Source organism: Luteimonas huabeiensis HB2 (genome assembly GCF_000559025.1).
GTDB classification, from domain to species: Bacteria; Pseudomonadota; Gammaproteobacteria; order Xanthomonadales; family Xanthomonadaceae; genus Luteimonas; species Luteimonas huabeiensis.
Map to the genome: position 1 here is coordinate 219,912 of NZ_JAAN01000014.1, position 226,656 is coordinate 446,567.

General features: G+C 71.6%; 192 protein-coding genes, 8 tRNA genes, 1 pseudogene and 1 riboswitch (2 of these 202 running past the window's edge). Of the genes and pseudogenes, 113 read left to right on the forward strand and 88 right to left on the reverse strand.

All coding sequences use genetic code 11. The features are described from left to right. The 10 genes from Z164_RS0105085 to Z164_RS21765 form a co-directional block, all read left to right on the forward strand. A protein-coding gene (locus Z164_RS0105085) for a TonB family protein (RefSeq protein WP_024889650.1) crosses the window boundary here: on the forward strand, positions 1-551 show its 3' portion. 169 nt of this gene lie to the left of the window's left edge; 551 of the gene's 720 nt are visible here — the last part of the coding sequence; the start codon falls outside the window, past its left edge; the stop codon is at positions 549-551. A 61-nt stretch (positions 552-612) separates the two neighbouring features. Next, positions 613-2,346, forward strand: a complete 1,734-nt coding sequence (locus tag Z164_RS0105090; protein WP_024889651.1) for a putative porin — start codon at positions 613-615, stop codon at positions 2,344-2,346. Between the two features lie 152 nt (positions 2,347-2,498). Continuing rightward, complete coding sequence (locus Z164_RS20020; RefSeq protein ID WP_081770072.1) at positions 2,499-3,650, forward strand: class I SAM-dependent methyltransferase; 1,152 nt, start codon at positions 2,499-2,501, stop codon at positions 3,648-3,650. A 379-nt stretch (positions 3,651-4,029) separates the two neighbouring features. After that, on the forward strand, positions 4,030-4,647 hold the full coding sequence (locus Z164_RS20025) for an STN domain-containing protein (RefSeq protein WP_160170682.1): 618 nt from the start codon (positions 4,030-4,032) through the stop codon (positions 4,645-4,647). Continuing rightward, positions 4,644-5,141: an RNA polymerase sigma factor gene (locus Z164_RS20030; protein WP_043689314.1), complete on the forward strand. Its 498-nt coding sequence runs from the start codon at positions 4,644-4,646 to the stop codon at positions 5,139-5,141. The genes Z164_RS20025 and Z164_RS20030 overlap by 4 nt, the downstream gene beginning before the upstream one ends. Positions 5,142-5,278: 137 nt before the next feature. Further along, complete coding sequence (locus tag Z164_RS0105110) at positions 5,279-6,259, forward strand: FecR family protein (RefSeq protein ID WP_024889654.1); 981 nt, start codon at positions 5,279-5,281, stop codon at positions 6,257-6,259. 102 nt (positions 6,260-6,361) lie between these two features. Beyond that, entirely contained in the window at positions 6,362-18,571 is a 12,210-nt protein-coding gene (locus Z164_RS0105115; protein WP_024889655.1) for a filamentous haemagglutinin family protein, read from the forward strand. Between the two features lie 112 nt (positions 18,572-18,683). Then, positions 18,684-18,968, forward strand: a complete 285-nt coding sequence (locus Z164_RS0105120; RefSeq protein ID WP_024889656.1) for a hypothetical protein — start codon at positions 18,684-18,686, stop codon at positions 18,966-18,968. Positions 18,969-19,150: 182 nt separating this feature from the next. Continuing rightward, positions 19,151-20,434 carry a PstS family phosphate ABC transporter substrate-binding protein gene (locus Z164_RS0105125; protein ID WP_024889657.1) on the forward strand — a complete coding sequence of 428 codons (1,284 nt, stop codon included), beginning with the start codon at positions 19,151-19,153 and terminating at the stop codon, positions 20,432-20,434. A gap of 150 nt (positions 20,435-20,584) precedes the next feature. After that, a complete protein-coding gene (locus tag Z164_RS21765) occupies positions 20,585-21,892 on the forward strand; it encodes a PstS family phosphate ABC transporter substrate-binding protein (protein WP_081770075.1) in 1,308 nt (435 codons plus the stop codon). A 125-nt stretch (positions 21,893-22,017) separates the two neighbouring features. On the opposite strand, the gene Z164_RS0105140 is transcribed toward Z164_RS21765, so the two are convergent. Further along, positions 22,018-22,461, reverse strand: a complete 444-nt coding sequence (locus Z164_RS0105140) for a winged helix-turn-helix transcriptional regulator (protein ID WP_024889659.1) — start codon at positions 22,459-22,461, stop codon at positions 22,018-22,020. A gap of 88 nt (positions 22,462-22,549) precedes the next feature. Here Z164_RS0105140 and Z164_RS0105145 point away from each other — a divergent pair, with 88 nt between their 5' ends. Then, complete coding sequence (locus Z164_RS0105145) at positions 22,550-23,398, forward strand: SDR family oxidoreductase (protein WP_024889660.1); 849 nt, start codon at positions 22,550-22,552, stop codon at positions 23,396-23,398. A 28-nt stretch (positions 23,399-23,426) separates the two neighbouring features. Here Z164_RS0105145 and Z164_RS0105150 read toward each other — a convergent pair whose 3' ends face one another. Then, positions 23,427-25,043: a GMC family oxidoreductase gene (locus Z164_RS0105150; protein ID WP_024889661.1), complete on the reverse strand. Its 1,617-nt coding sequence runs from the start codon at positions 25,041-25,043 to the stop codon at positions 23,427-23,429. A 125-nt stretch (positions 25,044-25,168) separates the two neighbouring features. Here Z164_RS0105150 and Z164_RS0105155 point away from each other — a divergent pair, with 125 nt between their 5' ends. From Z164_RS0105155 to Z164_RS0105165, 3 genes are all read left to right on the forward strand, one after another. After that, on the forward strand, positions 25,169-26,500 hold the full coding sequence (locus tag Z164_RS0105155; protein WP_024889662.1) for an NTP/NDP exchange transporter: 1,332 nt from the start codon (positions 25,169-25,171) through the stop codon (positions 26,498-26,500). A gap of 26 nt (positions 26,501-26,526) precedes the next feature. Then, positions 26,527-27,717 (forward strand): NAD-dependent epimerase/dehydratase family protein, encoded by a 1,191-nt coding sequence (locus tag Z164_RS0105160; protein WP_201769570.1) that lies wholly within the window; start codon positions 26,527-26,529, stop codon positions 27,715-27,717. A gap of 115 nt (positions 27,718-27,832) precedes the next feature. After that, positions 27,833-28,780 (forward strand): metallophosphoesterase, encoded by a 948-nt coding sequence (locus tag Z164_RS0105165; protein WP_024889664.1) that lies wholly within the window; start codon positions 27,833-27,835, stop codon positions 28,778-28,780. Here Z164_RS0105165 and Z164_RS0105170 read toward each other — a convergent pair. Both Z164_RS0105170 and Z164_RS0105175 read right to left on the reverse strand, forming a co-directional pair. Further along, positions 28,719-29,105: a hypothetical protein gene (locus Z164_RS0105170; protein WP_024889665.1), complete on the reverse strand. Its 387-nt coding sequence runs from the start codon at positions 29,103-29,105 to the stop codon at positions 28,719-28,721. The two genes, Z164_RS0105165 and Z164_RS0105170, sit on opposite strands and share 62 nt — an antisense overlap. A 113-nt stretch (positions 29,106-29,218) precedes the next feature. Next, positions 29,219-31,693 (reverse strand): acyl-CoA dehydrogenase, encoded by a 2,475-nt coding sequence (locus Z164_RS0105175; protein ID WP_024889666.1) that lies wholly within the window; start codon positions 31,691-31,693, stop codon positions 29,219-29,221. Positions 31,694-31,870: 177 nt separating this feature from the next. Here Z164_RS0105175 and Z164_RS0105180 point away from each other — a divergent pair, with 177 nt between their 5' ends. Together Z164_RS0105180 and Z164_RS0105185 are read left to right on the forward strand one after the other, a co-directional pair. Continuing rightward, complete coding sequence (locus tag Z164_RS0105180; protein ID WP_024889667.1) at positions 31,871-32,488, forward strand: TetR/AcrR family transcriptional regulator; 618 nt, start codon at positions 31,871-31,873, stop codon at positions 32,486-32,488. Between the two features lie 158 nt (positions 32,489-32,646). Beyond that, entirely contained in the window at positions 32,647-34,362 is a 1,716-nt protein-coding gene (locus Z164_RS0105185) for a phosphoenolpyruvate carboxykinase (GTP) (protein ID WP_052338367.1), read from the forward strand. A 43-nt stretch (positions 34,363-34,405) separates the two neighbouring features. On the opposite strand, the gene Z164_RS0105190 is transcribed toward Z164_RS0105185, so the two are convergent. The 4 genes from Z164_RS0105190 to hslO all read right to left on the reverse strand — a co-directional run bounded on the left by Z164_RS0105190 (position 34,406) and on the right by hslO (position 39,993). Beyond that, complete coding sequence (locus Z164_RS0105190; RefSeq protein ID WP_043689316.1) at positions 34,406-34,735, reverse strand: hypothetical protein; 330 nt, start codon at positions 34,733-34,735, stop codon at positions 34,406-34,408. Between the two features lie 237 nt (positions 34,736-34,972). Then, entirely contained in the window at positions 34,973-37,858 is a 2,886-nt protein-coding gene (locus Z164_RS0105195) for a TonB-dependent receptor plug domain-containing protein (RefSeq protein ID WP_024889670.1), read from the reverse strand. A 260-nt stretch (positions 37,859-38,118) separates the two neighbouring features. Continuing rightward, positions 38,119-38,955 (reverse strand): XOO1806 family protein, encoded by an 837-nt coding sequence (locus Z164_RS0105200; protein ID WP_024889671.1) that lies wholly within the window; start codon positions 38,953-38,955, stop codon positions 38,119-38,121. Positions 38,956-39,096: 141 nt separating this feature from the next. After that, positions 39,097-39,993 carry an Hsp33 family molecular chaperone HslO gene (gene hslO, locus Z164_RS0105205; RefSeq protein ID WP_024889672.1) on the reverse strand — a complete coding sequence of 299 codons (897 nt, stop codon included), beginning with the start codon at positions 39,991-39,993 and terminating at the stop codon, positions 39,097-39,099. Positions 39,994-40,074: 81 nt separating this feature from the next. On the opposite strand from hslO, the gene mtgA reads away from it, so the two are divergent. From mtgA to Z164_RS0105220, 3 genes are read left to right on the forward strand one after another with little or no spacing between them, the layout of a single operon-like run. After that, positions 40,075-40,821: a monofunctional biosynthetic peptidoglycan transglycosylase gene (gene mtgA / locus Z164_RS0105210; RefSeq protein WP_024889673.1), complete on the forward strand. Its 747-nt coding sequence runs from the start codon at positions 40,075-40,077 to the stop codon at positions 40,819-40,821. 37 nt (positions 40,822-40,858) lie between these two features. Next, entirely contained in the window at positions 40,859-41,884 is a 1,026-nt protein-coding gene (locus Z164_RS0105215; RefSeq protein ID WP_024889674.1) for a glycosyltransferase family 2 protein, read from the forward strand. Further along, on the forward strand, positions 41,844-42,272 hold the full coding sequence (locus Z164_RS0105220; RefSeq protein ID WP_024889675.1) for a CBS domain-containing protein: 429 nt from the start codon (positions 41,844-41,846) through the stop codon (positions 42,270-42,272). Before Z164_RS0105215 ends, Z164_RS0105220 begins: the two co-directional genes overlap by 41 nt. Positions 42,273-42,302: 30 nt before the next feature. Here the strand turns inward: Z164_RS0105220 and Z164_RS0105225 are convergent, their stop codons facing one another. The 4 genes from Z164_RS0105225 to Z164_RS0105240 all read right to left on the reverse strand — a co-directional run bounded on the left by Z164_RS0105225 (position 42,303) and on the right by Z164_RS0105240 (position 47,170). After that, positions 42,303-44,291: an AsmA family protein gene (locus tag Z164_RS0105225; RefSeq protein ID WP_024889676.1), complete on the reverse strand. Its 1,989-nt coding sequence runs from the start codon at positions 44,289-44,291 to the stop codon at positions 42,303-42,305. Positions 44,292-44,385: 94 nt separating this feature from the next. Next, a complete protein-coding gene (locus Z164_RS0105230; protein ID WP_024889677.1) occupies positions 44,386-44,775 on the reverse strand; it encodes a hypothetical protein in 390 nt (129 codons plus the stop codon). A gap of 44 nt (positions 44,776-44,819) precedes the next feature. Further along, positions 44,820-45,476, reverse strand: a complete 657-nt coding sequence (gene trhA, locus Z164_RS0105235) for a PAQR family membrane homeostasis protein TrhA (RefSeq protein ID WP_024889678.1) — start codon at positions 45,474-45,476, stop codon at positions 44,820-44,822. Positions 45,477-45,553: 77 nt separating this feature from the next. Beyond that, positions 45,554-47,170 (reverse strand): peptide chain release factor 3, encoded by a 1,617-nt coding sequence (locus tag Z164_RS0105240; protein ID WP_024889679.1) that lies wholly within the window; start codon positions 47,168-47,170, stop codon positions 45,554-45,556. Positions 47,171-47,434: 264 nt separating this feature from the next. On the opposite strand from Z164_RS0105240, the gene Z164_RS0105245 reads away from it, so the two are divergent. Beyond that, positions 47,435-48,886 (forward strand): glycosyltransferase, encoded by a 1,452-nt coding sequence (locus Z164_RS0105245; RefSeq protein ID WP_024889680.1) that lies wholly within the window; start codon positions 47,435-47,437, stop codon positions 48,884-48,886. On the opposite strand, the gene Z164_RS0105250 is transcribed toward Z164_RS0105245, so the two are convergent. Both Z164_RS0105250 and Z164_RS0105255 read right to left on the reverse strand, forming a co-directional pair. Beyond that, complete coding sequence (locus tag Z164_RS0105250; RefSeq protein ID WP_024889681.1) at positions 48,856-49,761, reverse strand: M23 family metallopeptidase; 906 nt, start codon at positions 49,759-49,761, stop codon at positions 48,856-48,858. The genes Z164_RS0105245 and Z164_RS0105250 overlap by 31 nt on opposite strands. Next, a complete protein-coding gene (locus Z164_RS0105255; protein WP_024889682.1) occupies positions 49,751-50,860 on the reverse strand; it encodes an NHL repeat-containing protein in 1,110 nt (369 codons plus the stop codon). The genes Z164_RS0105250 and Z164_RS0105255 overlap by 11 nt, the downstream gene beginning before the upstream one ends. 123 nt (positions 50,861-50,983) lie before the next feature. Further along, a riboswitch (SAM riboswitch) is annotated at positions 50,984-51,102 on the forward strand. 87 nt (positions 51,103-51,189) lie between these two features. Between Z164_RS0105255 and metX the strand changes: the two genes are divergently transcribed. The 3 genes from metX to Z164_RS0105270 are packed head-to-tail and all read left to right on the forward strand — an operon-like array spanning position 51,190 to position 54,526. Then, positions 51,190-52,221: a homoserine O-succinyltransferase MetX gene (metX, locus tag Z164_RS0105260; RefSeq protein WP_024889683.1), complete on the forward strand. Its 1,032-nt coding sequence runs from the start codon at positions 51,190-51,192 to the stop codon at positions 52,219-52,221. After that, on the forward strand, positions 52,218-53,432 hold the full coding sequence (locus Z164_RS0105265; protein ID WP_024889684.1) for an O-succinylhomoserine (thiol)-lyase: 1,215 nt from the start codon (positions 52,218-52,220) through the stop codon (positions 53,430-53,432). Before metX ends, Z164_RS0105265 begins: the two co-directional genes overlap by 4 nt. Then, complete coding sequence (locus tag Z164_RS0105270) at positions 53,429-54,526, forward strand: homoserine dehydrogenase family protein (protein WP_024889685.1); 1,098 nt, start codon at positions 53,429-53,431, stop codon at positions 54,524-54,526. Before Z164_RS0105265 ends, Z164_RS0105270 begins: the two co-directional genes overlap by 4 nt. Before the next feature lie 226 nt (positions 54,527-54,752). Here the strand turns inward: Z164_RS0105270 and Z164_RS0105275 are convergent, their stop codons facing one another. From Z164_RS0105275 to Z164_RS0105285, 3 genes are all read right to left on the reverse strand, one after another. Then, positions 54,753-55,775, reverse strand: coding sequence for an alpha/beta fold hydrolase (locus tag Z164_RS0105275; RefSeq protein WP_024889686.1), 1,023 nt, complete (start codon positions 55,773-55,775; stop codon positions 54,753-54,755). A gap of 145 nt (positions 55,776-55,920) precedes the next feature. Continuing rightward, complete coding sequence (locus Z164_RS23615) at positions 55,921-57,981, reverse strand: glycosyl hydrolase family 18 protein (RefSeq protein WP_321166281.1); 2,061 nt, start codon at positions 57,979-57,981, stop codon at positions 55,921-55,923. A 380-nt stretch (positions 57,982-58,361) separates the two neighbouring features. Next, positions 58,362-59,744, reverse strand: a complete 1,383-nt coding sequence (locus Z164_RS0105285) for an L-serine ammonia-lyase (protein WP_024889688.1) — start codon at positions 59,742-59,744, stop codon at positions 58,362-58,364. A 45-nt stretch (positions 59,745-59,789) separates the two neighbouring features. Between Z164_RS0105285 and Z164_RS0105290 the strand changes: the two genes are divergently transcribed. Continuing rightward, positions 59,790-60,026, forward strand: a complete 237-nt coding sequence (locus Z164_RS0105290; RefSeq protein WP_024889689.1) for a glutaredoxin family protein — start codon at positions 59,790-59,792, stop codon at positions 60,024-60,026. Positions 60,027-60,054: 28 nt separating this feature from the next. Here Z164_RS0105290 and Z164_RS0105295 read toward each other — a convergent pair whose 3' ends face one another. Genes Z164_RS0105295 through Z164_RS0105305 form a run of 3 tightly spaced genes read right to left on the reverse strand, consistent with a single transcriptional unit; the run spans position 60,055 to position 61,860 of the window. Beyond that, complete coding sequence (locus tag Z164_RS0105295; protein WP_043689319.1) at positions 60,055-60,603, reverse strand: YceI family protein; 549 nt, start codon at positions 60,601-60,603, stop codon at positions 60,055-60,057. Next, complete coding sequence (locus tag Z164_RS0105300) at positions 60,596-61,189, reverse strand: cytochrome b (protein ID WP_024889691.1); 594 nt, start codon at positions 61,187-61,189, stop codon at positions 60,596-60,598. Before Z164_RS0105300 ends, Z164_RS0105295 begins: the two co-directional genes overlap by 8 nt. Beyond that, positions 61,186-61,860 (reverse strand): YceI family protein, encoded by a 675-nt coding sequence (locus Z164_RS0105305; RefSeq protein ID WP_024889692.1) that lies wholly within the window; start codon positions 61,858-61,860, stop codon positions 61,186-61,188. The genes Z164_RS0105300 and Z164_RS0105305 overlap by 4 nt, the downstream gene beginning before the upstream one ends. Positions 61,861-62,028: 168 nt before the next feature. On the opposite strand from Z164_RS0105305, the gene Z164_RS0105310 reads away from it, so the two are divergent. After that, positions 62,029-65,541 (forward strand): hybrid sensor histidine kinase/response regulator, encoded by a 3,513-nt coding sequence (locus tag Z164_RS0105310; RefSeq protein WP_052338355.1) that lies wholly within the window; start codon positions 62,029-62,031, stop codon positions 65,539-65,541. After that, on the forward strand, positions 65,538-69,107 hold the full coding sequence (locus tag Z164_RS0105315; RefSeq protein WP_236621747.1) for a sensor histidine kinase: 3,570 nt from the start codon (positions 65,538-65,540) through the stop codon (positions 69,105-69,107). The genes Z164_RS0105310 and Z164_RS0105315 overlap by 4 nt, the downstream gene beginning before the upstream one ends. Positions 69,108-69,228: 121 nt before the next feature. On the opposite strand, the gene Z164_RS23235 is transcribed toward Z164_RS0105315, so the two are convergent. The 3 genes from Z164_RS23235 to Z164_RS21305 are packed head-to-tail and all read right to left on the reverse strand — an operon-like array spanning position 69,229 to position 71,604. Then, entirely contained in the window at positions 69,229-69,795 is a 567-nt protein-coding gene (locus Z164_RS23235; protein ID WP_236621748.1) for a hypothetical protein, read from the reverse strand. A 24-nt stretch (positions 69,796-69,819) separates the two neighbouring features. Continuing rightward, positions 69,820-70,935, reverse strand: coding sequence for a hypothetical protein (locus Z164_RS23240; protein ID WP_236621749.1), 1,116 nt, complete (start codon positions 70,933-70,935; stop codon positions 69,820-69,822). Between the two features lie 33 nt (positions 70,936-70,968). After that, positions 70,969-71,604, reverse strand: coding sequence for an XAC2610-related protein (locus tag Z164_RS21305; RefSeq protein WP_152540859.1), 636 nt, complete (start codon positions 71,602-71,604; stop codon positions 70,969-70,971). A 407-nt stretch (positions 71,605-72,011) separates the two neighbouring features. Here Z164_RS21305 and Z164_RS0105335 point away from each other — a divergent pair, with 407 nt between their 5' ends. From Z164_RS0105335 to Z164_RS0105375, 9 genes are all read left to right on the forward strand, one after another. Continuing rightward, positions 72,012-73,010: a ligase-associated DNA damage response exonuclease gene (locus tag Z164_RS0105335; protein WP_024889698.1), complete on the forward strand. Its 999-nt coding sequence runs from the start codon at positions 72,012-72,014 to the stop codon at positions 73,008-73,010. 27 nt (positions 73,011-73,037) lie between these two features. Continuing rightward, positions 73,038-74,654 carry an ATP-dependent DNA ligase gene (locus Z164_RS0105340; protein WP_024889699.1) on the forward strand — a complete coding sequence of 539 codons (1,617 nt, stop codon included), beginning with the start codon at positions 73,038-73,040 and terminating at the stop codon, positions 74,652-74,654. Further along, the gene (locus Z164_RS0105345) at positions 74,651-77,131 is read left to right on the forward strand and encodes a ligase-associated DNA damage response DEXH box helicase (protein ID WP_024889700.1); all 2,481 of its coding nucleotides are present in this window, start codon (positions 74,651-74,653) and stop codon (positions 77,129-77,131) included. Before Z164_RS0105340 ends, Z164_RS0105345 begins: the two co-directional genes overlap by 4 nt. Next, positions 77,121-77,816, forward strand: coding sequence for a ligase-associated DNA damage response endonuclease PdeM (gene pdeM / locus Z164_RS0105350; protein ID WP_024889701.1), 696 nt, complete (start codon positions 77,121-77,123; stop codon positions 77,814-77,816). Before Z164_RS0105345 ends, pdeM begins: the two co-directional genes overlap by 11 nt. Before the next feature lie 117 nt (positions 77,817-77,933). After that, positions 77,934-78,560, forward strand: coding sequence for a hypothetical protein (locus tag Z164_RS0105355; RefSeq protein WP_024889702.1), 627 nt, complete (start codon positions 77,934-77,936; stop codon positions 78,558-78,560). Between the two features lie 50 nt (positions 78,561-78,610). Further along, positions 78,611-80,632: a flotillin family protein gene (locus Z164_RS0105360; RefSeq protein WP_024889703.1), complete on the forward strand. Its 2,022-nt coding sequence runs from the start codon at positions 78,611-78,613 to the stop codon at positions 80,630-80,632. Positions 80,633-80,725: 93 nt separating this feature from the next. Continuing rightward, a complete protein-coding gene (locus Z164_RS0105365; protein ID WP_024889704.1) occupies positions 80,726-86,050 on the forward strand; it encodes a DNA repair ATPase in 5,325 nt (1,774 codons plus the stop codon). Next, on the forward strand, positions 86,047-86,811 hold the full coding sequence (locus tag Z164_RS20045; protein WP_024889705.1) for a hypothetical protein: 765 nt from the start codon (positions 86,047-86,049) through the stop codon (positions 86,809-86,811). The genes Z164_RS0105365 and Z164_RS20045 overlap by 4 nt, the downstream gene beginning before the upstream one ends. Next, positions 86,808-87,908, forward strand: coding sequence for a toxic anion resistance protein (locus tag Z164_RS0105375; RefSeq protein ID WP_024889706.1), 1,101 nt, complete (start codon positions 86,808-86,810; stop codon positions 87,906-87,908). The genes Z164_RS20045 and Z164_RS0105375 overlap by 4 nt, the downstream gene beginning before the upstream one ends. A 244-nt stretch (positions 87,909-88,152) precedes the next feature. Here Z164_RS0105375 and hemE read toward each other — a convergent pair whose 3' ends face one another. The 5 genes and pseudogenes from hemE to Z164_RS0105395 all read right to left on the reverse strand — a co-directional run bounded on the left by hemE (position 88,153) and on the right by Z164_RS0105395 (position 92,197). Continuing rightward, entirely contained in the window at positions 88,153-89,226 is a 1,074-nt protein-coding gene (gene hemE / locus Z164_RS0105380) for a uroporphyrinogen decarboxylase (RefSeq protein WP_024889707.1), read from the reverse strand. Positions 89,227-89,269: 43 nt separating this feature from the next. Continuing rightward, positions 89,270-89,530, reverse strand: coding sequence for a WGR domain-containing protein (locus Z164_RS0105385; protein WP_024889708.1), 261 nt, complete (start codon positions 89,528-89,530; stop codon positions 89,270-89,272). Between the two features lie 111 nt (positions 89,531-89,641). After that, positions 89,642-90,736, reverse strand: a complete 1,095-nt coding sequence (gene aroB / locus Z164_RS0105390; protein ID WP_024889709.1) for a 3-dehydroquinate synthase — start codon at positions 90,734-90,736, stop codon at positions 89,642-89,644. A 36-nt stretch (positions 90,737-90,772) separates the two neighbouring features. Beyond that, positions 90,773-91,312, reverse strand: a pseudogene (locus Z164_RS23065) (shikimate kinase); the annotation flags it as partial. Positions 91,313-91,324: 12 nt separating this feature from the next. Beyond that, positions 91,325-92,197, reverse strand: a complete 873-nt coding sequence (locus tag Z164_RS0105395; RefSeq protein WP_024889710.1) for a kinase — start codon at positions 92,195-92,197, stop codon at positions 91,325-91,327. A 17-nt stretch (positions 92,198-92,214) separates the two neighbouring features. On the opposite strand from Z164_RS0105395, the gene pdxH reads away from it, so the two are divergent. From pdxH to Z164_RS0105410, 3 genes are all read left to right on the forward strand, one after another. Next, the gene (gene pdxH, locus Z164_RS0105400; protein ID WP_024889711.1) at positions 92,215-92,817 is read left to right on the forward strand and encodes a pyridoxamine 5'-phosphate oxidase; all 603 of its coding nucleotides are present in this window, start codon (positions 92,215-92,217) and stop codon (positions 92,815-92,817) included. Positions 92,818-92,864: 47 nt separating this feature from the next. Then, positions 92,865-93,710, forward strand: a complete 846-nt coding sequence (locus tag Z164_RS0105405; RefSeq protein ID WP_052338373.1) for a cobalamin-binding protein — start codon at positions 92,865-92,867, stop codon at positions 93,708-93,710. Positions 93,711-93,788: 78 nt separating this feature from the next. Continuing rightward, positions 93,789-94,184, forward strand: a complete 396-nt coding sequence (locus Z164_RS0105410) for a DoxX family protein (protein WP_024889713.1) — start codon at positions 93,789-93,791, stop codon at positions 94,182-94,184. A gap of 40 nt (positions 94,185-94,224) precedes the next feature. Here the strand turns inward: Z164_RS0105410 and Z164_RS20050 are convergent, their stop codons facing one another. From Z164_RS20050 to Z164_RS0105425, 3 genes are all read right to left on the reverse strand, one after another. Next, the gene (locus tag Z164_RS20050; RefSeq protein ID WP_024889714.1) at positions 94,225-94,698 is read right to left on the reverse strand and encodes a DUF4426 domain-containing protein; all 474 of its coding nucleotides are present in this window, start codon (positions 94,696-94,698) and stop codon (positions 94,225-94,227) included. Beyond that, a complete protein-coding gene (gene proC / locus Z164_RS0105420) occupies positions 94,691-95,542 on the reverse strand; it encodes a pyrroline-5-carboxylate reductase (RefSeq protein WP_024889715.1) in 852 nt (283 codons plus the stop codon). The genes Z164_RS20050 and proC overlap by 8 nt, the downstream gene beginning before the upstream one ends. A 69-nt stretch (positions 95,543-95,611) precedes the next feature. Beyond that, a complete protein-coding gene (locus Z164_RS0105425) occupies positions 95,612-96,328 on the reverse strand; it encodes a YggS family pyridoxal phosphate-dependent enzyme (RefSeq protein ID WP_052338356.1) in 717 nt (238 codons plus the stop codon). A gap of 176 nt (positions 96,329-96,504) precedes the next feature. Here Z164_RS0105425 and Z164_RS0105430 point away from each other — a divergent pair, with 176 nt between their 5' ends. Together Z164_RS0105430 and Z164_RS0105435 are read left to right on the forward strand one after the other, a co-directional pair. Continuing rightward, positions 96,505-97,542 (forward strand): type IV pilus twitching motility protein PilT, encoded by a 1,038-nt coding sequence (locus Z164_RS0105430; RefSeq protein ID WP_024889717.1) that lies wholly within the window; start codon positions 96,505-96,507, stop codon positions 97,540-97,542. A 141-nt stretch (positions 97,543-97,683) separates the two neighbouring features. Then, the gene (locus tag Z164_RS0105435; RefSeq protein ID WP_024889718.1) at positions 97,684-98,814 is read left to right on the forward strand and encodes a PilT/PilU family type 4a pilus ATPase; all 1,131 of its coding nucleotides are present in this window, start codon (positions 97,684-97,686) and stop codon (positions 98,812-98,814) included. Here Z164_RS0105435 and Z164_RS0105440 read toward each other — a convergent pair. Then, positions 98,771-99,709 (reverse strand): DUF72 domain-containing protein, encoded by a 939-nt coding sequence (locus Z164_RS0105440; protein WP_081770080.1) that lies wholly within the window; start codon positions 99,707-99,709, stop codon positions 98,771-98,773. The genes Z164_RS0105435 and Z164_RS0105440 overlap by 44 nt on opposite strands. Before the next feature lie 246 nt (positions 99,710-99,955). Here Z164_RS0105440 and Z164_RS0105445 point away from each other — a divergent pair, with 246 nt between their 5' ends. The 5 genes from Z164_RS0105445 to Z164_RS0105465 all read left to right on the forward strand — a co-directional run bounded on the left by Z164_RS0105445 (position 99,956) and on the right by Z164_RS0105465 (position 103,273). Continuing rightward, positions 99,956-100,576: a superoxide dismutase gene (locus Z164_RS0105445; protein WP_024889720.1), complete on the forward strand. Its 621-nt coding sequence runs from the start codon at positions 99,956-99,958 to the stop codon at positions 100,574-100,576. A gap of 125 nt (positions 100,577-100,701) precedes the next feature. Continuing rightward, positions 100,702-101,160 (forward strand): FKBP-type peptidyl-prolyl cis-trans isomerase, encoded by a 459-nt coding sequence (locus Z164_RS20055; protein ID WP_043689322.1) that lies wholly within the window; start codon positions 100,702-100,704, stop codon positions 101,158-101,160. 94 nt (positions 101,161-101,254) lie between these two features. Further along, positions 101,255-101,821 (forward strand): YqgE/AlgH family protein, encoded by a 567-nt coding sequence (locus tag Z164_RS0105455; protein WP_024889721.1) that lies wholly within the window; start codon positions 101,255-101,257, stop codon positions 101,819-101,821. After that, positions 101,818-102,276 carry a Holliday junction resolvase RuvX gene (gene ruvX, locus Z164_RS20060; protein ID WP_043689323.1) on the forward strand — a complete coding sequence of 153 codons (459 nt, stop codon included), beginning with the start codon at positions 101,818-101,820 and terminating at the stop codon, positions 102,274-102,276. The genes Z164_RS0105455 and ruvX overlap by 4 nt, the downstream gene beginning before the upstream one ends. 46 nt (positions 102,277-102,322) lie before the next feature. Next, positions 102,323-103,273 carry an aspartate carbamoyltransferase catalytic subunit gene (locus Z164_RS0105465; protein ID WP_024889723.1) on the forward strand — a complete coding sequence of 317 codons (951 nt, stop codon included), beginning with the start codon at positions 102,323-102,325 and terminating at the stop codon, positions 103,271-103,273. A 376-nt stretch (positions 103,274-103,649) separates the two neighbouring features. Here Z164_RS0105465 and Z164_RS0105470 read toward each other — a convergent pair whose 3' ends face one another. From Z164_RS0105470 to Z164_RS0105490, 5 genes are all read right to left on the reverse strand, one after another. Continuing rightward, on the reverse strand, positions 103,650-104,471 hold the full coding sequence (locus Z164_RS0105470) for a carboxylesterase family protein (RefSeq protein WP_043689410.1): 822 nt from the start codon (positions 104,469-104,471) through the stop codon (positions 103,650-103,652). 25 nt (positions 104,472-104,496) lie between these two features. Next, the gene (gene mgtE, locus Z164_RS0105475) at positions 104,497-105,858 is read right to left on the reverse strand and encodes a magnesium transporter (protein WP_024889725.1); all 1,362 of its coding nucleotides are present in this window, start codon (positions 105,856-105,858) and stop codon (positions 104,497-104,499) included. A 117-nt stretch (positions 105,859-105,975) separates the two neighbouring features. After that, positions 105,976-107,691 carry a phosphoenolpyruvate--protein phosphotransferase gene (gene ptsP, locus Z164_RS0105480; protein ID WP_024889726.1) on the reverse strand — a complete coding sequence of 572 codons (1,716 nt, stop codon included), beginning with the start codon at positions 107,689-107,691 and terminating at the stop codon, positions 105,976-105,978. Then, positions 107,691-107,960, reverse strand: a complete 270-nt coding sequence (locus Z164_RS0105485) for an HPr family phosphocarrier protein (RefSeq protein WP_024889727.1) — start codon at positions 107,958-107,960, stop codon at positions 107,691-107,693. Before Z164_RS0105485 ends, ptsP begins: the two co-directional genes overlap by 1 nt. 42 nt (positions 107,961-108,002) lie before the next feature. Next, entirely contained in the window at positions 108,003-108,395 is a 393-nt protein-coding gene (locus Z164_RS0105490) for a PTS sugar transporter subunit IIA (RefSeq protein WP_024889728.1), read from the reverse strand. Positions 108,396-108,584: 189 nt separating this feature from the next. Between Z164_RS0105490 and Z164_RS0105495 the strand changes: the two genes are divergently transcribed. Continuing rightward, positions 108,585-108,923 carry a hypothetical protein gene (locus tag Z164_RS0105495; protein ID WP_024889729.1) on the forward strand — a complete coding sequence of 113 codons (339 nt, stop codon included), beginning with the start codon at positions 108,585-108,587 and terminating at the stop codon, positions 108,921-108,923. Then, positions 108,923-109,246, forward strand: a complete 324-nt coding sequence (locus Z164_RS0105500; protein WP_024889730.1) for a hypothetical protein — start codon at positions 108,923-108,925, stop codon at positions 109,244-109,246. Before Z164_RS0105495 ends, Z164_RS0105500 begins: the two co-directional genes overlap by 1 nt. A gap of 24 nt (positions 109,247-109,270) precedes the next feature. Here the strand turns inward: Z164_RS0105500 and rapZ are convergent, their stop codons facing one another. The 9 genes from rapZ to Z164_RS0105545 all read right to left on the reverse strand — a co-directional run bounded on the left by rapZ (position 109,271) and on the right by Z164_RS0105545 (position 116,692). Further along, positions 109,271-110,137, reverse strand: coding sequence for an RNase adapter RapZ (gene rapZ, locus Z164_RS0105505; protein ID WP_024889731.1), 867 nt, complete (start codon positions 110,135-110,137; stop codon positions 109,271-109,273). Next, on the reverse strand, positions 110,134-111,093 hold the full coding sequence (gene hprK, locus Z164_RS0105510; protein WP_024889732.1) for an HPr(Ser) kinase/phosphatase: 960 nt from the start codon (positions 111,091-111,093) through the stop codon (positions 110,134-110,136). The genes rapZ and hprK overlap by 4 nt, the downstream gene beginning before the upstream one ends. Positions 111,094-111,286: 193 nt before the next feature. Next, positions 111,287-111,613, reverse strand: coding sequence for a ribosome hibernation-promoting factor, HPF/YfiA family (hpf, locus tag Z164_RS0105515; protein ID WP_024889733.1), 327 nt, complete (start codon positions 111,611-111,613; stop codon positions 111,287-111,289). Between the two features lie 196 nt (positions 111,614-111,809). Further along, positions 111,810-113,231, reverse strand: coding sequence for an RNA polymerase factor sigma-54 (locus Z164_RS0105520; RefSeq protein WP_024889734.1), 1,422 nt, complete (start codon positions 113,229-113,231; stop codon positions 111,810-111,812). A 101-nt stretch (positions 113,232-113,332) separates the two neighbouring features. Next, a complete protein-coding gene (gene lptB / locus Z164_RS0105525) occupies positions 113,333-114,052 on the reverse strand; it encodes an LPS export ABC transporter ATP-binding protein (RefSeq protein WP_024889735.1) in 720 nt (239 codons plus the stop codon). Further along, positions 114,052-114,576, reverse strand: a complete 525-nt coding sequence (lptA, locus tag Z164_RS0105530; protein ID WP_043689327.1) for a lipopolysaccharide transport periplasmic protein LptA — start codon at positions 114,574-114,576, stop codon at positions 114,052-114,054. Before lptA ends, lptB begins: the two co-directional genes overlap by 1 nt. Next, positions 114,557-115,117, reverse strand: a complete 561-nt coding sequence (gene lptC / locus Z164_RS0105535; RefSeq protein WP_024889737.1) for an LPS export ABC transporter periplasmic protein LptC — start codon at positions 115,115-115,117, stop codon at positions 114,557-114,559. Before lptC ends, lptA begins: the two co-directional genes overlap by 20 nt. Continuing rightward, complete coding sequence (locus tag Z164_RS0105540) at positions 115,114-115,674, reverse strand: KdsC family phosphatase (RefSeq protein WP_024889738.1); 561 nt, start codon at positions 115,672-115,674, stop codon at positions 115,114-115,116. Before Z164_RS0105540 ends, lptC begins: the two co-directional genes overlap by 4 nt. A gap of 10 nt (positions 115,675-115,684) precedes the next feature. Beyond that, positions 115,685-116,692 (reverse strand): KpsF/GutQ family sugar-phosphate isomerase, encoded by a 1,008-nt coding sequence (locus Z164_RS0105545; RefSeq protein WP_024889739.1) that lies wholly within the window; start codon positions 116,690-116,692, stop codon positions 115,685-115,687. A 138-nt stretch (positions 116,693-116,830) separates the two neighbouring features. Here Z164_RS0105545 and Z164_RS0105550 point away from each other — a divergent pair, with 138 nt between their 5' ends. Both Z164_RS0105550 and murA read left to right on the forward strand, forming a co-directional pair. Beyond that, positions 116,831-117,064, forward strand: a complete 234-nt coding sequence (locus tag Z164_RS0105550; RefSeq protein ID WP_024889740.1) for a BolA family protein — start codon at positions 116,831-116,833, stop codon at positions 117,062-117,064. 56 nt (positions 117,065-117,120) lie between these two features. Beyond that, on the forward strand, positions 117,121-118,377 hold the full coding sequence (gene murA / locus Z164_RS0105555; protein ID WP_024889741.1) for a UDP-N-acetylglucosamine 1-carboxyvinyltransferase: 1,257 nt from the start codon (positions 117,121-117,123) through the stop codon (positions 118,375-118,377). Positions 118,378-118,414: 37 nt separating this feature from the next. Here the strand turns inward: murA and Z164_RS0105560 are convergent, their stop codons facing one another. Genes Z164_RS0105560 through purM form a run of 4 tightly spaced genes read right to left on the reverse strand, consistent with a single transcriptional unit; the run spans position 118,415 to position 121,623 of the window. Beyond that, positions 118,415-119,161, reverse strand: coding sequence for a DUF3108 domain-containing protein (locus Z164_RS0105560; protein WP_081770081.1), 747 nt, complete (start codon positions 119,159-119,161; stop codon positions 118,415-118,417). A 2-nt stretch (positions 119,162-119,163) separates the two neighbouring features. After that, positions 119,164-119,877, reverse strand: coding sequence for a DUF3108 domain-containing protein (locus Z164_RS0105565; RefSeq protein WP_024889743.1), 714 nt, complete (start codon positions 119,875-119,877; stop codon positions 119,164-119,166). A 10-nt stretch (positions 119,878-119,887) separates the two neighbouring features. Next, complete coding sequence (gene purN, locus Z164_RS0105570; protein WP_024889744.1) at positions 119,888-120,571, reverse strand: phosphoribosylglycinamide formyltransferase; 684 nt, start codon at positions 120,569-120,571, stop codon at positions 119,888-119,890. An 8-nt stretch (positions 120,572-120,579) separates the two neighbouring features. Continuing rightward, positions 120,580-121,623, reverse strand: a complete 1,044-nt coding sequence (gene purM, locus Z164_RS0105575; RefSeq protein ID WP_152540860.1) for a phosphoribosylformylglycinamidine cyclo-ligase — start codon at positions 121,621-121,623, stop codon at positions 120,580-120,582. 300 nt (positions 121,624-121,923) lie between these two features. Here purM and Z164_RS0105580 point away from each other — a divergent pair, with 300 nt between their 5' ends. From Z164_RS0105580 to hda, 3 genes are read left to right on the forward strand one after another with little or no spacing between them, the layout of a single operon-like run. Then, the gene (locus Z164_RS0105580) at positions 121,924-122,925 is read left to right on the forward strand and encodes a DUF2066 domain-containing protein (protein WP_236621756.1); all 1,002 of its coding nucleotides are present in this window, start codon (positions 121,924-121,926) and stop codon (positions 122,923-122,925) included. Positions 122,926-122,933: 8 nt separating this feature from the next. Next, positions 122,934-124,100 (forward strand): AI-2E family transporter, encoded by a 1,167-nt coding sequence (locus Z164_RS0105585; protein WP_024889747.1) that lies wholly within the window; start codon positions 122,934-122,936, stop codon positions 124,098-124,100. A 14-nt stretch (positions 124,101-124,114) separates the two neighbouring features. Next, positions 124,115-124,876, forward strand: coding sequence for a DnaA regulatory inactivator Hda (hda, locus tag Z164_RS0105590; RefSeq protein ID WP_043689329.1), 762 nt, complete (start codon positions 124,115-124,117; stop codon positions 124,874-124,876). Between the two features lie 332 nt (positions 124,877-125,208). On the opposite strand, the gene murU is transcribed toward hda, so the two are convergent. Beyond that, a complete protein-coding gene (gene murU / locus Z164_RS0105595; RefSeq protein ID WP_024889749.1) occupies positions 125,209-125,994 on the reverse strand; it encodes an N-acetylmuramate alpha-1-phosphate uridylyltransferase MurU in 786 nt (261 codons plus the stop codon). Positions 125,995-126,096: 102 nt separating this feature from the next. On the opposite strand from murU, the gene Z164_RS0105600 reads away from it, so the two are divergent. Then, positions 126,097-127,494 (forward strand): mannose-1-phosphate guanylyltransferase/mannose-6-phosphate isomerase, encoded by a 1,398-nt coding sequence (locus Z164_RS0105600; RefSeq protein WP_043689330.1) that lies wholly within the window; start codon positions 126,097-126,099, stop codon positions 127,492-127,494. Positions 127,495-127,546: 52 nt separating this feature from the next. Here the strand turns inward: Z164_RS0105600 and Z164_RS0105605 are convergent, their stop codons facing one another. Both Z164_RS0105605 and Z164_RS0105610 read right to left on the reverse strand, forming a co-directional pair. Next, positions 127,547-127,813 (reverse strand): GlsB/YeaQ/YmgE family stress response membrane protein, encoded by a 267-nt coding sequence (locus tag Z164_RS0105605; RefSeq protein WP_024889751.1) that lies wholly within the window; start codon positions 127,811-127,813, stop codon positions 127,547-127,549. A 120-nt stretch (positions 127,814-127,933) separates the two neighbouring features. Then, entirely contained in the window at positions 127,934-129,427 is a 1,494-nt protein-coding gene (locus Z164_RS0105610) for a M20 family metallopeptidase (protein WP_024889752.1), read from the reverse strand. A gap of 268 nt (positions 129,428-129,695) precedes the next feature. On the opposite strand from Z164_RS0105610, the gene Z164_RS0105615 reads away from it, so the two are divergent. Both Z164_RS0105615 and Z164_RS0105620 read left to right on the forward strand, forming a co-directional pair. After that, positions 129,696-130,034, forward strand: coding sequence for a ComEA family DNA-binding protein (locus Z164_RS0105615; RefSeq protein ID WP_024889753.1), 339 nt, complete (start codon positions 129,696-129,698; stop codon positions 130,032-130,034). 191 nt (positions 130,035-130,225) lie between these two features. Continuing rightward, positions 130,226-130,804 (forward strand): HutD/Ves family protein, encoded by a 579-nt coding sequence (locus Z164_RS0105620; RefSeq protein ID WP_024889754.1) that lies wholly within the window; start codon positions 130,226-130,228, stop codon positions 130,802-130,804. A 93-nt stretch (positions 130,805-130,897) separates the two neighbouring features. Here Z164_RS0105620 and Z164_RS0105625 read toward each other — a convergent pair whose 3' ends face one another. The 9 genes from Z164_RS0105625 to Z164_RS0105665 all read right to left on the reverse strand — a co-directional run bounded on the left by Z164_RS0105625 (position 130,898) and on the right by Z164_RS0105665 (position 140,575). Further along, a complete protein-coding gene (locus Z164_RS0105625; RefSeq protein WP_024889755.1) occupies positions 130,898-133,318 on the reverse strand; it encodes a TonB-dependent receptor domain-containing protein in 2,421 nt (806 codons plus the stop codon). Positions 133,319-133,649: 331 nt separating this feature from the next. Beyond that, entirely contained in the window at positions 133,650-133,862 is a 213-nt protein-coding gene (locus Z164_RS0105630) for a hypothetical protein (RefSeq protein ID WP_024889756.1), read from the reverse strand. Between the two features lie 265 nt (positions 133,863-134,127). Next, positions 134,128-134,466 (reverse strand): non-heme iron oxygenase ferredoxin subunit, encoded by a 339-nt coding sequence (locus tag Z164_RS0105635; RefSeq protein ID WP_024889757.1) that lies wholly within the window; start codon positions 134,464-134,466, stop codon positions 134,128-134,130. Positions 134,467-134,488: 22 nt separating this feature from the next. Next, on the reverse strand, positions 134,489-135,022 hold the full coding sequence (locus Z164_RS0105640; protein ID WP_024889758.1) for a GNAT family N-acetyltransferase: 534 nt from the start codon (positions 135,020-135,022) through the stop codon (positions 134,489-134,491). Between the two features lie 199 nt (positions 135,023-135,221). Continuing rightward, entirely contained in the window at positions 135,222-136,484 is a 1,263-nt protein-coding gene (locus Z164_RS0105645; RefSeq protein ID WP_024889759.1) for a cysteine desulfurase, read from the reverse strand. Next, entirely contained in the window at positions 136,481-137,749 is a 1,269-nt protein-coding gene (gene sufD, locus Z164_RS0105650) for a Fe-S cluster assembly protein SufD (protein ID WP_024889760.1), read from the reverse strand. Before sufD ends, Z164_RS0105645 begins: the two co-directional genes overlap by 4 nt. Continuing rightward, entirely contained in the window at positions 137,749-138,510 is a 762-nt protein-coding gene (gene sufC / locus Z164_RS0105655; protein ID WP_024889761.1) for a Fe-S cluster assembly ATPase SufC, read from the reverse strand. The genes sufD and sufC overlap by 1 nt, the downstream gene beginning before the upstream one ends. Before the next feature lie 125 nt (positions 138,511-138,635). Beyond that, complete coding sequence (sufB, locus tag Z164_RS0105660; RefSeq protein WP_024889762.1) at positions 138,636-140,096, reverse strand: Fe-S cluster assembly protein SufB; 1,461 nt, start codon at positions 140,094-140,096, stop codon at positions 138,636-138,638. Between the two features lie 17 nt (positions 140,097-140,113). Beyond that, complete coding sequence (locus tag Z164_RS0105665) at positions 140,114-140,575, reverse strand: SUF system Fe-S cluster assembly regulator (protein WP_024889763.1); 462 nt, start codon at positions 140,573-140,575, stop codon at positions 140,114-140,116. A 189-nt stretch (positions 140,576-140,764) separates the two neighbouring features. Between Z164_RS0105665 and Z164_RS0105670 the strand changes: the two genes are divergently transcribed. Continuing rightward, positions 140,765-141,247, forward strand: a complete 483-nt coding sequence (locus Z164_RS0105670) for an SET domain-containing protein (RefSeq protein ID WP_024889764.1) — start codon at positions 140,765-140,767, stop codon at positions 141,245-141,247. 49 nt (positions 141,248-141,296) lie between these two features. Here the strand turns inward: Z164_RS0105670 and miaB are convergent, their stop codons facing one another. Then, entirely contained in the window at positions 141,297-142,727 is a 1,431-nt protein-coding gene (miaB, locus tag Z164_RS0105675) for a tRNA (N6-isopentenyl adenosine(37)-C2)-methylthiotransferase MiaB (RefSeq protein WP_024889765.1), read from the reverse strand. Between the two features lie 189 nt (positions 142,728-142,916). Here miaB and Z164_RS0105680 point away from each other — a divergent pair, with 189 nt between their 5' ends. The 6 genes from Z164_RS0105680 to Z164_RS0105705 all read left to right on the forward strand — a co-directional run bounded on the left by Z164_RS0105680 (position 142,917) and on the right by Z164_RS0105705 (position 147,941). Continuing rightward, positions 142,917-143,795 carry a lytic transglycosylase domain-containing protein gene (locus tag Z164_RS0105680; protein WP_052338359.1) on the forward strand — a complete coding sequence of 293 codons (879 nt, stop codon included), beginning with the start codon at positions 142,917-142,919 and terminating at the stop codon, positions 143,793-143,795. Between the two features lie 145 nt (positions 143,796-143,940). Continuing rightward, entirely contained in the window at positions 143,941-144,579 is a 639-nt protein-coding gene (gene petA / locus Z164_RS0105685; RefSeq protein WP_024889767.1) for a ubiquinol-cytochrome c reductase iron-sulfur subunit, read from the forward strand. Then, a complete protein-coding gene (locus Z164_RS0105690; protein ID WP_024889768.1) occupies positions 144,580-145,839 on the forward strand; it encodes a cytochrome b in 1,260 nt (419 codons plus the stop codon). Further along, positions 145,832-146,635, forward strand: coding sequence for a cytochrome c1 (locus Z164_RS0105695; RefSeq protein ID WP_152540861.1), 804 nt, complete (start codon positions 145,832-145,834; stop codon positions 146,633-146,635). Before Z164_RS0105690 ends, Z164_RS0105695 begins: the two co-directional genes overlap by 8 nt. A gap of 159 nt (positions 146,636-146,794) precedes the next feature. After that, positions 146,795-147,430, forward strand: coding sequence for a glutathione S-transferase N-terminal domain-containing protein (locus Z164_RS0105700; protein ID WP_024889770.1), 636 nt, complete (start codon positions 146,795-146,797; stop codon positions 147,428-147,430). A 70-nt stretch (positions 147,431-147,500) separates the two neighbouring features. Then, positions 147,501-147,941, forward strand: a complete 441-nt coding sequence (locus Z164_RS0105705; protein WP_024889771.1) for a ClpXP protease specificity-enhancing factor — start codon at positions 147,501-147,503, stop codon at positions 147,939-147,941. A 353-nt stretch (positions 147,942-148,294) separates the two neighbouring features. Here Z164_RS0105705 and Z164_RS20065 read toward each other — a convergent pair whose 3' ends face one another. From Z164_RS20065 to Z164_RS0105720, 3 genes are all read right to left on the reverse strand, one after another. Beyond that, positions 148,295-148,624, reverse strand: a complete 330-nt coding sequence (locus Z164_RS20065) for a DUF3301 domain-containing protein (protein WP_043689332.1) — start codon at positions 148,622-148,624, stop codon at positions 148,295-148,297. Between the two features lie 198 nt (positions 148,625-148,822). Next, the gene (nadC, locus tag Z164_RS0105715; RefSeq protein WP_024889772.1) at positions 148,823-149,689 is read right to left on the reverse strand and encodes a carboxylating nicotinate-nucleotide diphosphorylase; all 867 of its coding nucleotides are present in this window, start codon (positions 149,687-149,689) and stop codon (positions 148,823-148,825) included. Then, positions 149,686-149,961 (reverse strand): Trm112 family protein, encoded by a 276-nt coding sequence (locus tag Z164_RS0105720; RefSeq protein ID WP_024889773.1) that lies wholly within the window; start codon positions 149,959-149,961, stop codon positions 149,686-149,688. The genes nadC and Z164_RS0105720 overlap by 4 nt, the downstream gene beginning before the upstream one ends. A gap of 170 nt (positions 149,962-150,131) precedes the next feature. On the opposite strand from Z164_RS0105720, the gene purE reads away from it, so the two are divergent. Both purE and Z164_RS0105730 read left to right on the forward strand, forming a co-directional pair. After that, positions 150,132-150,656 carry a 5-(carboxyamino)imidazole ribonucleotide mutase gene (gene purE, locus Z164_RS0105725; protein WP_024889774.1) on the forward strand — a complete coding sequence of 175 codons (525 nt, stop codon included), beginning with the start codon at positions 150,132-150,134 and terminating at the stop codon, positions 150,654-150,656. Continuing rightward, on the forward strand, positions 150,653-151,795 hold the full coding sequence (locus Z164_RS0105730; RefSeq protein WP_024889775.1) for a 5-(carboxyamino)imidazole ribonucleotide synthase: 1,143 nt from the start codon (positions 150,653-150,655) through the stop codon (positions 151,793-151,795). The genes purE and Z164_RS0105730 overlap by 4 nt, the downstream gene beginning before the upstream one ends. A gap of 372 nt (positions 151,796-152,167) precedes the next feature. Here Z164_RS0105730 and Z164_RS0105735 read toward each other — a convergent pair whose 3' ends face one another. Then, positions 152,168-152,755, reverse strand: coding sequence for a superoxide dismutase (locus tag Z164_RS0105735; RefSeq protein WP_024889776.1), 588 nt, complete (start codon positions 152,753-152,755; stop codon positions 152,168-152,170). 128 nt (positions 152,756-152,883) lie between these two features. On the opposite strand from Z164_RS0105735, the gene grxD reads away from it, so the two are divergent. From grxD to Z164_RS0105790, 12 genes are all read left to right on the forward strand, one after another. Beyond that, the gene (gene grxD, locus Z164_RS0105740; RefSeq protein ID WP_024889777.1) at positions 152,884-153,210 is read left to right on the forward strand and encodes a Grx4 family monothiol glutaredoxin; all 327 of its coding nucleotides are present in this window, start codon (positions 152,884-152,886) and stop codon (positions 153,208-153,210) included. A 14-nt stretch (positions 153,211-153,224) separates the two neighbouring features. Beyond that, a complete protein-coding gene (locus Z164_RS0105745) occupies positions 153,225-153,956 on the forward strand; it encodes an SDR family NAD(P)-dependent oxidoreductase (RefSeq protein WP_043689426.1) in 732 nt (243 codons plus the stop codon). Beyond that, on the forward strand, positions 153,953-154,558 hold the full coding sequence (locus Z164_RS0105750) for a YhgN family NAAT transporter (RefSeq protein WP_024889779.1): 606 nt from the start codon (positions 153,953-153,955) through the stop codon (positions 154,556-154,558). Before Z164_RS0105745 ends, Z164_RS0105750 begins: the two co-directional genes overlap by 4 nt. Positions 154,559-154,814: 256 nt before the next feature. After that, positions 154,815-158,069: a TonB-dependent receptor gene (locus Z164_RS0105755; protein WP_024889780.1), complete on the forward strand. Its 3,255-nt coding sequence runs from the start codon at positions 154,815-154,817 to the stop codon at positions 158,067-158,069. 109 nt (positions 158,070-158,178) lie between these two features. After that, positions 158,179-159,564, forward strand: coding sequence for a nucleotide 5'-monophosphate nucleosidase PpnN (gene ppnN, locus Z164_RS0105760; RefSeq protein WP_024889781.1), 1,386 nt, complete (start codon positions 158,179-158,181; stop codon positions 159,562-159,564). A 162-nt stretch (positions 159,565-159,726) separates the two neighbouring features. Continuing rightward, positions 159,727-160,263 carry a GspH/FimT family pseudopilin gene (locus Z164_RS0105765; RefSeq protein WP_024889782.1) on the forward strand — a complete coding sequence of 179 codons (537 nt, stop codon included), beginning with the start codon at positions 159,727-159,729 and terminating at the stop codon, positions 160,261-160,263. Next, positions 160,260-160,742, forward strand: a complete 483-nt coding sequence (gene pilV, locus Z164_RS0105770; protein WP_024889783.1) for a type IV pilus modification protein PilV — start codon at positions 160,260-160,262, stop codon at positions 160,740-160,742. Before Z164_RS0105765 ends, pilV begins: the two co-directional genes overlap by 4 nt. Then, positions 160,739-161,932, forward strand: a complete 1,194-nt coding sequence (locus tag Z164_RS0105775) for a PilW family protein (RefSeq protein ID WP_024889784.1) — start codon at positions 160,739-160,741, stop codon at positions 161,930-161,932. Before pilV ends, Z164_RS0105775 begins: the two co-directional genes overlap by 4 nt. Before the next feature lies 1 nt (position 161,933). After that, positions 161,934-162,467, forward strand: a complete 534-nt coding sequence (locus Z164_RS0105780; RefSeq protein WP_024889785.1) for a pilus assembly PilX family protein — start codon at positions 161,934-161,936, stop codon at positions 162,465-162,467. A 9-nt stretch (positions 162,468-162,476) separates the two neighbouring features. Continuing rightward, positions 162,477-166,286 carry a pilus assembly protein gene (locus tag Z164_RS21770; RefSeq protein ID WP_081770082.1) on the forward strand — a complete coding sequence of 1,270 codons (3,810 nt, stop codon included), beginning with the start codon at positions 162,477-162,479 and terminating at the stop codon, positions 166,284-166,286. Next, a complete protein-coding gene (locus tag Z164_RS0105785) occupies positions 166,283-166,747 on the forward strand; it encodes a type IV pilin protein (protein ID WP_024889786.1) in 465 nt (154 codons plus the stop codon). The genes Z164_RS21770 and Z164_RS0105785 overlap by 4 nt, the downstream gene beginning before the upstream one ends. 68 nt (positions 166,748-166,815) lie before the next feature. Further along, a tRNA-Asn gene (locus tag Z164_RS0105790) sits at positions 166,816-166,892 on the forward strand. A 63-nt stretch (positions 166,893-166,955) separates the two neighbouring features. Here Z164_RS0105790 and Z164_RS0105795 read toward each other — a convergent pair. After that, complete coding sequence (locus tag Z164_RS0105795) at positions 166,956-167,468, reverse strand: GspH/FimT family pseudopilin (protein WP_043689429.1); 513 nt, start codon at positions 167,466-167,468, stop codon at positions 166,956-166,958. A gap of 205 nt (positions 167,469-167,673) precedes the next feature. Here Z164_RS0105795 and uvrB point away from each other — a divergent pair, with 205 nt between their 5' ends. Continuing rightward, positions 167,674-169,701, forward strand: coding sequence for an excinuclease ABC subunit UvrB (gene uvrB / locus Z164_RS0105800; protein WP_024889788.1), 2,028 nt, complete (start codon positions 167,674-167,676; stop codon positions 169,699-169,701). Between the two features lie 125 nt (positions 169,702-169,826). On the opposite strand, the gene Z164_RS0105805 is transcribed toward uvrB, so the two are convergent. Next, positions 169,827-169,901, reverse strand: a tRNA-Val gene (locus Z164_RS0105805). Positions 169,902-170,266: 365 nt separating this feature from the next. On the opposite strand from Z164_RS0105805, the gene Z164_RS0105810 reads away from it, so the two are divergent. The 4 genes from Z164_RS0105810 to Z164_RS20075 all read left to right on the forward strand — a co-directional run bounded on the left by Z164_RS0105810 (position 170,267) and on the right by Z164_RS20075 (position 175,225). Next, on the forward strand, positions 170,267-171,358 hold the full coding sequence (locus Z164_RS0105810) for a YncE family protein (protein WP_024889789.1): 1,092 nt from the start codon (positions 170,267-170,269) through the stop codon (positions 171,356-171,358). A 56-nt stretch (positions 171,359-171,414) separates the two neighbouring features. Beyond that, positions 171,415-172,356 carry an oxygenase MpaB family protein gene (locus tag Z164_RS0105815; RefSeq protein WP_024889790.1) on the forward strand — a complete coding sequence of 314 codons (942 nt, stop codon included), beginning with the start codon at positions 171,415-171,417 and terminating at the stop codon, positions 172,354-172,356. 461 nt (positions 172,357-172,817) lie between these two features. After that, positions 172,818-173,570, forward strand: a complete 753-nt coding sequence (locus Z164_RS0105820; protein ID WP_024889791.1) for a hypothetical protein — start codon at positions 172,818-172,820, stop codon at positions 173,568-173,570. A gap of 14 nt (positions 173,571-173,584) precedes the next feature. Further along, positions 173,585-175,225: an XVIPCD domain-containing protein gene (locus Z164_RS20075; protein WP_024889792.1), complete on the forward strand. Its 1,641-nt coding sequence runs from the start codon at positions 173,585-173,587 to the stop codon at positions 175,223-175,225. 28 nt (positions 175,226-175,253) lie between these two features. On the opposite strand, the gene Z164_RS0105830 is transcribed toward Z164_RS20075, so the two are convergent. The 7 genes from Z164_RS0105830 to cyoA form a co-directional block, all read right to left on the reverse strand. Then, on the reverse strand, positions 175,254-175,793 hold the full coding sequence (locus tag Z164_RS0105830; RefSeq protein WP_024889793.1) for a response regulator transcription factor: 540 nt from the start codon (positions 175,791-175,793) through the stop codon (positions 175,254-175,256). After that, complete coding sequence (locus Z164_RS0105835) at positions 175,780-177,120, reverse strand: ATP-binding protein (RefSeq protein WP_024889794.1); 1,341 nt, start codon at positions 177,118-177,120, stop codon at positions 175,780-175,782. Before Z164_RS0105835 ends, Z164_RS0105830 begins: the two co-directional genes overlap by 14 nt. Next, entirely contained in the window at positions 177,098-177,889 is a 792-nt protein-coding gene (locus tag Z164_RS0105840) for an SURF1 family protein (RefSeq protein WP_024889795.1), read from the reverse strand. Before Z164_RS0105840 ends, Z164_RS0105835 begins: the two co-directional genes overlap by 23 nt. Next, positions 177,886-178,299 carry a cytochrome o ubiquinol oxidase subunit IV gene (gene cyoD, locus Z164_RS0105845; protein ID WP_024889796.1) on the reverse strand — a complete coding sequence of 138 codons (414 nt, stop codon included), beginning with the start codon at positions 178,297-178,299 and terminating at the stop codon, positions 177,886-177,888. The genes Z164_RS0105840 and cyoD overlap by 4 nt, the downstream gene beginning before the upstream one ends. After that, a complete protein-coding gene (gene cyoC, locus Z164_RS0105850; protein WP_024889797.1) occupies positions 178,296-178,925 on the reverse strand; it encodes a cytochrome o ubiquinol oxidase subunit III in 630 nt (209 codons plus the stop codon). The genes cyoD and cyoC overlap by 4 nt, the downstream gene beginning before the upstream one ends. Further along, entirely contained in the window at positions 178,918-180,897 is a 1,980-nt protein-coding gene (cyoB, locus tag Z164_RS0105855) for a cytochrome o ubiquinol oxidase subunit I (RefSeq protein WP_201769572.1), read from the reverse strand. Before cyoB ends, cyoC begins: the two co-directional genes overlap by 8 nt. Positions 180,898-180,978: 81 nt before the next feature. Continuing rightward, a complete protein-coding gene (gene cyoA / locus Z164_RS0105860; protein WP_024889799.1) occupies positions 180,979-182,064 on the reverse strand; it encodes a ubiquinol oxidase subunit II in 1,086 nt (361 codons plus the stop codon). 184 nt (positions 182,065-182,248) lie between these two features. On the opposite strand from cyoA, the gene Z164_RS0105865 reads away from it, so the two are divergent. The 10 genes from Z164_RS0105865 to Z164_RS0105910 all read left to right on the forward strand — a co-directional run bounded on the left by Z164_RS0105865 (position 182,249) and on the right by Z164_RS0105910 (position 191,956). Beyond that, on the forward strand, positions 182,249-183,565 hold the full coding sequence (locus tag Z164_RS0105865; protein ID WP_024889800.1) for an MFS transporter: 1,317 nt from the start codon (positions 182,249-182,251) through the stop codon (positions 183,563-183,565). Positions 183,566-184,037: 472 nt separating this feature from the next. Then, complete coding sequence (gene thrS, locus Z164_RS0105870) at positions 184,038-185,957, forward strand: threonine--tRNA ligase (protein ID WP_024889801.1); 1,920 nt, start codon at positions 184,038-184,040, stop codon at positions 185,955-185,957. A gap of 83 nt (positions 185,958-186,040) precedes the next feature. Beyond that, the gene (gene infC / locus Z164_RS0105875; protein ID WP_321166282.1) at positions 186,041-186,562 is read left to right on the forward strand and encodes a translation initiation factor IF-3; all 522 of its coding nucleotides are present in this window, start codon (positions 186,041-186,043) and stop codon (positions 186,560-186,562) included. 336 nt (positions 186,563-186,898) lie between these two features. After that, complete coding sequence (rpmI, locus tag Z164_RS0105880) at positions 186,899-187,096, forward strand: 50S ribosomal protein L35 (RefSeq protein ID WP_024889803.1); 198 nt, start codon at positions 186,899-186,901, stop codon at positions 187,094-187,096. A 15-nt stretch (positions 187,097-187,111) separates the two neighbouring features. Beyond that, positions 187,112-187,471: a 50S ribosomal protein L20 gene (gene rplT / locus Z164_RS0105885; RefSeq protein ID WP_024889804.1), complete on the forward strand. Its 360-nt coding sequence runs from the start codon at positions 187,112-187,114 to the stop codon at positions 187,469-187,471. Positions 187,472-187,618: 147 nt separating this feature from the next. Further along, positions 187,619-188,632, forward strand: coding sequence for a phenylalanine--tRNA ligase subunit alpha (gene pheS / locus Z164_RS0105890; RefSeq protein ID WP_024889805.1), 1,014 nt, complete (start codon positions 187,619-187,621; stop codon positions 188,630-188,632). Positions 188,633-188,748: 116 nt separating this feature from the next. After that, positions 188,749-191,133, forward strand: coding sequence for a phenylalanine--tRNA ligase subunit beta (gene pheT, locus Z164_RS0105895; protein ID WP_024889806.1), 2,385 nt, complete (start codon positions 188,749-188,751; stop codon positions 191,131-191,133). 13 nt (positions 191,134-191,146) lie between these two features. Then, complete coding sequence (locus Z164_RS0105900; protein WP_024889807.1) at positions 191,147-191,446, forward strand: integration host factor subunit alpha; 300 nt, start codon at positions 191,147-191,149, stop codon at positions 191,444-191,446. Continuing rightward, the gene (locus Z164_RS0105905; protein ID WP_024889808.1) at positions 191,439-191,795 is read left to right on the forward strand and encodes a MerR family transcriptional regulator; all 357 of its coding nucleotides are present in this window, start codon (positions 191,439-191,441) and stop codon (positions 191,793-191,795) included. Before Z164_RS0105900 ends, Z164_RS0105905 begins: the two co-directional genes overlap by 8 nt. Positions 191,796-191,879: 84 nt before the next feature. Then, positions 191,880-191,956, forward strand: a tRNA-Pro gene (locus tag Z164_RS0105910). Positions 191,957-192,200: 244 nt separating this feature from the next. Here the strand turns inward: Z164_RS0105910 and Z164_RS0105915 are convergent. Beyond that, positions 192,201-192,614 (reverse strand): helix-turn-helix domain-containing protein, encoded by a 414-nt coding sequence (locus tag Z164_RS0105915; RefSeq protein ID WP_236621751.1) that lies wholly within the window; start codon positions 192,612-192,614, stop codon positions 192,201-192,203. A gap of 80 nt (positions 192,615-192,694) precedes the next feature. Between Z164_RS0105915 and Z164_RS21775 the strand changes: the two genes are divergently transcribed. The 6 genes from Z164_RS21775 to Z164_RS0105940 all read left to right on the forward strand — a co-directional run bounded on the left by Z164_RS21775 (position 192,695) and on the right by Z164_RS0105940 (position 197,690). Then, on the forward strand, positions 192,695-194,230 hold the full coding sequence (locus tag Z164_RS21775) for a J domain-containing protein (protein ID WP_236621752.1): 1,536 nt from the start codon (positions 192,695-192,697) through the stop codon (positions 194,228-194,230). 32 nt (positions 194,231-194,262) lie between these two features. Continuing rightward, positions 194,263-194,481 (forward strand): hypothetical protein, encoded by a 219-nt coding sequence (locus Z164_RS0105925; RefSeq protein ID WP_024889811.1) that lies wholly within the window; start codon positions 194,263-194,265, stop codon positions 194,479-194,481. A 20-nt stretch (positions 194,482-194,501) separates the two neighbouring features. Beyond that, positions 194,502-194,870: a hypothetical protein gene (locus tag Z164_RS0105930; RefSeq protein WP_236621757.1), complete on the forward strand. Its 369-nt coding sequence runs from the start codon at positions 194,502-194,504 to the stop codon at positions 194,868-194,870. 120 nt (positions 194,871-194,990) lie between these two features. Continuing rightward, positions 194,991-195,677, forward strand: a complete 687-nt coding sequence (locus Z164_RS21780; RefSeq protein WP_236621753.1) for a hypothetical protein — start codon at positions 194,991-194,993, stop codon at positions 195,675-195,677. A 189-nt stretch (positions 195,678-195,866) separates the two neighbouring features. Beyond that, entirely contained in the window at positions 195,867-196,175 is a 309-nt protein-coding gene (locus tag Z164_RS0105935) for a hypothetical protein (RefSeq protein WP_024889813.1), read from the forward strand. 444 nt (positions 196,176-196,619) lie between these two features. Beyond that, a complete protein-coding gene (locus Z164_RS0105940) occupies positions 196,620-197,690 on the forward strand; it encodes a TraB/GumN family protein (RefSeq protein ID WP_024889814.1) in 1,071 nt (356 codons plus the stop codon). Positions 197,691-197,717: 27 nt separating this feature from the next. Here the strand turns inward: Z164_RS0105940 and dxs are convergent, their stop codons facing one another. From dxs to Z164_RS0105965, 5 genes are all read right to left on the reverse strand, one after another. After that, on the reverse strand, positions 197,718-199,625 hold the full coding sequence (dxs, locus tag Z164_RS0105945) for a 1-deoxy-D-xylulose-5-phosphate synthase (RefSeq protein WP_024889815.1): 1,908 nt from the start codon (positions 199,623-199,625) through the stop codon (positions 197,718-197,720). Between the two features lie 61 nt (positions 199,626-199,686). After that, positions 199,687-200,703, reverse strand: a complete 1,017-nt coding sequence (locus Z164_RS0105950) for a hypothetical protein (RefSeq protein WP_152540862.1) — start codon at positions 200,701-200,703, stop codon at positions 199,687-199,689. Positions 200,704-200,794: 91 nt separating this feature from the next. Beyond that, positions 200,795-201,487 (reverse strand): HNH endonuclease, encoded by a 693-nt coding sequence (locus Z164_RS0105955; protein ID WP_081770085.1) that lies wholly within the window; start codon positions 201,485-201,487, stop codon positions 200,795-200,797. Between the two features lie 384 nt (positions 201,488-201,871). Continuing rightward, entirely contained in the window at positions 201,872-203,659 is a 1,788-nt protein-coding gene (locus Z164_RS0105960) for an acyl-CoA dehydrogenase C-terminal domain-containing protein (protein WP_024889818.1), read from the reverse strand. Between the two features lie 37 nt (positions 203,660-203,696). Beyond that, positions 203,697-204,176 carry an LEA/WHy family protein gene (locus tag Z164_RS0105965; protein ID WP_024889819.1) on the reverse strand — a complete coding sequence of 160 codons (480 nt, stop codon included), beginning with the start codon at positions 204,174-204,176 and terminating at the stop codon, positions 203,697-203,699. Positions 204,177-204,300: 124 nt separating this feature from the next. On the opposite strand from Z164_RS0105965, the gene Z164_RS21310 reads away from it, so the two are divergent. From Z164_RS21310 to Z164_RS0105990, 5 genes are read left to right on the forward strand one after another with little or no spacing between them, the layout of a single operon-like run. Further along, positions 204,301-205,536 (forward strand): M14 family metallopeptidase, encoded by a 1,236-nt coding sequence (locus Z164_RS21310; protein WP_152540863.1) that lies wholly within the window; start codon positions 204,301-204,303, stop codon positions 205,534-205,536. Further along, complete coding sequence (locus tag Z164_RS20090) at positions 205,533-206,141, forward strand: RNA polymerase sigma factor (RefSeq protein WP_024889821.1); 609 nt, start codon at positions 205,533-205,535, stop codon at positions 206,139-206,141. The genes Z164_RS21310 and Z164_RS20090 overlap by 4 nt, the downstream gene beginning before the upstream one ends. Next, a complete protein-coding gene (locus Z164_RS0105980; RefSeq protein WP_024889822.1) occupies positions 206,110-207,120 on the forward strand; it encodes a FecR family protein in 1,011 nt (336 codons plus the stop codon). The genes Z164_RS20090 and Z164_RS0105980 overlap by 32 nt, the downstream gene beginning before the upstream one ends. Positions 207,121-207,167: 47 nt before the next feature. Beyond that, positions 207,168-210,356, forward strand: a complete 3,189-nt coding sequence (locus Z164_RS0105985) for a TonB-dependent receptor (protein ID WP_024889823.1) — start codon at positions 207,168-207,170, stop codon at positions 210,354-210,356. Beyond that, positions 210,353-211,801: an amidohydrolase gene (locus Z164_RS0105990; protein WP_024889824.1), complete on the forward strand. Its 1,449-nt coding sequence runs from the start codon at positions 210,353-210,355 to the stop codon at positions 211,799-211,801. The genes Z164_RS0105985 and Z164_RS0105990 overlap by 4 nt, the downstream gene beginning before the upstream one ends. A 24-nt stretch (positions 211,802-211,825) precedes the next feature. On the opposite strand, the gene ppx is transcribed toward Z164_RS0105990, so the two are convergent. The 5 genes from ppx to Z164_RS0106015 all read right to left on the reverse strand — a co-directional run bounded on the left by ppx (position 211,826) and on the right by Z164_RS0106015 (position 219,438). Beyond that, positions 211,826-213,328, reverse strand: coding sequence for an exopolyphosphatase (gene ppx / locus Z164_RS0105995; protein WP_024889825.1), 1,503 nt, complete (start codon positions 213,326-213,328; stop codon positions 211,826-211,828). 105 nt (positions 213,329-213,433) lie between these two features. Next, positions 213,434-215,623 carry a polyphosphate kinase 1 gene (gene ppk1, locus Z164_RS0106000; protein WP_081770086.1) on the reverse strand — a complete coding sequence of 730 codons (2,190 nt, stop codon included), beginning with the start codon at positions 215,621-215,623 and terminating at the stop codon, positions 213,434-213,436. Further along, positions 215,544-216,914, reverse strand: coding sequence for a phosphate regulon sensor histidine kinase PhoR (gene phoR / locus Z164_RS0106005; protein ID WP_024889827.1), 1,371 nt, complete (start codon positions 216,912-216,914; stop codon positions 215,544-215,546). The genes ppk1 and phoR overlap by 80 nt, the downstream gene beginning before the upstream one ends. Before the next feature lie 77 nt (positions 216,915-216,991). Next, complete coding sequence (phoB, locus tag Z164_RS0106010; RefSeq protein WP_024889828.1) at positions 216,992-217,681, reverse strand: phosphate regulon transcriptional regulator PhoB; 690 nt, start codon at positions 217,679-217,681, stop codon at positions 216,992-216,994. Between the two features lie 107 nt (positions 217,682-217,788). Continuing rightward, the gene (locus Z164_RS0106015; RefSeq protein WP_024889829.1) at positions 217,789-219,438 is read right to left on the reverse strand and encodes a M48 family metalloprotease; all 1,650 of its coding nucleotides are present in this window, start codon (positions 219,436-219,438) and stop codon (positions 217,789-217,791) included. Between the two features lie 158 nt (positions 219,439-219,596). Between Z164_RS0106015 and grxC the strand changes: the two genes are divergently transcribed. The 3 genes from grxC to Z164_RS0106030 all read left to right on the forward strand — a co-directional run bounded on the left by grxC (position 219,597) and on the right by Z164_RS0106030 (position 221,359). Further along, positions 219,597-219,866: a glutaredoxin 3 gene (gene grxC, locus Z164_RS0106020; RefSeq protein WP_024889830.1), complete on the forward strand. Its 270-nt coding sequence runs from the start codon at positions 219,597-219,599 to the stop codon at positions 219,864-219,866. Then, entirely contained in the window at positions 219,863-220,255 is a 393-nt protein-coding gene (locus Z164_RS0106025; RefSeq protein ID WP_024889831.1) for a carboxymuconolactone decarboxylase family protein, read from the forward strand. The genes grxC and Z164_RS0106025 overlap by 4 nt, the downstream gene beginning before the upstream one ends. Positions 220,256-220,351: 96 nt before the next feature. Further along, the gene (locus Z164_RS0106030) at positions 220,352-221,359 is read left to right on the forward strand and encodes an isocitrate dehydrogenase (RefSeq protein ID WP_024889832.1); all 1,008 of its coding nucleotides are present in this window, start codon (positions 220,352-220,354) and stop codon (positions 221,357-221,359) included. Between the two features lie 100 nt (positions 221,360-221,459). Here the strand turns inward: Z164_RS0106030 and Z164_RS0106035 are convergent, their stop codons facing one another. After that, on the reverse strand, positions 221,460-222,221 hold the full coding sequence (locus tag Z164_RS0106035; RefSeq protein ID WP_024889833.1) for a Bax inhibitor-1/YccA family protein: 762 nt from the start codon (positions 222,219-222,221) through the stop codon (positions 221,460-221,462). Between the two features lie 161 nt (positions 222,222-222,382). Between Z164_RS0106035 and Z164_RS0106040 the strand changes: the two genes are divergently transcribed. From Z164_RS0106040 to clpX, 8 genes are all read left to right on the forward strand, one after another. Further along, positions 222,383-222,459: transfer RNA gene (locus tag Z164_RS0106040), tRNA-Pro, on the forward strand. 54 nt (positions 222,460-222,513) lie between these two features. Then, positions 222,514-222,590, forward strand: a tRNA-Arg gene (locus Z164_RS0106045). Between the two features lie 139 nt (positions 222,591-222,729). Next, a tRNA-His gene (locus tag Z164_RS0106050) sits at positions 222,730-222,806 on the forward strand. A 66-nt stretch (positions 222,807-222,872) separates the two neighbouring features. Next, positions 222,873-222,948, forward strand: a tRNA-Lys gene (locus Z164_RS0106055). An 82-nt stretch (positions 222,949-223,030) separates the two neighbouring features. Beyond that, a tRNA-Leu gene (locus Z164_RS0106060) sits at positions 223,031-223,116 on the forward strand. A gap of 240 nt (positions 223,117-223,356) precedes the next feature. Beyond that, entirely contained in the window at positions 223,357-224,655 is a 1,299-nt protein-coding gene (gene tig / locus Z164_RS0106065; RefSeq protein ID WP_024889834.1) for a trigger factor, read from the forward strand. A gap of 106 nt (positions 224,656-224,761) precedes the next feature. Further along, the gene (clpP, locus tag Z164_RS0106070; RefSeq protein ID WP_024889835.1) at positions 224,762-225,388 is read left to right on the forward strand and encodes an ATP-dependent Clp endopeptidase proteolytic subunit ClpP; all 627 of its coding nucleotides are present in this window, start codon (positions 224,762-224,764) and stop codon (positions 225,386-225,388) included. A 166-nt stretch (positions 225,389-225,554) separates the two neighbouring features. Further along, positions 225,555-226,656, forward strand: the 5' portion of a protein-coding gene (gene clpX / locus Z164_RS0106075) for an ATP-dependent Clp protease ATP-binding subunit ClpX (RefSeq protein WP_024889836.1). Its footprint extends 182 nt past the window's final position; only the first 1,102 of its 1,284 coding nucleotides appear in the window; it begins with the start codon at positions 225,555-225,557; its stop codon lies beyond the right edge, outside the window.

Below are 226,656 nucleotides of genomic sequence, written 5' to 3' on the forward strand. Positions count from 1 at the left end.
CGGACACGCCGATGCTGATGCTGCCGCCGCCACCGCCCCCGCCGCCGCCCGAGGAGGAGCCGCCGCCGGAGCCCGAGCCGGAGCCGGAGGACCTGGCGCCCGAGCCGGAGCCGCTGGATGAGGCGCCGCAGCCCAGCGAGGAGGAGGCGCCGACGCCCGACGCCGCCGATCCCGTGACCATGGATGCCGACGCCCAGGCCGGCACCGACAGCTTCGGCATCCAGCGCGGCAGCGGCGGCGGCATGAGCGGCAGCGGCGCGGCGGGCGCCGGCAACGCCGCCTACGGCCGCTACCTCGGCTACGTGCTGCAGCAGGCGATCGCGCGCGACGCGCGGGTGCGCCGGCTGGCCTTCCAGTTGCAGCTCGACGTCTGGCTGACGCCCGAGGGCGAGATCCGCCGCGTCGAACTGGTGCGCGGCAGCGGCAACCCGGAGGCCGACGAGGCGGTGCTGGAGGCGGTGCGCGGCTTCGGCCGCGTCGAGGAGCGGCCGCCGCCGTCGCTGCAGTTCCCGGCGCGGGTCCTGGTCCAGGGCCGCAGGCCGGCCGGCTGATCCATCCGCGGCCGGGCGCAGGCCCGGCCGCTTCGAGATTCCCCTACGAGCGAGCGATCCCATGACGACCCATCCTTCCTTCCTCACCCCCGGCCCGCTGCGGCTCGCCGCGCTCGCCGCGGCGCTGGGCGCGACGCTGCTGTGCGGGCAGGCCCGCGCGCAGCAGCCCGAGGCCGGCGAGAGCACCCTGGTCAAGCTGATCCGCGGCCTGATCGACAGCGGCGCGCTGGCGCCCGAGGCCGGCCACGCGCTGCTCGAGGAAGCCGCGCGCGAGGCGGCCGCCGGGCGCGCCACCGCCGCCCGACCCGCGCCGGAGCTGCAGCCCGGGGACGTGCGCGTGCCCTACGTGCCGCAGACGGTACGCGACGAGATCCGCGAGGAGGTCAAGGCCGAGGTGCTGGCGCAGGCGCGCGAGGAGCGCTGGGCCGCGCCCGACGCGGTGCCGGCCTGGACCCAGCGCCTGCAGGTGCAGGGCGACGTGCGCGTGCGCAACGAATCGCGCTTGTATTCCGAGCGCAACAGCGACATCGAGGTGGACTGGACGCGCATCAACGCCGGCGCCGGCTACGACGTCAACCCGAACACCAACCTGCAGTTCCCGCCGCTGCGCAACACCCGCGAGGACCGCGACAACCTGTGGCGGGTCCGCGCGCGGCTGGGCGTAACCGCGAGCCTCGGCGAGCAGGTGCGCGCCGGCATCCGCCTGGCCTCGGGCAACGACGACGGCCCGGTGTCGGCGACCCAGGCGCTCGGCGGCGGACTGGAGAAGAAGGACGCCTGGCTCGACCAGGTCTGGCTGGCCTGGAAGCCCGCCGACTGGCTGGAGGTGATCGGCGGCCGCTTCGACAACCCGTACTGGTCCACCGACATGCTGTTCTCCAACGATCTCGCCTTCGACGGCCTGGCGATCCGCTATGCGCAGGACGTCGGCGCCGACGGGCTGTCGCTGTTCGCCAACCTCGGCCTGACCCCGCTGGAGTACACCTCCGACAGCTTCCCAGGCACCAGCCAGGACAAGATGAAGAGCAACGACAAGTGGCTCAACGGCCTGCAGCTCGGGGCGCAGTGGGCGTTCGCCGACGACCATCGCCTGCGCGGCGCGCTGGCCTACTACGACTTCCGCAACATCGCCGGCCGGCTGTCGGAGCCCTGCGCGCTGTACGCCGGCGCCGACCACTGCAGCACCGATTGGACCCGCCCGGCCTTCATGCAGAAGGGCAACACGCTGATGCTGCTGCGCGACATCGCGCTCGATCCGCTCGACCCGGCGAACACGCCGATGCCGCAGTACGCAGGGCTGGCCTCGAAGTTCGAGCTGCTCGACGTCAACCTGCGCTGGGAGCTGCCGGCGTTCGCCGGCCATGCGCTGCGCCTGGAGGCCAACTGGCTGCAGAACCTGGGCTTCGACCGCCGGCGCATGTGGGACCGCGCCAACGGCGGCATCGTCACCAACGTCGCCACCCCGGACGGCGCCGCGCCCAGCGCCGACGACATCGTCAGCGGCGACGTGGCGTGGATGGCGCAGGCCACCTTCGGCGCGCTGGCGCTGCGCGAGCGCGGCGACTGGCACGCCTGGCTCGGCTACAAGCGGATCGAGCCCGATGCGCTGCCCGACGGCTACAACGATCCCAACTTCCATCTCGGCGGCACCAACGCCAAGGGCTACTACCTGGGCGGCTCGTGGATGTTCGACCGCAACGTCTGGCTGACCGGGCGCTGGATGGCCGCCAAGGAGGCGATGGGCGCGCCGCTGTCCATCGACGTGTTCCAGCTCGAGGTCAACGCCGGGTTCTGAGCGTGCGCGGCGCTGGACGCGTCGCGAGGAACGCCGTTGGGTGAGCGGCGGCGTTGCGGTCGGTCATGGAGGACGGTCGTGCGGACCGGAATCGGGCGCCACGGCGGCACGGAGCGGCGACGTGCGGAGAAAGGCATTGAAGGGGGACGCGGATGAGCGGTTGTGAGGCAACGGCGCTGGAAACGAATGCCGAAGAGCGGGCGCGTGCGGGGCTGAAGCGGGGCGCCGATACGCTCGACGCGCGCGGCGAGGCAGACGTGTTGCGTCGTCTCAACGGCGGGATGTTCATGGTGCCCAGGCGGCTGATCGCCGCGAACGCCTGGCTCGGGCACATTCCGTTCGCAGGCTGGCTGGTCGAAGTGGCGAGGCCGCGAATTCTCGTAGAGCTCGGCGTGCACCGGGGGGCGTCGTACTTCGCGTTTTGCCAGGCGGTACAGGAATCGGGCGTGCGTGCCTTCTGCTACGGCGTGGACACCTGGCGAGGCGACAAGCATGCCGGCGAGTATGGCGAGGACGTCTACCAGGACGTGGTCGCCTACAACGCTCGGCACTACGTCGACTTCTCGGCGCTGCTGCGCTGCGATTTCGACGAGGCGCTGGCGCAGTTCGAAGACGGCACCATCGATGTGCTGCACATCGATGGCCTGCATACCTACGATGCGGTGCGTCACGATTTCCTGGCCTGGAAGCGCAAGTTGTCGCCGCGCGGGGTCGTGCTGTTCCACGACACCGTGTGCCGGCACCTGGATTTCGGCGTCTGGCGCTTCTGGCGCGAGATCTCGGCGGAATACCCATCCTTCGAGTTCCGGCATTCCTACGGGCTTGGCGTCTTGCTGGTGGGCGAGGAGCCGGCGAGCGCGCTCGCGGAGATTGCCGCCTGTACGGAGGAGCGGCGTATCCATTTGGATCGGCTGTTCGCAGCGCTGGGCGCGCGCATCGTGGCGCTGGCAGAGGTTGCGCAGCGCGAGGCCGAAGCGGCCGCGGCCGCACGGCGGTTCGAAGATGCCGAGGAAGGGCGGCGCCTTGCGCAGGCGCGCTGTGAGGCGCTGGAGGCGTCGCTCCAGGAACGCACGCGTCGTATCGCCGCGCTGCAAGCGGAGATGGCCGCGGCGGGCGAGGCGGCGTCGGCGGCGTCGGCGGCGGTGGCGGTGGCGGAGCGTGAGGCCGCGTTGGCGTTGGTCCAGGAACGGGACGCCGCGCTCGCCATGTGCGAACGAGCGCTCGCCGACGTTCACCGCAGCCATTCGTGGCGGATCACCGCGCCGCTGCGGGCGGCGTCGCGTTGGCTTCGCGGCCTGACGTAGCGTCGGCGCGAAGGAGGGTCCGGCGTTCGTGCGGGCGCAGCAGGGCGTCGGGAGCGCGGCATCGCGACGTTGCCGACGGTCGCTCGTCGGCCCGACGTGCCGCATGCCCGCAGGAGCGCCGTCCCGCCAGCGAGACCACCTTAGGCTGGCCATCTCCGGCGGCAGGCGACTGCGGACTGCGTCACGCATCTGTCATGACGGCTCCCTATCTTGGCTTGCGCGAAGGCGGGCGGTTCCGCCCCGGGGACGACCAGGGCGTTGAATGGCCGCGGTCCGTTCTGCTTGGATTCTCTATGGAGTCGTGGCCATGACGGCGTCGGCCGTTCCGTTGGTGCGGGCGCATGCGACGGACAGCCCCAGGGAGCGGGACGCGCCGGCCTTGGCTGGCGCCGCGGACTGCACCGGTTGCGTCGCCTTCGACATTCCGCCGCAACCGCTGGCACGCGCGATCGAAGCCTTCGGCGCCGCGACCGGCCAGTCGGTCGTCTACGACAGCGCGCTGGCCTCGGGCCTGGTCTCGCCAAGCGTGCGCGGCCGCATGAGACCCGACGAGGCGCTGGCCCGGCTGCTCGATGGCAGCGGCCTGGATGCGCGCCGGGTGAGCGCCGATGCGCTGGTGCTGACGCGAGCGGCCGCGCCGGCCGCCGCTGCGCTGCCGGCGGGCGAGGGCGAGCGCTACTACGGCCTGGTCCAACGTCAGGTCGCCGCGCGGCTGTGCGCCTGCCCGCGCCTGGCCGAAGGCCGGCACCGGCTGGCGCTGCAGCTCTGGTTCGACCGCGCCGGGCGGCTGCGGCGCTCGACGCTGCTGGATACGGCCGGCGACCCGGCGTTGGCGGCGGCGGTGGACACGGCGCTGCGCGGGATCGAGCTGGGCGCGCCGGTGCCCGATGGCATCGCGCAGCCGTTCACCCTGCTGGTGCTGCCGCGCGGCGCCGGCTATCACTGGAACTGTCCGGCACCGGATGCGGCCGCGGCGGACGAGGGCGGTGGGGCATGAGCGTCGGCATCGGATTGCAGGAATTCCTGGCCGCGCGCTACGACGATCTGCGCCGTCGCCTCGCCCAGCGGCTGGGCTCGGACGACATGGCCGGCGACGCGCTGCAGGAGACCTGGCTGCGGCTGTCGACGCGGCAGATCGCCGGCACGGTGGCCAGTCCGTGGAGCTACCTGTTCCGGATGGCAATGAACGCCTCGGTGGACCAGCGCCGCGCCGCCGGCCGCCGGCTGACGCTGTACGAGGTGGACGACCTGCTCGAAGTGCCCGACCCGGCGCCGGGGCCGGCGGAATCGGCGGGCGCGCGCTCCGATCTTGAAACGCTGGCGCAGGCGATCGAGGAAATGCCGGAGCGGCGCCGGCGCATTCTGCTGGCGGTGCGGATGGAACGGCTCACGCAGCCGGAAGTGGCCCGCCGCATGGGCATCTCGCTGCGCCTGGTGGAGCTGGAGCTGCAGAAGGCGCAGGCATACTGCGCGTCCCGCCTGGGGCGCTGAGCCCGTGCGGGGAAACGGGTAGGCGGCCCGGCAGCGCCGGGGATGCGGCGTTGGCGCCGTCGGAACGTCTTGGTAAACAGGGCTTGCGGGCGCCGTCCCCGAACGACGGCGCAGCGGGCGCGCGGACGGGTGGCGGCATGAACGTTTCCGGATCGAACGAAGAGGCCAAGACGGCGCGGCTGCGCCGCGAGGCCGACGCGTGGGTCCGCCGCCTCGCCTCCGGAGAGGCCACGGAGGACGATGCGCACGCCCTGCGCCGCTGGTGCGCGCAGGATCCGGCGCACCGCGCGGCCTTCGACGAGGCCAGGAGGCTGTGGCGCGATCTCGGGCCGGCCACCGAGTTGCTGCGCGCGCGCCCGGGTGCGACCGCATCCGGGCGGCGGCTGAGCCGGCGGGCGTTCCTCGGCGGCCTGGCCGCGGCCTCGGCCACCGGCGCGATCGCGCTGGCGCTGCACCCGCCGTTGCGGGCGTGGGCGCCCTGGCCCGACTGGGAGGCCGACTACCGTACGGCCACCGGCGAACAGCGCCGCGTGCGGCTGCCGGGGCGGGTGGAACTGGCGATGAACACCCAGACCCGCGTCGCGGTGCTGGAGGCCGAGGGCGGCGCTGGCGGCCTGGCGCTGCTCTCGGGCGAGGCGGCCATCGAGGCCCCGGACGCGCCGCCCGGCCGCTTCCGCGTGCGCGCCGGCGACGGCGACGCGGTGGCCGCGTTGCCGGCGCGCTTCGAGGTGCGCCACCTCGATGGACGCACCCGGGTCGCCTGCCACGCGGGGCGCGTGGACGTGCGGCGCGGCGAACGCCTGTGCACGCTGCTCGCCGGGCAGCGGGTGGATTACGACGCGGCGGGCCTGCAGGCGGTGACCGCGATCGATCCGGACCTCGACTCGGCCTGGCGCGACGGCGTGGTCGTGTTCCGCGCCACGCCGCTGCCCGAGGCGGTCGCCGAGATCAACCGCTACCGGCCCGGCCGCGTGGTGCTGGTGGGCCGCCGCCTGCAGCGGCAGTCGGTGAGCGGGCGCTTCTCGACCGCGGACATGGATACGGTGGTGGCGCAGATCCAGCGCGCATTCTCCGCGCGGGTGGCGCGGCTGCCGGGCGACGTGGTGCTGCTGGGCTGACCCGCGCCGTTTGCGGGGTGCGCGGGGCGCAAGCGTCGATAGGGGAACAGGGTTGCGCGCCGCAGCGCCGCCCGCCCCCGGCCCCAGCGAGAGAGCAAGTCGATGCGCAGCACTCCGGCATCCCCGTCCCGAATCGTCCGTCGGCGCCTGGTCGCCCATCCGCTGTCGCGCGCGATCGCGGGCCTGCTGCTGGCCGGCGGCACGGTCGGCGCCGCGCAGGCGCAGCAGCCGTTCAGCGCCGGCTGGTTCGCCAACAAGGGCGCGGTGCAGGATGCGGCCGCGCGCACCGGCAGGCTCCCGAACGGCCACCCGGCGGCCACGATCGGCGGCCCGCAGCGGCAGTCCGAGGCCGCGCGCGAGCGCCTGCGCACCTCGATCGACAACCTGGGCGCCGCCGCGCAGGCCATCGCGATGCAGCAGCGCCTGCAGGCGCAGGCGCGCGAGGCCGCGCTGGCGCGGCCCGGCAGCGTGCCCGATGGCCTCGGCGAGGGCGGGCTGAAGATCGACGAGAATCCGCTGACCGCCGGCTGGCACAACGCCAAGGCGCCGGTGCAGTCCGAGCGCGACGGTCGCGTCGCGGTGGACATCGAGCAGACCGGCGAGCGCGCCGTGCTCAACTGGGAAACCTTCAACATCGGCCGCGACACCACGGTGTCGTTCCGCCAGGACGCGGACTGGGCGGTACTCAACCGGGTCAACGATCCCGCCGCGCGGCCCTCGCAGATCCACGGCCGGATCGAGGCCGACGGCACGGTGCTGGTGGTCAATCGCAATGGCGTGGTGTTCGACGGCGCCAGCCAGGTGAACGTGCGCAACCTGGTCGCGGCCGCGGCCCGCATCGACGATGCGCAGTTCCGCGAGCGCGGCCTGTACGGTACCGATGGCGCGGCGACCTTCACCGATGCCGGCGGCGCGGTGACGGTGGAAGCGGGCGCGCGGATCGCCACCCACGCCCCCGAGTCGGTCACCCAGGGCGGCGGCTACGTGCTGCTGCTCGGGCAGGCGGTGGACAACGCCGGCGAGATCGCCACGCCGCGGGGGCAGGCCGCGCTGGCCGCCGGCGATGCCTTCGCCATCCGCCGCGGCGTCGGGACCGAGGGCAACACCACCTCGACCGTGCGCGGGAACGAGGTCGCCGCGCTGCGCGGGGCCGGAGGCGGGGATGCGGACACCGGCGGCGATACGGGCCGGGTGCGCAACAGCGGCCTGATCCATGCCCGCGAGGGCGACATCACCCTGACCGGCCACGACGTGCGGCAGGACGGCGTGGCGATCGCGACCACCACCGTCAACACGCGCGGCACCATCCACCTGCTCAATTCCGCCAGCGACGCCGAGGGACGGGTGACGCTGGGCGAGGGCGCGACCACCGCCGTGCTGATCGAGGACGACGGCGAGACCACCGCGCTGGACGGCCAGCGCGACGCGCTGATCGCCGAATCGGCGGAGCAGGACCGGTTGCGGCTGGGCGTGGCTCCGGGCGTGTTCGACAACTACGCGCGGCTGCCGGACCGGCGCGATCAGTCGCGGGTCGAGATCGTCTCCGGCCACGACGTGGTGTTCGAGGGCGACTCGACCACCCTGGCCACCGGCGGCCAGATCGCGGTCAGCGCCGAGGGGCGGACCTTCGTCGCCGCGGACGCCACGCTCGACGTGTCCGGCGCGGTCGGCGTGCAGGTGTCGATGGAGAGCAACACCGTCCGCGTGAACGTGCAGGGCAACGAACTGCGCGATTCGCCGCACAACCGCGACAGCGGCCGGTTGCAGAACAGCATCATGTGGGTCGATCGCCGCGACCTGATCCACGTGCCGGCCGGCACCGGCGGCTACGCCTCGGACCGCTGGTACGCGGCCGGCGGCCTGCTGGAGGTCGGCGGCTGGCTGGGCACCCAGGGCCGCTCGATCGGCGAGTGGGCGGCGCAGGGCGGCACGGTGGTCCTGCGCGGCGACGAAGTGGTGACCCAGGCCGGGTCCACGGTCAATCTCTCGGGCGGCTCACTCGACGTGCAGACCGGCTACGTCCGGCAGACCTGGCTGCGCGACCGCGAGGGCCGCATCCACGCGCTGCAGGATGCGCCCGCGCACCTGGCCTACGACGGCGTGTACACCGGCTTCGAGTCCCGCCACGAGCGCTGGGGCGTGAGCGATCGCCATTTCAGCCCGCTGCTGGCGCCCGTGCAGCGGCTGGAGAACGGCTACACCGTCGGCCGCGATGGCGGCACGCTCGTGGTCGACGCGCCGACCGCGGTGCTGGAGGGGCGGATCGAGGCGTCGGTGTTCGAGGGCGAGCACCAGACCCGTGCGCGCGACGCCGGCGTCGATGGCTATCGGCAGGCGCAGACCGCAGTGGCGCGCGCCGGCGGGTTGACGATCGGTGCGTTGAACGCGGCCGGCGTGGCGCGGCCGCGCGCGGACCGGATCGAGATCGGCGCGTTCGACGACATCGCCGGACCGCTCGCTGCGGGCGATGCGCTGCCGGACGATCGGGTGGGCGGCGTATTGCTCGACGCGTCGTGGTTGAACGAATCCGAACTCGGCGCATTGTCGTTGTCGAGCACCGGCACGATCGCGATCGACGACGCGCTGGAACTGGCCGACGGCGGCACGCTCGACCTGATCGCGCCCGACATCGCGGTGGAGGCCGACGTCACGCTGCGTAGCGGCCACATGACAGCGGGCAACCGCGTCCGGGTCGCGACGCAGACCGAGCCGCAGGATGCCATCCTGCTCGACGATGACGGGAACGCCTCGTTCTCGCTCGGCGCCGGCGCGGCGCTCGATCTCGGCGGCGTCTGGACCAACGGCGCGCGCGACGGCGGCGAGTCCATCGCCCATGTCGACGGCGGCGCATTGTCCGTGCGCATGGTCGAGGGTTCGATCCGCCTGGGCGAGGACACCTTGGTGGAGTTGTCCTCGGGTGCGACGCTGAGGGCCGACGGGCGCCTGGTGGGCGGCCGGGGCGGCGATCTGACCTTGATCGCGAACGAGGAGCGCAGCTTCGGCAACGACCCGTCCGGAATCGAGCTGCCGGGGCGCGAGCTGGTGTTGGACGGCACCATCCGCGCCCACGGCGTGACCGGCGGCGGCACGCTGACCTTGCAGTCGCCGGCTCCGCTGGTGTTCGGCGAACACGCGCTGCTGGAAAGTGGGGTGTTGCCCGCGGGCACGCCGCTGCCTGCCGACATCGTGCTCGATGCCGACCTGACCCTGCCGGCGGGCACGCCGTTGCCGTTGCCGACGAGCGTGACGCTGACCCGGGCGATGCCGGACCAGCCCCTGCCGTCCGTATACCCCGACATCAGCGCCGGTCCGGTCGAACTGGCTGCGGACTGGACCGTCCCGGCCGGCGGTTTCTGGGTCGAAGCGGGTGGTGCCTGGTACACCTCGGGGCAGACGATCGCGGCCGGCTCCGCGATCATGTTCCTGTCGGGTACGCAGTTGCCGGCGGGCACCGTGTTGCCTTCGGCGGCGTTCCCCGATGGGATTCCGATCCTGCCGCATGCGCTGTCGATGGCGGCCGGCGAGACGGCGCCGGTCGAGGTCACCTACGTGGCCGGGCAGGTCATGCCGCGCGGCGCCGCGTTCGCGCAGCAGGTCGGTTTCCAGGCCGCTACGCGCCTGGAGCCGGGTCTGCTGGACAGCGGCTTTTCCAGCTACAGCGTGACCAGCCGCGCCGGCCTGGTGGTCGTGCCGGGGACCGCGCTGGCGGTGACCATGCCGGTGCTGCGGCCGCGCGCCGACATCCTGGACATCGGCTCGGACAGCCCGCGCGAGGCGGCGCTGGAGCGCTGGACGCCGCCGGTGATGCTCGAAGATCCGCTCGCGGCCCGCCTGCAACTGCGCGAGGGCGCGGATCTCGAACTGCGCGGCGCATCGGTCGATGTCGGCGAAGGCGCGCGCATCGAGGTCGATCCCGGACACAAGATCGCGATCGCGGCAGGACGCCAACTGACCATGGAAGGTCACCTTATCGCCCCGGGCGGCGACATCGCCCTGGCCAGCGAGATCGTCGGACGCGTCGGCGGCCTGCAGGTCGCCGCCCTGCCAGGAACGAGCCTGTGGGTCGGCGCGCAGGCAGTGCTGGATGCGGCCGGGCGGGCGTGGGTCGCCGAGGACGGCCGCGGCCACCGCTACGGGCTCGTGCAGGACGGCGGATCGATCCGTATCGGACTGGAAGACACGCAGCGGGTGCAGGGCGACCTGCTCGACGCCTCGCCGGCCTCGGTGGTGATTCGCGAGGGGGCGCTGCTCGATGCGTCCGGCGCCGCCGCGACGGTCGATCTGGTGGCGGGATTCCTGCCGTTGGCGCAGGCGGTCGACGTGGCCGGCGATGGCGGCCTGATCCGCCTGGGTTCGTTGGGCGGCATCTTCAACGACGGCACCCTGCGCGCCGCCGCGGGCGGCGCGGGCGCCGCGGGCGGTACCCTGCACATGGCGCTGGAGAACCGCGCCTATGCCGGCGAGGGCGTGCGCACGCTGACCGTATCGCAGAAGCGCGCAGCCAGCGGGCTGGCGGCCGATGCCGTGGCCGGCGCGGCGGACGCCACGCTGGTGCGCGATACCGCGCGGATCAGCGTCGAGGAAATCGAGGCCGGCGGCTTCGGCAGCCTGGATCTGTGGAGCCGCGACGTCATCGCCTTCGAAGGGGACGTGGACCTGTCGCTGTCGCAACGGCTGAGTCTGCAGCGGGGGCTGCTCACGGTGGCTGATGGTGCGCCCGGTGCGCAGGTGGTGCTGTCGGCCCCGCACGTGGAATTGGTGGGCAAGGTGGCGACCACAGGTGGCGAGCCGACCGATTTCGTCACCCCGCATCCGGGATTGGTCAACAGTCTCGATAGCAGCTATATCAGGTACGAGCCGAGTACGCGCAACCACGCGACGCTCGACATTCGTGCCGATCTGGTCGATGTGCGCGATTACGTGTTCTTCGGTGGGCAGGGGCGGGTCGGCGTCGAAGCGGCGGCGGGGGACTGGCGCTACGCACCGCTCGATCTGGCCGGTTTCGACCACGTCGGATTCGACAGCCGTGGCGACATCCGCTTCACCGATGGCGTTCTGCAGACGGCGGGCGACATGACGCTGACCGCCGCGCAGCTCTATCCCACCAGCCATGCCAGCGGCGAAGTACGTGCGGGCATCGCCAATACCGCGAGGATGGCGTTCGATCCCGAACGCACGCTGACGATCCGTGGGCGCGGGCAGGCTCCGGCGATGCCGTACTCCGTCTTCGGCTCGTTGCAGTTGAGGGCGGCCAGCATCGACCAGGGCGGCGTGTTGAGAGCGCCCCTGGGGCGGATCGTCCTGGGCACGCTGCCGGGGGACTTCAACACGGGCGGCCCCCGCGAGGACGTCTACGACGTGACGCTGCGCGCCGGCAGCCTGACTTCGACCAGCGCGGCCGGCCTGACCATGCCCTACGGCGGCACCGCCGACGGCCTGAACTACATGCATGCGGGCAAGCGCGTCGTGTTCGACGATCTCGCGAGAACCGGCAGCGGGCAAACCGAACTCAATTCGGTGGACCGCGGCGTGGTGATGGGGCAGGTCCGGTTGAGCGCGGAGGCCGGTGCGGTGATCGACGTGTCCGGCGGCGGCGAGCTGACCGGCGCAGGCTTCTTTACCGGCCGAGGCGGTTCGGTGGACGTGCTGCGCACGCCGTTGGCCAGCGCCAACCCCGCCTATGCCTTCAGCGACGCCGGCGCCGAGGTGTACGCGATCGTGCCCTCGATGCAGGGCGCCTACGCGCCGGTGGTGCCGGATGCAGGCGCGGGCGCGCCGCAGGTCGGCCGGCAGATCACCCTGACCGAGGCGGTCGGCGAGCTGCCTGCGGGCACGTATACGCTGATGCCGTCCACCTACGCGCTGCTGCCGGGCGCGTACCGGGTCGAGGTCCCCTCCGCAGGTTCCGGTCTGGATGCGGCCGCGGTGGCCTTGCCCGACGGCAGCGTGCGCGCCAGCGGTTTGCTCGGCATCGCCAACACGCCGGTGCGGGACGCCTTGCCGACGACGGTGACCCTGACCTCGGCCGACGCGATCAGGTCGCTGTCCCAGTACAACGAGACCAGCTACGCGGAGTTCGCCCTGGCCGAGGCCGCGCGCTTCGGAGCGCGTGCGCCGCGCCTGGAGCGCGATGCGCAAAGCCTGCATCTGGATTTCGGCGCTGCCACGGGCGATGTGCTGGACATGCGCGGCGAGGTACGCATGGGCGGCGACGAAGAGGGCGTCGCAGGCAACCTGTTCCTGACTTCGTTCGAGGCACTGGAAGTCAAGACGGCCGAGGCCGAGGCGACCGATGGCTTCGCGGCTGTCGATGCCGAGGATCTGGCCCGCTTCTTGCCGGGCACGCTCACCATCGGCGGGCTGTTCGGGTTGATCGATGCCAGGGCAGCACCAGAACTCGGCGGGCACGCACTCGGCCCGCGGGTCGTGTTCCGCGGTGGCTCCGGCGACGTGGCCGTGCGCGAGGGCGCTCACCTCCGGGCAGGGCAGATCTTCCTGACCAGCACGACGCGGGTGGACGTCGACGGTGGCGCGGTGCTGGAGGCCATCGACGCCGGCCCCCGCCGGATGGACTCGGTCAGTGGTTACGTGTTCTCGGATACGGTAAACGACCTAAACGCCACCGGCGGCGCGATCCTGGCGGTCACGGATGGCGATGTGCGGTTCGCGCCGCCGACCGTGGGCAGCTCGGCGTCGTCGGCCAATGCGATTCGTATCGCCGATGGCGCGGCGCTGCGCTCGCCGGGCACCATCGCGTTCTCGACCAATGGCACCCTGGACCTGGGCGATGCCGAGTTCAATGCGCGCTATCTCGCACTCAGCGCGCCCACGCTTCACCTCGGTACCGAGGCGTCGTTCGCCCGCGCCGAGGCTGCGGGTGCGCTCGGCCCGGGCGTCCGGCTTTCGCAGTCGGTACTCGATCGGCTGATGCGGCCTGCCGCGCCGGGCCAGGTGCCGGCGGAACGCTTGAGCCTCAGCGTGAGCGGTTCGATCAATCTGTTCGGCGATGTCGACGTCGATCTCGCGCGCGGTGGGGACGGTCGAGCGCAGCTCTGGCTCGCGACGCCCGCGCTCTACGGTTGGGGCGAGGTCGGCGAGACCGCACGGCTGGCGGCCGACACGGTGATCTGGAGCGGGCTGACCGCAGGCGCCGGCGCGCCCGATCGTCCCTACGTCAGTCTCGAACCGAGCAACGTCGCCGAGGGCGGCCCGGGAACCGGTCGCGGGACGCTGGCGATCGAGGCCCGGCGGGTCGAGTTCGGCTATCTGCCGGGGGCGCAGGCGCAGGACCAGATCGAGGTGGACCGGGTAGCGGCGGGCTTCGCCGGCGTCGACATCCGCGCGTCGGAGCGCATCACCGCCAACCATCGCGGCACCCTCTCGGTCCACGCCGATGGGCGTGCGCTGGGCAGCGGCGGCGATCTGCGCCTGTCCACGCCGCTGCTGACCGGCGAGGCCGGCGCGTTCATGGCGTATCGGGCCGGTGGCGAGGTGAGCCTGGTCGCCCCGGAGGGCGCGCTGCCGGTCGAAACCTCGGGATTGGACGATCTCGGCGCGGAGGTCCGGCTGGCGGGCGAACGGGTGCGGATCGACGGCACGGTGGCGCTTCCCAGCGGCCGGCTGGTGCTGGAGGCGGCGCAGGACATCGATCTGTCCGGTCGCGCGCGGGTCGATCTGTCGGGGCGGGTGCTGCAGTTCTTCGATGCGACCCGCGCCAGTTGGGGCGGCGATCTGGTGATGGAGAGCGCGCAGGGCGCGATCCGGCAGGCCGCGGGGTCGCGCATCGATGTCTCGGCGACCGATGCCGACGCCGGCACCGTGCAGGTCACTGCACGCGGCGGCGAGGGCCGCGTCACGCTGGCGGGCGCGTTGCTCGGTGCCGGCGGTGCCGGCCGCAGCAGCGGCGAGATCGACCTCCGCGCGCATGCGCTGGAGGATTTCGCTGGCCTGAATCGCCGTCTCGACCAGGGCGGTTTCCACGAGGCCCGCAGTTTCGCGGTCGGCAGCGGCGATCTCGTCATCGACGGCATCCTGCGCGCGCGCCGTGTCGCGGTCTCCGCCGATGGCGGCAGCCTCACGGTGACCGGGCGCATCGATGCCAGCGGCGAGGCGCCGGGCGACATCCGCCTGGCCGCCCGCGACGATCTGCTGCTGGCGTCTGGTGCGCTACTGGACGCACGCTCCACGCGACTGCAGGTGGATGGTCGTGGCGACGCGATCGGCGCCGCCAACCGCGCCCGGGTTTCGTTGACCAGCAGCGAAGGGCGCGTGTCGCTGGCGGAGGGTACGACGATCGACGTGCGTGCCGCCGATGGCATCGCCCGCGGTCGGGTCGAGCTCAATGCCGGGCGCGTGGGCGGCGACGATGTCGCCGTGGACGCGGCCGGGCGTATCGACGTGCGCGGCGCGGAGGCGGTCGCGGTCAACGCCTTCCGCACCTACGTGCCCGATGACGGCCGTATCGACCAGGCCGGGCTCGATCTCATCCACCTCGATAGCACCGCCTTCATCGATGCCGCGCTGGCCAACGATGCGCTCGCAGGGCGCCTGGCCGGCTTGTCGGCCTATGGCGATGCGTTCGCGCTGCGCCCGGGCGTGGAGCTGCGCAGCGCCACGCCGGACGGCGATCTGATCGTCGATGGCGATCTCGACCTGTCCGGCTACCGCTACGGCCCGGATGCCGATCCCGACCTGCGCGGCAGCGGCGATCCCGGCATGCTGGTGGTCCGCGCAGGGGGCGATCTGCGCGTGACCGGCAGCATCAACGACGGCTTCGCGCCGCCGCCGGCCACGCCCGACGATGCGAAGTTCGTCGAGATTCCCGGGCAGACCGTGCAGATACCAGCCGGTACCACGCGGCCGGATGTCTGGTGGCTCGAGAGTAACCTGACGATCGATGAGGACTGGCAGGTACCCGATACCCCGTTCTATCAGAACTGGGAGGGGTACGTGTACGACATCAACTGGAACCTGTACAGCCCCGGGGCCATCGTGCCCGCCGGGACGACGCTGATGGCCTCATACACGGCCTTCGAAGCCAACACGGCACTGCCCGCCTACACCTTGGTGGAGCCCACCACCTACGAAAGCGGCCGGGTGTGGGCCGCTGCGCCGATGCTGGCGCCGGGCTTGCAGTCCTGGTCGATGCGGCTGGTCGGCGGCGCCGACCTGGGTGCCGCCGACAGCCGTCTTCTGGCGGCCGCCTCGGCACTGAACGACCGCGGCCACGTGGTCCTCGATGCCCCAGGGCGGATCGGGCCGCAGCACGATCAATCCCCGATCTCGGTGATCCGTACCGGTACCGGCGATCTGGACGTACTCGCCGGTGGGGACTACCGCCAGCACAGCCTGTACGGGGTCTACACCGCCGGTACCCAGGTCGCCGATGGCAGCATGGAGATCGTCGCTCCGCGCGCGCTGGCCTTCGACGGCAGCGGCAGCGTGCTGGGCTGGGGCCATGAGGGGTACGAGGCCACGCTGGATCCGCAGCGCATGTTCCTGCCCGATGGCGGCGGCGATCTGCTCCTGGCTGCACAAGGGGATATTCGCGGTCGCATTGAAGACGATGGGGAGAGTCTCACCCCCAGGATCGGTGAATGGCTCTGGCGCCAGGGGGGCGAGGCGTTGGGCCAGGCCACTGCGTGGGGAATCAACTTCGGCCAGTATCATTCGGAAACGGTGAACTGGTCGCCGTCGGTCGTGTTCGGTGGCTTCGCGGGCATCGGTACGCTGGGCGGCGGCAACGTCGAGTTGCGGGCAGGCGGAAACGTCGGTGCGGCGAGCGACCTGTCGCTGTCTGATCCACTGGCCCCGACGGAAGCTTTGCTGGTAGCGGTCGGCGCCAGCGGCCGGGTCGATACGCGTGGACGGCTGATTCAGTACGGCGGAGGCGATCTACGTCTGCGCGCTGGGGGGCGGGTCAATACCGGCCTGATCGAGACGATTGCTCCTAGCGTGGCGGGCATGGTGGTCAACGTCCGTGGCGATATCGATGTGCGCGCTGCCGCGATCGGCCAATCGCAGGCGACCGGTTACGGCATCAATGCCGCGGCGGACCCGCGGCCCGTGGACACCAGTACGGCATCGCGCCGGATCGGGTATGCCCCGCTGGCACTGGCGGTGGGCGATGGCGAGGCCTACGTGGCCGCTCGCGGCGGCCTGCACGTGGCCACGGGGGTGGATCCCGGGCGCGTCGTCAGCATCGGTGGCGGTACCGCCGTCACCGGCGGCGCGGGCGAGGCGGCTCAAGCGGTCAGCTCGTTCTCGCTGTGGACCGAGCGCAGTGGTCTGGATCTGTTTGCGGCCGGCGGCGACATCGTGCAGACGGGTGTTGGCGAAACCTCCTTTACCTACTACGATCCGGGCCGTTTCAGTGCGGTGGCCGCGGGCGGTTCGATCCAGGTCGGCTCGGGCGCGCAATTCGGTCAATTGCTGCTAGCACCATCGCCGCAGGGACGCCTGGAGCTGCTGGCCCGCGATCACGTCCGGGGCGAGGTCGCGGCATCCGGCGGCGCCACGGCCGCCACCGCGGCACTGGACAACCCGTTCTGGGCGATGCTCGTCGACGATTTCGCAACCGTCGGATCCAGCAACGCCCCAGGCGATGTTTTCCGGCTGGACGTCCTTCGTGGCTATACGATCAATCAGGGTGCCACGCTGTTTCCGTTCGGCCCGGATACGGCGACGGCAGAGGGCGCGGGCGGCGTGGATCGCGTGTATTCGCTGACCGGCGACGTGGCCCTGAGCAGCGGGCGCATCGACGTGAACAATAGGCGTGGAGAGAGCTATTACGTGGCGGCCCGGCCGTTGCACCTGCGCGCAGGTCGCGACGTCGTCGGCGGAAGCCATGTGATCCTCAATCGCGATTCCGGCGATATTTCGCTGGTTCGCGCCGGGCGCGACCTGCTCAACACCAGCGTGCGGGTCGCGGGACCGGGGCTGCTCGATATCGGCGCGGGCCGCAGCATCTACCAAGCGCCCCCGTCCGACGTGGAGGGGCCGGCAGCGAACCTCGGCGTTTTCCAGAGCCTGGGCGCTGTCGTGCCGGGCGATACCCTCCCCGGTGCCGGCATCGTGCTTTCCGCCGGGCTGGGTGCGGCGGGGCCCGACCTCGATGGCTTCGCGGCGCGGTACCTCGACCCGGCCAATCTGGCCGATTCCGGGCGTCCGCTGGCCGATCAGCCCGGGATGGTGGCGCACACCTACCAGGACGAGCTGATCGACTGGCTGGAGGCGCGCTACGGCGACGCCGGCGATCCCGATACCGCGCTGGCGCGGTTCCAGGCATTGCCCGATGAGGAGCGCGCCATCTTCCTGCGCGACATCTACTTCGAGGAACTGCGCCAGGCCGGGCGCGAGTACAACGATCCCGACAGCGGCCGCTTCCGCAGCTACCTGCGCGGGCGCGAGGCGATCGCGAGCTTCCTGCCCGGCATGGGCGAGGGCGACGAGGCCGGCGACTACATGGGCTCGATCGTGTTCCAGGAGGCGGCGGGCGTCCACACCTACGGCGGCGGCGACATCCAGGTGCTGGCCCCCGGCGGCGGACTGACGCTCGGTGCCGACGGCGTCGCCCCGCCGGCCAGCACCGGCCTGATGACGCAGGGGCGCGGCGACATCGAGGTGTTCACCCGCGACAGCGTGCTGCTGGGCCTGTCGCGCGTGTTCACCACCTTCGGCGGCTCGATCACGATGTGGTCGGCCGAGGGCGACATCAACGCCGGCCGCGGCGCGAACACGTCCGTCGTCTATACGCCGCCGCGCCGCGTCTACGACGATCTCGGCAACGTGTCGCTGTCGCCGCAGGCGCCGACGACCGGTGCCGGCATCGCGACCCTGAACCCGATCGCGGAAGTGGAGCCGGGCGACATCGACCTGATCGCGCCGCTGGGCACGATCGACGCGGGCGAGGCGGGCATCCGCGTCTCGGGCAACGTCAACCTCGCCGCGCTGCAGGTGCTCAACGCCGAGAACATCCAGGTGCAGGGCGAATCGACCGGCCTGCCGGCCACGGCTTCGGTCAACGTCGCGGCATTGACCGCCGCGAGCGCCGCGGCCAACAGCGCGGTGCAGGCGGCGCAGGATGTGGTCCGCCAGCAGACCCAGCGCGCGCGGCCGTCGGTCATCGACGTGCGCGTGCTCGGTTTCGGCGACGGCGCGCGCGAGGAGCGGGACACGCGTCGGGACGGCGCCTCGGCGCCGGCGCTCCGCGGCTACGACCCCGGCAGCGCGTTCCAGGTCCTCGGCCACGGCGCTCTCGACGACGCGCAGCGCGCCCGGCTGACCACGGCGGAGCGGCGTGCGCTGGAATGACTTTCGCGCCTGCTCCGCCGGCGCGACCGGCGCGTCGCACGGCTCGCGTCATGCATGCCAGGAAATGGCCGCGGGCGGCACCGCTCGCGGCCTCACATCAGGAGGAGAGGCCATGAGCGAAGCGTTCGTCACCGTGAACGAGTTCCGCCGCAAGCTGGAGCAGTACCTGCTGCACGCCGAGCATCCGCTGGTCATCTCGCATCGCGGCATGCCGATGGGCTACTTCCTGCCGGCGCGCATCTGGCATGAGCGGGGCAAGGTGGAGATGTTCCGCAAATCGCTGGCCACGATGTTCGACATGAGCGGCTGCGGCGAGGCGGAGGTCGAGCGCGCGATCGAGCGCTTCGCTGCCGCCAATGCCGGCGTGTTGCGCGAGCGCCTGCAGCGGCACCGCTGAGGCGATGTGTAGAAGCCATGACCGCCGGTTCACGCGACGGTCTCCGGGGCTTCTCCTTGCGGGAAGAATCGGCGCGCAGTCTGGGAAGTGCGCCCGGAGGTCCGGGCGCGCTGCGGCCGGAAGCAGTTCGCACGACGGCCGCATCGAACCGAACGTCGTGTTCCTTCCTCAAGGAGAGCCACATGTTGCGCACATCGTTCCTCCGTCTCAACCTGCTCGCCGCCGCGATGGTCGTCGCCGGCGCCGCCGGCGCCGCCGATCTCTACGGTGGCGGTGCCACGTTCCCGGTGCAGTCCTACGTCGGCAACAGCTTCCTGTCCACGGTGCCGGTGGACGCGCGCCTGTCGCGCAATACGGTCAACCCGGTCGCCACTGCGCCGATCGCCAACCTGACCCCGCCCAACACGGTGTTCGCTCGCTTCGCCGCTGGCACCGGCCACCGCATCTCCTACTGCCAGAGCGGCAGCGGCACCGGCCTGTCGCTGCTGACCGGCTCGGGCAGCGTGACCAACGCCACCGGCGAGTGCGGCAACTACACCGGCAGCCCGGTGGGCTTCAGCTCCCCCAACGTGGCACCGGACTACATCGGTACGGATACGCCGATCAACCAGGCCAACATCACCGCCTTCAGCGGCGGTCCGCGCGCCGCGCGCGGCGGCATGTGGCAGATCCCGACCCTGGCCGGCGCCATTGCGCTGCCACGCCACTCGGGGACCAACGTGGCCAACCTGTCCATTGCGCAGATCTGCCAGATCTACGCGGGCACCATCACCGCCTGGAATCAGATTCCTGGCTCGGGTTCCACTGCCCCGATCCGGATCGTCCATCGCAGCGACAGCAGCGGCACTTCGTTCGCGTTCACCGGCTGGCTGGCCCGTAGCTGCAACAACAACGCCAACAGCTCTGGTGTCCCGGCGAACTACTTCAGTGCCAACCCGGTGTTCACCAGCGGCGTGCCCACGGGGCCGCTGGCCGGCCGGCTGAGCAGTGCCTCCGGCAACCCGGGCCTGGTGACGGCGGTTACCACCACCGCCAGCAGCATCGGCTACGCCGACTATCCGGAAGTCGCCGCCCAGCGCGCCTCGTTCGTCACTGTCAACAGTCTGAGCCCGGCCTCGCTCGGCGGTGCCGGTAGCCCCACGGTCAACGTCGCTCCGCCGCTGTCCGGCCAGGTGCTCAACCCCACCACCAACATGCCGGTGCCCGCGACGGGCGCCGCTTGCCTGCGCCTGATTCCGCCGGGCACCCCGGCGGCCACTGGCAGCTACCCGATCCTGGCCTACACCTATCTGGCCGGCTACCGCACCAATACCGTCGCCAACCGCGACGCGCTGCGCAGCCTGCTCGGGTACTTCCTGTCGACCCAGGCCAACCGTCCGGCCCCGCCGGCAGGCTTCGCCTACCTCGACGGCAACGACGCATATCGGGGATCGATCCAGGACACGATCGACAGCTGCATCGAGTAATCGCTTCAGACGAGCACAGGGAGGGGGCGGTCGTCCGCCTCCTCCCTGTTTTCCCCCAGCATAGGCGTATCGGCTTCGCGCCTGCTCTCCAACTGAATTCCGTTGAGCGGCGTGGAAAGTTCGATACACACGACAACAAGGAGCGTTGCCATGTCATCGGATCTCCAAAAGCTCGTCCTGAGTTTCAATCTGCTCGCCGCTCTCGCGCTTGCTGGCGGTTCCGCCAATGCAGGCGACCTCTACGGTGGCGGCGCGACCTTCCCGGTGCAGTCGTACGTGGGCTACGACTTCCTGACCACCCTTCCGGTGGATGCACGTTTGTCGCGCAACACCGTCAATCCCGTCGCCACCACGCCGATTGCCAACCTCACTCCGCCTAATTCGCTGTTCGCCCGCTTCATCGCGAATGGTGCGAACCGCATCTCCTACTGCCAAAGCGGTAGCGGAATCGCTCTCTCGCTACTGACCGGTTCGGGCAGCGTGACCGACGCACGCGGCGAGTGCGGCAACTATGTCACCGGAAACCCACTGGGTTACAGCGCTCCGAGCATCGCGCCCGACTACATCGCTACGGACATTCCAATAAACCAGGCCAACGCGACTGCTTTTGTCGGTGGTCCGCGTGCCGCACGCGGTAGCCTTTGGCAGATCCCGACCCTGGCCGGCTCGATCGCGTTTCCGCGCCACGCAGCGCTGAACTTCCCGAACCTGACCACCCAGCAGATCTGTCAAGTCTTCTCAGCTCGCATCACCAACTGGTCGCAGATTCCGGGCTCTGCCTCTAACGCGCCGATCCACGTCGTCTATCGCCAAGACAGCAGTGGGACGACCTTCGCGTTCACCAGCTTCCTGAGCCGCGCGTGTAACGGCAATTTTGGTCTGCCGCCGGGCTACTTCACGCCAGGACCCGTTTTCGCCGCCGCGGTGCCGGCGGTGCCGGGTCAGCCCGGCACGGTCGCGCCCACCTATGCCGCGTCCTCTGCAACATCAGGCGATCCCGGCTTGGTGGCGCGGGTCAATGCCACGGTCAACACCGTCGGCTACGCCGCTTTTGCGGAAGTCGCAGCCCAGGGCGTGGAGTACCCGACCGTCAATGGCATTAGCCCGGGCAGTCTGCCGGCTTCGATCGCGATCCCCGCACCGCTGTCTGGTCAAGTACTCAATGCCAACAACCAGCCAGTCCCGGTGGCTGGCCTGTCGAACCCCCACTGCCTGCGCCTGGTCAACCCGATCACGAGGCCGGCCGGCGCGGCGATGTACCCGATCCTGGCCTATACCTACCTGGCGGGCTACCGCAGCAACAGCGTGGCTAACCGCGACGCGCTGCGCAACCTGCTTGGTTACTTCCTGGCCACCCAGGCCAACCGTCCGGCGCCGCCGGCGGGTTTCGCTTACCTAGATGTCAGTTTGGCCTACCGCGTCTCGCTACAGAACGCCATCAACACCTGCATTCTCTGAGCGAGGCAGTGACGGGAATCTAGCCTGCGCGCCGAAATGGTGTGAAACAGCATTTCGAGCGGCACCCCAGGGACGGGCGTCGGGGGTGGCGGAGTCCGCCCCCGATGTCGCCGCCCGCGCGCTGCTCAGCCCGACCCCGAGCGCACCCGCTGCGCTTCGATCCGCGGCAGGCTGGTCTCCACCCAGTCCGCCAGCTCGCGCACCTTGACGGCGGCTTCCTCGCCCAGCGCGGTCAGCGTGTATTCCACGCGCGGGGGCACCACCGGGTAGGCGCGGCGCACGATCATGCCGTCGCCCTCCAGAGCCTGCAGGGTCTGCGCGAGCATCCGCTCGCTGACGCCGCCGATCCGGCGGCGCAGGTCGCTGAAACGTTGCGTTCCCGGCATCAGCGCGATCAGCACCAGCACGCCCCAGCGGCTGGTCAGGTGCTTGAGCACCGCGCGCGACGGGCAGGCGGCGGCCATCACGTCGCCGCGGGCGAGCTTCTCCGAGAGCGCGATCGGCGCGTGCGCCGGTGCAGCGCGGGCGGAGCGGGGTGGGGCATCGGGTGCGGGGCGGGGTCGGGGCACGGCTCTAGCTAACCTTCGTGTGAGTACTTACTTTACGTAAGCGATGGGTCTAGAGTCCATTCCTCCCCCCCCCCATGAGGATCGAACCATGACCATCGCCGTGACCGGTGCCACCGGCCAACTGGGCCGTCTCGTCGTCGACAAGCTCAAGCGCAAGGTCGCGCTGGAAGAAATCGTCGCGCTCGCGCGCGATCCGGCCAAGGCGGCCGACCTGGGCGTGGCCGTGCGCGTTGCCGACTATGCGCGGCCGGAGACGCTCGATGCCGCGCTCGCGGGCGTCGATGTCCTGCTGCTGATCTCGTCGAGCGAGATCGGACAGCGCGTGCCTCAGCACCTCAACGTCATCGAGGCGGCCAAGCGCGCGGGCGTGAAGCGCATCGCCTACACCAGCCTGCTGCGCGCCGATACTTCGCCGCTGGGCCTCGGCGAGGAGCACCGGCGCACCGAGGAGGCGCTGCGCGCGTCCGGCATTCCCTGCACCGTGCTGCGCAACGGCTGGTACACCGAGAACTACACGGGCTCGATTCCCGCCGCGCTCGCCGCGGGCGCGGTGATCGGCGCCGCCGGCGAGGGGCGGATCGCTTCCGCCACCCGCGAGGACTATGCCGATGCGGCGGTCGCGGTGCTGACGGACGAGGGGCACGCCGGGCACGTCTACGAACTGGCCGGCGACGAGGCCTGGACGCTCGCCGATCTGGCCGCCGAGGTCTCCCGGCAGGCCGGTCGCGACATCCCGTACCGCAACATGACCGAGGCGGAGTATGCGGCGGCGCTGGAGGCGGCCGGCATGCCGGCCGCGTTCGCGAAGCTGCTCGCCGATTCTGATCGCGGGGCTTCGGAAGGCGGGTTGTTCGACGACGGTCGCCAGCTCTCGGCGCTGATCGGCCGCCCGACCACGCCGCTGCGCGACAGCGTGCGCGCCGCCCTGGCGGGCTGAGCGCGGAGGCCGCGGGATTGCGCGACGGTCAGGCCGCGATCGCCGCGCGGCCCTGCCCGCGGATCAGGTCGGCGGCGCGCTCGGCGATCATGATCGTCGGCGCGTTGGTGTTGCCGCCGGGCAGGGTCGGCATCACCGAGGCATCCACCACCCGCAGGCCCTCGATGCCGCGCACGCGCAGCTCGGGATCGACCACCGCGCCGGGATCGTCGGCCGCGCCCATGCGGCAGGTGCCGGCGGGGTGGTAGATGGACTCCGCCTTGGCGCGCACGAAGGCGGCCAGGCCGGCGTCGTCCAGGTCCTCGCGCGCCGGGTAGATCGGCGCGCCGCGCCAGCGGTCGAAGGCGGGCTGGCGCAGGATGTCGCGCGCGCGCCTGGCGCAGGCCACCATCATCCGCAGGTCGAAGCCCTCGGGATCGCTCAGGTAGTCGGGCTCGATCAGCGGCGGGTCGCCGGCCCGGGCCGTGGCCAGGCGGATGCGGCCGCGGCTGCGCGGGCGCAGGAAGCAGGCGTGCAGGGTGAAGCCGTCGCCGGGCAGGCGGTGGCGGCCGTGGTCGTCGAGCAGGGCGGGCACGAAGTGGTACTGGATGTCCGGGCGTTCGTCGGGCGCGAGTTCCGAGCGGTCGAAGCCGCCGGCCTCGGCGATGTTGCTGGTGCCCGCGCCGCGGCGCCCGCGCAGGTAGTAGTTCCAGGCCACGCCGAGGTCGCCGATGCGGTCGTAGGTGATCCGCTCGGTGCAGGCGTAGAGCGTGCAGATGTCCAGGTGATCCTGCAGGTTGGCGCCGACGCCCGGCAGGTCCTGCACCACGCGGATGCCGTGCCGGCGCAGCGCGTCGGCGGGGCCGATGCCGGACAGCATCAGCAGTTGCGGCGAATTCACCGCGCCGCCGCACAGCAGGATCTCGCGCTGCGCGGGCTGGTGGAACGGCTGGCCGCCGGCGTTGTAGACCACGCCGTCGGCGCGGCCGTCGCGCACGGTGATGCGGTTGACCAGGGCGCCGGTGACGATGGTCAGGTTGGGCCGGCCGCGCGCCGGGCGCAGGTAGGCGGTGGCCGCCGAGCAGCGCGCGCCGTCGCGCTGGGTGACCTGGTAGAGGCCGGCGCCGTACTGTTCCGGGCCGTTGAAGTCCGGGTTGGCCGGCAGCCCCGCCTGGCCGGCGGCCTCGACGAAGACATGCGACAGCGGGTTGACGTGGCGCAGGTCCGAGACCGAGAGCGGGCCGTCGGCGCCGTGCAGCGCGTCGGCGCCGCGCGCGTTGCCCTCGGCGCGTCGGAAGTAGGGCAGCACCTCGCGCCAGCCCCAGCCGGCCGCGCCGGCCGCGGCCCAGGCGTCGTAGTCGCCCGGGGCGCCGCGCGTGTAGCACATGGCGTTGATCGCGCTGCAGCCGCCGAGCACCTTGCCGCGCGGCCACCACAGCGCGCGGCCGTCGAGCGCGGCCTGCGGCGCGGTGAGGTAGTCCCAGTTGAGGTCGCGCTTGCGCACCAGCTTGGCCAGCCCCGCCGGCATGTGGATCAGCGGGTGGCGATCGCGCGGGCCGGCCTCGAGCAGCAGCACGCGCACGGCCGGGTCCTCGCTCAGGCGACCGGCCAGCGCGCAGCCGGCGGAGCCGGCGCCGATGACGATGTAGTCGTAGACGGGCGTCATTGGCTGGGGCGTCGTAGGGACAGGCGCGCAGTGTACGGCGAGGGCGCGCCGCAGCGTTGCGCCGGCGAGATGGCGGCCGGCGCCGCCATCGGCTAACGTGCCGCCACGTTCCCGCCCGGCCCGCCATGACCCGCGAAGCTCCGCCGACGCGTCTCGCGCGCTTCCGCGCCGCCCTGGCCGCCTCGCCGGCGCTGTGGTGGGCGCTGCTGTACTTCTTCTGCCTGCTGTGCGGCTACTACGTGCTGCGCCCGGTGCGCGACGCGATGGGCGCGTCCAGCGATCCGGCGGCGGTGTTCCCGCGCTGGCTGCTGGCGCTGGCGGAGCGGCAGGGCGTGGCCCTGGGCGCCTACACGCTGCAGGTGCTGTTCACCGCCACCTTCGTCGCGATGCTGCTGCTGCAGCCGGTCTACGGCGCGCTGGTGGCGCGGTTCCCGCGGCGGGTGTTCCTGCCGGTGGTGTACCTGTTCTTCATCGCCTGCCTGGGCGGCTTCTGGTGGGCCTTCCACGCCGCGGTGCCGGGCCGGGGCGGGGCGTTCTTCGTCTTCATCGCGGTGTTCAACCTGTTCGCGGTGACCGTGTTCTGGAGCTTCATGGCCGACGTGTTCGACAACGAGCACGCCAAGCAGGTCTACGGCTACATCGGCGCCGGCGGCACCCTCGGCGCGCTGGCCGGCCCGGCGCTCACGCGCACGCTGGTCGAGCAGGTCGGCGTGGCGAACCTGTTGCTGGTCTCGGGCGGCTTCCTGCTGGTGTGCCTGCTGTGCATCGTGCGGCTGCGGCGCTGGGCGATCCTGCGCGAGCGCGCCCACCGCGATGCCAGCGGCGAGCGCGCGATGGGCGGCTCGGTCTGGGCCGGCCTGCGCCTGGTCTGGCAGGACCCGCTGCTGCGCGCGCTGGCGATGCTGATGTTCTTCGGCGTCGGCGTGGGCACGCTGCTGTACAACGAGCAGGCCGCCATCGTGCGCCGCTTCTATCCCACCGCCGAGGCGGCGACGCGCTACTACTCCACGCTCGATTGGGCCGTCAACGGGCTGACCATCCTGGTGCAGGTGCTGCTCACCCGCTGGCTGTTGCGGCGCTACGGCGTGGCGCCCCTGCTGCTGCTGCCGGCGCTGGCGATCGTGGCCGGCTTCGCGCTGCTGTCGGCCTCGCCGCTGCCGCTGCTGGTGGCCGGGGTGCAGGTGGTCACCCGCGCCAGCGAGTTCTCGCTCGCCAAGCCGGCGCGCGAGACGCTCTACACCCGCATGGACCGGGAGCGCCGCTACAAGGCCAAGTCGGTCATCGACACCGCGGTCTACCGCGGCGGCGATTTCAGCTTCGTCTGGCTGCACAAGCTGCTGGCCGGCTTCGGCTCGTCGGTGGTGTTCCTGGCCGGGCTCGCGATCGCCGCGGGCATGACGTTCGGCGCATGGCGGGTGGTGCGGGAACAGCGCAGGCTGCCCGACAGCGATTCCTGAAGACCGGGAGGCCGGCGGACATGGCGATGCGTCGCGAGATCCTGATGGCCGGGCTGGCCGGCCTGTCGTGGCCGCTGCTGTCGGCCTGCGCCCGGACCGGCGGCGCGGGCCGCGAGGCGGGGCAGCCGCTGCGGATCCTGGTGCTGGGCGGCACCGGCTTCCTCGGTCCGCACTTCGTCGAGGCCGCGCTCGCGCGCGAGCATCGGCTGACCCTGTTCAACCGCGGCCGGAGCCATCCCACCCGCTTCGACGGCGCCCGCTTCGCCGGTATCGAGCAGTTGCGCGGGGATCGTCGCAGCGACCTCGCCGCGCTGGAGGGCGATCGGCGCTGGGACGCGGTGCTCGACACCTCGGCCTACTTCCCCGCCGACGTGACCCGCAGCGCCGCCTTGCTGGCGGAGCGTGCCGACCGCTACCTGCTGGTCTCGACGATCTCGGTCTACGCGCGCCACGACCGCGCCAACGACGAGGACAGCGCACTGGCCCGGTTGCAGGACCCCACCGTCGAGGAGGTCACCGGCGAGACCTACGGCGGGCTCAAGGCGCTGTGCGAGGCGGCCGCCGAGCGCGCGTTCCCGGGCCGCACCGCGGTGGTGCGCCCGGGGCTGATCGTCGGGCCCGGCGACGAGACCGACCGCTTCACCTACTGGCCCGCGCGCGCCGACCGCGGCGGCGAGATCCTCGCGCCGGGCGCGCCTTCGGACACGATCCAGTGCATCGACGCGCGCGACCTGGCGGATTTCCTGCTGCACCTGATCGAGCGCGGGCGCACCGGCACCTACAACGCGAACTCGCCGCCCGGCGCGCTGACGATGGGCGCGCTGCTGGACGCCTGCCGGGCCGTCGCCCGGCGCATGAACACCATCCAGTGCGTCCGCGCGCCCTGCGAGCAGCCGCCCGGCCACGACTCCACGGTCACCTGGGTGCCCGCCGGGTTCCTCGCCGCGCAGGAGGTCCGGCCCTGGCAGGACCTGCCGGTGTGGATGCCCGCCACGGGCGAATACGCGGGGTTCGCCCTGACCTCGACCGCCCGTGCCGAGGCCGCGGGCCTGCGCCTGCGACCGCTCGAGGACACCGCGGCGGCGACGCTGGAATGGTGGCGCCAGCAGCCCGAGGCGCGCCGTGCCGCGCCGAAGGCGGGGCTTTCCCCGTCGCGCGAGGCCGCGGTTCTGCGTGCCTGGCACCGCGCGCGGACCTCGGCGCCTCCGGCCGGCTAGCGGCGCGCGCCGCGCCTTCGCGTGCATGAACGCACGCATCGCGTGGCCGCACTGCCGCTGAACGGCGGACCGCGCCGGCGGACCCGCGCGGGCCGGCGCGACGACAATGCCCGCCATGCGCGTGTCTTCCCCGTCTCCACAGCCGCGCCGGCAGCGCTTGCGTCGCCCGCCCGGCACGTTCCGTGCGCTGCTCGTGCTGGCCATCGCCGCGCTGCTGTGGGCCTTCGTCTGGGAGCCGGGGCGCCTGCTGGAGCGCGACTACGAGCTCGCGCTGCCGCGCTGGTCGCCCGCCTGCGACGGGCTGCGCGTGGACGTGGTCGCCGACCTGCACACCGGCTCGCCGCACAACGGGCTCGACAAGCTCGACCGCATCGTCGACCGTCTGGTCGCCAGCGACGCCGACGCGGTGCTGCTGGCCGGCGACTACGTGATCCTGAGCGTGCTGTTCGGCGAGTACGTGCCCGCCGAGCGGATCGCGCCGCGCTTCGCGCGCCTGGCGCGCGCCAAGCCGGTGTACGCGGTGCTCGGCAATCACGACTGGTGGAAGGGCGGCGCGCGCGTGCGCCGCGCGTTCGAGGCCGCCGGCGTGACGGTGCTGGAGAACGCATCGGCCACCGTGCGGCTGGGCGACTGCCGCTTCGCCATCGCCGGCATCGGCGACAAGTGGGAGGGCCGGCCCGCCCCCCGACGCGCCTTCGCCGGCCTGCCCGACGGCGTGCCCGTGCTCGCGCTCACCCACAACCCCGAGCTGTTCCCGGACGTGCCCTCGCGCGCCGCGCTCACGGTGTCGGGCCATACCCACGGCGGCCAGCTCGGCATCCCCTGGCCCGGCGATCCGCCGCTGCCGGCGAAGATCGGCGGGCACTACCTGACCGGCCACCTCGTCGAACGCGGCCAGCACCTGTTCGTGTCCTCCGGCATCGGCACCAGCATCCTGCCGTTCCGCTTCGGCATGCCGCCGGAGATCTCGCGGCTGACGCTGCGCCGCGAGCCGGCGGCTGCTACGGAGCGCGCCACAGCGGCCAGGCGAACAGCGCCGCCCCCAGCAGGAACAGCACCGTGAGCGCGTGCACCGCAGGGTGGCGCAGCCGGCGCAGGAACACCGCCTGCTCGACCGAGCGGCCGAGCCAGAACAGCGCCATCGCGGCGAGCATGGCGCGGCCCAGCGGCGTGCCGGCGAGTTCGGCCGGATAGAACGCGCACAACGCGGCTACACAGAAGAACACGTAGGTCAGCCGCAGGTTGAGGATCTGCACGATCGCGCGGTTGGCCGGGCGCAGCTTCGGCAGCTCGTGCTTCCAGTCGAACAGGCGCCAGAACAGCAGGTGGAACGCGCCGAAGGCGGCGCTGTGCACGGCGCAGAGCGCGATCGCGAGCCCGGCGCTCACGTCGCGCGGCCCCTGGCCCGGCGAATGGCCGGTGCCTCGAACGCGCACGCCCGGCGCGAGGCCGGGCGTGGCGTGGCGGGATGACGCATGGCGGGCCCGCGGGCGCGGGGCGGTCAGGCCGCCTCGCGCGCGCGGCCCGTGCCTTCGCGGTCGTAGTAGGTGGCCGCGCGCAGCTCGTGGGCGTCGAAGTCGTCGACGGTGATCGTGTCCAGGGTGATCCGCCGCAGCTCCTCCAGCAACTGGCGCTCCTCGGCGGTGATGACGCCCGCCCGGACCGCTTCCTCGAGCTGGGCGTCGTAGTCCAGCGCCTGGATGCCCTTGGACTTCAGCGCCTTGAGGAACTTGCGCTCCACCGGCTCCGCCGCGACCGCCTTGGCCAGGTAGCTGGCGATGCGGCCGCCCGGGTTGTTCTCGCACGGGGTCAGGAACACGCCCTGCGCCAGCCGGTCGCGCGCCTCGTTGACGTTCATCAGCAGCGAGGCCACCCGGTGGCCGAGGCGGTCGCCCGGGGCCTCGGCGCGGCGGCCCAGCGGGAAGATCAGCGCCCACATCAGCCAGCCGATCGGGCGGACCGGGAAGTTGCGCAGCGCCGCCGACAGCGCGGTCTCGATCTTGTGCACGCTGTCGTGGAACGCCCAGGCCAGCAGCGGCTTGTCCGCCGCCGGGGCGCCCTCGTCGTGGTAGCGCTTGAGGATCGCGCTGGTCATGTAGATGTGGCTGAGCACGTCGCCCAGGCGCCCGGACAGCGACTCCTTGAACTTCAGCTTGCCGCCCAGCGTCATCATCGACACGTCGGCCATCAGCGCCAGGTTCGCGGAATAGCGATCGAGCTTGCGGAAGAAGCGGCGGGTGTAGTCGTCGCCGGGCGCGGCGCCGATCCGGGCGCCGGTGATGCCGAACCAGAACGAGCGCACCGCGTTGGAGATGCCGTAGCGGATGTGGCCGAACAGGTTGCGGTCGAACGCGTCCAGGCCGGCGCGGCGGTCCGGGTCCTGCGCGGCCTGCATCTCCTTGAGCACCCACGGATGGCACAGGATCGCGCCCTGGCCGAAGATCAGCAGGCTGCGGGTCATGATGTTGGCGCCTTCCACGGTGATCCCGATCGGCGCCGCCTGCCAGGCGCGGCCGGCGAAGTTGCGCGGGCCGAGGATGATGCCCTTGCCGCCGATCACGTCCATGACGTCGCTGGAAACCTCGCGCGCCATCGTCGTGCAGTGGTACTTGGCGATGGCCGAGGGCACCGCCGGCACGTCGCCGCGGTCGACCGCGGCGGCGGTGGCCTGCGCCAGCGCGCTGATCGCATAGGCCTTGCCGCCGATGCGCGCCAGCGCCTCCTCCACGCCCTCGAAGCGGCCGACCGACAGCCCGAACTGCTTGCGGATGCGCGCGTAGGCGCCGGTGACCACCGCGCCGGCCTTGGCGCCGCCGCTGGCGGTGGAGGGCAGGGTGATCGAGCGGCCGATCGCCAGGCACTCGTTGAGCATGTTCCAGCCCTTGCCGGCCTTCTCCGGGCCGCCCACCAGCTGGCTCAGCGGGACGAAGACGTCCTTGCCGCGGATCGGGCCGTTCTGGAACGGCGAGTTGAGCGGGAAGTGGCGGCGGCCGATCTCCACCCCGGGGGTGTCGCGCGGCAGCAGCGCCAGCGTGATGCCGATGTCCTCGACGTCGCCCAGCAGCTTGTCCGGGTCGTACATGCGGAACGCCAGACCGATCAGCGTGGCCACCGGCGCCAGGGTGATGTAGCGCTTGTCGAAGGTCAGGCGCACGCCGAGCACCTGCGCGCCGTTCCACTCGCCCTTGCAGACGATGCCGTAGTCGGGGATCGAGGTGGCGTCGGAACCGGCGAAAGGACCGGTCAGACCGAAGCAGGGCACCTCGCGGCCGTCGGCCAGGCGCGGCAGGTACAGATCCTTCTGGTCCTGGGTGCCGTAGTGCACCAGCAGCTCGCCCGGACCCAGGGAATTCGGCACGCCGACGGTGGAGCTGACCACGCTGGAGATCGAGGCGATCTTCTGGATCACCTTGTGGTGCGCCAGCGCGGAGAAGCCGAGGCCGCCGTACTCCTTCGGGATGATCATGCCGAAGAAGCGGTTCTGCTTGATGAAGTCCCACAGCTCCGGCGGCAGGTCGGCATCGACATGGGTGATGCGCCACTCGTCGATCCTGCGGCACAGCTCCTCCACCGGGCCGTCGAGGAAGGCCTGTTCCTCGGCGGTCAGTTCGGGCTTCGGATACGACAGCAGCTTCTGCCAGTCCGGGTCGCCGGTGAACAGTTCGCCCTCGAAGCCGACCGATCCGGTCTCCAGCGCGATGCGCTCGGTCTGCGACAGCGGCGGCAGCACCTTGCGGAAGAACTTGAGCATCGGCGCCGAGATCAGCGCCTTGCGCAGCGGCGAGACCAGCAGCGGCACCGCGACCAGGGCGAGCAGCACGGCCGCGACCAGCGTGGCGGTGGCGCTCGCGCCCAGCAGCCGGCAGGCGACCAGCGCGGTGGCGGCGATCGCCACCCACACCGGGAAGCGCATGCGGTGGTAGGCGGCGAACATGCCGGTGAGGAGAAGGGCGAGGAACGGGATCGCGGCGCTCATGGCGGAGGCTCCGGGGCGGGATGCGAGGCGGGCAGGGCGGCGGCCGGATGCGAGCCGGCTACACCATACGGATTAGTATGGTCGTGGGGAAAAACGCCTGTCAATCTTGCAATGCGTCATTTTTCCGAATCCGACGATACTTCTGCGCCTGCATGCGTATGGTTAAACTTCGCCGCCATGAGCCAGCCGACCGCCGCCGCCAAGTCCCCTTCCTCCCGTACCGGCGAACGCCAGGGCCGGCTCAGCGCCGACGACTGGGCGCAGGCCGCGCTCGACCTGATCGCCGAGCAGGGCGTGGCCGCGGTGGCGGTGGAATCGCTCGCCCGCCGCCTGGGCGTCACCAAGGGCAGCTTCTACTGGCACTTTCCCTCGCGCGACGCGCTGCTGCAGGCGGCGCTCGAGCGCTGGGAGAACGTCGAGCAGGAGGCCGTGTTCGGCGCGCTGGAGGCGATTTCCGATCCGCGCGAGCGGCTGCGCGCGCTGATCCAGATGGTCGCGCACGAGATCAAGCTGCACGTCATCTACAGCGCGCTGCTGCAGGCGCTCGACCACCCGATCGTGCAGCCGGTGATCGGCCGCGTCTCCGAGCGCCGCCTGGCCTACCTGACCGCCTCCTACCGCGAGGTCGGCTTCGCAGAGGGCGAGGCGCGGCACCGCGCGCGCCTGGCCTACACCGCGTACGTCGGCTTCCTGCAGCTGTCGATCCAGCTGCCGCAGTCGCGGCTCGATCACGAGCAGTTCGACGCCTATATCGAGCACGTGATGGCGACGCTGATCCCGCCTGCGCGGCCGTAGCGGCAGGCCGCGCCGCTTCCCAGCGCGCTCGGGCGTTGACGCAGGTGCAGCAAGACCCGCGCAGCCGCTGTCCCTAGAATGTCCCGCTGGACAACGCGGCGAGCGCCGCAGTGGAGCAGTGCATGAACGCGGTCGCGCCCCTGAACGTCCCCACGCAGATGCCGGCGGGCAGCGTTCCGCCCGCGCTCGCGGACTGGGTCGCCGCGGTGGCCCGGCGCACGCGCCCGGACCGCATCCACTGGTGCGACGGCAGCGACGCCGAGTACGACGCCCTGCTCGCGCTGATGGAAGCCGACGGCACCCTGATCAGGCTCAATCCCGAGACGCATCCCGGCTGCTGGCTGCACCGCTCCGATCCGGACGACGTGGCGCGCGTGGAGCACCTGACCTTCGTCTGCACCCGCGAGCGCGACGCCGCCGGCCCCAACAACCATTGGATGGCCCCGGACGAAGCGCACGCGAAGATGGACGCACTGTTCGAGGGCTGCATGCGCGGGCGCACGATGTACGTGGTGCCGTACTGCATGGGCCCGATCGACTCGCCGCTGGCGCGCTGCGGCGTGGAGATCACCGACTCGCCCTATGTGGTGGCCAACATGCGGATCATGACCCGCATGGGCGCCGCCGCGCTGCGGCGGATCGAGCGCGAAGGGCGCTTCGTGCGCGGCTTGCACTCGCTGGGCGAGCTCGACCCCGAGCGGCGCTTCATCATGCACTTCCCCGAGGAACTGTCGATCCAGTCCTACGGCTCCGGTTACGGCGGCAACGCGCTGCTGGGCAAGAAGTGCCACGCGCTGCGCATCGCGTCCTGGCAGGCGCGCGAGGAGGGCTGGCTGGCCGAGCACATGCTCATCGTCGGCATCCAGACTCCGCGCGGCGACACCCACTACGTCGCCGCCGCGTTCCCCAGCGCCTGCGGCAAGACCAACCTGGCCATGCTGATCCCGCCCGAGCGCTACCGCGAGCGCGGCTGGAAGGTGTGGACGGTCGGCGACGACATCTGCTGGATGCGCCCCAGCGAGGACGGCCGCCTGTGGGCGATCAACCCCGAGGCCGGCTTCTTCGGCGTGGCGCCAGGCACCTCGGCGAAGTCGAACCCGAACGCGCTGGCGATGCTCCAGCGCGACACCCTCTTCACCAACGTCGCGCTGACCGACGACGGCCAGCCCTGGTGGGAAGGCCTGGACGATCGCGTACCGGCCTTCGACTGGCAAGGCCGGCCCTACGACCCGGCCAACGGGCCGGCCGCGCACCCCAACTCGCGCTTCACCGTCGCCGCTTCGCGCTGCCCGTCGTACTCGCCGCACGCGGAAGACCCGCAGGGGGTGCCGATCTCGGCGATCGTCTTCGGCGGCCGCCGCGCCTCGCTGGTGCCGCTGGTGTTCGAGGCCCGCGACTGGACGCACGGCGTGCGGATCGGCGCCTCGATGGCCTCGGAGACCACCGCCGCGGCGACCGGCCAGGTCGGCGTGGTCCGGCGCGACCCGATGGCGATGAAGCCCTTCTGCGGCTATCACTTCGGCGACTACTTCGCCCACTGGCTCTCGTTCGACCGGCCCGGCGCGCGACTGCCGAAGGTCTTCCACGTCAACTGGTTCCGCAAGGACGCCGACGGCCGCTTCCTGTGGCCCGGCTTCGGCGAGAACATGCGGGTGCTGGAATGGATCGTCGGGCGGGTGGAGGGGAGTGCGGGGGCGGTGGAATCGCGCTTGGGCCCGATGCCCGGACGCGGCGACATCGATCTCGCCGGGCTGGAGGACTGCGACTTCGACGCGCTGATGCAGGTCGACCCGGAGGCCTGGTCGAAGGAGTCCGAAGAGGCGCGCGGCTTCGTCGAAGGGCTGCGCCCGGGGTTGTGGCGTCAAATGGGCTGAAAAAGCCGCCGGCGTCCGCGGGATCGGCGCCGGCGGCCCGGCGTCAGATCGGCTCCGCGGTGCAGCGTGCGCGCGACGTTGCGGTGGCCACGATCTGGCCGCCGACGATGAAGAGCGCGTTCGCGGTGACCCAGCCGGGGTTGCGCGGACAATAGAACTGGCAAACATAGGAGTTCGTACAGTTGGCCGGGAACAGCGCATCGGTACCGGCGGTGTCGAAGCTCCAGGCGAGCGTGTCGTAGGCCGGGCCCGACGTCACCCAGCAGAAGTTGCTTCCGCTGCAATCCAGAGACGCCTGCTGCGCGTTCGCTGCGCCCGCCCAGGCGGTTCCGCCGAGCAAGGCCATCGCCACGACGAAAGATCTGATCTTCATCATCTCGCTCCTTAAGAATGCTGGTGGGATGCTCCGCCGTCCCCGGATATCGCGTCGTGTGTCGGCTCCATCGGCCATAGCCCGGGAATGCGGGCCTCTCGATGCTAGGCCAGGTTGCTGTGGTGGGATCGGATGGCGATCACGTTTCTGGTGCCGGCGGAATCGCATGCCCAGGTCGATTCCCCCTTAAACGAATGGGGTCCCGAAGGACCCCATCCGTCGCTCTGCGTTTCCGGATCAGAACCGCTGCTGGTACTTCATGTAAGCGAAGCGACCCAGGTCGAAGCCGCTGTAGTACGAGAAGCCGCTGTTGGGCTGGGTAAACAGAATCTGCCCCTCGCGATCGAACACGTTGTTGACGCCCACCGAGATGGTCGCGTTCCACGGCGCCTGCCAGCGAACCTGTACGTCGTTGAAGGTATTGGAGCCCGTGTAGTGTTGCGGCACCCGATTGCCCAGGTAGTTGATGTAGTCCGGAGCATTGCACTGATACGGCGAGGCAAGTCCGCAGTTCTCACGCAGTCCCGAGAAGTAGCGGGCGGTCCAGGTGGCACCGAAGTCGCCATAGTCCCAGCTCAGCGTGGCCACCGAGCGGATGCGGAACGTCGCGGCGATGCCGACCTGCGGTGCGGGCACCGTGGCGGGCAGCGGATCCGACTTGATTTCGAAATTGCTGTAGTACGTGCTGGCCCAGTTGATCCCGAAGCGGCCGAAGGCGGTCTCCTGGAACTGGTAGTTCACGTCCAGATCGTAGCCTTCGATCTCCCAGAAGCCGGCATTGCGGCCGGTGCGGGTCAGGGAGTTCACCACGCCGTCCGCGCCGCGAGTGAAGTAATTGCACTGCGAGGGGATGTCGTTGACGTAGCAGTCGTTGAGGATGCCGGTCGCGGTGAAGGAGGTCAGGACATTGTCGATCCGGGTTTTCCACCAATCCAGGCTAATGCCGAGGCCTTCCGCGTAACTGGGGCTGTAGACCAGCCCCAGCGAGCGGCTGACCGATGTTTCCGGAGTGAGATTCGGGTCCGAACCGGTCAGGAACGGGACACCGCTCTGCCCACCGTAGGCAACCGCGCCGCCCTGGCCCAGCTGGCGGAAGCCGCCGCCGTTGGGGCCGATGGTGGCGTAGTTCGGAATCGCCGCGGCGCAGGCTGCATAGACGTCAGGGTTGCGAGCCGCCAAGCCCGACACCGTGTCGCAAGGATCCGAGTAGAAGTCGAAGCTCTGGCCCGTGCCGCCGTACAGCTGCGCGATGGACGGGGCGCGGAAACCCTGAGCCCAGGTGCCGCGGACCAGCAGATCCTGGAACGGACGCCAGCGGAAGCTGGCCTTGCTGTTGGTGGTGTCGCCGAATGCATCGTAGTCGGAATAGCGGCTGGCGACGTTGAGGGCCAGTTCCTGCGCACCCGGCAGGTCCGCCAGCAGCGGAATGTCCAGCTCCAGGTAGATTTCGTCGGTGGAATAGCTGCCGGAAGTCTCCTGCGCCGCCAGGTTGGTCGAGTTGCCGGTCTGCGCGAAGGCATCGGGCGAGTATCGGCCGTCGACCTTGCGGTGCTCGACACCGGCCGCGAAGCCGAACTCGCCGGCCGGCAGCGTGGCGATCACGCCGCTGACGTTGGCGAAATAGTTGTGCGTGGTGGTTTCGGAAGTGGCGTTCTCCCAGAGGAAGAAGCGGTTCTGGATGTCCGGATTGGCCAGCGAGTAGCGGCCTTCGCTGGCGGTCGGGCTCCACGGGGTGCAGTCGCTCAGGGGGATCGGCGCAGTCGGGGTGCCGCACTGCACGATGCCGTCGGCATTGAGGAACGACGGTCCCACGGCCTGGGCGACGGCCAGCTTGTTGAAGTCGCCACGCGCACGGTTGGTCGCATCGCTGCGCTGGAAGATGTAGCCGGCATCCCAATCGAGGAAGCGATCGCCGAAGTCGAAAGTGCCCTCGAACACGCCGCTGAAGCGATACGTGTCCAGCTTGCGGTTGGTGACACGCGGGACTTCCCAGCCGCGGCGACGGAAGTTGAGCGCATCATCCGTCGGATTGAAGTAGCTGTCCGGGCTCATCGGCGTCTGCACGTCGACGTTACCGCTCTGGTACGGATAGCCTGCGACCTGCACGCTGGTCTCGCGGCGGTTGAAGCTGGCGTCGGCGAGGAAGCGAATGCTGTCGGTCAGGTCGAAGTCTGCGGCGGTGTAGATGGTCGTGCGCTCCATTGCGGTGCGCGCCATCATCTGCTCGGAAGCGTTGCTCGTATCGCCATTGGGGCCGCCTACCTGCGGGCGATAGTCCGCCAGGTTGGACGGGTCGCCGCCGTCGCGCAGGACGAGCCAGGCATCCGCAGCGTTCGCGTTGGGCTGATTGGGGTTGCGGATGTTGCCGATCGCACCGACGACCGTGTAGCTCTGGCCGATCAGTTGCGGAATGCCCGGATAGCGGTCGATCGCCCACCAGCGATCGCGGGCCCAAATGGGGTCTTCCTTGTCGTACTGCGCTCCGAAGACGATCGAGCTGCGCTCGCCGACCGAGCCGATGGTGAAATCGAATGACTGGGTCTGGCCGTCGCCCTCGCCGTACTGGCCGATGTAGGCGTTGGCTTCGGCGCCGTCGAAGTTGCGGCGGGTGACGATGTTGATGACGCCGGCGATCGCGTCGGAGCCGTACAGCGAGGACGCACCGTCCTTCAGCACTTCGATCCGCTCGACCGAGGACGACGGAATCGTCGACAGATCCTGCAGGCCGTCGTTGTTGATGCCCAGGCGCCGGCCGTTCAACAGGACCAGGGTGCGCTGCGAGCCGAGGTTGCGGAGGTTGACGTAGGTGCCGCCGGGACTCTCGCCGGCATTGAGCGGCGAAGTGCGGCTGAGCGCCGGCGAGCCGGTTACCGCCAGGTTCTGCAGGATGTCGCCGACGGACTGGAAGCCCTGGTTCTCGATGTCGGTGCGCGAAATCGACAGGATCGGCTGCGCAGTCTCGACATCGACCTTGCGGATGCGTGAGCCGGTCACTTCGATGCGATCCAGGGTCGTCGTCTGTTGCTCCTGTGCGACGGCGACGCCGGCCCCGGCCGTGGCCGTCGTGCCCGCAACGAGCGCGAAGGCGATCGCGTCGCGGAGCTTGGTGGTCTTCAAAGTCATCTCTCTCTCCAAGTGAGTCTTGGGATATCCCCAAAGGAACCTGCCAGGGGCGTCAAGCGAAACGCCAAATCCGGCAAGGCCGGGCCGATACTAGCCCCGATCCGAGAGAAATTAAAGTGTCGTTAAGAAAAGAGATGAAGCGCGTGAAACCGGCCGGGCCATGGACAGCGGGCACGCCCGAATCGCGCGTAAGGCCGCGACTGCGTTCGACGAGATGGGTGCGCTGGCCCCCGGCTTGGGGGCTGCGCGACGGTGCGGCTTTACAGGTCCTGCTGGTAGCGGACGTAGGGCACGGTGCCCTCGTCCTCGCCGTTCTCGCCACGCGGCGAGAAGGGATTGCGGCCGCGGGTGACGATGTTCTCCGCGCCGACGGTGAGCTGGCCGCTCCAGGGGGTGCGCCAGGTCAGGCCCAGGCCAAGGCCTTCCCAGCGCGGCTGGCCGGGGGTGTCGATGACCTGGCCGATGATGTTGGCGCCGAAGTTGCCGTAGCCGCCGCCCACGCTCAGGGACTTGCTGTCCCAGCGGTCGGTGAGGCTGGACGGCGCCTGCGCGTAGGGGATCAGGCGCGCCTTGGCCACCGTGCCGGCGATCGACACGTAGCCCTGGTCGCTGATGTTGCGCTGGGCGAAGACGGTGAGGTCGTTGGAGTCGATCTCCGCGAGCGCGCTGCGGCCGCCGGGGCCCAGCCAGGCCGGCAGGTTGCCGCGGGTCTCGCCGACGGAGACGCCGACCTGGCCGCTGGCGCGGCTGAGCGCGGCGGTGGCCACGCCGCGTTGGCCGCGGTCGTCGTTGTCCAGATCCAGCGAGGCCAGCGCGCAGTTGTTGGCGAGGGTACCCAGGGCATGGGTCATGCTGCCGCGGTAGTCGCACAGCAGCCCCAGCGAATCCCCGCCTTCGAGTCCGAAGGCGGCATCGAGGCGGTTGCCGCCGAAGCGCCAGCGGGCACCGGCCTGGGCGCCGCCTTCCTCGGTGGGTTCCAGCACCAGCAGCGCCTCGAGCCTGCCGTTGGTGTTGTTCCAGATCGGCAAGACCGCCTGGTCGCCGGTCCGCCCGGGCGCCTGCGCATGGGCGCCCGCGGCCGCGCCGAAGGCGAGCAGGGTGGCGAGAGCGAGCTGTGCGAGGCGCAGCGGCATGATGAATGCGTCGACCCGTAAGCCGGACCGGAAGTTCCCCGTATCGGGAGCCCGATCCTAGCTGGTTTATGTTTCTTTAACAATCCCCGCAGGCCCTCCGAGCGGCTACTGGAGCCGGTCGGGCGCGCTCATTGAAGCTGCCGGAACGGTGAACAAGCCGTCAATCTCGGCCGGGGTGAAACAGTAGCGCTGGCCGCAGAACTCGCAGCGCACTTCGGCCTGCCCGCTCTGCTCGGTGGCGGCCATGGCCTCGTCCCGGCCCAGCGATTCGAGCACTGCGGCGACCCGCTCGCGAGAGCAGGAGCAGCCGAAGCGCAGCGCCCGGCCTTCCAGCAGCTGCGGCTGCTCGCTGGCGAACAGGCGTTGCAGCAGCGCCTGGGCGTTCCAGGCGCGAAGCTCTCCCGCGCGCAGGGTGTCGAACAGGATGCCGGCGCGGTTCCAGCCGTCCTCGTCGCCGGCATCGCCGGGCAGCTTCTGCAGCATGAGCCCGGCGCAGACCCGATCGTCTGCCGTGAGCAGCAGGCGGGTCGGCAACTGCTCGGACCGTGCGAAGTAGCTTTCGAAGGCGGCGGCGAGCGAGCCCCCGGCGATCTCCACCAGGCCCTGGTAGCGCAGCGGTTCGCGCCCCCTGCCGGGATTCTCGATGGTGATGGCGAGCATGGCGTCGGCACCGGCGAGCTCGCGCAGGTCGGCGGGCGGCTCGGCGACGGCATGGTCGAAGCGGGCGAGGCCACGCAGGTCGCCCCCGGCGGTGCATTCGGTCATCAGCGCGTTCAGCGGCCCCTGTCCCCGCAACTGCACCGAGAGGCGGCCGTCGACCTTGACGTTGGCGGTGAACAGCGCGGCCGCCGCCGCGGCCTGGCCCAGGATGGCCGCGATCGCGGGCGGATAGTCGTCGCTGGCGAGGATGGGCGCCCAGGCGTCGCGCAGGTGCACGCGCACGCCGCGTACGCCGGCGTGCGGCAGGAGGAAGCGGTCCAGGCGGTCGGTGTCGGAGGGCATCGGCATGGGAGAGGCGGCGTCCTGTCGGATAATGGGCGTCGCGATGGGCGAGCCCGCTGAGCTGGGGGCGACGGAGGGCGGATGCAAGCACGGGGCCGGGATCGAAGTGAATACCCTGCGCACGGGGGCGGACGCCGCCGGCTCTGGCGCTGGCTGTGGAAGGCGCCGTTGCTGGCGGTGGTGCTGAGCGTGCTGCAGGTGCTGGCGCTGCGCTTCGTCGATCCGCCGTTCTCGGCCTACATGGCCGCGCGCCAGATCGGGGCGTGGACCGGGCGCGACGGCGAGGTGCGCATCGCGTATCAGTGGCGCGACTGGGAACGCATCGCGCCGGGGCTGCCGCTGGCGGTGATCGCCTCCGAGGACCAGAATTTCCTCCGCCACCGTGGCTTCGACCTGGAGGCGATCGAGAAGGCGCGCGCCCACAACGCGCGCGGTGGCCGCATGCGCGGGGCCAGCACGATCAGCCAGCAACTGGCGCGCAACCTGTTCCTGTGGAGCGGTCGCAGTTGGGTGCGCAAGGGGCTGGAGGCGTGGTACACGGTGCTGATCGAACTGTTGTGGCCGAAGCAGCGCATTCTGGAGGTCTACGTCAACGTCGCCGAGTTCGGCGACGGCATCTACGGTGCGCAGGCCGCGGCGCGCGCCTTCTTCGGCAAGGATGCCGATGCGCTGGACTGGGCCGAGAGCGCGCGGCTGGCGGCGGTGCTGCCGAGCCCGCGGCGCTACAGCGCGGCGCGTCCCGGCCCCTACGTGCAACGCCGCACCCAGGCGATCCAGCGGCAGATGCGCCAGATCGGCGGCGAGGCCCACCTGCAGCAGCTGCGCTGAGCGCGCCGGCCCGGGACCGATCCCGTACGATGCGCGCATGACCCGCGAGCAATTGACCATCGTCGTCGCCGCCTACAACGAGGCCGACGTGCTGCCGATCCTGCATGGCCGGATCGTCGCGGTGCTGGACCGGCTGGAGGCCGATGGCATCGCGGCCTCGCTGCTGTACGTGGACGACGGCAGCCGCGACGGCACCTGGGCGGCGATGGGCGAGTTGGCCGCCGGGGACCCGCGAGTGTCGCGGTTGCGGCTGTCGCGCAACTTCGGCAAGGAGGCGGCGCTGACGGCGGGGCTGGACCTGGTGGAGACCGGGGCCGCGGTGATCCTGGACGCCGACGGGCAGGACCCGCCGGAACTGATTCCCGAGTTCGTCGCACGCTGGCGCGAAGGCTACGACGACGTCTACGGCACGCGGCTCGAGCGCGAGGGCGAGACCTGGTTCAAGCGCGCCTCCGCGCACGCTTTCTACCGGATCATGCAGCGGCTGTCGAAGACGCCGATTCCGGTGGATACCGGGGACTTCCGGCTGCTGTCGCCGCGCGCGCTGGCGGCGCTGCGCCAGGTCCGCGAGCGGCACCGCTTCATGAAGGGCCTGTTCGGCTGGATCGGCTACGAGCGGATCGCGGTGCCGTACCAGCGCGATGCACGCCTGGGCGGGCGCAGCAAGTTCAATTTCTGGCGGCTGTGGAACTTCGCCCTGGAGGGCGTGACCAGTTTCTCCACCGCGCCGCTGCGCCTGGCGACATACGTCGGTGGTGGCACGGCGCTCCTGGCGTTCGCCTACGGCCTGTGGATCGTGGTCAAGGCGCTGATTTGGGGCGACCGGGTGGCCGGCTGGCCGACGATGATGAGCGTGATCCTGTTCCTGGGCGGCATGCAGCTGATCGCGCTGGGCGTAATCGGCGAGTACCTGGGGCGTTTGTACGAGGAATCGAAGCAGCGGCCGCTGTACCTCGTCGACGCCTGGCTGCCGGCGCCGGGCGTATCCTCCGGGGCGCCACCCAACTCGGAGGGACGCGGCGATGACCACGATCGGGCGACTGCTGGAATCCAAGGCTCCTGAGGTCTACGGGATCGATCCGGATGCACCGGTGATCGACGCGCTCCGGCTGATGGCCGAGCATCACATCGGCGCGGTGCTGGCGCTGCGCGGCGGGGCGTTGGCCGGGATCGTCTCCGAGCGCGACTATGCGCGCAAGGTGGTGCTGGCCGGGCGCTCGTCGCGCGACACCGCGGTGCGCGAGATCATGACCGAGCAGGTCACCTGCGTCGGGCCGGAGGCCACGGTCGACCAGTGCATGCGCCTGGTCACCGAGGGCCGCTTCCGGCACCTGCCGGTGCTGCAGGGCGGGGCGGTGATCGGGGTCGTCTCGATCGGCGATCTGGTCAAGGCGGTGATCGAGGCGCAGCAGCAGGAACTCGATCACCTGCAGCGCTACATCGCCGGCTGAAGGCGCCGCGCGGGCCGGCGGTCGCGGCCCTCAGCGCGCGTACTCGCCGCCGCAGCCGCTGTCCTCGCCGCCGCCCAGCTCGAGCGTGGCCAACAACGCGGCCGGCGGCGCGATGCTGCCCAGCGCCACCGCCAGCGCGCCGCGCAGGCCCAGGCGCTTCATGTCGGGGCGGAAGCTCGGGTCCGCGAAGGTGCCGCCGATCACGAGCGGCGAGCGCAGGCTCAGCAGGCTGCGATCCTTCGGCCGCGGTCGCAACAGCAGATCCAGGCGCTCTTCGCCGAGATCGATGGTGCCTTCGCCGACGATGATCGTGTCGGTGGTGTCGAAGGCGAGCGCGCGCGTCTGCATGACGCCCTGCTCGACCGCGAAGTCGCCGAACGCGCAGCGCACCGGGATCTTGCGATCCTGGGTGATCAGGAAGCCCAGGGCCTCGGCGATGTCGATGCCGGCCAGTTCCACCAGCAGCGCGCTGACCTGGCCGCGGCCCATGCCGACCGCGATCTCGCCATCTGCGCTGCCGAGCATGGCGGCGATCGAATTGCCGGTGCCGGCCAGGCGCGCGTGGCCGCCGATGCGGCCCACCGCGTCGTTGGCGAGCGCGGAATCAGGGAACAGCCCGCCCAGGTCGAGACCGCGCACGCTGGCGTCGAGCCGGGTGCGGATGGTCTTCTGCCGCGCGTCCATGCGCACGGTAGCGCGGATGTCGCCGCCGGCCACGCCGAAATTGAGCGGGTCCAGGCGCACCAGGCCGTCTTCGAGCAGCAGGTGCGCGTCCATGTCGTCGAGCGGCAGGTCCGCCTCGATGCGCTGCGCGCGCAGGCGCACGTCGGCGTCCATGGCGCGCAGCTTGTCCAGGCGGTAGGCGGTGTCGGGCAGCGCCCGACCGCGGGCGGTCTGCTCCTGCGCCTGCGCGGCCAGTGCGGGATCCAGCGGCTCGCCGGCGTCGGAACGCGGGGTGCCGCCGAGAAAGCCGGCCAGGTCGTCCAGATCCAGCCGGGTCGAGACCAGGTCCGCCTTGAAGAGCGGGCGCTCGCGCGCGGTCTCGATGGTGACGTCGCCGCCGAGGTCGCTGTCGCCGACCTTGCCGGCGAAACCCTGGTAGCGCCAGGTGTCGCCCTCGCGACGCAGGCGGCCATCGAGCGAATAGGGCGGGGTTGCCGGCAGGGCCAGACCCAGCAGCGGGTAGAGTTCCTCCAAGTTGCGCCCGGACAGCGCCATCTGCAGGTCGAAGCTGCGCAGGCGGAACGGATCGATCAGCGCCCCCCGCGCACGGGCGCGGGTGGCGCCCGCCCGGGCGCGCAGGTCGATGCGGTAGGGGTTCTCCTGGTCCTGCAGCGACAGCGGCGACTGCGCGCGGCCCTCCAGTTCGAACGCGGCTCCGCGCCAGTGGCCGTCTCCGGCGAGATCCACCGGCGGCGCGGCGTCCTCCGCTCCCGGTTCGCGGCTCGCCACCGCGAGGTCGATGTCGGTCTTGCTCGCGGGATCGAGAAAGAGCAGGCGGCCGTCGTCCACCCACAGGCTGCGCAACTGCATCGGCTCGCCGCCGGGCTCGTCGTCGCTCAGGAAGTCCCAGTTGCCCTGGCCGTCGGGGCCGGTCTCCAGCCGCAGCTGCGGTCGGGTCAGCCGGATCTCGGGGATGCGCATCTGGCGCCGGAACAACAGCGGAAGCACCTCGATCGAGAGTTCGAGGCGGTCGGTCGCGGCCATGGTGGCCGCGTCCGACCAATCGGCGTTGCCAAACGCCAGCGCGTCGGCACGGAGCGTGGTCACGCGGCCGAGATCGACGTCGAGATCGCCGCCGATGGTCAAGGTGCGCCCGGTCTGGGCCTGCACGATGCGCTCGATCGGGCCCTTGAACCAGTTCCAGTCCCAAAGCGCGATCAAGGCGATCAGCGCCAGCGCCAGGATCCCCAGCGCGGTCCGCCACGGATGCGCGGTCAGCCGGCCCGGAGGACGTCGCGGCGGCGGCGCGTCGGGGCCAGGGGGCGGCGCGGGCGGGACGGCGGTTTCCGGCGGCATCGGGGGGCTCGCGTGCGGGACGCGGCCACCTTCCGCCGGCCGGTATCAAACCCCGGTGAATGCGTTGCGGGCTGTTCAGACGCCCACGGGCGCGTCAGCTGGCGACGGCGTCCGGGTCGGCGGCCTCCGGGGCCTGCTGCTCGCAGCGCAGGGTCTGTCCGCCGTCCTGCGACAGCTCGACATAGTCGCTGCCGACCACGAAGCGCAGGCCGACGTCGGACCAGGTCGGCGGCTCGCTGCGACCGATGCTGCCCAGCCGCGCCACGCGGCCGTCGCTCATCGCGACGCGGGCGAAGGCGCGGCCGCCCACGAGGTCGACCCGGTGGCCGCCGTCGCACAGGTAGGTGGCATCGACGGGGCCCTCGGGCGGCCGCGCGCCGGCCGGCGCGGGCACCTCGGCCGGGGCCTGTGGCGGCGCCTCGCCGCTGCAGGCGGCCAGCAGGAGGGCGGGCAGGATCCAGGTGGAGAGAACGACGGACTTCATGGCGGGCTCCGGTGCGTAGGCGCGCCCGATCGCGGGGCGCGCGGTCAGGGTAACGTCACCACCTGCGCCATCACCGCCACGTAGTGGCAGACGCTGCCGGCGATGCAGAACAGGTGCCAGATCGCATGGGCGTAGGGGATCGACTCGCGGTGGTAGAAGATCGTGCCCAGGGTGTAGAACACGCCGCCGGCCATCAGCCAGCCGAAGGTCCAGCCATCGAGCGCGGCCAGCACCGGCTTGATCGCCACGATCACCAGCCAGCCCATGGCGACGTAGATCAGCGTGGACAGGCGCTTGAAGCGGCCGGTATAGAACAGCTTGAACACCACCCCGGCCAGGGCGAGCGTCCAGATCGCGGCGAACAGACCCCAGCCCAGCGGGCCGCGCAGCGAGATCAGGGTGAACGGCGTATAGGTGCCGGCGATCAGCAGGTAGATCGCGCAGTGGTCGAACACCTTCAGCCGGCCCTTGAGCACCGGGTGCTGGAACGAGTGGTAGAGCGTGGAGGCGAGGTAGAGCAGCAGCAGGGTGACGCCGAAGACGATCGCGGCGCCGAGCTGCCAGGCGTTGCCGTACAGCGCGGCCAGGGTGATCAGTACGGCGCCACCGGCCAGCGCGGCGGCCGCGCCGAGGCCGTGGGTCAGCGCACTGGCCAATTCCTCGCGCTTGGCGCGCAGGCTCAGGGGGGATGCGGCGGTCATGGCGGGCCTGTGGGGGAGGTCCTGGCGCCGATTATGGCGCGGCGTCCGGGCGTTGTCAGACCCCGCGTGGGCGCCGGTCAGTCCGCCGCTCGCGCGGGGGCATGCTCGCGGGTGGCGAGGAAGCGCACCTTGGGCCATCGCTCCTGCGCCAACTGCAGGTTGACCCGGGTCGGCGCCAGGTAGACCAGCTCGCCGGCGGCGTCGACGCCGAGGTTCGGGGCGTTCTTCTCGCGGAATTCCTCGAGCATCTTCGCGTCGTCGCAGCGCACCCAGCGGGTGGTGACCACGCCGACCGGCTCGAAGCCGGCATCGACGCCGTACTCGTCCTTGAGCCGGTAGGCGGCCACGTCGAACTGCAGCATGCCCACCGCGCCCAGGATCAGATCGTTGGACATCAGCGGGCGGAAGAACTGGGTCGCGCCTTCCTCGGCCAGCTGGGCCAGGCCCTTCTGCAGCTGCTTGAGCTTGAGCGGATCGCGCAGGCGGGCGCGGCGGAACAGTTCGGGGGCGAAGTTGGGGATGCCGGTGAAGCTCAGCGCCTCGCCCTCGGTGAAAGTGTCGCCGATCGAGATCGTGCCGTGGTTGTGGATGCCGATCACGTCGCCCGGATACGCCTCGGCGGCGATCTCGCGGTCGCTGGCCATGAAGGTCAGCGCGTTGGCGAGCTTGACCTCCTTGCCGCTGCGCACGTGGAAGGCCTTCATGCCGGCCTCGAAGCGGCCCGAGCACACGCGCATGAAGGCGACGCGGTCGCGGTGCTGCGGGTCCATGTTGGCCTGGATCTTGAACACGAAGCCGGTCAGCTTCGGCTCCGTGGGCGACACTTCGCGGCCGGTGGTCGCGCGCGCCTGCGGCGGCGGCGCGTGGCGGACGAAGAAGTCGAGCAGCGGCTGCACGCCGAAGTTGTTGACCGCGGAGCCGAAGAACACCGGCGTCTGCCGGCCCGCCAGGTAGGCGGCGGGATCGAACGGGAGCGAGGCGCCCTGCACCAGCTCCAGTTCGTCGCGCAGCTCGGCCAGCATCTGCGCGCCGATGCGCGCCTCCAGCCCCGGGTCGTCGATCGAGGCGAAGATGGTGGAGTCCTGGCGGGTGAAGTTGCGGCCCGGCTCGTACAGGTGCACCTCGCCGCTGATCAGGTGCACCACGCCCTTGAGGCGCTGGCCCATGCCGATCGGCCAGGTCACCGGCGCGCACTGGATGCCGAGCACGCGCTCGACCTCGTCCAGCAGCTCGATCGGCTCCTTGCCCTCGCGGTCGAGCTTGTTGACGAAGGTCATGATCGGGGTGTCGCGCAGCCGGCAGACCTCCATCAGCTTGATCGTGCGCTCCTCCACGCCCTTGGCGACGTCGATCACCATCAGCGCGGAATCGACCGCGGTCAGCACCCGGTAGGTGTCCTCGCCGAAGTCGGCGTGTCCCGGGGTGTCGAGCAGGTTGACGATGCGGCCCTCGTAGGGGAACTGCATCACCGAGCTGGTCACCGAGATGCCGCGCTCCTTCTCCAGCGCCATCCAGTCGGACGTCGCGTGGCGGGCGGCCTTGCGGCCCTTGACCGAGCCGGCCATCTGGATCGCGCCGCCGAACAGCAGCAGCTTCTCGGTCAGCGTGGTCTTGCCGGCGTCGGGGTGCGAGATGATCGCGAAGGTGCGGCGGCGCGCGGCCTCTGCCGCGACGGTGCGCTGGAGTTCGGACATGGCGGGGCCGGCGGGAGGCGTGAGACGTAGCCGCGCATTATAGGGCGACGCGCCGCCGCGCCGGCCCCGGCGCTTCAGTCCGCCGGCGAGGGGGGCGAGGCGTAGAAACGCAGCACGCCCCGTGGGCCGAACATACGGAAAGGCACCGTCTCCAGGCGCATGCCGCGATCGGCCTGGGGTTGGAGCGCAGTCCGCGAGGTATGCGCCGCCGTCCGCTCTTATAATCCGGGCCCCGCGCATCGGCGCGCGCACCGGAGTCGGGCGATGACGCAGGCGGACCGCTTGGCGTGCCTTCATCTCTCCAGGACAGGGGGGCCGCCCTTCAACGGTTCCGTCGGCTACGTGAACGACGGCATCGCGCCGTTGATGCGGGCGCGCGGCTGGTCGGTACGTCCCTTCGCGCTCCCGCGCCCCCGGCAGCGGCTGGCGCAGGAGTCGTTGGTGCCGCTGGGGATGGCGCGCGCGTTCGTGGATCCGGGCGATGGCGCGACGCCCCTGCTGGCGATCCACGACGATGCCGGGATGGCGATCCGCACGCCTTCGCGGGCCTGGGCGCGGCATCACCTCGTGCTTTACCACGGGCTTGCCTACAGTCCCGGGGCATGGCTGGGCAACGAGGCGATCGACGTGCATTGCGCGAACTCGCCGTATCTCGCCCGGACGCTGCGATCCCTGTTCGCGACGCCGGATTGGCGTCGCCGCCGCCTGCTCGACCCTCGGGCCCTTGCGCGGGTCGTCGATGTCCCGATGCCGGTGCCCTGCGTATCGAACCCTTCCGGCAATCCCGGCTTCTCCATGGGGGCGAGTCTGCCTGCGGAGGTCCACCGGGCCCTCGATGCCGGCGTGCTGCTCGGTCACGCGATGCAACCTGGCAAGCAGGATCTGCTTGCGACGGTGGGCGTCATGTACGGGCTCAACGACCTGGCGCGGCGCGCGAACGGTCGCCGCGCCATGCTCGCAATTTCGGAGCAATCGTTGCCTCCGCAGCGGCGCGCGGCCGTCGACGGCCTGCTCGCAGGCACGGGGATGACCTGCGCCGATCTTTTCCTGCCGCTCCCCCATCTTCACCAGAAAGCGGTCTTCGAGCTGTTTCGCGCGGCGCGCTTCGGCCTCGCGTACAACCATTTTCCGGAGCCGTTCGGATTTTATGTGCTGGAGTCGGTCCATGCGGGCTGCCCGGTCTATACCAATGGGGTCGGAAACAACCGTTTCCTGCTGCCGCCCGGGCACGGGATCGCGGTGCTCGAGACGGAGCGGATGGTGCCCGACGCCGGAGGGCAGGTCTCGCCTGCCGCCTTCCTGCCGGTGGCGAACGCCATCATGGAGGGCGTGCGCGATCCGGAGGCGATCGCCGCCGCGTGCGGGCGCGGGCGCCGGTACATCGACGCCAGATGGTCGCCTGCCGAGTTCGAGAGGGGATTCATCGGGGCGGTCGAGCGCGCGCTCGAGCCGCCGCCGCCGCCGGTCGATTTCGATTCGCTGCAAGTGCGGCTCGGCCCGCTGGTGCGAGGTTTCGATGCCGCTTCGGGCGTGGTGCGGTGCGACTATGCCAACCGGGTGCTGAGCCGGGAGGCGATCGGGCTCGTGCAGTCGCTCGTGGGCCAAGTCGCTGCGGCGCTCGACGGGGCCGAGATGCACCGGATCGAATCCGAGCACCGGTTGTTCGAGGAAGGCATTCTCGCGCTTCAGTCCGCCGGTGAGGGGGGCGAGGCGTAGAAACGCAGCACGCCCCGTGGGCCGAACATGCGGAAAGGCACCGTCTCCAGGCGCATGCCGCGATTGGCCTGCACCGCGAAGTGCAGGTGCGGGCCGCTGCTGAAGCCGGTGTCGCCGGAGCGGGCGATGCGCTCGCCGCGGCGCACGCGCTGGCCGGGGCGGACCCGCACGCCGCCGGCGTCAAGGTGGGCGTAGAGCGCCATGCTGCCGTCGTCGTGGAGGATGCGCACGAAGTTGGCGCGCGCGAGATCCTCGCTGCCGGTGCCGGCCTCGGTGTAGCCGGATTCGATCTGCATGACCGTACCGTCGCGCGCGGCGAGCACGGGCGTGCCGACCGGCGCTGCGAAGTCGACCGCATGCAGGTTCTGCGCGTCGGCGTGGCTGTAGCGGCCGCCCCAGCCCTGCGCGACGCGCAGGTCGGCGGTGTCCAGCGGGTAGCCGTACTCGACCTCGCGCGGTCGCGCGCCGGGCGGGCCGGGGACAGCCGACAGCGCCAGCCGTGCCGGCGGCCCGTGACCGGCGATGCGGGTCAGCAGCACTTCGGTGCGGGCGGGTACCGTGGCCCGCGCGGGCAGCGCGGGAACGGCCTGCGGCGCGGTACCGTCCTCGGCGCGCAGCATGACCTGCACCGGACCGTCGAGCGGGTTCTGGGCCCAGGCCAGGGTTTCGCCCTCGCCCTGTTCGATGCGCAGGCGCGCGATCGGCGCGGGGGCGCCGCCGGGCCAGCGCCTGGCCGCCGCCGCCGGAGGACGCTCGCCGTCGTGGACGCCGCCGTCGGCACCGGTCCGGCGCCAGGCTTCGCCCGCCTGGGCGCCGACGCAGCCGAGCAGCAGGAGGGCGGCGAGCGCGCGGCCGGCCGGTCCGTCAGCGCGCACAGGCCGGGTCGAGGCCGAGCGCGCGGATCACCTCCAGCAGGTCGAAGGCGGCCAGCGCGCTGTCGTCGTGCACCGCATAGAGCGCGCCGGCGGGGAAGCGCGGCGTGGCAGCCGCGTGCAGGGCGATGCCGTCGGTGTTGGCGGTCACGCGACCGCGGAAGCTGCCGCGCGGCGCCAGGCTGACGCGATCGAACAGGCGGAACACCGTGTGCGGCAGGAGCTGGTCGGCGGCGACCCAGTAGCCGCGGTCGAAGCCGCAGTCCCAGAGCGCCACGCCCTCGGCCTCGCCGACGAAGGTGCCGTCGGGCAGGCTGCGGCCGGTATAGCGGCCTTCGAGGTCGTATTCGTGCAGGGTGGAGGAGTCGCCGTCGCGACGGTGCTCGTCCGCGATCAGCAACCGGCCATGGGCGGAATCGCCGGCGATCGATTCCACCACCCGCAACCGGCCGCGGCCTTCGGTGGCGCCGAAGGCGCCCAGGAATTGCGCGCGCAGTTCCTCCCCGGATGCGTCGACCCGGTAGCGGCGCACGCGCTCGCCGAGTTCGTGGTCGCTCGGCAACTGCGTGTGGTCGGCGCCGTACATGAAGCTGTCGGTGACGTAGACGTCGAGTTCCTCCGGCGCGGCCTCGTGCAGCCACAGGCCGTAGGGGCTGCGCAGTTCGTCCTCGCCAAAGCTGCCGGCCGGGACGAAGTCGGGCAGGCGCAGCGCCTGCACCCGCGGTGCGTCGCGCTCGGCCACGAAGACCAGCTCGCCGAAGACGGCGATGCCGTTGGGGCGCTCGAAACGGCCCGGGGTGCGTCCGCGCTCGCCGACCTCGCGCAGGCGCTCGCCGCTCTCGCCGTCGAACACCACCAGCCGGTGGGCGGACTTCGCGGTGGCCACGACCCGGGTAATGCCGTCCTCGCCGACCCAGGTCGCCAGCGAATCCAGTTCGTCCTCGCGCTCGGGCCGGGTGACGAAGGTTTCTTCCACCAACACCGCTCCGGCGGCCGCGTACGGCGCCTGCACCGGCAGCGTCCGCCGCGCCTGTTCCGGGCCGGTGCAGGCGGCCAGCAGGGCGAGGCCGAGAATGCACGGGAGCAGGCGTAAGGCGGTCATGCGCGGATTATGCGCGAAAGCGCGACCGGCGCCGCGCGGCAGCGGCGGAGCTGTCGCCCGTCATCCATCGCTCGATCCGTATGAAGCGATTGACATGCGGGGGGCGGGGTGGCAACCTGCGCGCATCCATCGAGACCGGCGGAGGGGCAGGCCCTTTGATGCCGGGGCAACCTGTACCGGGCGCAAGCCCGGGCAAGGTGCCAATTCCTGCGGGGACCTGAGCGTCCACCGGCAGATGGTCGCAGCTTCCGCCACCCCCACGGCGGGATGCATCCGATCCTCGCGGCTTCCCGCAGACCTCGATGGCCCCGCCATCCCAGGTCCGCGCCATGAGCCTCGTCGAATACGCCGCCCCCTTCCCCGAACCGGTCCTGCCGCAGCCGGTCTGCGACGCGCCGTGCGCCGATGCCGAGCGCGGTGAGTTTGCGCTGACGCTGGACATGCGCCATGCCGGTCGTCGCGAGGTGCGCCTCGCCTGGGAGGCGATCGGCCCGGCCGACGCGCCGGTGGTGTTCGTCGCCGGCGGCATCTCCGCCCATCGCCACCTGTGCGCCAGCGCCACCTTCCCCGAGGCCGGCTGGCTGCAGGCGCTGCCCGGCCGCGGTCGCGCGCTCGATCCCGCCTGCCTGCGCCTGGTCGCGTTCGACTACGTCGGCGCCGACGGCCGCATCGATGCGCCCATCGACACCGCCGACCAGGCCGACGCGATCGCGGCGCTGCTCGAGCGCCTGCGCGTGCGCCGGCTGCACGCCTTCGTCGGCTACTCCTACGGCGCGCTGGTCGGCCTGCAGTTCGCGATCCGCCACCGCGAGCGCCTCGAGCGCCTGGTCGCGGTCAGCGGCGCGCACCGTGCCCATCCCTACGCCGCCGCCTGGCGCGCGCTGCAGCGCCGCGCGGTCGCGCTGGGCCAGCTGCAGTGCGCCGATGCGCAGGGGCTGTCGCTGGCGCGGCAGTTCGCGATGCTGAGCTACCGCACGCCGGAGGAATTCGAGGAGCGCTTCGACGCGCCGCCGGAACTGGTCAACGGCCGCGTGCGCGTGGCCGCCGAGGACTACCTGGACGCCGCCGGCGCGCGCTACGTGGCGCGTACGCCGGTCGCCGCCTGGCTGCGCCTGTCCGAGTCCATCGACCTGCACCGGATCGCCCCGGCGCGCGTGCGCGTGCCGACCACCGTGGTCGCCGTGGAGGGCGACCGGCTGGTGCCGCTGTCGGACTCGGTGGCCCTGGTCGAGGGCCTGGGCACGCTCGGGCGCCTGCGCGTGCTGCGCTCGCCCTACGGCCACGACGCCTTTCTCAAGGAACCCGACCGCATCGACGCCATCCTGAGCGTGGCGCTGCGCAACCCAGGAGACGCCGCATGACCTTCGACGCCATCGCCCCCGACTGCACCCCCGCCACCCGCGCCGTGCGCGCCGGCATCGACCGCGACCCGGCCTGGGGCGCGGTAACGCCGCCGCTGGTGCTGTCGTCCAACTTCAGCTTCTCGGGCTTCGCGCAGAAGCGCGAGTACGACTACACCCGCAGCGGCAACCCGACCCGCGACCTGCTGGGCGACGCGCTGGCCGAGCTGGAAGGCGGCGCCGGCGGCGTGGTCACCGCGACCGGGATGGCCGCGATCGCCCTGCTGCTGCACGCGGTGCTCGAGCCCGGCGACCGCCTGGTGGTGCCGCACGATGCCTACGGCGGCAGCTGGCGGCTGTTCGACGCGCTGGCGCGCAAGGGCCACTTCGAGCTGGTCACCGCCGACCTCACCGATCCGCGCGCGCTCGCCGAGGCGCTGGCCCGCTCGCCGAAGCTGGTGCTGGTGGAGACGCCCTCCAACCCGCTGCTGCGCGTCACCGACCTGCGCTTCGTCATCGAGGCCGCGCACCGCGCCGGCGCGCTGGTGGCGGTCGACAACACCTTCCTGTCGCCCGCGCTGCAGACGCCGATCGCGTTCGGCGCCGACGTGGTGCTGCACTCGACCACCAAGTACGTCAACGGCCACAGCGACGTGGTCGGCGGCGCGGTGGTCTGCGCCACGCGGGAACTGCACGAGCGCTTCGCGTGGTGGGCCAACGCGCTGGGCCTGAGCGGTGCGCCGTTCGACAGCTTCCTGACCCTGCGCGGCCTGCGCACCCTGGACGCGCGCATCCGCGTGCACCAGGAGAACGCCGAGGCCATCGCCCGCCAGCTGGACGCGCACCCGGCGGTGGCGCGCGTGTACTGGCCCGGGCTGGAATCGCATCCGGGCCACGCCGTCGCGGCGCGCCAGCAGAAGGGCTTCGGCGCGATGCTGAGCGTCGAGCTGCACGGCGGCGAGGCGGCGGTGCGCGCGTTCGTCGAAGGCCTGCGTTACTTCACCCTGGCCGAGTCGCTCGGCGGCGTGGAAAGCCTGATCGCACACCCGGCGACGATGACCCACGCGGCGATGACGCCCGAGGCGCGCGCGCTGGCCGGGATTTCCGACGGCCTGTTGCGGTTGTCGGTGGGCATCGAGGCCTGCGCCGACCTGCAGGCGGACCTGGACGCGGCGCTGGCGCGCGCCGAGGCCGCCGCCGCGATGGCCGAACGCAAGCGGGTGGACGCATGAGCACGGTCGTTCGCCTGCCGCTTTCCGCGTCGCCGCGGCCGCGGCGCGCCGAGACGCCGGCGCCGCGGCTGGCGCTGCTGGGCACCGGCGTGGTCGGCAGCGCGTTCCTGGCGCGCTGCGAGCGCCTGCGCCGCGAGGGCGCGCCGGTACCGCGCTTCGCCTGGCTGTCCAACTCCCGCGCGCTGCAGTCCTGCGCCGCCGACCCGCTCGAGGCGCTGGCGCTGGTGCGCGCGGCGCCGCCGCGCAGCGGCGTCTGGGCGCCGTGGGTGGAGGCCGAGGGGCTGCGCCCGGGCGACATCGTGGTCGATGCCACCGCCAGCGACAGCGTCGCCGGCTGGCACAGCGAATGGCTGAGCCGGGGCGTGCACGTGGTCACCGCCAATAAGCTCGGCAACGGCGGCGACCTCGCCCGCGCGCAGGCGATCGCCGAGGCCCGGGCCGCCGGCGGCGCGCGCTACGGCGACGCGGCGACGGTCGGCGCCGGGCTGCCGGTGCTGCGCACGATCCGCGAACTGGTCGCCGGCGGCGACCGCATTCGCGCGATCGAAGGCGTGCTGTCGGGCTCGCTGGCCTGGCTGCTCGACCGCTACGACGACAGCCGGCCGTTCTCCGACCTGGTACGCGAGGCGCGCGCGCTGGGTTACACCGAGCCCGACCCGCGCATCGACCTGTCCGGCGACGACGTCCGGCGCAAGCTGCTGATCCTGGCGCGTGCCGCCGGCGTGCCGCTGGAAGCGCACCAAGTGAAGGTGGACTCGCTGCTGCCGGCAGCGCTCGCCGCCGCCGCGGCGGAGGACGCCGACGCCCGGCTGGCCGCGCTGGACGCGCCGCTGCGCGAGCGCTTCGTACACGCGCACCGCAGCGGAATGAGGCTGCGCTTCGTCGCCCGCTTCGATGCCGACGGCGCCGAGGTCGGCCTGCGCGCGCTGCCGCCGGCGCATCCGCTGTGCGCCGGCCACGGCACCGACAACCGGGTCGCCATCGCCAGTTGCCGCTACGCCGAGCAGCCGCTGGTGATCCAGGGCCCGGGCGCCGGCGCGGAAGTCACCGCCGCAGGGCTGCTGGACGACGTGCTGGCGATCGTGCGCGGCTGAGCGTGGGGCGCTGGGCGGGCCCGGCGTTCGAGAGTGGGAGGGATCATCCCTTCCCCTGCAAGCGGGGGGCGCTCTGGTCCCTCATCCGGCGCTGCGCGCGACCTTCTCCCGCTTGCGGGAGAGAAGGAGCAATATGCACCCGCTTGCGGGAAAAGGAACGGCATGTCGCTCCCCGCTTGCGGGAGAAGGGACGGCGCGGATCGCTTCGAGGCCGGCTGCGATGGCCTCAGTCGCCGGCGAGGGCGTCGAGCAGCGCGCGCTCGAAGCGCGCCGGTGCCTCGACCTGCGGCGAGTGGCCGAGATCGTCGAAGGTCACCAGGGTCGCCCGCGGGATCGCCTCGGCGGCGCGGCGGCCCAGCGCGGGGTAGTCGCCCAGCCGCGCCTTCAGCGCCTCGGGCGCGCGGTCGCGGCCGATCGCGGTGCGGTCCTTCTGGCCGATGAACAGCGTGGTCGGCACCGCGATGTTCCCGAATTCGTGCACCACCGGCTGGTTGAACACCATGTCCGAGGTCAGCGCCTGGTTCCAGGCCACGCGCTCGCCGCCGGGGCCGGCGTACAGCCCGGCCAGCATCTCCACCCAGCGGGTGTACTCCGGCTTCCACTGCCCGCCGTAGTAGACGTCGAGCTGGTAGCGGCGGATGGAATCGAACGTGGTCCGGCGCTCGGCGGCGAACCAGGCGTCCACGTCCTGCCACGGCACGCCCAGCGCCTTCCAGTCCTCCAGCCCGATCGGGTTGACCAGCGCCAGCCGCTCCACCGCGTCCGGGTACTGCAGCGCGTAGCGCGCGGCGAGCATGCCGCCCATCGAGTGGCCGACCACCACCGGCCGCTCGATGCCGAGCGAATCGAGCAGGGCGCGGGTGTTGGCGGCGAGCTGGGCGAAGGAGAACTGGTAGCGTTCGGGCTTGTCGGACTTGCAGAAGCCGATCTGGTCCGGCGCGATCACGCGGTAGCCGGCGCCGGCCAGCGCCGCGATCGTCGATTCCCAGGTCGCGGCGCAGAAGTTCTTGCCGTGCAGCAGCACCACGCTGCGGCCGTTGGCGGCGCCGGTGGGGGCGACGTCCAGGTAGGCCATTTCCAGCCGCTGCCGCTGCGAATCGAAGGCGAAGGTGCGCACCGGGTGCGGGTACTCGAAGCCTTCAAGGCGCGGGCCGAACGTGGGCGTGGCGGCGATGGCGTGCGCGGCAGGCAACAGGACCAGCAGCGCGGCGGCGCGCCAGGCGGATGCGCGGGAAGCGGGAGCGGGCATGGGGGTCTCCGTGAAGCGGTCCGCCCGATGCTAAACGATGTCTTCGCCGCGGCGCGCGAATCTCGCGATGCGCAAACGCGCGTCGGGCGGGTCCGTCCCTGGACCCGCCCGGCGAAGCCGGCCGGCAGTCGGCCGGCTCATGCCGCTACCGCAATCCTTCCTCGATCGCGCGGGTCAGGGTGCCGGCGGCGTCGTCGCCGCTGAACTCCCAGAAGAACGCGCCGCCGAGGCCCTGCACCTTCACGTACTCCATCTTCTCGGCGATCAGCGCCGGGTCGTCGAAGGACCAGAACGTGTTGCCGTCGTAGATCCACTGCGCGCGCGCGGTCGGATCGACGAAGCGCGGCCAGGCGAGGGTCTTCAGCACCTTCCAGTCCTCGATCCCGGCCTCGTAGGTGCCGGGCGCGGCGGTGCCGCTCTGGTACAGGCCGTTGCCGGCGCTGGGCACGTTGGTCCAGCCGCGGCCGTAATAGCCGATGCCTAGGTTGAGCTTGGATGCCGGCACGCCGCGATCGAGGAAGGCCTGGATCGCATCGTGGGTGTTGTACAGGCGCACGTCGCCGGTGGACGGGTCGGCCGGCGAGGCGAACAGCGCCGAGTGGTGGTTGGTCCGCGACTCCCAGGCGCCGTGGAAGTCGTAGGTCATCACGTTGATGTAGTCGAGGTACGGGTGGTAGAGGTCCGGGTCGGTGACACGGATCTTGTCGATGCCGGCGCCCACGGCCACCGTCAGCAGCAGCCCGGGACGGACGGCGTCGAGCTGGCGGCGGAACTCGGCCAGCAGCGCGGTGAAGTTCTGGCGGTCTTCGGCGGTGCCGCAGGACAGGCCGCAGGCCACCGGATATTCCCAGTCGATGTCGATGCCGTCGAACACCCCCGCGGCCGCGCCCGGGCCCCCGGCGCCATCGGTGACCGGCAGGTTGCCGCGCACGTAGGCGTCGATGCAGGAGGCGACGAAGGCCTGCCGGTTCTCCGGCCGCGCCGCCTCGGAAAAGCCGCGCGACCAGGTCCAGCCGCCCAGCGAGATCAGCACCTTGAGCCCGGGGTGGCGCGCCTTGAGCTTGCGCAGCTGGTTCCAGTTGCCGCGCAGCGGCTGGTCCCAGGTGTCGGCCACCCCGTCGACGCTTTCGGCCGCCGAGAACGCCTTGGTGTAGTCGGCGAACGCGTCGCCGCCGGCGCCGGTGTTCGGGTCGGCGGGCTGGGTGACGCCGACTTCGCAGCGGTTGTTGCGCACGTTGCCGAAGGCGTAGTTGATGTGGGTGAGCCGGGCGGCGGAACCGCTGGTCTCGATGTCGCGGACGCGGTAGTTGCGGCCGTAGATGCCCCACTGGGTGAAGTAGCCGATGACGCGCTTGTCGTCGTTGCCGCCGCCGGCCGCGGCGGTGCGTGCCACCACCTCGGGCGAGGGCGGCGAGGCGTTGCCGGCCCGGTCGCGCGCGCGCACCCGGTAGGCGTAGGCGGTGTCGGCCGCCAACGGGCTGTCGGTGTAGCCGGTAGCGGTCGGGGAGCCGACGATCTGGCCGTTGCGGTAGACGTCGTAACCCGCCACGCCGCTGCCGCCGGCGTTGTCGGTCGAGGCCGACCAGGACAGGGTGATGCTCGCGGCCGTGCGCTGCGTCGCCTGCAGGCCGGTGGGGACACTGGGCGGCGTGGTGTCAGGGCCGCCGTTGCCGCCGACGGTGATCGTGACCGGCGCCGACGTGGCGGTGGCGCCGTCGTCGTCGGTGGCGCGGGCGGTCAGGGTGTGCTGGCCGGCCGGCGGGTTCTGCCAGGCGATCGAATAGGGCGCGGTGGTGTCGGTGCCGATCGAGACCGTGCCGCGGAAGAACTCCACCGAGGTCACCGCGCCATCGTTGTCATCGGCGTCGGCGGCGAGGCCGATGGTGGCCCCGGCGGGAAAGGTCGCACCCTGCGCGGGGGCGGTCAGCGACACGGTCGGCGGCTGGTTCGCGCCGCCGGCGCCGCAGGCGCCGAGGTCCTGGTACCAGCCGCAGGACGCGCAATAGTCCGGGGCGGCGTTCCAGATCTGGGTGCGCGCCTCGTACAGCCGGTTCTGGTAGACCAGTCGGTCGCCCGGGTAGTAGATGGTGGCGGCGTTCCATGCGGGAACGCCGGCGCATGCGGCGTTCTGCGCGTCCGCGTCGAAGGCGGCGCCCGCCGTGGCGAGCAGGCACAGCGACAGCGCGGCGAGTCTGCGATGCATCATGACGAATCCTCCCTTTCCGATGCCTGGGGTACGGGCGCCGGCCGGACGCGTGCCGCACAGGCGGTGCGATCGCGGCCGGATGCCCTTTCCGCCGCCTCCTGCGCTCAGGGGGCGGCGGAAATCGGTACGGGGCCGGAAATCGGGATGCGACGCGCCTCATCTGGAAGGCGCAAGACAACGTTGTCAATCCGCGATGCGCGGATATGCGAGGCCAATCACGATCGGGGGAGGTCGCGGCTGTCGCGGCCGCGGATTCATGCGGCGCCGCAGCGAGGATCGGCACGTCGGGCAGCTCGGCGAGCTGGTGCAGCCGGGCCTGCCGCCGGATGATCCGATCCCGAGTCCCGAGTCCCGAGTCCCGAGTCCCGAGTCCCGGCCTTTCAGCACTCGATGACGTTCACCGCCAGTCCGCCGCGCGAGGTTTCCTTGTACTTGTCGCGCATGTCGCGGCCGGTGTCGCGCATGGTCCTGATGACCTTGTCGAGGCTGACCTTGTGCTTGCCGTCGCCGCGCATGGCCATGCGCACGGCGTTGATCGCCTTGACCGCGCCCATCGCGTTGCGCTCGATGCAGGGGATCTGCACCAGCCCGCCGATCGGGTCGCAGGTCAGGCCGAGGTTGTGCTCCATGCCGATCTCGGCGGCGTTCTCGATCTGGCTGGGGTTGGCGCCGAGCGCGGCGGCGAGGCCGGCGGCGGCCATCGAGCAGGCCACGCCCACCTCGCCCTGGCAGCCGACCTCGGCGCCGGAGATCGAGGCGTTTTCCTTGTAGAGGATGCCCACGGCCGCGGCGGTGAGCAGGAAGTCGAACACGCCCTGTTCGCTGCTGCCGGGGCAGAAGCGGTCGTAGTAGTGCAGTACCGCGGGGATGATGCCGGCCGCGCCGTTGGTGGGCGCGGTGACCACGCGGCCGCCGGCGGCGTTCTCCTCGTTGACCGCCAGCGCGTAGAGGTTGACCCAGTCGAGCACGGTCAGCGGGTCGCGCATGGCCGCCTCGGGGCGCGAAGACAGTTCGCGATACAGCGCCGGGGCGCGGCGCGAGACGTGCAGGCCGCCGGGCAGGGTGCCGGTCTGGCGGATGCCGCGGGCCACGCAGTCCTGCATCGCCTGCCACAGCGCGCGCAGGCCGTCGCGGATCTCGTCGCGGCTGCGCCAGCAGGTCTCGTTCTCCATCATCAGCGCGGCGATCGACAGCCCGGTCTCGCGGCAGCGGGCGAGCAGCTCGTCGCCGCTGGCGAAGGGGTGCGGCAGCTCGGTGTCGTCGGCGACGATGCGGTCTTCGGCGGCCTCGTCCTGGTTGACCACGAAGCCGCCGCCGACGGAATAGTAGTCGCGGGTGGCGATGAGCTGGTCGGCGGCGTCGTAGGCGGTAAAGCGCATGCCGTTGGTGTGGAAGGGCAGCTTCTGGCGCTTGTTCATGACCAGGTCGCGCTTCTCGTCGAAGGCGATGGCGTGCTCGCCGTGCAGGCGCAGGCGGCCCTCGGTGCGGATGCGCTCCAGCGCGGCGGGGATGAGGTCGGGATCGATGCGGTCGGGCCAGTGGCCCTCCAGTCCCATCAGCACCGCCTTGTCGGTGCCGTGGCCGCGGCCGGTGAGCGCGAGCGAGCCGAACACCTCGGCGCGCACGCGCGCGACCTCGGCGAGCCGGCCGGGCTCGGCCAGCCATTTCTCGACGAAGCGCGCGGCCGCGCGCATCGGCCCGACCGTGTGCGAGGAACTCGGCCCGATGCCGATCTTGTAGAGGTCGAAGGTGCTGACGGCCATCGCGCTATTCTACGCGGCCGCCCTCGCCGCACCGTGCCCGCGCGTATGCCCCGGACCGCCCCGCTTCAGCTGTTCCAGCGCGACCACTGCCCGCTGTGCGACCGCGCGCTGGAAGTGCTGGCGCGGGCGCGGGCGCCGGAGTTCGAGACGGTGTGGATCGACGACGACACCGCGCTCGAGGCGCGCTACGGCGCGCGGGTGCCGGTGTTGCGCCGCGCCGACGGCGGCGAACTGGACTGGCCGTTCGACGCCGGGGCGGTGCGCGCGTTCCTGGCGGGCTGAGCCGGCCGAGCGCGGCCCGCGCCGGCGTTCAGGGCGCCGGCGCGAACACGACCTTGGTGCTGACCGCGATGTCGTCGGGGATGATCGAGGTGCTGGCCCACTCGCCGGCGCCGATGCCGAAGGCCAGGCGGGGCACGGTGGCGCGGCCGGCGAGCACCGGGCGCTCGCCCGGGGTCCAGGTGAAGGTCAGGGTGACCGGCCGCTCCACGCCGTGCAGGGCGAGGGTGCCGTCGGCGGCGTAGCGGTCGCCGCCCAGCGCGCGCGCGCCCTGCGCGGTGTAGCGCGCGGTGGCGAAGCGCGCGCTGTCGAAGAAGGACGGGCCGCGCATCTCGCCGTCGTAGTCGGGGTTGCCGGTGGTCGCCGAGGCCAGCGGGATGTCCACCTCCAGCCGCGCCGCCGCCGGATCGGCCGGATCGAAGCGCAGGGTGGTGCGGAACTCGGGGAAGCGCCCGGTGAAGGTCTCGCCCTGGTAGGTGCCGGCGAAGACCAGGCTGGAGCCGGGCGCCTGCACGTAGTCGGCGGCGAGGGCGGGCGCGGCGAGCGCGCACAGGGCGAGGGCGAGCAGGGACCTAGGCATGGCGGGGATCCTCGGGAGGCGGGGCGTCGGGGTCGGGGCGGGCCCAGCCGCGCGGCAGCATCCGCGCCAGCGTCGCATCGCCCAGGAACAGGTGGTGCCACAGCGCGGCGGCGGCGTGCACCAGCGCCACCAGCACCAGCAGCCAGAACAGCCATTCGTGCGCGGTGCGCGCGAGCGCGCGCAGGCCGGGATCGGGCGCGGCGAGCGCGGGCAGGTTGATCAGCCCGAACCACTGCAGCGGGAAGCCGGCGGCGGAGTTGAACAGCCAGCCGCTGAGCGGCACCGCGATCAGCAGCGCGTACAGCAGGACGTGGCTGGCCGCTGCCGCGGCGCGCTGCCAGCGCGGGCCGGGCAGCGCCGCGGGCGCGCCGGCGTGCACGCGCCAGCCCAGCCGCAGCGCCGCCAGCGCCAGCACGCTCAGGCCCAGCGACTTGTGCAGCGCGTACAGCGAGATCTTCGAGGGGCTGTTGGGCAGGCCGACCATCCACAGCGCGGATACGCCCTGGAACAGGATGACCGCGACCACCAGCCAGTGCAGCGCCTGGCTGACCGCGCCCCAGCGGGTCGGGGTGTTGCGCCAGGTCATCGCGCGTCTCCGGCGGGCGCGTCGGCCTCGTCTCCGCCGGGCGCGGGCGCCGCCGTTTCGTCGCCGAAGCGCGCGGTGCGCGAGGCGAAGGCCTCGGCCTCGATGCGCAGTTCCACCTCGTCGCCGATCAGCGACGGCCAGGCGTCGATGCCGAACGCGCTGCGGCTGAGCGTGGCGGTGGCGGAGAAGCCGGCGGTGCGCCGGAATGGCGGCAGCGGGTAGCGGCGCAGCGCGTTGAAGCGCACGTCCAGCGTCACCGGCGCGGTCGCCCCGCGCAGGGTCAGCTCCCCGTGCACGTAGGCGCGCCCGGGCGAGATCGGCTCGATGCGCCGGGACACGAAGCGCGCCTCGGGGTGGCGGCCGGTGTCGAGCAGGTTGGCCGCGCGCACGGCCTCGTTCCAGCGCGCGTCGCCGAAGTCGATCCGCTCCAGCGGGACCGTCGCTTCCAGCCGCGCGCCCGACCAGTCGTCGGGATCGAAGGCCAGCACGCCGGTGCTGCCCGAGACCGTGCCGAGCGCCCGCGAGTAGCCGGCGTGGTCGATGGCCAGCGCGACCCGGGTGTGCACCGGGTCCAGCGCGAAGCGCTCGGCCGCGGCGGCGGGCCATGCGCCGATGGCGAGGGCCAGGGCGGCGAGGAGCGGGGCGGAACGCGAGCGCAGGGGCGTCGGCATCGATCCGATTCTAGGGCCTGTCGGCGACGCTGGCGTTCACCCGCGCCGGCGCCCCCGGATCGTGGCGTCTCCGGGCCGCTCGGTGCGCATGCTTGCGCCGCAGCGCCGGCGTTGCGAGGATGCCAGCCGCTGCCGGGGAAGGGCGGTCGACACGGGGAGAACTGGGCGATGGTGCGCGTGCTGGTGGGGTGGCTGCTTTGGCTGGGCGTGGTCGTGTCCGGCATGGCGGCGCTGCCGGAGACGCCGCGCTTCCGCCCGATCGGCGTGCAGGAAGGGCTGCCCTCGACCGAGCTGCTGGGCCTGGCGCGCGACCGCGCCGGCTATCTGTGGATCGCCACCGCCGACGGCCTGGCGCGCTACGACGGCGTGGACATGCGGGTCTGGCGGCACGATCCGGACGACCCCGGCTCGTTGCGCGACAACTACGTGCAGGCGGTGCACGTGGACGCGCACGACCGGCTGTGGGTGGCGACCGAGCGCGGCGGGCTGGCGCGGTTCTCGCGCGAGGACGAGCGCTTCCGGCCGCTGCCGGGCGCCGAGGCGATCACCGATCCCAACGTGCTGTCGATGACCGATCGCGACGGCGAGCTGTGGTTCGGCGCGATGGACGGCGCGGTCTACCGCTGGTCCGAGGAACGCGGCCTGCACCGCTTCGGGCCCGACCCGGACGACCCGCACGCGCTGGCCGAGGCGCCGGTGCTGTCGATGGCGACCGACCCCCGCGGCCGGGTCTGGGCGGCGACCTTCGGCGGCCTGGCGCTGAGCGAGGACGGCGAGTCGATCCGCCGCGTGGCCCTGCCCGGCAATGCGCCGTACCCGCGCGTGTACTTCGTCGGCTGGCTCGGCGACACGGTGTGGGTCGGCAGCGAGGACGGCGTGTACTACCTCGGCGACGACGGCCAGTGGCGCTCGCCGGCATGGTCGCCGATGTTCGAGCTCCCCAACGCCGCGGTGTCGATGGCGCGCGAGGCGGACGGCTCGATGTGGATCGGCTCGCAGCGCAACCTGTGGCGGGTGGCGCCGGGCGGGATCCCGCGGCCGGTGGAGACCGGCGCGCCGCTGCAGGGCCGCGCGATCATGCAGATCCTGCTGCAGGACGACGGCGCGCTGTGGGTGCCGCTGCACGGCGCCGGCCTGGGCTACCTGCGCTCGGACTGGCGCGAGATCGCGCAGTTCGACACCCGCGACGGGCTGATGCCGACGCTGTACTCGACGCTGGCGCCGGCGCGCGACGGCGGCATCTGGCTGGGCAGCATGTCCGGCGTGCAATGGCTGTCGCCCGACGGGCGCGTGGAGTCGTTCGACGAGCCGCTGCACCGGCGCCTGGCCGACTACCGCGTGTACGCCATCGCCGAGACCGAGCGCGGCACGTTGTGGCTGGGCGTGCGCGGCGGCCTGGTGCGGGTGGGCACCGACGGCAGCGTCGAGCACTGGGCGCCCGGCGAGGCGCGCGACGCCGCGCTGGGGATCATGACCGACCAGGCGCTGATCGCGCCCGACGGCACGCTGTGGACCAGCAGCCGGCAGGGCGGCCTGCAGCAGCGCGACGCCGAGAGCGGGCGCGTGCTGCGCACCGTGCCCGCGGACGACCTGGGCGACCACGAATGGATGGAGATCGCGCCCGACGGCAGCCTGTGGACCTCGGGCGACTACGGGGTGGCGCGGCTGGACCCGGCGCGCGGCGTGCTGGAACCGGTGCTGGGCCGCGGCGGGCATACTGTGGTCGCGTTCGCCTTCGCCGGCCCCGATACGCTCTGGATGCACAGCATGAACGGACTCGACCGCTACCGTCGCGACGGCCAGCGCTGGCGCTTCGCCGAGCGCGTGGACACGCGCCACGGCCTGCCGGCGCTGTCGGCCTCGGCGCTGCGCATCGACCGCCGCGGCCGGATCTGGGTCTCGACCACCCGCGGCCTGTTCCGCTGGGACCCGCAGGCGCGGCGGATGCGGCACTTCGGCGTGCACATCGGCTTCCGCAACCAGGAGTTCGTCTACCGCGCGCTGACCCTGACCGAATCCGGCCTGCTGGCCGGCGCGACCCGCGACGCCGGCGTGGTGATGATCGACACCGAGGCGCCCGACGGGGCGCTGCGCAGGCCAGTGCTGGAGATCGACCGGGTGGCGGTGCGCGAGGGCGGCGCGTGGCGGGAGCGGCCCGGCCCCGCCGAGGTGACGCTGACCCCGGAGCAGCCGGAGCTGCGGGTCAGCGCGCGGCTGCTTTCCTTCGACGACCCGGCCGCCAACCGCTACTGGACGAAGCTCGACGGCGTGGACACCGACTGGCTGGCGCACGGCGAGTCGGGCGACCGGGTCCTGGTCGGCCTCGCGCCCGGGCGCTACACCATGCGCCTGCGCGCGGCCGATGCGCGCGGCGCCGAATCGGTCGAGCGCAGCCTGGCGATCGTGGTGCAGCCGCCGTGGTGGCGCACGCCGGCGGCGCTGGCGGCGTTCGCCGCGCTCGCCGTGCTGCTGATCGTCGCCGCCGCCGCCGGCTACCGGCACCGCCTGCGCCGGCGCCACGCCTGGAAACTCGCGGTGCACAAGCGCGAGGTCGCCGAGCAGGCCTCGGTGGCCAAGACCCGCTTCCTGGCCACGCTGGGGCACGAAGTGCGCACCCCGATGACCGGCGTGCTCGGCATGAGCGAGCTGCTGCTCGGCTCGCCGCTGGATGCGCAGCAGCGGCGCTACACCGAATCGATCCGCCGCGCCGGCGAGCACCTGATGCGCCTGGTCGACGACGCCCTCGACCTCGCGCGCATCGAGGCCGGGCGGCTGGAGCTGGACCCGCAGCCGTTCGACCCGCGCGCGCTGCTGCAGGACGTGAGCGCGCTGATGGGGCCGCTGGCGATGCAGCGCGGGCTGGGCTTCCGCGAGCGGATCGACCCCGACTTGCCGCGCTGGCTGCTCGGCGACCCGGTGCGGGTGCGGCAGATCCTGCTGAACTTGCTGGGCAATGCGATCAAGTTCACCGAAGCCGGCCACGTGGCCCTGGAAGCCGTGCGCACCGAGGCCGGCGTGCGTTTCGAGGTAGCCGACACCGGCCCGGGCCTGGACGAGGAGCAATGCCGGCGGGTGTTCCGCCGCTTCGAGCAGGCCGACGGCGCGCGCACCGCCGCGCGCTACGGCGGCAGCGGGCTGGGGCTGGCGATCTGCCAGGAGCTGGCGCAGCAGATGGGCGGCGGCATCGAGGTCGACAGCGCGCCCGGCGTGGGCACCCGCTTCCGCGTGACGCTGCCGCTGGCCGCCGCGACGCAACCCGGCCCCGCATCGCCGCCGCCGGCGGATGCGGACGCGGTGCCGCCCATGCGCCTGCTGGTGGTGGAGGACGATCCCACCGTGGCCGACGTGATCTCCGGCCTGCTGCGCGCCCAGGGGCATGCGGTGACGCATGCGCCGCACGCGCTGGCGGCGCTGCTGGCGCTGCGCGAGCGCGTGCCGGACGTGGCCCTGGTGGACCTGGACCTGCCGGGCATCGACGGCTTCGCGCTGGTCGGGCAACTGCGCGCGCAGGCGCCGGGGCTGTGCGCGGTGGCGATCACCGCGCGCGCCGATGCCGACGCGGAGCCGGCCGCGCGCGCGGCCGGCTTCGATGGCTTCCTGCGCAAGCCCCTGACCGGCGAACTGCTCGCCGCGGCGCTGTTGCAGGCGCGCTCGCGTCCGGCCGCGGACGCGGCGGCGTGAGCGGCCGGCCAGGCGGCGCCCTCGCTGCGGTGGCTGGCGCCGCCCGGCGCCTGCTGCTGGGCCTGGCCGCGCTGTTCGCCTGCGCCGGCCCGGCCTGGGCGCTGCACCCGGACAACCTGCGCCTGCGCCAGATCGGCGTCGCCGAGGGCCTGCCCTCCAACCGCGTCAACGCCGTGGTCCAGGACCCGCGCGGCTACCTGTGGATCGCCACCAGCGACGGCCTGGGCCGCTACGACGGCGCCGGGCTGGAGATCCTGCGCGAGGAGGACGGCCTGCCCGACAACTTCGTGTGGTCGCTGGCCTGGGGCGCCGACGACCGCCTGTGGATCGGCACGCGCCGCGGCGGCGTGGCGGTGTACGACCCGGTGCGCGACCGCTTCGAGGTGCACGACCGCGCGACCCTGCCGGGCCTGGGCAGCCACGACATCTGGTCGCTGGATGCGCAGGTGCCGGGCGAGGTCTGGATCGGCACTTCGGACTCTGGCCTGTACCGCCTGCGCGAAGGCGGCGCGCTGGAACGCTTCGCGCCCGCGCCCGGCGACCCGCGCAGCCTGCCGCATGCCGGCGTCACCCATCTCCAGCGCGCGCCCGACGGCACGCTGTGGGTCGTCACCACCGCCGGCGTGGCGCGCTGGACCGGCCGCGACTTCGAGCGCGTGGACGGCGCGCCGCTGCCGCTGGGCATCGCCTTCGACCGCGCCGGCACGCTGTGGGTGGGCCGGCGCGAAGGCGCCGCACTGCTCGGCGCCGACGGCCGGCTCGAGCCGGTGCCGGCGCGGATCGCCGAGCCGCGGCTGCGGCCGCTGCAACTGCTCGTGCACGACGCGCGCGGCGGGCTCTGGGTCGACGTGCAGGCCGGGCTGGGCCGCATCGAGCAGGGCGAGGTGCACCCGGTGCCGCTGTACAGCCCGGTGGCGCAGGCGCCGGTGCGGCCGCAGTGGACCGGCGGGCTGGAGGACCGCGAGGGCGGCGTGTGGCTGATCAGCCATTCCCATGGCCTGTGGCACCAGCCGGCGGACTGGAGCCTGTTCTCCATCCTCGCCGCGCGCCCCGACGATCCCGACGGGCTGGCGAACTCGCACGTGCGCGGGATCGCGCCCGCCGCCGACGGCCGCATGTGGCTGGTCGGCTCGGGCGGCGCGCTGGAATCGCTGGGGCCCGACGGCCGCGAGCTGCGCACGCACCTGCGCGACGTCGCCGGCGGGCTGGTGCTCGACAGCGTGTTCGAGGACGCGCGCGGCCGGGTCTGGATCGGCTGGAAACGCGGCCTGGCGCGCTTCGACCCCGCCACCGGCGAACTGCGCACCTGGCGCGAGCCGGGCGGCATCGGCAACCCCGCCTACGGCAGCGTGATCCGCATCGCCGAGAACGCGCAGGGTCTGTGGCTGCTGTTCGACAACGCGATCGTGCAGCAGCGCGACGGCGACGGCCGCGTGCTGGCCGAGTACCGGCAGGGCGCGCACGGGCTGGTGCCCGGCGAGCTGGCGCAGGACCTGGTGGTCGGCCCGGACGGCACGCCCTGGCTGGCGACCGCGCGCGGCGCGCTGCACCTGCGCGAAGGCCGCTGGCAACCGGTGCCGGGCGCGCCGCCGGCCGCGTACACGGCGCTGGAGGCCGACGGCCGCCAGGTCGTGCTCGGCGGCCCGGGGCGTCTCGTGCTGGCGGAATGGGACGGCGCCGGGCTGCGGGTGCGCCGGCAGCTCGACGCCGATGGCGGTTTGCCGATCGTCTCGTTCTCCGGCATCGAGCGCGACGGCGGCGGCACGCTGTGGCTGTCGAGCGCGCGCGGCGTGTGGCGGATCGATCCCGCGGCCGGCACGGTGCGCGGCTACGGCATCGCCGACGGCCTGCCCAGCCAGGAGTTCGCCTTCCCGCTGGTGGCGCGGCCGCACGACGGCCGGCTCTTCGTCGGCTCGCCCGACGGGCTGGTCGCGTTCGATCCGCTGCAACTGGTCCCGTCCACGCGCGCGCCGGAACTGGTGGTCGAGCGCATCGGCCTGCTCGGCAGCGCGGCGCCGCTGCGCCGGCTGTCCGACGCGCCGTTCCGCATCCGCCACGACGATCGCGACCTGCAGGTGGTGGTGCGGCTGCCCTCGTTCCGCAACCCGGCCGCGCACGTCTACGCGTTCCGCCTGCTCGGCCACGACCCGGACTGGATCGAGACCGGCGCCACCGGCGAGCGCGTGTTCTCGCAGCTCGCGCCGGGCCGCTACACGCTGCAGGCGCGCGTGCGCGACGCCGACGGCGCATTGTCGGCGCCGCGCACGATCCGCTTCGAGGTGACCCCGCCCTGGTGGTGGGCGCTGCCGGCGCGGGTGCTGTTCCTGGCGCTCGCCGCGCTGGTCGCGCTGGGGCTGGGCTGGATCTACCGCAACCGCCTGCGCCGCCGCCACGCCTGGCAACTGGCCGAGCAGAAGCGCGAACTAGCCGAGCAGGCCTCGCAGGCCAAGACCCGCTTCCTGGCCACCCTGGGCCACGAGGTCCGCACGCCGATGACCGGCGTGCTGGGCATGAGCGAACTGCTGCTGGGTACCCGGCTCGACGCCGAGCAGCGGCGCTACACCGAATCCATCCGCGATGCCGGCGAGCACCTGCTGCGCCTGGTCAACGACGCCCTCGACCTCGCCCGCATCGAGGCCGGCAAGCTGCGCCTCGATCCGCAGCCCTTCGACCTCTACGAACTGCTGCGCGAAGCCAGCGGCCTGATGGCGCCGATGGCCGCGCAGCGCGGCCTGGCCTTCCGCGAGCGCATCGCCGTGACCTTGCCGCGCTGGGTGCGCGGCGACGCGGTGCGCGTGCGGCAGATCCTGCTCAACCTGCTCGGCAACGCGATCAAGTTCACCGACCACGGCTTCGTCGAGCTGCAGGTGGACCGGCTGGAGGACGACCGCGTGCGCTTCCTCGTCGGCGACAGCGGCCCCGGACTCAACCGCGAACAGCGCGAGCGCCTGTTCCGCCGCTTCGAGCAGGCCGACGGCGCGCGCACCTCCGCCCGCTACGGCGGCAGCGGGCTGGGCCTGGCGATCTGCCAGGAACTGGCCGCGGAAATGGGCGGGCGGATCGAGGTCGACAGCGCGCCGGGGCAGGGCACCCGCTTCGCGGTCGAGCTGCCGCTGCCGGAGGTCGCGCCCGCGCAGCGCAGCGACGCCCCCGCGCACGCCCGCGCGCCGGGCACCCTGTTCCTGCTGCTGGTCGAGGACGACCCGACCGTGGCCGAGGTCATCGTCGGCCTGCTGCAGGCGCAGGGCCACCGCGTGCTGCACGTCGCCCACGGCCTATCGGCGCTGGTCTCGCTGGCCACCGCCGAGGTCGACGCCGCGCTGCTGGACCTGGACCTGCCCGGCATCGACGGCCTCGCGCTGGCGCGGCAGATGCGCGCGCAAGGCTTCGCCCGGCCGCTGATCGCCATCACCGCCCGCGCCGACGCCGACGCCGAGCCCCTGGCGATGCAGGCCGGCTTCGACGCCTTCCTGCGCAAGCCCCTGACCGGCGCGATCCTGGCCGACGCGCTGGCGCGCATCGGGCCGGTGCAGGCGGCGCGGGGTGCAGAGTCCGGTTCGCCTTGACGTCGAACGGGGCAGGATGTTCAACCCTTCGTCTCGGGAGGGGCTTGCATCCAGTCGGGCGGATCGAGGGCCTCTGGCCAGCGAACCCAGCCCACGGTGTCTGTCCCCCTCTTACCCGCGTCTACTGCCGGGTTCGAGGTTTGGCTTGCCGATACTGGCGCTTGTCGCCCTCCCGTTGCCCATCTGGATCGACATTGGCGCACACGCGGCCACCACAAATGACCGCATCGGATGCGTAATAGGCTTGGAGGACGGAGGCCGCGTTCTCGTAGCGCTGCAGCTCTTCCTTGACGGTGGAGAGTTCGCGGCGGTAGTAGCCCAGCAAGGCCCAGCCGACGAGAAGCACGAGCAGCAGGATCGCCCCGGCGGCGCCGAGCCACATCCCTACCGTCTTGTTCGCTTTTTGCAGCTGCGCGGACGTGGCGGATATGTCGCGGTCGTACCGGGCCGCAACCGGTGCCAACGCATCCTTCGCCTCCTTGGCGATCTGGGAACTGGCTCCGCCCACGATGCCGTCCACCCGGCGCTGAACCTGCGCGACCTCGCTTTGCAATGCCTGCATACGCTGTTCAAACGCGGCTTGCATACGCGCTTCGCGTTGCTCGAACTTGGCTATCAACGCGGATTGGAGCTTGAGCGTGTTCTGAAGCGATGTCAGTAAGGCGGGGAGTTCTCGCTCGCTGGACATGGGCGTTCCGGTGCCGGTTGGTTATCACATTCTCATTGCGGGGCCCTGCTGCGGGGCCGGTTCTTGCTGGAGCTCTTCTCGCTGCTGTGCTGCAACGAGGCCGCGTCCCCATTGCTCGAACGATTGCACCTGGGGGGACTGCTCGATTTGCGCGGACACTCGTGAAATCGCAGCCTCGTCATCGGCGAACAGTGCGGCGGCCAGCTTGTCGAGGTCGGGGTCGCCGGTCGTGAATGCCGTCGGGTTCTCCCGGGGCAGCGCCTCATCGTTGCGGTGGCGGTCATCGCCGATCATGCGCCGACGTTCTTGCTCGCCCTGCGGCGGCAGATCATCCACGGGGCGCGCGCCGCCAGTGGAGTTGGCGGGCGTTGCGTTATCGAGGCCCTGCTGCGGATGTTCCGGAGCATCGGTTTCACGCACTGGCCGTCGCTCGATGTTCTGGAGAAGCTCAAGCTCGTTGGCGGATCGTTGAGGGAAATTCGGGTCATGTACCGCACGTCGCAGCTCGGTCTGGAGCTGTTCTTCGGAAATCTCTCCTCGCCAGTACTCGCCGATGGGCTCGGCAACACGGTTCGCCTTGCCCGTCGCGCCGTGATAGGTCATCGAATATAGCGCTGCACGCTGTTCCTCGGACAATGCTTCCGCAGGACAGTCCGCACGCTGGAGGATCCTGTTCAGGCGACTCTCGTAAACAGGCGCGATCCGCTGAAACAGTTCGAGCGACTGCTCGTGGGTCAGCGACAGTTGCAAGGGACTCTGGCGATCTGTAAGCACGTCCCAAGAATAGAAAGCGCCATTGGGCCCCTCATGGCGAGTGTTCGTCGTCGGTCCTAGAACCTCCTGCGCCTCTTGTCCGAACTGCGACCGCTGGAAAGCGCCCAGATTCCTGAATCTCTCATCGATATGCCGATTCTGGACCTTGGAGTAATCGGACAGCAGCGCGTTGAGCTGCTCTCTGCGTGCCGGGTCGAGATTCAGTACGTCGGCCAAGGCGTCCACGTGCTCTTGATCGACACGCATGGAGCGGTCTCGCTGGCGAGCGGTCAGCGCGACGCCGAATCCGACGGTGGGGATTCCCAGCGTATCCAGGTAGACGTTGTCGACTCGCGCCTCATTCCGATCGATCAGTTCAAGGCGCAATGCTTCGTATCGCTGTTGGTCCCAAGGCATAAGTCAGTCCTTTGTCGTGCGTTGAAACTCCCATCGGTCCGATTTCCAGCAGTAATGGTCCTTGCTGTAGTTCATTGCATCGCTGCGGTACTCCACGGAAATGCAGCCATTGGACTCGATGGCAATGTCGCCTTCCTGATCGATTCCAGGGGATTCGACGAAGGTCCGGGAGTCGGCGTGGAAGAGATACAGTAATCCGCCGGTCATGGCGCTTGCGCCGACTGGGAGCGTGCGTGCAAGGATGTCGGGGTAGCCGTCAGCATTGTAGTCGCGTATGTCGAGCAAATCTTTCGTCGTAAACGGCGGTCTCGACACGATGTTTCCGATGGTCTGTACGACCCTTCCGTGATCGTCGACCACATGGATTGCGTAAGAGGAGTCGTCGCCGGCGGTTGCCTGGAACGTCCATTCTCCTTCGCCGGGCAACACCCTGATCCGCAGCCTGGAGTCGTCGGCCGGGCCATGGCCCGATGCGGGCGCCACCTCGGGCGAACTGAGGGGGGCTTGTGTTGGGCTCGGCCCATCCATGGCGTGCAGCGATAGAGAGTCGCTGCAACCGGCCAGGGGGATGATTCCGATCAGGGCGAAACCCGCGAATAAGCGGGCGAAGCTGCTTGTTCGATGATTCCCTGGGGGCATGCCGCTCTCCCGCCGCTTAACACACGGTGGCAGTCTAGCCAAGGATGGACTTTGATCCCACTTCCTCCATGTAGGACTTTCTACGGAGGCGGCGGAGAACGCCTCAACCTGTTGCGGCCCCAGCCTGGGGACGATGGCCCGCGGCCGGCGCGGCCCACACCTTGCCCCTGCGTGCCAAGTCAATTCGGCTGCAGCAGCCGCGACGAGGCATCACGACCATTCTTCTGGCGTTGCCTAACCCAATTCATCGAAGCGGATGCCGCTTTCGCGGCGCGCCTCAGCCCGAGCGCAGCTGCGCGGCCATTAACGAAGCGAGGCCGGCACGGCTCCCCTACCGTCTCAACCCCTGAGACACCCCCCACCCAGGCTTGGCACCGCGTGCACGCGCGCCATGCCCTGATGCCCCCATGCCTGCCTCCCGCGACCTCGTCGTGCTCACCGCCGACGGTCTCTATTGCCCCGCTGGCGATTTCCACATCGATCCGTGGCGCCCGGTGCCGCGCGCGGTGATCACCCACGGCCACGGCGACCATGCGCGCGGTGGCATGGGGGAGTACCACTGCAGCGAGGCGTCGCTGCCGATCCTGCGCTGGCGGCTGGGGGAGCAGCGCTACCGTGCCTACGCGCACGGCGAGCGCTTCAGGCTGGGTGGGGCCACGGTGTCGCTGCACCCGGCCGGGCACGTGCTGGGCTCGGTGCAGGTGCGCATCGAGGCCGGCGGCGAGGTCTGGGTGGCCTCCGGCGACTACAAGCGCCAGGCCGATCCCACCTGCGCGCCGTTCGAGGTGGTGCCCTGCGACACCTTCATCACCGAGGCGACGTTCGGGCTGCCGGTGTACCGCTGGCCGGACACCGCCGCAGTCGCCGCCGACATCGTCGATTGGCGCCGCCGCTGCGAGGCGCGCGGCGAGGCGGCGGTGCTGTTCTGCTACGCGCTGGGCAAGGCGCAGCGGGTGCTGGCCGAGATCGGCGCGCACGAACGGCGGCCGGTGCTGCTGCACGGCGCGATCGCCGCGGGCGTGCAGGTGTACCGCGAGGCCGGGGTGGACCTGCCGCCGACGCGTCCGGTGGCGGAGGAGGCGAAGGGTCGGGACTTCGCGGGCGAGCTGGTGCTGGCGCCGCCTTCGGCGGCCGGCAGCGCGTGGATGCGCCGCTTCCGCCGCGCGCAGACCGGCTTCGCCTCGGGCTGGATGCGGCTGCGCGGCAACCGCCGCCGGCGCAACTACGATCGCGGCTTCGTGGTCTCCGACCACGCCGACTGGCCGGACCTGATGCGCACCGTGCGCGAGACCGGGGCACGGCGGGTGATCGCCACCCACGGCAACACCGACGCCATCGTCCGCGCGCTGGTCGAGGACGGCATCGCGGCTGAGGCGTTCCGCACAGGTTATGGCGATGAGGATTGAGCCGCGCCGGCCGGCGGGGGCGCGGCGATGAGGCGCTTCGCCGCGCTGTATACGGAGCTGGACCGCAGCACCGCCACGCTCGACAAGCGCGCGGCGCTGGTCGCCTACTTCCGCGATGCGCCGCCGCGCGATGCGGCTTGGGCGCTGCACCTGCTGGCCGGCGGCAAGGTGGCGGGGCCGAAGCGGCGCATCGCCGGCACCCGCGAGCTGCGCGAGTGGATCGCCGCCGAGGCCGGGCTGCCCGACTGGCTGGTCGACGACAGCTACGACCAGGTCGGTGACCTGGCCGAGACCCTGGCCCTGCTGCTCGACGATCCGGCCGGGCCGGCGCCGGACCTGGGGCTGGCGGACTGGATCGAGACCCGGCTGCTGCCGGTGTCCAACCAGGCGCCGGAAGTGCGGCGTGCGGTGGTGACCGATGCGTGGCGTTCGCTGTGCTTCGAGGAGCGGCTGGCCTTCAACAAGCTGCTGACCGGCGCACTGCGGGTGGGGGTGTCGCAGCGGCTGGTGCAGCAGGCGCTGGCGGAGCTGAGCGGCGTGGACATCGCCCGCATCGCCCAGCGCATGCTCGGCGCCTGGGCGCCGACGCCGGCGTTCGTGCGCGACCTGCTCTCGGCCGAGGCGCTGCCGGGCGACCGCCAGCAGCCGTACCCGTTCTTCCTCGCCTCGCCGCTGGAGCTGGAGGCCGAGGCCTCGCCGGGCGAGCGCCTGGGCGCGATCGACGACTGGCTGCTGGAATGGAAGTGGGACGGCATCCGCCTGCAGCTGATCCACCGTGATGCGGAGCCCGCGCTGTGGTCGCGCGGCGAGGAGCGGCTGGACGGGCGCTTCCCGGAGATCGAGGCGGCGGCCGCCTCGCTGCCGCGCCGCTGCGTGATCGACGGCGAGCTGCTGGCCTGGGCCGACGGCGAGGCGCCGCTGCCGTTCACCGCGCTGCAGAAGCGCATCCAGCGGCTCAAGCCGGGCGCGAAGACGCTGGCCGACACGCCGGTGCGGGTGCTGGCCTACGACCTGCTCGAACTGGACGGCGAGGACCTGCGCGAGCGGCCGCTCGACGCGCGCCGCGCGTTGCTGGCCGGGCTGCTGGCCGCGCACGGCGAGCCGCGCATCGCGCTGTCGCCCGAGGTGCGCGCGGCCGACTGGGCCGCCGCCGCGGCGCTGCGCGAGGCATCGCGCGAGCGCGGCGTCGAGGGGCTGATGCTCAAGCGCCGCGGCTCCGCCTACCAGGCCGGGCGCCGGCGCGGCGACTGGTGGAAGTGGAAGGTCGATCCGCTCACCGTGGACGCGGTGCTGCTGTACGCGCAGTCCGGCCACGGCCGCCGCAGCACGCTGTACACCGACTACACCTTCGGCCTGTGGGACGGCGATGCGCTGGTGCCGGTCGCCAAGGCCTATTCCGGACTGGACGACCAGGAGATCCTGGCGCTGGACCGCTGGATCCGCGCGAACACCCTCGAGCGCTTCGGGCCGGTGCGCTCGGTGCCCGCGCACCACGTCTTCGAGCTGGGCTTCGAGGCGGTCAACCGCAGCAGCCGGCACAAGTCCGGGGTGGCGGTGCGCTTTCCGCGCATCCTGCGCTGGCGGCACGACAAGCCGGTCGTCGAGGCCGACCGGCTCGACGCGCTGAAGGCGCTGGCGCGGTGACAGGGCCGGCCCGCCGCGCCCGCCCGCGCGCCTTCGATGCCCCGCTGGCGGCCTGGTTCGCCGCGCGCGGCTGGCGGCCGGCGCCGTTCCAGCGCGAGGTCTGGCGCCGCTACCTGGCCGGCGAGTCCGGCCTGCTGCACACGCCCACCGGCAGCGGCAAGACCCTGGCCGCGTTCGGCGGCCCGCTGCTGGAGGCGCTGGCCGAGCAGCGCGATGCGCCGCCGGCGCGCGGCAAGCGCCGCCCGCAGCTGCGGGTGCTGTGGATCACCCCGCTGCGCGCGCTCGCTGCCGATACGCTGCGCGCGCTGCGCGAGGCGGTGGAGGCGACCGGGCTGGACTGGCAGCTCGGCCTGCGCACCGGCGATGCGAGCGCGCGCGACAAGCGGCTGGCGCGCGCCGGCCGGCTGGATCTGCTGGTGATCACCCCGGAATCGCTGGCCCTGCTGCTGTCCTACCCGGACACCGCGCCGCAGCTGGCGCGGCTGCGCTGCGTGGTCGTCGACGAGTGGCACGAGCTGCTGGGCAACAAGCGCGGCGTGCTGCTGCAGCTGGGCCTGGCGCGCCTGCGCGCGCTGAACCCGGCGCTGCGGACCTGGGGGCTCTCGGCGACCCTGGGCAACCTCGACGAGGCCCGCGACGCGCTGCTGCCGCAGGCGCCCGATGCCGCCGTGGTCGCCGGCGCGGCGCCGCGCGGCTTCGCCCTGCGCACGCTGCTGCCGGCCGAGGACGAGCGCTTCCCCTGGGCCGGCCACCTCGGCCTGGCGCAATTGCCGCGGGTGCTGGAGACGCTGCTGGCCGAGCGCACCAGCCTGCTGTTCGCCAACACCCGCTCGCAGGCCGAACTGTGGCATCGCGCGCTGGCCTCGGTGTGGCCGGAGGCGGCGGAGACGCTGGCGCTGCACCACGGCTCGCTCGATCCCGCGCTGCGCGCCGCCGCCGAGCAGGGCCTGCGCGAGGGCAGCGTGCGCTGCGTGGTGGCGACCTCCAGCCTCGACCTGGGCGTCGATTTCCCGGCCGTGGACCAGGTGCTGCAGCTGGGCAGCCCGAAGGGCGTGGCGCGGCTGCTGCAGCGCGCCGGCCGCGCCCGCCACCGGCCGGGCGAGTCCGGCACGGTGGTCTGCGTGCCCACCCACGCGCTGGAACTGGTGGAGTACGCCGCCGCGCGCGAGGCGGTGGCGCGCGGCGAGATCGAGGCGCGGCCGTCGCCGCGGCTCAGCCTGGACGTGCTGGCCCAGCACTGCGTCACCCTGGCCCTGGGCGGCGGCTTCGAGGCCGATGCGCTGTACGCCGAGGTGCGCGGCACCCACGCCTTCCGCGAGCTGACGCCGGCGATGTGGCGGGCGGTGCTCGACTTCGTGGTGCAGGGCGGGCGCGCGCTGTCGAGCTATCCGGACTTCCGCCGGGTGGTGCGCGGCGAGGACGGTACGTACCGCGTCGAGGATCGCCGCATCGCGCTGCGCCACCGGCTCTCCATCGGCACCATCGCCAGCGACGGCGCGGTGCGGGTGCGGTTCCTGCGCGGCGGCGGGCTCGGCTCGGTGGAGGAGAGCTTCGTCGGCCGGCTGCGCCGCGGCGACCGCTTCCAGTTCGCCGGGCGCCTGCTGGAGCTGGTGCGGCTGGAGGACATGACCGCCTACGTGCGCGTGGCCAAGGGCGGCGAGGGCAGCGTGCCGAAGTGGATGGGCGGGCGCATGCCGCTGTCCGGTACGCTGGCGCGCGAGGTGGAGCGCGCCTTCGACGGCGCCTTCGACGCGCCGGAACTGCGCGCCATCGCCCGCCTGCTGCGGCTGCAGGGCGAGCTGTCGGCGCTGCCGGGCCCGGGCCGGCTGCTGGCCGAATGGGTGCGCGCGCGCGGCGGCGCGCACCTGTTCGTGTTCCCGTTCGCCGGGCGCCAGGTCCACGAGGGGCTGGCCGCGCTGCTGTCGCTGCGCTGGGCGCGGATGCAGGCCAACAGCTTCGCGTTCTCGGTCAACGACTACGGGCTGGTGCTGTCGCCGGCGCGCGAGGCGCCGATGGACGCGGCGCGGCTGCGCGCGCTGCTCGATCCCGTCGGGCTGATCGACGACCTGCGCGAAAGCCTTAACCTCGGCGAGCTGGCGCGGCGCCAGTTCCGCGAGATCGCGCGGGTCGCCGGCCTGCTGCCGCCCTCGCTGCCCGGCCGCGCGCCGCGCTCGCTGCGGCAGTTGCAGGCCTCCAGCGGGCTGCTGTTCGACGTGCTGCAGCGCTTCGATCCCGGCCACATGCTGCTCGAGCAGGCCGAGCGCGAGGTGTTCGCCGCGCAGCTGGAAGTGGCGCGGCTGCGCGAGACGCTGGACGACTGCGCGCAGCGCACGCTGTCGCTGCACGCGCTGCGTTCTTTCACGCCGCTGTCGTTCCCGCTGTGGGCCGAGGCCCTGCGCGGCCGGCTCAGCAACGAGGACTGGCGCACGCGGGTGGAACGCGCCGCCGCGCAGCTGGAGCGCCGCCATGGCGGATGAGCGCGCCATCGAGGTGGCCGGCGAGGCGCTGCTGCTGCTGGCCGAGCGCGCACTGTACTGGCCGCGCGCGCGGACGCTGGCGATCGCCGACCTGCACCTGGGCAAGGCCGATCATTTCCGCCGCGCCGGCATCGCCCTGCCGGCCGGCGGCACCGGCCACGACCTGGAACGGCTGGACGCGCTGCTCGCGCGCACCGGCGCCGCGCGGCTGCTGGTGCTGGGCGACCTGCTGCACGGCCCGATCCCGGACGCGCCGTGGCTGGCGCGCTGGCGCGCCTTCCGCGCGCGCCACGCGGGACTCGCGGTCGAGGTGGTGGCAGGCAACCACGACCGCGCGCTGCGCCGCCAGCCGCTGCGCGCGCAGGCGCTGGCCCTGAGCGCGGTGCACGCGGCGTGGCTGCACGAACCGCCGTTCGTGTTCGTGCACGCCGAGGAGGACGCGCCGGCCGACCGGCCCGGCTACGTGCTGTCGGGCCATCTGCATCCGGTGCTGCGCCTGCCGGGCCTGCCGCGGCTGCCGGCGTTCCGCTTCGGCGCCAGCGGCCTGCTGCCCGCGTTCACCGCGTTCGCCGGCGGCCTGGCGATCGCACCCGCGCCCGGCGAACGCGTCTACGTCTGCGCGCCGGACGCGGTGGTCGAGGTGCCGTTGCCGCGCCGGATCGCGCGACGGGCGCCGCGAACTTGACCGATCGTCGCCTCGGGCTGGCATCATAGGGGGCGGCGCAGCGCTCGCCTGCGTTGGGGAAATGCCGGTTCTTGTCCGCCGCCGGGCGGCCGCTGCCGGTGCAGGAGCGTTTCGTCCATGTCGGAGTTTCTGTCCACCGCCCTCGGCTATCCCACGCTCGTCTACAGCGTGGCGCTGGCGTTCTGCGTGCTGTACTGGCTGCTGGCGGCGACCGGCCTGGTCGATCTCGATCTGGATGCGCTGGACGGCGTGGACGTGGGCGAGGCGCACGGCGTGGCCGGCGTGTTCGCGCGGCTGGGCCTGGACCGCGTGCCGATCATGGCGGTGCTGACGCTGCTGGCGCTGGTGGGCTGGCTGTGCACCTACTTCGTTCATCTGTTGCTGCTGGCGCCGCTGTCGGGCTGGCTGCGCTGGCTGGCCGGGACCGTGGTCGCGCTGCTGGCGCTGGTACCGGCGACCCTGGTCACCGCGGCGGTGCTGCGGCCGGTGCGGCGCTGGCTGCTCGCGCTGCGCCCGCCCACCCAGCAGTCGCTGCTGGGCCGGGTCGCGGTGGTGCGCTCGCCCGAGGTCTCCGCGTCGCATGGCAGCGCCGATCTCGACGACGGCGGCGCGGGCCTGATCCTGCAGGTGCGCAGCGACGCCGCCGTCGCGCCGCGGCGCGGCGACCGGGTGGTGCTGGTCGAGTTCAACGCCCCCGACAACACCTATCGCGTCGTCCCGGAAGACGAGTTCCGTCACATTTGATCCCCGCGTCCCGTCCGGGTACGGGCCACGAGCTGAGGAGACCTTCGACCATGAGCATTGCCGCGTTCGCCCCGTTCCTGATCGGCATCGGGGTCCTGCTGGTGTTGTTCATCGGCATCGCCGGCCTGTTCAAGGCCTTCTACAAGAAGGTCGACCAGGGCACCGCGCTGATCGTCAACGACATGAGCGCGCAGCCGAAGGTGCACTTCACCGGCGCGCTGATCATCCCGGTGCTCTACCGCGCCGAGCTGATGAAGATCAGCCTGATCACGCTGCAGATCGACCGCCGCGGCAAGGAGGGCCTGATCTGCCGCGACAACATGCGCGCCGACATCGCGGTGGCGTTCTACCTGCGCGTCAACGAGACCCAGGCCGACGTGCTGCGCGTGGCCAAGGCGCTGGGCGCCGACCGCGCCAGCGACAAGCACGCGGTGGACGAGCTGTTCAACGCCAAGTTCTCCGAGGCGCTGAAGACGGTCGGCAAGAAGTTCGAGTTCACCGAGCTGTTCGAGAAGCGGCAGGAGTTCCGCGACGAGATCATCAAGGTGATCGGCAACGACCTCAACGGCTACGTGCTGGAGGACGTGGCGATCGACTACCTCGAGCAGACGCCCAAGAGCGTGCTCGATCCGCACAACATCCTCGACGCCGAGGGCATCCGCAAGATCACCGAGCTGACCGCTTCGCAGAACGTGGTCACCAACGAGCTGGAGCAGAACGAGCGGCTGGCGATCACCAAGAAGAACGTCGAGGCGCGCGAGGCGACGCTGGCGCTGGAGCGGCAGCAGGCCGAGGCCGAGGCGCGGCAGAAGCGCGAGGTGGAGACCATCCGCGCGCGCGAGGAGGCCGAGACCGCCCGGGTGCAGGAGGAACAGCGCCAGCTGGCCGAGAACGCGCGCATCGAGGCGCAGCAGCTGATCGACATCCGCGAGGAGAACCGCCTGCGCGAGGTCGAGGTGGCGGCGCAGAACCGCCAGCGCGCGGTCGCGATCGAGGCCGAGCGGGTGGAACGGGCGCGCCAGCTGGAGCAGGTGACCACCGAGCGCGAGGTGCAGCTGCAGGGCGTGGAGCGCGACAAGGTGGTCGAGCAGGGCCGGATGGACGTGGCCAACATCACCCGCGAGCGCATCGCCATCGACAAGACCGTGGCGCAGGAGGAGGAGCGGATCAAGGAAGTGCGCGAGGTCTCCGAGGCCGACCGCCTGAAGCAGATCACCATCCTCGACGCCGAGGCCAAGGCGCAGGAGGCGCTGGTGCGCCAGGTGAAGGAGGCCGAGGCGCGCGAGACCGCGGCCCGCCACCGCGCGGTGGAGATCACCACCCTGGCGCAGGCGGAGTTCGACGCCTCCGGCAAGCAGGCCGAGGCCAAGAAGCTGCTGGCCGACGGCGTGCGCGCCGAGCGCGCCGCGCCGGGCCTGGCCGAGGCGCAGGTGCAGGAGGCCGGCGCGGTGGCGATCGAGAAGGTCGGCATCGCCGAGGCGCGCGTCATCGAGGCCAAGGCCGACGCCAACCTGAAGCAGGGCAGCGCCGAGGCCAAGGTGCTGGCCGAGACGCTGGGCGCGCAGGCGCAGGGCGAGGCGCAGATGGGCCGCGCCCGCGCGGAGGCGGTGGAGTCGATCGGCAGCGCCGAGGCGACGGTGGTGCAGAAGAAGCTGCTGGCCGAGGCCGAGGGCCTGACCCGGAAGTTCCAGGCCATCGACGCGCTCAGCGACACCGCGCGTTCGCACGAGGAGTTCCGCATGGCGCTCGACACCAGCCTCAAGCAGGCGCTGGCGTCGATCGAGGCCGGCAAGGAGATCTCCAAGGAGAACGCCGGGGTCATCGCGACCGCGCTGCGCAACGCCGACATCGACCTGGTCGGCGGCGACGGCGGCATGTTCGACAGCCTGGTCAAGGCGGTGTCGCTGGGCAAGTCGATCGAGGGCCTGGCCGGCAAGAGCCCGATCGTGCAGGACCTGATGCAGCGCTACCTGGGCGTGGCGACCGCCCCGCGCGAGGGCGACGGTGCCGCGGCGCCCTCGCGCCTGGGCGCCGACGGTCGGCACGCGGTCGCCGGCGACGGCGCCGCCTGAGTGATCGTGCCGCCGGCGAAGGCCGCGTCGCGCACGTCGAACCGGCAGGCCCGCGGCAGCGCCGCGGGCCTGCGCCAGCCGGGATAGCCGCCGATGTCCGAATCCAACCCCGATGCCGCGCAGGCGGCGTCCGCGTCCTCCCAGGTCGACCAGGCGGTCGCCCAGGGCGGCGCCTACGAGGTGCTGCGCCGGCGCCTGAGCGAGCAGGGCGCGCGCCTGCGCGAGCGGGCCGAGGCGCTGAACGCGCAGCGCCTGCAGGAGTTCGGCGACAGCCACATGGAGGTGACGGGGCGCTTCCGCATCCGCACCGAGAACAACTGCATCGGCCGCGACATCGTGCAGGTGCCCGGCGACCACCTGCTGTTCGGCTACAACGTCTACATCGGGCTGAAGACGCAGACCCGGATCGAGGACGTGTTCGGCCTGTATCGCCTGACCGAGGGGCCCGAGGGCTACGACGTGACGCCGGTGGACCCGGCGGGCAGCTTCCTCGGCCAGCCGGGCTTCGTGCGCGATTTCACCGAGCTCTACGCCTACTACAAGCACGCCCGGCTGCTGCAGCTGATCGTGCGCGACGGCAAGCTGCTGGCGGCGTTCCAGATCGGCGAGCGCAGCACCGACGTGCGCGTGTTCCGCTGGGCGATCGCCAACACCGGCGAGCTGACCTACCTCGACGCCCGCGGCGAGCGCGACATCGCGTTGCCGCCGCCGTTCGACTTCGAGTGGACCCGCGCCACCCGCGAGCTGGCCGTGGACGGGCGCCACCCGCATCTGAACATCCTCGACACGGTGTTCGTCGAGACCACCGGCGGCGACCTGACGGTCAAGGTGGAGAACAACACCGAGACCGGGCAGGGCATCTACAGCGAGCCGGTCGAGGACCGGACCCAGTCGATCGACGATGCGACGTTCGACTTCGCGAAGGTGGGGTCGCTGATCCTGCTCAAGGTCCTGCCCTACCGCGAGCAGACCTGGCGCGGGCTGATCTACAACACGCTGACCGGCACGATCGTGCGCAACGACGCCATCGTCCAGGCCTGCGTGCAGCTGCCCGAGGACCACGGGATCATCTTCCCCGGCGGCTACTACCTGCAGAGCGGCGAGCACAAGGCCTTCGACGCGCAGATGGCGGGCATGCAGTTCAAGCGCGCGATCCGCTCGCCCAACGGCGAGGACGTGATGTACGTCTTCTACGAGCGCGAGGCCGGGCGCTCGGCCCTGTTCGTCTACAACACCATCCGGCGCGCGCTGCAGAACCCGGTGTTCGGCCACGGCTACGCGCTGCTGCACGACGGCCGCATGGTGCTGTTCCATGCCGAGGGCGACGAGCCGACCCGCATCCACCCGATGCAGGTCTGGCAGACGCCGTTCGCCAGCGACGAGTTCGCCGCGCGCGCGCCGGCCGCCAACACCTTCATGGGCCGGATCGGCAATCCCGAGCTGGTGCGCGGCCTGTCCAACCTGCTGGACCTGGCCCGCGAGATCGACGGCACCGAGGTCTCGGTGCAGCGCTACCAGTTGCTGGTGCACAACACCCGCCGCCTGTTCGACGCCCACCACTGGCTGGAAGCGCCGGAGTGCGGCGACCTGGGCGCGCTGCTGCACGAGATCAGCGCCACCGGCGAATCGGTGCTCGACGAGTACGAGAAGGTCGAGGGCATCCGCCGCCAGTCCGAACGGGCGATGGACGAGGCCGCGCGCGCGCATCGCGCGCTGCTGGCGCGGCTGCAGCCCGAGAACTGGGACGCCATCGATGCGTTCGTCGAGGCGCTGGGCGAGATCTCGCGCCAGCGCGGCCACCTGCTGACCATCCGCGAGCTGCGCTACGTCGATACCGAGGCCATCGACCGCATGGGCGAGGCGCTGCAGGAGGCGCAGGACCGGGTCGGCGCGGCGACCGGCGCGTTCCTGGCCGGCGACCAGGCGCTGCGGCCGTTCGCCGAGCGCCTGCAGGAGATCGACGCCGCCGCGCAGCAGGCGCAGACCGCCAAGGCGCTGGCCGAGCAGATCGAACGCATGCAGGCGATGGCGGCCGACCTGGACACGCTGTCGGAGCTGATGGCCACGCTGAAGGTGGACGACGCCACCGAGCGCACCCGGGTGGTGGAGGCGGTGGCGGGCCTGTACGCGCGCCTCAACCAGGCGCGCGCGCGCGCCGACCAGCGCCGGCGCGCGCTCGGCTCGGCCGAGGCGGTGGCGCAGTTCGGCGCCCAGTTCGCGCTGTTCGGCCAGGCCATCGCCAGCGCGCTCGGCCTGGCTACCGATCCGGAACGCGCCGACGAGCAGCTGTCGCGGCTGCTGGTGCAGCTGGAGGAGCTGGAGAGCCAGTTCGGCGAGCACGAGCAGTTCCTGGCCGACATCCTGGCCAAGCGCGAGGAGCTGCTGGAGACCTTCGAGTCGCACAAGCAAGCGCTGCTCGACGAGCGCCAGCGCAAGGCGCAGGCGGTGCTGGACGCCGCATCGCGCATCCTCGACGGGCTGCCGCGGCGCACCGAGCGCTTCGCCAGCGCCGACGAGCTGAACGCGTTCTTCGCCGGCGACCCGCTGATCCTCAAGCTGCGCGAGCTGGCCGAGCGCCTGCGCGGCTATCGCGACAACGTCAAGGCCGACGACGTCGAGGCGCGGCTCAAGGGCGTGCGCGACGAAGCCGTGCGCGCGCTGCGCGATCGCACCGAGCTGTTCGAGGGCGGCGGCCAGGTGGTCCGCCTCGGGCCGCGCCACCGCTTCAGCGTCAACACCCAGCCGTTGGACCTCACCATCCTGCCGCGCGGCGAGGGGCTGTCGATCCACCTGACCGGCACCGACTTCTACGCGCCGATCCGCGACGAGGCGCTGGAGGCGCTGCGCGACTACTGGCAGGTGGCGCTGGATTCCGAATCGCCGGCGATCTCGCGCGCCGAGTACCTGGCGGGGCTGGTGCTGGAAGCCGCCGTGGACGGCCGCGAGGGCCTGAGCCTGGATCTGCTCTCGCGCCAGCTGTCCGAGGCCGACGCGCTGGAGCGCACGGTGCGCGCGTTCGCCGCGCCCCGCTACCGCGAAGGCTACGAGAAGGGCATCCATGATCACGATGCGGCGCGGATCCTGCGCGCGCTGGTGCCGGTGTACGCCGCCGCGGGGCCGCTGGTGCACGCGCCGGCGGCGCGGGCGCTGGCGGCGCTGTACTGGGCCCGCGAGCGCGGCGCGGAGCCGGCCGCGCTGTGGCCCGAGCGCGCCGCCGGCGCGCTGGCGATCCGGCGCCTGTTCGGCACCCACGACGGCCTCGACGCGTTGCAGGCCGAGATCGCCGCGGCGCTCGCCGCGTTCGCCGAGCGCGCCGCGCTGCCGGTGGAACCGGCGCAGGGCGACGAGGCCGCGCGCTACCTGCTCGCGGAACTGCAGAAGGGCGAGCCGACCTTCGGCTTCAGCCGCTACGCGCGGCAGCTCGTCGATGCCTTGCAGGAGGCGCTGGCGACGGCCGGCATGCAGGAAACGTTCGCGCGGTCGTTGCAACGGCAGGCGGACCGTCCCGGCGCGCAGTGGGCGCTGGCCTCGCACTGGCTGCAGGGGCTGTGCAGCGACCCGGCGCGGGCGCCGCTGGCCGGCTACGCGCCCGAGGCGATCGCGCTGCTGCTGGCCGGACGCGAGCTGCGCCACGAAGTGCGCGAGGTCGCGCTGGTGGCCGAGGTGGAGGGCCTGCTGGGCGAGCACCCGCGGATCGAGGGCGGGCGGCTGCGGCTGCCGATCGACGACTTCCTGGCGCGCCTGCGCACGCACCGCGAACGCTTTGTGCCGGGCTTCCACCGCTATCAGGCCGTGCGCCAGCGCATCGTCTCGCGCGAGCGCGAGGCGCTGCGGCTGTCGGAGTTCAAGGCGCGGCCGCTGACCTCGTTCGTGCGCAACCGGCTGATCGACGAGGTCTACCTGCCGCTGATAGGCGACAACCTCGCCAAGCAGATGGGCACGGTGGGCGAGGACAAGCGCAGCGACCTGATGGGCCTGCTGATGATGATCTCGCCGCCCGGCTACGGAAAGACCACGCTGATGGAATACGTGGCCAGCCGGCTCGGCCTGGTCTTCATGAAGATCAACGGCCCCGCCCTCGGCCACGAGGTGCGCTCGCTGGACCCGGCGCAGGCGCCGGACGCGACCTCGCGGCAGGAGCTGGAGAAGCTCAACCTGGCGCTGGAGATGGGCAGCAACACGATGCTGTACATCGACGACATCCAGCACACCCATCCGGAGTTCCTGCAGAAGTTCATCTCGCTGTGCGACGGCACCCGCCGCATCGAGGGCGTGTGGCAGGGCCGCACGCGGACCTACGACATGCGCGGCAAGAAGTTCTGCGTGGTCATGGCCGGCAACCCGTACACCGAGTCCGGCGAGGTGTTCAAGATCCCGGACATGCTCGCCAACCGCGCCGACATCTACAACCTGGGCGACGTGCTCGGCGGCATGGAGGAGGCGTTCAAGCTCAGCTACATCGAGAACAGCCTGACCTCCAATCCGGTGCTGGCGCCGCTGGCCACCCGCGACATGGCCGATCTGTACCTGCTGGCCGACCGCGCCGAGGGCAAGGAGATCTCCAGCAACGACCTCTCGCACGCCTACAGCGGCGCGGAGATCAACGAGATCGTCGCCACGCTGCAGCGGCTGATGCAGGTGCGCGACGTGGTCTACCGCGTCAACCAGCAGTACATCGCCAGCGCCGCGCAGGCCGACCGCTACCGCACCGAGCCGCCGTTCCGGCTGCAGGGCAGCTACCGCAACATGAACAAGCTGGCCGAGAAGATCTCGCCGGTGATGAACGATGCCGAGCTGCAGCAGCTGATCGCCGACCACTACCTGGGCGAGGCGCAGCTGCTCACCACCGGCGCCGAGGAGAACCTGCTCAAGCTGGCCGAGCTGCGCGGCACCATGACCCCGGAGCAGGCCGCGCGCTGGGCGCAGATCAAGCGCGATTTCCTGCGCGACAAGGCCATGGGCGGCGACGACGCCGACACCGGCGCGCGGGTGGTGGCGCAGCTGGCCGACATCGCCCAGGGCCTGCAGGCGCTCGGGAGCGCCGAAGACGCGCGCCCGGCCGGGGACGAGCGCGCGTCCGCCGCCGCGCCGTGGCCGGAGGTGCTGGCGGCGCTGCAGCGCATCGCCGAGCGCGAGCCGCCCGCGCCCCAGGACGAGGCGCTCTCGCGGGCGCTGCCGGCGACGGTGCGCAGCGCGATCGAGCCGTTGCTGGAGCGGTTGCGGCAGACGCACGAGCACCAGGCCGGCCTGGGCGCGGTGATCGTGCAGCTGGTGGAGCTGATGCGCGAGCGCCTGGCCGACGCGCCGGCGGGCGCGGCGGGGCGCAAGCGCCGCGAGCGCACGCCGGCCGAGCGGCGGCTGGACGAGGCGCTGGACCAGTTGCGGTTCTTCGACGGCCCGGGGAGCGCGTCGTCGTGAACGCGGCGCCGCCCGTGCCGCCCGCGCCCGCCGGCCTCGACAGCGTGGCCGGCGCCGCGCGCTACGGCCAGGCGGCGCTGGACGACCTCGCCGCGGTCGGCGTCGACGCCGCGCTCGATCCCGCGCCGGCGGCCGCGCTGGTCGCTCGCCTGGAGTCGTTGCGCCTGGCGATGCAATCGGCCGACCCCGCCGGCCTGCGCCGCCGCGTCGGCCTGATCGGCCGCCTGCTGGGGCGGGACGTGGCGCTGGAATCCGAGGCCGGCGCGCTGGCCGCGCGGCTCGGCGTGCTGCTGCACGAGGCCGACCGCGCCGCCGAGGCGCTGGCCGCGCACGCCGCGGGGCAGGCGAACTGCGCGGGCCGGGTCGAGGCCGGCTGCCGCCGTCTCGCCGGGCTGGAGGCCGATGCCCGCGCCTGGCTGCGCGCTGCCGCCGACGCCGTCCCGGCGCCGCTGCGCGAGGCGCTGGACGGCCGCCTCGACCACCTGCGCACCGTGCTGGCCACCCACGAGCTGGCCGCGCGGCAGCTCGCGCTGCTGCAGGAGCAGAGCGCCGGCTTGCTCGCCCGCTACCGCAACATCCGCGACGTGCTGCTGCCGGCGTGGCGCCAGCGCCGCCTGGGCGAGGGCGCCGCGGACGGCGCGCAGCGCGCCGCGGACGCCGCCCGCGTCGAGTCCGAGATCGCCGCCGAAGTCGCCGCCATGGCCGGTACACTCGGCGGGCGCCGCCCCGCCCGGGCCCAAGACCAGGAGAACGCCGCATGACCCAGGACACCCACGACCGCGCGCTGGTAGCCGCGGCGGCGCCGCTCGACGATGCCGCGCTGCAGGCGCTCGGGCTGACCGAAGCCGACCGCGCCGAGATCGAGGCGGCGGGCCGCGCGCTGGAGGACATCACCCCCGGCAACCTGCACGTCTACGGCCGCGACGCCGCCGGCAAGACCGCCGCCTTCTCCAGCCAGCTGCTCGACCAGGTCCGCAACCAGGACCTCGACGGCGCCGGCGAGAAGCTCGGCGAGGTGGTGCGGATCGCCCGCTCGCTCGACCTGGGCAGCTTCGCCGGCCGCTCCAAGGTGCCGGTGATCGGCCCGCTGATCGACCGCCTGCGCGCCTCGCGCGACGAGCTGGTGCAGAAGTTCAGCAGCACCAACGAACAGATCGAGCGGCTGATGCAGGACATCGGCCGCCAGCAGGGGCTGCTGACCCAGCGCGTGTCCGAATTCGACCGCATGCACGACATCGTGCTGGAAGAGCGGCGCATGCTGGGCGTGTACGTGGCCGCCGGCAAGCAGCGGCTGGCCTCGCTGGCCGCCGAGCAGCAGGCCCTGGCCGGCCGCGACGATCCGGCCTCGCGCACGCGCCGGGCCGAGATCGACAACGCGATCCGCCTGCTCGACAAGCGCGTGGGCGACCTGACCGTGATGCAGCACGCGGCCGACCAGTCGCTGCCGATGATCCGGCTGATCCAGGCCAACGCGATCCAGCTGGTCGAGAAGTTCAACACGGTGCGCAACATCACGATTCCGTCGTGGAAGCGCCAGTTCGCCATCCAGCTCTCGCTGGGCGAGCAGAAGAACGCCGTCGAGCTGTCCAACGCGATCGACGACGCCACCAACGAGCTGATGCGCCGCAACGCCGACCTGCTGCGCGAGACCTCGGTCGAGACCGCCAAGGCCAACCAGCGCGCGGTCATCGACGTCGAGACCCTGCGCCACGTGCACGAGCAGCTGATCCAGACGGTGGAGGAGGTGCGCGGCATCCACCGCGACGGCATCGCCCAGCGCCGGCAGGCGGAAGGGGAGCTGGCGCGCCTGCGCGACGACGTGCAGAAGCAGCTCGCCCGGCCCGCGCTGGAGCACTAGGCCGAATCGACATTCGGCCCGCGACGCGGGCCATGCTGTCCATTCTCCCGCAAGCGGGGCATGCCCTCCCTTCTCCTGCGGCGTGCCCCCATCCGCCTTCGGCACCTTCCCCCGCTCGCGGGGGAAGGAAAAACGAGGTGCTCCCCGCTCGCGGGGGAAGGGAAAAGCAGCGTGCTCCCCGCTTGCAGGGGCAGATTCAGCCTTCGCGCTGAATGCCGATGCGCCCTAGCCCCGCGGCGGGCGCTCAACGCGCGCTGTAGGCGTGCACCTCGTCCACCAGCACCGCGACGCGCTCGGGGTCCATGTCCGGCGACATGCCGTGGCCGAGGTTGAACACATGGCCGTCGCGGGAGCCGCCGTTGCCGTCGCGGTAGCTGTCGAGCGCGCGGCGGACCTCGCGTCGGATCGCGTCGGGCGCGCCGTACAACGTCGTCGGATCGAGGTTGCCCTGCAGCGCGACGCGGCCGCCGGTGCGGCGCGCGGCCTCGCCCAGCTCGACCAGCCAGTCGATGCCGACGCCTTCCGCGCCGGTCGCGGCCAGGTCCTCGAGGTACGCGGCGGCGCCCTTGCCGAACAGGATCAGCGGGGTGCGCCCGGCGCCGTCGCCACGCTCGAGTTCCTGCGCGATGCGGGCCAGGTAGGGCAGCGAGAACTCGCGGTACATCGCCGGGCCGAGCACGCCGCCCCAGGTGTCGAACACCTGCAGCGCCTGCGCGCCGGCCGCGCGCTGCGCGGCGAGGTAGGCGATCACCGCGTCGGTGTTGACCGACAACAGCGCGTGCAGCGCCTTCGGGTCGTTGAGCGCCATCGCCTTGATCCGCGCGAAGTCCTTGCTGCCGCCGCCCTCGACCATGTAGCAGGCCAGCGTCCACGGGCTGCCGGAGAAGCCGATCAGCGGCACGCTGCCGTCCAGCTCGCGGCGGATGGTCCGCACCGCGTCCATCACGTAGCGCAGCTCGGTCTCCATGTCCGGTACGCCCAGCCTGGCGATCGCCGCGGCATCGCGCACCGGGTGGCGGAACTTCGGGCCCTCGCCCTCGACGAAGTACAGCTCCAGGCCCATCGCGTCGGGGATGGTGAGGATGTCGGAGAACAGGATCGCCGCGTCGAGCGGGAAGCGCCGCAGCGGCTGCAGGGTGACCTCGCAGGCGATCTCGGGGTTCTTGGCCATCGCCAGGAAGCTGCCGGCGGCCTTGCGGGTGGCGCGGTACTCGGGCAGGTAGCGGCCGGCCTGGCGCATCAGCCAGACCGGGGTGCGGTCCACGGGTTCGCGCCGCAGGGCGCGCAGGAGGCGGTCGTTCTTCGGCGGTGCGGACAAGGCGATCTTCCTTCTTGGTGCGTCGGCGTGCGCCGCGCGGGCATCAGGGGGACGGCGGCGTGTCGGCCGCCTGCGTCCGGACCAACTGGAAACCACGCCGGAGCTGCATGTCGCGCGCCCGTTCGATCGCGTTCAGCGCGCTGGGCTCGTCGGCGTATTGCTGAGTGCGCAACTGGCTGCGGCCGCCGATCTGCCCAGATTCGCGCACCAGCGTCCAGCCGCCGAGCAGGTCGGGCTGCAGCATCAGCTGGACGAAGCGCGGGGGCGCGTCGCCCTGGACAGGTTGTTGCAGCAGCAGTCGCATGGGATGGCATTGTACGGGGACGTGCGCGACGAAAGGCGCGACGCGTGGACGCGCGACGCTCCGCATGGTGGAGCGTCCGCTGGGAACGGCGGCCCTGGGCTCGCGGTGCGCTCAGCCTGCGCGCAGCACGCCCAGCACCGCGCTCTCCGGCACGTCGGCCAGCACCTGCGCGCGGCCGGCGCCGGTCCAGACGATGAAGCGCAGCCCGCCGGCCTGCGCCTTCTTGTCCAGGCGCATGTGCGCGAGCAGGCGCTCCGGGTCCAGCCCGGGCGGCAGCGCGACCGGCAGCCCCAGCCGCGCCAGCAGCTCGCGCAGGCGCTCGCCGTCGGCCGGCTTCGCCAGGCCCAGCGCCTCGGACAGGCGCGCGGCCAGGACCATGCCGACCGCCACCGCCTCGCCGTGGTTGAGTCCGCCGTAGCCCTGCTCGGTCTCGATCGCGTGGCCGAAGGTGTGGCCGAAGTTGAGCAGCGCGCGCTCGCCGCGCTCGAAGGGGTCGCGTTCGACGATCGCGGCCTTGTGCGCGCAGCTGCGGGCGATCGCCTCGGCGAGCGCGTCGTCGTCCATCGCCAGCAGCGCGTCGGCGCGCGCGTCCAGCCAGTCGAGGAAGGGCGCGTCCGCGATCGCGCCGTACTTGACCACCTCGGCCAGCCCGGCGCGCAGCTCGCGCGGCGGCAGGCTCTTCAGCGTCGCGGTGTCGGCCAGCACCGCGCGCGGCGGGTGGAAGGCGCCGACCAGGTTCTTGCCCTGCGGCAGGTCGACCGCGGTCTTGCCGCCCACCGAGGAGTCCACCATCGCCAGCAGCGAGGTCGGCAACTGCACGCAGTCGATGCCGCGCATCCAGCAGGCCGCGGCGAAGCCGGCCAGGTCGCCGACCACGCCGCCGCCCAGCGCGTAGACGCAGGCGTCGCGGCGCGCGCCGAGCGCGGCCAGCGCGTCGATGGCCCGGGCGAAGCCCTCCAGCGTCTTCGACGCCTCGCCGGCGGGCAGCGCGAACGTCGCCACCGCCAGCCCGGGACGCGCCTCGCGCAGGCGCGCGGCGACCTGTCCGGCGTACAGCGGGCCGACGTGGGAATCGGTGACCAGCAGCGCCTGGCGGCCGCGCAGCGGGCCGGCGAGGGCGGCGGGATCGTCCAAGAGGCCGGGGCCGATGGCGATGCGGTAGGGGGTGGCGCCGCCGACGTCGACGGTCTTGCGGGGTGCGGTCATGGGGGGCGAAGGCGTTGCGGATGGGGGAGAAGGGGCGGCCTCGCCGGCGCTGCGCCGCCAGTGGCGGGCGAGCAGGCGGCCCAGGCGCGCGGTGGCCGTGGCGGCGGCGCAGGTCTCGGTGTCGAAGCGCAGGTCGGCGACCTCGGCGTACAGCGGGTCGCGCGCCAGCGCCAGCGCGCGCAGGATCTCGGCGCGATCGCCGCGGGCCAGCAGCGGCCGGCTGCGGTCGCGCGCCAGTCGCGCCAGCTGCTGCTCGACGCCTACGTGCAGGTGCACCACGAAGCCGCGCGCGGCCATCGCGCGGCGGTTGTCCGGGTCGAGCACCGCGCCGCCGCCGCTCGACAGCAGCAGGCCGTCTTCCAGCAGCAGGTCGTGCAGGACCGCGCGCTCGCGGGCGCGGAAGCCGGCCTCGCCCTCGCAGGCGAAGATCGTCGGGATCGCGGCGCCGGTGCGCCGCTCGATCTCCTCGTCGAGATCGACGAAGCGCAGCCCGAAGCGGCCGGCCAGGCGGCGGCCGATCGAGGATTTGCCGGCGCCCATCGGGCCGACCAGGACGAGATTCGGGGCGGGGTTCATGCCCGCGCCATGCTAGCAGCGCGGCGGCGGCCGCCGGACGCGCGGCGCGTCCGCCGCCGGCACCCGCGCGGCGTCGAGCGGGGCGACGGCATCGGCCAGCGCCGGCAGCGTGCGCAGCGCCTGCCGGCTGACCCGTTCGTAGTGCTGCACGAAGCGCTCGACCTGCGCGCGGGTCATGCCGCGCCGCGCCGGATCGGCGGCCTGTAGCGCGCGCTCCTGCTGCCAGCGCCACGCCGGCACGATGCGGAAGCCCGGCGGCTGCAGGAACAGCAGGCGGTCCATTCGCGCCCACAGCGCCGGGTAGTCGCGCGCGAGCGCCCGGTTGCACCAGCGCCGCCAGCGGCCGTCGGCGTCCTCGTCGCGCTCGAGCGCGTTGAGCGGCGCGGCCAGCGCCTCCGGCGCCTGCGCCGGCACGCCCAGGCACCAGCCTTCGAACAGGGCCAGGTCCACCGCCTCCGCGGGCGGCCAGTCGGCCTCGGGCCGGCGGCGGTCGGCCAGCTTGTCGAAGCGGGGCAGGCGCACCGCGCGCCCGTCGCGCAGGGCGTCGAGGGTGGCCAGCGCCAGCGGCAGGTCGTGGGTGCCGGGCGGGCCACGCGTCGCCAGCAGCGGGTGGACCTCGCGCGCCAGCGTCTCGCGCTGCGGCCGGTCGAGGTAGACGTCGTCCAGCGACAGGATCGCCACCCGGCGCCCGCGCGCGCGGGCGGCTTCGGCGAGCTGCGCGGCCAGGGTGGACTTGCCGGTGCCCTGCAGGCCGCTCAGCCCGTACACGCGCACGCCCTCGCGCAGGGCGTCGTCGAGCACCCGCGCCACGAAGCCGGCGTCGAAGCCGCGCGCCGCCGGGGCGGAGGCGGGCGCGTCGGAGGGCGGGTGCGTCGGCCGCGGCATCGGGCCACAATAGCCCAATGGACCAGGACGCTCTGTACGCCGAGGCGCTTTCGACCTTCGGCACCCTGTTCGCCGAGGCCGCGGCCGCCGGCGAGCCCGATCCCACCGCGATGACGGTGGCCACCGCCGGGCTGGACGCGCGTCCTTCCGCGCGGATGGTGCTGCTGAAGGGCCACGATGCGCGCGGCTTCGTGTTCTACACCCATCTCGACGGCCGCAAGGGCCGCGAGCTGCAGGAGAACCCGCGCGCGGCGCTGCTGTTCCACTGGCCGCGCGTGCGCGATGGCGTGCAGGTGCGCATCGAGGGCGCGGTCGCGCTGGTGGACGAGGCCGAGGCCGACGCCTACTTCGCCAGCCGCCCGCGCGGCAGCCAGATCGGCGCCTGGGCCTCGCGACAATCGGAACCCCTGGCCTCGGTGGAGGAGTTCGAGCGGCGGCTGGCGGACGCGGAGGCCGAGTTCGCCGGCCGCGAGGTGCCGCGCCCGCCGCGCTGGAGCGGCCTGCGCGTGCGCCCGGAGCGGATCGAGTTCTGGTACGGCGCGCAGTTCCGCCTGCACCAGCGCTGGCTCTACGCCTGCGACGCCGCCGACGCCTGGACGAAGCGGATGCTGTTTCCTTGAAGGGCCGGGGTGCGGGGGCGGGGATCGGGGGTTCGCGGCAGCCGGCGATACCGAGCCGCACCGAACCCCCGCTCCCCGAGCCCCGGTCCCGCCGGCCCGCGGGGCCGACCCGCATCGTCTGCCTGACCGAGGAGCCGACCGAGACGCTCTACGCGCTGGGCGCGCAGGACCGCATCGTCGGCATCAGCGGGTTCACCGTGCGGCCGCCGCAGGCGCGGCGCGAGAAGCCGAAGGTCAGCGCCTTCACCAGCGCCAGGATCGGCGAGATCCTGAAGCTGCGGCCGGACTTCGTGGTCGGCTTCTCCGACATCCAGGCCGACATCGCCGCCGAGCTGGTGCGGCGCGGGGTGGAGGTGTGGATCGCCAACCACCGCAGCGTCGAGGGCATCCTCGGCTACATCGAGCGCCTGGGCGCCCTGGTCGGCCTGGCGGAACGCGCGCGCGCCTACGCCGACACCTTGCGCGAGGGCCTCGCCGAGGTCGCGCGCGAGGCCGAGGCGCTGCCGCGGCGGCCGAAGGTGTACTTCGAGGAGTGGGACGAGCCGATCATCACCGGCATCGGCTGGGTGTCCGAGCTGATCCGCATCGCCGGCGGCGACGACGCGTTCCCCGAGCTGGCGGCCGAGCCGCTGGCGAAGGCGCGGATCCTGCCCAGCGGCGATCCGGTCGTCGCGCGCGCGCCCGACATCGTGCTCGGTTCCTGGTGCGGCAAGAAGTTCCGGCCCGAGCGCGTGGCCGCGCGACCGGGCTGGCAGGCGATCCCCGCCGTGCGCGACGGCGAGCTGCACGAGATCAAGTCGCCGCTGATCCTGCAGCCGGGCCCGGCCGCGTTGACCGACGGCGTGCGCGCGATCGCCGCCATCGTGCGCGACTGGGCGCACCGCCACGGCTGATCGCGTCGCGCGGGCTTCCCCGCGCCGGGGCCGCCTGCGATCATGGCGGGCCTCTTTCCCCGTTTCCCGGAGCGCGCGATGAACCAGGCGGCCATGCAGGATCTCGGGCGGCTGCTGCTGCGGCTGGCCGTCGGCGTGCTGGTGCTGCTGCACGGCCTGGCCAAGCTGCGCCACGGCGTGGACGGGATCGAGGGCATGCTCGAGGCGCGCGGCCTGCCCGGCGCGCTGGCCTACCTGTCGCTGGTCGGCGAGGTGGTCGCGCCGCTGATGCTGATCATCGGCCTGCACGCGCGCATCGGCGGGGCGATCGTCGCGATCAACATGCTGGTCGCCATCGCCCTGGTGCACATGCGCGAGCTGGGCCGGTTGAACGACAGCGGCGGCTGGGCGCTCGAGCTGCAGGCGATGTTCCTGGTCGGCGCGATCGTGGTCGCGCTGATCGGCCCGGGGCGCTACTCCGCCAACCAGCGCTGATCCGTGGGCGCGGCCGGCATCGCGGGCGTCCCGCGCGCGGCTACGGGTAGAAGTCGCGGCTGAACTGCAGCGCCAGCGGCCGGCCGCTGGCGGCCTGCACCTCGATGTGGAAGCGCAGCGTCTCCGGCGGCACGATGCGCACGACGCCGATGTGGTCGGTCAGCGCGCCCGAGGCCACCTCGCGCAGCGCGATCGCGGTGCGCACGCCGCGCAGGTCGATGGCGTTGGCGCTCACCCGCGCCGGCACCGCGGTTTCGGCGGCGCCTTCGCCGCGGCGCACGCCGACCATCAGCAGCAGCGCGCGCGGGTGGCGTTCCACGCCGTACTCGCGCGCCACCGCTTCGCCGATCGCCATCGTCGGCACCACGCTGGCGCGTACGGTGAGGTCGTCGCTGCGGGTCACCGCTTCCTCGCGGGCGCGCGCGGCGTGCCCCTCCGGCGGCGTCGGGGCGATGCCGCAGGCGCCCAGCGCGAGCGCCAGCAGGCCGGTCGCGGCGGCGCGGCGGTCAGTCATGCAGCGCCGAGAGTTCGCCGCCGCGGCGCTGCGCGGCCGCCACCGCGGCGGCGACCAGCCGGCGCAGGCCGCCGGCCTCGAACGTCTCCAGCGCGGCCTGGGTGGTGCCGCCGGGCGAGGTGACCTGCTGCCGCAGGGTCGCCGGCGATTCCCCGGATTCGGCCAGCATGCGCGCCGCGCCCAGCAGGGTCTGCTGCACCAGCAGCCGGGCGGTCTCCGCCGGCAATCCCTGCGCGCGGGCCGCGTCCTCCAGCGCCTCGGCCAGCAGGAACGCATAGGCCGGTCCGCTGCCGGAGACCGCGGTGACCGCGTCCATCAGCGCCTCGTCCTCGATCCAGGCGGTGCGGCCGGCCGCCGCCAGGATCGCTTCGGCGCGCGCGCGGCCTTCCGCATCGACCTGCGCATTGGCGCACAGGCCGGTCATGCCGGCGCCCAGCAGCGCGGGCGTGTTCGGCATCGCCCGCACCGTGGCGGTGCCGTCGCCCAGCCAGCGCGCCAGCTGCGCCAGGGTGATGCCCGCCGCGATCGAGACCGCCAGCGGCCGCTGCGCGCGCGCCAGCGCCGCCAGCCCGCTGCAGACCTCGCGCATCGCCTGCGGCTTCACCGCCAGCACCCACACCGGCGCGCCGTCGGCGGCCGCCGCGGCATCGGCGAAGACCTGCACCCCGAAGTCCGCCGCCAGCGCCCGGCGCTTGCCCTCGTCCGGCTCGGCGACGCGGATCGCCGCCGCCGGCAGGCCGCCGCCGACCAGGCCGCCGATCAGGCTGCGCGCCATGTTGCCGCCGCCGACGAAGGCGACGTGGTCGGGATTCGGGCGTCGGGCGTCGGGCGTCGGCACGGACATGAGCGGATGCGGGGGCGGCGGGTGGGCGGGCACCATAACAAAGAGGCCCGCCGGGGCGCCCGCCGGGGGTCAGCCGGGCGCCGGGCGCGGGGGCCGAGCGCCGAACAGCGCGGTGCCCACGCGCACCAGGGTCGCACCCTCGGCGATGGCCTGCTCCAGATCGTCGCTCATGCCCATCGACAGCGTGTCGATGCCCGGCGCCTGCGCGGCGAGCGCGTCGAACAGCGCCTTCATCCGCGCGAACGCCGGGCGCCGCCGCTCCGGGTCCGGGTGCGGCGCCGGGATCGCCATCAGCCCGCGCAGGCGCAGCGCCGGCTGCGCGGCGATGGCCTCGGCCAGGGCGGGCACGTCGCCCGGGCGGCAGCCGTGCTTGCTCGCCTCGTCGTCCACGTTGACCTGGATCAGCACCTCCAGCGGCCGCGCCCGGTCGCGGTGGCGGGCCAGCGCGGCGACCAGCGAGGGCCGGTCCACGGTCTGCACCCAGTCGAACAGCCCGGCCGCCTGGCGCGCCTTGTTCGACTGCAGGTGGCCGATCAGATGCCATTCGATGCCGGGCCCGGCGCCCGGGATCTTGCGCGCGGCCTCCTGCACGTAGTTCTCGCCGCAGGCGGGGCGGTCCTCGCCGGCGGCGCGGCGCAGCGCGCACAGCGCGCGCAGTTCCTCGGCATCGCGGGTCTTGCCGACCGCCAGCAGCCGCGGCGGCGGCCGGCCGGCGGCGAGGGCGGCGCGTTGGATCCTGTCTGCGACGGCCTGCAGACGTTCGGCGAGCGGGCCGGTTTGGTTCATGTCGGCGATGCGGCGGCGCGGGCGAAGACCGCGGACGCCGGCGGGTTCCGGTGTGCGGGGAGGCGGCTATACTGCTTCACGGGGTGGGGCGGGCGCCAGGCGAACGGCGCACCGGCCCGGATCGCGCGGCCGCCTGCGGCGGCTCGGACAGGCATCAGGGCACCAGGGGACATTCGATGGACATCGCCGAGCTGCTGGCGTTCTCGGTCAAGAACAAGGCGTCGGACCTGCATCTTTCCGCGGGCCTGCCGCCGATGATCCGCGTCGACGGCGACGTGCGCCGCATCAACATCCCGGCGCTGGACCACAAGCAGGTGCACGCGCTGGTCTACGACATCATGTCGGACAAGCAGCGGCGCGACTACGAGGAGTTCCTCGAGGTCGACTTCTCGTTCGAGATCCCGGGCCTGGCGCGCTTCCGCGTCAATGCCTTCAACCAGAACCGCGGCGCCGGCGCGGTGTTCCGCACCGTGCCCTCGGAGGTGCTGACGCTGGAGGACCTGGGCTGCCCGCCGATCTTCCGCCAGCTCATCGACCAGCCGCAGGGGCTGATCCTGGTCACCGGCCCGACCGGCTCCGGCAAGTCGACCACGCTGGCGGCGATGGTCGACCACATCAACAAGCACGAGTACGGGCACATCCTCACCATCGAGGACCCGATCGAGTTCGTGCACACCGCGCAGAAGTGCCTGATCAACCAGCGCGAGGTGCACCGCGACACCCACGGCTTCAACGAGGCGCTGCGCTCGGCGCTGCGCGAGGACCCGGACTACATCCTGGTCGGCGAGATGCGCGACATCGAGACCATCCGCCTGGCGCTGACCGCCGCCGAGACCGGCCACCTCGTGTTCGCCACCCTGCACACCTCCAGTGCGGCCAAGACCATCGACCGCATCATCGACGTGTTCCCCGCCGGCGAGAAGCCGATGGTGCGCTCGATGCTGTCGGAATCGCTGCGCGCGGTGATCTCGCAGGCGCTGCTGAAGAAGGTCGGCGGCGGCCGCACCGCGGCCTGGGAGATCATGGTCGGCATCCCCGCCATCCGCAACCTGATCCGCGAAGACAAGGTCGCGCAGATGTACTCCGCGATCCAGACCGGCCAGCAGCACGGCATGATGACGCTCGACCAGCACCTCCAGGACCTCGTCAAGCGCGGCCTCGTCACCCGCGCCCAGGCGAAGGACTACGCGAAGGACAAGCGCATCTTCGAGTGAGGGGCTGGGGGGGGCAGGGGCCGGAGGCCAGGGGCCAGGGGCCAGGGGCCAGGGAAAAGCGGAAGCCGCTCCCGATCCTGCGTGTGCTTTTCTCTGACCCCTGACCCCTGACCCCTGACCCCTGACCCCCGGAGTTCCGTCATGAGCAGCATCGACTTCACCTCCTTCCTCAAGCTGATGGCCCACCAGAAGGCCTCGGACCTGTTCGTGACCGCAGGGCTGCCGCCGTCGATCAAGGTGCATGGCCGGATCTCGCCGATCACCCAGAACCCGCTCACGCCGCAGCAGGCGCGCGATCTGGTGCTCAACGTGATGACCCCGCCGCAGCGCGAGGAGTTCGAGAAGACCCACGAGTGCAACTTCGCCATCGGCCTGTCCGGCGTCGGGCGCTTCCGCGTCTCCTGCTTCTACCAGCGCAACCAGGTCGGCATGGTGCTGCGGCGGATCGAGACCCGCATCCCCACGGTCGAGGAGCTGAACCTGCCGCCCATCGTCAAGACGCTGGCGATGACCAAGCGCGGCATCGTGATGATGGTCGGCGCCACCGGCACCGGCAAGTCGACCACGCTGGCGGCGATGATCGGCTACCGCAACCAGAACTCCACCGGCCACATCATCACCATCGAGGATCCGATCGAGTTCGTGCACAAGCACGAGGGCTGCATCATCACCCAGCGCGAGGTCGGCATCGACACCGACAGCTGGGAGGTGGCGCTGAAGAACACCCTGCGCCAGGCGCCTGACGTGATCATGATCGGCGAGGTGCGCACCCGCGAGGGCATGGACCACGCCATCGCCTTCGCCGAGACCGGCCACCTGGTGCTGTGCACGCTGCACGCCAACAACGCCAACCAGGCGATGGACCGCATCATCAACTTCTTCCCCGAGGACCGGCGCGGCCAGCTGCTGATGGACCTGTCGCTGAACCTCAAGGGCGTGGTGGCCCAGCAGCTGCTGCCCACGCCCGACGGCAAGGGCCGCCGCGTGGCGCTGGAGATCCTGCTCGGCACCCCGCTGGTGCAGGACTACATCCGCGAGGGCGAGATCCACAAGCTCAAGGACGTGATGAAGGAATCCACCAACCTCGGCATGAAGACCTTCGACCAGAGCCTGTTCGAGCTGTACCAGGCCGGCGAGATCTCCTACGAGGACGCCCTGCGCCACGCCGACTCCGCCAACGAGGTGCGCCTGCGCATCAAGCTGGCGCAGGGCGGCGACGCGCGCACCCTCAGCCAGGGCTTGGACGGGGTGGAGATCTCGGAGATGCGCTGAGGATGCCCGCGCCGGGACGGTCCTCGCCCAGCCGCCGCGCCAGCGCCTGCGCGTCGAACGGCGCGTGGGCCTTGATGTCGTTGTCGAAGTAGCAGTACACGTCGCGCGGGATGCGCGGCACCCTGGCGGGGCCGGCGCGACGGGCGCCGCGCGGCTGCGCGCCGCGGGCCCAGGCGGCGATGCGGCGGGCCCAGTCGTCCAGCGCGGCGTCGCCGTAGCCGCTGGCGTAGAGTGCCTCGTCGCCGTGCAGGCGCAGGTACATGAAATCGGCGGTCGCGTCTTCCAGCAACGGCCAGCGGCCGGCGGTATCGGCGACCACCAGGGCGACGCCGTACTCGCGCAGCAGCGCGATGAAGCCCGGGTCGCGGAAGCTCTCGTGGCGGATCTCCAGCGCGTGCCGCAGCGGCCGCACCGGGCCGTGCGGCAGCGCCGTGCGCCCGGTCATGCGCGCGCGCTCGCGCCGGCGCGCCAGCGCCAGCGCCTGGCCGGTGTCGCGCGGCAGCAGCCGGAGGAAGTCGCGGAGGCGCGCCTCGTCGTAGCGGAAGTTCGGCGGCAGCTGCCACAGGATCGGTCCGAGCTTCTCGCCCAGGTTCAGCAGCCCGGAGGCCAGGAAGTTGGCCAGCGGCGGCCCGGCATCGCGCAGGCGCAGGTGGTGGGTGATGTAGCGGTGGCCCTTGACCGCGAAGACGAAGTCGTCCGGCGTCTCCTGGCGCCAGCGCGCGAAGCGCTCGGGGCGCTGCAGCGCGTAGAAGGTGCCGTTGATCTCGATGCTGGCCAAGGCGCGCGAGGCGTACGCCAGCTCGTGCCGCTGGGCGAGTCCGCGCGGATAGAACACCCCGCGCCAGGGCGCGTAGCGCCAGCCGGAAATGCCGATACGGATGCGCGCGGCGGTCACGGCGGGCGGCGCGACGGTGCGCGGCTGTCGGCGAGGGCGCGCGGCAGGGGCATGGCCGGCTCCGGCGGGCGGGAGGCCGAAGCTTCGGGCCGCCGGCGGCCAGGGCGGGTGAACGCCGCCGGGCGGCGCGCGGGCTGGAGTGCGGTCGAGGTTGCGTGGAAAGCAGCGTGCGACGCGGTTGATCCCTTTTTTACCCCGTGCGCGGCACAATGGGCGCCCTGTTCAGAACCGGACTGGAACCTACCGATGGCTCACACCCTGCCCGATCTCCCGTACGCCTACGACGCGCTCGAGCCGCACTTCGACAAGCAGACGATGGAGATCCACCACACCAAGCACCACCAGACCTACGTCACCAACCTCAACGCCGCGGTCGAGGGCACCGAGTACGCCGATACGCCGGTCGAGACGCTGATCGCCGACATCGACGCGCTGCCCGAGAATATCCGCAAGGCGGTGCGCAACAACGGCGGCGGCCACGCCAACCACTCGCTGTTCTGGACCGTGCTGTCGCCGCAGGGCGGCCAGCCGACCGGCGAAGTCGCCAAGCGCATCGACAGCGACCTGGGCGGCTTCGACAAGTTCAAGGAGGACTTCTCCACCGCCGCCAAGGGCCGCTTCGGCAGCGGCTGGGCATGGCTGACCGTGGACAAGGACGGCAAGCTGGCGATCGAGGACAGCGCCAACCAGGACAGCCCGCTGATGAAGGGCATCGGCTCCGGCAACACGCCGATCCTGGGCCTGGACGTGTGGGAGCACGCCTACTACCTGAAGTACCAGAACCGGCGCCCGGACTACATCGCCGCGTTCTTCAACATCATCGACTGGAACGAGGTGGAGCGCCGCTACCAGGCCGCCCGCGCCTGAGCCATCGCTTCCGTGATGCGTGTCGCAACGCCGGGCCCCGCCCGGCGTTGCGCTTTGCGCGCCGCGCTTGCGCCGCCCGCCGGCGCGCGCAAAGATTCGGGCCCGCCCTTCGTGCAGGCAGGTCCATGGAAATCGCCTATCGCCGGGTCGGCACCGTCCACTTCACGCTGCGGGACGAGTCCGGCCGAAAGATCACCAGTACCCACGGCCACCGGCCGCTGGTCTACCTGCACGGTACCGGCACCGTGGTGCCAGGGCTGGAGGAGGCGCTGGAGGGGCGCTCGCCCGGCGACCGTTTCGAGGTCACGGTGCCCCCGGAGCGCGGCTTCGGGCCGCGCCACGAGGCGCTGGTGCAGTCGGTGCCGCGCGAGGTCCTGCAGGCCTCGGCGGAACCCGTGGTCGGCCAGAAGCTGAAGGCGGAGACCACGCGCGGGCCGCTCGAGGTGGTCGTCACCGCGATCGACGGCGATACCCTCGTCGTGGACGGCAATCATCCGCTGGCCGGTCGCACCTTCGTCGCCGAGGTCGAGGTGGTGGACGTGCGCCTGGCCACGCCTCACGAGTTGCAGTTCGGGCTGGGGTGAGCCGCGGCGACGCGCGGAAGACCGGGCGGCGGCCGGGGCCCGCGGCGGGCGCCGCGACCTGGGCCGTGGGCGCCGCACCCTCTAGAATGCGCGCATGCCCCCCGATCCCACTCCGCTCGCCAACCAGTTGCTGATCGCGCTGCCGGCGCTGTCCGACCCCCACTTCTCCCGCAGCGTGGTGCTGATCTGCCAGCACGACGCCGATGGCGCGATGGGGGTGATCGTCAATCGGGTCTCCGAGTACACCGTGGGCGACGTGCTGGAGCAGATGGACATCGAGGGCGGCGACGCGCTGCTGCGCGCGCAGCCGGTGCTGGCCGGCGGCCCGGTGCACCCCGAGCGCGGCTTCGTGCTGCACGATGGCGAGCGCGGCTGGGATTCCAGCCTGCGCGTGGCCGACGGCCTGTACGTCACCACCTCGCGCGACGTGCTCGAGGCGATCGCGCGCGGCGACGGCCCGCAGCGCGCCGCCGTGGCGCTGGGCTGCGCGGGCTGGGGCGCCGGGCAGCTGGAGCACGAGCTGACCGAGAACGCCTGGCTCACCGCGCCGGCCGATGCCGAGCTGCTGTTCGCGCTGCCGCTGGACGCGCGCTGGGAAGCGGCCGCCGGCCGCATCGGCGTCGACATGCAGCGCATGGCGGACTACGCGGGCCACGCATGAGCGGCGCCATCCGCCCCGACGGTACCGTGCTCGGCTTCGACGTCGGCGCGCGGCGGATCGGCGTGGCGGTGGGCAGCCGCTTCGGCCACGGCGCGCGCGCGCTGGCGGTGATCGACGTGCGCGACGACGGCCCGGACTGGCGCGCCATCGACCGCCTGCGCGAGGAGTGGAAGCCGGACGGGATCGTCGTCGGCGATCCGATGACCCTCGAAGGCGGCGACCAGCCGAACCGCCGTCGCGCCCACGGTTTCGCCCGCGAGCTGCGCGACCGCTACCGCCTGCCGGTGCTGCTGATGGACGAGCGCGCCAGCTCGATCGAGGCCGCGCAGCGCTTCGCCGACGCGCGCGCGCAGGGCCGCCGCCGCCGCCGCGACGCCGCCGCGCTCGACGCCGTGGCCGCGGCGATCATCGTCGAACGCTGGCTGGCCGCGCCCGACGACGCGGTGCCGGTCTGACCTTTCCCACGACGCGCCGCTGCCGCGCCCGACACGACCCCACGCCATGACCGAACAGCTCGATGCCCAAGGCCGCCTGCGCCACCTGCTCACCCTGGAGGGCCTGCCGAGATCGGTCCTGGAGCGGTTGCTCGACCGCGCGCAGGCGATCGCCGAGCGCGGCGCCGGCGCCGCGCCGCTGGCCGGGCGCGCGGTGTGCACGCTGTTCTTCGAGCCGTCCACGCGCACGCGCATGAGCTTCCAGCGCGCCGCGCAGCGGCTGGGCGCGGACGTGCTGAACTTCGACGCCTCCACCTCCTCCACCACCAAGGGCGAGACCGCGCGCGACACCCTGAAGAACATCGAGGCGATGGGCGTGCACGGCTTCGTGGTCCGCCATGCCGACAACGGCGCGGTCGATGCCCTGGCCGCGGCCGCGGCGCCCGGCACCGCGCTGGTCAACGCCGGCGACGGCCGCCATGCCCATCCCACCCAGGGCCTGCTCGACATGCTGACCCTGCGCCAGGCCAAGGGCGCGGATTTTTCCGCGCTGCGGGTGGCGATCGTCGGCGACATCCGCCACTCGCGGGTCGCGCGCTCCGACCTGCACGCGCTGCGCACGCTCGGCATCGGCGAGGTCCGCGCCTGCGCGCCGGCCGCGCTGCTGCCCGACGACGCCACGCTGGACGGCTGCGCGCTCTACGACGATCTCGACGCCGCCCTGGACGGCGTCGACGCGGTGATGATGCTGCGCCTGCAGCGCGAGCGCATGGAGGAAGGGCTGGTGCCCTCGCTGGAGGCCTACCACGCCGCGTACGGCCTGACCGCGGCGCGGTTGCGCCGGGCGGCGGCGGACGCGGTGGTGCTGCACCCAGGGCCGATGAACCGCGGCGTGGAGATCGACGACGAGGTCGCCGACGGGCCGCAGTCGCTGATCCTGCGCCAGGTCGCCAACGGCGTCGCGGTGCGCGCGGCGGTGCTGGAAGCGCTGCTGGGCGATCCGCCGGCAGCCGCGTAGCGCGGAGCGCCATCGGCCGGTCCGAAGTGGGACTGGCACGAATCGGGTTGCCGACCTGTTCCGGCCGGTCGAAATCGCTTCGCCCCCGTTCGGACTGGTGCGACCGCCTGCCGTGACCGCCGGCCCCAGGCTGTATCGAGATTCAGCGGGGAAAGCCGCTTCCTTCCTCGTGAGCGCGGCCTATGCTGTCTTTTCCTTCCCCCGCAAGCGGGGGAAGGTGCCGAAGGCGGATGGGGGCGCGCCGCAGGCGTGCAAAAGCAGCCCTCATCCGGCGCTGCGCGCCACCTTCTCCCGCTTGCGGGAGAAGGGACAGCATGCGCCCGCTTGCGGGAGAAGGGGGGCCGCTTCGGCGCTGCCGGTGGACGGCCGATGCGCCCTAGTTCGCGGGGTTCCGCCGCTGCGCGAACAGCCAGGCCCACAGCGCCGGGGTGGCGTAGGCGGGGTCCCAGCTGTTGTGGTTGGCGTCGGGGAACTCGGTGTAGCGCACGTCGGGCGCGCCGGCGGCCTGCAGCGCGGCGTACATGCGCCGCGATTGTTCCGGGCGCACCAGGTCGTCGCGCGCGCCATGGAAGATCCAGGTCGGGATCGCGGACAGGCGCTGCGCGGTGGCGGCGTAGGGATCGGCGGCGCCGGCCACCGCGTACACGCGCAGCGTGGGGCGGCCGGGGTAGGGCGGGGTCATGCCGCCGCACACCGGCACCAGCGCGGCGAAGCGGCCGGGCTCGGCCAGCGCGAGCTCCCAGGTCCCGTAGCCGCCCATCGAGATGCCGGTCAGGTAGGTGCGCGCGCGGTCGCCGCCGAACTCGCGCGTGGCGGCTTCCAGCGCGGCCAGCGCGATCGGCGCGCCGTCGCTCCACTCGGTGCCTTCCGCCGCCTGCGGGAACACCACCAGCGCCGGGAAGTCGCTGGCGTGCTGGCGCAGATACGGGCCCAGGCCGACGCGGGTCGGCTTGTCGCCGTCGTCGCCGCGCTCGCCCGAGCCGTGCAGGAACAGGATCACCGGCGGCTCGCCGCGGCGATGGCCGGCGGCGGGCACGAACACCCGATAGGCGTGGCTGCGGCCGTCGAGTTCGAGGGTGCGCTGGACGAAGGCGCCCGTGGACGGGGCCGGCGAGGTGGCGCAGGCGGACACGAGCAGGCCCAGGAGCGGCAGTGCGGCCCATCGCAGCAGGCGGCGCGGAGCGGGGAGCGAAGGCATGCGCGCAAGCATGCCCGCGAATCCTTCAGCGCACCAGGATCAGCGTCGCCAGGCCGAGGAAGCTGAAGAAGCCCATCACGTCGGTCACCGCGGTGACGACCACGGTGCCGGCCACGGCCGGGTCGATGCGCATGCGCTTCATCGCCAGCGGCACCAGCACGCCGGCGAGCGCGGCCGAGCAGAAGTTGATGACCAGCGCGGCGGCGATCACCAGCGACAGGTCCCAGTCGCGGAACCAGACCAGCGCGACCAGGCCGACCAGCCCGCCGATCAGCAGGCCGTTGATGAGCGCGACGCGGATTTCCTTCCACAGCAGGATGCCGGCGTTGCTGGCGCCCACTTGGCCCAGCGCCAGGCCGCGCACCATCAGCGTGAGCACCTGCACCGAGGCGTTGCCGCCGATGCCGGCCACGATCGGCATCAGCACCGCCAGCGCCACGATGCGCTCGATGGTCGCCTCGAACTGGCCGATCACCGAGGCGGCGAGGAAGGCGGTGACCAGGTTGATGCCCAGCCAGACCACGCGCCCGCGCACCGCGCGGCGGATCGGCGAGAACAGGTCCTCGTCCTCGTCCAGGCCGGCCGCGCCCAGCGCCTGGTGCTCGGCCTGCTCGCGGATGATGTCGACCACGTCGTCGATGGTGATCCGGCCCAGCAGCACGTTGCCGTCGCCGACCACCGGCGCCGAGACCCAGTCGTGGTCGGAGAACTGCCGCGCCACCTCCTGCGCCGGCTCGGAGACGTGGATCGCGGTCAGCGAGTCGTCGATGAGCTGGTTGATCGGCGTGCCGGGCTCGCGGGTGACCAGGTCCTGCAGCGCCACCCAGCCCATCAGCTGGTGGCGGCGGTTGACCACGTACAGATGGTCGGTCTGCTCGGGCAGTTCGCCGCGCAGGCGCAGGAAGCGCAGCACCACGTCCACGGTGGTGTCGGCGCGCACGGTCACCACGTCCGGGTTCATCAGGCGGCCGGCGGTGTCCTCCTCGTAGGAGAGCGCCTGTTCCAGCCGCTCGCGGTTCTCCCGGTCCATCGACTTCAGCACTTCGTCGATGACCGTGTCCGGCAGGTCCTCGACCAGGTCGGCGAGGTCGTCGATGTCGAGGTCCTCGACCGCGGCGACCAGCTCGTCCGGGTCCATGTCCGCGATCAGGCTCTCGCGCACCTCGTCGCCGACGTGCAGCAGCACCTCGCCGTCGTCGTCGGGATCGACCAGGCCCCACACGACCATGCGCTTGTCGTGCGGCAGCGATTCGAGCAGGTTGCCGATCTCGGCCGGCGACAGCGTGTGCACCAGCCGCCGCACCGGCCCCAGCCGGCCGCTGTCGAGCGCGTCGGAGAGCAGACGCAGCTGGCGCGCGGTCTTGTCGTGGCGGGCGTTCTCGGCCATGGGGGCTTCCGGCGGCGTCGTGCCCGTGAGGCGCGACAGGTCAGGCGTTCATGCGCGCATTATCGCCCGAGCCGGGAGCGCTGCCCATCTCGGCCGGCGGCGACGACGGGCCGGGCTTCAGGCGCAGCGCGCCATCCAGCGCTCGATGCCGGCGCGGTCGCGCGCGCGCAGCAGGGCGCCGGCGCGCCGGCGCAGCGCGCCCAGGTCGGCGTTGCGGATCGCTTGCCGCACTTCCAGCAGCGTGCCCGGATGCAGGCTGAATTCCTCCAGCCCCAGCGCCAGCAGCAGCGGCGCGAACAGCGCATCGCCGGCCACCTCGCCGCACACCGCCACCGGCTTGCCGCGGCGCCGGCCGAGCTGGATCACCTCGTGCAGCACCCGCAGCACCGCGGGGTGGAGCGGGCTGTAGAGATCGCCCAGCGCGTCGTTGTCGCGGTCGGCCGCGAGCAGGTACTGGATCAGGTCGTTGGTGCCGATCGACAGGAAGTCCAGCATGTCGATGAAGCCGGGCAGCGCCAGCGCCGCGGCCGGCACCTCGATCATCGCGCCGAGCGGGATCTCGTCGGCGATCTCGTGCCCCTCGGCGCGCAGGGCCTCGCGGGTGCGCTGCAGCAGCGCCGCCACCCGCTGCATCTCCTCGCGGCGGGCGACCATCGGCACCAGGATGCGCAGCGGGCCGTAGCCGGAGGCGCGCACGATCGCGCGCATCTGGGTGGCGAACACCTCGCCGCGCGCCAGCGACAGCCGCACGCCGCGGCAGCCCAGCGCCGGGTTGGGCTCGCGCTGCAGGGCCAGCCCGGTGCGGTCGGCCTTGTCGGCGCCCAGGTCGAGCGTGCGGATGGTCACCATGCGCCCGGTCATGCCCAGCACGGCGTCGCGATAGGCGGCGAACTGCTCGTCCTCGTCGGGCAGGCGGTCGCGCTGCAGGAACAGGAACTCGGTGCGGTACAGGCCCACGCCCGCCGCGCCGAGCGCGTGCGCCTCGGCCACGTCCTGGCGCGACTCGGCGTTCGCGTACAGGCGGATGTCGACGCCGTCGAGCGTGCGCGTGGGCTCGCGCCGCAGCCGGTGCAGCTGCTGGCGCTCGCGCTTCTCCTCGCGCTTGCGCGCGCGGTAGGCGCGCAGGTCGGCCGCGCCGGGCGCCACGACGACGTGGCCGGCGCCGCCGTCCACGACCAGCACGTCGCCGTCGTTGATGTGCTGCAGCACGTCGGCGGCGCCCACCACCAGCGGCAGGTGCAGGCTGCGGGCCAGGATCGCGCTGTGCGAGAGCTGGCTGCCGCCCGAGGTGACCACCGCCAGCACGCCCTCTTCCTGCAGTTGCGCCAGTTCCGAGGGCGCCACGCTGTCGGTGACCAGGATCTCGCCGGCGGTGCCGCGCACCGCGGCGTCGCCGCGGTGCAGCGCGGCGTGCAGCCGGCCGATGACGTGGTCGATGTCCTCGATGCGGCTGCGGAAATAGTCGTCGTCCATGCCCTCGAAGACCGCCGCCAGGCGGTTGCGCTGCAGGCGCAGGGCGTAGTCGGCGCTGTAGCGCTCCTGGCGGATCAGGGCGTCGAGGCCCTGCAGCAGTTCGGGATCGTCCAGCAGCAGCGCATGCAGGTCGAGGAACTCGCCGATCTCGTGCGCCAGCGCGCCTTGCAGCCGTTCGCGCGCGGCGAGCAGCTCCGTGCGCACCGCCGCCATCGCCGCGTGCAGGCGCGCCAGCTCGGCCTCCACCGCGGATGCCGCGATGCGCTCCTCGGACACGTCGAACACCGCCGGCAGCCGCACCCGCGCATGGCCCAGGGCGTTGCCCCGGGAGGCGCCATGGCCGACGAAGGCCCGGCGCATCAGCTCTCCTCGTCGAAGCGCCGCTCGAACAGCTCGGCGACCGCCTCGGCCGCGGCCGCCTCGTCCTCGCCGTCCACCCGCAGCGTCACCGGCGTTCCCGGGCCCGCGGCCAGGAGCATCACCCCCATGATGCTCTTGGCGTTGACCTCGCGGCCCTTGGCGATGAGGGTCGCGCTGCACTTGTAGCCGGACAGCAGCTGCACCAGGCGCGCGGTGGCCCGGGCATGCAGGCCCAGGCGGTTGGACACCACCAGTTGTCGCTCGATCATGCGCCGCCTCCCGGTCGTGCCGGACGCGCGGGCGCGCCGTGCTCATGCATCGTCATGGATCACCCCGATGCGGGCGCCGGCGGCGGCCACCGCCGGCATCTCCTGCAGGCCCAGCTCCGGATAGTTCATCACCCGCAGCAGCATCGGCAGGCTCAGGCCCGAGACCCGGCGCACCGGCGTGCCCAGCCGGGCGACGCGGGCGGCGAGGTTGGACGGCGTGGCGCCGTAGAGGTCGGTCAGCACCAGCACGCCGGCATCGCCGTCCACGCTGCGCAGCGCGGCGCTGGCGGCCGGCAGCAAGGCGTCCGGGTCGGCGTCGAACGGCACCTCGAACGCGGCGGTCTTCAGCGGCAGGCGGGCCAGCAGCCGCTGCGCCACCGCAAGCAGCGCGGTGCCGATGCCTGGATGGGTGATGAGAAGGACGCCGACGGCCATCGCCACACGTTAGCAGACGCCCATGGCATTCCGGAAGCGGTTTTGCGCTGGTCGTTGCACGATCGCGACAATGGACGGGCGCTTCGGGGCGCCTGGACCGCGCCTACAGGGTACGCCCCAGGTGGCGGCCGATCGGCGCCGCGCAGCAGACTGCGCGTGCGGGGCGCTTCCCGCGACCGAGGAGCCGCCATGTTCGATTCCATCGCCAGCAGTCTGTCCAACCTGACCGGCCACTTCGCCGGCAATCTGCTCGATCGCGTCCTCGATCTGGCGCCGGGCCTGGTCACCAACCTGCTGTCGACCGCGGCCAACACGGTGCTGCCGGGCTCGGGCGTGCTCGCCCAGGCGATCGGCGGCCCGATCGTCGGCGCCGGCTTCGATGCGGTCGAGACGCTGGCGCGCGATGCGCTGCTGCCGGCCGCGAGCGGCGCGCTGGGGCAGGCCGGCGATCTCGGCGAGTTCGGCAATTTCGCCGCCTCGCTGGCCGGCACCTTCCTCGGCGGCGTGCAGCAGGGCTGGAACGGCTGATGCGCGACGAGGCCTGGCGCAAGCGCCGGGAGTGGGCGGAATCGGTGACCGGCCTGCGCGACATCGACGCCATCACCGAGGACGACCGCGAACGGCTGGTGCGCGAGTACGACGACATGCAGCAGGCGGTCCAGCAGGCGATGCAGGCCGCGGCGCCGGAGTTCGCGCGCCGGGTCCGCGAGGAGGGGCGCGAGGCGGCCGAGGCCTGGATGCACGCGCGGATGCACGCGCTGGGGGTGGAGCGCGGCGAGCGCCTGCGCCGGGCGCTGTCGCAGCTGAGCATCGCCGACCAGCTCGAACTCGACCGTCCCGCCGCGCCGTAGACGCGCGGCGGTCGCGGGCGATGCCTAATCCAGTTCGCGGTGGTAGGTCGCCACGTCCTCCCAGCCGCGGTCGCGCGCGTGCGCGGCCAGCTTCTCGGCCAGGTACACGGAGCGGTGGCGGCCGCCGCTGCAGCCGAAGGCGACGGTGACGTAGCTGCGGGTGCCCGAGCGCATGCGCGGCAGCCAGGTGTCCAGGAAGCCGGCCACCTGGGCGAAGTACTCGCCGAATTCGGCGCTGTGATCCAGGTACTCGCTGACCTCGGGGTCGCGGCCGGACAGCGGGCGCAGGCGCGGCTCCCAGTGCGGGTTCGGCAGGCCGCGCGCGTCGAACACGAAGTCCGCATCGCCCGGCACGCCGCGGCGGTAGGCGAAGGACTCGAACAGCAGCGACAGCTCCGAGTCGCCGAGCCCCAGTTCCGTGGTCACCCGCCGCCGCATCTGGTGCACGTTGAGCTCGGAGGTGTCGATGACCGCATCGGCCAGCATGCGCAGCGGCCTGAGGATCTGCCGTTCCTGCGCGATCGCATCGGCCAGCGACAGCCCGCGGTGGCTGAGCGGGTGGCGCCGGCGGGTCTCGGCATAGCGCTTGATGAGCACCGGGTCGGCGGTGTCGAAGAACACCAGCCGCGGATCGAAGCCGAGCGCGCCCACCGCCGACAGCCAGCGCGGGATCCGCGACAGGTGCTGGTGGCGGTTGCGCACGTCGATGCCCACCGCCAGCTTCTGCGGCGTCTCCGCCTCGCGCCCCACGCTGCGCACGAAGTCGGGCAGCAGGTCGGCGGGCAGGTTGTCGGTGCAGTAGTAGCCGAGGTCCTCCAGCGTCGCCAGGGCCACGGACTTGCCGCTGCCGGACATGCCGGTCACCACGACCAGGGTCGGCAGGTCGCTCATGGCAGCCCCCGCTCGAGGAAGTGCGAATGGCGGGCCAGGAAGGCCGCGGCCGGGTCCACGCCCTTGGCGCGCAGGATGTGGGTGCGCGCGGCCGCCTCGGTCAGCACCGCGAGGTTGCGCCCGGGCATGACCGGCAGGGTGATCATCGGCACCTGCAGGTCGAGCACGGCGCGCGAGCCGAGGTCGCCGGTCAGCCGTTCCATGCCCTCGTGGTGCGGGCTGGGCTCGTAGTGGTCGGGCTTGGCGAGGTGGACGATCAGGCGCAGGTACTTGTTCCGCTTGACCGCGGTGTCGCCGAACATCTCGCGGATGTTGAGCACGCCCAGCCCGCGCAGCTCCAGCAGGTCCTGCAGCAGCTCCGGGCAGGTGCCGTCGAGCACGTCGGGCGCGATCTGGGTGAACTCGGGCGCGTCGTCGGCGACCAGGCGGTGGCCGCGGGTGATCAGCTCCAGCGCCAGTTCGCTCTTGCCCGAGCCCGATTCGCCGGTGATCAGCACGCCGATCGAGTAGATCTCCATGAACACCCCGTGCAGCGTGACCCGCGGCGCCAGCACCCGCGCGAGGTGGTACTGCAGGTGGTTGAGCAGTTCGTGGCCGCGCCGCGGCGAGACCCACAGCGGCGTGTCGGAGTCCTCCGCCGCCTCGCGCAGGTCCTCGGGGCAGGCCTGGTTCTTGCTGATCACCAGCGCCAGCGGGCGGAACTGGGTGATCTTCTCGATCGTTTCCCAGCGCTGGCGCGAGTCCAGCGCGTCCAGCCAGGCCAGTTCCTCGGTGCCGAGGATCTGCACCTTGTTGGGATAGATGATGTTGAGATAGCCGGCGAGCGAGGGGCGCCGGGCCACGGTTTCGACCGCTTCGATCTGGCGGGTCTGGCCCTGTTCGCCGGCGATCCAGCGCAGCGCGAGCCGTTCCTGCTGCTGGTCGAAGAGATCCTGCGCGGAGAGACTTGCGTTCATGCGGCCGGGCGCCCCTGTGAGTCGACGGTCCGCCGCGGCTGCCGCCGCGCGCCGCAGGCCGATGGCCCGCGTGCGCACGCGCAACCGCACGGCGAACGCGGGAGGGTACCCGCAGTCGGGGTCGGCTGTAATCCTCCCGCCGCAGCGGCCGGATGCGGGGCGCCGCCCGCTGGGGGCGGGCGGCGCGTGCGGGTCAGCCGAAACTGGCGCTGCGCGCCGGGTTCTCGCCGCGGTGGTGGTCGACCATCTTGCTCTTCTGCTTGACCAGCAGGCGGTCGAGCTTGTCGGCCAGCAGGTCGATCGCGGCGTACATGTCGACCCCGCCGGCGTCGGCGTGCAGGGTGCGCCCGGGCAGGGTCACGGTGCCCTCCGCCTTGTGGTGCGGCTTGTCGATGCTGAGCTGGACCCGGAGCTCGCAGGGCCGGTCGAAATGCCTGGCCAGGCGCTCCATCTTGGTCTCGACGTAGTCGCGCAGGGCAGGGGTGACCTCGATCTGATGGCCGTGGGTCTCGATGCGCATCGGCATGGCTCCTCTTTCCGTCGTGTGGTGGTCAACGGTTCCAGCATCGCCCGGATCGCGGGTGAGATGGTTGAAAAGCGGTTAAACGCGTCCGGGCGAAGCGTCGCGGTCCTGGTGGGCCGCGCAGGGTATGACCCGGGCGGCGCCGGGAGGTTCAACGCGCCGGCGGCGCACGCGTTCCCGCAGCGCTGGACCGTCAGTCCAGGCGCACGCGTTCCTGCGAGGACGGGATGTTCAGGGCCTCGCGGTACTTGGCGACCGTGCGCCGGGCGACCGGAACCCCGGCGGCCTTGAGTTCGTCGGCGAGGCGGGCGTCGGAGAGCGGACGGCGCGGGTTCTCGGCCTCGACCAGGCTGCGGATCATCTGCTGGATCGCGGTGCTGGAGGCCTGGCCGCCGGCCTCGGTGCCGATCCCGGACGCGAAGAACGCGCGCAGCGGCAGGGTGCCGCGCGGGGTCAGCGCGTACTTGCGCGCCACCGCCCGCGAGACGGTGGACTCGTGCATGCCGATCTCGGCGGCCACTTCGCGCAGGGTCAGCGGGCGCAGGGCCTGCGGCCCGAACTCGAGGAAACCCGATTGCTGCCGGGCCAGGCAGCGCACCACCTTCAGCAGGGTCTCGCCGCGCGCCTGCACGTTGCGCAGCAGCCAGCGCGCCTCCTGCAGGCGGCCGCGCAGGTAGCCCGCATCGGCCTCGCTGGCGTGGCGGATCATGCGCTCGTAGCCGCGGTGGATGGTCAGCCGCGAGTGCGGACCGCCGACCAGGGAGACCTTCCACACGCCGCCGCGGCGCTCGATCGCGCAGTCCGGGGCGACGTAGGCGTCGTGGTCGATGCCGCCGATGCGCGCGCCCGGGCGCGGGTCCAGCGAACGCAGCAGGCGCAGCGCGGTGCCGGCCTCGCGATCGTCGCAGCCCAGCGCCTCGGCCAGCCCGCCGGCGCCCAGGCGCGGCAGCGCATGGATCAGCTCGCAGGCGATGCGCAGCGCCTGCGCGCGGCCGGCGGTGTCCTCGGGCAGCGCCTGCAGCTGTATCGCCAGGCACTCGCCGAGATCGCGTGCGCCGACGCCGACCGGGTCGAAGCGCTGGACCTGGCGCAGTACCGCCAGCAGCTCGTCGTCGCCGCAGCGATCCCCGGCCGGCAGCGCCGCGGCGACGTCCCGGAACGATGCGCGCAGGTAGCCGTCGTCGTCGATGGCGTCGATGATCGCCTCGCCGATGCGGCGGTCGCGCGGCGAAAGCGTGGCCAGGTGCAGTTGCCAGGTCAGGTGGCCGCGCAGGCTCTGCGTTTCGGCGATCCGCTCGGCGAGATCCAGGCCGTCGTCGTCGGCGCCATGGCCGGCGGACGCGGCGGGCCAGCCGTCGTCCAGCCCGTCCCAGCGCGACGCATCCTCTGCCGGCGCGTCGTCGCGCGCGGCGTCCGGCCCGGCGGCCTCGTCGCCGGAGGCGTGCACGCCCACCGCGTCCTCGGGCAGCCAGTCCAGCAGCGGATTGCTCTCCACCGCCGCGGCGATCTCCGCTTCCAGCTCCAGCGAGGACAGCTGCAGCAGGTGCAGGGCCTGGCGCAGCTGCGGCGTCAGCACCAGGTGTTGCCCGAGCGATGTCTGCAGGCTTGGCTTCATCGTCCCCTACCGCACCGGCGGAGGCGCCGGTCGGCCGGGAGTGTGCCATGCTCCGGTGCGGTGGTCCGCGCGCGGCGCGGGCCGTTCCGGAGTCCACGGCGCTACAGCCGGAACGCGTCTCCGAGGTAGACCCGACGCACGTCGGGATCGGCCAGCAGCGCGTCCGGAGCCCCCTGCGCGAGCACGCTGCCTTCGGCGAGGATATACGCCCGGTCGCAGATGCCCAAGGTCTCGCGCACGTTGTGGTCGGTGATCAGCACGCCGATGCCGCGGTTCTTGAGGTGGCGGATGATGCGCTGGATCTCGCCCACGGAGATCGGATCGACGCCGGCGAAGGGCTCGTCGAGCAGCATCAGGCGCGGCTTCGCGGCCAGGGCGCGGGAGATCTCGACCCGGCGCCGCTCGCCGCCCGACAGGCTGGCGCCGATCTGGTCGGCCACGTGCGAGATCTGCAGTTCCTCCATCAGCGAGGCGAGCTCGCGCTCGCGCCCGGCGCGGTCGAGATCCTCGCGCAGCTCCAGCACCAGGCGGATGTTGTCGGCCACGCTCAGCTTGCGGAACACCGACGGTTCCTGCGGCAGGTAGCCCACGCCCAGGCGCGCGCGCCGGTACATCGGCTCGGCGGTGATGTCCCGCCCGTCGAGCACGATGCGGCCCTCGTCGGCCGGCACCAGGCCGACGATCATGTAGAAGCAGGTGGTCTTGCCCGCGCCGTTGGGCCCGAGCAGGCCCACGACCTCGCCCGCGTCGAGCGTCAGCCCGAACTCGCGCACGACCTCGCGCTGGCGGTAGCGCTTGCGCAGTCCCTCGGCGACCAGCATCAGTCGCCGCCCTGGCGGTTGCGGGGATTGATCCGCATCTGCACGCGGCCGGCGTTCTGGCCGCCGCTCTCGATGTGGCCGGTGGCCATGTTGTAGACGATGCGCTGCCCGGCCATGGTGCCGCGCGGCTGCTCGATGTAGGCGTCGCCGGTCAGGGTGACGATGTCGGTGACCAGGTCGTAGTCGACGGTCCGGGCGCGGGCGTGCATCGGCTGGCCGTCGTCCATTTCCTGGCGCAGCTGCACGGGGCGGCCGGTGAGAACCGCGCGGCGGATCTCGCCGTCGCGCAGGTGGATCTCGGCGCGGTCGGACTGGATGTGCAGGGTGCCCTGGGTGATCACCACGCCCTGCGACAGCACCGTGGGCGCGCGCTCGTCCAGCGAGCCTTCCTGGTGGCCGGCGTCGATGTCCATGGGCTGGTCGCGATCGGACTTGCGCGCGTGCGCGGCCAGCGGCAGCAGCAGCGCGGCGAGCACCAGCGCGCACCGGGGCAGGAGGTTCCTTCTAGCGGCGCCTGGGCTCATAGCGTTGTTTCACCTCGGAGAAGAACTGGTAGCGCTTGCTGGAGAGGTCCACTTCCAGGCCGCGACCGGTGATTCTAGAGCCGGGCTGCTGGACGGTCACCAAATCCTCGCTGCGGGCCAGGTTCGGGTCGGGGAGGATGGTCATGGACTCCGTGGTCAGCAGCACGTCGCGTCCGCCTTCCTCGGGGCTGGTCATGCGCACGTCGCCTTCCAGGCGCAACTCGTCGTGGCCGGCGCTGACCCAGCCGCTGCGCGCGCGCGCCTGCCAGTGGCCGCCTTCGCGCTCGGGGACCAGGAACAGCGGGGTCCGGATCGAGATCGTCCGGTCGCTGGGGTGCTGCTCCAGCAGCGGCGCGCGCAGGGTGAAGGACTCCTGGCCCTCGGCGTTGAGCGCGACCATCTCGAAGTCGCGCAGCACGTAGTCCGAGCGGCCCGGCGCGGCCGCCGCCGCCGGCGCGGTGCCGCGCTGCAGCCAGGCCGACCAGCCGGTCGCGATCGCCGCGGCCAGCAGCACCAGGGTGAGGACGAGGCGCCAGTTCATTGCGCGTCTCCGGGCAGCAGGTCGCCGAGGCGGTCCTGCGCGGTCAGCAGCAGGTCGCACAGCTCGCGCACCGCGCCGGCGCCGCCGGGGGCGCGGCTGCGGAAATGCGCGTGGCGCGCGGTCCAGGGGTGGGCGTCGGCCGGCGCCGCGGCCAGCCCGGCCGCGCGCATGGCGGCCAGGTCGGGCAGGTCGTCGCCCATCGCCGCCACCGCTTCCCAGCCCAGGCCCAGCCCCGTGCGCAGCGCATCGATGCAGGCCCGCTTGTCGCGCACGCCCACGTGCACCGCCACGCCCAGCTCCGCGCCGCGGCGCTCCACCGCCGGGCTCAGGCGCGCGGTGACCAGCGCGACCTCGATGCCGGCGCGGCGCAGCAGCGCCAGGCCCTGGCCATCGTGGACGTGGAAGGCCTTGGCCTCGACGCCGGCGCTGTCGTAGAGCAGGCGGCCGTCGGTCAGGGTGCCGTCCACGTCCAGGCAGACCAGGCGGATCGCCGCGGCCCGCGCGAGCAGGTCCGCCGGCCAGGGCGCGACGGCAGGGGCGGGAGGGGGCGGGGTCATCGGCCGGTCCCTATACCACGCGCGCGCGCAGCAGGTCGTGGACGTTCAGCGCGCCCACCACCCGCCGCTCGGCATCGAGCACCAGCAGCGCGCTGATCTTGTGGGTCTCCATCAGTCGCGCGGCCTCGGCGGCCAGCGCATCGGCGCCGATGGTGATCGGCGAACGGGTCATCACCTCGGCGATGCGGGTGGCGCGGATGTCGATGCGCTCGTCGGCCAGGGTGCGGCGCACGTCGCCGTCGGTGAACAGCCCGGCCAGGCGGCCGTCGGCATCCACCACCGCGGTCATGCCCAGCCGCTTGCGGCTCATTTCCAGCAGCACGTCGCCGAGGGTGGCGTCGATGCCGACGCTCGGGATCTCCTCGCCCACGTGCATGACGTCGGCGATGTGCAGCAACAGGCGCCGGCCCAGCGCGCCGGCCGGGTGCGAACGGGCGAAGTCGTCGGCGGTGAAGCCGCGCGCCTCCAGCAGCGCCACCGCCAGCGCGTCGCCCATCGCCAGCGAGGCGGTGGTGCTGGAGGTGGGCGCCAGGTGTAGCGGGCAGGCTTCGGCGGGCACGCTGACGTCCAGGTGCACGTCGGCCGCGCGCGCCAGCGTCGAGCGTTCGCGCCCGGTCATGGCGATCAACGGGTTGCCCTGGCGCTTGAACACCGGCAGCAGGGTGAGGATCTCCTCCGATTCGCCGGAGTAGGACAGCGCCAGCACCGCGTCGGCGTCGGTGATCATGCCGAGGTCGCCGTGGCCGGCCTCGCCCGGGTGGACGAAGAACGCCGGCGTGCCGGTGGAGGCGAGGGTGGCGGCGATCTTGCGCGCGATGTGGCCGGACTTGCCCATGCCGGTGCAGACCACCCGGCCGCGACAGGCCATGAGCAGGCGGCAGGCGGCGGAGAACGCGCCGTCGATGCGCGCGCCGACCGCGGCCAGGGCGCGCGTCTCGATCTCGATCGCGCGCCGCCCGCTGGCGGCGAAGTCGTGGCCGGCGGCATCGCAGGCGGGCGCTGTTGCATCGACGGCCATTTCTCGGCGGGACCCTTTCCGTTAGGCTAAGCGGCTCATTTTATGCGTTCCGGGCGTCGAAGGGCCCGGCGCGGCGCCCGCCGGGCTTCCCGGCTCAGGCGAGCTTAATCCAACTTGATCCAGCAGGAGCCGCCGGTCTTGGACGCGCGCACCATCGAGAATCTGATCCGCCAGGGGCTGCCGGACGCGCAGGTCGTGGACGTCCAGGGCGACGACGGCGTCCACTTCGAGGCGCTGGTGGTCAGCGAATCGTTCCGCGGCAAGCTGCCGCTGGCCCGCCACCGCATGGTCTACGCCACCCTGGGCGGGCTGATGGGCGGCGAGATCCACGCGCTCGCGCTGCGCACGCTGACCCCCGACGAGCGGCGCTGAGCCGCCGGCCGCGCGCCGCCCGCCTTTCCCCACCGCATCCTCCAGGCGCCAACGCCATGCAGAAAATCGTCGTCAACGGCGGCGCCCCGCTCGAGGGCGAGGTCGTCATCTCCGGGGCCAAGAACGCGGTACTGCCGATCCTGTGCGGCGCGCTGCTGGCCGACGGCCCGGTCGAGATCGCCAACGTCCCCGATCTGGACGACGTCTCCACCACCGCGCGGCTGCTGCGCGAGCTGGGCGCGCAGATCGAGCGCGACACCGCCGCGGGCCGCTTCGCGATCGACGCGCGCGAGGCGCGCGGCCACGTCGCCCCCTACGACCTGGTGCGCACCATGCGCGCCTCGGTGCTGGTGCTGGGCCCGCTGCTGGCCCGCCACGGCGCGGCCGAGGTCTCGCTGCCCGGCGGCTGCGCGATCGGGTCGCGGCCGGTGGACCTGCACATCCACGCGATGCAGGCGCTGGGCGCCGAGGTCGAGGTGGAGCACGGCTACATCAAGGCGCGCGGGCGCCTGCGCGGCGGCCGGATCGAGTTCCCGGCGGTCAGCGTCGGCGCCACCGAGAACGCGCTGATGGCGGCCACGCTGGCCTCCGGCACCACGGTGATCGACAACGCCGCCCGCGAGCCGGAGATCGTCGACCTGGCCGAGTGCCTGGTCGCGCTCGGCGCCGACATCGAGGGCGCGGGCGAGGCCCGGATCGTGGTGCGCGGGGTCGAGCGGCTGCAGGGCGGGCGCCATTCGGTGCTGCCCGACCGCATCGAGACCGGCACCTTCCTGGTCGCCGCGGCGATGACCGGCGGCCGCGTGGTGGCCACGCGCGCGCGCGCCGATACCCAGCAGGCGGTGCTCGACAAGCTGGCCGAGGCCGGTGCCGACGTCTCGGTGGAGGGCGATGCGATCGCGGTGGACATGCGCGGGCGCCGGCCGCGTGCGGTGGACATCGTCACCGAGCCCTATCCCGGCTTTCCCACCGACATGCAGGCGCAGTTCATGGCGCTCAACTGCATCGCCGAGGGCACCGGCACCATCGACGAGCGGATCTTCGAGAACCGCTTCATGCACGTCAACGAGCTGCTGCGCCTGGGCGCCGACATCCACATCGAGGGGCATCGCGCCACCGTGCGCGGGGTGGAGCGGCTCAGCGGCGCGCCGGTGATGGCGACCGACCTGCGCGCCTCGGCCTCGCTGATCCTGGCCGGGCTGGTGGCCGAGGGCGAGACGGTCATCGACCGCATCTACCATCTGGACCGCGGCTACGAGCGCATCGAGCGCAAGCTCTCGGGCCTGGGCGCGCGGATCCAGCGGATCGGCTGAACCCGCGCGGCGGCGCCCGGGCGCGCGCCGGCGCCTTCTACGAGCGGTCGATCGACTGCAACTGCAGGTCGATATGGTCGCGGCCGTTGCGGCGCTGCAGGATGCGCGCGGGCACGGGCAGGCCGTCCACGATCCATGCGGTGATCTGGCGGCGGCCGTCGTCGCGCATGACCTTGGTGGCCTGGTGCGTCTGCCCGCCGACGGTGATCTGCTCCTTGCCCTGCACGGTGAAGTTCTGCTCGCGGGCGCGGCCGTCGTCGACCAGGCGGTAGTTCAGCGGCCGGCCGGCGGCCACGTCCCGCACCAGCACCAGGTTCATCAGCATGCCGTCCAGATCGCCATCGCGCAGCACGACCGGACCGGCCTTGTCGGCATCGACGTCGCCGCTCCAGCGCGCCTCGCGCTTCGACCAGTCGTAGGTGGCCTCGACGCTCTGGCGCTTGACCAGCATCGCGGCCACGCCGGATTCGCCGGCCTGCGAGTCGGTGCTCGACAGCGGGCGGTAGCCGTTGCCGTGGCGCTCGAAGGTGGTGCTCTGCGCCAGCCGCGCGCCCATGCCGGCCACTTCCAGGCTGTAGGTCCAGCGGTTGTCGCCGGCCGGGGCCAGGCGCATGGTGCCGTCGGCCTGCATGCCCATGAAGTTGGCGCGGTACTGCGCGGTGAAGGGCTCGAACGCCCAGCAGGCGCCGGTCGCGGCCAGCGCCAGGGCGGCGACGGCCGCGCGCAGGCCCCAGCGGCGTGCGGGCGAGGAGGGGTTCGCGGTCTGGGTGGAGCGGATCGTCATCGTCATGGGACTCCCTGGTATTCGGTCAGGCGCAGGTCGATGCCGTCCTCGCCTTCGTCGAGCTGGAGGATGCGCACCGGCGTCGGCACGCCGTCGGCGATCCACACGATCATCTCATCGCGGCCATCCTGCACCCGTGAAACGCGCAGCGCGTTGTAGCTGAGCTCGCCGACCTCGACGATCTCCGGTTCCGGCGCCACCTGGTAGACGTGGTCGCGCGCGCGGCCGCCATCGACGAAGCGGTAGCGCAGGGTGGCGCCGGGCCGGGCGTCGCGGACGATGGCGAGGTTGATCAGCAGCGCGCTCATGTCGCCGTCCTGCAGCGGCACCGGGTCCCGGCGCCGCTTGCTGATGTCGCCCGTCCACTGCGCGCTGCGCGCCTGCCAGTCGTAGATGCCGGTGGCGCGGCGGGTGAACACCAGCGCCTTGCGCAGCGTCTCCTGCCGCAGCGGGCGGAAATCCGCGCCCTGCACGTCGAACTCGGTGCTCTGGTCGATGTTCACCCGCGCCAGGCCGGCGAAGCCGTGGCGGCCGCGGATGCCCAGGCCGACCTTCCATTGCGCCGCGTCCAGCCGCTCCACCCGCATGGTGGCGTCGCCGGCGTGCTTGCCGCGGTACCAGGCCTCGTAGCTGGCCACGAACGGCGCCAGCTCCGCCGCGTGCGCGGCGGGCAGCAGTCCGGTGAGCAGCGCGCACAGCAGGAAGAAGGCTTTCATGAGGTCGCCATCATGCGAAGCGGTTGTTGGCTCCCAGCTGAAGCGGCGCCGGCAGCGGGCGGCCGTCGGATTCGATGCCGCCGGCGGTCAGGCGGATGCGCCCGGCGGCGAGCCGCCGTACCGTCTCCACCAGCAGCGGGTGCTCGCGCGCGAGCACCCGTGCGGCCAGCGCGGCCTCGTCGTCGCCGGGCAGCACCGGCACCGCGGCCTGGGCGATCACCGGCCCGCCGTCGAGGTCGGGGGTGACGAAGTGGACGCTGGCGCCATGGGTCGCGACGCCGGCCGCCAGCGCCTGGCGGTGGGTGCGCAAGCCCTTGAAGGCGGGCAGCAGCGAGGGGTGGATGTTGATGGTGCGCGCGCTGCGCGGGGCGACCGCCGCGGCGTCGATCAGGCGCATGTAGCCGGCGCACACGATCAGGTCCGGGGCGAGCGCGTCCACCGCCTCGAACAGCGCCGCGTCGAAGGCCGCGCGCGAGGCGTGATCGGCGGGCGACAGCGCGCGGGCCGGGACGCCCGCGGCGCGGGCGCGGGCCAGCGCCTGCGCATCGGGGCGGTCGGACAGCACGCCGGCGATCTCGGCCGCCAGCGTACCGGTGGCGATCGCGTCCAGCAGCGCCTGCAGGTTGCTGCCGCGCCCGGAGGCGAGCACGGCGATGCGGCAGCGGCGGCCGGCGGCCGGAGGCGGGGCGGACAAGCGCGGCCTCAGCCGATGCGCACGCGCTCGTCGCCGGCGCAGTCGATCACTTCGCCGATCCGCCAGTGGCCCAGGCCGGCGGCGTCCAGGCCGCGTTCGGCCGCCGCCACCGAGGCCTCGGGCAGCACCAGCACGAAGCCGATGCCGCAGTTGAAGGTGCGCCACATCTCCTCGCGCGCCACCGCGCCCTCGCGTTGCAGCCAGTCGAAGACCGGCGGCGGGGTCCAGGCGCCGGCGTCGATCGCCAGCCCCAGGCCCGCGGGGATCACCCGCACGATGTTCTCGGTCAGGCCGCCGCCGGTGATGTGGGCCATGGCGTGGATCTCGGCGCCGGCCGCCTCGTCGAGCAGCGCCAGCACCGGTTTCACGTACAGCGCGGTCGGCGCCATCAGCGCGTCGATCAGGCGGGTGCCGTCCAGGTCGAGGTCGGCGGGGCGTCCGGCGCGGTCGTAGATGCGCCGGATCAGCGAGTAGCCGTTGGAGTGCGGGCCGGAGGACGCGATGCCCAGCAGCACGTCGCCCCTGCGCACGGCCGAGCCGTCGAGCAGGCGCGACTTCTCCACCGCGCCCACGGTGAACCCGGCCAGGTCGTACTCGCCGGGCGGGTACATGTCGGGCATCTCGGCGGTCTCGCCGCCGATCAGCGCGCAGCCGGCCAGTTCGCAGCCGCGGGCGATGCCGCCGACCACGGCCGCGGCGGTGTCCACGTCGAGCTTGCCGGTGGCGAAGTAGTCGAGGAAGAACAGCGGCTCGGCGCCCTGCACCAGCACGTCGTTGACGCACATGCCGACCAGGTCGATGCCGATGGTGTCGTGGCGCCCGAGCTGCTGGGCCAGCTTCAGCTTGGTGCCCACGCCGTCGGTGCCCGAGACCAGCACCGGCTCGCGGTAGCGGCCGGACAGGTCGAACAGCGCGCCGAAACCGCCGAGCCCGCCCATCACTTCGGGCCGGAACGTCCGCCGCACCAGCGGCTTGATGCGTTCGACGAGGGCATTGCCCGCGTCGATGTCGACGCCGGCATCGCGGTAGGTGAGCGGTGTGGGGCGGGTCACGGGAGCGGCCGATGGCGGGCGGGCCGCGATTCTATCAGGGCCAGGGGCCAGGGGCCGGGGGCCAGGGGCCAGGGAAAGGCGGGAGGCCTCGCTTTTGCTTTTCCCTGACCCCTGGCCTCCGGCCCCTGGCCCCTGGCCCCCGGCCCGTGTTCGCCGCCTCACGTCGCCTTGTGGCACCATTCCGGCGTTTTCCGCATCGCGCAAGGGACGAACATGGCGTTGGCTGGTCGATGGGCGCGCTGGGCCACGGGGCTGTTGCTGGCGGGTACGCTGCTGCCCGGGCTGGTCTACGCGCAGCGCATGGAAGGCGAGACCGCGCAGGCGCAGGGCCTCTACGAGGCCGAGGTGACGGTGGGCAGCCAGGGCGAGAGCGAGCGCAACGCGGCGTTCGGGCGCGCGCTGGCGCAGGTGCTGGGCAAGGTCTCGGGCGATCGCGCCGCGGCCAGCCGCCCCGGGGTGAGCCAGGAACTGCGCCGCGCCGCGCAATACGTCGCCGGTTACGACTATCGCCAGGACGAGGGCGTCTCGGGCTCGGGCGCGCCGACCTTCCAGACCACGCTGGTGGTGCGCTTCCACCGCGAGGCGGTGGACGGCATCGCCGCGGCGCTGGGCCTGCCGGTGTGGCCGGAGCCGCGGCCCAAGCCGGTGCTGTGGCTGGCGATCGACGATGGCTCGGGGCCGCGCCTGGTCGGCCTCAACCACAACAACGTCGCGCGGCCGGTGCTGCAGCGCGCACTGCAGCGCGGCTACCGGCTCGGCCTGCCGCGCGGCAGCGCCGCCGAGCAGGCCGCCGTGGGCGCGATCTGGCGCGGCGACGCCGCCGCGATCGCCCGCCTGTCGGCCCAGTACCAGCCGCCGATGCAGCTCATCGGCAAGCTGCAGCGCGCGGGCTCGGGCTGGCGCGCGGACTGGACCTTCGTCGACAACGGTCGCGTGCTGTCGCAATGGACCAGCGAGGAGGCCGATGCGCGCCAGGCGATGAGCGCGGGCGCCGATGGCGCCGCCGATGCGCTGGTCAAGCGCTATGCGCGCGTCGCGCCGGTCGGCGCGCCCGGCGACTACCGGGTGGTGTTCGCCGGCATCGGCAGCAGCGATGATTTCATCCGCCTGTCCTCGACGCTGCAGGGCATGGCGGTGGTGCGGCGGATCGCGCCGGTGCGCGCCACCGCCGACGCGCTGGAGTACGAGCTGGAGCTGGTGACCGGCCTGCCGGGCTTCCGCCGGCTGCTCGACGACGACGTGCTGGTCGAGGTCGAGGGCCTCGTCGATACCGGCACGCCCGTGTTCCGGATGGTCAGGTAGGCACCCCCATGAACGAGACGGCGGACGAGGCGATCGCGACCTTCCTGAAGCGGCTGCAGTGGGGGCTGCTGTTCTTCGCGGTGCTGTGGATCATCGGCGCCCTGGGCCCGATCCTCACCCCGTTCGTGCTGGCCGCGCTGCTGGGCTGGCTCGGCGATCCGCTGGTCGATCGCCTGGAGCGCACCGGCCGCTCGCGGCCGGTCGCGGTCTCGCTGGTGTTCCTCTTCATGGTGCTGCTGGTGGTCCTGGTGGTGCTGCTGCTGGTGCCGATGATCGAGCGCCAGGTCCGCACCCTGATCGACAGCCTGCCGGCCTACCGCGACTGGATCATGCAGACCGCGATCCCGTGGGTGGAGGGTCGCTTCGGGATCGAGGTGTCGGAATGGCTGGATCCGCAGCGCCTGATCGAGCTGGTGCGTGGGCACTGGCAGCAGGCCGGCGGCGCGGCGGCGACGTTCTTCTCCTACGTCTCGCGCTCCGGGTTCGCGGTGATCGCGTTCGTGATCAACCTGGTGCTGCTGCCGATCCTGACCTTCTACTTCCTGCGCGACTGGGACGTGCTGGTGGAGCGCGTGGCGCAGCTGATCCCGCGCAAGCACCTGGCCACGGTGACCCGGCTGGCGAAGGAATCCGACGAGTCGCTGGGCGGCTTCCTGCGCGGGCAGTTCCTGGTGATGCTCGGGCAGGGCGCGTTCTACGCCGTGGGCCTGCAGCTGGTCGGCCTGCGGCTGGGCGTGCTGGTGGGCCTGGTGGCCGGCCTGATCAGCTTCGTGCCCTACCTGGGCGCGACGGTGGGCGCGATCCTGATGCTGCTGGCCGCGCTGGTGCAGGAGCAGGGCTTCAACTGGCAGTTGCTGATCCTGGGCAGCGTGGTGTTCACCGCCGGCCAGCTGCTGGAGAGCTACGTGCTCACCCCGCGCCTGGTCGGCGACCGTATCGGCCTGCACCCGGTGGCGGTGATCTTCGCGGTCATGGCCGGCGGCCAGCTGTTCGGCTTCGTCGGCATGCTGATCGCGCTGCCGGTGGCGGCGGTGGCCAACGTGCTGCTGCGCTTCCTGCACGAGCGCTACCAGGCCAGCCGGCTCTACGCCGGCGAGCCGAGCAGCCTGGTGGTGAGCGAGCGCGCATCCCCCGTCGTGCCCGATGCGCCCGCGAAGGGCCAGGGCGACGCCTGAGCCCGCGCGACGCCGTGACCGATCCCGCACTCTCCGGCGCTGCGGCGCAGCTGCCGCTGGCGCTGCGCTACCCGCCCGACCAGCGCTTCGAGACCTTCGTCGGCGCGCCGCCGGGCACGCTCGAACAGGTGCGCGCGCTGGCCGCGGGCGCGGGCGCCGGCTGGCTGCTGCTGCAGGGGCCGGCCGGCGCGGGCAAGACCCACCTCGCGCTGGCCGCCTGCGCGCATGCCGAGGCGCAGGGGCGCCGCAGCGCCTTCCTGCCCTTGGCCAGCGCCGCCGGCCGTCTCGCCGACGCGCTCGCCGCGCTGCACGAGCTGGATCTCATCGCGCTCGACGGGCTGGAGGCGATCGCGGGCGATCGCGAGGACGAGGTGGCGCTGTTCCACTTCCACAACCGTGCCCGCGACGCCGGGCGCGACGTGCTCTACACCGCGCGCGAGCCGGTCGCGGTACTGGGTGTCGGCCTGCCCGACCTGCGCTCGCGGCTGGCCGCCTGCGCCCAGCTCGCGCTGGCGCCGCTGGACGACGCCGGCCGCCGCGAGCTGCTGCGCGTACGCGCGCAGCGCCGCGGCCTGGCGCTGGAGGACGCCGCCATCGACTGGCTGCTGCGCCGGGTGGATCGCGACATCGCCGGCCTGACCGGGCTGCTCGATCGCCTCGATCGCGCCTCGCTCGCCGCCCAGCGCCGGCTCACCGTGCCCTTCCTGCGGCAGGTGCTGGGGGGCAGGGATCGGGGGCCGGGGATCGGGGACCAGGGGCCAGGGGCCAGGGGCTAGGCTGTATCGACATTCAGCGCGCGAAAGGCCCTCTCTTGGAGGCACGCTGCCTTTGGCCTGCCCCCGCAAGCGGGGCGCATCTTGTTTTCCCTTCCCCCGCAAGCGGGGAGCATCCTGATTTTCTTCCCCCGCAAGCGGGGAGCAGGCGGATGGGGGCACGCCGCAGGCGTGCGAGAGCCGCTCTCATCCGGCGCTGCGCGCCACCTTCTCCCGCTTGCGGGAGAAGGGACGATATGTACCCGCTTGCGGGGGCAGGGACCGCCCGGCGCTGCGGGCCGAATGTCGATACACCCCAGGGACCAGGGACCAGGGGGCAGAGACCAGGGAAAGGCTCAGGAACGATCGCTGGTGCGGGAACTTCGGGTCACCGTCGTTCCTGCTTTTCCCTGGCCTCTGGCCCCCGGCCCCTGACCCCTGATCGCCCCGAGCTCCCGCTCCAGGCGCCGCAGCCGCTCCGGCGTGCCCACGTCGGTCCAGCGGCCGCGGTGGTGGGTGCCGGTGACCTGGCCTTCGCGCATCGCCGCGCGCAGCAGCGGGGCCAGGCGGAAGCGCGGCGGTTCAGCCCGCGCGCCGGGCGCGTCGCCGACGATGCGCGGCCAGTCGTCGAACAGCGAGGCGCGGTAGACGCCGATGCCGGCGAAGGTGAGCTTCGGCTCGCCGTGGGCGCGTACGTCGCCGTCGGCGTCCAGCGCGAAGTCGCCGTCGGGGTGGTGCTGCGGGTTGTCGACCAGCACCAGATGGGCGTCGCCGGGCGGCTCGGCGGGCAGGGCGGCGAAGTCGAAATCGGTCCAGATGTCGCCGTTGACCGCCAGGAAGGGCGCGTTGCCCAGCTGCGGCAGCGCGTTCCACATGCCGCCGCCGGTCTCCAGCGGGGTGTCGCCCTCGTGCAGGTAGCGGATCCGCAGGCCCCAGCGCGTGCCGTCGCCCAGCGCCGCCGGGAACTGCGGGGCCAGCCAGGAGGTGTTGATCAGCACCTCCTCCACCCCCGCGGCCGCCAGCCGCTGCAGGTGCCAGGCGATCAGCGGCTGCCCGCCGGCGGGCAGCAGCGGCTTGGGGACCGAGTCGGTCAGCGGCCGCATGCGTTCGCCGAGGCCGGCGGCGAAGATCAACGCCTTCATGGCGCGCGGAGCGGAATGGACATGGGCGGTTCCGAGGGGGCGGGCCGCGCCAAGGGTAAACTGCCGGCCCGGCCCGAGCGAACGGCCGAGCGAGATTTGCGCATGTTGCAGGTGGTGTTGCTGTCAGGCGGTTCGGGCACGCGGTTGTGGCCGCTCTCGCGCGAAGCGTATCCCAAGCAGTTCCTGCCGCTGGTCGGCGAGGCCACGCTGGTGCAGGACACCTGGACGCGGGTGGCGGCGCTGTCGGCGCGGCCGCCGATCGTGGTCGCCAACGAGGAGCACCGCTTCCTCGTCGCCGAGCAACTGCGCCAGGCAGGCGCGCCGGCCCCGGCCATCGTGCTGGAGCCGGTGGGCCGCAACACCGCCCCGGCGATCGCCGCGGCCGCGCTGCAGGCCACGGCGCACGGCGAGGACCCGGTGCTGCTGGTGCTGCCCTCCGACCACGTGGTGCGCGATGCCGAGGCCTTCCGCGCAGCGGTGCGCCAGGCGCAGCCGGCCGCCGAAGCCGGCGCGCTGGTCACCTTCGGCATCCGCGCCGACGCGCCCGAGACCGGCTTCGGCTACATCCAGGCCGAGCCCGGCGAGGGCGTGCGCGCGGTGCGGCGCTTCGTCGAGAAGCCCGACGAGGCTACCGCGCGCGGCTACCTCGACAGCGGCGACTACTACTGGAACAGCGGCATGTTCCTGTTCCGCGCCTCGCGCTACCTGGAGGAACTCGGCCGCTTCCGGCCCGACATCCTGGAGGCCGTTCGGCGCGCGTTCGAGGGCGCGACCCGCGACGGCGACTTCATCCGGCTCGCGCGCGAGGCCTTTGCCGCCTCGCCCTCGGACTCGATCGACTACGCGGTGATGGAGCGCACCGCGCAGGCGCGGGTACTGCCGGTGGACATCGGCTGGAGCGACGTCGGCTCCTGGTCGGCGCTGTGGTCGGTGAGCGAACACGACGCCGACGGCAATGCCCACCACGGCGACGTCGTCGCGATCGATTCCCGCAACAGCTACGCCTACGCGCGGCGGCTGGTGGCGCTGGTCGGGGTGGACGACCTGGTGGTGGTGGAGACCGACGATGCGGTGCTGGTGGCGCGCAAGGACCGGGTGCAGCAGGTGCGCGAGGTGGTGGCGCGGCTCAAGGCCGACCGGCGCAGCCACGCGGTGCTGCATCGCGAGGTGCACCGGCCCTGGGGCAGCTACGACTCCATCGACGCCGACGACGGTTTCCAGGTCAAGCGGATCAAGGTCAAGCCCGGCGGGCGGCTGTCGCTGCAGTCGCACCGGCATCGCGCCGAGCACTGGATCGTGGTGCGCGGCATCGCGCGGGTGACCCGCGACCACGACGTCTTCGAGCTGCACCCCAACCAGTCCACCTACATCCCGTTGGGCGCGAAACACCGGCTGGAGAACCCGGGCACCGAGACGCTGGAGCTGATCGAGGTGCAGTCCGGCAGCTACCTGGGCGAGGACGACATCGTCCGCTACGACGACGTCTACGGGCGTTGCTGAGCGATCGCCCCGACGCCGTTCCGGCGCGGCCCGCGCCGGCCGCGCGCTGCGCCTACCGGCCCGGCCGCAGCAGCTGCAGCACGCCCAGGATCGCGATCGCGCCGAGCAGCGCGCCGAGGAAGCCCGCCGCCTGGCCGGGCGCGTACCAGCCGAACTGCTGCCCGGCCCAGGTGCCGAGCAGGGCGCCGCCGATGCCGAGCAGGGCGGTCAGGATCACGCCCAGGCGCCGGCGCCCCGGCGTGAGGAAGCGCGCCAGCACGCCGACCACCAGCCCGACCAGGGCGATATAGAGCCAGTTGCTGCTGCCGAACGGTGCCATGCGCTGCGATCCGGGGTGTCGTCGGGGAAGAACGGCAGGATAGCCGCGCCGGCGCCGCGCGCAAGCATCGACGGCGCGTCGGTCGCGCGCCCGCGCGGGGCGTGCGACCGCGGGCGGGCCTCAGCAGCAGCCGTGGTCGCCGTGGCGCTGTCCGCTGTCGGGCGCGACCGCCGAGCCGGTGGTCTCGCCGCGCTCGCTGGCCAGGTGGTGCTCGGCGATCACCCGCGCCACGCTCGCGGTCACCCGCTTGCCCATCGGGATGTGCAGGAACTCGTTCGGGCCGTGCGCGTTGGAGTGTGGGCCGAGCACGCCGGTGATCATGAACTGCGCGCCCGGGAACTTCTCGCCGAGCATGCCCATGAAGGGGATCGAGCCGCCCTCGCCCATGTACATCGCCGGCCGGCCGTAGAAGGCGCGGCTGGCTTCGTCGATGGCGCGCTCCAGCCACGGCGACATCGCCGGCGCGTTCCAGCCGGTGGCTGCCTTCTCCAGCGCCAGCGAAACCTTGGCCCCGTAGGGCGGATCGCGGGTGAGCGCCTCGTGCAGCAGCTCGCCGGCGCGCTTGCCGTCCACGGTCGGCGGCAGGCGCAGCGACAGCTTGACCGCGCTGTGCGGGCGCAGCACGTTGCCGGCCGAATCCAGCGGCGGGATGCCGCCCACGCCGGTCACCGACAGCGCCGGTCGCCAGGTGCGGTTGAGCACCAGTTCGGCGAGGTCGTCGTTCATCGGCCGCATGCCCGGCAGCAGCGGGAACTTGTCGAACACCGCCGAGCCCAGCACCTCGGCCGCGCGCCTGGCCTGGGCGACGCGCTCCTCGGGGATCGGCGCGTGCAGGCCGTCGAGCAGGATGCGGCCGCTGTCCTCGTCCTCGATGCGCGACAGCAGGCTGCGCAGGATGCGGAAGCTCGACGGCACCACGCCGGAGGCATCGCCGGAGTGCACGCCTTCCTCCAGCACCTGCACGTCGAGGTTGCCGCCGGCCAGCCCGCGCAGCGAGGTGGTGCACCATAGCTGGTCGTAGTTGCCGCAGCCAGAATCCAGGCAGACCACCAGCGAGGGCTGGCCGATCCGGTCGGCGAGATGATCGACGTAGGCCGGCAGGTCGTAGCTGCCCGATTCCTCGCAGGCCTCGATCAGCACCACGCAGCGCGCGTGCGGCAGCTTCTGCTCGTGCAGGGCCAGGATCGCGGCCAGCGAGCCGAAGATGGCGTAGCCGTCGTCGGCGCCGCCGCGCCCGTACAGGCGGTCATCGCGCAGCACCGGGGTCCAGGGGCCGAGATCGTCGTCCCAGCCGGTCATCTCCGGCTGCTTGTCCAGGTGGCCGTAGAGCAGCACGCAATCGTCGTCGCGGCCGCCGTGCGCGGCCGGGATCTCGATGAAGATCAGCGGCGTGCGCCCCTCCAGCCGCACCACCTCCACCCGCATGCCCGGGATCGGCTGCCGCTCGGCCCAGCGCACCATCAGCTGCACCGCATCCTCCATGTAGCCGTGCGCGGCCCAGTCGGCGTCGAACATCGGCGACTTGTTGGGGATGCGGATGTACTCGACGAGCTGGGGGACGATCTCGTCGTCCCACTTGGCGGCGACGTAGCGGTCGGCCTGCTGGGCGTCCATGGCGACTCCTGGCGCTGGGAAAGGCGGCCATTCTAGGCCTTCGCGCCGGCCAGCCCCAGGCCGGCGCCCGCGCGCCCGGCCGCGGCGCGCTGCGCACGCGCGATGAGCGGCGGTGCGCGAGTTCGGAAAAATCCTACGCGCGGACGCGGCAATGCCTGCCGGCGCGCGGGAAATCGGGCGATAGGTCCCGCCCGGTCCGGCCGGGATACTGACCACACCGGCATCCCCGCCGGGCAGGAAGTCCACCCCATCTCATGGAGAGACCCAGATGAAGATCCTCAACAAGTTCGCCGTCGCCTCGCTGCTGTCGATGCTGCTCGCCGGAGCGGCCTGGGCCAACGAGAAGGTCAACATCAACACCGCCGACGCCGCCACCCTCGACCGGGTCCTGGTCAACATCGGGCCGGCCAAGGCGGAGGCCATCATCGCCCACCGGCGCGAGCACGGCGCGTTCCGCAGCATCGAGCAGCTGGCCATGGTCAAGGGCGTCGGCTTGCGCACCGTCGAGCTCAACCGCGACCGCATCGAGCTCGGCTCGGCGCCGACGCGGACGCCCGTCGCGCGCCCCGCCGGCGCCGCCGCCGGGCCGGCGACCCTGCAGCGCTGAACCCGGCCTCCGGCGCCGCGCACGGAAGCGCGCGCCGGCCGGGGCAGGGACGCACCGGCATCGATCGGCAGGACGCCGCCGACAGGGAGGTCATCCGCCGCCCGCCCGTGCAGGACGCGCGGGCGGGCGGCGACTTTTCCCGGGGGCCGCGTTGCATCCGCTGCGCGAAGCGGCTCCGCTAGACTGGCCGCATGGTCGCCAGCCGCGTCGTTACCGCCCATGAGTACGCCCGCGTGCGCTGGCGCAACGGCGCGGGCTGGACGCGCGAGATCGGCGCCTGGCCCGCTTCGCAGGACTGGGTCTGGCGGCTGTCGATCGCCGAGATCGAACGTGCCGCTCCCTATTCGCCGTACCCCGGGGTCATGCGCCAGCAATGGCTGTTGCACGGCGAGGGCCTGACGCTGGCCTGGCCCGACGGTGCGCATGCACGGCTCGTACCGCCCTGCGGCAGCGTGCGCTTCGACGGCGGCCGCCCGCCGGTGGCCGAGCCCGACGGCCGGGTGGCGGCGTTCAACCTGATGTGGCGCCCGGAGGCGGTCGAGGTCGAGGCCCGGCACCGTCCGCTGGTCGGCGCGATGGTGTGCTTTCCCGGTGCGGGCGAAACCTGGGCGCTGCACCTGCTGGCCGGCCGCGCGGTCTTCGCCGCGGATGCCGGGCTGCCGCCGCTGGAGGCCGGGGACACGGCGCTGCTGGCCTCGCCGGTGCGCCGGCGCGTCCTGCTGGAAGGCCAGGGCGAGCTGCTGGCGATCTCGGTGCGCGACCGCGCCTGAGCGCCGTCGCCGTGCCGGGGCGCCGGGCGCCGGGCGATTCCCGCCCGGGCCGACCGGGGCGCGGGTGCGGCCGTGCCGCCCCGCGCCGTCCGCTCAGAAGCGGTAGTTCGCCGATATCCAGAAGCTGCGGCGCTGGTCCTTGATGAGGTACTCGTCCACGCAGAGGTAGCTGTCCTGCGTATCCGCCAGCGTGCAGGTCTGGGAGATGAAGTCCTTGTCGAACAGGTTGTTCACCCGCGCGTTGAGGCCGAAGGCGTCGTTGATCCGCCAGGAGGCGCCGAGGTGGAACACGGTGTAGTCGCCGTAGTAGAGCTCGCGGTCGGTGGCGGCGTCGTAGTCGCGGTAGCGGTCGTAGCGGGCCTCGGCGATCAGCGACAGGTCGATCGAGGGGGTCGCGGCCCACTGCAGGGTCGCATTGGCGATGTGCTCGGCCGGGTTGCCGGTGATCGGCCGGCCTTCCTGGGCGCCGCTCTTCTGCTCGGACTGGGTCCAGGTGTAGTTGCCGCGCAGGGAGAAGCCGGCCGCGAGGTCGGCATGGGCCGCCAGTTCGACGCCGCGGGTCTCGGCGCGGTCGATGTTGATGCGCTGGCTGAAGGTGGTGTAGCCCAGCGCCGCCCAGCCCGGGCCGATGTCGACGCAGTAGCCGCCGCCGGCGGGGGCGACCTCGCAGTTGGGGAAGTTGTCGCCGGTGGCGATCTTGTCCTTGAAGCGGTTGTAGAACGCGGTGGCGTTGAAGCCCCATGCGTCGTCCTCGTAATAGGCGGCGATCTCGAAGTTGGTGCTGGTCTCGGGCTGCAGGTCGGGCGTGCCGACCATCGGCGAGACGCCCTGGCCGCCGAAGCCGGTGATCCCCGGGAACAGGTAGTTCGGCTTGGGCGCCTTGTAGCCGGTGCTCACGCCGCCCTTCAGCGTCCAGGCGTCGGAGGCGTCCCAGACCAGGTAGGCGCGCGGGCTGACGTGGCTGCCGAAGATGTTGTGGTGGTCGTAGCGCACGCCGAGGGTGGCGGTCAGGGTGTCGGTGAAGCCCCAGTTGTCCTCGGCGAACACCGCCCACTGCTTGTGGGTCTGCTTGGTGCCCGGGCGGAACCCGGCGCCGTCCATGCCGAACACGCCGTCCTCCATGTCGGTGTCGTTGTACTGGCCGCCGACGGTGACCAGGTGCTCGCCGAACTGCATCTCCAGCATGGAGTCGAGGATGACGCCCTCGAGTTCCAGGGTGCGCAGCTGGCGCGGCAGGAAGGCCTGGAGCCGGGCCAGTTCGTCGGCGGTGAGGCCGCTGGACTCGATCCCGGCCAGGCCGGTGCCGTTGTCGCAGTAGGCGGGCAGGCCGCGGCGTGCGCAGACGTCGTTCCACAGCGTCTGCAGCTGGTCGCGCTCGTCCACCGTCAGCGGCAGCGAGCGACCGAGGTTGCTGGTCTTGTGGTGCATCAGGCTGGTGGTGCTGGTGCCGAAGTCCCAGCGGCCGATGTGGGTCAGCGCGAGCTGGTCGCGCTCGTAGCGCTGGTAGGCGGTGTAGCCGACGCGCGGCTGCACTACGCGGCGGCGTACCGTGCCGTTACCGCCGGGGGCGGGAACGGTCGCGTTGCCGCTGCGCCACAGGCTCTCGATGCTGTCGAGGGTGCCGGTCTGGCCCTGGGAGTTGTCGTACTTCAGCCGCGCGATGTCGTAATCGAGGATGAGGTCGTGGTCGTCGTTGGGCGTGAAGGACAACCGCACGCCGGCGTTCCAGTTGGTCGCGCCGACCCGCTTGCCGCCGCCGCCGAAGCCGAGCGTGCGCTCCCACATCGTGCCGTCGGGCAGGGGCAGCGGGTCCCATTCGGGCATCGACTCGTCGCGGTCGTACCAGCTGCCGCGCACGGCCAGGCCGAGGCGGTCGGCCACCAGCGGGCCGCCCACGTAGAGGTCGGTCTTGCGGTCGTCGCCGAAGTCGTCGTCCTGCTGGAAGGTGAAGGCCTGGGTGACCGCGCCGTGCCAGCGGTCGCCGACCTTGCGGGTGATGATGTTGACCACGCCGCCCATCGCATCGGAGCCGTACAGGGTGGACATCGGGCCGCGCACCACCTCGATGCGCTCGATCGCCTCCAGCGGCGGCACGAACGAGAACTGGCCGCCGCCGAAGTTGTTGGGGTACAGGTCGCCCACGTTGCTTTGCCGGCGGCCGTCGATCAGCACCAGCGTGTACTCGGAGCCGAGGCCGCGCATGCTGATCGTGGCCTCGCCGTTCTTGTCCGTGCTCTCCATGCCCACGTCGATGCCCTCGATGTCGCGCAGGGCGTCGATGAGGTTGGCGTAGGGCCGCCGGGCCAGCTCGTCGCGGGTCACCAGGGTGATGCTGGCCGGCGCGTCGGTGAGCTTCTGCTCGAAGCCGGCCGCGGTCACCACCACGGCATCGAGGTCGGTGGCCTGCGATGCGGTGCGGGTCTGCGCGAAGGCCGGCGCGACGGCGGCCAGCGCGAGCGAGGCGGCGAGGATGGAGCGGTGCGGGTAGGCACGATGCGGCGGGCGTTTCGTCATCACTGGACTCCGGCAGAAGTACGGGCACGGGGCACCGCGTCGTCGTCGCGCGACGTGGCTCGGGTGAAGCGGGGGCCCCGGGGTGGATCGGGTGCGGTCGGATACCGACGCGCATCGAGATCGCAATTATAATGAGAATTGTTATTGATTCAATCCGTTCAGGCTGCCGGTCTGCGGGACAGGCGCAGGCCCGCGCGGCTGTCGCGCCCGGGCGCTCATGCGGCGCGCCTGGGCGATGCAGGGACCGCCAGGCGCCGCCGGGTCGGGGCGAAACGCGACCGGCGGCGCCCGGCGTCGGCCGCATGCGGCGCCGTCGCCGGATCGGGCGGCGTCAGTCCCAGTCGGAATGGATGAAAGGCATGCCGCGTTCGTCGAGCATGCGCACACCGGTCGGTACGCGGTGGATGCGGTGGTGCAGGCGGGCCAGGGAATCGGCGCGATCGAACGCGCGCACCGGGTCGGCTTCGCGGGCGACCAGCTCCCCGCGGAAGCGCACTTCCCACATCCTGTCCTTCGCCGCGACCTCCACGAGTACGCGTTCCATGCCCCTTCGCCTCCCTGCCGGATGCCTGCGGCCGCGTCCTCCTCCTGGGGCGCCCGCGATCCGGCCTTGCGCACTATGCCATTCCCGGGCGCCGGCGTCTGCGGACGACGCCGGCGCATCGGCGCCGAGGGGACCGATCCCGCTCGCGCGAGCCGTGCCCGGCGGCAAGGGCGGCCGCTACCGCCGCGGCCGGGGAGCGCGCGGGGAGGCGGCGACAGCGGGCGCGCGGAAACCGGCGCGCGGCGGCCGGTCCGCCTCGATGCGCCTAGCCCCCAGGCCCCTGGCGGTCGTCGCGGGTCCAGACGCCGCCGTCGCGCACCTCGACCGGAAACTTCGCCACCGGTGCGTAGGCCGGCGCGCACAGCGCACGGCCGTCGCGCACGTCGAAGCGGGCGCCGTGCAGCACGCATTCGATGCTGCCCTCGGCCGGATCGAGCGCGCCGGCGGACAGTTCGAAGTCCTCGTGGGTACAGCGGTCCTCGAGCGCGTAGTAGTCGCCGTCGAGGTTGACCACCAGGATCGGGGTGTCGCCGTCCCAGGCCACCCGGCTCTCGCCCGGCAGCAGCTCGGCGGTCGCGCACACGAAGATCCAGTCCTGGCCCATCGCGCGATTGTACCGGCGCGGGTCAGGACAGCGGCTTCTCCAGCACCTCGAAGCGCAGGTCGTCGCGGCGCGGGATGCCGTAGCGCGGGTCGCCGTAGGGGAACGGGCGGTGACGGCCGGTGCGGCGGTAGCCGCGGCGCTGGTACCAGGCGATCAGCTCCTCGCGCAGGTCGATCACGGTCATGCGCATCAGCGGCAGGCGCCATTCCTCGCGGGCGATGCGCTCGCACTCGGCGAGCACGGCGTGCCCGATGCCGCCGCCCTGGCGGCGCGGGGCGACTGCGAACATGCCGAAATAGCCGGCGCCGTCGTCCTCGGCGACGTGCGCGCAGGCGACCGGGCCGGTGCCGTCCTCGCCCAGCACCACCCGGCTGCGCGGGCGGCGGATGTCGGCCAGCAGCACGTCGGGGGCGATGCGCTCGCCGTCGAGCAGGTCGGCCTCGGTGGTCCAGCCCGCGCGGCTGGCGTCGCCGCGATAGGCCGAGGTCACCAGGGCGACGAGCGCCGGCACATCGGCGGGAACGGCGGCGCGGAAGCGGAGCGGGGCTGGCGTCATCGGGCGGGAAGGGCTGGGGGATGCGCTGTTCTCGCGCGTTCGCGGCCGCGGCGCAAGCCGTCGCGGCGGACGCAGCCGCGCGCGCGGGCTCGCTCGAAACCCGGCGGTGCGGCGCCGGCCGTCGTTGCCGGGTGCGGTGCGCGGATGCATCCCGTCCGCCGCGCCGGTCGCGCGAGCGCGCTGCCGCGGCCGGATCGCGTCAGCCCAGCAGCCGGCGCACCTTGCGCAGGGCGGCGACGAAGGCGTCGATCTCCTCGTGGGTGTTGTAGAAGGCCAGCGAGGCGCGGCAGGTGGCGGCGACCCCGTAGAACTGCAGCAGCGGGTGCGCGCAGTGCTGGCCGGAGCGGATCGCCACGCCTTCCAGGTCGAGCAGGGTCGCCAGGTCGTGGGCGTGGGCGCCCTCGACCAGGAACGAGACCACCGCCGCCTTGTCGGGCGCGCGGCCGAGGATGCGCACGCCGGCCTCGGCGTCCAGCGCTTCGGTCAGGTGGGCCAGCAGCTCGGACTCGCGGGCCTCGATCCGCGCCAGACCGATCGCGTCCAGGTAATCGGCCGCCGCGGTCAGGCCGACGAAGCCGGCGATGTTCGGCGTGCCGGCCTCGAAGCGGTGCGGCGGGTCGTTGTAGACCGTGCCCTCGAAGCTGACCTCCTTGATCATCTCGCCGCCGCCGATGAACGGCGGCATCGCCTCCAGGTGCTCGCGGCGCGCCCACAGCGCGCCGGTGCCGGTGGGCCCGAGCATCTTGTGGCCGGTGAAGGCGTAGAAGTCGCAGCCGATGGCGGCGACGTCCACGGGCCGGTGCGGCACCGCCTGGGAGCCGTCGACCACGGTGACGATGCCGCGCCGGCGCGCCTCGCGGCACAGCTCGCGCACCGGGTTGACCGTGCCGAGCAGGTTGGAGACGTGCGCCACCGCGAACAGCTTGACGTCGGGCGTCATCGCGCGCGCCAGCGCCTCGCGGTCGAGCGTGCCGTCCTCGCGGATCTCGGCGACCCGGATCGCGGCGCCGGTGCGCTCGGCCACCAGTTGCCAGGGCACGATGTTGGCGTGGTGCTCCATGCGCGAGACCAGGATCGTGTCGCCGGGCCCCAGCCGCGGCAGCGCCCACGAGTAGGCCACCAGGTTGATCGCGAAGGTGGTGCCGCTGCACAGCACCAGTTCGTCGGCGCGCACGTTGAGCAGGCGCGCCAGCCGCCTGCGCGCGCCCTCGTAGGCCTCGGTGGCCTCGGTGCCGAGCTGGTGCACGGCGCGGCTGACGTTGGCGTTGAAGCGGCGGTAGTAGCCGTCCACCGCCTCGATGACCGCGGCCGGCTTCTGCGCGGTGTTGGCGTTGTCGAAATAGATCAGCGGGCGGCCGTGCACCGTGCGATGCAGCAGCGGGAAGTCCGCGCGCAGCCGCGCCCAGTCGACGGCGGCGGGCGCGTCCGCGGCGGGCGCGGCGGCGGGATGCGGTGCGCTCATCGCGCCACCACCCCTTCGAGCGCGCGCGCCAGGGCGGCGTCGAGCGCCTCGTGCAGCGGGCCGGCGCCGGCCGCGGCCAGCGGCTCGCGCGCGAACGCGCCGGTCAGCAGGGCGCGCGCCTGCGCTTCCGGCAGGCCGCGCGCGCGCAGGTAGAACAGCGCGTCGGGGTCGAGGCGGCCGACGGTGGCGCCGTGCGCGGCCTGCACCTCGTCGGCGTGGATGACCAGCACAGGCTGGGTGTCGATCTCCGCCTCGGCCGACAGCAGCAGGTTCTTGTTCGACAGCCGGGCGTCGGTGCCGTCGGCGCCCTCGCGGATCAGGATGCCGCCGTGGAAGACCACGCGGCTGCGGTCGGCGGCGGCGCCGCGCCACAGCAGCTCGGCCGCGGTGTCGCGGGCGACGTGGTCGATGCCGAGGCGGGTGTCGAGGTGGCGGCGCCCGCTGCCCAGCAGCACGCCATTGGCGACCAGGCGTGCGCGGTCGCCTTCCAGGCGCACGTTCAGTTCGTGCCGGGAAAGCGCCGCGCCCAGCTCCGCATCGACGCGGCGGTATTCGGCGTCCGCGGCCAGCACCGCGTCGGTGCGCAGCAGCGCGGTCATGCCGGCGTCGTCGTCCTGCACGCGCGCATGGACCAGGCGGGCGCCCTCGGCGAGGTGGACGTGGGCCAGGCTGTTGTCGAGATGGCGCGCGTCCGCGCCGGCGCGCAGGCGGTGCTCGACCAGGCGCAGGCTGGCGCCGCGACGCAGCTCGATGCGGTGGCGCAGGTGCCAGGCGAGATCCTCGCCGGCGGGGGCGCCGACGAACACCAGGTGCAGCGGCGCCTCGGCCTGGACGCCGGCCTCGGCCTGCAGCAGCACGCCTTCCTCGGCCAGGGCGGCGTTGAGGCGGGCGAACACCTCGTCGCTGCGCTCGAAGCGCCGCGTCAGGAACCGCAGCGCCTCGCCGCCGCCGGCCAGCGCTTCGGAGAGCGGCCGCAGCGAGACGCCGTCGGGCAGGTCGTCCAGCCGCGACAGCGCCGGTACGTGGCGGCCGTTGACGAACACCAGCCGCGGCGACGGGATGCGCGCGAGCAGGGCCTCGTCGAGCGCCGCCGGCGCGGCCGGGGCCACGCCGAAGCGGCGCCGTTCCAGCGCGCGCAGCGGGGTGTACTTCCAGGCTTCGCTGCGCGGGCCGGGCAGGCCGTCGCGCAGGGCCTCGTCGAGCGCGGCGCGGCGCGCGGCATCGCCGCGGAAGCCGGCCGCCAGCGATTCGAGCAGCGGGCTCATCATGCCGACTCCGGCACCACGCGCTCGCGGATCCAGCCGTAGCCGTGCTGCTCCAGCTCCAGCGCCAGCTCCGGGCCGCCGGTCTGCACGATGCGGCCGTCGGCCAGCACGTGCACCACGTCGGGACGGATGTAGTCGAGCAGGCGCTGGTAGTGGGTGATCACCACGAACGCGCGCTCGGGCGAGCGCAGGGCGTTGACGCCCCCGGCCACGGTCTTGAGCGCGTCGATGTCCAGGCCGGAATCGGTCTCGTCGAGGATCGCCAGCTTCGGCTCCAGCACCGCGAGCTGGAAGATCTCGTTGCGCTTCTTCTCGCCGCCGGAAAACCCTTCGTTGACGCCGCGGTGCAGCAACTGGTCGTCCAGGTGCAGCACCGAGAGCTTCTCGCGCACCAGCTTCAGGAACTGCATGGAATCCAGCTCCGGCTCGCCGCGCGCCCGGCGCTGCGCGTTGAGCGCGCTGCGCAGGAAGTAGGTGTTGTTCACGCCCGGGATCTCGACCGGGTACTGGAAGGCCAGGAACACGCCGGCCGCGGCGCGTTCCTCGGGCTCCAGTTCGAGCAGCGCGCGGCCGTCGAACTCGACCGAGCCGGCGGTGACCTCGTAGCCGTCGCGGCCGGCGAGGATGTTGCCCAGGGTGGACTTGCCGGCGCCGTTCGGGCCCATGATGGCGTGGACTTCGCCGGGCTTCACCTCGAGCGAAAGGCCCTTGAGGATGTCCTTGCCGGCGACGCTGGCGTGGAGGTCGATGATCTTGAGCATGGGATTTCCGTAGTTGTCCTGAGCCCCCTCTCCCGCTGGCGGGAGAGGGCTGGGGCGAGAGCGCATGCCCTCATCCGGCGCTGTGCGCCGCCTTCTCCCGCGGGCGGGAGAAGCGAGAAGGAGACTCAGCCGACCGAGCCTTCCAGCGACACTTCCAGCAGCTTCTTGGCCTCGACGGCGAACTCCATCGGCAGCTCGCGGAAGACCTGCTTGCAGAAGCCGTCGACGATCAGGCTGACCGCGTCCTCCTCGGAGATGCCGCGGCTGCGGCAGTAGAACAGCTGGTCGTCGCTGATCTTGGAGGTGGTGGCCTCGTGCTCGACGGTGGCGGCCGGGTTCTTCACCTCGATGTAGGGGAAGGTGTGGGCCCCGCACTGCTTGCCGATCAGCAGGCTGTCGCACTGCGTGTAGTTGCGCGCGCCGTCGGCGCCGCGGTCCACCTTGACCAGGCCGCGGTAGGTGTTCTGGCCGCGCCCGGCGCTGATGCCCTTGCTGACGATCTTCGACTTGGTGCGCTTGCCGATGTGGATCATCTTGGTGCCGGTGTCGGCCTGCTGGCGGTGGTGGGTGAGCGCCACCGAGTGGAACTCGCCCACCGAGTCGTCGCCCAGCAGCACGCAGGACGGGTACTTCCAGGTGATCGCCGAGCCGGTCTCGACCTGGGTCCAGGTCACCTTGCTGCGCGCCCCGCGGCACTCGGCGCGCTTGGTCACGAAGTTGTAGATGCCGCCGCGGCCTTCCTCGTCGCCGGGGTACCAGTTCTGCACGGTGGAGTACTTGATCTCCGCGTCCTCCAGCGCGACCAGCTCGACCACCGCCGCGTGCAGCTGGTTCTCGTCGCGCATCGGCGCGGTGCAGCCTTCCAGGTAGGAGACGTAGGCCTTGTCCTCGCACACGATCAGGGTGCGCTCGAACTGGCCGGTATGGCCGGCGTTGATGCGGAAGTAGGTGGACAGCTCCATCGGGCAGCGCACGCCCGCAGGCACGAACACGAAGCTGCCGTCGGAGAACACCGCCGAGTTCAGCGCGGCGAAGTAGTTGTCGCCGACCGGCACCACGGTGCCGAGGTAGCGCTTCACCAGCTCCGGGTGCTCCTGGATGGCCTCGGACATCGAGCAGAAGATCACCCCTTTCTCGGCCAGCTCCTTGCGGAAGGTGGTGCCGACGGAGACCGAGTCGAACACCGCGTCCACCGCCACGCCGGCCAGCCGCGCGCGTTCGTGCAGCGGCACGCCGAGCTTGTCGTAGGTGTCCAGCAGCTCCTGCGGCACCTCGTCGAGCGACTTGTACTTCGGGCCCTTGGGCGCGGAATAGTAGGACAGCGCCTGGAAGTCGATCGGCTCGATCGAGAGCTTCGCCCAGTGCGGCATCGGCATCTTCAGCCAGTGCCGGTAGGCGGCCAGGCGCCACTCGGTCATCCACTCCGGCTCTTCCTTCTTCGCCGACAGCGCGCGGATGACGTCCTCGTCCAGCCCGGGCGGCAGCGAGTCGGACTCGATGTCGGTCACGAAGCCGGCCTCGTAGCGGCGGCCGAGCTGCTCGTGGATCTCTCGGTTGGCGATGGGTTCGACGATGTCGGTGGCCATGGGGGGGCTGCCTACTGTCAGGGGCCGGCCAGGCGCGCATCGATGCGGCGCGCCGGCGTAGCGGGGGAGGGGAGAGGAGCGTCGTGCAGCATCTGCGCCAGGCTCACGCCGCGCAGCGCGTCGGCGACCACGTCGTTGATGCGGCGCCAGTTGGCGCGCACTCCGCACTGGTGGGAGATGCCGCACTGGCTGTCGTCCAGGCTGCACTCGGTCATCGCCAGCGGGCCTTCCATCGCCTCGACGATCTCGATCAGGCTGATCGCGGCGGCCGGGCGCGCCAGGCGGTAGCCGCCGTTGGCGCCGCGGAAGCCCTCGACCAGGCCCGCCTGGGCCAGCGGCTTGAGCACCTTGCTGACGGTCGGCGCTTCCAGGCCCGCGCGCTCGGCCAGGTCCGCCGCGCACAGCACCGCGTCCGGACGCGCGGCGAGCGCGGTCAGGACGACGGTGGCGTAGTCGGTGAGCCTGGTGACGCGGAGCATGGGGGGGCGGGGACGATCCGTCAAATCGGACCGAAATTGTACTCTTTCGATCGCGGCGCGGCCAGTCCGCCGGTGCGCCTGGATTCATTCGCGCCCGTGCCCGTGCCGCGCGGGCGTCGGGGCCGCCCGTCGCATGGCGCCGGCTCGCCGCATGCCACACAATGCCGGTTCTCCATTCCGCTCAGACCGATGCCGAAGCAACCCCTGAAGATCGAAGCCCGCAAGTCCCCGATCCACGGCAATGGCGTGTTCGCCAAGCGCAAGATCCGCAAGGGCGAGCGCATCATCCGCTACGTCGGTGCGCTGCGCACCCACGACGAGGTGGACGCGGCCTATGCCGACGTCGAGGAGAACGGGCATACGTTCCTGTTCACCCTCAACGACGAGTACGTCATCGACGCCAACGTGCGCGGCAACGTCGCGCGCTGGATCAACCACAGCTGCGCGCCGAACTGCGAGGCGGTGGTGGAGGAGGACGACAAGGGGCGCCCGGAGAAGGACCGGGTGTACATCGAGGCGCTGCGCGACATCGCCCGCGGCGAGGAGCTGACCTACAACTACGGGATCACCCTCGAGGAGCGGCACACGCCGAAGCTGAAGAAGCTCTGGGGCTGCCGCTGCGGCCAGCCCAACTGCACCGGGACCATGCTGCAGCCCAAGCGCAAGCGCTGAAGCGGCCGCCCCGGGGCATCGCGGCGGCCCGGGCCGGGCCGGCGGGGCGTCAGGCGGCCGCCGGCGCGGCCACGCGGCCGCGCAGCGAATTGCTCATCGCCTCGGTGATCGTCACGTCCACGAAGCGCCCGATCAGCGACCTGGGCGCCGGGAAGTTCACGAAGCGCATGTTCTCGGTGCGCCCGGTCAGCTCGTGCTCGCTCTTGCGCGAAACGCCTTCCACCAGCACCCGCTGGGTGGTCCCCACCATCGCCTCGGCGATGCGGCGCGCGTTGGCGTTGATCGCGGCCTGCAGCCGCTCCAGCCGCGCGTGCTTGACCGCGGCCGGGATGTCGTCGGGCAGGTCGGCGGCCGGGGTGCCGGGGCGACGGGAATAGATGAAGGAGAAGCTCTGGTCGAAGCCGACCTCCTCGATCAGCTTCATCGTCTTCTCGAAATCCGCGTCGGTCTCGCCGGGGAAGCCGACGATGAAGTCCGAGGACAGGCAGATGCCCGGGCGCACCGCGCGCAGCTTGCGCACCTTCTGCTTGAACTCCAGCGCGGTGTAGCCGCGCTTCATCGCCGCCAGGATGCGATCGCTGCCCGATTGCACCGGCAGGTGCAGGAAGTCGGCCAGCTGCGGCACGTCGCGGTAGGCCTCCACCAGCGAGTCGGAGAACTCCAGCGGGTGCGAGGTGGTGAAGCGGATGCGCTCGATGCCCTCGATTTCGGCGACGGTGCGGATCAGCAGGCCCAGGTCGGCATGCGCCTCGCCGGCATCGCCGCCGCCCATGGGGCCGCGGTAGGCGTTGACGTTCTGGCCGAGCAGGGTGACCTCGCGCACGCCCTGGCCGGCGAGCTGCACGATCTCCACCAGCACGTCCTCGAACGGCCGGCTGACCTCCTCGCCGCGGGTGTAGGGCACCACGCAGAAGCTGCAGTACTTGCTGCAGCCCTCCATGATCGAGACGAACGCGGTCGGGCCCTCGGCGCGCGGCTCGGGCATGGCGTCGAACTTCTCGATCTCCGGGAAGCTGATGTCCACCTGCGGCCGGCCCTGCTCGCGGCGGGCGCGGATCAGCTCCGGCAGCCGGTGCAGGGTCTGCGGCCCGAACACCAGGTCCACGAACGGGGCGCGCTTGACGATCGCCTCGCCTTCCTGCGAGGCCACGCAGCCGCCCACCCCGATCAGCACCGGGCGGTCGCCCTGCTTGAGAGCCTTCCAGCGGCCGAGCTGGCTGAACACCTTCTCCTGGGCCTTCTCGCGGATCGAGCAGGTGTTGACCAGGATGACGTCGGCCTCCTCGGCGCGGTCGGTCAGCTCCAGGCCTTCGGCGGCCGCCAGCACGTCGGCCATGCGGTCGGAGTCGTACACGTTCATCTGGCAGCCGTGGGTCTGGATGAACAGCTTGCCGCGCGCGGGCGAGCCGGCAGGCGCGGCGGGACGGGCCAGTGGAAGGATGTCGCCGACGGCGGGCGCGGGGCGGGTCTGGGCGGTCATGGGCCTGGGTCGTGGGCATGTCCGGGGCGCGAAGGCGGAACCGGGCCGGATGGCGGGCGACGGGCGGCCCGCGTCGGGCCGGCGCGCAGTGTACCCGCACGCAGCGCCGGCCGCAGGCGTCGCCGGCCGCGTCCTGGGGTGCCGCGGCGCCCCTTGGCAAGCGGCGGCTTTGCGGCGAGACTGCGCCCGATGGGGATCAAGGGGACCATCGCCGTGCTGTGCGCGCTCGCGTCCGCCCCGGCCGCGGCGGGCACGCTGTACCGGTGCGACAGCGGCGACGGCGTGCCGCAGTACGTCAGCAAGCGCGTGCCGGGCGCCCAGTGCCGGGTGATCAGCCGCTACACGGCCGCGGCCGGCCGCGCCCCCGCCGCCGGCCGCGTCGACGGTTCGCCGGCCACCGTGAATCCGGGCACGTCCGCGGCCTCCAGGCCGCGCGCAGCGGCCGGGGCCCCCGCTCGGCAGGCCGCGCCGGCCACCCGGCAGGTGCAGGGCCAGCTGTACTCCTACGTCAAGGACGGGATCCGCCACTACACCAGCCGGCCGCCGGCGGGCGGATCCGGCGCCACCGCCCTGCGCACGATCCGCTACAGCTTCATCGAGACCTGCCATGCCTGCGCCGCCCGGCCGGGGGTGAACTTCGGCACGGTGCGCCTGAACACGGATGCCTACGCCGAGGAGGTCCGGGCCGCGGCGCGGGAATTCGGCGTCGACGAGGCGATCGTGCGGGCGATCATGCACGCGGAATCGGCGTTCAACCCGAACGCGCTCTCGCGCGCCGGGGCCCAGGGCCTGATGCAGCTGATGCCGGCCACGGCGCGCCGCTTCGGCGTGGCCAATCCGTTCGACCCGGCGCAGAACATCCGCGGCGGGGTGGAATACCTGGCCTGGCTGCTGCGGCGCTTCAACGGCGACCTGACCCTGGCCGCGGCCGGCTACAACGCCGGCGAGGGCGCGGTGGACCGCCACGGCGGCGTGCCGCCCTACAGCGAGACCCGGCGCTACGTGGAGCGGGTGAACGTGCTCTCCGAACGCTACCGCGGCCATCTGGCCAGCGCCGGCGGGCGCTGAGTCGAAACGTCCGGGGCGTCGGAGATTGTCGGCCGATTCAGCGTTCCGTTACACTTGATCGTCTTTTGGCGTGCGCATCGGCGACGGAAGACGCGCGCGGCAGCCAGTTTTTTCACCAGCTACCGAAAGGTTCGCGGAGTGCCGGATGGCCAATGAAACGGTGATCAATCCCGTCGATGGCGAGGATTCAGTCAATACGGGGCGTCGCCGCTTCCTGACCGCCACCACCGCGGTGGTGGGCGCGGTCGGGGTGGTGGGAGCGGCGGTGCCGTTCATCAAGTCCTGGAACCCGAGCGCGCGGGCGCTGCTGGCGGGCGCTCCCGTCACCGTGGACATCAGCGCGCTGCAGGAGGGCCAGCGCCTGATCCTGGAGTGGCGCGGCCAGCCGATCTGGATCGTCAAGCGGTCCAAGGCGATCCTCGACGCGCTGCCGACGCTGGACCCGCTGCTGCGCGATCCGACCTCCGAGAACGCCGACCAGCAGCCGGCCTACGTGCGCGAGGCCAATCCGGAGCTGCGCTCGATCAAGCCCGAGATCTCGGTACTGGTCGGGCTGTGCACGCACCTGGGCTGCTCGCCGGAGATGGCCGCCGAGATCCGGCCCGAGCCGTTCGATCCGAACTGGAAGGGCGGCTATTTCTGCCCCTGCCACAAGTCGAAGTTCGACATGGCCGGCCGCGTCTTCCAGGGCGTCCCGGCCCCGACCAACCTGGTCGTGCCGCCGCACTATTACGCCGACGACAACACCATCGTCATCGGCGTCGATCCGGAGGGGGCCGCTTAAATGGCGAACATCTTCACTCGTACGGCCACGGGCGTGATGGACTGGGTCAACGCGCGCGCGCCGGGCATGATGCCGGCGTACCGCAAGCACATGACCGAGTACTACGCGCCGAAGAACTTCAACTTCATGTACTACTTCGGTTCGCTGGCGCTGCTGGTGCTGGTGAACCAGCTGGTGACGGGCATCTTCCTGACGATGCACTACAAGCCCAGCGCGGCCGAGGCGTTCTCCTCGGTCGAGTACATCATGCGCGACGTGGAGTGGGGCTGGCTGATCCGCTACATGCACTCCACCGGCGCGTCGCTGTTCTTCATCGTCGTCTACCTGCACATGTTCCGCGGGCTGATGTACGGCAGCTACCAGAAGCCGCGCGAGCTGGTGTGGATCCTGGGCATGCTGATCTACCTGGTGCTGATGGCCGAGGCGTTCCTGGGCTACGTGCTGCCGTGGGGCCAGATGTCGTTCTGGGGCGCGAAGGTGATCATCTCGCTGTTCGGCGCGTTCCCGGTGATCGGCAACGGCCTGACCGAGTGGATCATGGGCGACTACCTGCCCTCGGACGCCACCCTCAACCGCTTCTTCGCCCTGCACGTGATCGCGCTGCCGCTGGTGCTGCTGCTGCTGGTGGTGCTGCACCTGGGCGCGCTGCACGAGGTCGGCTCCAACAATCCCGACGGCGTGGAGATCAAGAAGGGGCCGAAGGGCAACCGCTGGTCGAAGACCGCGCCGACCGACGGCATCCCGTTCCACCCCTACTACACGGTCAAGGACATCGTGGGCGTCGGTTTCCTGCTGATGCTGGCGGCCTTCGTCATCTTCTTCGCGCCCGAGTTCGGCGGCTGGTTCCTCGAGCACGACAACTTCGTCGAGGCCAACCCGCTGGTCACCCCGGAGCACATCAAGCCGGTGTGGTACTACACGCCCTACTACGCGATGCTACGCGTGGTGCCGGACAAGCTCGCCGGCGTGCTGGTGATGTTCGGCGCGATCGCGATCCTGTTCCTGGTGCCCTGGCTGGACCGCGCCAAGGTGAAGTCCTACCGCTACCGCGGCCTGTTGTCGAAGGTGCTGCTGGGGCTGTTCGCGCTCAGCTTCGTCTGGCTGGGCAAGATCGGCGCCGGCCCGGGCACGGACCCGACGGAGACCATCGTCGGCCGCTTCCTGACCTTCTACTACTTCGCGTTCTTCATCACCATGCCGCTGTGGACCAAGCTCGACAGGACCAAGCCCGTGCCGGAGAGGGTGACGACCCATGACTGAGCACGCGGCGTTCGGCAATCTGGAGGCGGGAATCGTGAAGAAGGGCTATCTGCGCCTGGCGCGCCGCGCGGCCGCCGCGCTCGGCGGCCTGCTGCTGACCTGCAGCGCGCTGGCGGCCGGGCCGGGTTCGGCGCTGCAGCAGTCGGGCGCCGACATCGCCGACCGGGCCTCCCTGCAGCGCGGCGCGCAGCTGTTCATGAACTACTGCTCGGGCTGCCACTCCCTCAAGTACCTGCGCTACTCGCGCCTGGCCGACGACCTCGGCCTGAGCGAGGACGAGGTAATGCAGAACCTCAACTTCACCGGGGCCGGCTTCGGCGAGCACATCGTCTCGGCCATGCCGGCCGTGCACGCGGAGGGCTGGTTCGGCAAGCCGCCGCCGGACCTGTCGCTGACCGTGCGCACCAAGATCGGCGGCCCGGACTGGGTCTATACCTTCCTCAAGTCCTTCTACCAGGACGAGGACGCGACCCTGGGCTGGAACAACACCCTGTACCCGAACGTCTCCATGCCCAATCCCCTGTGGGAACTGCAGGGCCTGCAGCGGCCGGTGTACGGCGAGCCCGACGAAATCGGCGAGCCGACCGTGGAAAGCCTGCAGATCGCGCAGCCGGGCCGGCTGTCGGCGGAGGAATTCGACCGTTCCGCCCGCGACATCGCCGCGTTCCTCCAGTACGCTGCCGAGCCGGCCGCGCTCAAGCGCCAGGGCCTGGGGGTGTGGGTGATCCTGTTCCTGGCGTTCTTCACCTTCCTCGCGTGGCTGCTGAAGAAGGAGTACTGGCGCGACGTGCACTGAGCGCAGACGCGCGCCGGCCCGCCGCCGAGGGCGGGCTCCCGCCGAGGCGCCGGAGGCGCCCCGCGGGCCTGGACAACCGGGGAACCGTGACGGCCGTTCGCACAGGGCGGGTGGCGTCGATACGGCCGGCGGATTCCGGCCGTTGGAGAAAACCTGATGATGGCGTCGAGTCCGCGTATGCGTAATGCCCTGACCCTGTTCTCCGCAGTCGACGATGTGCTGTGCCACCGGGTGCGCCTGGTGCTGGCCGCGAAAGGCGTCACCTACGACCTGATCGCGGTCGATCCCCAGGACCCGCCCGAGGACCTGGTCGACCTGAACCCCTACCACTCGGTGCCGACGCTGGTCGAGCGCGAGCTGGTACTCTACGCCGCCTCGGTGGTCTGCGAGTACATCGACGAGCGCTACCCGCACCCGCCGCTGATGCCGGTGGATCCGCTTTCGCGCGCGCGCCTGCGCCTGGCGATGCTGCGGCTCGAGCACGACTGGGTGCCGCAGATCCAGGCCATCCAGTTCGGCAACAAGCAGCAGGCCGAGGCCGGCCGCAAGCGCCTGCGCGAACTGCTGACCGCCTCGGTGCCGCTGTTCAAGGCCAGCAAGTTCTTCCTCAGCGCCGAGATGAGCCTGGCCGACTGCGCGATGGCGCCGATCATCTGGCGCCTGCAGGCGCTCGACATCCCGCTGCCCAAGGACGGCAAGGCGATCGAGGACTACGGCAACCGCATCTTCCGCAACCCCGGCTTCGTGCGCAGCCTGACCCCGCAGGAGAAGAACCTGCGCGAGCTGCCGGCCTGAGGCGGGCGACCGGCTGTCCGCGGCGTCGCCGCCGGATGATTTCTGCGCCCGGGGCTCCTAGACTGAGCGCATGAGCGAACCCGCAACGCCCCGCATGACCAGCCACCGCCCGTACCTGCTGCGGGCGCTGTACGAGTGGATCGCCGACAACGCGATGACGCCCCACATCCTGGTCGATGCCACCCGGCCCGGCGTGCGGGTGCCGCCGCATACCGTCAAGGACGGGCGCGTCGTGCTCAACATCGCCGAGCGCGCCGTCGCGCGGCTGGAGATGGACAACGACAGCGTGCGTTTCACCGCGCGCTTCGGCGGCGTCAGCCAGCCGGTGGACGTGCCGGTCTCGGCGGTGCTGGCGGTGTACGCGCGCGAGACCGGGCAGGGCATGGTGCTGCCCGACGAGCCGGTCGGCGATGCGCCGGACCCGGACGACGAGCCGCCGGCCTCGCCGCCCGACGACGGCGCCGGCGTGGACGCGCCGCCGAAACGCGGCCATCTGCGGGTCGTCAAGTAGGCAGCGCCGGCCTGCGGCGCGCGCCGCGGGCCCTAGGCTGTATCGATTTCAGCGTGCGACAGGCCCCTTCGCCCGCATGCGGGGAGCACTCTGTTTTTTCCCTCCCCCGCAAGCGCACGCCGCAGGCGTCCAAAGCAGCCCTCATCCGGCGCTGCGCGGCTTGCGGGAGAAGGAACGATATGCACCCGCTTGCGGGAGAAGGGACGAGCCGCACCCGCCTGCGGGAGAAGGGACGAGCCGCACCCGCCTGCGGGAGAAGGGACGAGCCGCAGGTCGAATGTCGATACAGCCTAGGCGCCCGGGCGGCAGAAGCCGTCCGGCCGTTCGCCTCGAACGTCTCGATCGCCCAGGCCCTAGCGCATCGCCTCCAGTACGCCCTCGGCGCCGACCGGGCCGACGAAGCCGACCAGCTCGTCGCCGCGCAGCACCAGCTTGCCCACCGAGCGTTCGACGCCGTCGCTGGAGTATTCGAAGCGGAAGCTGCGCTCGACCCCGAGCCGGCCGTCCTCGCGCCGCCGCAGGCGCAGGCCGCTGGCGTGCACGGTCTGGTCGAGCCACTGCACGCCGGCGGCGCGGCAGGCCTCGCGGCCGATGCGCTCGGCGCGCTCGGCGGCCGCGCGCGAGGCGCTCCACCAGGCCGCGGCGGCGGCGGCGAGGATCATCAGCAGGATCGGGCCGGACATGCCGCTACTGTGGCGACCACGGTGCGCGACCGCAAGGGAGCGCGCAGGGCCCCCGAGCCCCGCAGCGGGCGCGCTACGCCGCCGGGGCGCGCGCCGCGGCCGCGCCGGCCCCGGGCTTCCGCGGATCGCGCGCGGCGATCCGGCCGGCCGCTCGTGGCCGGCGTTTCCGTCGGCGGCGCCGGCAGGGCGCGTGCCGCGTCAGGCCGGCGGCGGGCCCAGCTTCAGCGAGAGGTCCACGGCGCGCACGTGCTTGGTCAGCGCGCCGACCGAGATGCAGTCCACTCCGTCCTCGGCCACCGCGCGCACGCTGTCGAGCTCGATCCCGCCGGAGACCTCCAGCGGGATCCGCCCGCCGTAGGGCGCGCCGCGCGCGATCCGCACCGCCTCGCGCCGCGTCGGGGCGTCGAAGTCGTCGATCAGGATCCGTTGGCAGCCGGCGTCCAGCGCCTCGCGCAGCTGCGCCAGGGTCTCGACCTCGACGATCAGCGGCAGCTCCGGCCGCTGCGCGCGCGCAGCGCCGATCGCCGCCGCGACCGAACCGGCCATGCGCACGTGGTTCTCCTTCAGCATCACCGCGTCGAACAGCCCCATGCGGTGGTTGTCGCCGCCGCCGGCGCGCACGGCGTACTTCTGCGCCAGGCGCAGGCCGGGCAGGGTCTTGCGGGTGTCGAGGATGCGCGCGCCGGTGCCCTCCACGGCGCGCACGTAGGCGGCGGTGGCGGTCGCCACGCCGCTGAGCGTCTGCAGGAAGTTCAGCGCGGTGCGCTCGGCGGTCACCAGGGCGCGCGCGCGCCCGGCCACCGTGGCGAGCACGCTGCCGGCGGTGGCGGCGTCGCCTTCGGCGATGCGCCATTCGATCCGGACCTGCGGGTCCAGCGCGCGCAGGCAGGCGTCGAACCAGGGCCGACCGCAGATCACCGCGTCCTGCTTGCACAGCAGGTAGGCGGCATCCTCCACGTCGGGCAGCAGGGCCGCGGTGGCGTCGCCGGGGCCGACGTCCTCGGCCAGCGCGCGGGCGATGTCGGCGGCGACCGCGTCCGCCGGCGGCGGCGCCGGCCGGCTCATCGCGCGGCGGCCGGGAAGTCCTCGACCTGCGCGGTCGGAATGCCCTCCTCGACCAGCAGCACCGGGATGCCGTCGTCGACCCGGTAGACCCGCTTGCGGTCGCGCGTCACCAGCGCCTCGCGCAGCGGCTCGGCCTGAGGGCTGTCGTCGGCGCGACGCAGGGTGCCGGACTCGACGGCGCGGTTGAGCGCATCCAGGCCGGCGCGGTCGAGCACCGAGAGCGGCTGGCGCGTGGCCGGGCAGACGAGGATGTCGAGGAGCTTGCGGTCCATGGGCGGCTGGGCTGAAAGGAGGGCAAGAGCGTACCACCTCGGCCGCCGCGGCCCGGCCGACCGGCGCCGCGCCGCCGTCCGGCACGACGCATCCTGGGCGCGGTGCGCGGCGCGATTGCCCGCGAGCGCGCGAAGCGCCCTAAAATGGCGGTTTGCGCCCGGGATCCGCCATGTCCGCCAATTCCGCCAGCCCGCTCGTGGGCATCGTCATGGGCTCGAGGTCCGACTGGGACACCATGCGGCATGCCGCCGAACGGCTCGATGCGCTCGGCGTCGCCCACGAAGTGCGCGTGGTCTCCGCGCACCGCACCCCGGACGCCATGTTCGCCTACGCCGAGCAGGCGCAGGCGCGCGGCCTGCGCGCGATCATCGCCGGCGCCGGCGGCGCCGCGCACCTGCCGGGCATGCTGGCGGCCAAGACCCCGGTGCCGGTACTCGGCGTGCCGGTGCAGTCGAAGGCGCTCAACGGCCTGGACTCGCTGCTGTCGATCGTGCAGATGCCGGCCGGCATCCCGGTGGCGACCTTCGCCATCGGCAAGGCCGGCGCGGCCAACGCGGCGCTGTTCGCCGCCGCGATGCTCGGCGACCGGCCGGAGATCGCGCAGGCGCTGGCGGCGTTCCGCGCGCGCCAGACCGAGGACGTGGCCGGCAACGACGACCCGCGCATCGACGCGCGTCCGCCGGGCTTCGCATGACCACCGTCGGTATCTTGGGTGGCGGACAGCTCGCGCGCATGCTGGCGCTGGCCGGGGCTCCGCTCGGCCTGCGTTTCCTGGTCATGGACACCGCCGCCGACGCCTGCGCCGGGCAGTGCGCGCCGCTGCTGGTGGGCGACTACCGCGACGAGGCCGCGCTGGCCGAGTTCGCCTCGCGGGTGGACGTGGCCACCTTCGATTTCGAGAACGTGCCCGCCGAGAGCGCGCGCTGGCTGAGCGAGCGGGTGCCGGTGTTCCCGAATCCCGACGCGCTGGCGGTGGCGCAGGACCGGCTGGCGGAAAAGACCCTGTTCCGCGACCTCGGCATCCCGGTGCCGGCGTTCGCCGACGTGGACTCGCGCGCCGGCCTGGACGCCGCGGTGGCCCGTGTGGGCCTGCCGTGCATCCTCAAGACGCGGCGGCTGGGCTACGACGGCAAGGGCCAGTTCCGCCTGCGCGAGCCGGCCGACCTCGACCGCGCCTGGGACGCGCTGGGCGCGCAGGCGGGAAAGGTCGGGCTCATCGTCGAGGCCTTCGTGCCCTTCGAGCGCGAGTACTCCGTGGTGGCGGTGCGCGGCCGCGACGGCGCCTTCCGCGCCTGGCCGCTGACCGCGAACTGGCACGTGGACGGGGTGCTCTCGGCCAGCCTGGCGCCCGCCGCCGCGCCAGGGGCGCTGGCGCGCGAGGCGCAGGCGCACGCGTGCGCGCTGGCCGAGCGCCTGGACTACGTCGGCGCGTTCGCGCTGGAGCTGTTCTGCCGCGATGGCCGGCTGCTGGCCAACGAGATGGCGCCGCGGGTGCACAACTCCGGGCACTGGACGATCGAGGGCGCCGAGACCTCGCAGTTCGAGAACCACCTGCGCGCGGTGCTCGGGCTGCCGCTGGGCGCGACCGACGCGCGCGGCAACGCCTGCATGCTCAACTGGATCGGCGCGATGCCCGACCCGCTGCCGGTGCTGGCCGCGTCGGGCGGGCACTGGCACGACTACGGCAAGGCGCCGCGCGAAGGCCGCAAGGTCGGCCACGCCACGCTGCGCGCCGACGATGCCGCGGCGCTGGCCGCGACCCTGGCGCAGGTCGGCGCGGCGCTGGGGCGGGAGCCCCAGGTGGCGCCCGTCGTCGCCGCGCTGTCGGCGTAGAAGCGCGCGTTCGTGCCGCCGGGCCTGGGGACCGTCGCTTCGAACGTCTCTGCCGCCCGGGCTCCTGGCTGTATCGACATTCGGCGCGCGAAAGAGGCTCCTCGTTGGGGGCGCGCTGTCTTTGTCCTCCCCCCGCAAGCGGGAGCCATCTTGTTTTTCCCTTCCCCCGCAAGCGGGGATCACTCTGTTTTTTCCTTCCCCCGCAAGCGGGGGAAGGTGCCGAAGGCGGATGGGGGCGCGCCGCAGGCGCCCAAGAGTCCCCTCATCCGGCGCTGCGCGCCGCCTTCTCCCGCTTGCGGGAGAAGGAACAATGTGGTCCCGCGTGCGGAAAAAGGGGCGGTTTCGACGCTGCAGGTCGAATGCCGATGCGGCTTAGCGCATCCGCGAGGCGACGTAGCGCCAGTTCACCAGCTGCCACCACGCCGCGAGGTACTTCTCGCGCTGGTCGCGGTAGTCGAGGTAGTAGGCGTGCTGCCACAGGCAGCAGGCGAGCAGGGGGTGGTCGCGGCCGGTGATCGGCGTGACCGCGTTCGGGGTGGCGGCGATCGCCAGGCGCCCGTCCGGGCGCTGCAGCAGCCAGGCCCAGCCCGCGCCGAAACCGCGCAGCGCCGCCTGCTCGAAGCGCTCGCGGAACGCGGCATAGCCGCCGAACGCCTCGTCCATGGCCTGGGCCAGCTTCGGCCCGGGCTCGCCGCCGCCGCCGGCCGCCGCCGGCTGCAGGCAGCGCCAGTACAGGTCGGTGTTCCAGGCCTGGGCGGCGTGCTCGAACAGCGCGCCCTGGGCCCGGCGCACGATCTCCTCCAGGCTGGCGTCCTTCAGCGGGGTGCCGGCGATCAGCGTGTTGACCCGCTCGATGTCGGCCCGCTGGTGGTGCCCGTGATGCTGCTCGACCGTATCGCCGGACAGGTGCGGTTCCAGGGCGGTGCGGTCGTAGGGGAGTGCGGCGAGTTCGATGGGCATGCCTGGGCGGGGCCGTCAAAGTGCGCGGGGGCGCGAGCGCTTACAATGGCGGATTCTAATCCCACGCCCGGCGGTCGGTCTTCGCGCATCCTTCGCGTCGCCGCCGCCGCGCGACGCAGGAGCTGATCATGGCGGTCATGCAGCGGATCCAGGCCGAGGTCGAGTCGCACCCCATCGTGCTCTTCATGAAGGGGACGCCCGAGTATCCGATGTGCGGCTTTTCCAGCCGCGCGGTCGAGACCCTGCGCGCGGCGGGCCTCGATCCGGAGCAGCTGCACACCGTCAACGTGATGCAGGATCCGGAGGTGCGCGCCAACCTGCCGCGCTATTCCAACTGGCCGACCTTCCCGCAGCTGTTCATCCACGGCGAGCTGATCGGCGGCTGCGACATCACCGTGGAGCTGCACGAATCCGGCGAACTGGCGCGCATGGTGGCGGAGGTGCAGCGGGCGTGAGCGCGACCCTGCCGATGCCGCTGCCGGGCGCCCGCCCGTTGCTCGGCCGCGTGATCCTGGTCGCCGGCGCGTACGGCGGCCTGGGCCGCGCCGCCGCGCTGGCCTGCGCCGACGCGGGCGCGCGGGTGGTGCTGCTGGGGCGGAAGGTGCCGCGGCTGACCCGCGTGCACGACGCGATCGCCGCCGCCGGCGGCGAGGCGGCGATGTATCCGCTGGACCTGGAAGGCGCGAGCGCCGACGACTACACGGAGCTGGCCGCCCGCATCGGCGATGCCTACGGCCGCCTGGACGGCGTGCTGCACTGCGCCGCCGAATTCCGCGGGCTGACCCCGTTCGAGCACACCGATCCGGCCGTATTCGCGCGCGCGCTGCACGTCAACCTGACCGCCCGCTGGTGGCTCACCCAGGCGTGCATGCCCTGGCTGCGGCGCGCCGAGGACAGCGCGGTGGTGTTCGTCCTCGACGACCCGGCCCGCAGCGCGCAGGCGTTCTGGGGCGGCTACGGCGTGTCGCAGGCCGGGCTGGAGGCGATGGTGTCGATGCTGGCCGCCGAACTCGCCGCCACCCCGGTGCGGGTGTGCGGCCTGCGGCCGGGGCCGATGCGCACGCCGTTGCGCGCCCAGGCCTACGTGGAAGGCGAGGACGGCCTGGCGGCCGATCCGGCCGACTACGCCCAGGCCTGCGTCGAGCTGCTGTCGGCCGACGGCGCCGCCTGGCGCGGCCGCATCCGGGAGCGCGCGGCGTGACCATCGCCTCCGCGGCCCTGCTGCTGTTCCTGATCCTGGACCCGCTCGGCAACGTGCCGGTGTTCCTGAGCATGCTGCGCCGGCTGCCGCCGCAGCGGCAGCGGATCGTGCTCGCGCGCGAGATGCTGATCGCGCTGGCGGTGCTGATGCTGTTCCTGTGGGGCGGCCGCTACGCCCTGGAACTGATGCACCTGCGGCAGGAATCGGTGGCCATCGCCGGCGGCATCATCCTGTTCCTGATCGGCATCCGGATGATCTTCCCCAGCCCGCAGGGGCTGATGGGGGAGATCCCGGACGGCGAACCCTTCATCGTGCCGATGGCGATCCCGCTGGTGGCCGGCCCGTCCGGCATGGCGGCGGTGATGCTGATGGGCAGCAACGAGCCGGACCGTCTCGGCGAATGGAGCCTGGCGCTGCTGATCGCCTGGGGCGCGACCGCGGCGATCCTGTTCTCCTCCACCTACCTCTACAAGCTGCTCGGCGCCCGCGCGCTGACCGCGCTGGAGCGGCTGATGGGCATGCTGCTGGTGGCGATCTCCGTGCAGATGCTGCTCGACGGCATCGCCGGCTACCTCGCCCATGCCGGCGTGGCGGGGCCGTGATGCCGCTGTGACAAGGACTTAGCGGCCGTTCTTCGATTCGGCCGCAAAACCACGGCCAGTCAGTAGCTTGCGCGCCCTCCGCGCCCGTCATCGCGCTGTCATATCGCCCGCCTACCATGTTAATCTGTTGTTAACCGCAGCGGGGCGAGCCGCCGTGGCGAACAGGGGAATCCTCCACAACACCCGCATTCGTATGCCCGTCCGCGGGCTCTCGCGAACGGTCCCGTCTTTCCCAGCATCTCCGAGGCCCAACACCATGACTCCCAAGCATCGCGTCCGCCTTTCCCGGTTGTCGCTCGGCCTGATCGCAGCCCTGGCCGCCGCGCCCGCGTTCGCGCAGAGCACCACGTCCTCCGGTCTCGCCGGTACTGTCATGAGCAACGACGGTCAGCCCGTCGCTGGTGCGGAAGTCACCATCGTCCACGTCGAGTCGGGCACCGTCAGCCGCGCTACCACCGACGCCAGCGGCCGCTACAACGCGCGTGGCCTGCGCGTGGGCGGTCCCTACACCGTCACCATCAACAAGGCCGGCGCCGGCACCTCGACCCGCGACGACATCTATCTGGCGCTGAACCAGACGGGCCAGGTCGACGTCCAACTCAGTGGCGACCTGACCACGCTGGGTACGGTGTACGCCACCGCGACCGCAGGTTCGGAGGTGTTCAGTTCCGCGAAGATGGGGGCGGGGACCAACCTCGGCCTCGAGCAGATCGAGGCGCTGCCGACCATCCAGCGCAACCTGCAGGACTTCGTTCGTCTCGACCCGCGCGTCGCCCAGACCGACAAGGGACGGCTGGAGATCAGCGCTGGCGGCCAGAACCCCCGCTACAACGCCATCCGTATCGACGGCGTCAACACCAGCGACACCTTCGGCCTGGAAGCCAGCAACTTCCCGCTGCTGCGCCAGCCGGTTTCGATGGACGCCATCGAAGCGATCAACGTCGACCTGTCCAACTACGACACCACCATCACCGGCGCCACCGGCGCGGTGATCGACGCGGTGACCAAGTCGGGCACCAACAACTTCAGCGGCTCGGTGTACTACGTCTACCGCGACCAGGATTGGGTGCGCGACAACGAAGACGGTTCGCCGTTCTCCGGCTTTGAGGACGAGGAGACCTACGGCCTGACCTTCGGCGGCCCGATCGTGAAGGACCGGCTGTTCTTCTTCGCCAACTACGAGAAGTTCACCCGCAACTCGCCGGCGGCCAGCTTCGGCCCGATCGGCTCCAGCGCCTCCAACATCGTCGGCATCACCCAGGACCAGATTGCCCAGGCGCAGCAGATCGCGCGCGATGTCTACGGCATCGACATCGGCTCGCTGCAGACGCCGGACGGCATCAAGACCGAACTCGAGGAGAAGGCGGTCAAGTTCGACTGGAACATCGGCGAGAACCACCGCCTGTCCTATCGCTACTCGGAAACCGAGCAGGTCGATCCGGTCCTGGCCGGCTCAGGCGAGAACTCGCTGAGTCTCAACAGCCGCTGGTACGAGATCCAGAAGGCCTTCGACAGCCACTCGGTTCAGCTCTTCAGCGACTGGTCGCCGAACTTCTCCACCGAGTTCAAGGGCTCGCGCCGCAACTACGACTCCCTCAGTGCGGTGTACTCGCGCTTGCCGCAGATTTCGATCGGCTTCGGTCCCGAGGACAGCCCGGACGAGCCGTCATCGCCGTACCTGAATTTCGGTACCGACGAGTTCCGCCACGGCAATCAGATCGAGACCACCACCGACACGTTGTTCGGCGCTGGTACCTGGTATGCCGGCGACCACACGGTCAAGTTCGGCTTCGACTGGGAGCGCAACGACGTCTACAACTTGTACGCCCAAAATATCTGGGGTTCGTACCGGTTCGCCAGTCTCGACCACTTCCGCAACGGCGAGTACTGGGAGTACAGGTTGAACGCGCCGGTGCCCGGCCGCGGTCTCGACAGCGTGGCGATGAACTATGAACACAAGAACCTGGGCCTGTTCGTGCAGGACACCTGGGCGGTGAACTACAACCTGAGCCTGATGTTCGGTCTGCGCGTCGACATCCCGGATCTGGACGACGTGGCCGACCACAACCTGCTGGTGCAGGAGGTCTACGGCCTCGACAACCGCAACGTCCTTGATGCCAAGCTGTGGCAGCCGCGTTTCGGCTTCAACTACACCTTCGACAGCGACCGCCCGACCCAGCTGCGTGGCGGCGTGGGCCTGTTCCAGGGCGCGGCCGCCAACGTCTGGGTGGGCAACTCCTACCAGAACAGCGGCTTCGGCCTGATCGGCTACAACCAGCTGATGGAAAATGTGCCGGTCGACCAGCGCGATGCGATCTGGGCCTCGCTGCCGTTCGTGCCCGATCCGGACAACCCGACCACGCCGGCGCCGGCCGCGGGCTACCAGATGATGGTCAACCTGATGGAGGACGGCATCAAGCAGCCCTCCGTGTGGAAGGCCAACCTCGCCTTCGACCACGAGCTGCCGTGGTACGGCATCGTGGCCTCGGCCGAGGCGCTGTTCACCCGCGTCAAGGACGCTCTGCACTTCGAGCGTCTCGACCTGGGCGCGCCCACCGGCTACGGACCCGACGGACGTCCGCTCTACTGGAGCAACAACGCGACGGGTACCGGCCGGCGCGCCAACGGCAACACGGGCGTGGCGGACATCGCGGACACGCTGCCGGGCTACGAGAACGTCACCGGCTGGCATAACGACGGTGTCATCCTGATGAAGAACACCGACAAGGGCAGCGGCCAGCAGTTCACCTTCAGCCTGAGCAAGCCGCTGATCGAAAACTGGGCCTGGTCGCTGGGCTACACCTACACCCGCGCCACCGAGGTGAGCCCGCTGACGTCCTCGCGCGCCATCTCCAACTGGAGCAACAAGGCGATCTTCGATCCCAACGAGGACGTGGCCGCGCGATCCAACTACGAGATCCGCGACCGCGTGATCGGCACGCTGACCTTCGAAAAGGCGTTCTTCGGCGACTACAACACCAACGTCACTCTGATCTACGAAGGCCGCAGCGGCCGTCCGCACAGCTGGCGGTTCCTCAACGACGCCAACGGCGACGGCTATACGAACGATCTGCTCTATATCCCCACCGGCCCCGGCGACGTGATCTTCACCGGCGGCGCCGCGATGGAGCAGGCGTTCTTCGACTGGCTGTCCGGCCAGCCGGATCTGCAGCGCTATGCCGGCGGTGCGGCGGAGCGCAACGGTAGCCGTTCGGGCTGGATCAACACGTTCGACCTGCGCATCAGCCAGGAGCTGCCCGGCTTCTTCGACGGACACAAGAGCGAGATCTGGTTGGACGTCATGAACGTTGGCAACCTGCTGAACAAGGACTGGGGGCAGATCGTCGACCAATCGCCGTACAGCGACCTGCGCGCGGTGACCTTCGCCGGCGTCCAGGACGGCAAGTACGTCTACAACTTCGACCCCAACCGCGTCTGGTCGCCGGCCCTGTACGACGACAAGGGGCAGTCGCGCTGGGCCCTGCAGCTGGGCTTCCGCTACAAGTTCTGAGCCCTGCAAGGGGCGCGCAAGACGGAAACGGCCGGTCTCCCCGGCCGTTTCCTTTTGGGGCGGCGGCTGCGCTAAAGTGCGCGCGCCGACAAGAAGAAGACGAACGCAAATGGGCCAAACGCAGGTGGCATCGAGCACGATGCCGGTAGTGAACGCGCGCATCTACCCGCGCGGCGGGCTGGATGTGCTGTCCCGCGAAGAGGTGGCCCGGCTCAAGGACGCCTCCAGCGGCGGCATGCACGATCTGCTCAGGCGCTGCGCGCTGGCGGTGCTGACCAGCGGCAGCGCGAGCGACGATCCGCGCGCCGCGCAGGAGCTGTATCCGAGCTTCGACATCCAGGTGGCGCAGCAGGACCGCGGGGTCCGCATCGATCTGGTCAACGCGCCGGCGATGGCCTTCGTCGATGGCGAGATCATTCTCGGCATCGCCGAGCTGCTGTTCGCGGTGGTGCGCGATCTGGCCTACCGGGCGATCGAGTTCGACGCCTGCGAGGGCGGGGCGGAAGACTCCGAGGGCATCACCAACGAGATCTTCGGCCTGCTGCGCAACGCGCGGCTGCTGCAACCCGCCGATCCCAACCTGGTGGTGTGCTGGGGCGGCCACTCCATCAACCGCGACGAGTACGACTACACCAAGCTGGTCGGCTACGAGCTGGGCCTGCGCGGTTTCGACATCTGCACCGGCTGCGGCCCGGGCGCGATGAAGGGACCGATGAAGGGCGCCAACGTGGCCCACGCCAAGCAGCGCCGCTACCGCTCGCGCTACATCGGCATCACCGAGCCTGGGATCATCGCGGCCGAGTCGCCCAACCCGATCGTCAACCACCTGGTGATCATGCCGGACATCGAGAAGCGCCTGGAGGCCTTCGTCCGGCTCGGCCACGGCATCATCGTGTTCCCCGGCGGCGTGGGCACGGCCGAGGAGATCCTCTATCTGCTCGGGCTGCTGATGCGCGAGGAGAACGCCGGGGTGCCGTTCCCGCTGATCCTGACCGGCCCCACGGCCTCGGCGCCGTACTTCGAGCAGATCGACCAGTTCCTGCGCCTGACCCTGGGCGAGGCGGCGACCTCGCGCTACGAGATCATCGTGGCCGATCCGGTGAAGGTGGCCCGGCGCATGGCCGAGGGCATCAAGCGCGTGCGCGAGCACCGCATCCAGCAGAAGGATTCGTTCTACTTCAACTGGTCGCTGACGATTCCCCTGGAATTCCAGCAGCCGTTCGTACCCACCCACGAGGCGATGGCGGCGCTGGACCTGCACCATGGCCGCAAGCCGCACGCGCTGGCCGCCGACCTGCGCCGGGCGTTCTCCGGCATCGTCGCCGGCAACGTCAAGGAAGACGGCATGCGCCGGGTGGAGGCGTTCGGGCCGTTCCAGATCCACGGCGATCCGGAGTTCATGCGCGCGCTGGACGCGCTGTTGCAGGCCTTCGTCGAGCAGCGGCGCATGAAGATCTCCGGCCAGTATCGGCCCTGCTACGAGGTGGTGGTCTAACGGCGGGCCGTACCGCTCCCCTCGCGGCCCGGCCGGTAAGGGGCCGCGGCGGCCGCGCATCCATCCGGAGCGACCGCCCGTCCGCCGTCGATTGCGCGCGGCGCCGTCCACGCTAGGCTGGCCCGGGCGCTCCTGAGCGGAGCGGGGGAGATCGGAGCCGGGATGGTGGGGAGCCGGGGATTCACGCTGGTAGAACTGATGGTCACGATCGCCGTGCTGGCGATCCTGGCCGCGATCGCGTTTCCGAATCTCGAAGCCACGATGCGATCCAACCGCGTCGCGACGACCGCCAACGAGCTGCTGTCCAGTATCTCGTTGGCTCGTTCGGAGGCGATGCGCAATCCGAACGGAGCGGCGCTGTGCGCCAGCCGCCATGGGACTGCCTGCGACGGGGACTGGTCCAACGGCTGGCTGGTGTGGATCGATACCGATGGCGACGGCACCTTGGACGCCGGCGAGCGGATTGTCCGGTTTTCGCAGAGCAACCCAAAGCTGACCTTCGCCGCAACTTCCACGGCCGGCAATGCGCAGTCCCGACTGATCCGATTCGATCAGCGAGGTCGTCTGCGCAGCGACGATGCCAGCGAAAGAACGATCACCTTCAGGCCTGTGCGCTGTGCCGCCAATCAGCCTTATGCGCGCAAAGTCGTCCTCGGTTCATCGGGACGGCCGCGCATGACCAGGGAGAGTTGCCCATGACTCGGGCAGGTCGTAATCGTTCCGTGAATCGGTGCAGAACCGGTGGTTTCAGCCTGATCGAGGTGCTGGTCGCTTTGGTGATTCTGGCGCTGGGCCTGCTCGGATTCGCCTTGCTGCAAGCGATGAATCTCCGTTACACGCAGAGCGCGAACTATCGGACCCAAGCAACCACTCTTGCGGCCGATCTACTCGATCAGATGCGCTCGAATCGGCACGCCGCCGCATGGTACGCGGGCACCCATGGGGCCAGCTTCGATATAGGCGAAGTCAGCGCCAAGGCATGCGGACGTCCCCTGGGTGCGGTCACCATCGAGCAGAACGTCGCACGATGGCAATGCCAGGTGTTCGCTGCTCTAGGGGATCAGGCGCGGGCGACGGTGACCTACAATAACCGAAACGTGGAGGTGACCCTGAGCTGGAGCGAGCGTATCCAGCTCGGTCCGTCCTCCACGAGCTTCACCGTAAGGACGACGCTATGAGTCGTGGCGCGCGCGCACGGGGAGTCTCGTTGATTGAGCTCTTGATCGCACTGCTGATCGGCAGCTTGCTGGTGCTGGGCCTTGTTCAGATATTCAGCGCCTCGCGAACGGCTTACCAGCTTTCCGAAGGCATGTCGCGGGTCCAGGAGAACGCGCGCTTCGCTCTCGATTTCTTACAGCGCGATATCCGGCTCGCCGGGCATTTCGGCTGCGTCAACGATCAGGCGCACTGGGTTAAGGATCCTGTCGAAGGACTGGGCGTTCACCTGGGTACAGGATTGGCTTTGGCCCATCCGCTCAATTTCGCAGTATCGATCCAGGGATACGAGGCGGCCGGGACAGCGCCCGGCAACACGCTATCCATCGGTGCCGCAACCCCGGCTTGGTATCCCACCTTGCCGGCGCAGATTTCCACACTCGTCCCGAGCCCGGTTGCGGGAAGCGATATTCTCGTGCTGCGTTATCTCGGCGCGCGAGGCGCACCGGTGACTGCGATATCCGGCGCTGCGGGTGCCGAAATCCTGACATTTTCGGCCACCGGGTGGCCAGGCTTGACAGAGGATGGAGTGACCTCCCCGACCCTGTTTGGCATCGCAGACTGCTCATACGCCACGGTGTTTCCCGGCACCGGCACCAGCGGCCAGGTTGCCGTAAGCAGCGCGCTGGTCTCGCCCGCGACGGGCCTAGTCGGCCGTTATACCGCGCATCCCTCCGGGCAAACCTTGCTTTACCGTGCAAATTCCCTGGTCTACTACGTCGCCCTAAACCCCAACGGAGAGCCAGCACTTTACCGGGCACGGGCCACCTCGACGGGCGGTTACGACGTTCCCGAAGAGCTGGTGGAAGGCGTGGAAAGCCTGCAGCTGCTGTTCGGGCAAGACACGACCCCGCAGATAGCGACTGCGACGCCGCCGGTGGGCAATATCACCTTCCACAACACCGCCAGCACCTTGCTGGCCGGTGCGACCACCGCGGAACAACAGGCCAACCAGTGGCGCCGCGTGGGACAGGTTCAGGTTGGTCTGCTGATGCGAAGCCCTGCGCGCGCCGCAGCGCCGGAGATCGCTCATGAAGACAACAATCTTAGAGTGCTGGGTACGGTTTACCAGTCGCCCGCCACTCACGACGGGCGCTTCCGCTCCAGCTACGAGTCCACCGTCGCGCTGCGTAATCGGCTTTTCGGAAATTGATATGACCACCTCGATGCATAAGCCGGCCCCGGCTCGCCGTCAACGGGGCGCCGTTCTGTACATCGCGCTGATTATGCTGGTTCTGCTAGCGCTGATCGGGCTGGTGGCCATGCAGGTGGCCAGCATGCAGGAGAGGATGGCTGCCAACTACAACGCAATGAATATGGCGTTTCAGCGTGTGGAGGGGCTCGTGCGCAATGTGGAATGCAATCTCGAGGATCTTGAGAATCGCAGGTCTCACAGTTGCGTCGATCGAATTTCCGCAATCTCCATTTCATATCGATGCGACGACGGCCACGACACAGGCGTGTGGGTGAGTCAACAATCGTTGTCCAGCGCACCTGCGATCAGCGTGCGCAAGATCGACGAGTGCGTGGTCGGTGAAAGCATCATCGCCATGGGGGTCGGGCCGATGGGCGAGACGAGCCCGATCGTGATGTATCAGATCAGCGGCTACGATACCGATTTCGAAAACGCGGCTGGCGCACCCGCTCCGACGACTGCCGCCGCAGTCGATACCGTGTTCAAGCTCTGAGGGTTACGCATGAAGACCTTGGGCAGGATCTTGTTTGGCGTCGGAGTACCTGCAATCACCATAGGCGGATGGTTGGCCTACTCGGTGTTCGCGGCTCAGGCGAAGCCTGGTGCGCCGCTGGCGCAGGCTCCGATGAACACTCAGGTTCAGGTGCCGCCCGCATTCATCATGGCGGTGGATGACTCCGGCTCGATGACCTTTCACAACCAGTTTCCAGGAAACGACGGCTATGCCTGCTGGTCGGGCAGTTCATTCTTTGCGAGCGCCGGGGTGCCGCGTACTTCCGGTACCTGCACATTCGCTTACAGCTATACGGGGCCGCGGGCCGGTTCGAGCTTCCTCGGTATCCCGCCGGTCGATACCTATGGTTTCGCACGTTCTCCGGATTTCAATCCTTCGTACTTCGATCCCGAGATCACCTATCTGCCTTGGTTGAGTGCCGACGGTTCGCCCTATGGTGCAACGGCATCCAATCCTAGCGGGTTCGCCGATATCGCTGGCACGCGGATCGATCCGCGCGAAAGCGCTACCATCTCGCTGGCATCCGATCTTGCCGAAGTCTCGGAACGCTCTAGGTTCAATACGCGCAACAACATGTTTCTGCCAGCCGGCACGCGTTATCGGCTGAGCGGCAGCAATAACGCGAGCTGTGGTGGCCTTTCGAACGGCGGAACTAGCCAATGGCAGACCATCGGGGCGGGCGGCCGCACGGTTACCGCCAACTGCGTAATTTACGTTGCATACTGGCCCGCCACCTTCTTCCTTCGGGAAACGACGCCGAACACGGCGCCGACGATTTCCGCGCCGGGTTATTCGGGCATTGCGCCGGTCAGAGTGCAGAATGCATGCGGCAACGGATGCCACATGTGGAAATACACGATCACTGGTAGTGCTGGGCATAGGGATGCGCTGCAGAATTTCGCAAATTGGTATTCGTTCTACGGCAATCGTAATCGCGCGATGGTCGCAGGCATGACCCGCTCGATGGCCACAGTTAACAACATGCGGGTGGGGTATTTCACCATCAACAGCCACGCAAGCTTCGATAACCCCCTTGGCAATGCAAACGAGCGCGTCTGGATGCGCGATATGGCCGTGCCGGGAGATCGTAATGCGCTGTGGTCAAACATGCTGGCCTTGCCGGCCAGCGGGGGCACCCCCAACCGACAGGCGGTCTACGCGGCCGGGGAACAATTCCGCAGGACGACGAGCGATCGTGGTGGTGCGCCGGTTGCGCTCGCGTGTCAGCGTAACGCGCTGATGCTGTTCACCGACGGCTTCAGCAACAACAACGGTCCCAGTGTCGGCAACGTGGACGGGGCGCTTGGTGCTCCCTTCCGGGACGGACATTCAGATACGATGGCCGATATCGCTACCCGGCTTTACATCAATGATGCTCAGGGCAGATCGCCGATCCGGCCCGATATGCAGGCTGGTCAAGTACCCATTCCGTCGTCCTGTCCAAGCGATGATCCGCGCGTCAACTGCCAGAGCAATTTGCATGTCAACTTCTACGGCGTGACGCTGGGCGGTCGCGGCGACCTGTACAATCCCGATAATCCTGCCGATCCATACACCACCGCGGCGATCTACCATAACTGGCCTTCGCGCCAGAACGACAATCGCAGCACCATTGACGACATCTGGCATGCCGCAGTCAATACGCGCGGCGAATTCATCAACGCACGAACGCCGGCGGACATCGTCGGGGCGATGCGGCGTATTCTGGCTAACGTGACGGGGGGGGCTACCCCATCTGGTACGTTGGCGTTGACGGGGGCCCGGATCGGAACCGGATCGTTGGGAGTTGAGCCGGGATACGAGGTGAAGAACGAGGGAACCGACTGGATCGGAACGCTGGTCGCCTATCGCCCGGTCGTCAGTTCTGATGGTCGGGTGACCCAGTCCGAAGCGTGGCAGGCGCGTTTCCCGGCGCATGGTACGCGTAGCGGCCAGACTTTCTTCGCCCGGGGCAGCGCGGTGCTGCCGTTCACGCCAGCGAACGTCGGGCTTTCCGAGTTGTGCGGTACCCCTGCCGACCGCTATCCGGGGATGTCGCGATGCAGTGCCGAGGAACTCGGCGTGCTCGGGGCCACCGCTGAGAATGCCGTCCGTTACCTAATGGGAGACGTCTCACTGGAGCGCAGGAACAACGGCCCGTTCCGCGATCGTTCCGCGTTGCTCGGGGATATCGTCAATTCCACGCCGGTGGTCAGCTCGCCGGGGGATGACTATGGTTACCGGTCCCTTGCCGGCACTATCGGTTCCAGCTACACAAGCTACTTGGCCGCCAAGAAGACGCGGCCGTACATGGTGTATGTCGGTGCCAACGACGGCATGCTGCATGCTTTCCATGGCGGGATGAACGCCCAAGGAGAGGTTGTGAGCGGTGGCGGGCGCCAGGAGTTCGCCTACATCCCGGCCACGTCGATCGGTCATATGGGGAATTTGCTGTTTCCGTACGATCCGAGCAATGGCGGAGATCAAAAATTCGATCACCGTTACTTCGTCGATGGACCGGTCTCTGTCTCGGATGTCTGCGCAACGAGCTGTACGGCGGCCTCACACTGGAAGACGGCGCTGGTAGCGACGGCCGGGGCCGGCGGTCGCAGTGTCTTCGCGCTGGACATTTCCAACCCGACAGCATTTTCGGCGTCTCGCCGTATGTGGGAAATCAACGATCTGAACCCGGATCTTGCGGAAGATGTTCGAGACAACATTGGTTTCGTGCTTGGTCGTCCGGTGATCGTGCCGGTGAAGAGCGGCAGTACGGTGAGCTGGAAAGCGATATTCGGCAATGGTTACAACAGCCGCAGTGGCAAGGCGGTGCTGTTCGTGGTCGATCTGAGCGGAGGCTTCGGGGCGTCGAGCATCATGATGATCGAAGCGGTCGAGTCGGGGGCACCCTCGGGCCCTAATGGACTGGGAAATATCGTCGTGGTTGACCGTCGGGGGGCGTCAGGGTCGATACGCGACGGGTTCGCGGACACGGTATATGCAGCCGACCAGAAGGGGGCGATCTGGAAGTTCGATCTGGAAACGGGTGAGAATTTGACAGTGCCGTTGTTCACTACACGTTCGCACGTAGAGTCAGGTCAGACCTACCGGCAGCCGATCATCGGGGGGATGACGGCGGCGACGGGGCCGCGGGGGGGGGTAATGCTGTACTTTGGTACCGGCAGTTTTTCTTTTGTCGGCGACGCCACGGATACCTCGCAGCAGTCGCTGTACGCCGTCAATGACGACGCTTCCGGTATTACAGAGACCACGATCACGCGAACACATCTGGTGCGGCGGACGGTGGCAACTGCGCAGGACGGCGCGCGTGCCCTTAGCACGCCTTCCTTGGTGGCCAATGCTAGAGGTTGGTACGTCGACCTGCCCGCAGGAGAGCGCTTCGTCGGCAATCCTCGCATTGCGTCGGGCGTCGTCTTCATGCCAACGTACTCGCCACAGGTGGGTAGTGGTGGCTGCTCCACGACAGGTCTCAACTGGCTGTTCGGCCTCAACGCGAGGACCGGTGCAGCGGCTCTGTCCAACGTGCGGCGGGGCGGGCCGAATGGCGACACGCCCGCCGTGGGAGCGGCGTCGTTGCAGCTGAACACGCCCGGCACCGCTCCGGTAAGAGATGTAGGCGTCACCGTACTGCCGCGCGTGGGGCCGGCGACCCAGGACGCGTCGCCTCCCGGGTCGCCACTTCCGGCGCAGCCGAGCCCGCCCGCGCAGGGATGCTGGATGACGGTGACAGCGGCCGGACTGCCCGACGCGCTCTATCTTCCGTACCCATGCGGTCGCCAATCGTGGAGACAGGTGCAATGACTGTGTTGTCGCGTGTCGGCGCTTGCGGTAAGGGGCGGGCCGGGCTGCCCGCGACCAGCGGTTTCACCCTGATCGAACTGATGGTCGTGGTGGCGGTGGTGGCGATCCTGGCCGCCATCGCCTATCCCTCGTACCAGGAGCAGTTGCGCAAATCCCGTCGGGGGCAGGCCAAGGCCGATCTGGTGGAATACGCTCAATTGGCGGAGCGGCACCATGCAGTGAACAACACCTACGAGGGGTTCACCGTTCCCCTGCAGTCGCCCCGGGAGGGGACGGCTTTTTATGGGATTGCGCTTTCGAATTTGGGTCAATCCACCTTCACCTTGACCGCTACGCCGCAGGCAGGGGGGGGGCAGGCCAAGGATCGCTGCGGCGTTCTGGCGATCAACCAGGCGGGGGTGAAGACGCACACGGCCGGTTCTGTAGACGAGTGCCAGTTCGGTTCGCTGGCGCAGCCGTGATTGCCGTGGTGCCGGCGCCAGGGGCCGCTTGACCCCAGCCGACAAGCCTCTACAATACGCCTCCCCATGCCCGAATAGCTCAGCCGGTTAGAGCACTTGACTGTTAATCAGGGGGTCGTTGGTTCGAGTCCAACTTCGGGCGCCATACATGCGTAAGCGAAAGCCGTGGGCATCCACGGCTTTCCTGTTTCGTGGCGGCAGCAACGTGTCAGGGGTCGCAGGCGGCGCGGGCCTGCCTTGTGCTGCGTACGCGGCCTAGGTTGTTGACCACGACGCTGCCAGCCGCGGTCGTTCCCCGGCAGACATGGACGCTGAGGTTGGTGCCCGCTGCGCGACCGTCCGGTTGGAAGCGTGCGAACCTGCGCGTTGCGTGCAGGCGCTGCCCGCGCGATGGCGCGCCGACGCGGAGCAGATCTGCCGCCGCATTCGGCTGTCGGTCGCCGTCGGTATCGAGAAACACGATCCAGCCGCGCGACCAGTCCGGCTCCTTTGCGCAGCGGTGCTGGCCGTCGTCGGCACAGACCACGACCTCGACCCGACGGGCGATCGCCGTCGCCCTTGCCATAGCAAAGACCGCGCTCAGGTGGTGCAGGGTAGTCTGCAGGCGCAAGCGCTGGGCCAGCTCCGCATAGGCCGGCACGCCGACGGCGAGCGCGATGGCGAGCAGGGCCATCGTGGTCATTGCTTCGACCAGGGTGAAGCCGGCGTCTTTGCTTGCCATGAACGGCCTCCTTGCCATGTGCGGCGGCCCATCGTCGCCACCGGCTGTCGGCCGCGCCATCAGGCAATGATCGCCTGGCGTTGTCGGAAAACGCCCCGCGGCCGGTTCGGAAGACGCCGGACCCGGCGACATCGGCGTTGGGCGCGCGCTCACGCCGTGCGCGGCGGCGGCGACTAAACTGGCTCTTTGAGGAATGCCCGCCCCCATGAGCGATCGCCGCGACGCCCCCTTCCAGCTCGTGTCCCCGTATTCGCCGGCCGGCGACCAGCCGCAGGCGATCGCGCGGCTGGTGGAGGGGTTCGAGTCGGGCCTGGCGCGGCAGACGCTGCTGGGCGTGACCGGGTCCGGCAAGACCTACACCATCGCCAACGTGATCCAGCAGGTGCAGAAGCCGACCCTGGTGATGGCGCCGAACAAGACCCTGGCCGCGCAGCTCTACGGCGAGTTCAAGGCGTTCTTCCCGCACAACGCGGTGGAGTACTTCGTCAGCTACTACGACTACTACCAGCCCGAGGCGTACGTGCCGTCCTCGGACACCTACATCGAGAAGGACAGCTCGATCAACGAGCACATCGAGCAGATGCGGCTGTCGGCGACCAAGGCGTTGCTGTCGCGGCCCGACGCGCTGATCGTGGCCACGGTGTCGGCGATCTACGGCCTGGGCGATCCGGAGGACTACCTGAAGCTGCGGCTGATCCTGGCGCGCGGCGAGCGCATCGAGCAGCGCGCGCTGATCCGCCACCTCACCGAATTGCAGTACACCCGCAACGACACCGAGCTGCGCCGCGGCAGCTACCGGGTGCGTGGCGAGGTGATCGACGTGCACCCGGCCGAATCCGACGCCGAGGCGCTGCGCATCGAGCTGTTCGACGGCGAGATCGAGAACCTGAGCCTGTTCGATCCGCTGACCGGCGAGGTGCAGCGCAGGATCCCGCGCTACACGGTGTACCCGAAGACCCACTACGCCAGCACCCGCGAGAGCGTGCTCGGCGCCATCGAGACCATCAAGGTGGAGCTGAAGGAACGCCTGGAGCAGCTGTACGCGCAGAACAAGCTGGTGGAGGCGCAGCGGCTGGCGCAGCGGACGCAGTTCGACATCGAGATGATGGCCGAGGTGGGCTTCTGCAACGGCATCGAGAACTACTCGCGCCACATGACCCGGCGCGCGCCCGGCGAGCCGCCGCCCACGCTGTTCGACTACCTGCCGCCCGACGCGCTGCTGGTGCTGGACGAGTCGCACGTGACGGTGCCGCAGATCGGCGGCATGTACCGCGGCGACCGCGCGCGCAAGGAGACGCTGGTGGAGTTCGGCTTCCGCCTGCCGTCGGCGCTCGACAACCGCCCGCTGCGCTTCGAGGAGTGGGAGGAACGCGCGCCGCGGACGATCTTCGTCTCCGCGACGCCCGGCAAGTACGAACTGGAGAAATCCGAGGGCGAGGTGGTGGAGCTGGTGGTGCGCCCGACCGGGCTGATCGATCCGGAGGTAGAGATCCGCCCGGTCGCGACCCAGGTGGACGATCTGCTGGGCGAGATCCACCAGCGCGTGGGCATGGGCGACCGGGTCCTGGTCACCACCCTGACCAAGCGCATGGCCGAGAACCTCACCGAATACCTCGGCGAGCACGGCGTGCGGGTGCGCTACCTGCACTCGGACATCGACACCGTGGAGCGGGTGGAGATCATCCGCGACCTACGCCTGGGCAAGTTCGACGTGCTGGTGGGCATCAACCTGCTGCGCGAGGGCCTGGACATGCCGGAGGTGTCGCTGGTGGCGATCCTGGACGCGGACAAGGAGGGCTTCCTGCGTTCGGCGGGTTCGCTGATCCAGACCATCGGCCGCGCCGCGCGCAACCTGCGCGGCAAGGCGATCCTGTACGCCGATACGGTCACCCGCTCGATGCGGGCCGCGCTGGACGAGACCGACCGGCGCCGGCAGAAGCAGGTGGAGTACAACGCCGCCCACGGGATCACCCCGAAATCGGTGGAGCGGGCGATCGTCGACATCATGGAGGGCGCGCGCGCGGAGCCGGCGCTGGAGAAGAAGGGCCGCGGGCGCGGCCGTCGGGTGGCGGAACCGGCCGAGGATTACGCCGCGCTCGATGCCGCCCAGGCCGCGGCCCGGCTGCGCGAGCTGGAGCAGAAGATGTACCAGCACGCGCGCGATCTGGAGTTCGAGGAGGCGGCGCAGATCCGCGACCAGATCCGGCGGCTGAAGGAGGCCACGCTGGGCTGAGGCCGCCGGAGCCAGTCCGTCCGCCGGGGGGGGGGGGCCGCGAATCCGCGGCCGAAAAATCAAAAACCCGGCACGCCGGCCGGGTTTCGAAGGGTGCACGCGCTCCGGCGGATGCCGGGAACTCGTGGTGGGCGGTACAGGGTTCGAACCTGTGACCCCTACCATGTCAAGGTAGTGCTCTACCGCTGAGCTAACCGCCCGTGGGCCCTGCCGTGGAGCAGGGCCGCGCATTCTAGCCCAGGCACCGGGGGCGGACAAGCGCGCCGCGGCTTGGGCCAGGCCGGGTGCGATCGCCATCCGCGCGGGCCGGCATCGGGCCGCTTGCCGATGTTCTCGGTGGGAGCGTCATCGACGCTGGCGTCTTCCGGCCGTTGACGTCCGCCGGGAACTCATGCGGCCGCACAGGTGCGGTCCACCGCTTCGCCCATCGGCGGCCTGCCCGGCCGGCAGGTCCGGCACCTCGCGCTCGACGTCGTATCGCCCGTGCCGATGAGAATGGTTATCATGCTCTCCGCACGACGCCGGCCGCTCCCGCGTCGCCCCTCCAGATTCGGACGCTTCCACCATGCGCATGTTGCCATTCTCCCTGTCCCTGCTCGCCGTCGGTCTGGCGTTGGGTCTTCCGCTGCAGGCTCCGGCGCAGGACGCCGCGCTGCATTCCGCTCCCGCCGCGGCGGTGCAGACCCTGCCCGGCGGCGCGCAGCGCCGCGAGCTGGCCCGCGGTGTCTACGAGGCGCGCTACAGCCGTGCGGCGAACGCGCTGTTCGTGGCCTCGTCGGAGGCGATTGCGAACGTCAAGGGCGGGGCGTTGTACCGGCTCGACCCGCGGACGCTGGAGACGACCGGCATCACCTACACCGACAGCAAGAACTTCGGTCTGGCCGCCGATGCCGACGGCGCCACGCTCTATGCGACCAACAGCATCGACAGCGGTATCACCGCCTTCGACGCGACCACCGGCGAAGTGAAGGGGCGCCTGCGCTTCGAGGAACGCGCCTCCGACGGCTCGCGCTACGGCCCGCGGCAGGTGATCCACGATCCGGCCACCGGCACCCTGTACGTCGGCGGGGTGGGCGATCCTGGGGTGATCTGGGTCGTGGACGCCGCTACGCTGACCCTGCGCACGACGATCCAGAACGCCGGCAAGTGGGTGACCGGCCTGCTGCTGGATCGCGAGGCCGGGCGCCTGTACGCCGCCAACGGCGACGGCGAGGTGCTGGTCGTCGACACCGCCACCCATGCCATCGCGCAGCGCTGGAAGCCCGGTGGGGAGGAGGAGGCGCTGCTGCTGAACCTGGCGCTGGATCGGGACACGCACAGGCTGTTCGTCACTGATCACTCCAAGCTGAAGACGGTGCTGGTGCTCGACACCCGCGACGGCCGCGTGCGCCAGCGGCTGCCGGTCGGCGACTCGATGGGCATCCTGTTCAACCCGGTGCGCGGCGAGCTCTACGTGACCCATCGCGACCAGGGCACGCTGAGCGTGCTGGATGCCGACGACTACCGCGTGCTGCGCACGATCGAGCTGCCGCCCAATCCCAACAGCCTGGAGCTGGATCCGAGCGGACAGGTGCTCTACGTCACCATCAAGACGCCGTTCAACAAGGACTATTCGGCGAGCGGCTTCGGCAGCGTCGCGCGCATTCCGCTGGAGTAGGGCGCGGTCGCGCGCCCGTCGCGGCGGCGCCTTCCGCCGCGACGTAGCATGGGCGCATGGAATCCGCCCGCGCCCGTCTCGCCGCGCCGCTGACCGCCGCCATCCGCCGCTGGGTGCTGGGCGTGTTTCCGCGCGGGCAGAGCGGCATCGACTACGACGCCCCGCCCGGCGATCCTGGCTTGTTCGGCCCGGCCGCGGTCACCTGGCGGGTGCACGCCGACTTCCCGGGCATGCTCGCCGGTGGCCTGTGCGCGCTGATGCTGCAGGCGCTGCACCCGCGCGCGCTGGCCGGGGTCTGGGACCATTCCGATTTCCGCACCGACCTGGTCGGGCGGCTGCGCCGCACCACCGCGTTCGTGGCCGGCACCACCTTCGCCGGCACCGCGCAGGCGCAGCGGCTGGTCGCGCGGGTGGCGGCGATCCACGCGCGCGTGCGCGGCGAGACCGCCGACGGTGAGCCCTACGCCGCCGACGAACCGGAGCTGCTGACCTGGGTGCACGTCACCGAGGCCTACGCGTTCCTGCGCGGCTTCCGCGCCTACGCCGGCCTGCCGCTGCCGCCGGGCGCGGACGACCGCTACTACGACGAGGCGCGGCGGGTGGCCGAGGCGCTCGGCGCGCGCGAGGTGCCGGCCAGCGCCGCGGCGGTGGACGCCTACTTCGCGCGGGTGCGGCCGCAACTGCGCTACGACGCGCGCTCGCGCGAGGTGCTGACGGTGCTGCGGCGCGCGCGGTTGCAGGTGCCGGGCGCCGCGCCGGTGCGCGATCTGTTCCTTGGGGCGGGGGCGGCGCTGCTGCCGTCCTGGGCGGAGTCGCTGCTCGGCTTCGGGCCGCTGCAGCGCGCGCGCCATCGCGCCTGCGCGCAGGCGCTGCGGACGATGGCGCCGGCGTTCCGACTGGCGCTGCCCGATGGCGTCGCGCCGCGCGCGTGCCGGCGCGTGGGCGTGCCGGTGGCCGCGCTGCGCAGCTGGGAGGGGATCGGGCCGCCGCCGCGATAGTGCACGCCGAACGACCGTTCCGCCGGTGTTCTATCGCGTCCATGAGCGCGCGGGCCAGGCGCAGAGCGCCGGTGCTGCCCAACAGGGGCAGCCGGCCGCTGGCGCGACGGTTTCGACGGCGAAGCGGGCCCGTGCCCGATGCTGGGGTCCGTGCCGGCGCATGGGATGTGGACGCTGTTTCCGGATCGTCCGCTGCAGGATCCCGCGCTGCGGGCGATGCCCGCAGCCGCCACCGCGCGGCCACAGGGGCGATCGATCCGATCGTGATCTGTCGCCCTCCAAGCGTTGGTTTCTCGCACTACTGGTCGCCTTGCGCGCTGCTACACTCCGTGCGTTGTCGAGGCAGAGGGAATGCCGGCATGCCCAGGTCTACGGGCTGGTTGCCATTGCTGTTGTGGTGCCTGGCAGGTGGCGCCTGCGCGCAGCCTGCGACGGCGCTCGTGGACAGGGAGGCGCAGACGATGCCCGACACGGTGACTCGCGGCCGCACGGTGGACGGCTATACCTACACCGATGCGCCGGTTGAAGCGCGGCTGGGGCCGCATGTGTTCCGCTTTCCGGCGAACTACTACTACGACCAGATGGGCCCGTTCTTCGACGGTAGCCTGGGCCTGCGGGTGCAGTGGCCGGACCTGGCGCCGATGCCGCCGGGGGAGACCTCTCGGCAGACGATGGACGCGTTCAACAAGGCGATCAAGTACTCGTTGTATTACGTGGATCGGGTGCCGATACGGGAGCGCTTGCGGCGGACTTACATGAATGGACTGCCGCGCGATGGCATCGAGTATCGCAACCCGGAGCACCGGCTGGATCTGCGCGTGGCGCAGCCGGAGGCGATGGGCCTGGTCCGCTACGACGTGGACCCTGAAGCCGCCGAGGCCTACGCGAAAGAGGCCGAGGCCTATTACGGGTACCCCCATGTGTACGCAGAGGGCGCACGCAAGGATTGGTACGTGGCGCGGGATGCCGATGGGGAGATCGTCACCTTCATCCAGTGCGATACCGGCGAGATCACCGATGGGTTGATCGTCGAAGGGGGCGAGCTGCGTCGCAGTCCGAATCCGAAGGATCGGGTGGCGCAGTGTACGCATCATCTGGTTGTTCCAGAGGACAACATCCGGATCATGATCGAGTACGTGCGCGTGCTGCTGCCGGACTGGAAGCGCTTCGAGGACCGGATCAAACAAATCTTGCGGGACTACAAAGTGCGATAACGCAGGGAACCGACATGGCGGGATTGACGGAGCGGGACAGGGCAATCCTTGGAGAGTACGCAGACAAGGGCAACCGCGAACTCTACTGGAACTACTTGGCGCAGACGCCGGGCAACGACGGCTACGGCCTGCTGGCACTGGGTGTGGTGCGCAACGACAACATGCCCGGCGCCACCGCCAACGCCTATGCGCAGGGCTATGCACAGGTGCAGCAGACCCGGCACGGCTCCGAATTCGCCGACCGGGACCAGGTCAGCGAGCGCGAGTGGGATCGCTTCGGACAGCGCTTGATCAAGGAAGATTTCAAGCGACGCGTCGCTCATCTTGACGATGGTCGCCCCGATCTCGCGCTCAATTTGCCTGTACTTGACGTGCAGGAATCCCACGACCAGGCCTTCCGCGACCACCGGATCGATCCCAATGCGTGGACGCCGCGAATGCTGCTGGAGGCGGCGCGCCGGCAGGGCGGCGAGGCGGCGGCCGAGCGGGTCTGGAGCGACATGCTGGACAACGATGCGCGCGGCCTTGCGCGGGCGGCTGCGACTGCTCGCCACGTCGCCGAGCACTTGCCGGCACCACAGCGACATCGCTACGCGTGGGATGTGGGTCTGGCCTACGCGGAGGCGGCGGTCGCGTTGCCGGCGACCGATCCGGACCGGATCGGCGCGCGCAACGTGTATTACCAGCGGGAGGGCGAGGGGAAGTGGTCGTGGGTCGTCGAGCACTCGCAGGGCGTATCCACGATGCCGGTGCGCGAACCCGAACGTCTGCAGCGGCTGGAAGACACCCACGCGCTGCGCCTGGAACAGCAGCAGCGTCGGCAGCAGTTCCACCCCGAGGACGGCCATCGTCCGATCGTCAGGAGTCCGCGACTGCTGGCGCAGGCGCCGGAGGTGGAGACGGCGCCGTACCTGGTCGCGGCGACCGCAGCGACGCGGCCGTCCGATCTGCGCGATGCCGGCCATCCCGGGCACCTGCAGTACCAGCGCGCCTACGAGCGGGTGCGGCTGTTCGAGACCCAGCACGGGATCGCCGAGAGCGCCTACAGCGAGCGGCTGGCGGCGTCGCTGTCGGTGCTGGCCAAGCGCGAGGGGATCGACCTGGATCGCGCGTTCGTGCGCGGCACGGTGGCCGACGGGTTGGCGCTGGTCGAGCGTGCGTGCGCCGGCGGCGCGGGCGAGCGGCGGTTCGGATTCGACGCGGCGGCGCTCTCCAACCGGCCGATCGAGGTGAGCTCGCGGGCCTGGGCGGTGCTGCAGTCGCCGCACTACGCCAGCGACGCAGTGCCGGCAGCGCGATCGCCGGAGCAGTCGCAGGCGATTGCGCGGCTGTCGCCCACCGACCAGGCGCTGTACGCGCGCATCCGCGAAGGCGTGCCGGCGCACATTGGCGACGACCACGTGCTGCATGCGCTGGCGCAGGCGCGCGAGCAGGGGGCGAGCGACGCGGGCCGGGTGCAGCGGGTGGTCATTGCGGGCGATACGTTGCGGGTGCAGATCGCAGCGCCGGGCTGGCGTGCCGAGGTGGACGTGGCCGCGCCGGCGCCTGCGGCGGCCGAGAGCCTGGCGCGGATCGATGCGCAGCATGCGCACCAGGCGCAGGAGGCGATGCAGCGCGGCCAGCGGGCGCAGGAGGCCGCCGCCCTGGCGATCTGAGCGCGTCCGGTCGCGACGCGCCGCCGGATCACTTGACCCGCCGCTTCTCCAGCTTGCGCGCCAGCGTGCGCCGGTGCAGGCCGAGCCGGCGCGCGGCTTCGGAGATGTTGAAGCCGGTCTCGGCCAGGGTCTCGTGGATGTGTTCCCACTCCAGCGTCTTGATCGAGGTCTTGCGCGCGGTCAGCTCCACGTCGACGCTGCCCTCGGCGCGGTCGAACGCGGCCTCGATGTCGTCGGTGTTCGACGGCTTGGCGAGGTAGTGGCAGGCGCCCAGCTTGATCGCCTCCACGGCGGTGGCGATGCTGGCGTAGCCGGTCAGCACCACGATCAGCATCTGCGGGTCGTGGGCGTGCAGCGCCTTGACCGCGGCCAGGCCGGAGGTGCCCGTGGCGAGCTTCAGATCGACCACGGCGTGGGTGGGCGAGTAGGCGGGCAGCAGCGCGTCCAGTTCGTCCGGGTTGGCGGCGGTACGCACGACGTAGCCGCGGCGCTCCATCGAGCGCGCCAGGGTGCGGGCGAAGGCTGCGTCGTCCTCGACGATCAGCAGCCGGCGTTCACTCGTCGTCATCGCGGCGCTCCTCCAATGTCAGGGCCGACAGCGGCAGGTTGATGGTCACGGCGGCGCCGCCATGACTGCGGTTGCGGGCGGTGAGCGTGCCGCCCAGTGTACGGGCCACGTTGGACGACAGGAACAGCCCGAGCCCGCCGCCGGGCCGCCCCTTGCTGGAGTTGTAGGGCGCGCCCAGGCGCTCCAGGACCGCTGGCGAGAAACCGGGGCCAGCGTCGTTCACCTCGATGACCAGCCGGGACCCGCGGCAGGCGACGTGCAGCTCCACCCAGTCCGGCGAGGCTTCCAGCGCGTTGTCGAGCACGTTGAAGATCATCTGCCGCAGCCCGGAGTCGGCGACGATCCCCGGGTCGGCTTCGCAGTCGTTGCGGTAGCTGAAGCCGCGCACCGGGCGCGAGGCCTTCCAGTCCTCGACCAGCCCGTCCATGAACGCGTGCAGGGTGCTTTGCGCGGGCGCTTCGCCGCGGGTCTCGCCGGCCGACAGCAGGATGTTGGTGACGATCGCCTTGCAGCGCAGGACCTGCGCCTGCATCTCCACCACGTCGTGCAGCAGTTCCGGATCGGAGGCGAAGGTGGGCAGGTGCTGCCAGTCGCCCAGGATCACCGACAGGGTGGACAAGGGCGTGCCCAGTTCGTGCGCGGCGCCGGAGGCGAGCAGGCCCATGCGCACGATGTGTTCCTCTTCCGCCGCGCGCTGGCGCAGCGCCGCCAGGCGCGCGTCGCGCTCGCGCAGGATGCGGCCGATCCGCGCGATGAACACCGCCAGCAGCGTCGCCACCAGCAGCGCGCAGATCAGCAGGCCCTGCACGTAGGGATCGGCCAGCCCCCGCCAGGGCTCCACCGGGATGCGCAGCGGCGCCGGGAAGACCGCCAGCAGCACCAGGCACAGGCCGGCCACGATGGCGACGATCCAGTTCGCCGGCGGCCGCAGCAGCAGCGCGCCCAGCGCGACCTGCAGCAGGTACAGGAACACGAACGGGTTGGTGATGCCGCCGCTGAAGTACAGCTGCGCGGTCAGCGACGCCACGTCCACCAGCAGCGCCAGCAGCAGGGCGGCGTTGCTGACGCGGCCGTGGCGACGCCACCAGGCGAGGCTGAGCAGATTGAAGGCCACCAGGCCGGCCAGCACCCATAGCATGGGTTGCAGCGGCAACGCGATCCCCAGCCCGTAATGGACCGTGGCGATGGTGGCGATCTGGCCGACGACGGCGATCCAGCGCAGCTGGATCAGCTGCTGCAGGTTGCGGCGGCCGGCGCTGTCGGGCGGCCCGTCGGGGGCGGGGCGCGCCGCCGACGGCCGGGTCTCAGCGTCCGCTGTCCGCTGCATCGCCGTCTCCGGGCAGCGGCGCCGCCGCGGATCGCCGCGCGCGCCGTTCCAGCCGGTACAACCGGGCGCCGGCGAACGCGGTCAGCAGCGCGAGCGCGAACCAGGTCAGCGCGTAGGACAGGTGGTGGTCGCGGAACCGCACCACCGTCAGTCCGCCGGCCGGCCAGCGCGGGGCGGCCGGGTCGCGTTCGGCATCGACGAAGTACGGCGCCGCGTCCCGGATGCCGCGCGCGGCGGCGATGGCCCGTACGTCGCGCGAGAACCAGCGCTCGGCGGCCGGGTCGTTGCGGCGCAGGAAGCCGCCGCCGGGCTCGTCCAGGCGCAGCAGGCCGATCACCGTGGTCGGCCCGGCGGGCGGCGGCGATCCCGCTTCCCCCGAGGGCACGAAGCCGCGGTTGACCAGCACCACGTCGCCCTCCTCGGTCTCGAACGGCGCCAGCAGCCACCAGCCGGGGCCGAGTTCGGTGACCGCCTGGACCCGGGCGGGCTCGACGTCGAGGTAGCGGCCGCTCAGGCGCACGCGACGGTACTCGTCGCGCGCGGCGCTCATAGAAGGCCATTGCGCGCGCGGCGGCGGGTCCGCCGGCGCGGCGTGGATGCGCGCGTCCACGCGCGCGATCAGCGCGTGCTTCCAGCCCATGCGCTGCAGCTGCCAGACGCCGAGGGCGACGAAGCCGGCGAACGCCGCCGCCAGCGCGGCGGCGAACAGCAGGCGCAGGCCGCGGGCCCCGCTCGCTTCGGCGCTCGCGCCTGGCCGGGCGTGCGTCACTGCAGGTTCTGCAGCATCTCGTCCATGTCGTGCGTGCCCGGCATCATGTTGGTGTTCATGTGGTGCATCACCCACAGCGAGCCGGCCAGCACGATCACGACCAGCACCAGGGTGAAGATCAGCGCGAACAGGTTCCAGCCGCCCTCGGACTTCGCGTTCATGTGCAGGAAGTAGATCATGTGGACCACCACCTGCACGGCGGCGAAGGCCAGCAGGACGATGCCGGCGATCGTGGAATCGGCGATCACGCCGTCCATGACCAGCCAGAACGGGATGGCGGTGAGGATCACCGACAGCACGAAGCCGGTCAGGTACTCCTTGGCCGAGACGTGGGGGACGCCGTCGTCGTGGTGGTTCTCCGGCGGGTCCAGGGTGGCCCGGTCGCCGCCGTGTCCGTGATTCGCGCTCATGGCAGCACTCCCATCAGGTAGACGAAGGTGAAGACGCCGATCCAGACCACGTCCAGGAAGTGCCAGAACATCGACAGGCAGGCGACCCGGCGCACGTTGGCCTGGGTCAGTCCGTGCTTGCGGACCTGCAGGCACAGCACCACCAGCCAGATCACGCCGAACAGCACGTGCAGGCCGTGGGTGCCGACCAGGGCGAAGAAGGACGAGAGGAAGGCGCTGCGGTGCGGGCCCGCGCCCAGGTGGATCAGGTGCGCGAACTCGTACACCTCGATGGCCAGGAACGCCGTGCCGAGCACGCCGGTCAGCGCCAGCCAGCCGATCACCGCCCCGGCGCGCTTGCGCTGCATCGAGATCATCGCGAAGCCGTAGGTGATCGACGACAGCAGCAGCACCGCGGTGTTGACCGCGATCAGCCTCAGGTCGAACAGGTCGGCGCCCGAGGGGCCGGCGGCGTAGGACCGACCCAGCACGCCGTAGGTGGCGAACAAGCAGGCGAAGATCATCAGGTCGCTGAGCAGGTACAGCCAGAACCCGAACAGCGTGCCGTTCTGGGGGTGGTGCCGGTTATCGGTGTCGAGGAAGACCGGGGAGCCGTCCTCGCGGGTCAGGGCGATGGATTCAGACATGGACGTTCTTCAATTGCTCGGTGCGCGCGGCCTCGGTCGCGGCCACCACGTCGGCGGGGATGTGGTAATCGCGGTCGTAGTTGAAGCTGTGCACGATGGCGTAGACCACCACGCCCAGCAGCGACGCCGCCGCCAGCCACCAGATGTGCCAGATCATGGCGAAGCCGCACAGCGTGCTCAGCGCCGCCAGGACCACGCCCGCGGCGGTGTTCCTGGGCATGTGGATCGCCGCGAAGCCGCTGGTCGGGCGCTGGAAGCCGCGCTGCTTCATGTCCCACCAGGCGTCGGTGTCGTGCACGACCGGGGTGAAGGCGAAGTTGTATTCCGGCGGCGGCGACGAGGTGGACCACTCCAGCGTGCGGCCGTCCCAGGGATCGCCGGTGACGTCGCGCAGCTGCTCGCGCTTGCGGAAGCTCACGTACAGGCAGATCAGGAACGCCGCGATACCCGCCGCGACGAAGGCGGCGCCGATGGCGGCGATGACGAACCAGATCTGCAGCGACGCCTGCTCGGGGTCGGGGAAGTGGTTCACGCGGCGGGTCACGCCCATCAGCCCCAGCACGTAGAGCGGGGTGAAGGCGAGCCAGTAGCCGACCAGCCAGGACCAGAACGAGACCTTGCCCCAGAACGGATCGAGCTTGAAGCCGAAGGCCTTCGGGAACCAGTGGGTCATGGCCGCGAACAGGCCGAACACCACGCCGCCGATGATCACGTTGTGGAAGTGCGCGACCAGGAACAGGCTGTTGTGCAGCACGAAGTCCGCCGGCGGCACCGCCAGCAGCACGCCCGTCATGCCGCCGACCACGAAGGTGATCATGAAGCCGATCGTCCACAGCATCGGCACCTCGAAGCGGATCCGCCCGCGGTACATGGTGAACAGCCAGTTGAAGATCTTCGCGCCCGTCGGGATCGAGATGATCATCGTGGTGATGCCGAAGAACGAGTTCACGCTCGCGCCCGAGCCCATGGTGAAGAAGTGGTGCAGCCACACCAGGTAGGACAGGATCGTGATGCAGACCGTGGCGTACACCATCGACGAGTAGCCGAACAGGCGCTTGCCGGAGTAGGTGGACACGATCTCGGAGTACACGCCGAACAGCGGCAGGATCAGGATGTAGACCTCCGGATGGCCCCAGATCCAGATCAGGTTCACGTACAGCATGGCGTTGCCGCCGAGATCGTTGGTGAAGAAGTTGGTGCCCAGGTAGCGGTCCAGGGTCATCAGCGCCAGCACCGCGGTCAGCACCGGGAACGACACCACGATCAGCACGTTGGTGCACAGCGAGGTCCAGGTGAAGATCGGCATCTTCATCAGGTCCATGCCAGGCGCGCGCATCTTGATGATGGTCACGATCAGGTTCACGCCCGATAGCAACGTGCCCACGCCGGCGATCTGCAACGCCCAGATGTAGTAGTCCAGGCCCACGCCCGGGTTCTGGTTGCCCAGGTTGGACAGCGCCAGCCAGCCCGAGGTGGAGAACTCGCCCAGGAACAGCGACAGCATGACCAGCACCGCGCCGGCGGTGGTCATCCAGAAGCTGAAGTTGTTGAGGAAGGGGAAGGCGACGTCGCGCGCGCCGATCTGCAGCGGCACCAGGTAGTTCATCAGCCCCGTGACCAGCGGCATGGCCACGAAGAAGATCATGATCACGCCGTGCGCGGTGAAGATCTGATCGTAGTGGTGCGGCGGCAGGTAGCCCATGTTGTCGCCGAAGGCCATCGCCTGCTGCGCGCGCATCATGATCGCGTCGGCGAAGCCGCGCAGCAGCATCACCAGGCCCAGCACCATGTACATGATGCCGATCTTCTTGTGGTCGATGCTGGTGAACCAGTCGCGCCACAGCGTGCCCCACAGGCGGTAGCGGGTGATCAGCGCGAGCACGGCGATGCCCGCCACCGCCGTGCCGACGAACGCGGACATGACGATCGGGTCGTGGGTCGGGAAGGCCTCCCAGCTCAGGCGGCCGAAAATGGGGGACGTGGGCGCGAGGCCGTTTTCAGGGGACATCTGGATTTTCCGGAAAGAACGTGGGGCGACGGGACCCGGGAAGGGTCAGGGCGCCTGCAGGCCGCCGATCGAGGAGGCGGCGCCCGCGGAGGCCGAGGGCAGGGAGGGCAGCAGCGGCGAGGTGTCCACCGTGCAGACGCCGGCGGAGACGAACGGCCCGCGGCGCGGGTCGCCGCGGCGCGGCATCGCCAGCGCGTCGATGCCGCGCAGGCCGTAGCCGCCGGCGGCGTCGATGGCCATCATCTGGTCCATGCACAGGCGGTCGACGTCGACGCAGCGGTTGACCACCGCCTCGAACAGGCCGCTGTCCACGCTCGCGAAGCGGCGTACCGGCTCGCGCTCGCTGGGCTTCTCGAGTTCCAGGTACTCCAGCCGGTCGAGCTTTTCGCCGCCTTCGCGGGCCTCGGCGATCCAGCGCTCGAACTGCTCGTCGGACAGGCCGTGGAAGCGGAAGCGCATGTACGAGAAGCCCGGGCCGCTGTAGTGGGAGGAGAAGCCCTCGTACTCGCCGGGCGCGTTCATCACCGCGTTGAGCTGGGTCTCCATGCCCGGCATCGTGTAGATCATGCCGGCCAGGGCCGGCACGTAGAACGCGTTCATGGTGGACGAGGAGGTGAGGCGGAAGCGGATCGGGCGATCGACCGGCGCCGCCATCTCGTTGACCGTGGCCACGCCGTACTCGGGGTAGACGAACAGCCATTTCCAGTCCAGCGACACCACCTGGACTTCCAGCGGCTGCACGTCCTCGGGGACCGGCCGGCCCGCGGACAGGCGGTCCAGCGGCCGGTAGGGGTCGAGCAGGTGGGTGCTGATCCAGGTCACCGCGCCCAGCGCGATGATGATCAGCAGCGGAATGCCCCAGATGGCCAGCTCCAGCTGCGTGGAGTGGTCCCAGTCGGGGGTGTAGGTGGCCTTGCGGTTGGAGGCGCGGTAGCGCCAGGCGAACAGGAGGGTCAGCGCGATCACCGGCACGATGACCAGCAGCATCAGCACCGTCGCCACCACGATCAGGTTGCCCTGTTGGGCGGCGACGTCGCCGGGCGGGTTCAGCACCAGCAGGTTGCAGCCGGCCAGCGACGGCACGGCGGCGAGGGCGAGCGCGGGACGCAGGAGTGTCCTGGAGAGAGTCATAGGGCAAAGGCCCGGGCGGGCCGGGTCGCACGTACAAGGGGGGCCGCGACAATCTAGTGCCGACCGGCGGTACCGGCGATTGGACGTTTTGTCCCATCGCGCAGCGCCCCTCGGGCTGCGAAACTTGCGCAGGCTGGCCGGACTTCATTCCGGCGCACCCCGAAGCCGCAGCGAAGCCCTTCCGATGTCCGCACAACACCCCGACGCTACCCTCTCCAAGCACGATCACGGCACCAAGGCGCACGCCGACGTCGCGCCCGGCGAGATCGCCGTGGGCGTGGTGGTCGGCCGCGCCTCGGAGTACTTCGACTTCTTCGTCTACGGCATCGCCTCGGCGCTGGTGTTCCCGGCGGTGTTCTTCCCGTTCGTGGACCGGCTGCAGGGCACGCTGTACGCGTTCGCGATCTTCGCGCTGGCGTTCCTGGCGCGCCCGCTGGGCACGGTGCTGGGCATGTGGCTGCAGCAGCGCTGGGGACGCGGCACCAAGCTGACCGTGGCGCTGTTCCTGCTGGGCACCGCCACCGCCGGCATCGCCTTCCTGCCCGGCTATGCCACCCTCGGAACGACCGCGATCGTGCTGCTGGCCGCGTTCCGGGTGCTGCAGGGCGTGGCCCTGGGCGGCTCCTGGGACGGGCTGCCCTCGCTGCTGGCCCTGAACGCGCCCAAGGAGCGCCGCGGCTGGTACGCCATGCTCGGCCAGCTCGGCGCGCCGGTGGGCTTCATCGTCGCCGCCGGCGTGTTCGCGTTCCTCTACGCGAGCCTGCCCGAGGAAGAATTGCTGCAGTGGGGCTGGCGCTACCCGTTCTTCGTCGCCTTCGCGATCAACGTGGTGGCGCTGTTCGCCCGCCTGCGCCTGGTGGTGGCCGAGGAGTACCAGACCAAGATGGGCGAGCTGGAGCTCGAGCCGACGCCGGTCGGCGAGCTGTTCCGCGCCAAGGGCCAGCACGTGGTGATCGGCGCCTTCGCGGCGCTGGCCAGCTACGCGCTGTTCCACATCGTGACCATCTTCCCGCTGTCGTGGATCCTGCTGTACTCCGACCAGTCGGTGCCGGCGTTCCTGGTGACCCAGATCGTCGGCGCGGGGCTGGCGGCGGGCGGCATCGTGGCGTCCGGATACATCGCCGACCGGGTCGGCCGCGCGCGTACGCTTGGCGGGCTGGCGGTGGCCATCGCGATGTTCAGCGGCTTCGCGCCGACCCTGCTGGGCTCGGAAGGGCCGGGCCAGTCGGTGTTCGTGCTGCTGGGCTTCGTGCTGCTGGGCCTGTCCTACGGGCAGGCGGCCGGGACCGTGACCGCCAACTTCGGCTCGCGCTACCGCTACACCGGCGCCGCGCTGACCTCGGACCTGGCCTGGCTGATCGGCGCCGCCTTCGCGCCGCTGGTCGCGCTGGGCCTGTGCGCGCACTTCGGCCTGGCCTGGGTCGGCGCGTACCTGCTCTCGGGCGCGGTCGGCACGCTGGTCGCGCTGGGCGTCAACCGGGCGCTGCGTTTCCGCAGCTGACCGCGCGGCGGCGGGGCGCGTCGCGTCGCGCTTCGCCCGGACCGTCCCCGGTCGAGGCCTCGACTGTTCCGCTGCCGGCGCCTGCCGGGCAAGGCGCGCACCCGTGGCGCCGGTCGGCGGCCAACCGGGCCTCGTGCCGCCCCGCGCGGGCGGCCTGCTCGCGGAGCGCCGGCGGGCGGTGGCGTACGCAGTGCGCGCTGGACCGCACGGCCCCCGGCCTTGCTAGAATCGCGATGTCCCCACACCGACTCCGGGTGGCCCGCGGAAACGCCGGCCGAGCGTGCGACATGAGCACTACCACCGACCACTGCTGACGCATCCTCGAGGTATCCGCGACCCGGCGCCCTCGAGGCGCTTTTTTTTGGGGCCGTTTCGCGGCCCAAGGGAGTCGGGATCGGGGATTCGGGACTGGGAAAGGCCGAACCCCCGCGCTTCCGACTCCCGGACCCCACTCCCCAATCCCGGCTCTCAAATGATCACCATCACGCTTCCCGACGGCAGCCGCCGCGAGTTCGACGCCCCCGTCACCGTCCTGCAGGTCGCGCAGTCGATCGGCCCCGGCCTGGCCAAGGCCACCGTGGCCGGCAAGGTCGACGGCCGCCAGGTCGACGCCTGCGACCTGATCGAGCGCGACGCCGCCCTGCAGATCCTCACCCCCAAGGATCCGGAAGGCGTGGAGATCATCCGCCACTCCTGCGCGCACCTGGTCGGCCACGCGGTCAAGCAGCTCTATCCCGAGGCCAAGATGGTCATCGGCCCGGTGATCGAGGACGGCTTCTACTACGACATCTGGTACGAGCGGCCGTTCACGCCGGACGATCTGGCGGCGATCGAGCAGCGCATGCGCGAGCTGATCGCGCAGGACTACGACGTGGTGAAGAAGGTGACCCCGCGCGCGGAGGTGATCGAGGTGTTCCGCGCGCGCGGCGAGGACTACAAGCTGCGCCTGATCGAGGACATGCCCGACGACGTCGCCGCGATGGGGCTGTACTACCACCAGGAATACGTGGACATGTGCCGCGGCCCGCACGTGCCCAACACCCGCTTCCTCAAGAGCTTCAAGCTGCTGCGCATCTCCGGCGCCTACTGGCGCGGCGACGCGGCCAACGAACAGCTGCAGCGCATCTACGGCACCGCCTGGGCCGACGACAAGCAGCTCAAGGCCTATCTGCAGCGCATCGAGGAGGCCGAGAAGCGCGACCACCGCCGGATCGGCAAGGCCCAGGGCCTGTTCCACCTGCAGGAAGAGGCGCCGGGGCTGGTGTTCTGGCACCCGAAGGGCTGGGCGCTGTGGCAGGTGGTGGAGCAGTACATGCGCCGGGTCTACCGCGACAGCGGCTACGGCGAGGTGCGCTGCCCGCAGATCCTGGACGTGACCTTGTGGAAGAAGTCCGGGCACTGGGACAACTACAAGGAGAACATGTTCTTCACCGAGTCGGAGAAGCGCACCTACGCGGTCAAGCCGATGAACTGCCCCGGCCACGTGCAGGTGTTCAACCAGGGCCTGCACAGCTACCGCGACCTGCCGATCCGTTACGGCGAGTTCGGCGCCTGCCACCGCAACGAGCCCTCCGGCGCGCTGCACGGCATCCTGCGCGTGCGCGGCTTCACCCAGGACGACGGCCACGTGTTCTGCACCGAGGACCAGGTGGAGGCGGAGGTGCGCGCATTCCACGAGCAGGCGCTCAAGGTCTATGCCGACTTCGGTTTCGACCCGTCCGCCGAGGGCAGCGTGCAGATCAAGATCGCCCTGCGCCCCGAGTCGCGCCTGGGCGACGACGCCACCTGGGACAAGGCCGAGGAGGCGCTGCGCTCGGCGCTGCGCGCGTCCGGCGTGCAATGGCAGGAGCTGCCGGGCGAGGGCGCCTTCTACGGCCCCAAGATCGAGTACCACCTCAAGGACGCCATCGGCCGCACCTGGCAGCTGGGCACCATGCAGGTCGATTTCATGATGCCGCAGCGCCTGGGCGCCGAATACGTGGACGAGCACAGCCAGCGCCGGCACCCGGTGATGCTGCACCGGGCCATCGTCGGCTCGATGGAGCGCTTCATCGGCATCCTGATCGAGCACCACGCCGGCAGCTTCCCGGCCTGGCTGGCGCCGGTGCAGGCGGTGGTGATGAACATCACGGATGCCCAGGCCGATTACGTGGCCGAGGTAAGGAAAAGCCTTGCGAATCAAGGGGTCCGGGTGGAGGCGGATTTGCGGAACGAGAAAATCGGCCGTAAGATCCGCGAGCATACGCTGCTGCGCGTGCCTTACCTGCTCGTGGTGGGGGACCGCGAGAAGGAGCAAGGGGCGGTCGCGGTGCGGACGCGGACCGGGGAGGATCTGGGGAGCATGCCGGTGTCCGACTTCGTTTCACGTCTCGCCGCCGAGCGCGTAGCATAGTGTCCCGTGTACCGGCGCGCCCGTGCGCGCCCAGGCCCGGCGGCTGACGAGCTGCCGGCATTCCCGATGATGGAGATTGCAATATCAGCACCCCGGAGAAGCAGAACCGCAGGAACCAGGAGATCCGCGTCCCGCGCGTGCGCGTGATCGGCTCCGACGGCGAGATGATCGGCGTCCTCTCCCGCGACGAGGCCCTGCAGAAAGCCGAAGACGAAGGCCTGGATCTCGTCGAGATCCAGCCCAATGCCGATCCGCCGGTCTGCCGGATCATGGATTTCGGCAAGTACAAGTTCGAGCTGCAGAAGAAGGCGAACCTCGCCAAGAAGAAGACCAAGCAGGTCGAGATCAAGGAAGTGAAGTTCCGCCCGGTCACCGACGAGGGCGACTACCAGATCAAGCTGCGCAAGATGCGCGGCTTTCTGGAGGAAGGCGACAAGATCAAGGTCAACATCCGCTTCCGCGGCCGCGAGATGAGCCACCAGGAGCTGGGCCGGCAGATGGCCGCCCGGATCGAGGCCGATCTCGGCGAGGACATCGTGATCGAGTCGCGCCCGCGCCTGGAAGGCCGGCAGATGGTGATGATGATCGCCCCGAAGAAGAAGTAGCGCTCGCGCTCGGCGCGACGCCGACTTCCCCTCTCCCGCACGCGGGAGAGGGGGAAGAAGGGGAGCAGGCGCCGCAAGGCGCCTTTTCTGTCCCCGGGCCCGGGCGCTCGCCCTGGCTCGTCCGTTTCCGCGGGAGAGGGCGCCCGGCGGCCCGATCCGATGATTTGCAAGCCCAATCCGCGCCCGGCATAATGGCCGGCCCGGTTCGCCGGGGCGCAGTCAGGACCGGCCCCCGATTTTCTGGAATCGGCGGCTTACCCACCGGCATAGGCAGGAAGGAAAGCGCGGGACCGCCCGCCGCCGTGTCAGTCGTACGATTCCCAAAGGACGCTCGCAATGCCCAAGATCAAGACCCATCGGGGCGCGGCCAAGCGCTTCCGGAAGACCGCTTCCGGCAAGTACAAGGCGGGCCACGCCAACCGCAGCCATATCCTCACCAAGAAGGCGACCAAGCGGAAGCGCAACCTGCGGCAGACGAACCACGTTCGTGCCGAGGATGCGGGCCGTCTGGACCGCATGCTGCCGTATCTCTAAGGGGAGGACCGAACCATGGCACGAGTCAAGCGTGGCGTGCAGGCGCGCCGCCGTCACAAGAAGATCCTGAAGCTCGCCAAGGGCTACTACAACGCCCGGCACAAGGTCTTCCGGGTCGCCAAGCAGGCGGTCATCAAGGCGCAGCAGTACGCCTACATCGGCCGCAAGCAGAAGAAGCGCAACTTCCGTTCGCTGTGGATCACCCGCATCAACGCCGCGGCCCGCATCAACGGGCTGAGCTACAGCCGTTTCATGAACGGCCTGGCCAAGGCCGGGATCACCCTGGACCGCAAGGTGCTGGCGGACATCGCCGTGCACGACGCGGCCGGGTTCGCGGCCCTGGCCGAGAAGGCGAAGGGCGCTCTGGCGGCATAACGCAGGTTCCGCGGCGGCTCCCGGCGCGGCCGGGGCGCGCCCAGAACGGGCGAACGATGCAGGGAAGGGCGCAGGCCCTTCCCTGTTTTCGTTTACGGTGCAGTGGCGCACGAGCGCCCCGGGCAGGCAGGCAACACAGGCAGGCGAATGAGCGAGATCGAGGCATTGGGCGCGCGCGCGCTGGGCGACATCGAGGCGGCGGGATCGCCGGAGGCGCTGGAGGCGCTGCGGGTGGCGCTGCTGGGCAAGAGCGGCGAGATCACCGCGCGGCTGAAGTCGCTGGGCGCGTTGCCGCCGGAGGCGCGGCGCGAGGCCGGCGCGCAGATCAACCGCGTGCGCGACGAGATCGCCGCGGCGCTGGCCGCACGGCGCGAGGCGCTCGACGCGCTGGCGCTGGAAGCGCGGCTGGCCGGCGAGCGGATCGACGTCACCCAGCCCGGGCGCAATCCCGGCCGCGGCGGGCTGCACCCGGTCGTGCGCACGATGGAGCGCATCGCCGACATCTTCGGCCGCCTCGGCTATGCCCAGGCCGACGGTCCCGAGATCGAGGACGACTGGCACAACTTCGAGGCGCTGAACTTCCCGCCGCACCACCCGGCGCGGGCGATGCACGACACGTTCTACATGTCGGCCGAAGGCGGCGGCAGCGTGCCGCGGCTGCTGCGCACCCACACCTCCGGCGTGCAGGTGCGCTACATGGCCGAGCACGCGCCGCCGCTGCGGATGATCGCGCTGGGCAAGGTCTACCGCAGCGATTCCGACCAGACCCACACGCCCATGTTCCACCAGTGCGAGGGATTGCTGGTGGACGAGCGCGCCAGCTTCGCCGACCTCAAGGGCACGCTGGCCGCGTTCGTGCGCGCGTTCTTCGAGCGCGACTTCGAGATGCGCTTCCGCCCGAGCTACTTCCCCTTCACCGAGCCCTCCGCCGAGGTCGACATCGCCTGGCAGCAGGCCGACGGCAGCACCCGCTGGCTCGAGGTGCTGGGCTGCGGCATGGTGCACCCGAACGTGCTGCGCAACGTCGGCATCGACCCCGAACGCTACACCGGCTTCGCCTTCGGCATGGGCGTGGAACGGTTGGCGATGCTGCGCTACGGCGTCGACGACCTGCGCGCGTTCTTCGACAACGACGTGCGGTTCCTCAGGCAGTTCGCCTAGATGAGTGGGACTCGGGATTCGGGCCTCGGGAACCGCAGGCGCCGCAATCCGGCCGAGCGGGCCTTCGCTCCGTCTTTCCGAGTCCCGAGCCCAGAGTCCCGAGTCCCGGAAAGATCATGAAATTCTCCGAAAACTGGCTGCGCAGCCATGTCTCCACCGATGCCACGCGCGACGCGCTCGCGGCGACGCTGACCGCGATCGGGCTCGAGGTCGAGGACCTGACGCCGCTGGGCGAGGGCCTGGACGGCGTGGTGGTCGCGCGCATCGTCGAATGCGCCCCGCACCCGGAGGCCGACCGGCTGCAGGTGTGCCGGGTCGATGCCGGGTACGGCGAGCCGCTGCAGATCGTGTGCGGCGCGCCCAACGCCCGCGCCGGCCTGGTCGCGCCGCTGGCCACCGTCGGCGCGCGGATCGGCGGCACGGAGATCCGCGCCGCGCGCCTGCGCGGGATCGAGTCGCACGGCATGCTGTGCTCGGCCAAGGAGCTCGGCCTGGACGGCGACGCCTCCGGGCTGCTGGAGCTGCCCGACGACGCTGTCGTGGGCACGCCGCTGGCCGAGCTGCTGGGCCTGCCCGACGCCAGCATCGAGCTGAAGCTGACCCCCAACCGCGCCGACTGCTTCAGCGTGCGCGGCATCGCCTTCGACGTGGCCGCGGCTTGCGGCAGCGCGGTGGCGCCGCTGGACGCCGAGCCGGTGCCGGCGACCGCGTCCGCGGCGCTGGAGGTGGCGCTGCAGGCCGGCGCCGATGCGCCGCGCTACGTCGGCCGGGTGATCGAGGGCGTGGACGCGACCGCGCGCACCCCGCTGTGGATGGCCGAGCGCCTGCGCCGCGGCGGCATCCGCCCGGTGAGCTTCCTGGTCGATGTCACCCAGTACGTCATGCTCGAGCTCGGCCAGCCGATGCACGCCTTCGACCGCGACCTGCTGCGCGGGCCGATCGGCGTGCGCCACGCCCGCGACGGCGAGACGCTGACCCTGCTCGACGGCCGCGACGTCGTGCTGGATCCCGGGTTCCTCGCCGTCACCGATGCCGACCGCGTGGTCGCGCTGGCCGGCGTGATGGGCGGCCAGGACACCCGGGTCACCGACGCCACCCGCAACGTGTTCCTGGAGGCGGCGCACTTCGCGCCGGCGGCGATCATCGGCCGCGCGCGCCGCCTGGGCCTGCATACCGACGCCTCGCACCGCTTCGAGCGCGGCGTCGATCCGGAGCTGCCGCGGCTGGCGATCGAGCGCGCCACCCGCCTGATCCTGGACACCGCCGGCGGCGCTGCCGGCCCGGCGACCGAGGCGGTACTGCCCGAGGCGCTGCCGCGACCGGTCCCGATCGCGCTGCGCCGCGACCGGCTGGCGCGCGTGCTCGTCTGCGTGGTGGACGATGCCGAGGTCGAGCGCATCCTGCGCGCGCTCGGCCTGCAGGTGGAGGCCGCCGACGCCGGCTGGCGGGTGCTGCCGCCGGCGCGCCGCTTCGATCTGGCCATCGAGGAGGACCTGATCGAGGAGATCGCGCGCATCCACGGCTACGACCGCATCCCGGCCACGCTGCCGGGCGGGGCCGCGCCGATGAGCGCGCCGCCGGAGGACGAGGTCGCCGACGCGGAGCTGCGCCGCCAACTGGTGGCGCGCGACTACCTGGAGGCGATCGGCTACGCCTTCGTCGATGCCGCGCTGCTGGCGCGCTGGCGGCTCGATGCCGGCGCGGTGCCGCTGGCCAATCCGCTGAGCGCGGAGCTGGGCGTCATGCGCACCGCGCTGCTGCCGGGCCTGGTGGACGCGCTGGCGCGCAATGCCGCGCGCCAGCAAGCGCGCGTGCGCCTGTTCGAGCTCGGCAAGGCGTTCTCGGCCCAGGACCCGGGCGCGCAGGGCGACGGACCGCTGGAGACGCCGCGGATCGCCGCCGCGGCGATCGGGCCGGCGCGCGCCGAGCAATGGGGCGAGGCCGCGCGCCCGGTCGATTTCCACGACCTGAAGGGCGACCTGGAGAGCCTGGCCGCCGCCGCGCGCGCCGCTCTCGAGTACCGACCCTCGCAAGCGCCGTTCGGCCACCCCGGGCGCTCGGCCGACGTCTATCGCGACGGCGTGCGGATCGGCTGGATCGGCGAGCTGCACCCGCGCCTGCTGCGCGCGCTGGACCTGGACCAGCGCGTGGTCGCCTTCGAGATCGACCTGGAGCCGCTGCGCCGGCGCCCGCTGCCGCGCGCCGGCACCCTGGCCCGGTTCCCGTCGGTGCGGCGCGACCTCGCGCTGGTGGTCGCCGAGGACCTGCCGTGGGCGGCCCTGGAGGCGACCCTGCGCCAGGCCGCGGGCCCCTTGCTGAGCGGGCTGCAGCTGTTCGACCGCTACCAGGGCGAGGGCGTCGAAAGCGGATGCAAGAGCCTCACTATCGGCTTGATTCTGCAGGACAAATCGCGCACTCTGACCGACCGGGAGGTGGACGAGGTGGTGGCTGGCGCGATCGCCGCCGCGCAGGCCGCCCACGGCGCCCGGATCCGCAGCTAGGCAGAGGCATGGCATGGCACTGACCAAGGCAGAGATGGCCGAACGCCTCTACGAGGAAGTCGGACTGAACAAGCGCGAGGCGAAGGAATTCGTCGACGCCTTCTTCGACGCCCTGCGCGAGGCCCTGCAGAGCGGCCGCCAGGTCAAGCTGTCGGGGTTCGGCAACTTCGACCTGCGGCGCAAGAACGAGCGCCCGGGCCGCAACCCCAAGACCGGCGAGGAGATCCCGATCTCCGCGCGCACCGTGGTCACCTTCCGCCCGGGCCAGAAGCTCAAGGAGCGGGTGGAAGCCTACGGAGGCCGCCATGCTTGATCCCGGCAGCAACCGCGAACTCCCGCCGATCCCGGCCAAGCGCTATTTCACCATCGGCGAGGTCAGCGAGCTGTGCGACGTCAAGCCGCACGTGCTGCGCTACTGGGAGACCGAATTCCCGGGCCTGAGCCCGGTCAAGCGCCGCGGCAACCGCCGCTACTACCAGCGCCACGACGTGCTGATGGTGCGCCAGATCCGCGCGCTGCTGTACGAGCAGGGCTACACCATCGGCGGCGCCCGGCTGCGGCTGGAAGGCGAGACCGCCAAGCAGGAATCGGCGCTGTCCGGCCAGATCCTGCGCCAGGTGCGCACCGAGCTGGAGGAAATCCTGCAGGTGCTCAAGCGCTGAAGCGCCGGCATCGTCCGAACCGGGACGCGGCGCCGCGAAGCCGCTATAATGACCGGCCCGCCGCTGGCGGGGTTCCACCCGCGTCGGGGTATAGCGCAGCCTGGTAGCGCACTTGTCTGGGGGACAAGTGGTCGTCGGTTCGAATCCGGCTACCCCGACCAACTTCTTCGCGAACGACGGCCGCCGGGTTTCCGGCGGCCGTTTTTCCGTGCCTGCTATCACCATGCTAGGTCGGCTAGAGCGGGGATATCTGAACAGTCTTAGGCGGGGGCGCTACGAAGCGGCAGAGCCACTTGGACCCGCAGGCGCCAGCTCGCCGGGTGAGGCGAACAGCCAGGGCTGAGACGGTCCGCTCTTGCGCGGCACTGTGAAAGCCGCGACCGCATCGATGCGCTGACACTGCGGTCAGACTTTTTGAGCCAGATCCCTCAGCGCCTCGGGCCGCTTGTGCTTAGGCACCTCCAGTAGCTTCACCAAGCTGGCTAACAAGGGTGGGTCTTGAACCAGAGCGGGGATCAGCATGGCCAGAGCATTCCGCTGGGACTCGTCAGCCTGGGATAGGGCAAGGATGGCGTCGGCCATGGCCGCATCGTCGGCCAGCAGGTAGGCCACCGGCACATCAAGCACTTGCGCCAACCTGTCCAAGTTGTCGAATCCAATGGCGGTGACTTGGTGCTCATAGCGATTGATCCGTGAGGAGCCCTTGTCCTTACCCAATCCCATGCGATCCCCCAGCGCCCGTTGGCTTAGGCCACGCAGTTGTCGCGCCTGAACCAAGCGGGCGGCGAACACGGCGCGGGCGATGGGCTGGTCGGACACCAGATAGCGAGGGCAGAGAAGGCGCTCGAATCATGACGAAGCCTCTATCGCTGTGGCAGACTCTATCTCTCAGATAGAGGTTGCAGGCTACCACGCTCGAAGAAGCCGCCGCTCCTGCAGGCGCCGGCAACGATAGGGAACAGGGGCGCATCAGGATGAATCCGTACGAGGTTCTTGGCATCCGCCCGAATGCCGGGCGCGAGGAATTAGAGCTCGCTTACAAGGGGCGGCGCAGCCAGTACCACCCAGACCGTTACGCTCAGTCGGATGCCGAAACCCAGAGGTGGGCGACAGCCAGGATGCAGGAGGTCAACCAGGCCTATGCCGTCCTGAAGGACGACGCAGAGCGCAGCCGGTTCGACCGGGAAAACACCTCGCGGGCGCCGCGTCCGGGGTCGCCGCCATCATCGCGACCACCACCACCTACGCAGCCGCCCGTGCCATCGGTGACTTTGCGGCAGGTACTGCAGGGCTATGCGTGTACGACCGAGCCATTCCAAAAGATCTTCATTGCGCCGGATATCCCGAAGAAGAAACTGGCTGCTGCCATCGAAAGCTATGGCAACGGGATACGTCCGAGAGACGTAGTCGTACTCATCGACGACACATTCTTTGGTGGCGCCAAGCAGGGGATGTTGGTCACTGAGAACGAAATCCTGGCCAAGTCCGTTCTCATGCCGGGATCAAGGTACTTGTTGGTCAAGGTCCAGGAGATCAGTGCGGAAGGCACTTGCGTCTATATCAATGGGTACGAGTTCACCACGCTCAACATTCCTGAGAAGCGCGACATTGAATCGCTTTGCAAGCGAATCAACAGGTACATCCAGCAGCGCAACGAGATGCCCACCTCTCCAACCGCCAGCCACGAGGAGCAGCACGGCGGGTATCAGGACGCCGGCCGGCCGGCTGGTGTGCAATGGTTCAGTCGCCTGAGGCAGGGGTTCTATAGCCAGTTGGAGGGTGAGATCCAGCGTGATATCACACGTGATATCACAGTGGCCCGGACGCGGGAGGATTGGCTGACGGCCGAACTGATCAAGCAGCTTCTGCCGGTCTCGAGGTCGTTGGAGCGCTTCATCCAGCGCCGTGGCCTCGGGCTTACGGCCGTGGAGCGATCGCTCTTGTCGAGCGACCAAGTGCGCCTGGAGGTGCTCATTTATGTGCTGGCAATCGTCCAGTTCCTGCTGGGGGAAGAGGCCGGATTGGACGAGGAGCAAATCACCGAAGTTGTCGCGCCTGTCTTGTTGAGGATGTTGGTGCTCTACATCATCGATGTCGAAGGCATTGGTAAACGCAGAACGCTGCGTAGCATTGCCAAACCGCAAGAAGAGTTGGGTGAGTCGCAATTCTTTCAGGAGTTCCGGCGGCGGCTTGGTCGGTATGGCTTGGTCTTCAAGCAGTCACCTGAAAGTGCTGTCGAAGCGTTGAATCACTCGATTAAGAACCTTTCTGCATTCTACGCAGCGGACATCCCAGCGTTGACGCGCGTTAAATTGAATGAGTTCGTCGCAGACGTTGTGAATCGCGTCCTAGATGATCAGGCATTGAGTGAGTTCATGGGCATAGTCATCAGCGAAACGGAGGCTGCCCTCGTAAACGTGCTTGAGAAGGCGTAGCGCTTGTGGTCATAAATACAGAGGGAGTTCGGATGAAGAAGATTGTTGTTTGCTACGTAGTGTTGATTCTGCCGTTCTGGATCTACTTGGCCAATTGGGGGGCTTCGGCCTATAGGGGCGCGGCCTACAACTTGGGTCGTGCCGTGTTCTGGCCTGGTGTCCTTTGGCCTGCTTTGGGTCAGATGGTTGGTGGCGTTATCGTCATCGGGCTGTTGCTCTATGCCACGCTCTTCATGCGTACGCGGCGATGAGGACGCAAGTCGTGAATTCGATGATGGTGTCTGGTCGGCGGCTTGGGGAAATGCTGGCTCTCTCGGTGATTCCGCCGCTGCTGCTTTCTGGGTGTGGAAGCAGCACGGAGGATCATGTGTACGAGGCATTCAAGTGCGCAAAGGTCGCCACCCTGCTGGAGCAAGAAGAGCACGCGGAAGCCGCGATGAACAGTGCGCTTCCCTACATGCAAGAGCTGGAGGAGGAAGGCGATAACCCAGGCCGTCTTGTGCTGCAAATGAATCAGCGCTTCCAGGACGACGTTCCTCTGTATCGGACAACCATAGATGGCCAGATGGTGCTGCTCTACCGAGTCTATAAATCAAATGACTGCCAGTCACTCTACAAGCCTGCTGGTGGATCGGGCTGATGCAGGTTCAAGAGAGGATCCGTCCGAGGATCGGGTATGAATTCGTTCGCCCTCGCGCAAAGAGAGCGAACGCGCCAGTCTTAGGTTTCGTCCAGGGCAAGTCATTGATACGTGGAGTATTTGAAAAAATTCGAGAAGGTGAGCGTTATGCGGTTGCGTAAGGTGTCAATGTGCCTGCTGGCCGCCTTTGCGATGGCAGGATGCAAGGGGGAACAGCTGACCCAGGCTGGTTACATCAACTTGGCCGGATGCGAAGTGCCGGCTGGATTGACACCGGCGCAGGCCGAAGAGGTGGCATGCATCCGGTCGGACCCTGCTACCGCCGCGGCCTCGCTGCCTGTGCCTAAAGCAACGCTGGCGGCTGCGCTTATCACGCCAGACACTGAGATCATCAACGCGGCCATTGCCGCGCACGCCTTGCAAGATGGGGCAAGCGAGTACGCGGAGGGGCGTCATTCGATCATAGGCGACCTGACCGGGGACGGCGTTCCGGAGGTGGTGGCGCTGTATACCTTGGAGGGCGCGGGTGGCGGCAATGGCTCGGTGAGCAATCTGGCAGTCTTTGTGCGTGAGGCGGGACAACTAAAGCACGTCGAGACGACCACGGTGTGGGGCGGCGCCCAAGATGTCAGATTGGAAGATGGCGTCGTGCTCGTGAAGACGCTGGTGCATGCTCCTGACGATCCCCGCTGTTGTCCGACTTTAGAAGAAGAAGTCGGTTATGTGTTCCACGGTAATAGGTGGCGTCAGGTTGTGGCGCAGCCCCTGCAACCGCCCGGGGATTTGTTGAAAAACCCCGGGGCTTAGTCGGACAGCAATGCGAGACCCCGTGGGTTAACTCTGTAGAGATACCGACTTTTCTTTGCGAACGACGGTGCCGGTCTCCGGCGGCCGTCTTCGTCCAGGCGCATAAACGGTCGCAACTGGGTTCCCGGGCCTTGCGTGCGCTTCACGCCAGGCTTGCGAGCATCGAGCGCCCGCATCGAGGAAGCCGACATGGCCCACATGCCCGCCGGGCGCGACGTCCCGCCGCCTCCGAACGAGGACCCGGACGACCAGCCGACCCCGATCGATCCGCCCGAGCGCGACCGCACCGACCCGGACGCGCCGGGCCGCGAGCGGCCGCCGCGCGAGGCGCCGCCGGAGACCGAATCCGAGCGGGTGCATCTGGACGATGCCGAGCGCCAGGGCGTACGCGACCGCAACGCATCCAAGGGCCGTCGCTACGTCAGCGATCCGAATCCCAGCGCGGAAGGCAACGATCCCAGCCTGAGCAGCGGCCCGACCCGCGAGCGCAGGATCTAGGGCCTGGCTGGATCGACATGTGCCGCGCGCCCTCCCTCCCGCCTGCGGGGCCATGCGGTTTTTTCCTTCCCCCGCAAGCGGGGAGCACTCTGTTTCTTCCTTCCCCCGCAAGCGGGGGAAAGTGCCGAAGGCGGATGGGGGGGCACGCCGAAGGCGTGCAAAGTCGCCCTCATCCGGCGCTGCGCGCCACCTTCTCCCGCTTGCGGGAGAAGGAGCAGCATGAACCCGCTTGCGGGAGAAGGAACAGCATGAGGCCGCTCGCGGGGGAAGGGACAGCGGCGGCGCTGCAGGTGCAACGCCGATAGGCCCGAGGTCCCGGCCGCGCCGCGGGCGTCCGCCCGGCGGCGCCGCTGCCGCGCGGTCGAGCGCCGGGGCCGGTACGCGTCCCGTGTCGACCGTGTCGGTTGCATACTCGCGCCCGGGGTTCGCTTCGGAGAGTCCGCCATGCGCTATGCGCTCGCTACCCTCTTGCTGGCGTGGGCGGCCGCGACCGGGGGCGTCTGGGCGCAGGATGCCGGCGGTGGCGCTGCGGCAGCGCCCCTGGTCGATCTGGAGACCCTGGTCGTGGCCGGCGAGCAGCCCGGCCCGGGCCTGTGGCAGGTGCGCCGCGGCGAACACGTGCTGTGGGTGCTGGGGACCGTCGAGCCGCTGCCGCGACGCATGCGCTGGATGTCGGCACGGGTGGAGGGGCTGGTCGCGCGGTCGCAGGAACTGATCGAGCCGCCCTCGTTCAAGGTGGACGCCGACGTCGGCCTGCTGCGCGGGCTGACCCTGGTGCCGGCGCTGCTGCGCGCGCGGCGCAATCCCGGCGGCCGGACGCTGGCCGAGGTGCTGCCGCCGGAGACCCATGCGCGCTGGGAGCCGCTGAAGGCGCGCTACCTCGGAGACGGCGACGGCGTCGAACGGTGGCGCCCGATCTTCGCCGCGCAGGCGCTGTACGAGGCGGCGATCCGCCGCTCCGGCATGACCCTGGACGACAGCGTCGGCCGGGTGCTGGCGCGCGCGGCGCGGCGCCATCGGGTCCGGCGCACACCCACCCAGGTCGAACTGCGCGTCGATGCACCCAGGCAGGCGCTGCGCGAACTCGCCGCCGTCGACCTCGACGACGGCGCGTGCTTCGAGCGCACCCTGCAGCGGATCGAGACCGATCTGGAGGGCATGCGTGCCCGCGCCAACGCCTGGGCGCTGGGCGACGTCGCCTATCTGCAGCGGGCGCGCTACGACGACCAGTACCGCGCCTGCCTCCGCGCGGTGACCTCGCACGCGCTGGGGCGCAGGCTGGGCCTGGACGAGCTCAACGCGCGCGCGATCGAGGCCTGGCTGCAGGCCGCCGAGGCCGCGCTCGCGGCCAACGCGTCCACCGTGTCGTCGCTGCCGATGTCGCTGCTGCTCGGCGAGCGCGGGATGCTGGAGCGGTTGCGCGCGCGCGGCTACGAGATCGTGCCGCCGGCCGACGCGATGCATGCGACCGGCGCCGGGGGCGACGGACGAGGCCCGGGGGGCGATCCGCGTTGAGGCGCCGCAGCGGCGGCGCGGCGCCGCTCAGCCGGCGGCGACGCGGGGCGGCCGGGCCTCGCCCAGCCGCGGCCAGCGCGCGAGCAGCGCGGCGCGCACGCCGGCGGCGTCCAGGCCGGCCTCGGCGAGCAGGTCCTCGCGGCTGGCATGTTGCTGGAAGGCGTCGGGCAGGCCGAGGTGCAGCACCGGCAGCACCACGCCTTCGGCGTTGAGCAACTCGGCGACGCCGGAGCCCGCGCCGCCCATGACGACGTTGTCCTCCAGGGTGGCGAAGCCCTCGTGTTCGCGGGCCAGTTCCAGCAGCAGGTCGCGGTCGAGCGGCTTGACGAAGCGCATGTTGACCACGGTCAGGCCCAGTTCGGCGCCCACCGCCTCGGCCACCCGCAGCAGCGCGCCGAAGGCCAGCAGGGCGATGCCGGTGCCGCGCCGGCGGACCTCGGCGCGGCCGATCGGCAGCGTGTCCAGGTCGTCGCCGGCGGCCACGCCGGTGCCGGCGCCGCGCGGGTAGCGCACGGCGGCCGGGCCCGGGTACTGCAGGCCGGTGCTCAGCATCCGTCGCGCCTCGCGCTCGTCGGCGGGCGCCATCACCACCAGGTTCGGCACGCAGCGCAGGTAGCTGAGATCGAGGTTGCCGGCATGCGTGGCGCCGTCCGGGCCGACCACGCCGGCGCGATCGATCGCGAACAGCACGTCGAACCCCTGGATCGCCACGTCGTGCACCAGCTGGTCGTAGCCGCGCTGCAGGAAGCTGGAGTAGATCGCGACCACCGGCTTGGCGCCCTCGGCGGCCATGCCGGCGGCCAGGGTCACCGCGTGCTGCTCGGCGATGGCGACGTCGAAATAGCGCTCGGGGTATTCCTTGGAGAAGCGGACCAGCCCAGAACCTTCCCGCATGGCCGGGGTGATGCCCATCAGCCGCGGCTCTGCGGCCGCCGCGTCGCACAGCCAGTCGGAGAAGACGTCGGTGTAGGTGGGCTTCTTCGCGCCGCCCTTGGCGACCACGCCCAGCGAGGGGTCGAAGGGCGAGACGGCGTGGTAGCCGATCTGGTCGCCCTCGGCCAGCTCGTAGCCCTTGCCCTTGGTGGTGATGACGTGCAGCAGCTGCGCGCCCTTCAGGCCCTTGAGCGTCCTCAGCGCGCCGATCAGCGCCGGCAGGTCGTGGCCGTCGATCGGGCCGGTGTAGTGGAAGCCCATCTCCTCGAACAGGGTGGAGGGCACGAACATGCCCTTCCAGTGTTCTTCCCAGCGGCGCACGAAGCGCGCCGGCGGCTTGTTCTTGTCGCCGAGCAGCTTCTTGCCGCCCTCGCGCAGGGCGTTGAGGGTCTTGCTGCCGGTCATGCGGCCGAGCATGCGGGTCAGCCCGCCGACGTTCTCGGAGATCGACATCCGGTTGTCGTTGAGGATCACCAGCAGGTCGGGCTCGGGATCCATGCCGCCGGCGTGGTTGAGCGCCTCGTAGGCCATGCCGGCGGTCATCGCGCCGTCGCCGATCACCGCCACCACCTTGCGCTCGTTGCCGGCGCGGGCGTTGGCGATCGCCATGCCCAGCGCGGCCGAGATCGACGTGCTGGAGTGGCCGACGCCGAACGTGTCGTACTCCGATTCGTCGCGCTTGGGGAACGGCGCCACGCCGCCCTTCTGCTTGACGGTGTGGATGCGGTCGCGGCGGCCGGTCAGGATCTTGTGCGGGTAGCACTGGTGGCCGACGTCCCAGACGATCCGGTCCTCGGGCGTGTCGTAGAGCCAGTGCAGCGCGGTGGTCAGCTCGATCACGCCGAGCCCGGCGCCGAAGTGCCCGCCGCTGCGCCCGACCGACTCGATCAGGTAGGCGCGCAGCTCGTCGGCGACGGCGGGCAGCTCGTCCTCGTCGAAGCGGCGCAGGTCGGCGGGGGAATCGATGCGGGACAGGCGCGGATAGCGCGTGGGATCGGTCATCCCGGCATTTTCCTCCCCGCTGCGGCGGGGGGCAAGGAAACGTCGGGCGGCGCGGGTTCAGCTATTTGCGGATGAAGCGCCCGAACAGTCCGCTGCGCGGCGGCGGCGCGGGCTCCGGGGGCGGTTCCACGTAGCGCTCGGCGTAGCCGGTGGCGAGGCTGGCGTTGACGAAGTCGGCCACCTCGGTATCCGGCGTGCCGCTGGCCTCGGCGATCTCGGCCAGCGTGGCCGGGCCTTTCATCATCGCCGTGGCGATGCGGAAATGGCGCGGGAATTCGCGCTCGGTCTGCGGCCAGCGCGACAGCAGATAGCGCGCCTCGGCATCGAAGCCGGGCAGCAGGCGGCCGCGGCCGGCCAGCAGGCCCCCGAACCAGACCAGGCGGGCGATCGGGTGCGCGCTGGCGCCCCGGATGCCGCTGGCCCAGGCCGCTTCGTCGACCGGCTCGAACGCGGTGGCGTCCAGCGGTTCGGCGAAGTAGGGCGCTAGCGGCTTGAGCTGGGCGGGCCCGAAGTACTGCCGGGCCTCGCAATCGATCCACAGCGTCGGCGCGGTATCGCGCCGCAGCCGCAGCCGGCCGTTCAGGCGGCCCGGGCGCAGCCACTCCGGCAGGCTGCCGCCGTCGGAGGCCGTGGCGGGAAGCGGTCCGGGCGCGACCATCGGCGCGGGCGTCTCGTCCGCCGTCGTGCCGGTGGTGGGCGTGGGGCCGGCTGCTGGGACCGGGGCGGGCGCGGCGGCGTCGGCCGCCGCGTCCAGCGCGTCCGGGTCCAGCCCGGCATGCGCGGCGATCTCGCGCAGCAGGGCGACGGTCGAGGCGGTGTCGAAGGGGCGGCCGAGGTGGAAGTCGGCCTGGGTGCGCGGCGCCGAGGTCAGGCCCACCACCTGCTTGCCGGCCGCGTGCAGGCGCAGCCAGCCCATCGGGCCGTACATGCTGTCCATGTCGACCACCACGTAGTCGGCGGACTCCTCGCCGACCAGCGCGACACCGCCGCGCAGCGCCTGGCCGGCCGCGTCGAACGCGGCGCGCAGGGCGGTCTCGGTCGCCTTGTCCATGCTGGTGAGGCCGATCGTCAATCCCATGCGGGCGGGCCCGTGCCGGGGAGAAGACGAGTTTAGGCGCTGCGCGGGCGCCGGAGTAGTCCGCGGCGGCGGCGCGCCTCGTGGCCCCGGCTCAGGCGGCGCCGGCGAAGCGGTGCTTCTTCGGCAGTTGCGAGCGCAGGAAGGCCATCTGGTCGGCGAGAATGTTGCGGTTGGACAGGATCAGGTGCTCGATCCAGCTCGGCCGGTAGGGCACCGCCAGCAGCGGCATGCCGGCCTGCGCCGGAGTGCGGCCGCCCTTGCGCGAGTTGCAGGGAAAGCACGCGCCGACGACGTTTTCCCAGATGTCGCGCCCGCCTTGCGACAGCGGCACCACGTGGTCGCGGGTCAGCGCCTGGCGCGAGAACGCCTGGCCGCAGTACAGGCACAGGTGCTGGTCGCGCGCGAACAGGGCCGTGTTGGTCAGCGTCGGGGTGGGATCGAGCGCCTTGTTGCGCGCGTGCCCGCGCGCGGCGACGATCGGGTGCAGCGGCAGTACGCTGCGCTGGCCGCTGTCGCGGTTGACGCCGCCGCGCACGCGCAGGCAGGGATCGCCGAGGGTCCAGGCCACCGCGCCGCGGGCGTACAGGCAGGCCGCGTCCTGCCAGCTCATCCAGCCCAGCGCGCGCCCGTGCGCGTCCAGCGACAGCAGGCGCACGCGGTCGATCGGCACCGCGCGCCCGGGCGGGGCGGCGGGGCCTGCGGCCTGCGCGAAGGGGGCGGAGCGGGCCGGCGCCACGCGGGGTCCGGTGCGGATCAAACGGAGCGGCGCTTCGTCGTCCTTCATCGGGACGACAGCTTATACCCCTTGTGTGATGGTTTGCATACGCCGGCAGCGCGCCGTGCCGCCCGGACGGCTTGCGCCGTTGGCGTGGGCAGCCCCGTGGCTGTCCCGGCATTCGGCGCGCGAAGCTCTCCCGCGTTGACCTTGCCGTCTTTCCCTTTCCCCGCGAGCGGGGGGCACTCTGTTTTTTCCTTCCCCCGCAAGCGGGGGGCATGCTGTTTTTCCTTGGGGCACGCCGCAGGCGTGCAAAGGCGCGCCCTCATCCGGCGCTGCCCCGCTTGCGGGAGAAGGGAGGGCATGCCCCCGCTTGCGGGAGAAGAGACGACAGGCCCGCTTGCTGGAGACGGCGGGGCAGCTTCGGCGCTGCAGGTCGAATGCCGATACACGCTAGCCCAGCGCGTCGGCCTCCGGCAGCGCCAGGGTGCCGGCGCCGCTGGCGATGGCCGCCTTGTGCGCCAGCGTGCGCGGCAGGAGGCGGGCGTAGTAGAAGCGCGCGGTGGCCAGCTTGCCGGCGCGCAGCGCTTCGGGGTGCTGCGGGCTCTGCGCCGTGGCGACGCTGCGCGCCCACCAGTAGGCGAGGGCGACGTAGCCGGAGTAGAACAGGAAGTCCACGCTGGCCGCGCCGACTTCCTCGGGATCGCGCTGCGCGCGCGCGGCGATGTCGCGGCCGATCGCCTCCCACTCCGCCGCCAGTCCGCGCAGCGGGCCGACGAACTCGGCCAGCGCCGGGTCGCCGGCATGGCGGTCGCAGAAGTCGCCGATCATGCCCAGGAACGCGCGCAGCCCGGCGCCGCGCAACTGCAGCAGCTTGCGGCCGACCAGGTCCAGCGCCTGGATGCCGGTGGTGCCCTCGTAGAGCGTGGTGATGCGCGCGTCGCGCGCGAGCTGCTCCAGGCCGTGCTCGCGGATGTAGCCGTGGCCGCCGAAGCACTGCAGCGCGTGGTAGGTGCATTCCACGCCCCATTCGGTCAGGCAGGCCTTGACGATCGGGGTCAGGAAGCCGAGCAGGGCCTCGGCCTCGGCGCGCTCGGCCGGGTCCGGCGCGTGCGCGGCCACGTCCACCAGCGAGGCGGCGTGGTAGCCCAGCAGGCGGCCGCCCTCGACCAGTGCGCGGCAGGTCAGCAGCATGCGCCGCACGTCGGGCTGCAGGATGATCGGGTCGGCGGGGCGGTCGGGGAAGCGCGCACCCGCCGGCGCGCGCGACTGCAGCCGCTCGCTCGCGTAGCGCAGGGCGTTCTGCAATGCGCGGTCGGCCAAGCCCAGGCCCTGCAGGCCGACCGCCATCCGCGCGGTGTTCATCATGGTGAACATCGCCGCGAGGCCCTTGTGCGGCTCGCCGACCAGGTAGCCCTCGGCGTCCTCGAAGTTCAGCACGCAGGTGGCCGAGCCGTGGATGCCCATCTTGTGCTCGATGGCGCCGCAGCGCACGCCGTTGCGCCCGCCCGTGGCGCCGTCGCGGCCCACCTTCAGCTTCGGCACCACGAACAGCGAGATCCCGCGGCTGCCGGCCGGGGCGTCGGGCAGCCGGGCCAGCACCAGGTGGACGATGTTGTCGGTGAGGTCGTGCTCGCCGGCGGTGATGAAGATCTTGGTGCCGCTGATGGCGTAGCGGCCGTCGTCCAGCGGCACCGCGCGGGTGCGCAGCAGGCCGAGATCGGTGCCGCAGTGCGCCTCGGTCAGGCACATGGTGCCGGTCCAGCGGCCTTCCACCAGCGGTTTCAGGAAGACCTCGCGCTGCCAGTCCTCGCCGTGGTGCAGCAGCGCCTCGGTGGCGCCGTGCGAGAGCAGCGGGAAGTTGCCCCAGGCGAGGTTGGCGGCGTCGATGATCTCCTTCACCGGCACCCCGAGCAGGTGCGGCAGGCCCTGGCCGCCGAACTCGGCGGGCGCGGTCAGCGCCGGCCAGCCGCCTTCCACGTAGCGCGCGTAGGCGTCGCGGAAGCCGGGCGGGGTGGCGACCTCGCCGGTGGCCTTGTCGTAGCTGCAGCCGATCTCGTCGCCGATCTTGTTGAGCGGCGCCAGCACCGCCTCGCCGAAGCGCGCGCCTTCTTCCAGCACCGCATCGACGATGTCGCGCGTGGCCTCCTGGAAGCCCAGGCGCGCGAACAGCGCCTCGGCGCCGAGGACGTCGTGGAGCGCGAAGCGCATGTCGGCGAGCGGTGCCTGGTACTGGCTCATGGGTCGGTCCCGTCGATGGAAGGAAGCGGTGCGGCGGTCAGCGCAGCACGCCGGGCAGGCCCGGCACCGGGCTCAGCGCGCCGTCGCGGCGGATCCGGTAATCGCGCGCGCCGCCGCGGTCGGTCGGCGCGGCGACGATCTCGCCTTCCAGCGCGTAGCCGGTGCCGCGACCGGCGGCCAGCGCGTCGGCCAGCAGCAGGCGCGCCTGCGCCGAGGGCGCCAGGCGCACGGTGACCACGTCGGCCGATTCGCCGCCGATCTGCAGCGCCGGGGCGGCCTCGAGGGTGCCGGCGGCGATGTCGCCGGTGCGCAGGTCGAGGCGGATGCGCTCGAAGCGCATCGGAATGCTGCTGTAGTTCTGCAGCCGCAGCTCGACCGACCACTGGCCGTCGGCGCCGACGCTGAGCTGCTGGATGCTCGCCGCGGGCTCGGACACACGCCGCACCGGGCCGGTGCTGCAGGCGGCCAGCAGCAGGCAGAGCGCCGCCACCAGGGCGAGGGAATACGAACGCCGCATCTTGCGAGCCTCCGGGGGGGAACGTGCCGAGGATACTACGGCGTCGGTCGCGGGCCGGATGGCGGAAGCGGCGGCCCGGCGCATCCGGTACATCGGGCAGACGCCGCAACGGGGAGCCGGACGCGTGACATCCAACGATTCGAGCTGGGGGGGCCGGCGCCGCCGCGCATGCGGCGCGCTGCTGCTGCTTCTGGCCTGCGTCGCCGCCGCGGCGGTGCAGGCGTCCGCGCCGGCTGCGGTCGCGCCGCAGGCGCGCGGCGTCTGGCGCTTCGCCGACGACGGCGTGGTCTTCGACAACCGCCAGGAAGGCGCGCGCCTGGGGGGCGTGCGCCGCGCCGGCGACGGCCGCTACGGCGTGGCGGTGACGCCGGAGACGCAGCCGATCAACCCCAGCCCCTGGTACGGCTTCCGGGTCGCGGCGCAGCGCCCGCGCACGGTCGAGATCGCGCTGGACTACGGCGCCTTCCGGCACCGCTATCGGCCCTGGCTGCGCCGCGCCGGCGAGCCCGGCTGGCGCGCGGCCGGCGGGGACGAGTTCGCGCTCGGCGACGACGGCGTCGCCCGGCTGACCCTCGCCCTCGACGACCGCGCCGTCGAGGTGTTCGCGCAGCAGCCGATCGGCATCGGCGAGGTCGAGCGCTGGAGCGCGGCGCTGGCCGCGCGGGTCGGCGGGCAGGTGGAGACCATCGGCCGCTCGGTGCAGGGCCGGCCGCTGCAGGCGCTGGCCTTCGGCGAGCCGGCGGCGCCGGACCTGGTGCTGGTGCTGGGCCGCCAGCACCCGCCGGAGATCACCGGCATGCGCGCGCTGCTGGCGTTCGTCGATGCGCTGGCCGGCGACGACGCCCGCGCCCGCGACTTCCGCGCCCGCCACCGGGTGCTGGTGCTGCCGCTGCTCAACCCGGACGGCGTGGCCGAGGGCCACTGGCGCGGCAACGCCAACGGCGCGGACCTCAACCGCGACTGGGGCCCGTTCCGCGAGCCGGAGACGCGCGCGGCCGCGGCGGCGATCGCCGCGCAGCTCGACGGCGGCGCGCGCCGGCTGGCCTTCGCCGTCGATTTCCATTCCACCTGGTACGACATCCTCTACACGGTGACCGAGGACCCGTCGCGCGCGCCGGGCGGGCTGCTGCGCGGCTGGATGGACGACCTGCAGACGCGCTTCCCGGAGCGCATCCGCGAGCGGCCCGGCCCGGCCGGCGCCAGCGCGGTGTTCAAGAACTGGGCCTTCCGCGCCTACGGCGCGCCGGTGGCGACCTACGAGGTCGGCGATGCGACCGGCGAGGCCGAGACCGCCGAGCTCGCCCGCTTCGCCGCCGAGCGGCTGATGGCGCGGCTGGCCGCGCAGGGGACGACGCCGTGAGCGCACCGACCGCGCCGCTGTCGGCCGAGCGCGCCGACTGGCTGGCCGCGCACGTGCTGCCGCACGAGGCCGCGCTGCGGGCGTGGCTCGGTGCGCGCATGGGCGTGTCGGTGGACGTGGACGACGTGGTGCAGGAAGCCTATGCGGTGCTGGCCACGCTGGACGAGGTCGCCCACATCCGCCAGCCGCGCAGCTACCTGTTCGCCACCGCGCGCTCGCTGGTGCTGCAGCAGCTGCGGCGCGCGCGCATCGTGCCGATCGAGGCGGTGGCCGAGGTGGAACGGCTGAGCGAGCTGCGCGACGAGGCCACGCCGGAGCGCCACGCGGTCTCGGGCGAGGAGTTGCGGCGGGTGGACGCGCTGATCCGCGCGCTGCCGCGCAAGTGCCGCGAGGCCTTCGTGCTGCGGCGGCTGGAAGGGCTGTCGCAGCGCGAGATCGCCCGCCGCATGGGCGTGAGCGAGAACACGGTGGAAAAGCACGTCGGCAAGGCGCTGCGCCTGCTGGCCGATGCGCTGGGACGCGAGGCGGGGCCGCGCGGACGCGGCGGCACCGGGATGGACGAAGGGAACGGGGATGACGTCGAGACCGCACATCAACGCGATTGACGCGCGCGCCGCGGACTGGGCGGCGCGCGAGGCGCTGCGCGCGCTGGACGAGGCCGAGCGCGCCGAGCGCGACGCGTGGCTGGCGGCCGACCGCCGCCACCTGGGCGCCTACGCCCGCGCGCGGGCCGCGCTGGCGCGCGCGGACCGCGCGCTGGCGATCGGCGCCGGCGCGGACCCGGGGCCGCGGGAGGATCGCGGGCGCTGGCGCGGCGTCCGCGTCGCCCCCGCCGCCCTGGCCGCCGGCCTGTGCGCGCTGCTGATCGCCGGCGCGTTGCTGCTGAAAGCGCCGCTGCTGCACACCACCCGCCTGGGCGAAGTGCTGCGGGTGCCGCTGCCCGACGGCTCCACCCTGGTGCTGAACTCGGATTCGCGGGCGCGGGTGGACTTCGGCGCGCGCCGGCGCCGGGTCGAGTTGCTGCACGGCGAAGTGCTGTTCGAGGTCGCGCCCGATCCGGCGCGCCCGTTCACGGTGAGCGCCGGGCGAGCGCGCGTGGTCGCGGTGGGCACGGCCTTCAGCGTGCATCGCGACGAGGACGGCGGCATGCGGGTGATCGTGCGCGAGGGCATCGTCGATGTCGCCGGCGACGGCGGGGACGCACCGGCACCGGTGCGGGTCGCGGCCAACTTCCAGGCCGTCGCGCGCCCCGGCCAGGATCTGCAGATGCAGCCGCTGGCCGCGGAAGAGGTCGGCCGGCGCCTGGCCTGGCGCGACGGCATGCTCGCCTTCGACGGCGACACGCTCGCCCAGGCGGCCGCGCGCTTCGCGCGCTACAGCAGCGTGCGCATCCTGGTCGACGAGCCGGAGGTCGCGCAGCGCCGCGTGGCCGGCCTGTATTCGGCCACCGATCCCGCCGGCTTCGCCGAGGCGGTGGCGACCAGCCTCGGCCTGCGGGTCGAGCGCGACGGCGAGGGCATCCATCTGCGCAGCCACGCGGCGCCGCGCGTGCGGCCGCCGTCCGACGCCGCGCGGCGGCAGTGACGCCGGGCCACCGGCAGACAGTCTTCACGGGGAGGGAGTCAACACCGATGCACATCCACCGCACGCGCCTGGCCGGCGCCATCCGCTTCGCCGTCGCGACCTTCGCGCTCGGCGCCGCACCCGCCTTCGCGCAGGAGCGCGAGTTCGACCTGCCCGCCGGCGACGCGGCGCGGGTGCTGCCGGACTTCGCCAGGCAGGCGCAGCTGCAGATCGTCGCGCCGGCGGACCGGCTGGAAGGCGTGCGCACCCCGGCGCTGCGCGGCACGATGGACGCGCGCGAGGCGCTGGCGCGGCTGCTGGCCGGCAGCGGCCTCGGCGTGGCCCGCGACGACGGCCACACCATCGCGCTGGGCGGGGCGCGTGCCGAAGCGCCCCTGCTGGCCTCGGCGGCGCCGCTGGCGCTCGACGCGCAGGCGGTGCCGGCGCAGGAAGCCGCCGGCCCGGCGCCGCAGCCGCTGCCGCAGCCGGTGGACGCGCCCGCGGCGGCGGCCACCCGCGACCTGGACGCGGTGACGGTCACCGGCTCCTTCATCCGCCGCATCGACAGCGAGACCGCGCTGCCGGTGACCACGCTGTCGCGCGAGCAGCTCGACACCACCGGCGCGACCACCCTGTCCGAGGCGATGGCCTACCTGCCGCAGTCGGCCGGCTTCGACAACGCCGAGACCTCCACCGGGCCCAACGCCGCGCGCGGCGACGCCGCCTCGATCAACCTGCGCGGGATCGGTTCCGGCAACACGCTGGTGCTGCTCAACGGCCGCCGCATCGCCCCGCACCCGATCTCCGAGGGCGCGGTGCCGCGGCTGTCGGCCAACATCAACCAGATCCCGCTGGGCGCGATCGAGCGCGTGGAGGTGCTGCGCGACGGCGCCTCGGCGCTGTACGGCTCCGACGCGGTCGCCGGCGTGGTCAACACCATCCTGCGCCGCGACTACCAGGGCGCCGAGGCCAGCGTGCGCCACGGCTGGGTCGACGAGGGCGACATGGCCGAGACCTCGATCAGCCTGCTCGGCGGGCGCAACTTCAACGGCGGCCGCACCAACCTCATGGGCTTCGTCGGCTACTACGACCGCGACCCGCTGTACACCCGCGACAAGTGGTACAGCCGCACCGGCGACCTGCGCGAGCGCGCCGGCAGCGACAGCACGCTGTGGGACAACCGCTCGGTCAGCGGGCCGTACGGCAGCTACACCGCCGGCCGCGTCGGCGCCGACGGCGAGTTCTCCGCGGTGCGCGCGCCGGGCCTGCCCGGCTCCGCCTTCCACGTCGCGCCGGACGGCGGCGGCACCCGCGTGGCCGCAGGCGCGATGCCGCGCGAGCTGCGCTACGACTACACCCCCGAGTACGTGCTGCTGCCCGAGAGCACCCGCCACCAGGTCTTCGGCGCGTTGAACCACAGTTTCGGCAACGGCGTCGAGGCGACCCTGGAGGGCTTCCACTACCGCGCCGACTCCTGGACCTCGAACGCCGCCTCGCCGATCTCGGCCAATGCCGACAACGGCATCTACGTGCCGGCCAGCAACTACTACAACCCCTTCGGCAGCCGCTTCTACGGCCCCGGCACCGACAACCCGGACATCGCGCCGCTGGACGTGCGCATCAACAACTACCGCCCGCTGGAACTGGGCCCGCGCACCGCCGACGTCTCCTCGCGCGCCTACCAGGTGGTCGGCGGCCTGCGCGGCCATCTGGGCGAGTGGAACTGGGAGGGCGGGGTGGGCTACGGCCGCGGCAAGACCCGCGACGAGGCCGGCAACATGATGAGCGAAAGCCGCCTGCGCGAGCGGCTGGCGCTGGACACGCCCGACGCCTTCAACCCCTTCGGCGGGCCGGGCGCCAACGGCCAGGCGGTGCTGGACGCGGTGCGCATCGGCACCTGGCGCGAGGGCGAGGCCTCGCTGGGCGTGGCCGATTTCCGCGCCACCGGCCCGCTGATGGACCTGCCGGGCGGCACCCTGCAGATGGCCGCCGGCGTGGAGTACCGCCGCGAGACCTTCGACGACCGCCGCGACCCGCTGTCCAACGCCGACGACGTGATCGCGCTGAGCCAGACCAGCGATTCCAGCGGCAGCCGCAACGTGCGCTCCGGCTTCCTCGAGCTGTCGGTCCCGATCTTCGGCGACCTCAACGCGCGCCCCGGCTTCCGCCGCATGGAGCTGTCGCTGGCCGGCCGCGCCGAGCGCTACAGCGACTTCGGCACCGCCGCCAAGCCGAAGTTCGGCTTCAGCTGGGGCCCCACCGACTGGCTGCTGCTGCGCGGCTCATACAGCGAGGGCTTCCGCGCGCCGACCCTGGCGCAGGTGTTCGTGGGCGAGATCGTGCGCCGCAACGCCGGCACGCCGGATCCCTACCGCGCCGACGTGACCGGCACGCCCGCCGACCTCGGCGACGAGTCGCGCCAGGTGATCCGCGGCGGCAACGCCGACCTCGGCCCGGAGGAGGCCAGGCAGCACTCGATCGGCCTGGTCCTGCAGCCCGCCTTCGCCGAGGGGCTGTCGCTGAGCCTGGACTACTTCCGCATCCGCCAGCGCGACGTCATCGACACCTACGGCGAGGCGCAGCAGCTCGCGCTCGACCACCAGCTGCGCAGCAGCGGCCAGGGCGCCAATCCGGCGGTGGTCCGGCTGCCGGTCACCGACGCCGATCGCGCCGCCTTCGACGCCTGGAACGCGGCCAACCCCGGCGCCCCGCGCGCGCCGGCCGGCGCGGTGGACTACGTCATGGACACCTTCGTCAACATCGCCGCGCGCACCATTTCAGGCTACGACGCCAGCCTCGCCTGGCGATTGCCGGAGACGCGGCTGGGGCGGTTCAACCTGCGCCTGGACGTGGCCTACATGGACCGCTACGAGGAGCGCGTGAGCGACGACGCCGTGGCGACCTCGCCGTTGCGCATCAACGGGCTGCCGCGCACGCGCGGCGTGCTGTCGGTGAGCTGGCGCCGCAACGGCCTCGATGCTGCGGCGATGGCGCAGTACATCGGGTCGTTCTACGACACCAGCGCGCCGGTCGATGCCGACGGCCGCGCCTACAAGGTCGACGACTGGGTGACGGTGAACGCGCACGTCGGCATCCGCCTGGAGGGCTTCGCGGGTGGCCGCAGCCAGTTGCGCTTCGGCGCCAACAACCTGTTCGACCGCGCCCCGCCGCTGGCCGACGAGGACCGCGCCTTCTTCGAGGGCGTGCACGACGGCCGCGGCAGGCTGTGGTACGCGGAATGGCGCTACACCCTGTGAAGCGCGCGACCGGCCGGCTCGGCCTCGCGCTGTCTGCCGCGCTGGCGGCCTCGGCCGCCGCCGCGGCCGGGCCGGCGGGCGACGACCCGGATGCGCGCATGCGCGCCGCGCTCGACGCCTACGCGCCGCGCCTGGCCGAAGTCGCCGACGAGCTCTGGCGCTGGGCCGAGGTGGGCTATCGCGAGACGCGATCGTCGCAGCGCCTGCAGCAGGAACTGCGCGAGGGCGGCTTCGAGGTCGAGGCCGGGGTGGCCGGCATGCCGACCGCGTTCGTGGCGCGCGCCGGGCGCGGCGGCCCGGTGATCGCGCTGCTGGCCGAGATGGACGCGCTGCCCGGCGCGTCGCAGGCGGTGGCCGCCGAGCGTCGCGGCGTGGACGGCCAGGCGGCCGGGCATGCCTGCGGGCACAACCTGTTCGGCGCCGGCAGCGTCGCCGCCGCGATCGCGATCCGGCGGTGGCTGCTCGACAGCGGCACGCCCGGCGAGGTGCGCGTCTACGGCGCGCCGGCCGAGGAGGGCGGCGCCGGCAAGGTCTACCTGGTCCGCGCCGGGCTGTTCGACGACGTCGATGCGGTGCTGCACTGGCACCCGGCCGACGCCAACAGCGCCGCGCAGCCGGCCTCGATGGCCAACGTCAGCGGCCGCTTCCGCTTCGAGGGCGTGGCCTCGCACGCCTCCATCTCGCCGGAGCGCGGCCGCTCGGCGCTGGACGGGGTCGAGGCGTTCAACCACATGGCCAACCTGCTGCGCGAGCACGTCCCCGAGGGCACCCGCATCCACTACACCATCAGCGACGGCGGCGGCGCGCCGAACGTCGTGCCCGCCTCGGCCGAGGCCTACTACTACGTGCGCCACCCCGACCCGGCGGTGGTGCGCGAGGTGTTCGCGCGGCTGCAGCGCGCGGCCGAGGGCGCGGCGCTCGGTACCGGCACCCGGGTGGCGTACACCCCGGTCGGCGGCGTGTACGGCCTGCTGCCCAACGACACCCTCGGCCACGTGCTCGACGCGGCGTTGCGCGCCGATGGCGGCCTCGCCCTCGGCCAAGCCGAGCGGGGTTTCGCGCGCGCGCTGCAGGGCACGCTGGAGCGCGCGCCGCCGCTGGCGCAGGTCGACACGGTCGCCGACTACGCGGTCGGCGGGCTGTCGCACGCCTCCACCGACGTCGGCGACGTCAGCTGGAACGCGCCGACCGCGGGCCTGTCCACCGCGACCTGGGCGCCGGGCACCGGCGCGCATTCCTGGCAGGCGACCGCGGCCTCCGGCCATGCGCTCGGCCATCGCGGCGCGCAGGCCGCGGCCCGCGCGCTGGCCGCCGCCGCCGCGCGGCTGTACCGCGAGCCGGCGCTGCTGGCGCAGGCGCGCCGGGAATTCGAGCAGCGCCGCGGCGGCGACGCCTACCGGCCGCTGCTCGAGCGCGACGCACCGCCGCTGGACTACCGGGACTGACGCGCGGGTGCGCGACGCGGCGGCTCAGGCCAGCCGCAACTGCAGCCCCAGCGCGCCGAGGTCGCCGGTCTCGCTCTCCAGGTCGGCGCGCAGCAGCGGCCGCGAGTCCAGCCAGCGCGGGTCCAGCTTCAGCACCAGGGTATCGCCCTCGGCGAACGCCTCCAGTTGCGGGATCGGCTGGGTCTCGCGCGCCCGGTTGAGCACCACCGCCACCCGCAGCAGCAGGCTGAGCCGCCGTGCGGAGGCCAGCAGGCGGTCGGGCAGCGCGTCGAACGCGGTCTTGGCGATCTTGCGGCGGTGGCTGCGCACCATCGCGGCCATGAATTGCTGCTCCTGCCGCGAGAAGCCGGCGATGTCGGAATGCTCGATGACGTAGGCGCCGTGCAGGTGGTAGCCGCTGTGGGCGATGGTCAGGCCCAGCTCGTGCAGGCGCGCGGCCCAGCCCAGCATCAGCAGGTCGTCGCCGCCGAGCTGCCAGTCGCGCGCGACCTGGTCGAACAGCCGCACCGCGGTCTGCTCCACGCGCTCGGCCTGGGCATCGTCGATGCCGTAGCGCTGGATCATGTTGCGGATCGAGGTCTCGCGCGGGTCGTCGCCGCTGCCGCGGCCGAGCATGTCGTACAGCACGCCCTCGCGCATCGCCGCCTTGCTGACCGCCATCCGGTCCAGGCCCAGGCTGGCGAAGGCCGCCTCCAGCACCAGCAGGCCGCCGGCGATGATCGGCCGGCGGTCGTCGGACAGCCCCGGCAGGTCGATCTCGTCGATGTGCGGGGCCTGCAGCAGGCGGTCGCGCACCGCGGGCAGCGCGGGGGCCAGCACCGCGCCCTTGGTGAGCTTCATCGCCGCGCAGATCTCGCCGATGGCCTTGGCGGTGCCCGACGCGCCCAGCGCCTCGTGCCAGCCCAGCATGCGGTAGGCGGTGGCGAACTGCTGGAATTCCGCCGAGACCTCGGTCAGCGCCTCGCGCCAGCGCTTGCGCGACAGCCGGCCGTTGGGGAAGAACCGGCGGGTGCTGGAGATGCAGCCGACCTGCAGGCTCTCGCGCTCCAGGGTGTCGAAGCCGCGGCCGATGATGAACTCGGTCGAGCCGCCGCCGATGTCGATCACCAGCCGCCGTTGCCCCGGCTTCGGCGGCTGCGCGTGCGCCACCCCCAGGTAGATCAGGCGCGCCTCCTCCCGGCCGGAGATCACCTCGATCGCGTGGCCCAGCGCGTCCTCGGCCGGCACCAGGAAGGCCTGCGGGGCCGACAGCTGGCGCACCGCGTTGGTGGCCAGCGCGCGCACGCGGGTGGGGGGGATGTCGCGGATGCGCTCGCCGAAGCGCGACAGGCAGGCCAGCGCGCGCTGGCGCACGTCGGCGCGCAGGCCGCCCTTGCCGTCCAGGCCCTCGCCCAGGCGCACGGTCTCGCGCAGGCGGTCGAGGATGCGCAACTGCCCCATGGTGTAGCGCGCCACCACCATGTGGAAGCTGTTGGAACCCAGATCCACCGCCGCGAGCATGTCGCCGTCGCTGAAGGCGGGCGTCATGGTGTCCGCGAGGGCCAACGTGCGGGATGGACTCATCGTGCGGCGGGCGAGGCGGCACGATGCCGCGGTGGGCGGAAGTTTAACCGACGCCCGGGCGCGCGCGCCTCAGCCGGCGATGCGCGCCAGCAGCCACGACTGCGCCGAGTGCGGCATGGCGTCGCCCTCGGGCCGCAGCAGGCGGTAGCTGCCGTCGGCCTGCAGCTCCCAGGCCTGGGTGTTGTCGGCCAGGTAGTTGTCGATCACCTCGTGCTTGACCCGCGCGGCGATGTCCGGGTCCAGGAACGGGAAGCAGGTCTCCACCCGGTGCAGCAGGTTGCGCTCCAGCCAGTCGGCGCTGGCGCCGAACAGCTCCGGCTCGCCATCGTTGGCGAACCAGTAGACCCGGTGGTGCTCCAGGAAGCGGCCCACCACCGAGATCACGCGGATGTTCTCCGACACGCCGGGCACGCCCGGGCGCAGGGTGCAGGCGCCGCGAACGATCAGCTCGATCCGCACCCCGGCCTGCGAGGCGCGGTACAGCGCGCGGATCACCTGCGGCTCGTTGATGGCGTTCATCTTGGCCACGATCCGCGCCGGGCGCCCGGCGCGCGCGTGCGCGGCCTCGCGCTCGATGCGCTGGATCACCCCGCTGTGCAGCGTGAACGGCGATTGCAGCAGGTGCTGCAGGCGGATCGCCGGCGCCAGCCCGGAGAGCTGCTGGAAGATCTGGTGCACGTCGCTGCCGATGGCGGGGTCGGCGGTGATCAGCCCCAGGTCGGTGTAGGCGCGCGCGGTGCCGGAGTGGTAGTTGCCGGTGCCCAGGTGCACGTAGCGGCGCAGCTTGCGGCCCTCGCGGCGCACGATCAGCAGCATCTTGGCGTGGGTCTTGAAGCCGACCACGCCGTAGACCACCTGCACGCCCGCCTCCTGCAGGCGGTCGGCCACGCCCAGGTTGGCGTCCTCGTCGAAGCGCGCGCGCAGCTCCACCACCACGGTCACGTCCTTGCCGTTGCGCGCGGCCTGCACCAGATGCTCGACGATCGCCGAGTCCTTGCCGGTGCGGTACAGGGTCTGCTTGATCGCCAGCACGTTCGGGTCCTCGGCCGCCTGCTTGAGCAGCTCCAGCACCGGGGTGAACGCGTCGAAGGGGTGGTGCAGCAGCACGTCGCCGTCGGCGACCCGCTCGAAGATGTCGTCCATGCCGCGCAGCTGCCGGGCCTGGAACGGCGGGAACTTCAGGTCCGGGCGCTGCACCAGGTCGTAGACCTGGATCACCCGGTTGAGGTTGACCGGGCCGTCGATGCGGTAGACGGCGTTCTCGGGCAGGTCGAAGTTCTTCAGCAGCGTGGCGACGATCGGCTTCGGGCAGTTGGCGGCGATCTCCAGCCGCATCGCCCGCAGGTAGCCGCGGCCGGCCAGCTCGTCGCGCAGGGCGAGCGCGAGGTTCTCCACCTCGTCCTCGTCCACGATGACCTCGGAGTTGCGGGTGACGCGGAACTGGTAGGCGCCCTTGACTTCCATGCCCGGGAACAGTTCGCCGACGAATTCCGACAGCACCGCCGACAGGAACACGAAGTCCGACTCGCCGCCCGACACCCGCTCCGGCAGCTGGATGATGCGCGGCAGCGAGCGCGGCGCGCGCACGATCGCCAGGTGCCCGCTGCGGCCGAACGCGTCCTTGCCCTTCAGCACCACCACCACGTTGAGCGACTTGTTGAGGATCTTCGGGAACGGGTGCGCCGGGTCCAGGCCCAGCGGCGACAGCACCGGCATGATCTCGTCGCGGAAGTAGGCGCGCAGCCAGCGCTTCTGCCGCGCGTTCCACTGCTCGCGGCCGACGATGCGCACGCCCGCCTCGGCCAGCGCCGGGCGCAGTACCTCGTTCCAGCAGGCGTACTGGCGCGCCACCAGCTCCGCGGCGCGGTCGTGGATGCGCCGCAGCACCGTCGCCGGGGCCAGCCCGTCGGGCGGCATCGGCATCGCCAGCTCCTGCGCGTGGCGCACGGTGGCGGCGCGGATCTCGAAGAACTCGTCGAGATTGGTGCAGGAGATGCACAGGAAGCGCAGGCGCTCCAGCAGCGGCACCGAGGCGTCCTCGGCCTGCGCCAGCACGCGGAAGTTGAAGTCGAGCTGGGACAGCTCGCGGTTGAAGTACAGCGCGGGGTCGGTCAGCGGATCGGCCGGCAGCGCCGGGTCGGCGGCCGCGCGGCGCCGGCGGATGGTGTCGCGCGACAGTTCAGAGCGAGCGGCTGGCCTGGGGGCGCGGTTGTTCACGCGTGGCTCCGGGGTTCGGGAAGTGGCCGGCGTCGCGCGCATGCACGCGGTCGCGCGGGAAATGGCAGGAGAACGTGCTGCCGCGGCCGACCTCGCTCTCGATGTCGAGGCGGGCCTGATGGAGCTGCAGCACGTGCTTGACGATGGCCAGCCCGAGCCCGGTCCCGCCCAGCTCGCGCGAGCGGCTGGTGGAGACGCGGTAGAAACGCTCGGTGATGCGGGGCAGATGCGAGGCCGGGATGCCGTAGCCGGTGTCCCGGACCGAGAGCGTCGCCCCGCCATCGTCGCCGCGCGCGAAGCGGATCGCGATGCGGCCGCCCGCCGGAGTGTAGCGCACCGCGTTGGAGACCAGGTTGGAGAACGCGCTGTGCAGTTCCTTGATCGATCCCCACAGGTCGACCTGCGCGGCGTCCTCCACCGTGACCGTATGGCGACCCTGGCCCAGGGCTTCGGCTTCCCGCCGCAGGGTCGACAGCAGCGAGGCCATCGGCACGCTCTCGTCGGCCACCGCTTCCTGCGCCTCCAGCCGCGACAGCGTGAGCAGGTCCTCCACCAGCTGGGTCATGCGCTGCGATTGCAGCCGCATCTCGGCCAGGATCGGCGCCCAGTCCGGCTGCTCGGCGGGATCGAGCATGTCGAGGTAGCCGTGCACCACGGTGAGCGGCGTGCGCAGCTCGTGCGAGACGTTGGCGACGAAGTCGCGGCGCACCTGCTCCAGCCGCATCAGCTTGCTGACGTCGCGCGCGACCAGCAGCCACAGGTGCTCGGAGTAGGGGATCAGCTTCAGGCTCAGGCGCAGGTCGGGGTCCAGCGGCGAGGGCGCGTCGAGCAGCGGCTCGGCGTGGCGGCCGCTGGCCAGCCAGTGGGCGATCGGCAGCGGTTGCAGGCGGTCGCCGATCGGCGCGTCGATGTCGGCGGGGTACTGCAGGCCGAGCAGGTGGGAGGCGGCCTCGTTGAACCACTGCACGCGCTGGCTGTTGCGGTCCAGCACCACCACCGCGTCGGGCAGCGCGGCGGCCGCCGCGCGGTAGGCGCGCAGCATCTCCACCAGGCGCCGCTTGCGGCTGCGGGTGTCGTCCTGGTTCTGGTGCAGCAGGCGGTCGAGCGCGTCCCAGGCGCCGCCATCGCGGCCGGGCGGGAGGCGCTGCCTGGATTCCAGCCGCTGCAGCAGGCGGTACAGGCGCGCGCCGTTCCAGGCCAGCAGGCCGATCGCGGCGGCCGCCAGCAGCGGCCAGGGCTGGCCGAGCGCCAGCCCGGCCAGCGCCGCGGCGGCCAGGATCAGCAGGTGCTGCGCGAGCGTGCGCGACCAGGCGGAGCGGGTGTGGGCGGGCATGGCGTCAGTGTGCCGCACGGCGCCCGGCGCGGGCGACGCCGCCGCCGGGCCGGCCGCGCGGTCGCTGCCGGGTGGACTCACATCGCGGCCGAGAAGCGGTAGCCCGCGCCGCGCACCGTCTGCACCATGCCGTCCAGCGCCACCGGCTCCAGGGTCTTGCGCAGGCGGCGGATGTGCACGTCCACGGTGCGCTCCTCCACGTAGACGCTGCCGCCCCAGACGTGGTCGAGCAGCTGGGTGCGGGAGTACACCCGCTCCGGGTGGGTCATGAAGAAGTGCAGCAGGCGGTACTCGGTGGGGCCGATGTTGACCGGGGTGTCGCCGGCGAACACCCGGTGGGCGGCGCCGTCGATGCGCAGGTTGCCGACCTGCACGCTGCCGTCCTCGTCGTCCTCGCGCGAGCGCCGCATCACCGCGCGGATCCGCGCCAGCAGTTCGCGCGCGGAGAACGGCTTGACCACGTAGTCGTCCACCCCGGCTTCCAGCCCGCCGACGCGGTCGTTCTCCTCGCCGCGGGCGGTCAGCATGATGATCGGCACTTCGCGTGTCAGTTCCTCGCGCCGCCAGCGCCGGGCCAGGTCCAGGCCGCTGACGCCCGGCAGCATCCAGTCCAGCAGGATCAGGTCGGGCACCCGGTCGGCGATCGCCGTCTGCGCCTCGCGCGCGTCGCCGGCGTGGGCCGGCTCGAAATCGCCCTTGCGCAGGGCGAACGCGACCATCTCGCGGATGGCGGGTTCGTCGTCGACGATCAGGATGCGCTTCTGCATGGGGTCTGTCTGGCGTCCGGGAGGCCGGTCGGTGGCATTAGACGACAGATCGGTGACACTTGTATGACGCGTCCGGCCGGGCGCGACCGGCCGGACGCGGCGCCCGTTCAGCGCCGCCGCAGGTCCTCGTCGCGCATGCCCTGGCGGCGCAGTTCCAGCACCGTGGGGGTGATCGCCGCGATCCGCGCGTCGATCCGCGCCCGGGCGTAGTAGTCCAGGTCGTCGCGCTTGCGCAGGGTGTTGAGCTGCATCAGCGCTTGTTCGGCGCGGCCGCTCAGGAAGGCCGCCTCGGCATGGGCCTCGCCGGCCCGCACCGGGTCGCCGGCGATCTCGCTGATCCGGGCGAAGGTGCGCTGGAAGATCGGATCGTCGGCGGCGCTGCGCAGCAGCGGGCGCAGCAACTCCTGCGCCCGGCGCCCGGCCTCGGGGGTGTTGCGTTCGGCCAGCATGCCGGCATAGGTCAGCGCGACCGCGCGGTGGTTGGGCAGGCGCCGCAGCAGCGCCTCGAAGCGGCGGTCGCCGTCGGCCGCGCGCCCCGAGCGGATCTCGGCCTCCGCCAGCGACACGTTCAGCCACAGGTCGTCGGGGTGTTCTTCCAGCAGCGCCGCGAACTGGGTGGCCGCGGCGGCGTACTCGCCCGCGCGCAGCCGCGCCAGCGCCAGCCCGTAGCGCTGGTCGTCGCCCAGCGGCCCGTTGCGCCGCATCGCCTCGTACTCGCGGATCGCCGCGGCCGGGGTGTTGGCGCTGAGCACCCGCATCCGCTCGCGCGTCCAGCCGAACACCACCGGGTCGCCGCCGCCGCCGGCGCGGGCGCCTTCGGGCAGGCGCAGCGAGACCGGCAGCAGCGGGTTGGCGGCGCCGCTGCCGACATGGCCGAACGGCGCGTCGGCGATGATCGCGCGCTCGGTGCGGGTGGCCGTCGGCGTGGTGGTGGTGGCGACCACCGCGCCGCTCTCGCGGGCGATCTGCTCGGCGCGCTGGCGCGCCTCGCTGATGCGGGTGGTGGTCACCGGGTGGGTGCGCAGGTAGTCGGGCAGCCGCTCGCGCTCGCCGCCCTGGTTGGTGCGCGAGACCGCCTGCATGCGCTCGAACATGCTGGCCATGCCCTCGAGGTCGTAGCCGGCGCGGGCGAGGGTGCGGATGCCCAGGCGGTCGGCCTCGGACTCGTTGGAGCGGGTGTAGTCGATCTGGCGCTGGATCGCCCAGCCCTGCGCGCTGGCCATCGCCGCCATCGCCGCCTCCCCCGAGGAACTGCTGTCGGAGCCGGCGGCCACCGCGATCGCGCCCAGCATCGCCAGCAGGATCGGTACGCTGTCGCGCTGCGCGCGCTCGGCGCCGCGCAGCACGTGGTTCTGGGTGACGTGGGCGATCTCGTGCGAGAGCACCGCCGCCACCTCGTCCTCGCTCTGCGCGGTCAGCACCAGGCCGACGTTGAGGCCGATGTAGCCGCCGAGGGTGGCGAAGGCGTTGATGCTGCGGTCCTTCATGGTGAAGAAGGTGAAGGACTGCTGCGGGCGGTCGCTGGCCGCGGCCAGCCGGCCGCCGACGGTGCGCAGCCAGTCGTCGATCAGCGGGTCCTCCAGCACCATGTCGTAATGGCGCAGCTGCGCCAGCAGCATCTGCCCGTACTCCTGCTGCTTGGCCGGGCTGAGCAGGGTGCCGGCGGAGGAGCCGATGTCCGGCAGGCGCTCCTGCGCCCCGGCGTGCGGACCGGCCGCGGCCAGGGCGAGCAGGAAGGCGGTCAGGGCAGGGCGCATGCGAGGCATCGTAACCGGGCGGATGGAGCATGGGGGGCGCCCGGCACGCTGGCGTGAATCGGCGGTGAAGGGCGCGCGGAGGCGGCCGGGGTGGAAAAGCCCGCTTGCCGCACCCACACTCTGACCACCCGACCCTCGGCAAGTTTCCGGAGCCCCGCGTGAGCGTTCCCCAGATCACCCTCTACACCAGCGCGGTATGCGGCTACTGCGTCGCCGCCAAGAATTTCCTCAAGAGCAAGGGCCTGGAATGGACCGAGATCCGCATCGATCTCGACCCCGAGGCGCGCCGGCGCATGGTGGAGACGACGGGCCGCACCAGCGTGCCGCAGATCTTCATCGGCGACACCCACGTCGGCGGCTACGACGACATGATGGCGCTGCAGCGCGCCGGCGGCCTGGAGCCGCTGCTGGCCGGCGACCGCGCATGAGCGGCGGCGACGAGGCCGAGCGGGTACGCGCCTTCACCGCGTTCCGCAAGCGCATGAACGAGCGCATCCTGGCCGAGCCGAACCAGGTGGTGCGGCGCTTCTTCGCCCTGGACACCCAGGCCTACCAGCCCGGCGCGCTCGACGCCCGGACCAAGGAGCTGCTGGGCCTGGTGGCCTCGCTGGTGCTGCGCTGCGACGACTGCATCGCCTACCACGTCGCCCAGTGCCGCGAGGCCGGGGTCGGCCGCGACGAGATGTTCGAGGCGTTCTCGGTCGGCCTGGTGGTCGGCGGCTCGATCGTCATCCCGCACCTGCGCCGGGCGGTGGACTTCCTCGACCAGCTGGAGCAGGGCGAGGCCGCCTCGCCGGCCGTCCACGACCACGGCTGACGGCGCGGCGCGGCCGCGCGCGGCTATAATGGCGCGCTCCCTTCTGACCCCGGCGCCCGGTTCGCGCGGCGCCCGCTTGCACGGAAACTCCCCCACATGACCCAGACGATCACGGTCATCCGCGGCGACGGCATCGGCCCGGAGATCATGGATGCCACGCTCCACGTCCTCGACGCGATGAACCTCGGCCTGCGCTACGAGGAGGCCGACGCCGGCCTCGCGGCCCTCGAGAAGCACGGCGAACTGCTGCCCGCGCAGACGCTGGAATCGATCGCCCGCAACCGCATCGCGCTCAAGAGCCCGCTGACCACGCCCGTGGGCGAGGGCTTCAGCTCGATCAACGTCGCGCTGCGCCGGCATTTCGATCTGTACGCCAACGTGCGTCCGGCCAAGTCGTTCCCCAACACGCGCTCGCGCTTCGCCAGCGGCGTGGACCTGATCACGGTGCGCGAGAACACCGAGGGCGCCTACATCGGCGAGGGCCAGACCCTGTCCGAGGACGGCGAGACCGCCACGCTGATCCAGCGCGTCACCCGCAAGGGCTCGGAGCGCATCGTCCGCTACGCCTTCGACCTGGCGCGCCGCACCGGCCGCAAGAAGGTCACCGTGGTGCACAAGGCCAACATCCTCAAGACCACCTCCGGCCTGTTCCTGAAGGTGGCGCGCGAGGTGGCGGCGCAGTACCCGGAGATCGAGTGCGCCGAGATGATCGTCGACAACACCTGCATGCAGCTGGTGATGCGGCCGGAGCAGTTCGACGTCATCGTGACCACCAACCTGTTCGGCGACATCATCTCCGACCTGTGCGCCGGCCTGGTCGGCGGCCTGGGCCTGGCCCCGGGCGCCAACATCGGCGCCGAGGCGGCGATCTTCGAGGCCGTGCACGGCACCGCGCCGGACATCGCCGGCCAGGGCAAGGCCAACCCCTGCGCGCTGCTGCTGGGCGCGGCGCAGATGCTCGACCACCTCGCGCGTCCGGAGGACGCCGCGCGCCTGCGCGAGGCCGTCGTCGCCACCCTGGAGGCGAAGGATGCGCTGACCCCGGACCTGGGCGGCAGCGGGACCACCACCACCTTCGCCCGGGCCATCGCCAGCCGGCTCTGAGCCGCGGCGGCGACGCATGCGAAGAAGGGCGCCCTCGGGCGCCCTTCTTCGTTTTTCCGATGGACGAAGCGACGCGCGGGCGCGCCCCGTCGCCGGGCGCTCAGTCGCGGCTCTGCAGCTTGGCCAGCAGGCGCAGGAACTCCAGGTACAGCCAGACCAGGGTGACCAGCAGGCCGAACGCGCCGTACCACTCCATGTACTTGGGCGCGCCCTGCTCGACGCCGGACTCGATGAGGTCGAAGTCCAGCACCAGGTTCAGCGCCGCCACCACCACCACGAACAGGCTGAAGCCGATGCCGATCAGGCCGTTGTCGTGGATGTAGGGCATGTCGATGCCGAACAGGCGCAGCGCGATGCTGGCCAGGTAGACCAGCATGATGCCGCCGGTCGCCGCCACCACGCCGAGCTTGAAGTTCTCGGTGGCGCGGATCAGCCCGCTGCGGTAGGCGAACAGCAGCGCGAACAGCGTGCCGAAGGTCAGCAGCACGGCCTGCATGACGATGCCGTCGTAGAGGTTGTTGAACATCGCCGAGATCGCGCCCAGGAACAGGCCCTCGACCAGCGCGTAGAGCGGGGCGGTGACCGGCGCCCACTCCTTCTTGAAGACGGTGACCAGGGCGACGACGAAACCGCCGATCGCGCCGCCCCAGACGTACGCGCCGACGTTCGCCGCCGGCTGGCCGTCGGCGCCGATCGCCTGGCTCCAGGAGAACGCCGCGGTCAGCACCGTCAGCAACAGCAGGATGCCGGTCTTGTTGACGGTGCCGTTGAGGGTCATCGCGTCGCCGCCACGGGCGACCACGCTGCCGCTGCCGAGATCGAGGAAGGTCGACTCCTTCAGAGCCGGATTGCCGCTGCGCATCGGGGGTCTCCATTCGTTCGTGTGTCCGGACCGCCGGAGGATACCCTGCGGGCGTGTCGGCCGACAGTGGACGCCGCGGCGCCGCGTTGACAGGGGTGCCGGCGCTCCCGACAATGAACGACCCGCGCGCCCAGGCGCCGGGCGAACCGTAACGACGTCGGCGGGGTATAGCGCAGTCTGGTAGCGCGCCTGCTTTGGGAGCAGGATGTCGGGGGTTCGAATCCCTCTACCCCGACCATTCGGCCGCCCGGCGGCCCGGCGCGGCGGTGCCCCAGGTCCAGCCTGTTCCCGGGCGCCCGTAGCTCAACCGGATAGAGCACCGGCCTTCTAAGCCGGTGGTTGCAGGTTCGAGTCCTGCCGGGCGCGCCAGCCGTCGTCTCCATCGCCGCCCGCACCGGCGGACAGTAGACGCCGCCGCGAGGGCGCCGTAAACTTTCCAGTTCCCATCGGCGTCGCCGGTCGGGCGGGCAGGGGCGGTCGCCGAACGCGGCCGCGCGCTGCGTCAATGGTGGCTGTAGCTCAGTTGGTTAGAGTACTGGATTGTGATTCCAGTGGTCGGGGGTTCGAATCCCCTCAGCCACCCCAATCTCCGCGCATGCGGAGGGCGTTGCCAAACGCGCAGGGTCTGTTACACTGCGCGCCCGATTTTCGGGGCCGTTAGCTCAGTTGGTAGAGCAGCTGACTCTTAATCAGTAGGTCCAAGGTTCGAATCCTTGACGGCCCACCAAGTCATCGAAGACGCCCGGCTCGCGCCGGGCGTTTTTCGTCTGATCGCTCGCCGCGCGCCGGCGCGCATAGAATGGCCCCGCGCGAAAGTGGCGGAATTGGTAGACGCACTGGATTTAGGTTCCAGCGGGCAACCCCCGTGAGGGTTCGAGTCCCTCCTTTCGCACCAGCATGGCTGCCCGCGGCGCCCGGGCCGGGGAGGCGGGGCTCGCCCGCCCAAGGCGTTGCGCGCCGCGGCGGCCCCCGCGGCCTGCGCGCGCGACGCATCGCGCGCTGGCGGTCCCCCGGCGAATCGGCCAAAATATCCCGTTCTGCCGCCCGGGCGCCCCGGGGCCCCGCGCGTGCCGCGGGCGGCAGCCACAACACCCGTCGACATCGCTCGCGGCTCCGCCGCGCCCCAGGAGTGGATATGCAAGTTTCGGTCGAATCCGTTGGCAACCTCGAGCGTCGGATGACGTTCCGGCTTCCGGCCGAGCGCCTCGAAGGCGATGTCAGCGGGCGCCTGCGCGAGATCGCGCGCACCGCGCGCATCAAGGGCTTCCGCCCCGGCAAGGTGCCGGCGCGCGTCATCGAGCAGCGCTTCGGCGAGCAAGTCCGCGCCGAGGTGCTGGACCGGCTGCTGCGCGAAGGCTTCGACGAGGCCGTGCGCGCCAACGACCTGCGCATCGCCGGCGCGCCGCGCATCGAGCCGCAGTCCGAGGGCGGGGAGGAATACGCCTACGTCGCCACCTTCGAGGTGGTGCCCGACTTCGGCGAGCTCGACATGTCCAAGCTCAGCGTCGTGCGCCACACCGCCGAGGTGACCGAGGAAGACATCGACCGCATGATCGAGAACCTGCGCCTGCAGCGGCGCAGCTGGAGCGCGGTGACGCGCCCGGCGGCCAGCGGCGATGCGGTGGACCTCAAGACCTGGTCGCAGCTGGGCGAGGAGCGGCTGCCGGCCGAGGGCAGCGAGGACGGCACCGCGGTGCTGGGCAGCGGTGCCATGTTGCCGGCGCTGGAGTCGGCGCTGGAGGGCATGTCCGCCGGCGAGGAGAAGACCGTCGAGGTCGAGTTCCCGGCCGACTGGCGGGTGCCGCAGCTGGCCGGCCGCAAGGCCCAGGTCCACCTGGCGGTGGAGCGCGTGTCCGAGCCGGTGCTGCCCGAGGCCGACGCCGCCTTCATCAAGAGCTTCGGGGTCAAGGACGGCAGCCTGGAGACCTTCCGCAAGGAGATCCGCACCAATCTCGAGCGCGAGCTGAAGGGCGCGCTGATGAACCGCCTGCGCCGCGAGGTCGGCGAACAGCTGACCGCGACCTGGGCCGAGGTGGAGCTGCCGCCGAAGCTGGTCGAGAACGAGGCCCGGGCGATGGTCCAGCAGGCCGCCGATCAGGCGCGCCGCCAGGGCCGCAAGCTCGACGTGCCCGCCGACGCCCACCTGGGTTTCATGGACGCCGCGCGCAAGCGCGTGCTGATGGGCCTGCTGGTCGGCGAGGTCGCGCGCAGGAACAAGCTGCAGCTCGATCCCAAGCGCCTGAACGAGACGCTGCGGCTGATCGCCTCGACCTACGAGGAGCCGGACCAGGTCATTGAGTTGTACCGCAACGATCCCCAGCTCATGTCCGGCCTGCAGAACCGGGTGATGGAAGAGCAGGTGATCGACTGGATCGCCGAGCGCGCCCAGCACACCGAGCGCACGCTGACCTTCCAGGAAGCCATCTCGCAGTGATGCGGGCCCGTGACGCCGGTCGCGTGCCGGCGGCGTACGGCGCGAACCCGTCGCGACCGCCCGCGCCGCCGGCGCGGGCGACCCAACCAACGCAGGAGATCCGCGCGTGGACCATGTGACCAAAGCCCTCAACCTGGTGCCGATGGTGGTCGAGCAGACCAGCCGCGGCGAGCGCGCCTACGACATCTACTCCCGGCTGCTGAAGGAGCGGATCATCTTCCTGGTCGGCCCGATCGACGACCACGTGGCCAATGTCGTCGTCGCGCAGATGCTGTTCCTCGAGGCCGAGAACCCCGAGAAGGACATCAGCCTGTACATCAATTCGCCCGGCGGCGTGGTGACCGCGGGCCTGGCGATCTACGACACCATGCAGTTCATCAAGCCCGACGTCAGCACGATGTGCATCGGCCAGGCGGCCAGCGCCGGCTCGATGCTGCTGATGGCCGGCGCCAAGGGCAAGCGCTACGCGCTGCCGAACTCGCGGGTGATGATCCACCAGCCCTCCGGCGGCGCGCAGGGCCAGGCCACCGACATCGAGATCCACGCGCGCGAGATTCTGTACCTGCGCCAGCGCCTGAACCAGCTGTACGCCGACCACACCGGCCAGCCGCTGGAGCAGATCGAGCGCGACATGGAGCGCGACCGCTTCCTCAGCGCCGAGGGCGCGAAGGAGTACGGGCTCATCGACGAGGTGCTGCAGCGGCGTCCCGACGAGTCGATCCAGCCCGCCTGAACGGCGCCGAGAGCGCTCGCCGCGGATCCGCGAAAGATGCGCAACCCATTGATGGCACTGGCGTTTGTACGCATCCGGCGCGCGCGCTGGCGCGATCCGGCCGCTGTGCTATTCTCGGCCCGTCTCTCCGCTCCGGCGGGCCGTTTCATCTGGTAAACCGAAGCACATGAGCAAAGACCCCCAGGGCCGTTCCGGCGATGGCAACAAGATCCTGTACTGCTCCTTCTGCGGAAAGAGCCAGCACGAGGTCCGCAAGCTGATCGCCGGCCCCAGCGTGTTCATCTGCGATGAATGCGTGGAACTGTGCAACGACATCATCCGCGAGGAACTCGAGGAGAAGGCGCAGTCGGCGCGCAGCTCGCTGCCCAAGCCCAAGGAGATCCTCGAGGTCCTGGACCAGTACGTGATCGGCCAGCAGCGCGCCAAGCGCACGCTGGCGGTGGCGGTCTACAACCACTACAAGCGCATCGAGAGCCGGCAGAAGAACGACGACGTCGAGCTGGCCAAGTCCAACATCCTGCTGGTCGGCCCGACCGGCTCGGGCAAGACGCTGTTGGCCGAGACGCTGGCGCGCCTGCTCAACGTGCCGTTCACCATGGCCGATGCGACCACGCTCACCGAGGCGGGCTACGTCGGCGAGGACGTCGAGAACATCATCCAGAAGCTGCTGCAGAAGTGCGACTACGACGTCGAGAAGGCGCAGCAGGGCATCGTCTACATCGACGAGATCGACAAGATCTCGCGCAAGAGCGAGAACCCCTCCATCACCCGCGACGTGTCCGGCGAGGGCGTGCAGCAGGCGCTGCTCAAGCTCATCGAGGGCACCATGGCCAGCGTGCCGCCGCAGGGCGGGCGCAAGCACCCGCAGCAGGAGTTCCTGCAGGTCGATACCAGCAACATCCTCTTCATCGTCGGCGGCGCCTTCGCCGGCCTGGAGAAGATCATCCAGCAGCGCAGCGCGGACGCCGGCGGCATCGGCTTCGGCGCCAAGCTCAAGAGCAGCGAGCGCAAGGCCGATACCGGCAAGGTGCTGGCCGACGTCGAGCCGGAGGATCTGATCAAGTTCGGTCTGATCCCCGAGTTCGTCGGCCGCCTGCCGGTGGTCGCCACGCTGGAGGAACTGGACGAGGCCGCGCTGGTCAAGATCCTCACCGAGCCGAAGAACGCGATCACCAAGCAGTTCAAGCGCCTGTTCGAGATGGAGGGCGTGGAGCTGGAGTTCCGCGACGACGCGCTGGCCGCGATCGCGCGCAAGGCGATCAAGCGCA

Bases quoted from the DNA above. Each gene is read 5' to 3' on its own strand.
- Z164_RS0105090 (WP_024889651.1), top strand. From the start codon at position 613: ATGACGACCCATCCTTCCTTCCTCACCCCCGGCCCGCTGCGGCTCGCC.
- Z164_RS20020 (WP_081770072.1), top strand. From the start codon at position 2,499: ATGAGCGGTTGTGAGGCAACGGCGCTGGAAACGAATGCCGAAGAGCGG.
- Z164_RS20030 (WP_043689314.1), top strand. From the start codon at position 4,644: ATGAGCGTCGGCATCGGATTGCAGGAATTCCTGGCCGCGCGCTACGAC.
- Z164_RS0105110 (WP_024889654.1), top strand. From the start codon at position 5,279: ATGAACGTTTCCGGATCGAACGAAGAGGCCAAGACGGCGCGGCTGCGC.
- Z164_RS0105115 (WP_024889655.1), top strand. From the start codon at position 6,362: ATGCGCAGCACTCCGGCATCCCCGTCCCGAATCGTCCGTCGGCGCCTG.
- Z164_RS0105120 (WP_024889656.1), top strand. From the start codon at position 18,684: ATGAGCGAAGCGTTCGTCACCGTGAACGAGTTCCGCCGCAAGCTGGAG.
- Z164_RS0105125 (WP_024889657.1), top strand. From the start codon at position 19,151: ATGTTGCGCACATCGTTCCTCCGTCTCAACCTGCTCGCCGCCGCGATG.
- Z164_RS21765 (WP_081770075.1), top strand. From the start codon at position 20,585: ATGTCATCGGATCTCCAAAAGCTCGTCCTGAGTTTCAATCTGCTCGCC.
- Z164_RS0105145 (WP_024889660.1), top strand. From the start codon at position 22,550: ATGACCATCGCCGTGACCGGTGCCACCGGCCAACTGGGCCGTCTCGTC.
- Z164_RS0105150 (WP_024889661.1), bottom strand. From the start codon at position 25,043: ATGACGCCCGTCTACGACTACATCGTCATCGGCGCCGGCTCCGCCGGC.
- Z164_RS0105155 (WP_024889662.1), top strand. From the start codon at position 25,169: ATGACCCGCGAAGCTCCGCCGACGCGTCTCGCGCGCTTCCGCGCCGCC.
- Z164_RS0105160 (WP_201769570.1), top strand. From the start codon at position 26,527: ATGCGTCGCGAGATCCTGATGGCCGGGCTGGCCGGCCTGTCGTGGCCG.
- Z164_RS0105165 (WP_024889664.1), top strand. From the start codon at position 27,833: ATGCGCGTGTCTTCCCCGTCTCCACAGCCGCGCCGGCAGCGCTTGCGT.
- Z164_RS0105175 (WP_024889666.1), bottom strand. From the start codon at position 31,693: ATGAGCGCCGCGATCCCGTTCCTCGCCCTTCTCCTCACCGGCATGTTC.
- Z164_RS0105180 (WP_024889667.1), top strand. From the start codon at position 31,871: ATGAGCCAGCCGACCGCCGCCGCCAAGTCCCCTTCCTCCCGTACCGGC.
- Z164_RS0105185 (WP_052338367.1), top strand. From the start codon at position 32,647: ATGCCGGCGGGCAGCGTTCCGCCCGCGCTCGCGGACTGGGTCGCCGCG.
- Z164_RS0105190 (WP_043689316.1), bottom strand. From the start codon at position 34,735: ATGAAGATCAGATCTTTCGTCGTGGCGATGGCCTTGCTCGGCGGAACC.
- Z164_RS0105195 (WP_024889670.1), bottom strand. From the start codon at position 37,858: ATGACTTTGAAGACCACCAAGCTCCGCGACGCGATCGCCTTCGCGCTC.
- hslO (WP_024889672.1), bottom strand. From the start codon at position 39,993: ATGCCCTCCGACACCGACCGCCTGGACCGCTTCCTCCTGCCGCACGCC.
- mtgA (WP_024889673.1), top strand. From the start codon at position 40,075: ATGCAAGCACGGGGCCGGGATCGAAGTGAATACCCTGCGCACGGGGGC.
- Z164_RS0105215 (WP_024889674.1), top strand. From the start codon at position 40,859: ATGACCCGCGAGCAATTGACCATCGTCGTCGCCGCCTACAACGAGGCC.
- Z164_RS0105220 (WP_024889675.1), top strand. From the start codon at position 41,844: ATGACCACGATCGGGCGACTGCTGGAATCCAAGGCTCCTGAGGTCTAC.
- Z164_RS0105225 (WP_024889676.1), bottom strand. From the start codon at position 44,291: ATGCCGCCGGAAACCGCCGTCCCGCCCGCGCCGCCCCCTGGCCCCGAC.
- Z164_RS0105230 (WP_024889677.1), bottom strand. From the start codon at position 44,775: ATGAAGTCCGTCGTTCTCTCCACCTGGATCCTGCCCGCCCTCCTGCTG.
- trhA (WP_024889678.1), bottom strand. From the start codon at position 45,476: ATGACCGCCGCATCCCCCCTGAGCCTGCGCGCCAAGCGCGAGGAATTG.
- Z164_RS0105240 (WP_024889679.1), bottom strand. From the start codon at position 47,170: ATGTCCGAACTCCAGCGCACCGTCGCGGCAGAGGCCGCGCGCCGCCGC.
- Z164_RS0105245 (WP_024889680.1), top strand. From the start codon at position 47,435: ATGACGCAGGCGGACCGCTTGGCGTGCCTTCATCTCTCCAGGACAGGG.
- Z164_RS0105255 (WP_024889682.1), bottom strand. From the start codon at position 50,860: ATGACCGCCTTACGCCTGCTCCCGTGCATTCTCGGCCTCGCCCTGCTG.
- metX (WP_024889683.1), top strand. From the start codon at position 51,190: ATGAGCCTCGTCGAATACGCCGCCCCCTTCCCCGAACCGGTCCTGCCG.
- Z164_RS0105265 (WP_024889684.1), top strand. From the start codon at position 52,218: ATGACCTTCGACGCCATCGCCCCCGACTGCACCCCCGCCACCCGCGCC.
- Z164_RS0105270 (WP_024889685.1), top strand. From the start codon at position 53,429: ATGAGCACGGTCGTTCGCCTGCCGCTTTCCGCGTCGCCGCGGCCGCGG.
- Z164_RS0105275 (WP_024889686.1), bottom strand. From the start codon at position 55,775: ATGCCCGCTCCCGCTTCCCGCGCATCCGCCTGGCGCGCCGCCGCGCTG.
- Z164_RS23615 (WP_321166281.1), bottom strand. From the start codon at position 57,981: ATGATGCATCGCAGACTCGCCGCGCTGTCGCTGTGCCTGCTCGCCACG.
- Z164_RS0105285 (WP_024889688.1), bottom strand. From the start codon at position 59,744: ATGGCCGTCAGCACCTTCGACCTCTACAAGATCGGCATCGGGCCGAGT.
- Z164_RS0105290 (WP_024889689.1), top strand. From the start codon at position 59,790: ATGCCCCGGACCGCCCCGCTTCAGCTGTTCCAGCGCGACCACTGCCCG.
- Z164_RS0105295 (WP_043689319.1), bottom strand. From the start codon at position 60,603: ATGCCTAGGTCCCTGCTCGCCCTCGCCCTGTGCGCGCTCGCCGCGCCC.
- Z164_RS0105300 (WP_024889691.1), bottom strand. From the start codon at position 61,189: ATGACCTGGCGCAACACCCCGACCCGCTGGGGCGCGGTCAGCCAGGCG.
- Z164_RS0105305 (WP_024889692.1), bottom strand. From the start codon at position 61,860: ATGCCGACGCCCCTGCGCTCGCGTTCCGCCCCGCTCCTCGCCGCCCTG.
- Z164_RS0105310 (WP_052338355.1), top strand. From the start codon at position 62,029: ATGGTGCGCGTGCTGGTGGGGTGGCTGCTTTGGCTGGGCGTGGTCGTG.
- Z164_RS23235 (WP_236621748.1), bottom strand. From the start codon at position 69,795: ATGTCCAGCGAGCGAGAACTCCCCGCCTTACTGACATCGCTTCAGAAC.
- Z164_RS21305 (WP_152540859.1), bottom strand. From the start codon at position 71,604: ATGCCCCCAGGGAATCATCGAACAAGCAGCTTCGCCCGCTTATTCGCG.
- Z164_RS0105335 (WP_024889698.1), top strand. From the start codon at position 72,012: ATGCCTGCCTCCCGCGACCTCGTCGTGCTCACCGCCGACGGTCTCTAT.
- Z164_RS0105340 (WP_024889699.1), top strand. From the start codon at position 73,038: ATGAGGCGCTTCGCCGCGCTGTATACGGAGCTGGACCGCAGCACCGCC.
- pdeM (WP_024889701.1), top strand. From the start codon at position 77,121: ATGGCGGATGAGCGCGCCATCGAGGTGGCCGGCGAGGCGCTGCTGCTG.
- Z164_RS0105355 (WP_024889702.1), top strand. From the start codon at position 77,934: ATGTCGGAGTTTCTGTCCACCGCCCTCGGCTATCCCACGCTCGTCTAC.
- Z164_RS0105360 (WP_024889703.1), top strand. From the start codon at position 78,611: ATGAGCATTGCCGCGTTCGCCCCGTTCCTGATCGGCATCGGGGTCCTG.
- Z164_RS0105365 (WP_024889704.1), top strand. From the start codon at position 80,726: ATGTCCGAATCCAACCCCGATGCCGCGCAGGCGGCGTCCGCGTCCTCC.
- Z164_RS0105375 (WP_024889706.1), top strand. From the start codon at position 86,808: ATGACCCAGGACACCCACGACCGCGCGCTGGTAGCCGCGGCGGCGCCG.
- Z164_RS0105385 (WP_024889708.1), bottom strand. From the start codon at position 89,530: ATGCGACTGCTGCTGCAACAACCTGTCCAGGGCGACGCGCCCCCGCGC.
- aroB (WP_024889709.1), bottom strand. From the start codon at position 90,736: ATGACCGCACCCCGCAAGACCGTCGACGTCGGCGGCGCCACCCCCTAC.
- Z164_RS0105395 (WP_024889710.1), bottom strand. From the start codon at position 92,197: ATGCCGCGGCCGACGCACCCGCCCTCCGACGCGCCCGCCTCCGCCCCG.
- pdxH (WP_024889711.1), top strand. From the start codon at position 92,215: ATGGACCAGGACGCTCTGTACGCCGAGGCGCTTTCGACCTTCGGCACC.
- Z164_RS0105410 (WP_024889713.1), top strand. From the start codon at position 93,789: ATGAACCAGGCGGCCATGCAGGATCTCGGGCGGCTGCTGCTGCGGCTG.
- Z164_RS20050 (WP_024889714.1), bottom strand. From the start codon at position 94,698: ATGACTGACCGCCGCGCCGCCGCGACCGGCCTGCTGGCGCTCGCGCTG.
- proC (WP_024889715.1), bottom strand. From the start codon at position 95,542: ATGTCCGTGCCGACGCCCGACGCCCGACGCCCGAATCCCGACCACGTC.
- Z164_RS0105425 (WP_052338356.1), bottom strand. From the start codon at position 96,328: ATGAACCAAACCGGCCCGCTCGCCGAACGTCTGCAGGCCGTCGCAGAC.
- Z164_RS0105430 (WP_024889717.1), top strand. From the start codon at position 96,505: ATGGACATCGCCGAGCTGCTGGCGTTCTCGGTCAAGAACAAGGCGTCG.
- Z164_RS0105435 (WP_024889718.1), top strand. From the start codon at position 97,684: ATGAGCAGCATCGACTTCACCTCCTTCCTCAAGCTGATGGCCCACCAG.
- Z164_RS0105445 (WP_024889720.1), top strand. From the start codon at position 99,956: ATGGCTCACACCCTGCCCGATCTCCCGTACGCCTACGACGCGCTCGAG.
- Z164_RS20055 (WP_043689322.1), top strand. From the start codon at position 100,702: ATGGAAATCGCCTATCGCCGGGTCGGCACCGTCCACTTCACGCTGCGG.
- Z164_RS0105455 (WP_024889721.1), top strand. From the start codon at position 101,255: ATGCCCCCCGATCCCACTCCGCTCGCCAACCAGTTGCTGATCGCGCTG.
- ruvX (WP_043689323.1), top strand. From the start codon at position 101,818: ATGAGCGGCGCCATCCGCCCCGACGGTACCGTGCTCGGCTTCGACGTC.
- Z164_RS0105465 (WP_024889723.1), top strand. From the start codon at position 102,323: ATGACCGAACAGCTCGATGCCCAAGGCCGCCTGCGCCACCTGCTCACC.
- Z164_RS0105470 (WP_043689410.1), bottom strand. From the start codon at position 104,471: ATGCCTTCGCTCCCCGCTCCGCGCCGCCTGCTGCGATGGGCCGCACTG.
- mgtE (WP_024889725.1), bottom strand. From the start codon at position 105,858: ATGGCCGAGAACGCCCGCCACGACAAGACCGCGCGCCAGCTGCGTCTG.
- ptsP (WP_024889726.1), bottom strand. From the start codon at position 107,691: ATGCGCCGGGCCTTCGTCGGCCATGGCGCCTCCCGGGGCAACGCCCTG.
- Z164_RS0105485 (WP_024889727.1), bottom strand. From the start codon at position 107,960: ATGATCGAGCGACAACTGGTGGTGTCCAACCGCCTGGGCCTGCATGCC.
- Z164_RS0105490 (WP_024889728.1), bottom strand. From the start codon at position 108,395: ATGGCCGTCGGCGTCCTTCTCATCACCCATCCAGGCATCGGCACCGCG.
- Z164_RS0105495 (WP_024889729.1), top strand. From the start codon at position 108,585: ATGTTCGATTCCATCGCCAGCAGTCTGTCCAACCTGACCGGCCACTTC.
- Z164_RS0105500 (WP_024889730.1), top strand. From the start codon at position 108,923: ATGCGCGACGAGGCCTGGCGCAAGCGCCGGGAGTGGGCGGAATCGGTG.
- rapZ (WP_024889731.1), bottom strand. From the start codon at position 110,137: ATGAGCGACCTGCCGACCCTGGTCGTGGTGACCGGCATGTCCGGCAGC.
- hprK (WP_024889732.1), bottom strand. From the start codon at position 111,093: ATGAACGCAAGTCTCTCCGCGCAGGATCTCTTCGACCAGCAGCAGGAA.
- hpf (WP_024889733.1), bottom strand. From the start codon at position 111,613: ATGCGCATCGAGACCCACGGCCATCAGATCGAGGTCACCCCTGCCCTG.
- Z164_RS0105520 (WP_024889734.1), bottom strand. From the start codon at position 113,231: ATGAAGCCAAGCCTGCAGACATCGCTCGGGCAACACCTGGTGCTGACG.
- lptB (WP_024889735.1), bottom strand. From the start codon at position 114,052: ATGCTGGTCGCCGAGGGACTGCGCAAGCGCTACCGCCAGCGCGAGGTC.
- lptA (WP_043689327.1), bottom strand. From the start codon at position 114,576: ATGAGCCCAGGCGCCGCTAGAAGGAACCTCCTGCCCCGGTGCGCGCTG.
- lptC (WP_024889737.1), bottom strand. From the start codon at position 115,117: ATGAACTGGCGCCTCGTCCTCACCCTGGTGCTGCTGGCCGCGGCGATC.
- Z164_RS0105540 (WP_024889738.1), bottom strand. From the start codon at position 115,674: ATGACCCCGCCCCCTCCCGCCCCTGCCGTCGCGCCCTGGCCGGCGGAC.
- Z164_RS0105545 (WP_024889739.1), bottom strand. From the start codon at position 116,692: ATGGCCGTCGATGCAACAGCGCCCGCCTGCGATGCCGCCGGCCACGAC.
- murA (WP_024889741.1), top strand. From the start codon at position 117,121: ATGCAGAAAATCGTCGTCAACGGCGGCGCCCCGCTCGAGGGCGAGGTC.
- Z164_RS0105560 (WP_081770081.1), bottom strand. From the start codon at position 119,161: ATGACGATCCGCTCCACCCAGACCGCGAACCCCTCCTCGCCCGCACGC.
- Z164_RS0105565 (WP_024889743.1), bottom strand. From the start codon at position 119,877: ATGAAAGCCTTCTTCCTGCTGTGCGCGCTGCTCACCGGACTGCTGCCC.
- Z164_RS0105580 (WP_236621756.1), top strand. From the start codon at position 121,924: ATGGAAGGCGAGACCGCGCAGGCGCAGGGCCTCTACGAGGCCGAGGTG.
- Z164_RS0105585 (WP_024889747.1), top strand. From the start codon at position 122,934: ATGAACGAGACGGCGGACGAGGCGATCGCGACCTTCCTGAAGCGGCTG.
- murU (WP_024889749.1), bottom strand. From the start codon at position 125,994: ATGAAGGCGTTGATCTTCGCCGCCGGCCTCGGCGAACGCATGCGGCCG.
- Z164_RS0105600 (WP_043689330.1), top strand. From the start codon at position 126,097: ATGTTGCAGGTGGTGTTGCTGTCAGGCGGTTCGGGCACGCGGTTGTGG.
- Z164_RS0105605 (WP_024889751.1), bottom strand. From the start codon at position 127,813: ATGGCACCGTTCGGCAGCAGCAACTGGCTCTATATCGCCCTGGTCGGG.
- Z164_RS0105610 (WP_024889752.1), bottom strand. From the start codon at position 129,427: ATGGACGCCCAGCAGGCCGACCGCTACGTCGCCGCCAAGTGGGACGAC.
- Z164_RS0105615 (WP_024889753.1), top strand. From the start codon at position 129,696: ATGAAGATCCTCAACAAGTTCGCCGTCGCCTCGCTGCTGTCGATGCTG.
- Z164_RS0105620 (WP_024889754.1), top strand. From the start codon at position 130,226: ATGGTCGCCAGCCGCGTCGTTACCGCCCATGAGTACGCCCGCGTGCGC.
- Z164_RS0105625 (WP_024889755.1), bottom strand. From the start codon at position 133,318: ATGACGAAACGCCCGCCGCATCGTGCCTACCCGCACCGCTCCATCCTC.
- Z164_RS0105630 (WP_024889756.1), bottom strand. From the start codon at position 133,862: ATGGAACGCGTACTCGTGGAGGTCGCGGCGAAGGACAGGATGTGGGAA.
- Z164_RS0105635 (WP_024889757.1), bottom strand. From the start codon at position 134,466: ATGGGCCAGGACTGGATCTTCGTGTGCGCGACCGCCGAGCTGCTGCCG.
- Z164_RS0105640 (WP_024889758.1), bottom strand. From the start codon at position 135,022: ATGACGCCAGCCCCGCTCCGCTTCCGCGCCGCCGTTCCCGCCGATGTG.
- Z164_RS0105645 (WP_024889759.1), bottom strand. From the start codon at position 136,484: ATGAGCGCACCGCATCCCGCCGCCGCGCCCGCCGCGGACGCGCCCGCC.
- sufD (WP_024889760.1), bottom strand. From the start codon at position 137,749: ATGAGCCCGCTGCTCGAATCGCTGGCGGCCGGCTTCCGCGGCGATGCC.
- sufC (WP_024889761.1), bottom strand. From the start codon at position 138,510: ATGCTCAAGATCATCGACCTCCACGCCAGCGTCGCCGGCAAGGACATC.
- sufB (WP_024889762.1), bottom strand. From the start codon at position 140,096: ATGGCCACCGACATCGTCGAACCCATCGCCAACCGAGAGATCCACGAG.
- Z164_RS0105665 (WP_024889763.1), bottom strand. From the start codon at position 140,575: ATGCTCCGCGTCACCAGGCTCACCGACTACGCCACCGTCGTCCTGACC.
- Z164_RS0105670 (WP_024889764.1), top strand. From the start codon at position 140,765: ATGCCGAAGCAACCCCTGAAGATCGAAGCCCGCAAGTCCCCGATCCAC.
- miaB (WP_024889765.1), bottom strand. From the start codon at position 142,727: ATGACCGCCCAGACCCGCCCCGCGCCCGCCGTCGGCGACATCCTTCCA.
- Z164_RS0105680 (WP_052338359.1), top strand. From the start codon at position 142,917: ATGGGGATCAAGGGGACCATCGCCGTGCTGTGCGCGCTCGCGTCCGCC.
- petA (WP_024889767.1), top strand. From the start codon at position 143,941: ATGGCCAATGAAACGGTGATCAATCCCGTCGATGGCGAGGATTCAGTC.
- Z164_RS0105690 (WP_024889768.1), top strand. From the start codon at position 144,580: ATGGCGAACATCTTCACTCGTACGGCCACGGGCGTGATGGACTGGGTC.
- Z164_RS0105695 (WP_152540861.1), top strand. From the start codon at position 145,832: ATGACTGAGCACGCGGCGTTCGGCAATCTGGAGGCGGGAATCGTGAAG.
- Z164_RS0105700 (WP_024889770.1), top strand. From the start codon at position 146,795: ATGGCGTCGAGTCCGCGTATGCGTAATGCCCTGACCCTGTTCTCCGCA.
- Z164_RS0105705 (WP_024889771.1), top strand. From the start codon at position 147,501: ATGAGCGAACCCGCAACGCCCCGCATGACCAGCCACCGCCCGTACCTG.
- Z164_RS20065 (WP_043689332.1), bottom strand. From the start codon at position 148,624: ATGTCCGGCCCGATCCTGCTGATGATCCTCGCCGCCGCCGCCGCGGCC.
- nadC (WP_024889772.1), bottom strand. From the start codon at position 149,689: ATGAGCCGGCCGGCGCCGCCGCCGGCGGACGCGGTCGCCGCCGACATC.
- Z164_RS0105720 (WP_024889773.1), bottom strand. From the start codon at position 149,961: ATGGACCGCAAGCTCCTCGACATCCTCGTCTGCCCGGCCACGCGCCAG.
- purE (WP_024889774.1), top strand. From the start codon at position 150,132: ATGTCCGCCAATTCCGCCAGCCCGCTCGTGGGCATCGTCATGGGCTCG.
- Z164_RS0105730 (WP_024889775.1), top strand. From the start codon at position 150,653: ATGACCACCGTCGGTATCTTGGGTGGCGGACAGCTCGCGCGCATGCTG.
- Z164_RS0105735 (WP_024889776.1), bottom strand. From the start codon at position 152,755: ATGCCCATCGAACTCGCCGCACTCCCCTACGACCGCACCGCCCTGGAA.
- grxD (WP_024889777.1), top strand. From the start codon at position 152,884: ATGGCGGTCATGCAGCGGATCCAGGCCGAGGTCGAGTCGCACCCCATC.
- Z164_RS0105745 (WP_043689426.1), top strand. From the start codon at position 153,225: ATGCCGCTGCCGGGCGCCCGCCCGTTGCTCGGCCGCGTGATCCTGGTC.
- Z164_RS0105755 (WP_024889780.1), top strand. From the start codon at position 154,815: ATGACTCCCAAGCATCGCGTCCGCCTTTCCCGGTTGTCGCTCGGCCTG.
- ppnN (WP_024889781.1), top strand. From the start codon at position 158,179: ATGGGCCAAACGCAGGTGGCATCGAGCACGATGCCGGTAGTGAACGCG.
- Z164_RS0105765 (WP_024889782.1), top strand. From the start codon at position 159,727: ATGGTGGGGAGCCGGGGATTCACGCTGGTAGAACTGATGGTCACGATC.
- pilV (WP_024889783.1), top strand. From the start codon at position 160,260: ATGACTCGGGCAGGTCGTAATCGTTCCGTGAATCGGTGCAGAACCGGT.
- Z164_RS0105775 (WP_024889784.1), top strand. From the start codon at position 160,739: ATGAGTCGTGGCGCGCGCGCACGGGGAGTCTCGTTGATTGAGCTCTTG.
- Z164_RS0105780 (WP_024889785.1), top strand. From the start codon at position 161,934: ATGACCACCTCGATGCATAAGCCGGCCCCGGCTCGCCGTCAACGGGGC.
- Z164_RS21770 (WP_081770082.1), top strand. From the start codon at position 162,477: ATGAAGACCTTGGGCAGGATCTTGTTTGGCGTCGGAGTACCTGCAATC.
- Z164_RS0105785 (WP_024889786.1), top strand. From the start codon at position 166,283: ATGACTGTGTTGTCGCGTGTCGGCGCTTGCGGTAAGGGGCGGGCCGGG.
- Z164_RS0105795 (WP_043689429.1), bottom strand. From the start codon at position 167,468: ATGGCAAGCAAAGACGCCGGCTTCACCCTGGTCGAAGCAATGACCACG.
- uvrB (WP_024889788.1), top strand. From the start codon at position 167,674: ATGAGCGATCGCCGCGACGCCCCCTTCCAGCTCGTGTCCCCGTATTCG.
- Z164_RS0105810 (WP_024889789.1), top strand. From the start codon at position 170,267: ATGCGCATGTTGCCATTCTCCCTGTCCCTGCTCGCCGTCGGTCTGGCG.
- Z164_RS0105815 (WP_024889790.1), top strand. From the start codon at position 171,415: ATGGAATCCGCCCGCGCCCGTCTCGCCGCGCCGCTGACCGCCGCCATC.
- Z164_RS0105820 (WP_024889791.1), top strand. From the start codon at position 172,818: ATGCCCGACACGGTGACTCGCGGCCGCACGGTGGACGGCTATACCTAC.
- Z164_RS20075 (WP_024889792.1), top strand. From the start codon at position 173,585: ATGGCGGGATTGACGGAGCGGGACAGGGCAATCCTTGGAGAGTACGCA.
- Z164_RS0105830 (WP_024889793.1), bottom strand. From the start codon at position 175,793: ATGACGACGAGTGAACGCCGGCTGCTGATCGTCGAGGACGACGCAGCC.
- Z164_RS0105835 (WP_024889794.1), bottom strand. From the start codon at position 177,120: ATGCAGCGGACAGCGGACGCTGAGACCCGGCCGTCGGCGGCGCGCCCC.
- cyoD (WP_024889796.1), bottom strand. From the start codon at position 178,299: ATGAGCGCGAATCACGGACACGGCGGCGACCGGGCCACCCTGGACCCG.
- cyoC (WP_024889797.1), bottom strand. From the start codon at position 178,925: ATGTCTGAATCCATCGCCCTGACCCGCGAGGACGGCTCCCCGGTCTTC.
- cyoA (WP_024889799.1), bottom strand. From the start codon at position 182,064: ATGACTCTCTCCAGGACACTCCTGCGTCCCGCGCTCGCCCTCGCCGCC.
- Z164_RS0105865 (WP_024889800.1), top strand. From the start codon at position 182,249: ATGTCCGCACAACACCCCGACGCTACCCTCTCCAAGCACGATCACGGC.
- thrS (WP_024889801.1), top strand. From the start codon at position 184,038: ATGATCACCATCACGCTTCCCGACGGCAGCCGCCGCGAGTTCGACGCC.
- rpmI (WP_024889803.1), top strand. From the start codon at position 186,899: ATGCCCAAGATCAAGACCCATCGGGGCGCGGCCAAGCGCTTCCGGAAG.
- rplT (WP_024889804.1), top strand. From the start codon at position 187,112: ATGGCACGAGTCAAGCGTGGCGTGCAGGCGCGCCGCCGTCACAAGAAG.
- pheS (WP_024889805.1), top strand. From the start codon at position 187,619: ATGAGCGAGATCGAGGCATTGGGCGCGCGCGCGCTGGGCGACATCGAG.
- pheT (WP_024889806.1), top strand. From the start codon at position 188,749: ATGAAATTCTCCGAAAACTGGCTGCGCAGCCATGTCTCCACCGATGCC.
- Z164_RS0105900 (WP_024889807.1), top strand. From the start codon at position 191,147: ATGGCACTGACCAAGGCAGAGATGGCCGAACGCCTCTACGAGGAAGTC.
- Z164_RS0105905 (WP_024889808.1), top strand. From the start codon at position 191,439: ATGCTTGATCCCGGCAGCAACCGCGAACTCCCGCCGATCCCGGCCAAG.
- Z164_RS0105925 (WP_024889811.1), top strand. From the start codon at position 194,263: ATGAAGAAGATTGTTGTTTGCTACGTAGTGTTGATTCTGCCGTTCTGG.
- Z164_RS0105930 (WP_236621757.1), top strand. From the start codon at position 194,502: ATGATGGTGTCTGGTCGGCGGCTTGGGGAAATGCTGGCTCTCTCGGTG.
- Z164_RS0105935 (WP_024889813.1), top strand. From the start codon at position 195,867: ATGGCCCACATGCCCGCCGGGCGCGACGTCCCGCCGCCTCCGAACGAG.
- Z164_RS0105940 (WP_024889814.1), top strand. From the start codon at position 196,620: ATGCGCTATGCGCTCGCTACCCTCTTGCTGGCGTGGGCGGCCGCGACC.
- dxs (WP_024889815.1), bottom strand. From the start codon at position 199,625: ATGACCGATCCCACGCGCTATCCGCGCCTGTCCCGCATCGATTCCCCC.
- Z164_RS0105950 (WP_152540862.1), bottom strand. From the start codon at position 200,703: ATGGGATTGACGATCGGCCTCACCAGCATGGACAAGGCGACCGAGACC.
- Z164_RS0105955 (WP_081770085.1), bottom strand. From the start codon at position 201,487: ATGAAGGACGACGAAGCGCCGCTCCGTTTGATCCGCACCGGACCCCGC.
- Z164_RS0105960 (WP_024889818.1), bottom strand. From the start codon at position 203,659: ATGAGCCAGTACCAGGCACCGCTCGCCGACATGCGCTTCGCGCTCCAC.
- Z164_RS0105965 (WP_024889819.1), bottom strand. From the start codon at position 204,176: ATGCGGCGTTCGTATTCCCTCGCCCTGGTGGCGGCGCTCTGCCTGCTG.
- Z164_RS0105980 (WP_024889822.1), top strand. From the start codon at position 206,110: ATGACGTCGAGACCGCACATCAACGCGATTGACGCGCGCGCCGCGGAC.
- Z164_RS0105985 (WP_024889823.1), top strand. From the start codon at position 207,168: ATGCACATCCACCGCACGCGCCTGGCCGGCGCCATCCGCTTCGCCGTC.
- ppx (WP_024889825.1), bottom strand. From the start codon at position 213,328: ATGACGCCCGCCTTCAGCGACGGCGACATGCTCGCGGCGGTGGATCTG.
- ppk1 (WP_081770086.1), bottom strand. From the start codon at position 215,623: ATGCGCGCGACGCCGGCCACTTCCCGAACCCCGGAGCCACGCGTGAAC.
- phoR (WP_024889827.1), bottom strand. From the start codon at position 216,914: ATGCCCGCCCACACCCGCTCCGCCTGGTCGCGCACGCTCGCGCAGCAC.
- phoB (WP_024889828.1), bottom strand. From the start codon at position 217,681: ATGCAGAAGCGCATCCTGATCGTCGACGACGAACCCGCCATCCGCGAG.
- Z164_RS0106015 (WP_024889829.1), bottom strand. From the start codon at position 219,438: ATGCGCCCTGCCCTGACCGCCTTCCTGCTCGCCCTGGCCGCGGCCGGT.
- Z164_RS0106025 (WP_024889831.1), top strand. From the start codon at position 219,863: ATGAGCGGCGGCGACGAGGCCGAGCGGGTACGCGCCTTCACCGCGTTC.
- Z164_RS0106030 (WP_024889832.1), top strand. From the start codon at position 220,352: ATGACCCAGACGATCACGGTCATCCGCGGCGACGGCATCGGCCCGGAG.
- Z164_RS0106035 (WP_024889833.1), bottom strand. From the start codon at position 222,221: ATGCGCAGCGGCAATCCGGCTCTGAAGGAGTCGACCTTCCTCGATCTC.
- tig (WP_024889834.1), top strand. From the start codon at position 223,357: ATGCAAGTTTCGGTCGAATCCGTTGGCAACCTCGAGCGTCGGATGACG.